Genomic DNA, 221,944 nt, shown 5'->3' on the forward strand with positions numbered 1-221,944 from the left:
GAGCAGGCGGCCGGCTTTGCCGGCGGGCAGGGACGTGGCCAGCACGCTCACGGCGGTCATGCCGCCGGTGACGATGTCGTGGTGGCGCAGACGCCGCTGCGTAGCGGCGGCCTGGGGGCGGTCGATTATTACGCCTGAGCCGGTATGACACCGTGCATGGGGCCCGGGACAGGCAACTGTCACGGGCCCTTTTGTTTCGGGTGGCTTTGCTCCTATGCCATAATCGCAGGCACCTTCCAGTGGTCAAGACACCTGCATGTACACAGCCCCGGGAATACGCCGCGACGATGAGTTGGTGACGCGTTTTGCGCCGCTGGTGAAGCGCATTGCCTATCACCTCATCGGTCGTCTGCCGGCCAGCGTGATGGTGGACGATCTGATCCAGGCCGGGATGATCGGTCTTTTGGATGCGGCGCGCCATTATGACGAGAGCCAGGGCGCCAGTTTCGAAACCTATGCATCGATTCGAATCCGCGGTGCCATGCTCGACGAGTTGCGCCGTAACGACTGGGCACCCAAGTCGGTGCACCGTCGTGCGCGCGATGTGGCCGAGGCGATGCGGCGGGTGGAGGTGGAAAGCGGACGTGAAGCCAGCGACAAGGAAGTGGCGCGGGAGATGGGCATCTCCCTCGACGAATACCACCAAATCCTGCTCGATGCCAGCACCAGCAAGGTGGCCAACTTCGAGGAACTGGGTCTGGATGAGGCCAGCATCGGCGATGGCCTGGTGGAGCAGGAGCCGGCGCCGTTGCGCGCTGTGCAGGATGCGCGTTTTGCCGACAGCCTGGCCGAGGCCATCGAAAGCCTGCCGGAACGTGAACGGCTGGTACTCAGCCTGTATTACGACCAGGAGCTCAATCTGAAAGAGATAGGCGCCGTGCTCAATGTCACCGAGTCGCGCGTCAGTCAGCTGCTCAGCCAGGCCTATCTGCGCTTGCGAGGGCGGCTGGGTGACTGGCTGCAAAAATAATTGTTACGCTGCTCCCCCATGAAGCGCCATCTTGTTTCCCGCCGCGAAGTGCAGCCGCACCCCTTGTGGCTGTTCGAGGAAAACTACCTGCTGTTGCGCCGTCTGCTGCCGCGCCTGCGGCCCGGGGCCCGTTTCGTTCTCGGCGGCGGTCACGGCGCCCTGCGTGTGGAGGTGGCAGAGGACGCCGGGCCGTATACCACCCATCTGACCCTGTCCACGACGTTTGCCGGCGACGGACAGCTGCCACCGCCGTTGCGGTTCAAGGTGCGCATCTATCACGATGCACGTCTTGCCGAGGTAACCGGGTATCAGGACTGTGCCCATATTCCGCCGCGCTATGCCGCGCGCCAGGCCGAGGGGTTTCAGCGTGACGAGCGCCGCCAGGTCAACCGCCTGCTCCATGAGGTGCTGCAGCAGTGTCGCCGCCACGGCCACGTGGCCGTGGAACAGCCCTGATCCTCAATTCCTTTTTGTCATCCTGATTTGTGACAGCCGGTATACCGCACCGGCGCCGGCACAAATCATTCCAGCCAGCATTACCGTGGCGACCACCCCGATGTGGGTGGCCGTATAGCCGGCCAGCAGATTGCCCAGCGAAGTGATGCCGATGAACAGTACGGCGAACAGCGCCATGATGCGTCCGCGCAGCTGGTTGGGTACCTGCATCTGAATCAGCGTGTTGATGGAGGTGGCCATGGTGGTGACGGAAAAACCCAGCACGACGAGCAGGGGCAGGGCATAGGCCAGGGTGGTGGTGTTGGCGAACAGCAGCATGCCGATGCCGGCGGCCAGGGTGGCGAGGGCGATGTTGTGGCTCAGATGTTGCCGTCCTCCCAGCCAGGCCAGACGCATGGCGGCGAGCAGGGCGCCGATGCCGGCGGTACCGAGCAGCAAACCCAGCTGGCCGGCGCCGCCACCGAAGATCTGATGGGTAAACACCGGCATCAGCACCGTATAGGCCGGCGCGGTGAGACTGCCGACGGTGAGCAGGAACAGCGCAGACCGGATCGGCCGGTTGTCCCAGGCATAGTCCAGCCCCTCGCGCAGGCGACGCCACTGGCTTTGCGCCGCCTCGCTGGCGGCGCTGCGCCCTGCCGTCAGATGCAGCAATCCCCACAGCACGGCCAGAAAGCTGAGTGCATTGAGCAGAAACACCGGCCCCTCGCCCCAGCTTGCCACCAGGGCACCGGCGATGGCGGGTCCGGCGAAGCGGGCCAGGTTGAAGATGCTGGAGTTGAGGGCGATGGCGTTGGGCAGGTCCGTCGCCGGCACCAACTCGGCGAGGAAGGAGTGACGGCTGGGCATTTCCACCGCGTGTACCAGACCGAGCATGAAGGCGAGGATGACCACATGCCAGGTTTCCACCCAACCGCCGAATACCAGTAGTGCCAGTAGGAGTGCCTGGACCATGGCGACGAGCTGTGCCGTGATGAGCAGGGAGCGGCGCGGCAGGCGGTCGGCCAGCATGCCGCCGGCCAGGCCGAACAGCAGCACCGGCAGCATGGCGGCAAAGGCGACCGCGCCGAGCATCAGAGAGGAATGGCTCAGCCGGTAGACCAGCCAGGCCTGCGCCATGTTCTGCATCCAGGTGCCGGTGATGGAAATCAGCTGGCCGAAATAGAACAGGCGAAACTGCCGATGGCGGAGGGAACGGAACAGATGCGACAACATGGGGTAGCGACGGGCCGGAAGTGAGGACCGATTATAACGCTGCTTGACGGGCAAGGCCGGGATGACTATTCTTGAGAAAAATAGTATGGAAATGACCTTGCCACTGGCAGGAATGCTGCAGGATGAAGATGAGGTGCAGTCATGGCATACAGCGACAAAGTCATCGATCACTACGAAAATCCGCGCAACGTCGGTTCCCTGGACAAAGACGCGCCGGATGTCGGTACCGGCATGGTCGGCGCGCCCGCCTGCGGTGACGTGATGCGCCTGCAGATCAAGGTGGGTGCCGACGGTGTCATCGAGGATGCCAAGTTCAAGACCTACGGTTGCGGCTCCGCCATCGCCTCCAGTTCCCTGGTGACCGAATGGATGAAGGGCAAGACCCTGGATCAGGCGCTGGAGATCAAGAACAGCCAGATCGCCGAAGAGCTGGCCCTGCCGCCGGTGAAGATTCACTGCTCGGTGTTGGCCGAGGATGCCATCAAGGCCGCCATCGCCGACTACCGCAGCAAGCACTAGTACCTCTCCAAGTTGGACGACAGCGCGGCTCCACCGCGCTTTTCTGTCGGGTACCGTTTTGTCTTATCATTGGCAGTTCTTACGGAGCCTGCCGATGAATCTCTCCTACACACTTTTCCCCGCCTGGCTGCACTGGCTTGCCACGGCCGGGTTTACCCTGCTGTTCATTTATGCCGTGCGCCATGGCGCGTGGCGGCGCTTTGGCGACAAGGAGTTGCTGCATGTCTTGCTGGGCAGCTGCGTATTGCTGTTGCTTATCTGGAATCTCAAGGCCGGCATCAAGCCGGGACTGACCTTTCATCTCCTCGGCGGCACCCTGTTCATGCTGATGTATGGCTGGGAGGTCGCCTTTGTCGCCATCAGTCTGGTGCTTGCCGGCAATATCATCAACGGCCTCATCTCCTGGCAGTCCTTTGCCATCAATGCACTGGTGATGGGTGCCTTGCCGGTGCTCGTCACCCATGCGGTTTATCGTCTGGCCGTGTGGTACCTGCCGCATCACTTTTTCGTGTATATCCTGTTCAATGCCTTTTTCTGCGCCGGACTGGGGATGGCGCTGACGGTTTCTACCGCTTCTCTGCTGCTGGTAGGATTCGGGCCGTATAGTGTCGGTACCGTGATGCGGGATTATCTGCCTTATGTACCGTTGATGATGTTCGGTGAGGGGTTCATGACGGGCATGCTGGTGACCGGCATGGCGCTGATGAAGCCGCACTGGCTGGTAACCTACGATGACCGGCGCTACATCGCCGGAAAATAGAGCGACCCCAGCGGCCGAGAGGAGAGGGAAGACGCAGGCATGGATGTTTTTGTCGCCCGACAGCCCATCTTCGATCGCCGCCAGCAGGTGGTTGCCTACGAGCTTCTCTATCGTGCACGCGACAGCCGGGTAGCGGAGATCAGCGATCCTGACCTTGCCACCACCGAGGTGTTCATCAACACCTTCATGGACATCGGACTCGATCGCGTCACCGGCCAGCGCCGCGCCTACATCAATCTGACGCGACCCTTTCTGTTGGGGCAGTACCCCCTGCCGTTTCACCAGGACAGCGTCACGCTGGAGGTGCTGGAGGATATCGTCCCCGATACCGAGTTGATCGAGGCGCTGCGCGGATTGTCGCAACAGGGGTTTGAGATCGCTCTGGACGATTTCACCTTTCGCCCGGAATTGGTCCCTCTGCTGCGGATTGCCGATGTGGTGAAGCTGGATATCCGCCAGCTGGATGCCGAAGCCCTGCAGCAACATGTGGCACTGCTGCGTCGCTTCGGGGTACGCCTTCTGGCGGAGAAGGTGGAGACCCGCGCGGAGTTCGCCCGTTGCCTGGAGCTAGGTTTCGATCTGTTTCAGGGTTATTTCTTTTGCGCACCGGCCGTGCTGCGCGGCAAGCAGGCCGTGCCTTCACGCCTTGCCACCCTGCGGCTGCTGCACAAGCTCAATGTCCCGGAATTCCGCTTCGACGAGCTGGCGCAGACCATATCCACCGATGCGACACTGGCCTACAAGCTGCTGCGCTACATCAATTCGGCCTATTTCGGCCTGCGCCGCAAGGTGGAGTCCATCCGCCATGCCCTGGTCCTGCTGGGGCAGAAAAACATTCGCATCTGGCTCAACCTCATTGCCCTGTCACATTTACAAGACAAGAGTCACGAGCTGATGGTCACCACCTTGGCGCGTGCCCGGATGTGTGAACTCATCGCCATTTCTCGCGGCCAGGAGCAGGACAAGGACAAGTATTTTCTCGTCGGCCTGTTTTCTGCCCTTGATGCCTTTGTGGATATGCCAATGGCGGAGATTATCGAGTCGATTTCTCTTGCCGACGACATTGTGGAGGGAATCACCCGTCGCAGCGGCCCTTTGGGCACCGTGCTGGAGATGGTGCTGCACACCGAACGCGGCGAGTGGGCCAGCATGAACCCGCTCGGCCTCAGCGCTGCCCAGATCAACAGCGCCTATCTGCAGTCCATTGCCTGGGCGGGGGAGATGATGCAGTTGCTGGGGGACTGAAACAGAAAAGTTTGCGCAGTCACTCTCGGGGAACACCGCTGATGAATACGATAAGGTCACGGGAGCGTCGGGTGGTGGGCTGTCGCCGGTCTGTTGCTGGTGATATTCCGGTCCGGCTGGCAAGCGGCGTAGACTGTCGAACCGTGCCATGCGGCGAATGCGAGAAGGCGCTGGCCGAGGGCGGTAGCGCCGATGTGTTGGTGGCGGACCGTGCCGTGAGCGGGGGCTGGATTCGCGGACGTCCGCAGTAAGACCGCCATCGTCCCGTATGGCGCGGGCGGAGTTCCAGTTACCGCTGCCAATGGCGCTCTGTTGGCAATGCGTTAGACCACTGCTGTGTGAATTCCAAGGAAGCAATGTTTTATGAAACCAGAACGTCTCAACCCATTCCGACTTTTTCGTGACCAGTGGGCCGTCATGAGCTTCTATGAACGCTTCGAGCAGGTCGTGGCGCTGGTACTGTCGGCGGTAATCGCGGTGATCATCATCGTTTCGCTGATACAGCTGATTTCCATTGTCTTTAACCTGCTCATCATCGATGCATTCAATCCGCTCGATCACAAGGTATTCCAGAATGTGTTCGGCATGGTCATGACGCTGTTGATTGCGATGGAGTTCAAGCACTCGATCGTGCGCGTGGCATTAGCATCATCCAGGTCAAAACGGTGATCTTGATCGCACTGATCGCGTTGGCACGCAAGTTCGTGATCCTCGACCCCGATGTCAGTCCGGGCAAAGTCGCCGCCCTGGCCGGTGCGACCCTGGCTTTGGGAACAACCTACTGGCTGCTGCGCGAGCGCGATGACAGAGTAGCCGAGGAAGCCCAGCGTGAACGGTCGTGACGCGGGGATTTTGCCCGCGGCCTGGTCGCGGCATCGCTGGCTCAACCGCCTGCAAACAGCGCTGCTCGTGGTGACCCTGCTCGGTATCGCCGCCCTGGCCGGCAGCCTGCTTTTTGGCGACATGGGCCTGTGGTTGGCATTGGGGGCAGGTGGTCTCGCTCTCCTCGTCGAGCCTGCCGCGGCGTCGAGTCTGACCCTGCGGTTGTATGGCGCGCGCGCCTTGCATCCGAGCGAAGCGCCCGATCTCTGGACCCTGGTACGCGAGCTGGCGGCACGGGCCGGTTTGCCCGCCGTACCGGTGCCGCACTACGCGCCCAGCGCCATCGTCAATGCCTTCGCGACCGGTTCGGAACATCGCTCCGCCATTGTGCTCACCGATGGATTGCTGCGCAGCCTCACGCCGCGCGAACTCACCGGTGTCGTCGCCCATGAGGTGGCCCACATCGCCAACAAAGATCTGCGCGTGATGGGGCTGGCGGACTCCATCAGCCGACTCACGCATCTCATGGCGCTGCTCGCGCAAATAGCGATCCTGTTCAGTTTTCCGGCATTGCTGGCGGGCGTCGTCGATGTCAATTGGCCCGCTTTGCTGTTGCTGGCGGTCGCGCCGCATTTGGCGCTGCTGGCTCAGCTCGGTTTGTCGCGGGTGCGCGAGTTCGACGCCGACCGGCTGGCGGCCGAGCTGACCGGCGATCCGTATGGGTTGGCTCTTGCGTTGGCGAAAATCGAGCGGGTCAGCCGCTCCTGGCGCGCCTGGCTGCTGCCGGGATGGGGCAATCCCGAACCCTCTTGGTTGCGTACACACCCTGCAACGGCTGCGCGTATCGAACGGCTGCGGGATCTAGCGGCGCAGCTTGTTCCGATGTCACTTCATTCACCTCACTTCCTGCCAGATCCCACTATCGCGCCACGCCCGCCGCGTTGGCGCCCCGGCGGACTCTGGCGCTGATTCCCAACAGGAGACCTTCATGTCCTACATCGATCCTTACGGCCAACCGGCGCCAGACTATTTCATTCGCCGTTGGTTGGTCATCACTGCCTGTGTCGCGGTGCTTATGCTGTTGTGGCAGTTTCTGCCCGCCATCGAGGCGTGGTTTGCGCCTGACACGGCGGCCGAGCGCACCATCACGCCGCGAGGCGATTTGGCACAGGATGAAAAAGCCACCATCGAATTGTTTGAAAAATCGCGCGATTCGGTGGTGTACATCAGTACGGCGCAACTGGTGCGTGATGTCTGGTCACGCAATGTTTTTTCCGTGCCGCGCGGAACGGGGTCCGGCTTCATTTGGGACGAAGCGGGTCATGTCGTGACCAATTTCCATGTCATCCAGGACGCGTCGGCTGCCACGGTGAAACTGGCCGACGGACGCGACTATCAGGCCGCGCTCGTCGGTGCCAGTCCGGCGCATGACATTGCGGTGCTCAAGATCGGCGTCGGCTTCAAACGCCCGCCGGCGGTGCCGGTGGGCACCAGTGCCGATCTCAAGGTGGGGCAGAAGGTATTCGCTATCGGCAATCCCTTCGGGCTCGACTGGACGCTGACCACCGGTATCGTGTCGGCATTGGACCGCAGCCTGGCGGGCGAAGCGGGTGGTCCGGCCATCGATCATCTGATCCAGACCGATGCCGCCATCAATCCGGGCAACTCCGGCGGACCTCTGCTCGATTCCGCCGGCAGGCTGATCGGTATCAACACCGCCATTTACAGTCCGTCCGGTGCATCGGCAGGCATAGGCTTCGCAGTACCGGTCGACACCGTCATGCGCGTGGTGCCAGAGCTCATCAAGAACGGTAAGTACATTCGCCCGGCGCTGGGCATCGAAGTGGACGAACAGCTCAACGCACGCCTGCAGGCCATGACCGGCAGACGCGGCGTGTTCGTGCTGCGGGTCGCTCCAGGTTCGGCGGCAGAAAAGGCGGGGCTTGTGGGGGTCGAGGTGGGGCGTCAGGGCATAGTGCCCGGCGATTGCATCGTCGACATCGATGGCGCGCCCGTAGACGACGTGGCAACGTTATTGGCCCGGCTCGATGACAAGCAGGTGGGTGATGTGGTGGTGCTGTTGGTGGCGCGGGACGGTGAATCGCGTGAAGTGCGTGTGGAATTGCAGCCGGGCGTTTGAGCAGAAACATCCCGAGGCCATTGAACCAGAAGCAACTGACCTCTGCTGGTGCCTCGGCGAGGCCCCCCGGCGACGGCGAGGGCAGCGGGCGCGAAGCTTGTCCGCTTCGACGCCCGCTGCCGCTTCATGGCGGGATGGCTCAGGCGCTCAGGGCTTGGCCGGCGCGGCGGCTGCCGCGTCAGTCTTGGCGGGGGCGTCCTGCACAAGGGCGTCGCGCTTGGCGGCATCGAGCAGTGCCTTGGCGTTCCAGCTGTCCAGCCGGAAATATTCCGGGCGCGTGGACGCCTTGAGCGTGTATTCCTCCTTGTCCGGGGCCTTGCTCAGGCGGTATTCCAACACCTCGCCGGTCTTGCGCGAGAGTTTCAACGACAGCGCCGGCGCCGCCAGACCGAAGTCGGGCTGCGCCTCACGGCCGAGGACGTGGGCGAAGCGCAGTCCGGCGAGCTGATCGAGCAGTTTGTCCACCGCTTCAGCGTTCAGCCGCTTGCCGGCGTCCATCGGCTCGGCGCTCCAGCCCGGCGTTGCAGCGCCCTCGCCACCGTCGCTGTGGGCGGCGGACTGTCGGCGCAGCGTCAGTCCGGCCAGCTCGATGGTGGTGACGTCGTCTTGCGAGACGGCCAGGAGTTTCTTGTCTTCCCAGTCGGCCGCCTTGACCGGCAGGTCGTAGGTGGCCAGCGCCACCGTGTGGATGGCGTCCTGCCCATCGACGCGCGCATGCACCAGGCGCATGGATGGCGAGGTGCCGATATAGAGCGTGGCGAGGGCCTTGTCGCCTTGCGCCAGGGTGACGCGCCGCTCGAAGGCGTCGCCGCTCACCTTGAAGCGCGCCTGCGCCGAGGCCGAGGTGGCGACCGGGGTCGTGGTTCTCAGCCCGGCCAGGCGCTCGATGAGCTGCTCGACGCGATCGCCGTCGGCCGGGAAATCGCCCGCCTCGGTCAGACGCCAGGCGCCGTCCTTCTTTGCCAGCACTACCCTGGCCTGGTCCGGACCCTCGAGGGTGATGCGATCGATTTTTTCCTTGGCTATCGCGAGCAACGGCCCCGATTCGGCCGGCGCCGATACGCCCCGGTCCGCCAGGTTCAGGCCGAGGGCGAGCAGCAGTTGCGCACCCAGCAGCACGGCAAGCAGTTTGAGTGTCTTCTGCATGGATCACACCTCCGCGAGAATATGCTCGTAGCGACGACGGTCCGCCGCCATCGCCCGGCGGCGCCAGCCCCAAACGGCGACGAGCCCGAGCAGCGCCAGACCGTAGTTGACGTATTCCCACAGCCGTTGCTCGCCTTCACGCAGCGGATTGAGCGTGCGGGCGAGCTGCGTGCGCCCACGGAGCGCCAGCAGGCTGCGGTCCTCCAGCGACCAGTCGATGGCGTTCTGCAGGAAGGCCAGCGGTTTGGTGTAGAGGGTGTTGAGGCCCTGGGAGGCCAGGTCCAGCGCGGCGTCCGAGGCGAAGCTGTTGCTTGCCACCAGAATCAGGCGCGCCGACTCGGGTGAGCGTTCGATGATGCCGGTGATGCGCGGCTCCGGCTTGTCGGTCTGCTCCGTTTCCGTGCCGGAATCCCCGGCCTTGTCCCTGACGGCTTCTGCGGCCTTGGCCAGCGGCGACTCCTTGCCCTGATAGAAGGAGTCGAAGCGCCCCTCGACGGCCACCGCGAGCAGGCGCGGTTTGCGCTCGCCGCCGGCGGCGAAGCCGGTGTCCGGGTGGGCCCGGTAGTCGGGGATCAGGTCGAGGCTGCTTGACACCCAGCTCTGCGGCGAACTCCTGAGCAGCTCGGACACCGTGCGGCCTTTGTTCTTTTCCGCCTCCACGGTGATCGGCGAGGCCCAGTTGAGTGTGAGCTGGCCGAGGGAGGCGGTGATCGGGTTGTCGCGGTTGAGTCCGTCGCCGCGCAAATCCGGGAAGTGGGGATAGGGCAGCATGCGGTATTCGCGGAACGTCAGCCCGCCCACGAAACGTTCCACCGGCACCGGCAGCGCCGTGTTGCGCGGATCGAGCACCAGCGTCTCCTCGATGGCGAGGCCGTGATGGGCCAGCCACTCCTCGAGCCCGGAGGACTGCTTGCCGGCGGTGAGGGTGTTGCTCACCTGCACATCGAAGGGCGAGGTGGCGAGCACCACGCTGCCGCCCTGCATCAGGAACTGGTCGATGGCAAAGCGCTGCGTGTCGGACAGCTCGCGCGGCGCGAGCACCAGCAGCAGGTCGGCCTCTGCCGGTACCTGGCCGCCCTTGAGGTCTGTCTCCTTGATCCGCACGTTTTCGCCCAGCACTTTTTCAAGTTGACTGAAGCGCTGGCCTCCGGGGCCGAAGGGCTGCGGCTTGACCAGGGCGACGGTGTGTAGCGCCCCCGGCGTGAAGCGCTGCAGGGCAGCGTCGAGGCTGCGCTTGAGGCCCGCCTTGTCCAGGGTCTCGGGCAGCGGCACCTGCAGCGTTTCGCCGTCGCCCTCCAGCACCATGTAGAACCAGAAGGGGGTGGGGTCGAGGAGGCTGGCGATCTGCGGCCCGAAGCCGTACTTGCGTTTGAGCTCGTGCGCGAGATTTCCGCCGTCGGCGTCCGGGTCGGCAAAGCTGACCTGCAGTTTGTCGCCGGCCTGCTTGCCGAGCTCGTCGAGCACGGCCGCAAGCTCCTTGCGCAGTGTGCGCAGTGCCGCGGGCAGCTTGGTGTCCGGCGAGATGTAACCCTTGAAGGCCAGCGGCCGGGTGAGCCGCTCGAAGGGGTTGCCGCCGGACTGGTAGGCACCAACCGCCTTGCGGATGGCACGGGTGATGGCGTACTCGGGGTTCTTCAACACCACGTCCAGATCGCGCTCCCCGCGCGCCTTGACCTCGATGAGATCGCGGAAGCCGAGTTTTTCGAATTGGTCGCCGTAGGCGACAACCACATCGAAATAGGAACTCACCACGGCCGCCTGGTAGCGGTCGGCGGTCTGGAAGGGCACGGGCTGGATACCATAACGGGAGGCCGCTTCTTCCTCGGCTTCGCGGTCGCGCGTGGGGTCGATGAACTCCACCCGGGCGTGACTGCCGGCTGCCACGGCATACTCCTCCAGCAGGTCCTTGACCTTGGGCACCAGCGGTGCCAGCAGCGGGTGGGTTTTGGCGGAGAAGTAGCCGCGGATCAACAGCGGCTCGCGCAGCCCCGCCAGTTGCTGCCTGGTCGCCTCCGACAAGGAGTACTGCCCCTCGGCGGTGATATCGGCCCGTGCCCAGCCGATGGGGGCCAGCCAGAGATTGGCGGCGACGAAGTTGGCGGCGGCCAGCCCCGCCACCCAGCCCCACTGGCGGTGGCGGGCGCTTGCCGGATTGCCGGCCCAGCGCTGGCGCTCCAGGGAGAAGAGGTTGAACGTCAGGAATACGCCGACGATGGAGACGTAGTAATAGAGGTCGCGCAGGTCCAGCACGCCGCGGGTGATTGACTCGAAGCGCGTGCCCGTGCCCAGCAAGGTCAGCAGGGTGCCGGTCTGGTGGCCGAACAGGGTGGTCAGGGTGTCGGAACCGACGAGGTAGAACAGGCCGCACACGACTGCGGTGAGGATCAGGGCGACGATGGGGTTGTCGGTGCGACCGCTCATGGTGAGGCCGATGGCGATATAGGCGGCGGCTAGAAAGAGAGTGGCCACATAGCCGCCGATGACCGGCCCCCAGTCGAGCGGCCCCAGCATTGCCACGGTGATCGGCAAGGGCAGGGTGAGCACCAGGGCCAGGGCCACCAGGCCCAGCACCCCCAGGAATTTGCCCAGCACCAGGGCGAGCGGCTCGACCGGCGCGGTGAGCAAGCTCTCCAGGGTACCGGCGCGCCGCTCCTCGGACCAGGCGCGCATGGTCAGCGCCGCCACCAGGAAGATCATCAGCAGCGGCAGCCACTGGAACAGCGGCCGCACGTCGGCGATGTTGCGGGCGAAGAAGGTCTCCACCCAGAAGAAGACGAACAGTGTTGCCGCCAGGAAGGCGCCCAGGAACAGATAGGCGGCCGGCGAGGCGAAAAAGGCGCGAAACTCCTTGCGCGCCACCGTCCACAGCATCTCACCCATGGGCCACCTCCTGGACGGCTGCCTCGTTGACTCGTGCGAACACGGTTTCCAGGTCGTGGCGTTCCGGTTGCAGCTCGAACAGATCGAGCCCCGCTGCCTGCACGGCGGCGGCCAGCCGCGGCGCGGCATCGGGCGAGATCTCGATGCGATAGTGGCGACGGCCATCGCGGTTCGCCAGGGCACGCACGTCGGTGACGCCATCGACGCGTTTCAGCACGGCCTCGGCCTCGCCGCCGACCACCACCAGCAGGGCGGGACTCTGCCGCAGCTCCTCGATGCGCGCATCGACCACCAGGCGCCCGGCGCGCAGGATCAGCACCCGCTCGCAGGTGGCCTGCACCTCCTGCAGAATGTGGGTGGAGACGATCACCGTGGCCGTCTGGGCCAGTTCGCCGATCAGCTCGCGCATGTGGCGGATCTGGGTGGGGTCCAGACCATTGGTGGGTTCGTCCAGGATCACGATGTCCGGCTCATGCAGGATGGCTTGCGCCACCCCGACGCGCTGGCGGTAGCCGCGCGAAAGGGTCTGGATGGGCGCCGCGGCCTTCTCTTTGAGCGCCGTGCGGCGGATCGCCTGCACCACCGCCGCCTTGCGCTTGCCTTGCGGCACGCCGTGCAGCGCGGCCTGGTAGTCCAGATAGTCGATGACCGTCATCTCCGGCCACACCGGGCAGTTCTCCGGCAGATAGCCGATGCGTGCCTGGATGGCGGCGGTGTCGCGGCCGATCTGGAAGTCGTCGATGTGGATGGTGCCGGCCGTGGGCTCCAGGAAGCCGGTCATCATTTTCATGATGGTGGTCTTGCCGGCGCCGTTGTGACCCAGCAGTCCCACCACCTCGCCGCGGTCGATCGTGAAACTCACGTCGTCCACCGCGGTGAAATCGCCATAGCGGCGTGTCAGGTTCGCTACTCGAATCATCTCCTTGTCCCTCGTGGTGACACCCGGTTAAGGAAGGTCTGAATAAGTCCATCCTGGACTTCTCAGACCACGCCAAGCGAAAAGTGTGATTTTCGCTCGGCTTCATTTTTCAACGACTTATCGTCGTTGAAAAATGGCGGCACATCCCTGTGCCGCGGAAGCTCTGAACTTATTCAGAGCTTCCTTAACCGGCGCGCGCACCGCACCGGCAGCATCTACATCGGACAGGCAAGGCTGTGCGCCTTGCCCTGGGGCAATCGGGATGATAGGGAGGCGAGCGGATAAGGATAGAATTGAAGGCTGCGCGGTTGTTCGATGTTCTTGCCGGGCGCATCTGTCAATCTCTGGTTTTCCCTGAGAAAAACGCCAAATGCGACAGCGCCCCGGCGCGAAAAGTTCCGCGATGGAAACCAAACACCGGTCCACCGGCTGGGCAATGCCGTCATCCAACGGCTTGCACAGTCAGAACGTAACTTATTGATATTAAATGTTTCTTGAGCCCGGGCCAGTACACGGAAAGCGACGCGATCCGGTGAGAAAACGGCCAACAGCGGACAGTTGGCCTTTGGGTGTTGGTGTCAATTTGGAATATGAAGGTCAACACGGAGATTCCATAGACAGGCATGGCGGTTTATATGGACGCCTCCCGTTTGCCAAGGGCGATTTTGGTGTGTTGGGACAGATAGGCTGCAGTTCTATATCCGGCCTGTTGTGCAGGAATAGACCTGCTGGCCCTGATGGAATCCGCTGACCCGCGCCTCATTCTCCTGAAGGACTCGAAGTCCTTACCGCCATACAGGTTTGGCGGGTCACGGTCTGACCTGTTTGCCATCACACTTTATCGACCTTGCGCAACCTTTACGGCGGCCACTCCTTTCTTCAAAGTGGTTGATACACTCGTCAGGCACCTATGCCGGCTGACTGACGAATCCCTTTTGGTACGTCCGTTCATGGGCGAGCATCGCCCAGATCGTTCGCGCCATCTTGTTGGCCAGGGCCACGACCGCGACATTCAGCGGCCGGCGCTGGCGTAATTTCGTGACCCACGGGCCGGGGTCTTTGGCGTGGGTCAGCACGGATCGCGCACCGTGAATCAGCAAGGTGCGCAGGTAGGTGTCACCGCGCTTGCTGATGCCGAGCAGTTTGATGCGCCCACCAGTGCCCACCTGTCGCGGCACCAGGCCGGCGAAGGCGGCGAACTCTCGCCCCGACTTGAAGGCTTTGGCGTCGCCCATGATGGCGACCGCCGCCGTGGCGGTCAGCGGCCCGACACCAGGAATTTCAGCGATTCGCTTGCAAGCTTCGTCTTGCTTGAGCCACAGCTGGATGCGCTGCTCGATGGCGGCGATTTCCCCATCCAGCTTCTCGATGCGCGCCCATTGCTCGCGCAACGTATCGATCACCATTGCCGGCAGCCGGTCTTCCAGTCTGGCCAAAGCCGCAGCAATTCCCTTCCTGACCCCCGCTTTGCCCTGCGGCATCACTTCACCGTATTCGGCGAGCAACCCCCGCAGGCCGTTAATCTGCGCGGTGCGGAACTTGACCAACTGGCTCCTCATGCGGTGCAGCGCCAGGATGGCCTGCTGTTCTTCCGTCTTGATCGCCACCGCCTTGACGTGCGGCTGCTGCACCGCTGTCCAGATCGCCCGCGCGTCCTGCCGGTCGTTCTTGTTGCCGGTGACGAACGGCTTCACCGCCTTGCCTGGCAGGAGCTTGACCTGGTGGCCCAGCGCCGTGAGTTTCCTCGCCCAGTGCTGCGCACCGCCGCAGGCTTCCATCCCAATGAGGCATGGTTGCCGGTTAGCGAAGTGTTCGAGGAACTTCTCGCGCTTGAGCTGCAGGCTCACGATCTCTCCGGTCTCCATGTCGATCCAGTGCAACTGAAATACCCGCTTGGCGATATCCACGCCAACGACCGTTTTGCTACCATTCATTTCGGACCCTCCGGTTTGCCTGTGAAGACCTTCAGTATCTTCCACCTTGGGCACTTCGATGCCGTCGGCCCGTGAGGGTCCACCTTCATCCCACCCACACCGCAAAGCTATCCACGGCGCCGGGCGCCGCAGGTCCCTCCATACCGAAGACGGCCAGCGCGCCGGATAACTCGTGTTCAGCGCTCACGGGGTGGGAGGCGTCCATTCAATTCTCCTTGCCTTAGGGAAGGTCTGAATAAGTCCATCCTGGACTTCTCAGACCACGCCAAGCGAAACGTGTGATTTTCGCTCGGCTTCATTTTTCAACGACTTATCGTCGTTGAAAAATGGCGGCACATCCCTGTGCCGCGGAAGCTCTGAACTTATTCAGAGCTTCCTTAGGTTTTCATGGTTGGCAAACTGCCAGTGCATTTCGGAGGGAAAAATATGAAGATGACACCGAACGTTTCCGCAACGCCGCCCGGGTTCTCGCCAATGATCCGGGTGCTGGCCGGCAGCGCCTTCGTGCTGCTCGCGGCGGGCCTGCTGGCCCTGTTCGCGCCGGACCTTCTGCCTTTTTCCGTTCAGAAGCCCGTTGCCATTGCGCTGATCGTCATCGGCGCTGTCCTCGAAACGGCAAGCGTGGTCCTGGTCATCAAGGGCCAGCGTCAACATGGAAGCGAACGCCTGCACAGCGTCTTGCAGGAAGCGAAAAAGCGCGACCGGCCGTAGGGCGTGCGCGCCATGGCCAATCCGCCCCAATTCTCATCGAAACTGAACGGCGCACCCAGAGTGGAGGTGCGCCAGGATAGTATCCGGCTCGTCCAGCGCCGCCACTTCGGTTGGATATTTGTCGGCTTTCCGGTCTTTCTCGTGTCCGTTTTTTTGATCTCGGAATATTCCAAAAATTCGGCCTTCCGGCATGATCCATGGGCTTACCTGGCGCAATGCTTCAAAAACTTCGAGTGGCCTGAATGGATCGCCTTCGGTGTTGCAACGCTCCTGTTTTGTGTCTTCGTCATCAGCGGGTTGCTGTATGCGCTATGGGAGCGTGAGTTGGAAATCGATCTGAGGCGACGGCAATTCCGCTTCCGCACCGGGCTCGCGGGCCGCATCACGACCATCACGGGCTCGACGGACGAGCTTCGTACCCTGCAATTGACCCGCCTGACCGCGACCGGCACGTCGACCGAAAGCCCCGCCAGGACTTACGAGTACTGGAGCCTCGATCTCGTGCTTCCCGGAGACGTGGAGCCCCTGAACCTCGGCCAGTGGGGACGTCACGAAGAAGCGATTGCGGAAGCCGGGCGTTGGCAGCAGTGGCTTCCAACGCTGGAACTGCAAGCCGGCAATTGAACCTCGTCCGGCCAGACGTAGAGGTTCAGGACCGCCGCCCGTCGAACACGGGAATACCCAGCAATCCTGCGAGCAGATTCGCCTCCGACAGGATCGCGGTGGCGTCGGTATGGGAAACCAGATTGATGCGTCCGCCATCGTTGAGCACCAGGTTCAATTCAACGTTGACGATACTGCGGGAGTCTCCCGCCCATATGTCTTTTTCGAGCATTTCGATCTCGGCCACCTCGTCGAACTTCAGCATCGTCGCCTGTCGGCCCGATCCCAACCAGGGCAACAACGCCGGACGGGCGGGAATCTCGATGCGCCGGTTTAGCGGGTCGAAGCGCGCACCTGCGCTGAAGAGCTGTCGCAGGTGGCGGCCGATGCCAACGAACAGCCCGCCTGCGCATAAAAATGCCAGGGCGCCCGGCAAGAAGCCATGCCCTAGCTGGAGCGGCACACCGGCCAGCGCCGCATAGCCCAGATAAAGGAAAACGCCGGCAAATGCCCGCGAGATACCGGTGGAACGATACTCCCAGACCCGGCCATCGCGCATGAGTTTTTGGGTGACAAAACTTGCGCCCCGGCCGGACTCCAACGGCTGACGGGGCCTGCGGCGCGAGATATCGCGATCGACCGGCACGCTTACTCACCTCCTGGATGACTGGCCCCAATCCTTCCCGATGCCAGTCCAAGGCCAATGGCAATGAAGATGAGAGGGATGCCCCGCCCCAATAATCCGCCCATGTATTCGGCAACGAGATAGGACTCTGCGGGCGACCGCGGGTTGTAGCGCACCCGCACCCGACTGCCGGGCGGAAAGCGTTGGGCCCAGCGTGCAGCACTGGCCTCTGTGCTGGTATTCACCAATCCTCCGGGAGCGATCTCATCACCTGTGTATTCGCGTCCTTTGACCGTGTAGCGATAGCGGATGGTCGGTGAAAAGACCCCAGGCGAGAAATTCCTGGGTTCGCCGCCGAACCAATTGTCCCTGTCAATTTCGATGGTGCTGTCGAGAATCATCCCCTCGGCAGTAGGCCAACGCTGGCAGGCGGCCGCCAACTGGCGAATCTTCCAGTCCTTGTAGAGGGCGACGAGACCCGCGACGATCAGCACACAACCGATCGGCTGTCTGGGATCTTCGGCCCAACTGGCCAGCAAACTCAGCAAGTCCATGGCGTCATAAGTTTCGATTCAATTCTTTCATGCCTATCCACCCTCGCGATCGCTCCGATGGTGGCGAATCCCTCGCACTCAGGCCGGAGGCGGCACTGCCGAAATGCCTCGAGCAGGTTGAGGACGAGGCTGAAGTCCTGCATGTCGGTGCGGGCCTTGGCGAGCAGTCGTGCACGGACCGAGGCGGCGGTGTTCCGGCTGCTCACGTCAGGCTCTCCAAGTAGGGGCGCATGACGTTGGCCACCCGGCACGGCTTGGCAAACTGCCACAGTTCGTCCATGCCGACGCGCTTCCCATTCCAGGCCTCACGCAGCGCCTCCAGCGCGACATCCAGGCCGATCTTGTTGCGGAACTTGAAGCAGTCGGCCACCGTCCGGGCGACGTTGGTCACGCGCACCGGCACACCATCGATGAGGCGCTCCTCGATCCCCTCCGTCAGCGCGGCGCCAGAGAAGCGCACGATGCGCAGCGGGGGATAGTCCATCTTTGGCGCGCGTGCCTTGTTGGGGATTGCCAGCCAGACCTCGAACGGCGACTGTGTGGTGAGTTCATGTAGGCGCAGTGCCGACAGCAGGCAGATGATGGCTTGCGGGTGCTTGCGTGCCACCTCGGCGAGTGCACCGTGTTCCGAGACGGGCCGGTCCGGAATCGCGTACAGGCCCCGTCCCACGCGCTGGAGCAGCCCTTGGCGCACCAGCCGCGTGAGGGCGACCGTGGGCAGCCCGCGCTCATTGAGATCGCGTGGGCGAATAAGGCCGCGCTGGGCGGCAAGAACCAGAATGTTCTGGTGCGAACTGTCCATGCCGTCATGATGTTGCGAAACGTCGGTAGCTGTAAAGAACTACCGACAAAACACAACTGGCATGGGTTCCTTTGCATGATGCCGCAATTCCAACTGGCGGTAGGCTACAGGCACCCCTTGACCATACCGAGTAGTCGGTTAGGATAAAAAACCAACTAATCGGTATGAAATGAGGATGATCAAAGCCGCCGTCACCGCCCGCGGGCAGGATTCGCGCCAGCGCCTCTTGGACGCCGCGCTCGGTGTGTTCCGTACGAAGGGCTACACCGCGACGACGGTGGACGATCTGTGCGCCGCAGCCGGCGTCACCAAGGGCAGCTTCTTTCACCACTTCGACAGCAAGGAGGCGGCCGCGCTGGCCGCGATCACGCACTGGAACGACACCACCGGCGCGCTGTTTGCCGCCGCGCCGTACTGGCAGGTCGAGGATCCGCGCCAGCGGCTGCTTGCCTACCTCGACTTCCGCGCCGGGCTGGTGCGCGGGGCGATCCCGGAGTTCACCTGCCTGCTCGGCACCCTGGTGCAGGAAACCTTCGCAAGTCATTCAGCGCTGCAAACGGCCTGCGGCGCCGGCATCGAGGCGCACGCACAGACCCTCGTGCCGACGATCGAAGCGGCCAAGGCGAAGTACGCACCGGGCGCCGAATGGAGCGCCGAAAGCCTCGCGCGCCACACCCAGGCCGTGTTGCAAGGCGGCTTCGTGCTCGCCAAAGCCATGAACGACCCGCAGGCCGCGCTCGATGCCCTCGCGCATTTGAAGCGCTACGTGGCGCAGCTGTTGCCCATCCCCACGGCAAGGAGATCGCGATGAACAACGATCCGCGCCTGGCAGGTGCCCCCGACCGGGTGACGACCGTAGACGCGACCGCCGAAGTCACGGCGCTGATCCGTCGTTGGGAGGGCGCGATCCAGGCCGACGACAGGGCAGGGATACTGGTGCATCACACCGAGGACATCGTGATGTTCGATGTGCCCGAGCCCTTGCAGTCGCTTGGGCTTGCGGCCTACCACAAGACCTGGGACCTGTTCTTCCGCTATGGCACGCCGCACCCAGAACTCTTCGTCATCGAGGAGCTGCGCGTCACCGCCGGATCGGACGTGGCCTTCGCCACGGGACTCTTGCGCATCGGCGGCTCGCCCTCACCCGTGTGCCGATTGACCCTGGGGCTCGTCAAGCGCGATGGCCAGTGGCTCATCGCCCACGAGCACCACTCCGCGCCCCACGCCCTCGAAGCTGAGGAGCCTCGCTCATGAACACGATGATGCCCTGTCTGGCCTTCGCCAACGCCGAGCAGACCGAACAGGCGGTTCGCACCTACATCGAGCTCTTTCGCGCCGTGTTCGGAGAGGCGAAAGAGTTGGCGCGCAGCACGTTCTCGCAGGCCGAAATCGACACCGTAACGCAGCTGCACGGCTTACCGCCCGAGCAACGGCCCGGGCCGGCCGGCGCGGTCAAGACGATCCGCTTCCAGCTCAACGGCATGGAGCTTCTGGCGCTCAACGGCGGCGGCTACTTCGGCCAGTTTCACGAGAGCTTCTCGCTCTACGTGAACTGCGAAACGCAAGCGCAGATCGACCGCCTGCATGAAGCACTGTCTGAAGGAGGCCAGGTGCAGCCCTGCGGCTGGATCAAGGACCGCTTCGGCGTGTCCTGGCAGATCGTCCCAGACTTCGTGCTGGCCATCGACGAGGGCCCGGACCGTGCCGCCGCCGAGCGGATGAACGTGGCGATGCTGGGCATGACGAAGATCGATCGGGAGCGGCTCCAGAGGTCGTTACGATGAGCGCGCATCGTATTTTCGGCATGCCCTTCGCCAAAAGAGCCGTAGGCTCGACAAGGAACTGAGACCATGTTCCGTTTCCTCGGGGTCTGCCTTCTTGTCTACGTTGCTTGGTCGCTTTACTGTGGCGAGGTCACCGGCAAGGACCGCTGGACCCGCAAGACCGTGTCGCGCGATGGGGCGCCGGGCGAGTACTGGAGGGTGATCGGCGTGTACAGTCTGTTGGGCGCGATGTGCCTCTTCTGGTTCTGAGTTCACCATGAGCGACCGGTTCGAAACTCCGCCTGGCGTCAAATGGGTGTTGGTCCTCGGCCTCGCGGGCTTCCTCGCGGGCTTTGTCGGCCCCCTGCTGCTGGCACCGGATGCGAACCTGGGCCCGGCCATCGGCATCTTCATTTCCGGGCCGGTGGGCGCGGCGCTGGGCGTGCTGCTCTGGGCCTTGTGCGCACTCGTCAAGCCAGTGGCGCGCACCCAATGGCGTCTGCTGTATGCGGTCACGACGCTCGGCGTGCTCGCGACATTGCTGTCGATCCGGCCGGAGCCGACCTGGTTGGGCTACGTTTTCGAAGGGCGGGTGCAGTCGTGCGCGCCGCCCGCCGCGCTCGAGGCCGACGTGCTCGGCTACTGGCGCAAGCGTATCGCGGAAGTGAATTGGGCGGCACCGCGCCCGGGCTGGGAAGACCAGATGCGCGGAATGCTGCGCGACGCGCCCGGCGTGGTGGTGTCGGTGCGCCTCGAGCGCCGCAACGCGATCCGGCAAAACCGCCTGCTGTGGAATCGCGAGGCGTTCGCCGCGGGCTGGCAGCCGCAAGACGAGGACGTGTCCTTCTATCTCGAAAATGGCAACTGCGCCGCGTTTCCGGCGGGCCGCGACCTTCGCGCCTATCAGCCGCTCACGTACGACGGCCGACCGGTCGATGTCACCGCGTGGCCACCGTCGGAACTCCTGCGCGTGCTGCGCGCGGCGGTGCTCGACGACATTCCCGAGCGTTGGCGCGGCCTCTGAGTCCCGTCGTGCTAGCGGGAGCGTACCACTGCCATGAACGCGAGCGAGCGGGCTACGAGGGGCGCACCGTGGCGGAGTCCGCTCTCGTCGCCAGATGCGCGGCAAGCTTGTCGAGCGTCTGGACCCCATAGCCGACCGCGCCAAAGCCGATCGTCGCCTCGCGCTGTGCCCGTGTGGGATGCAACTGCCGCAGGGTCAGCACGGTGCGTCCATCGGACTGTTCGTCGAAAGTGACGAGCATGCGGAACATGCCGGGATCGTCATCGCGGTCCGCACCATGATCGACCTCGATGCGTCGCGGCGATGGGTTTTGGGTGTAGTGCAGTGTTCGCGAGCTGCCTCAGTCATCCTCGCGCGATGGATAACCGATGGCAGTGATGCACGAGTAAGTCATGGTCACGAATGACCGTTTGCGTGTGCTCCGGCGAAGACGTTGGCCTTGTGTCGAGAGAACTTCAGAGCAAAAGAGCGTGGAACCGGGCAACATTGGGGCACAGGGCCGCCACCGACACGCCGACGCCGATCCAGCTCGCGCTCGCCCGCGGCCACCGCTGGCTGGCGATGGTGGACAAATTCGCCGGGAGCGAATTTGGACGGCGTAGCCGGCCCCGAAGGGGGGAGCCCCAGGGACGGGGCGAACAATCCGGCGTGGCACGCACGCTATCCGAGGTGGCCGAACGCGAGGGGATGGATCGGGCCTACGTGAGCCGGATGGTGAACCTCACCACCCTGGCGCCGGACATCGTCGCCGCCATACTCGACGAGACTCTGCCGCCGGAGGTGACGCTGTTCGACCTGGCGTCGGGGACGCCGCTGTTGTGGGAGGAGCAGCGGGCGCGTTTGTGGAACACCCGCAAGGCAGATTAGCCGGCGCAGCAAGACAATTGCTTCACGTCCTTGCTGAAGGTTTGTGCCGCGAGCTTCAGCCCTTCGACCATCGTCAGGTAGGGAAACAACTGGTCGGCCAGTTCCTCCACCGTCATCTGCGCCCGGATGGCGAGCGCCGCCGTCTGGATCAATTCACCCGCTTCCGGCGCGACCGCCTGCACGCCGATCAGCCGCTGTGTGCCGGCCTCTACAACCAGCTTGATGAAGCCGCGTGTGTCGAAGTTGGCCAGCGCACGCGGGACGTTGTCGAGCGTGAGCAGGCGGCTATTGGTTTCGATACCGGCGTAGTGTGCTTCCTGCTCGGACAGACCCACCGTGGCCACCTGCGGATCGGTGAACACCACGGCCGGCATCGCCGACAAATCGAGCGCGGCGTCGCCGCCGGTCATGTTGATGGCCGCGCGCGTGCCGCCTGCCGCCGCGACATAGACGAATTGCGGCTGATCGGTGCAGTCACCGGCGGCGTAGATGTTCGGCGCGCTGGTGCGCAGATGGTCATCCACCACGATGGCGCCTTGGCGGTTCACCGCGACGCCCGCCGCCTTCAGATTCAGGTTGCGGGTGTTGGGCGCGCGGCCGGTGGCGACGAGCAGCCGGTCGGCGCGCAATTCACCGCTCGGGAGCGTCAGCACGAACTCGTCATTCACATGCGCAACCTGGCTCGCCTGTGTGTGCTCCAGCACGTCGATGCCCTCGGCGCGGAACGCCGCCGTGAGCGTTTCGCCGATCGCCGGATCCTCGCGGAAGAATAGCGTGCTGCGCGCCAGGATCGTGACCTTGGAGCTGAGCCGGGCAAAGGCTTGCGCCAGTTCGACCGCCACCACCGACGAGCCGATCACGGCCAGGCGCTCAGGAATCGTGTCGCTCGCCAACGCATCGGTGGAGGTCCAGTAGGGCGTGTCCGCAAGGCCCGGAATCGGCGGCACGGCCGTGCTCGCGCCGGTGGCAATGAGACAACGGTCGAAGGTTACGTTTTCCTCGCCGCCGTCGCTCAAGTGCACCGTGAGGCCTTGGCCGCCGTTGAAGCGCGCCTCGCCATGCAGGACGGTGATCGCCGGGTTGCCGTCCAGGATGCTTTCGTACTTGGCGTGGCGCAGCTCGTCGACGCGCGCTTGCTGCTGGGTCAGTAGCATCTCGCGCAGGACGGTGGGCGGTGTGGGCGGCATGCCGGCATCGAACGGGCTTTCGCGGCGCAGATGGGCGATGTGGGCGGCGCGAATCATGATCTTGGAGGGCACGCAGCCGACGTTGACGCAGGTGCCGCCGATGGTTCCGCGCTCGATCAGCGTCACCCGCGCGCCGCGTTCGACGGCTTTCAGCGCGGCGGCCATGGCGGCGCCGCCACTGCCGACAACGGCAATGTGCAAAGGGGATGCAGGACGGCTTGAAGAGACCGCGCAGCAATCAGACATGGGTAGCTCCTTATTGTTTGGCCGTCGACGGATAGCCTGCGTCTTCGGTGGCCTTGGTCAGCTTTTGGATATTGGTCTTGGCATCGTCGAAGGTCACGACCGCCTCGCGTTTCTCGAAGGTCACCTCGACCTTGCTCACGCCATCCACCCTGGAAAGCGCTTTCTTGACCGTGATCGGGCAGGCGGCGCAAGTCATGCCGGGGACGGACAGGGTGACGGTCTGCGTCGCAGCCCACACGGGGGAAATAACGGCGGCGAGGGCGACATAGGCGAATAGCTTCTTCATGATGAACTCCTGATCAGTAGAAAAAAGGCAAGACGTAGGGAAAACCGAGCGCGACCAGAACGAGGGCGACCACGATCCAGAAAATCAGCTTATACGTGGTGCTCACCTGAGGAATCGCACACACCTCGCCCGGCTTGCAGGCTTGCACCGGGCGGAAAATGCGCCGCCAAGCGAAGAACATCGCGACGAGCGCCGCACCGATGAAAATCGGACGATACGGTTCCAGCGCCGTCAAATTGCCGATCCATGCGCCACTGAATCCAAGGGCAACGAGGACCAAGGGGCCGAGACAACACGTCGAAGCGAGGATCGCGGCCAGTCCGCCAGCGAGCAGTGCGCCGCGTCCTGTTTGCGTTTCTGGTGGTGATTCGGACATCGGGTTCTCCTTTTGAATGCGGAAGGAATAGCGTAACCTTACTGCCGTACTTAAGTACGGAGTCAAGCGCCATGAACAAACACCCCGAAACCCTGACCATCGGCGTGCTGGCCGAGACCGCCGGGGTCAACGTCGAAACGATCCGCTTCTACCAGCGCAAGGGCCTGATGCAGGAACCTGACCGGCCCTACGGCAGCATCCGCCGCTATGGCGAGGCAGATCTAATGCGGGTGCGCTTCATCAAGTCCGCGCAGCGGCTAGGGTTCAGCCTCGACGAGGTTGGGGATTTGCTCAAGCTCGAAGATGGGTCGCACTGCACCGATGCCCGCGAGCAGGCGGAACGGAAGCTGGCCGACGTGCGCGCCAAGCTCGCTGACTTGCACCGCATCGAGGCCACCCTGGCCGCCTTGGTCGAGCAGTGTTGTACCGCCAAGGGCGAGGTGCGCTGCCCCTTGATTGCGTCGTTGCAGCAGACTTGAATCAGTCGGCTACGAGTGGCGATGTGAACAGATGGCGTGGCAGCCACCACAGGTAGAACACCATCCCGAACAGCTCGACCCGACGCTGGACGAGGCGAAGAACACCGTGGCCATGACCCGGGTGGATGCGATCTGGGAGCAGCTCTTTCCAGCCGAGCAGCAGCGCATCGTGCGGCTCCTCATCGACAAGGTGATCGTCTCACCGAACGACATCGAGGTGCGGTTCCGGCCCAACGGCATCGAGGTGCTCGCCATGGATCTGCGCCCCGACAAATCGGCAGGATTGCCGATTTGCACAGCCGCAGGCTGCCCGCAGGGCGGCGCACAGGATGTGCGCCGTGAACCCGCCCGGGAAACCCTTGAGGAGGTCGCAGCATGACAAATTCGTCGGGAACGAATTTGGACAGCCGCAAGGCTGGTCCCGCAGGGACGGGCTCCAGGGAAGGAGCCCGCAGTGAAATCCTGATCGACAAGACCGGCCAGCCAGAGGTGATCACCGCGAGCGACGGCAGCCTTACCGTCACCGTGCCGATCCGGATCAAGCGCCGCGGCAGCCGCTAGGCCGTGACCCTGCCGGACGGCAGCGCCGCCCAGCCCCGTCCCTGGGACGACACGCCGACGCCGATCCAGCTCGCGCTCGCCCGCGGCCACCGCTGGCTGGCGATGGTGGACAAATTCGCCGGGAGCGAATTTGGACGGCGTAGCCGGCCCCGAAGGGGTGAGCCCCAGGGATGGGGCGAACAATCCGGCGTGGCACGCACGCTATCCGAGGTGGCCGAACGCGAGGGGATGGATCGGGCCTACGTGAGCCGGATGGTGAACCTCACCACCCTGGCGCCGGACATCGTCGCCGCCATACTCGACGAGACTCTGCCGCCGGAGGTGACGCTGTTCGACCTGGCGTCGGGGACGCCGTTGTTGTGGGAGGAGCAGCGGGTGCGGATTGGGGTCAGCGCAGCAAATTCTCGAGATCCTTGAGCATCAAAAACAGATGATACGGATCGGTCGGACTGGGCTCGAATTCCCAGGATTCATACCACTGCCGCGCCGCATTGTCCTTGGCATGGACCAGCAGGCAGCGAATGCCGGCGATGTCGGCGGCCTGTGCGGTGCGCAGCAGCGCATCCTTGAGCAAGGCCTGGCCCAGTCCTTTGCGCTGATGCGCCTTGTCCACCGCGAGCCGGGCCAGGATCATGACCGGTACCGGGTGACGCGCCAGCCCCTTCATCACGCTTGACGGCGCGGCCTCCGGATCGACACTGCCGACGGCGAGGCTGTAGAAGCCGACCACCACGTCGCCCTGGCAGCAGACGTAGGTCTGCGCGCTGTTGGCCTTTTGGTTGACGAGCGCGTAGCGCTGCAGGAACTGGTTCAGCGCATTCTCACCGCAGTCGAAAGCATCGACCTGATCCGTCGCAAGCAGCTTGCGAACGGGTGTGTAGCCATCGTTCAACCCAGCACCCCGGGTTCACGCAGCAACTTCTTCAGACGCGGCTTGGCTTGTACCGGACGATCCAGCGCTTCCTGGAACGCCTGCCACTGCGCCTCGTCGAGCACGAACCGGCGACGATCCGCCAGTGTCTGCGCGGCCGCCGTCACGCCCGCGTCGAGCAGAAACTCGCTGACGTTCTTGTGGCAGGCGCGCGCGGCCTCCTGCAGCAGCTGCTTGACTGGCGCACTGGCGCGAACGTCAATGCGTTCGGTCTTGGAAAGATTCAGGGTGCTCATAGTGCCCCTCCGGACGGATATTGGATGCCCTTATTGTAGTCGTCCGGACATTGTCCTGACAAGGCGTTTCTTGTCTTGGCCATCATCCAAGCACCTACATCCGTGTTGCAATGTGTCGGTAGCGATCGACAACGACCGACAAAACGCAACCGCAGCGTTTCCTCCGCCACCCGGTGCTGCAATCCAACCGCTTGATTCGTCCGCGCGTAACGCGTTGATTTGTAATGGCCGTGTTCGCGACCTTTGCGGACTTCGGGCATGCCCAAGGGAGCGAGGCCGGAGAGAAAAACGGCACGGAGAGAGCGAAATGTCGCCCGAAGCGGCCAAGACGGCCGGGGAAGGAAGTCCGCAGGAATCCGCAGGAGCCCCCGCGAACACGCGCGAGCGCGCAAGAAAAAAGGCCAACCGAGAGCGGTTGACCTTTATGTATTGGTGGTGGGGTGGAACCCTGCGCCAAACCTATGTAACTCAGCGCCTTAGAACCGCTGCGAACTCCTGCGGAAAGGTGCGTAATCCAGCCCTTGTTGCTCGCAATCCTACCAGTTCAGCCTGACCGAGGTCACCCGCCCAGGGCATCACCCAGGGCGCCAGTTCGATTCCGGTGATGGGAACAGCACCCGGTCGCTAACTCGTTTATTACGAACGTTTTTTCCGATCCAAGCGTCACGGAATGGACTCGATTGTGGACTCAAGTCTTCGGCCTGGTCAACGCAGGCCGTTGCGGGTGATCCAAAGCGAGCCAAGCACATCCATCAACAGCCAGAGCATCGGATTTCATACCGAAGTCTATCTGTCCACTGGCACATCACGCCACAGGCCGCTACGGACAGGTGAGCTGCGTCCTCAAAGGATTGACTCATCATCGACAGGCCCGGTCCCGCCCGCCTTTCGCCCGCTCGATGAACCGCTTCATGGGCTCCGAGGGTTCGCCCCGGCGGCGCAGCAGGTAGGTAGAGAGCACCGGTGGGCTGCCGGCCAAGGGACGAATGGAGATGTCCGGGCGCTGTAGCGTCTGCACCTGCGAGGCGATGGCGAAGCCGATGCCGTAGCCGGCACCGACCAGGGTCAGCATCACGCCCAGGCTGGTCACTTCATCGACCAGCTTGAGCGGCGTGCCTGCGTCCTGCAGCAGCGCTTGAATCTGATGGCGGCAGCCCGATCCCGATTCGGGATGGCACAGAACCAGCGGGAACTTCAGGGCTTCGGCCAGCGGCACCTGCACGTGTGCCAGCAAGGGGTGGCGTGCGGGCACGATCACCGACAGCGGATCGGTCCACACCGGCTCGGCGACGAGGCCATCATGTACCGCGTTTGACAACGCAAAGCCGATGTCCAGCAGATCGTCGTGCAGCGTCTTGAGCTGCTGCGCGAACGGCAGCTCGAAGACGCGAATCTCCATCTCGGGCTCCTCCTCGCGGCTGCGTGCCAGCAAGGTGGCGATGCGGGGCTGCGCCAGGCCGTCGCAGATCGCGATGCGCAGATGGCCCTGGTAGCCCTGTGCCGCCGCCTTGGCACTCTTGACTGCCTGCTCCACGGTGGCCATCACGCGTCGGCATTCGCCTAGGAACACCTGGCCGGCCCAGGTCAGCCGCGTCAGGCGGGTGCTGCGGTCGAACAACTGCACGCCAAGCTGGCTTTCCAGGTCGCGCATTGCTCGCGATACGGGAGATTGCTCGATCCCGAGACGCTCGGCCGCGCGGGCGAGATGCAGCTCTTCCGCGACTGCAACGAAATAGCGTAGCAATCTGAAATCCAAGGCCACCTCCTGTTCGTCTTCTTCTGGTTCGGCCTCTCGGGCGCCAGCATCTCCATCCACATCCCGCCCACTTACGCCCCGCCAGGCTTGCGATGTGCCGGCGCCCTTCCGCCAATGAGGTGCGGAGGGCGACGTTTGCGCCCGCCAGAAATCGACCGTTGGCAGCCGTCTGAGATAGCAGTTCTGCTGTTCATCGAGACCTCTTTTTCGTGCTTCCCCTCTTGCGGTCTGGCTGCACAGTGGTAAGATAGTAATAGATTACTCACTTTTTGGGATGCAAGCAATGAGCGGACACTCCAGGCATCTACCGGCTGATGAGAGGCGCGCGGCCACCGTCGAGGCAGTGGTCGACTTGGCTGCCGAACAGAACCCCAGCGACATCACGACCACGGCCATCGCGCAGCGCATGGGGTTGACCCAGGGAGCACTGTTCCGTCACTTCCCGACTAAGGACGCAATCCTGCAGGCGGTGATGTCCTGGGTTGCGGAACGCCTGCTGGCTCGAGTAGACAAGGCCGCAGAAGGTGCTACGTCCCCCCTCGCAGCTCTTGAAGCGATCTTCAAGACGCACATCGACTTCGTGGCCGAGCACCCGGGGGTGCCGAGGATGCTCTTCGGCGAATTACAGCGGCCGGGGGAGACCCTGCCCAAGCAAATGGTGCAGACCTTGACCCGTCAATATGGTGAGCGGTTGCGTCGACTGCTCGAAGCCGGTAAGGCGCGAAGCGAGCTGCATTCAGAACTGGATGTGGACGCGGCCGTCGTCTTGTTCATCGGCACAATTCAAGGGCTGGTGATGCAGTCGTTGCTGGCGGGCGATGTAGCACGCATCCGCCGCGACGCGCCAGCCGTGTTTGCCATCTATCTCCGTGGCATCACGCACACCCGATGAAACGCCTTCCATCCTGCCGCCACGCAGTTCCTCGGTCAGCCGAGAGGCACACCACGGTCATGCGATCGCGTTGCGCCTCCAGCGCGAATCCGCGTCATTCAACACTCAGCCCGACCGCCCGGCGGAATGCACACGCACGCCGCGACGACGACGACGAAGGCCTGGGAGTTTCCCCGATCAAGTAAAGGCCATGAAGATGACCACTCATCCACAACGCAGCATCTGGCACTGGCTGATCTCCCTGCTTGCGATCGGCTTCGGTCTGCTCACTCTTCGGGAGGGCGGCGCCGTTCTGTTTGTCGACGGCGCGGCGCGCCAAGCCGCCGGCCACTATGTGCCCTTCGTGCTCTGGTTCAACTTTCTGGCCGGGTTCGCCTACATCGTCGCCGGCGTCGGCTTGTGGATGCGCCGGCGCTGGGCCGCGTGGTTAGCGATTGTCATCACGGTGGCGACCGCACTCGTGTTCCTCGCTTTCGGAGTGCATGTGGCTCTGGGTGGCGCCTGGGAGCGACGCACGGTGGTCGCCATGACGCTGCGCACGTTGGTGTGGGCTGGCATAGCGGCCATCGCCTGGCGCCGGTCAGCGGCGAATGCGCCGGTCGCACGCGAGCACTGAGCACCTTTATCCAGCGGAAACCCATCGATGAAAACTCCAAACCTCCTCTTCAAGAAAACCCGTTGGGTCGTGATCGCCGTCGTCGTGCTCGCTCTTGGCGGCGCACTGGCGTTCTGGTTGTCGCGCGACCATGGACAACAAGATGCATTGCGCCTCTACGGCAACGTCGAAATCCGCGAGGTGCAACTGGCCTTCCGTCAGCCCGGGCGCGTGATGCAAATGTTTTTCGATGAGGGCGATGCCGTCAGTGCCGGTGCGCGGCTGGCGACGCTCGACGCGCAGCCGTATCGGGAAGCCCTTGCGGCAGCGCAGGCCCAGGTGCAGGTGGCGCAGGCGGAACTGGCCAAGCTGCGCCGCGGCCTGCGACCGCAGGAAATCACCCAGGCGCGCGAAGCCCTCAGGCAGGCCCAGGCGCTCGCCACCGAGACCGAGCGCAATTTCCAGCGCCAGAGTCGCCTGCTGGCATCGGGCGCCAGCAGCCAGCGCACGGTCGATGCAGCCCGCACGGCGCGCGACCAGGCAGCCGCTGGCGTCGAAGCGGCCAAGGCGGCCCTGTCGCAAGCATCCGAAGGTTTTCGCAAGGAAGACATCGCCGCGGCAGAAGCTCGCCTTGCGGCCGCACAGGCTGCCGCAGCGCAAGCCGCGACAGCCTTGGCGGACACCGAGTTGATGGCGCCCAGTAGCGGCACCGTCATCGCACGAGTGCGGGAGCCCGGCAGCATGGTCGCAAGCCAGAGCACGGTCTACAGCCTGAGCCTGGACAAGCCGGTTTACGTGCGCGCCTACGTGGGCGAGTCGGACTTGGGGCGCATCGCGCCCGGTACTGTGGTGCGCGTCAAAAGCGATTCATCAGAGAAGGTCTATCGCGGCCAGATCGGCTTCATCTCGCCGCGCGCCGAGTTCACCCCCAAGACGGTGGAGACGACGGATTTGCGCACGGATCTGGTCTACCGCCTGCGCATCGTCATCGACGAAGCCGACAGCGACAGTGCCTTGCGCCAGGGCATGCCGGTGACGATCGAGGTCGATGCGAAAGCCGGCACCCGTATCCCGGCGGGGGAGCGTTGAAATGCAGGCAAGCCCTGCTATCGCCGCCGTGCCTGCGGGTGCGGGCGAAGACGCTGCCGTCGTCATCGAGGGCGTGGACAAGCATTTCGGCGACATAAAGGCGCTGCGGGGCTTGAGCGCGCGCATCCACTATGGGCGGTTGACCGGTCTGGTCGGCCCCGACGGCGCTGGCAAGACGACGCTGATGCGGATTCTGGCCGGCCTCCTGGTGCCGAACGCCGGCCACGTCACCTTGGCAGGCTATGACGTGGTCAAGGACAACGACGCCATTCACGTCGTCAGCGGCTACATGCCGCAACGCTTTGGACTGTACGAAGACCTGACGGTGATCGAGAACATGCGCCTGTATGCGCAGTTGCGCGGCATGGATGCGGACCGCAACGCCGATCTGTTTGCCGAGCTGCTGGACTTCACGCGGCTCGGACCCTTCACCAAACGCCTGGCCGGCAAGCTCTCCGGCGGCATGAAGCAGAAGCTGGGCCTTGCCTGTGCGCTCATGGCGCGGCCGAAGGTGCTGCTGCTGGACGAGCCGGGCGTGGGTGTCGACCCGGTCAGCCGCCAGGACTTGTGGCGCATGGTGCAGGCGCTGACCGATGAAGGCATGGCCGTGGTCTGGTCCACCGCCTATCTCGACGAAGCCGAGCGCTGCGAGAGCGTGCTGCTGCTGAACCAAGGGCAGCTCCTGTTCGATGGCCCGCCGCAGGAGCTGACCGCACAGCTCGAAGGCCGCAGTTTCCGTCTGGAAGACGTCGGTGCCGAGCGCCGAGCGGTCCTGACCCAGGCACTCGACCTGCCCAGCGTGAGCGATGGCGTGATCCAGGGCGCCGGCGTGCGCGTGGTGTTGCGCGAGGGCGCGGACGCAGGGCAGCTCCAGGCCCTGGCCGATCAGGCGCGAGTGGAGCTGGCGCAGGTGCCCGCGCGCTTCGAAGACGCCTTCATCGATCTGCTCGGTGGCGGCCCCGGCGGCACTTCGACGCTGGCCGAGCGTCTGCCGCCGGTTGAGCTGGGTTCCGACATTGCCGTGTCGTGCCGAAACCTCACCAAGCGCTTCGGCGAGTTCACCGCCACCGACAACGTCAGCTTCGAGGTGCAAAAGGGCGAAATCTTCGGCCTGCTCGGCCCCAACGGTGCCGGCAAGTCCACCACCTTCAAGATGCTGTGCGGCCTGTTGAAACCCACTGCTGGCGAAGCGCATGTGGTGGGCCATGATCTGCGCCGCGCCACCGGCGCAGCCAAGAGCCGGCTCGGCTACATGGCGCAGAAGTTTTCGCTCTACGGCCTGCTCTCGGTGCAGCAGAACCTGGAATTCTCGGCCGGCGTCTACGGACTGGAAGGCAACACCCGGCGCGAGCGCATTGCCGAGATGATCGAAACCTTCGATCTGGGCGACTGGCTGTCCGCCACGCCCGATTCCCTGCCGCTGGGCCACAAGCAGCGCCTGGCATTGGCTTGTTCGCTGATGCACCGGCCGCCCGTGCTGTTTCTGGATGAACCCACTTCGGGCGTGGACCCGATCACCCGGCGCGAATTCTGGACCCACATCAACGGACTGGCCCGCAAGGGCGTGACCATCGTGGTCACCACCCACTTCATGGACGAGGCCGAATACTGCGACCGCGTGGCCATGCTCTCGCGTGGGCAACTGATTGCGCTGGATACGCCCGACGCGCTCAAACGTTCGGCGGTCAGCCCCGAACGACCCGACCCGACGATGGAGGACGCCTTCATTCACCTGGTGGAGTCGGCGGACCGCGAGCTGGAGGCCGCCACATGAACGGCACCACAAAGCACAAGGACGGGAATGGACCACAGCAGACCGACCTGCGCCATTTTGATCTGCGGCGCTTGATCGCCCTGGTCACCAAGGAAAGCTACCAGGCGCTGCGCGACCCCTCGACGCTGCTGATCGCGTTCGTGCTGCCGGTGGTGTTGCTGCTGCTGTTCGCCTATGCGGTGTCGCTGGATGCGAAGGATGTCCGCGTCGGCGTGGTGCTGGAGTCGCCCGGCGCTGCAGCGCAGGAGCTTGCGGCGGCCTTTGCCGGCACAAAGTTCCTGGATGCCCACTTCGCCCATGACCGGCGCGAAGTGGCCGACCAGCTGGTCTCAGGCGACCTGCGCGGCTACGTGGTGATCCCGCAGGACTTCGAGCAGCGGCTGGCCCAGCGTGGCAGCGAGCCGCTGGTGCAGATCGTCACCGACGGCTCCTACCCCAATACCGCCAACTACGTCGAGAACTACGCCCGCGGCGTGGTCCAGTCCTGGCGTGCCGGACTGGACGTCGGAGCACCAGCGCAGGCCGTCATGCTGGAACCGCGCTACTGGTTCAACCCCGAGCTGGAAAGCCGCCGCGCACTGATTCCCGGTGCCATCGCCATCGTCATGACCATCATCGGCACCATGCTGACTGCACTGGTGGTGGCGCGTGAATGGGAGCGCGGCACCATGGAGGCGGTGCTGTCCACGCCGGCCTCGGTGGCCGAAATCCTGATCGGCAAGCTGCTGCCGTACTTCGTGCTCGGCATGCTGTCCACGCTGGGTGCGGCGGCGCTGGCGGTGTTCGTGTTCGGGGTCCCGATGCGGGGCTCGCTGGCGGCGCTGCTGCTGCTGTCGGCGGTGTTCATGGTGCCGGCGCTGGGTCAGGGTCTGCTGATTTCCTCCTTGGCACGCAACCAGTTCCTGGCCGCGCAGATTGCGCTGTTCTCAGGCTTCCTGCCGGCCTTCATGTTGTCGGGCTTTCTGTACGAGATCGACGCCATGCCGGCACCGATCCGCGCCATCACCCGGCTGGTTCCGGCGCGTTACTTCGTCGATTCGCTGAAGACGGTGTTCCTGGCCGGCGACATCTGGGCCGTGTTCCTGCCCAACCTGGCGGTCATGGCGGCGATCGGGGTGCTGTTCTTCGTGATCGCCAAGCGCGCCACGCGCAAGAACCTGGAGTGACGCGATGTTGACTTCCGCATTCTCGTTCACCCGCCTGCGCGCCCAGTTCATCAAGGAAGTGCTCAGCGTCCTGCGCGACCCGCGCAGCCGCATGGTGGTGTTCGTGCCGCCGATCCTGCAGTTGCTGGTGTTTGCCTTTGCCGCGACGCTGGAAGTGCGCAACGTCGATATCGCCGTCTACGATCAGGATGCGGGGCGGTGGTCGCACGAGTTGGTACAGCGCCTGGACAGCGCCCGCTTCATCACCCACGTCCGGCATGTCCACAGCCAGCAGCAGCTGCACGAGCTGATCGACCGTGGCGAGGTGATCGCCGCGCTCGCTATTCCCGTCGATTTCTCGCGCGCCATCGCCGCCGGTGACAGCGGCCGCGTGCAGGTACTGGTCGATGGCCGGCGCAGCAACTCCGGGCAGATCACCGTGGCCTATCTGTCCACCATCGCCGCCGATGTCGGCGCCGAGGTCGTGCCCGACGCCCAGGCACCAACGCCCGTGGTCGTGCGCCACTGGTTCAACCCGAATCTGGTCTACCGCTGGTTCATCGTGCCCGGCCTGACGGGCATCCTGGCGCTGTTCAGCGCGCTGCTCATCACCTCGCTGTCGATTGCGCGCGAACGTGAACTCGGCACCTTCGACCAGTTGCTGGTGTCGCCCACCTCGACGCCAGAGATCATCATTTCCAAATCACTGCCGGCACTCGCAATTGGCACTGCGCTGGGCCTGTTCATGATCAGCGCGGGCGTCTTCCTGTTCGGCATCCCGTTTACGGGCTCGTTTGCACTCCTGCTTGCCAGCCTGGTGCTGTTCATCGCCTCGGTGGTCGGCATCGGTCTGATGATTTCCGCGGTCAGCATGACGCAGCAGCAGGCCATCCTGGGGGCGTTCGCCGTCGGCGTGCCGGCGGTGCTGATGTCCGGCTTTGCGACGCCTGTGGAAAACATGCCTGTCGTCCTGCAATGGCTGGCTCAGGCCATTCCACTGACCCATTTCCTCATCATCGTCGAAGGCAGCTTTCTCAAGGCCATGCCGCCCGGTGACATTCTCGCCAGCCTGTGGCCGCTGGCGGTCATCGCCCTCGCCACGCTGACCATGGCCACCGTATTCGTCCGAGGACGCCTGCAATGAAATCCAAGCCCCGCACTCCCTTTCTTCGCGCAACCGTCACAGGCCTGACCCCTGGGCGCGCGCGTCCGCTCGCGCTGGCCCTGTCCTGCGTGCTGCTGACTGCCTGCGCAAGCGTGGGCCCCGACTACCGCGAGCCGCCGCCGGTCGACGTCGGCAGCGGCTGGAGCTTGCCGTTGGCAAGCGAATCCCAGTCCGCAGACTTGAGCCAATGGTGGTCTGCACTGGACGATCCCATCCTCGATCGCCTGATAGCCACGGCGCTGGCACAGAACCTAGATCTGCGCCAGGCTGCGGCACGCATCGATGAGGCACGCGCCCTGCGCGATCGTGTGGCCGGCGAGGCATTGCCCACCGCCGCCGCTGGCGCGAGCGTCAACCGGCGCCGTCAAAGCGAGAACGGACCCCTGCCCGTAGGCTCGATCCCCGGCCTTGACGCCACGCAGACCATCTACGACGCGGGCTTCGACGCGGCCTGGGAGGCTGACTTGTTCGGGGCCAGGCGGCGCGCGCTGGAAGGCGCCAGCGCCCGCCTGCAGGCGACCGAAGCCGAGGCACAGGGCGTACGCATGCGCGTCGTGGCCGAGGTCGCGCGCACCTGGTTCACCGCCGTCGGCGCCCGCTACGAGTTGCACGCACAACAGGCCACACTGGATACGCTGCAGCAGACCTTGGAATTGGTGCGCCTGCGGCATGCGCTGGGCGACGCGTCGGCCGCCGACGTGGACGCGGCGTACGCCCAATGGACAGCAGTCAACGCGCTCATCCCGGATATCCAGGCGCGACAGCGCGCCGCGATACTCAGCCTGGGCGTGCTGCTGGGCGCGCCGCCGGAGCGGGAGCTGGCACTACTGGATGGCCCCTTGACGCCGAGCACGCTGCGGGCGCTGCCGGCGCTGCCGGTGCTGCCGGTGGGCGAGCGCGCAGAGATGCTGCGCCGGCGCCCGGACGTGCTGGCTGCGGAACGTCGCCTGGCAGCGAGTTCCGCCGACATCGGCGTGGCCATGGCCGAGTTGTTCCCCAAACTCTCCATCGGTGTCGGCGGCGGGTTCCAAGCGCTCAGTACGGGCGATTGGTTCGATGCATCCAGCTCGCGTTTTTCCATCCTGCCGCTGATTTCCTGGCGCCTGTTCGACGGCGGCCGTGTGCGCGCCGAAATTCGGGCACGCGAGGCGGCCGAGCGGCAGGCCGCGCTGGCCTATGAGCAGGCGGTGCTGACGGCGCTGGGCGACGCCGAGCGCGCGCTGGGCGACTACCACGGCGCGCTGGACACGCTTGAGCGCCGCGGTATGGCACTGGATGCCGCGCGCACCAGCTACGGCCACGCCAAGGCGCGCTACGCGGCGGGCGACATTGCGCTGGTCGAACTGCTGGCTGCCCAGCGCAGTCTGCACGAGGCCGAAACCGCAGCCGCACGCGCGCATACCAACGCCGCCGTGCAACTGGTGGCGCTGTACAAGGCCCTTGGTGGCGGCTGGGACGTATCCACGACGGCATCGACCGCAACCCATCCGCTGCGGGGCGCTGCCGCCCCCGTCGCGTTTTCAAGCCGTTGACTCAACACAAGGAGACCGTAATGCAAATCAACGTTGGAAGTCTCGACCGCATTGTCCGCATCGTCGTCGGACTGGTTCTGCTCAGCCTCCCGCTGTGGCTGGATTCATCCTGGCGTTGGCTGGGACTCATCGGAATCATGCCCCTCATCACCGGCCTGGCTGGCCGCTGTCCGGGCTACCGTCTGCTTGGCCTGAGCACTTGCCCGATACAAAAGAAAAAACCGGAGTGAGCATCCCATGAAACTGCATTTTCTGGGCGCTGCGCGCGAAGTCACCGGGTCGTGTTTCTTGGTGGAAGCGCTCAACGTACGCTTCCTGGTGGATTGCGGCATGGTTCAGGGCGGCCGCACGGCGGCGGCGCGCAACCATGAGCCATTCCCGTTCGACCCGGCGTCGATTGATTTCGTGCTCCTGACCCATGCCCATATCGACCATAGTGGGCTATTGCCCAAACTCACGCGCGCCGGGTTCAAGGGGCCCATCTACGCCACGCCAGCGACGGTTGATCTGCTCGGGGTGATGCTGCCCGATAGCGCTCACATCCAGGAAAGCGATGCCAAGCGGGTTGCCAAGCGGCTCAAAGAAAAGACCGTGCCGCCACCCCTGTATACCCTGCAGGATGCACACGAATGCCTGCAGCAAGTACGAGGCATCGAATACGACCGGGAGTTCGCGCCCCGCGTCGGGGTGCGCGCCCGTTTCCGCGATGCCGGGCACATTCTTGGGTCGGCCATCATCGAGGTCTGGGTCACCGAATATGGCTACCCGACAAAGCTCGTTTTCAGTGGCGACCTCGGCCAGCCGGGGCGCCCGATACTGCGCGACCCGACAACCATCGAGGACGCCGACATCCTCGTCATCGAGTCCACCTACGGCAACCGCCAGCACAAGGATTTCTCGGCGACCGAAGAGGAAATGATCGGCATCGTCGAAAAGACATTGTTCGAACGCGGCGGCAATGTCATCGTGCCGGCCTTCGCGGTCGGCCGAACCCAGGAAATCCTTTATCACCTGCACCGACTCACCTGCGAGGGGCGGCTGCGGCAACCGAAGGTATTCGTCGATTCGCCGATGGCCACGCAGGCCACGCGCATCACGCGCGAGCATCTCGAATTGTTCGACGAACAGGCGAAGCGGTTGGCCGGCTGGCACGCGCGCGGCGAGAACCTCCCATACCTGAGTTTCACAGCGAGCGCTGAGGGGTCCATGGCGCTGAACCGGATCCGCTCCGGAGCCATCATCATTTCTGCCAGCGGCATGTGCGATGCGGGACGCATCCGGCACCACCTGCGCCACAACTTGCCACGCCGCGAATGCAGCATCTTGTTTCCCGGTTTCCAGGCGCAGGGGACGCTTGGCCGGCGCCTGATCGAGGGGGCCGAACGTGTACGCATCTTCGGCGAGGACATCCCGGTACGTGCGGCGATCCACAGCGTGGACGGCCTCTCGGCGCATGCCGACCAGAAGGCGTTGCTGAATTGGGCTCGGGGTTTTGTTCACCCACCGGCGCAAACCTTCGTGGTGCATGGGGAACTGTCTGCCGCGCAGGCCTTCGCCGAACTCCTGCAACAGCAACTCGGCTGGCAGGTCACGGTGCCCGAGCATGGTCATGCGCTGCGCTGGCCGGAATTTCTGGCGCACGAGTGATGACGCCCGCCGAAGATCTCGCTGAACGCCTGCGCGCCATCCGCGAGTCGCCAACGTACCGTCTTGCGTACGAAGACATCGAACTGCTTGGCCAGGACGAACTGCGGCCGCTGCGACTGCAGCTCGAACTACTCAAACCTGAGCGCATCCTGCACGAGAAAGGCATCCGCTCGACGGTAGTGGTCTTCGGCAGCGCACGCGTGAGCGATGCCGAGACGGCAGAAGCCCGCCTTGGCGCGCTGGAGCGTCAGGCGCGCGTCACTCCGGAGGATGTCGGGCTGAGGCAAGAGCTTGCCCGAGCCAATCGCCGGGTCGAACAGGCACGTCACTACGAGCAAGCGAGGCGTTTCTCGGGCCTTATTTCGGCGCGTTTCCAGCAGCAAAACCGCCGTGATTTCGTCGTCGTCACCGGAGGTGGGCCCGGCATCATGGAGGCCGCCAACCGCGGTGCTTTCGAGGTTGGCGCACGTTCGATTGGCCTCAACATCACGCTGCCCCACGAACAGGCACCCAACCCCTACATGTGCCCGGATTTGGCGTTCCGATTCCACTATTTCGCGCTGCGCAAGATGCACTTCTTGTTGCACGCCAAGGGCTTGGTGGCATTCCCGGGTGGCTATGGAACGCTCGATGAGCTGTTCGAGGTGCTCACCTTGATCCAGACCGGAAAGATGCAGCGTATTCCGGTAGTGCTGGTCGGCCGTGCATTCTGGCGTCGCGTAGTTGATTTCGACCTTCTGCTCGACGAAGGCTATGTCTCTCCATCCGATCTCGACTTGTTCACCTGCGTAGACGAAGCCGAGGAAATCGTCAGTGCCCTCGAACGCTTTTACGTCAACAGGGCAGCAGGCGATGGGGCGACATGATCGGCGTCGACGGGTATTGCCGGAGCCTGTGCGGCACCAAGGTGCAGCAGTCGATGCAGTGCGCCACCTTGTTGATTGCCTGTGCATTGTTCAGCCCGATTGCTGCTTTCGGTTCCGAAGTCTCGCTCTCTGCAAATCCTCCCTCCTGCTCACCAGAGCAATCCCTGCGCTGGCGGGGCGGCACTCTGCGTCTGGAGAACGATTTGTTCACCGGCTCCGATCGCAACTACACCAACGGTGTCGCGCTAACAGCAGTCTCACGCGATCTGCAAGGCGGGCTCCGTCCGGAATGCCTGCCCCAGCCGATTGGCTTGTACGCCCGCTTCATCGGCTGGGCTGATCCAGGCTTCTGGCACGACGCCGGCGCCCACTCGTCGTCGCAAAACCTCGTCGTGCGCTTTGGCCAGTCCATGTACACGCCCGAGAACAAGACGCGCACCGACGTGATTCCAGATGACCGACCGTACGCTGGTTTGCTCTACCTGGGTTTGGCGTGGAATCGCCGCATCCACCCACAAGCCGCCAGCTACGAAATGCTTGACGTGCGTGAGCTGACCCTGGGCGTGATCGGCCCCTGGTCGCTGGCCGAGCAATCTCAGGATCTGGTGCATCGGGCACGCGGCATTGAGCGATTTCGCGGCTGGGACAACCAGTTGCGCAACGAGCCGGCGTTTCAGATGGCCATGGAGCGCAAGTTCAAGCCGTACACGGAGGGTGCGGTCCGCCCTGGATGGGGCAGCGACGTGATCGGCAGCTATGCCCTGCGGGTCGGAAACATCGAAACCGCCGCCAGTACCGGCGTGGAGTTTCGCGCGGGCTGGAACATACCGAACGACTTCGGCAGCTATCCGATCCGCCCTGGCGCAGAGAACCGCCCGCCCTCTGGTGTTGCCGATCTGCGCACGACAACGCCGCAGTCGGTCCTGGCGCCCAAACCTGGGGCACATGTCTTCCTGAATCTGGAGGGTAAAGCCGTCGCCTGGGACTTCTCACTCGACGGAAACATGTTCCGGCATAGCCATCACGTCAGCCGGCGGCCTTGGATCGCGCAAGCAGCTCTCGGCATCAGCAGCCAATGGATCGTTGCTGGACGTGGCGTACGGCTCGCCGTGATGCGCGTTTGGAGAACCCGCGAGTTCGACCAGCAGGCGGGCCATCACGCATTCGGATCGATCGCGCTGAGTCTGGAATTTTGAGGACACCTGCAACCAATCGTTAGACCCAAAGCATTCGTCACAACATCAATGGAGAAATTCGTGAACCAGCCCTTGAAACCCAGATCGTTTTTCACCGTCCCGCTGTCCGTGTCACTCGGTGCGCAGTCCGTAGAGGCGGCAAAGCCAATGGCGCTTCGTACCATAATGGAAAGACTCGGTCGCGACATGCAAGCCGTCACGGGCGCGATCTCCAAAGAAGACTGGCCGCTGGTCGCCGAGCTAGCACCACGAATCGCCAAGCATGCCGAGCCGCCCATGTCGGAAAAGATGCGCATCCTTGCTTGGCTTGGGGCAGACGCTGGAAAGTTTCGGGGTCTTGATGGACAGGTCCATGACGCCGCGACCGCCATGGGCGAGGCTGCACAGCGGAATGACGGCCAAGCAGTCATCGCGGCTTTCTCCTAGACCCAGCAAAGCTGCCTAGCCTGCCACCAGAGTTACCGTCGCTCGTTCGTGGGAAAGTTCTACCTGATTAGCCCCGACCCTCAGCCATGAAAATTGCTCGCAGCGCGCAAGACCGGCTCGGGGCAAGGCTTGCAGCGCAGCATGGCGGTGGCCAGTCGCGGCAGCATCTCATGCAGGCGGAAGCGACGGTTGAACCGGTAGGCGGCTTTGGCCAGGTAGCGCCGCGCGTACTTGGCCTGGCGGATGGCGTGGTAGGTGCCGTTGATGGCGCGCTTGACGTTGCCCAGCAGCACGTTCACCCAACGCGCGCCCGGCGCCTCGGTGGCGGCACGGCCGCCGCCGGTGTCCAGCGTGGTGTGGGCGTGGCCGGCGTCTTCGAGCCGGCGGAAGCAGGCCAGACCGTCGGTATAGGTCTCGCACCCGGGCGCCAGGCGCCGTGCGATCCAGTCCTCGAGCGAGACGTTGTCGAAGCTGCGCACCGGCTCGATCACGGCCAGGCTCGGCGCGGCGAAGCGGGCGTCGGTCTGCACCGCGATCACGAAGGGTTGCTTGCCCTCGGCACCGCGCCCGCGCTTGCCGCCGTTGCGCTCGCCGCCGAGGTAGGCATCGTCGATCTGCACGAAGCCATTGAGCCGCCGGGGTTCCTCGCGCTCGGCCATGGCCTGCATGATCTTGTGCTTCACCCGCCAGGCGGTCTTGTAGTTGACTCCCAGGTGGCGCATCAGCTCCAGCGCGGCGAGGTTGGTCTTGGTCGCGGTCAGCAGGTGCAGGGCCAGCAGCCAGGTGCGCAGCGGCAGCTTGGTGCCCTCGAACATCGTGCCGGCGGTCAGCGTGGTCTGGTGCCGGCAGGCGCGGCACTGGTAGTAGACCGTCGTCCCGCGCCGAAACCGCGAGCGGGCCCGTCCAGTGCAGGCCGGGCAGCGGAAGCCTTGCGGCCAACGCCACTGGTACAGGGCACGGTAGCACTTGGCCTCGGTGCCGTAGCGGGCGATGAACTCGGCCATGGACAGGCCAGCCTGGAACTGCACGGAATTGATGCTCATGACGCCACCTCGTCGCCTTCAGGTGGCCGTATGCTCGGCGGTGGGCGACGCACATCCTGCGACTGGCGGCTGAGGGTCGGGGCTAATCAGGTCTGGAGTTGAGGACTTCGTCGGCCCTGAAGAATCCGCCTCTCATCCCCGTGCGGGTACCGTTGGCTGCGATCCAGCCGTGATGAGCGAAATCAACGCCCCCAGCATCCAGGCACAAAAAGCCGCGATCCAGCGCATCAGCCAGCGCAGGTTGTAGCCCGCCGCGCACAGGACCGCGTGCATGGCGTCCCCTTGCGCGCCCTTCAGCCAGCAGCGGCGCAGGCCACAGTCGTCCTTGACGTGGCCGATGATCGGTTCGATCGCCTGGCGACGCTTCACCCAGCGCCATTGGCTTCGGGTCAGGCGCTTGGGCTTGCCTCGATGCAGGATCTCCACGCCCGCCACTTCGCGGCCCCGGTAGCCAAGATCCACAATCGCCACCTTCGGCTTGCAGCCGCTCACGATCTCGGCCTGCTCCAACTGCTCGGCCAGCGTGTCGCCGTCGTACGGATTGCCGGGAAAACTGCGGGCCCCGACGATCAAGCCCTGCCTGGCGGTCACCGCCAGGCCGACCTTCACCCCGAACTCGTACGGCTGTCGCGACTTCCCCTTGCCTATGCACTCCACCTCCGGGGCATGCAATGCGTACAGCTTGCCCTTGTCCTTCGGACGCTGCGCATGCAGCCGCTTGGCGCGATCCAGCCACGTCCCAAGTGCCGCTTTGGCCGCCTCTCCGGCATCGGCCAGCTTGCGTTCGATGTCGCGAATCACCCGGCCCAGTACCGTGCGCTGGCGACGCAGCACACGGCGCATCCGCTTGAACTGCTTGGCGTGTGCATAGCCGCCAGCACGGCGACGGAGCGTGGGCCCTTCCCGTTCGTAGCTCTGCCGCAGCGCAATGCCGTGGCGCTTGGCCAGGAGCACCAGCTTGCGGCGGCCCGCCTCCAATAGTCGGCTGTCGGTCGGGTACGCCACCGCCTTCTCCTGCACGGTGCTGTCCACGATCACCCGTTCCAGGTCCCGTGCCTTCACCGCCTTCATCGAGCGCGCAGCGGCAATCGTCTGGGCCAGCAACTCCTCCATGCCCGCCTCGCCCAGACGCTTGCGCCAGCGCACCAGCGAACTGGGGTCGCACGGCAGCCGGGTCTGGAAGAATTCCTCGCCGGTGAAGAACTGCCAGTACGGGTTCTCCAGCCAACGCTCGCACACCGCCTCGTCCGACAGGTCGTAGGCATGTTTGAGGTAGAGCAGACCGGCCATCAGCCGAACCGGCAACGCCGGTCGCCCGCCGCCGCTCACGGTGGGCGCGGGCAACGTGCACGAAAGCGCTTCCTCCAGCGCCGTCCAGGGCATGCGGCAGGCCAGCTGGGCCAGCGGATGACGCAGGTCGATCTGGGTTTCCAGGCGGGCCCGGAACAAGTCATCGGGACGGACCGTCGGGTCCTCGGCGGGCGTCGAGCGGCGGCGCATCGGGTATCCGAATCTGCAAGGAATCGCGGGGGAGATTATCCGTTCCCGGCAAACTCAACACGACCCCTCGGCGCCACAGGCCGCATGGCTGCTGGCTATGAGGGGTTCTTCAGGGCCGACGACTTCTCGATCTCGTCCCACGGCATGCGCGTGGCCAGTACCGCCAGCGGGTGGTGACCTGCCGGATTTCTTAGGACCACCGATCAGTTGAGGATGGCCGGGGTGGTTGATGATTCGTCTTGTTGCTTCTGCTCTGCCTTGAACTGCTTCGGTGTGCGGTAGCCGAGGCTCGAATGCGGCCGGTCTTCGTTGTAGTGCCGCCGCCAGGTCTCGATCAGCACCTTGGCCTCGAACCGATTCCGGAACCACTCCATGCTCAGGCACTCATCACGGAACTTGCCGTTGAGGCTCTCGGCGGTGCCATTCTGCCAAGGCTTGCCCGGTTCGATGAAGGCGGTCTCGATGCCTTCGCCGTGCAGCCAGCGCAGGATGGCCCGGCTGACGAACTCCGGGCCGTTGTCGGAACGAAGATAGCGCGGTGCGCCATGTTCGCTGACCAGCTTCGCCAGCACTTCGATGACCCGCCGCGACCGGATGCTGCCCTGCATAACGGCAAAACCCATTGCGATGAGGCTCTTCGTGATTGCCTGGTCCCGCGCAATGTTGCGTTGAATTTTTGCATCCCAGTACTCTGTATTTCTTGCAACGCCTTTGTAGTGGATTGGGCAACCGTGCCAGAAGCACCCGTCCACAAATATGCAAAGTTTGTGCTTCGGGAAAAATATGTCGGGCCGCCCCGGGAGTTGGACGTCTAGTCGATATCCACGAAGCCCTCGCCGCCAGAGCTCCTTGCGGAGCAGAAGTTCAGGCTTCGTATCACGCCTCTTGATTGAGGCCATGATTTTTGATCGGGACTCATCTTTTACCCGCGCCAAGCCAAGCCTACCATTCCTATGTAATCAAGGCAGAAGCCTGGGCTATAGAATTCGTAACCGGCAGGCCCTTCTCTGTAATTAGCTTCCTAAGCAATGGAGTGCTCCCCGAATTTCGGACCACTGGCTAGTTGAGGATAATAAGCCAGTGGAGGACCTATGAAGAAGTCGAGATTCACCGAAGAGCAGATCGTTGGGATAGTGCGGGAGAGCCAGGCCCATGGGGTGACGGAGACCGCCCGCAAGCACAAGGTCTCGGAGCAAACACTGTATACCTGGCGCAAGCGCTATGGCGGTATGGAGGCAAGCCAGGTCACGGAGCTGAAGCGGCTGCAGCAGGAGAATGCCCGCCTCAAAAAGCTGGTGGCCGAGCGGGACCTCGAAATCGAGGTGATGAAGGAGATAGCGGCAAAAAAATGGTAGGCGTGCCGGACCGCCTCGAAGCGGTGCGGCACGCGACCGAACGCGGTATCTCGCAGCGTCGGGCCTGCCGGTTGCTGGGGGTGTCGCGCTCAATGGTCACCTATCGGTATCGGCAGCCGGAGAAGGACAAGGCACTGTGTGAGGCCATTGAGGACATTGCCAAGGCGCACTCGGCCTGGGGTTACCGTCTTGTAGCCGGATGGCTGCGCGAGAATGGTTCTAGTGCGAGCCTGAAGCGCGTGCGGCGGTTGTGGCGCCAGGAGGGCTATACCGCCCACTGGCGTAAACGCCGCAAGAAGAAGCGTACAGGCGCGCGCCTTGATCCGCCGCCCCATGGGCCGAACAGCGTCTGGTGCATGGATTTCTCCGAGGACCGTTTAGAGAATGGCCGGCGTTTTCAGACCCTGCTCGTCAAAGACGAGGCGACAGCCTATTGCCTGGGACTGCCGGTGGCGCGCTCCTTCAAGGCAGTGGATGTCGAGCGGGAGCTGGATCGGATGGTGGAGCAATATGGCTGCCCCGATTTCGTCCGCTGTGACAACGGTGGTCAGTTCATCGCCTTCGTGGTGCAGCGTTGGGCTCAGCGTCGTGGCATACGCATGGCGCACATCGACCCTGGCAAGCCTTGGCAGAACGGGGCGGCTGAAAGCCTGGTGGCCACCTACCGCCGCGAAGTGCTCGATGCGGAGCTGTTTCACACCTTGCTGGAGGCTGAGGTGATCAGCGAGAGATGGCGCCGGATGTACAACGAGCAACGACCGCACAGTCGTTTGAACTATCGGCCTCCGGCTACCGCCTATCCGGCAAAGAAGGTAGTCTAGAGAGCGAAACTAAAGAACCCGGTGGTCCGAGATTTGGGCTCCAGTCAGCAAGTCCCTTGCAACCATGAGCGTGGGTGCAAGCAGCGGTATCTTCAGGACATGGACCGAATACTTTCGAGCACCTAAGATGGACTCGAATTTTTGGTAGTAACCGGTCTTGCCTGTCTCGTTTGTCACGTCGGGGTATAGGAGGACAACGTCGGCGCAATTGAAGCGCGACCCATAAGTCAAGACTTGATAGATGTCTTCGCGCGAAATGCCAAGATGACGCTTGCGCATGTCAAGGGACTTCCACTTGGTGTCCACTATCAGCGCAGTCTTTCCACGGTCGTCAATCAATCTCACATCCGGAATCAACTCAAAAACACCTTTTCCGTCGCCTCGTGAGCATGTAAATGTCCCTCGATCCTGCGCTTTGGAGACCAAGCCGGCTGCCGGCGAGATCCAAGACAGTTCCTTGGCCACAAATTGCTCAAAAAGGCGTGACGTAAAGACAATCTCTGCCGTGGCAAGCTTGTCTCCAGCAAAAACTCCGGCACCCTCTTCATCCAAGAGGGCCTTGCTTTGCCGAAGCAAGGAGTGATAAATGGGTGGAAGCCGGTCCGCGCGCACCTTTGCCCACTCCAAGCGGTGATCTCCGGAAGCATCAACGGAGTCGAGTTCGGATAGACATAGATCAATGCGGCCGCGGATTCGTGCAGAGCATCGCGGCCGGTAGCGGAGTAAGACTTCCTTGAATATCCTGTTTTCAGGGACGTCTTCGGTGAGTGCCACCCACGCAGACGCGAAGCGGCCTGGTCTCCGAATGCTCTCATAGCACTGGCCCGGAAACGATATTCGGCCTCTGGGCGAGGGCAGGCTATCGGAGGTCGATGCGTATCTTCGGATTACTTGGCGGCGACGCGCGAGTTGCAGTTCATCGCAGAACATCTCCATAAGAGCGTCATGCCTACTGCCATCTGCGCTTATGGATGCCAGTCCCGCTGTCATTGACTGGGCCGACAAGGCGGTTGCCAGCATCGCCGACAAGCTGCCATCCAGGTTGGACCGTAGTTCTGGTTCGAGTTGCTTCGCCCCAATCGGCGCAACCTCAAGGACTAAAAGCTCGGTTTCCAGCGTGCCCGTCCAGAATTTGGGCACTAGCGCTCCTGGCAAAATGTCGAAGTACGCGTCGGGATCTTCGCCGGTACTATACTTCCAGCCGGCAACAATCGAGGTAAGTTCTTCTAAGGACTCCAGCTCAAGTCCGGGACCTACGCGCAGCTTTGACCATTCCTCACACCGCAGCAGGCGCTTCATTCACTTCCCCCTCGACGTCACCAGAGTTCGGAGGAACTGGCGATCCTGATTGACAAAGCTTCAGTAGACAGCTAACTGCATAAGCTTCGTCATCAGGCCCGGGAATAAGCCTTGTCGGATTCCAAAATCGGGAGTCCAGCTCAAGGCTCTTGGGAGTCTTGTGAGGGCGGTAGCCGTAGGCGGACGCCGTATCCTGATCTATTCCAAATAGCGTCTCGAACTGCTTCTCAGGGGGATTGAGCTTGAAGAAGTTCGCAGTCTGCGAGGCAGAGTCCCCAAGGACCATCAACATCAAGCCCTCGTTGCCATAGAAATACTCTCGCAGCAACGGAATGACCTTAGTCGCTAGTCGCTCGATCACTTTTGCGTTGGTATCGCAGCCGATAAAGTAGCCATGACCGATGCAATGATCTGCATCTAGCAGATGCTCGATCCTGGCATTGATCGTTCGCAGAAGCAGCCCGCAATCTATCGATTGCGCATCTGTCGTGCTTCGCAGCAGGGAAGGCTCTGGCGGAATTTGAATGAACTCAAACCTGCGTCGAAGCGCATGATCAACGAGCGCGATATTCCGATCGGACGAGTTCATTGTCCCAATCAAATGTAGGTTTGACGGCATAAAAAGCCGGGATTCCAACTCTTCTGCGCGGGGGTATTGAAGCTCTATTCCAATCGGGAATTCAGCTCCAACTCTCTTGTCAGAATCCAAGGTTGATATCAACGGACCCAGGATTCGGCTGACATCACCTCGATTTATCTCATCTACGACAATCACAAACTCCTTCCCAGGCGTCTGAAGCGCTCGCCGGATCATGCGGAGTAGCAAACCCTCGTGCACTCTGTAACGAAGCTGACCTTTTGGTGAGGCTTCGTCAGGCGTATCGCCTTCATCGCCAGGGGCGTCATTGTCATCGGATATCACCGGCCGAATCGATTCGACAAGGTCCTCGTACTGAAGCGAAGGATGAAAAGTGATGAAAGCGCACTGATCTCGATAGTCGTTGAATTTTTCGAAAGACGTCGTCGGGTTTCCCTTGTCGTCGAAGCCTGGCTCGACAAGTTTCACCGCTTCGCGGACGGCTGCTAGGGTCTTACCGGTGCCGGGTGGGCCATAATAGACGCGAACGATAGATCGGGTTGAGCTCTTCTTCCGTAATAGCAACCGCGTACCGGCTGCGGCCAGGTCCTGCAGCGCAAGGGCCCGGAGAGCCTCAAATTCCTCGAGGCTCCTGAATGGGTAGACCTTTGCGGAGAGGTATTTCGCGGAAACTGCCAATTCCATGAGCTCGCGATGCAGGTCGGCCTGGGCAACCGAGTTGGGCAGAACTTTGACCGCGACAAAGGATGCCAATATCTTCTTGAGCGTTGTTGTTCGAATGTCTTTCAGAAAGACAACGTCTGGGGCAACGGAGATGCCTGCGATGGACGCTAGCGGAGTCGGAAATAAGCCGTTCTGGTCCCAGTCGGCGCTTGAGATCTTGCGGCCGTACATTGGCCCTTGCCCATCGTTCACCAATGCTTCCGAGGCGATGTCGAAGAGAAGATTCGATACTTCGCCGAGCCTGTTGTGATTCTGGGCGTTTTGATAATGGGACGCCAAACCTACCAAGATCGCGCCTGCCCGTGGCAAGGCCATGAGAACTAGGCGCCAGCCCGCGTTACTTCTGTAGCGCTCAAAGAGGCTTTTGCGGTAAATCCCGATGTTCAGGAAATGGACGTCCCCAAGCCAAGTCCCGTAATCCGCTTCACCAAGGCCGGCAGTCTCGAGCTTGTTCTTGATGCCCCGGCGAAGCTCATTGGTCCAAAGGTTGTCAATGTTGGCTTGTGTGTAATAGTTGAAGTCGGCGTCCACCCCCCACTCTGTGTCCGGGAATAGCCCGCCTATCTCAGCGAGGGCGCTTGTGCGCTCAGCTTCGCAGGTCGGCTTGCTGTTTGATCGTAGAAGGTCGAGAAGAGCCATATTTATCCTGGAAGAAGAAAAGGGGCGACTTGCCCCTGTGAATACAATCTTATTCGCTGCTCAGTCGGCAACAATCCCCGAGAAGATCTTTTCCTGCGCTGAAACCTTGGGGCGCTGTCTTGCTGGCAGCGCGGGGGATGCAGCGGCAGATTGCGCATTCAGCAAGTCAAGAAGGTTGCGCAACGCTAGACCAAGACCTTCAGCCATCAGCGGCGGCACTGCATTGCCCACTTGCGAGCACCTTGCTACGTCGTGTTTTCGGCGCGGTCCGTTGATCGTATATCGGCCGTAAAAGTGAAAGTTGTCAGGAAATGATTGAAGTCTTGCCATTTCGCGGACAGTAATATTCCGCGGCTCAGCATAATGAATAAATTCATCCGGGTGAGTCGTGATCGTCGACACTACCGCTGACGCATCGATGAGAACTTTCTTGTCCTTCTTTGTGCCGTTTTCAAGCAAGAACGCTTTCGACAGTCGCCCAGGGGTTGGGTCTGATGAGCCAGGTTGTACAGTGCCTGGATTCGCTCGCCATGTTTCGAGAAACGGTGGGAGTCCGGAATGCTCCCCGTCTTTTGCCCCCTCCTCATCGCGCGTGCATATGCGGAGGTGGCCTTGGTGTATACGGCCGACTCAAACTCTGTTGAATCGGGGCACACCACCCGGGCGCCGCCTGTGAGGTCGGCTATGGCTTCCTTCGCAGTGACGTTCTTGGTTTGATGTAGACCCCAATGTTGGCGTACTGCGACTGCTGATTTACTCAGCATCTCGTTAAAGGTCGCCTTAAGGTCTGCAGGAGACATCGGACAGTCTTGAATGCCCACAATGACCACGCGGCGCCTGGATTGGGGAACTCCGAATAGACTGGCATCGAGCACATCAAAGATGCTCGTATAGCCAAGATCTGAGAGCCGTTCGATTACCGATTCAGCAACAGAGGTGCTCGCCTCGCCTGGGCGTGCAACGAACCGGCGTGCAATCCCCTCAACATTCTCAATCAGCACGACTCGCGGGCGAACCAGCTCAACCATGTCAAGCATTTGGTAAACGAGGCTGTTCCTTTCGTCTGCACCATCGCGGCGCCCTCCGACGCTGAATCCTTGACATGGCGGCCCTCCCGCTATCATCGTCACCGCACCACGCAAAGATCGAAGGTGCTTCCGCACTGATTCGTTCTTCAGGAGGGCCACGATGTCATGGTTTGTCTTTGGCAGCCATGCAGGCCAGTCTGCAAAACTCGCGTATGGCGCCCCCGGAACCAGGAAGTTCTGAGACAGGGTTTCGAACGCCATTGGGTCGCGCTCGATTGCGAAGAGCCCGCTCCAGCCCGCTTCCTTAAGCCCGAGACTCAGGCCACCACATCCCGCGAAGAGGTCGATGCAGGAAAGTCTTGGCTTATTTGGTGTTGTCACTTCTTGGTTCCCGTTCTATCGGCTCTTCTTTGCACTTACGGAATCCCGTTCCTTGCTGGAGGCTGGGGTGAGCAATGACCCCTGGAACGGGTACTGCTCTCTATCCAAGTGCTCCTTGATCAGTCGAACAATCAGCGTCGATTTCTTGTACCCACGTTCGTTGCAGAAGGCTTCAAAGCGACGAGCTTCGTCATCGGGGACAAGTACTGAGATCTTCGTTGGCACAGCCACGGTGGCTCCTTGTACAGGGTATACCTCATATTAGACCACCAAAATCCTCACAAAGCAAGACAAATGCGTACTTGTGCGCAATCAAGCGCCTACGAAGTCACGCAGCTCCACTTTTCAGTGGATCGACGTCAAGGTGCGCAACCTCTGCCTCTCGCCTCAAAGCCAAACCTGGCAAGATCCGGCCTCCGCCGTATACCCAGCGGCGTAGCTCTTGCGTTGCACCGCGCCAGTCCCGCTGATTGACCCGCCGCCGCAGCGTCGAGGTCTGCAGCCGCCCGGCGCCGAGGTTAAAGGTGAAGTCCACGATGGCTGCGAGCCGGTTCTCGGGCTCCGTAGCCAGCACCGGGCAATAGCGCAGTGTGGCGGCGAGCGCCACCTTCAGATCCTGGGCGAGGTAGGCCTCGGCCTCGCCTTCCGTGATCGGCGGGTGCTTCGGATCGCACAGATGCCCGTAGCCGATCGTCGGATAGCCGGCCGGACAGATGTACGGATAGGCGCGGTTGGGATCGTGCTTTGGAACGCGGTGGAAGCCCTCGAAGCGTTTGGCCAGCTCGATGGCCGCTTGGGGTACCGCAATCACGGCCGCACCCGGTCGAACACGCGGCCGAGGAACCAGAAGTTCAGCACCCCGGCCCACAGGGCCTGGTCGGCCTCGGTCCAGGCCGCCTGGATCGCCGGGATCCAGTCCGCCCCGGCCTCGACGGCGCCCACGAAGGCGGCGGTCTTGGCGGCGCAGTACAGGGCCATGAGCCAGTAGGTGATGACGGGCCGCACGCTCGCCGACAGCGCATCGGCCCAGCGGGCGCCCGATCGCTGCCCCTGGGCGGCGACCGCTTCGCGCAAGGTCTCGAGGGCGCCCACGTTCCAGGCGGCATCGGCCCCGGCGCCGATCTCGGCCATGCGCTGGGCGCCGCGCAGCTTCTCGAACTCCAAGGCCTTGTCCTGCATGGCGAGTTCATGGCTGCGCTCGCCCTTGCGGTCCAGCCACTTGAGAACCTCGGGCGCCAAGCGGAAGGCTCCGCCCAGGAGGCCACCGAGCAGTGTCTCGATCATTGGCCACCTCCAATCTTGAGCTTGACGATGGCACCAGCGACGATCATCAAAATGAACCCAGTCGTAATGATGCGAATCAGGGTGTGCCAGGCGGTGTGCTTGGCGGCGTTGAATGCATCGAGCAGGTTGCGCAGCTCGCGGATGTCGTGGGCGGCATCCTCGCCGTCGAGGCCGACGTCGGCCAAAGCGCGCCTCGCGCCGCGCTCGGCGGCGCACTCGAGCATCTTTTCGAACTCATCACGCGGCATGACGACCATGCCGTCTTGCATGGTGGGTGGGCTCATTTTGGGTCTCCAAAAACAAAGACCCCGCCAGGTGGCGGGGTCGTGGGTTGCAAATGAAGTGGACGAACAGTCAGACGGGCAGCACCCTCTTGGCCGTGGGCGCCTTGATGGCGATGCCGTTGTCGATTCGCACGCGATCGCCGACGGCGAGGGCGTCGAGCGCCTTGGCGGTGACTGCGCCGCGCTCGGTGGCGATGCGCACCACGGAGCCCTTGATCGCGACCACGATGCCCATGGTTGCCCTGTCTTGCGTGAGCAGGCGTGATAGCTCTTTGAGCGCGAAGGTCATCGCGGCTGCTCCAGGGTGAGGCGGGTCTCGATCGAGGCCTCGGTCACGGTGATCTGGATGCCCGTGACCTTGGCGCGGTAGGGTTGTGCGGTGGACGGGTCGATGGCCTCGATGAGCTGGCCGAGACGGATGCCGGGCCGAAACACCACATCCATGTCGATGCGGTTGAAGGCGTGGGCGTTGGCGTCCATCTCGGCCCGACCGCGATGGATCAGGGCGTCGTCGGAAAGCAGCGGCTCGACGATGGGCGAGCCCGGGCGCACACCGTCACCCCGATAGACCTCGATGATCACGACGCCACCCCCTTGATGAGCGCCAGGATCGAGAAGTCCGTCTCGCCGTTGAGGGTGGCAGGGGAGGAGAGCGCATAGACCAGGGCCTGGGCGTCGTAGGTGACCTTGGCCACCGCCACCCCCTTGACCTGGGCCTTGACCGTGATCTTGTCGGACTGCAGGGTCAGGCCACCGAGGCTGCGCCCATACCAGACCGTCTGCGAGAGGCCGGAGCGCGCCGGTTTCGGTAGCGTGGCCGTGTCGGAATCCTCGAACATCAGCTCTTCCGTGACCGTCACCACGGCGCTGCCCTGCGCAGAAAGTGATCCTGCCGAGCAGATGGCGTCCGTGATGGTGACGTTGTCGGTCTTGTAGACGAGGATGTAGGCGGTTTCGCCCGGGTTGAACGCGCTGCGGCCACCGTTCAGGCCATCGGGCCGGGTGTCGACCTCTGCTGATAGGTGACCATCCGAACCCGTCCCGTCCGGGTTGCCGAATTGAACGCGAATGGTGGCATTGGCCATGATGTGTCCTCAGGCATCGACCAGCACGAACTGCACTTCCTCATCGATGGGAAGCGCGACGCGCCAGTCGAGTGACGTTGTGGTGTAGGTGATGCGTAGCAGGCTGTAACCGCCGGTGGCCGCCGTGAGGTCCTGGCCCGAGGCAGACACGTCTCCCAGGTTCGCGTGCTGCCAGGCGAGGTTCACGATGGCCGCCACCGGATAGCGCGTACTCGCCCGCCCTGCGACGAACTCGACCGTCTCGGTCTCGGTGCGGGTGACCGCGCCGAGGCTTTCGATGACCGTTGCGGGATGGCCGGTGTGGGCCAGTGTCACCGCCCGCTCGCGGGCGAGATAGGCGCGCACGGTGCCACGATGGGCATCATCGGGGTCCGGGACGTACTCGATGGTGTCATTGGTCGTGTCCGCGCCGCCCTCTTCATTGGCGATGGTGACCCGGTCGTAACCGCGCAGGGGGGCGATCTGCGCCTGCGCCGCCATCACGTCGGCATCGAACAGGCTGTGCGCGACCGGCGCGGTACCGTACTGCGGGATGCTGACCGGGTGTCGTAGGCGACAGACCACCGTTCCATCGGGTCGACTCTCGATGAGTCCGCCGATGGCCGTGACGAGGTGGCGGGCGGCGGCCAGCGGCGTTGCCCCTTCGAGCATCAGGCGGCCTGCCGGGATGATCCAGTCCGGCAATTGCCAGTCCACCGGGCCGATGAGGTTCTCTACCGCCGCGCGGGCTGAGACCGCGCCATGCTCGTAGAGGCGGATGGCACCGGCGAAAGGGGCATCCAATCGCGCCACGGGCGAGACCGCCGTGATCTCCATGCTCCGCTCTGCAAGCGATGGTCGGGAGAGGGTCTTGCCGTCGACCATCAGCGCAAAGACCTCCTGCCCGAGCGTCAGGGTGACGGTGTCGCCGATTTCGATGGCGGCGAAGTCGGCGAGGTTCGCCAATGCGATGCGCGCCATCCAGACCGGGCTGTCCTCGTCGCAGGAGAGGGTGGCCTCGATGATACGGATGCGCTGGCCGTTCCAGACGAGCTCGGGCGTGTTCGCCATCGCCTGAATGTACTGATCGGCAAGCAGCGACCATGGCGTCGTCATCCGCCGTTTGACCGGATCGACCTCGGTCACGGCATAGCTGGCGTCGTGCCTGGCGGATACGTGCTGTGTAAGCCAGTACGCGGCCCGCAGCGATTTTCGGCAGGCGCCGAGGTCGATGTAAGGCGATTGCATGCGCACCGCATGCTTGCGCATGTCGCCGTAGGGGTACTGTGCGGCACTCTCCAGGCGCAGGCCATAGACGGCATCGAATCGCGTGGCGAAGTGTATCGACCAATTCGTTGCACGCCGCCACGCGCGATGCCTGGCGATATCCCATCCCGTGGCATTGGCCACGAAGACCTCGGTTTTGCCCCAGGATGCCGTAAAACTCCGCTTGATGAGGGTCGGCCCTGCGTCCACATAGAGCCCAGCCCCCAGGGTCAGGCCAAGGGAAAGACCTATGGTCATAGCACATCGAACGAATCAGGCGCCGGCACGGCGTAGGGCTGCTGCCACTCGTCACCGATCATAGCAATCCAGCCTGGTGCCACGACCTCCTCTTGTGCGTAACCATCTGTGAGAATCAGAATCTCATTGAACTCACCGAGGATGCAGGCGCTGATGCCGCCGTCCCGATTCGGGAACTGCGGCACGGCCATCTTGGGCATCGGCGATCCGGCGTGGCGTTTGCCGTTGAAACTCCATCCTTCGCCGAAAGGCGACCAGGTGCCCGCCCATGGTTGTATGTTGATCTCCCCGTTCTCGTCCTTCGCGTAGGCCGGATTCCAATCTCCTAAGGCCGTCCGCACGCCGTATCGCGCGCACACACCCTTGTGCATGTCGGACGGATAGCGCCGCGAGGTCGTACCGGCGGCAGTGAAGAGCATCGATACCCCGGTGGCGCTGTTGGTGTCCACTTTATTGACATGCATCCACCACCACCCAGCTACGCCGTCGGCGGCGAACCAGACAGTGATCTCCGGTGTTGGATTGCCCGCCCACGAGGAATGCACGATGGTATAGCTATTGACGTAGGCATTGGCATCGATGTAGTCGTTGCCATAGACCGAGTGCGCTCGGATCACTCCATATGGGTCCTGGTCACTGAAACTTAATGCCCAGTGCTGAATGTCATCGTCGGCGGTCCCTGCAGGTGCACCCATGCGGATGAAGTCGATGTTGTATGGGTCGTCGATCAGCACATTGAACCCTGCATTCTTGACGTAAGTATTCATGTGTATAAACAAGGTTCGCACTGCGTTATTGTCGAAAGTGCCTTCTGGCCAGGTCTTTTTAAATCCTACTCGTGCCATCACGCACTCTCCCCATGGATGGCGAGTGAGCAGTAGTCGTTCGCCAGACTGAAGGTACCAGCGGGCACTTGACGGCGATACCAGATCGGGATCGCCGCCGGGTGCGTCGTAAAGGTCACAGTGTCTCCCGCGGCAAAGCTCCCGCCCCAGGCGAGGGTCTGAATGCTGAAATACGGCGTGCCGGTCGCCGGGTTCAGCGGCGCGTAGTCCGCAGCGATGGAGCCGGGACTGGACAGTATGCCGACCGTCATTCCAGATACCGTGTAATCGGTGGCGCTGGTAAAGGTCAGCGTCCAGCTTTCCTCGATGGCCCCCATGTTGTGAACGCTGAGGTTGCCGACGGTGGCGGAATCGAAGGTGCCGCCCGCGCTCGTGACCGTGACATCGTTGTAACTGCTCACCACGCTCGGCAACTCAAACACGCTGGACACCAGCGTGTCGGCGGTGTCGTAGGCATTTACCAGTGCAGACGAGATATCCAGGGTGGCGTACTCGGCGCCGTAGGTTGCATTGGTCACTGTCACCCATTCCTCGTTGCCCGCACCGCCGGTGCTCGACCGGTTGGAAACGCGCACCAAATCGCCCGCCCTAAACGGCTGCAGGGTGGCGTATTCGGCGTTGTGCTCACATGCGACGAGGATTTGTGTGGCACCGGCGGCAAGGTTCGCATGGAGCGTGCCGATGCCGTAAGGGCGGCTGGTGACCTGGTCTTCGGTGTCGGTCTGCGTGCCCGGGTGGAATACAACGAAATCCCCAGCCGGCGTCATGGCATCGAGAAACAGGCGCACGTTCAGTAGCGCCGTGTCTTGCGCACTCGCCACATGGATGAACGCCTTGCGCCACTTGGTCGATCCACTGGTGCGCTCGGACTGGGAGACGTCGGGAAAGAGGTTGTTTTTCACTCCCGACACCAGCTGCGAGAAGGCCATGCGGCCGCCGTTTTGGGCGGGGGTGGTGTCGGATACCATGGCGGCGGGACGCCAGACGATCTCGTTATCGAGTATGGGCATGATCGGTCTCCTTTAGACGGTCATGAGCTTGATGGTGGCGAGGTAGTAATCGGTCGGGCGCGGGTTGGCTACTGGCACCAACGGGCGGGCCTCGAAGGCAGGCGCGTCCTGGTGGCGGAACATCACCTGCATGGTCTGATCGCGCAGTTGCAAGGTATAGATGCCGCCCGGGCTGGCCGCGCGGATCGCCACGGCCTCGACCTGGGCACGGGTGAGCCAACCGGCATCGATCTCGGATTCCAGGGTGATGGGTAGCCCGGCCTGAAACTGGCCGTAGAACACCACCAGCGATCCGTCGAGGGTGCGGCGCGCGGTCTGGGCCACACGGCCCGCCGCAAACTCGTCCACCCAGACCAGGCCCGGCGGGAGTTGGATGCCATCCAAGAGGATCACGTGGGTCTCCTACCGGAACTCGGGATTGATGTAGTAGAGGAATCGCGTGCTGACCGTGGCGAGATCATCCAGACCGCCCACCTCGATCAGGCTGCCGGTTGGGCCAAGCAGGTATTCCCCCACCTCGAAGCCGCCGTTGTCGAGGAAACTGCCGAAACGCACCGCCGGATGGATGACGATGTTGCGGTAGTCTGGCCAACTGTCGGCGTTGGCATCGATCACCGCCTGGAAGGCGGAGCGCATGGCCGCCTCATCCACCAGCGCACCGTTCTGTGTGTAGAAGCGGTCAATCCACAAGACGTTTGTGAATGTCTCTGGATACTCCGGTGGGTTGTAGGCAACCGGTACGAACCAGCGTATGTCGTCGCCATCCATCACCACGTACTCGACGACATCGAGCATGGCCGCCACCTGTTGCAACATCGGGCGGGTGAGTGAAATCGGCTCCGCCGTCACCGACTCCCAGACATACTCCGAGCCATTCCATGTGCGCTTCTCGCCATTGATCATGATCGGCACGGTGCGGCTCGGCCATCCAGAGTAAGTTGGCCATGGCCGCTTGTGCCACGGGCTAACATAGTCGAGCGGCGATGTCTTGTATCCCGTCACGAAGAATGTCTCCGGATTGATTAACGGCTGGTAGCTTGGCTTGGTGATCGATCGGTTGATGCCAATGATTGCATCCTCACCAACATATCGCAGCTGGAGTTCATGCTCATAGCCATAGCGCCCATCAGACATGTATCGCTTGATCGCGATCCACTCCGGCTCGCTTTGCGCTGTCCAATCGGTAATACTCCATATCCAACGCAGCCCAGTTTTCAATGCGGGCACGTTGGCCGGCGTCGTTTCCGGATTGTTCGGCGCTGTCAGAAACAGCTTGAAATCGACATACAACTGGCCGTTGTACGTCCAAAGGTAGTTACCGCCTGTGTTGAACAACCATCCACTGTTATCCCATTCCGGATGCAGAAAATAGGCAGGCGCGTTCGTCATCCCGGAAATCGAGATGGCGCCCGCCAGGTATTTCGTCTCGCCTGGCTCTAGTCGCACCCACGCATGCAAACCAGCGGCTGTTACCACCAGTCCGATGGCGAAATCGAAGGTGTTGCCCACCTTGACCACGAATCGGAAAGTGGTGAGGTTCTTCAGGTCGAATGCGGCGTCGAACTCGATGCCATCGGCAAGCACCGGGCTGCGCGTGTAGGTCATCACGAACGGCGGAATGATGCCCTCGGACAGACCTGGCGTGTAACTGATCAGCGACGGCATGTGCGAGAACTGGATCGGTGCCAACGACATTCGCGCGCCGCCAGATGTTCCCGTCGCGTCGCTCGTCACCCAACGGTTGAAGGTCTGATAACCATAGGCCAGCAGGATGTAGCGCATCCGGTAGGTGCCGATCGCCGGCAGTCCGACGCTGGCCGGGTCGATTTGGTAGACAAAGTAAGTAAAATCCACGTTGTGATGCCGGATGATGCCGTCGGCATCCATCGACATCTGTTCCCATCCACTCGGCCACCGAGTGTATGGCGTCATCTGGGTTGGCGGGTAGTTTGTACCGTGTATGCTCCGATGCCAAATCTGCCCGGATTCCAGGTGGGTGACCTCGATCACGGCGGCGATGCCGAAATAGCCGCCCCCGGTGCTGACCTGATAGGAGAGGGGCTGCTCTGGATCGACTCGATCAGTAACGGAAGACGGGATCGGTCGAGACTCGAAGATCACCCACAGATCGACAACCTTGTCGAGGAGGAGGCGTAATGTGCCGATGGTCTGCGTGCTGCCGCTGCTGTAGAACCCCAATGTTCTCCCGTAAAGATCGAAATACGGGTCAGCAGGCGCCGCTTGCCCATCCCATTCCCAGCGGAAGTTGCCGTTCGCAGGCCCGTGCAGCACGTAGCCGAAATCAACCGACCTGACGAAGAGCTCGCGCTGTAGCAGCGGACAGGGTGTTGGCGGAGGCGGAGGAAGGGCCGCCCCTCCCGCGAATGGCACGGACACCCGCGCCTCGATCCCTCTGCGTTCGGTGCTGCCACGTGTCACACCACCTCGGTTGAGGCGGCTGGAAACCGCGATACGTAGACCTGGTTCTGGCTCTTGCTGCGAGGCGTAATGGCGTTCATTGCATTGGATGTATGATTGACTTGCAGCGAGGCTGAGTGCGGTGACGATTTGATTGTAGTATCCGCGCGACAGCGGACTGTAGTTTGCGCCGAACAGCAGTTCGGGATCGACTTGCGGCCAATTCAAAACCCAGGTATCGCATGGCCGCTGCAGGAGCGTCTCCTCATATATCTTTTCCCATTCACAGGCGAAGAATTGAATGGGCACCGCCTGCTGGAGATGGTCTTTGCCAGGCATCACGCTCCCCTCGAAAGTTCCCGCAGTGCCTTGGCCAGCTGCATGGCCGTATCGCGCGAGGACTGCGCCGTGTACTGCCTGTCGCCGATATGGAAGCGCAGATCGACCACGTCGCGGCTCGGCGATGTACTGGCTGGCGTCCCTACCAGGCCGCCCATGGCGAAGCGCGGGATGGGCGGCAGGAGGCCGGCGTTGAGCGCGTCGAAAAAGGCCTGGCCGAACCGCCGCACGCTGGCGGCACGGATGACGTATTCGCCATGCGAGAGCAAGGCCGGGATGCTGTCGGAGGTCTCGGTGCCCGGGCCACGCACGCGCCCGAGCACGCGCCGGAATCCATCCGCGATGGCTTGCCCACCCTGCGCGAAGCGCTCGACGATGCCGCCCAGGGCGCGGGTCTCGACACGGCGCACATAGATCGTGTGGACGCTGGAGGTGTTGCGCAGCAATTCAGCGAGGGCAGAGCGATACTGGCTCATGTCGGTGCGCACGGTATGGGTGGCCGAGGTCGGGGCCGACAGCACCGTCTTGGCGTCCATGGCGAAGGCCGCCAACTGCTGGCGGGGCTGGTCGAAGGACAGCAACGCTGGGATTTCCACGTTGGCGGCGGCCAGCACACCCTTGAGCCGGTCGATGTCGGCCATGACCTGTGTCGTGTCGGCCTCGACCTTGGCGATGATCGGCAGGCTGTCCGCGTCGGCCTTGAGCTTCTCCAGGGAGGCTTGTGCCTCCTTGGTGTCGGCCTGAATCTTGGCGACCATTTGCTGCGCCTCGGTCAGCGCCTTGATTTTCTCGATGCCGGCCTGGGCGGCATCGATGTCCAGCTCCAGCTTGATCTTGTCGCCCTTGAGCATCTCTTCGCGCAGCTTGCTCAGCTCGGAAGAAACCGACTGCAACGCGCGCACGGCTTCCTGCGCGCCATTGCCGGCCTCCTGCGCAGCCTTGCGATGCGCGTCGCCCAATTTCTTTAGGGCCGCATCGGCGATGCTGGCAGCTTCTTTGATCTCGCCGATGGCGGTCGCCGCCGCTTGGCTTTCGGACACCACGGTCTGGGTGACCGTCTTGCCGTTCTGTTCCACCTGGCGGGTTATCGCCGTGGCGGTACGCTCGGCCAGGGCCATGGCCTCCTCGGCGAGCTTGCGGGCCTGCTCGAAATTACCGGTGGCGAGTGCCGCGCGGGCCTGGGCCTGTTTCTCGTCGATCTGCCGCAGCCGATCCTGGTAGGCCGCATACTCGTCCATGCCCTTGCGAGCCAACTCGCGGATGCGATCCTCGACCGACAGGCGCAGGTTGAGACGGGCCTCGTCGGCCGCCTTGGCGGCTTGCAGGTGCCGCTGCTCCTCGGCGATCAGCCGATCGACGGTGGCGCGGTAGGCCGACTCCAGCTGCGAATAGATGGCGATTCTGGCATCGACCGCCTGCCGCTCGATGGCCTGCACATCCTGACCGGCAGCCCGGGCGAGTGCCACCGCCTGACCGTAGGTCGCCTTCCAGGCCGACTCCATCTGTCGCGCACCGGCTTCCACTGCCGCGAGCTTTTCGTGCTCGGCGTCGAGCAAAGCCTGGACCGACCCACGGATGGACGACTCCTCGGAACGCGCAGCATTCTGCGCCGCCGCCACCTGCCGCCGATAAGCCGATTCGATCTCGGCCACGCGGGCATCCCAGATCGCCTTAATGTCCGCGGCGACAGACTTGTAGCTGGCGGAGAGCTGCTTGATGGTCTCGGCGGCCTTCTTGGATTCGGCATCGAGAGATTGCCGGATGGCCTGACCGACCTGGGTGGCGGCGCCCTGGATGGTGCGCAGCGCCTCCGCCGTGCCTGGCATGGCCGCCTTGAGTCGCTCGGCGGCCTGTGCTGCCATCATCATCTGGGTCTTGACGGAGAGCGTGCCGGTGTTGGCCAGTTCCTCCATCGCTGCCGACAACTGCTCCAATCGCTGGCGCTGTCGGCTCAACTCATCGATGGCGCGGTTGGTCTCGCGGATGTTCTGCACCATCTCGACGATGCCGCGCCCCATTTCCCAGGCCCCGACGGCGGCGAGCACTGGCAGGAAACGCATGAATGCAGCCCTCAGTGCCGCCAAGGCACTACCCAACGCAGCCACCGCCGCGACGCCCTTGATGGCCAGCACAGCGACGATGATCTCGCCGAGTACCCGCAGCACGGCAACGATCTCCTCGCCGTGGGAGGCGAGCGCCACCAATGCATCGGCCAGTTTTTGCAGGGCCGGCAGCGCGGCCTCGGCCACTTTCATGGCGATGCCGGACAGTGCCTGCTTCACCGTGTCCATGGTGTCGTTGAAGGCCTCGGCGGACCTCGCCGTGTCGCCGGAAATCTCCAGGCCCAGTTCCTTGAACTTCTGCTTCAGCTGCTCGATGCCAGATCGCCCTTGATTGAGGAAGGGGATCAGTTCGACGCCGCTCTTGCCGAAGATCTTCATCGCCAGGGCCGATTTCTCGGCCCCATCCGGCATCGCGGCGAAGGCATCGGCCAGGTCGAGCAATACATCCTCGGTCGGGCGCAGTTGCCCGGTGCTGTCGCGTAAGGCGATGCCGAGGCGCTCGAAGGCTTCCTTGGGCTCCTTCATCCCGCCGGCCGCGTCGTACATCGAGGTGGCGAGCTTGCGCAGACCACTGGCCAGGCCCTCCAGCGAGGTGCCTGACTGCTCGGCGATGGGCTTCAGCAGTGACAGCGTCTCGACGGAGACGCCGGTCTCCTGTGCGAGCTTGGCCAGCTCATCGGCGGTGTCGATGGCCGCCTTGCCGGCGGCAACCAGCGCGCCGAGCGACAAGGCGGCACCCAGACTCGCCAGCACGCCATTGACCTTGCTGGCGGCAGACGACAACTGCTCCAGGTTGCCTTTGACCGAGGCGAGCGCCGACCTGGTCTGGTCGACGGCGGTGATGAGGATTTGGGCGCGGTCGGTCACGGCGCCTCCCGCCGTCCGGGACCGTGACCCCAGCCCCGGTTGCAGCGATGCATGCAGAACGGTAAGATGAATGCACTCATTTCATTGTTCTGGAGTGTTGTCATGGCCATCCTGACGGTTCGCAATCTGCCCGACGAGGTACATCGCGCCTTGCGCCTGAGCGCGGCCAAGCATGGGCGCAGCACCGAGGCAGAGGTGCGCGCCATCCTGGAAGAGGCAGTGAAGCCGCAAGGGCGGCTGAAGCTGGGCTCGATGCTGGCCGACATCGGCCGGCGCCTCCGGCTCAGCGACGAGGAGCTCGCATTGATCAATCAGCGCGACAAGTCGGCCCCACGGGCGGTGGATCTGGAATGATCCTCCTGGACACCAACCTCATCTCCGAGCCGCTACGCGCCGCGCCTGAACCGCGCGTCGTCGCCTGGCTCGACGCCCAGCCGCTGGAGACGCTGTTCCTGTCCGTCGTCACCGTGGCCGAGTTGCGCTACGGGGTGGCCCGCCTGCCCAACGGTCGCCGGCGCAAGATCCTCGCCGAACACCTGGAGACCCAGGTGCTGCCCGCCTTCGCCACCCGCATACTGGCCTTCGACCTGCCGGCGACCCAGGTTTACGCCGACCTGATGGCCAAGGCGCAGGCCGCCGGACAGCCCATCGGCATGGCCGATGGATTGATCGCGGCGATTGCCCGGACCCATGGCATGAGGGTCGCCACACGCGACACGGCGCCGTTCGCCGCGGCGGGTGTTCCCGTCATCAATCCGTGGTCGGAGGGATCGCCGTAGCTGCGGCGCGTGCTGGATTTGTTCCGCAACCGCACAGGATTCCGTAGTCCATCAGTTCTATCCCAACTCCCGCTCGATCGCCCGCGCCAGCCCCGGCAAGGCACCTTGCACGGACCCGGCCAGGTCGAAGCGTCGCTTGAGCGCCACGGACTTGACCAGCACGGCGATGGGGATCTCCTGGCCGCGCTTGATTTGCTTGGCGCCGGTGCGTTTGCGTTCGGCGCTTTTGAACCGTCGAAGTTGCGCGGCGTTCTCGCGGATGTTCTCGGCCATCAGGATCACCTTGCCATCCTTCTGGATGAAGAATGCATTGCCGGAACGCATCAACCCGTCGATCACGTGGCGGAAGGCCTTACGGCCGATGCGCTGGTGCTCGGGCAGTAGCGGGATCAACATCCGGCCTCGGATGGTGCCACCTCGGACATGGATGCCAAGCCATGGGATGCGCGAACCAATGAGGAGACCAGGAAATTTGTCCGGGCTGCCCGCATAGACCTTGTGTCGCATCGAGCGCACGAAGCTCGCGCGACGGACGGCAAATGCGGATCGCATCCTGGCCTGGGCGGAGCGGGCCATCTCCTTGCCCGCCGCCCTCATGCCCGCCTCGACCGCCTTGCGGATCGCGCGGCGCTTCTCCGGAATCCAACTGTCGAGCCGATTCGGATCGAGCAGACCCGAGGCGGTGATCGAGAGCTTCAACGGTCGAGCTCCTTCAGCACGTGTTCGACATCCTTCGCGCTGCCGTGCTGCGCGACCCACAGCAGTGTGAGTCGCGCCGCCATCTCGGCGCGTTCCGCACGATCGATGGCCTCCAGGAAGGCGCGCACCTGCACCAGCGTGTAGCTCAGGATGTCGGTGTAGCGATGGCCGAATCGGACGAGTCGCTGGATGACGTCAGACCAAGCCTCGCCGCGCCGATGGTCTGACTGGCGCGCACGATCTCCGGTGCCACACGGTGGACGAAAAAATCAGCGTTGACCATGAATACCGCCTCGGCCAGCCGGATGGCCTCATCCAGATCGAGGTCAGACACCCACTCCGACGGCCGGCGGCAGGCGATGGCCAGCGCCGCGATCACCGAATCGCCGTCCTCGGACAGTAGGCGCAACCAGTCCGGATCGGTGCCGAGCTTGCTGGCGATGGGCAGGACGGCGCGCGCGAAGGCTGGCAACTCGCCCACCTTGAGAGGCGAGATGTCGATCGATTCGCCACCGATGACCAAGGTCTCCGGGACGGGCGGCAACGAGGCAAGGGCATCGGTCATGGCCATCACCCGATCTGCACGATGCGGCCGAACTGGCCGAGCAGCGCATCATAGGGCTTGGACGCATCTGCCAGCAGCGAACCTTCCAGCTCGAACTTGTTGAGGTCGTTCGAGATGATGTCCAGCTTCTTCAGCGGGTCGAAGGCCACGCGATACAGCTCGATCAGCACCTTGGCGTTGCCGGCGGCGGTGTTCAGGCCCTCGAAGCGCAGATAGCGCTCGGGCAGAGGTTGGGTGAAGAGGCCGATCTCACTCACCGCGCCGAAGGTGTAGCTCGCCTTGAAGGGCGGGGTGAGGCCGGTGATGTCCAAAAACTGGACGGCACCGAAATCCTCATCCGCGGTGTAGTGCGTGCCTGCCGTCAGGGTGACGGGCGTGGCGGCGGAGTCCACGATGGTCAGGGCCGATACCTTCGGGTGGGCCAGGAAGTAGCGATCGCCAACCACGGGCGAGGTCCCGCCCACGGTCTCGGCAGTGACGCTGCCGCCCGTGGTGTCGAGATAATTGCCATAGAGCGCAAGGGCCAGATTCTCCTTGGTGAACTCCTCGATGGTCAGGGCGATCGTCGCGGATTTTTGCTTGACCAGGCGCAGGTCGACGGCGCGCTGGCCGGATTGGCTCTCGTAATGCTCGATGACGTCGGTCTTGAGCGAGAGCGAGAGATCGGCCACGTTGCCCGGCGAGCGGACATCGATGGGGTGGCCGTTGGCGTCACGGTTGCCGAGATAGACCCGGCCTTGGAAACTGGCGTAATAGGACATGATGGGTTACTCCTCGATGGGCTTGGTCGTCTTCGCCGTGGCAGTGGGCGCATCTTGTGTTTGCGCATGGCGCTGGATGACCATCTCGCCGATCTGGTGGTCGATCATCCAGCGGGCGGTGTGTTCGTCCACGTCGATGACGTGGCCGGCGGGGTAGGCCACCCCGGCATGGGTGTGGGTGACCTTGAGTTTCAGCTTGGGCATGTCAGCCTCCTTGGGTGATGTCGGAAACGAGGGTGCGATACGTGATGCGGTAGACGGCGGGGATGGCGATGGCGTCCATGTCCGCGTCCTCCGCCTGGTAGTCGGCCTCTGCCTCCGTGATGGCGAGCGCCAGCCCGCCGAGCGTTGGATCGGCGAGCAGCGCGGCGTGCGCCTTGCAAACGAGATCGTCGGCCACGACGTAGCCGTCATCGAAATCACGGGCATGACCGATGAGGCGCAACACCAGCTCGCGCTCCAGGCGGTCGTTGCTGCGTTTTACCGGCGCATCGGACTCGACGAGCAGGACGAGGGCTGGCGTCTGTTCACGCGGGATGGCCGTGGTCGGCTGGCGCAGCACGCGCACCGGCGCGACCGCCGTCTGACATCGTGCCATCGCCTCGCGTATCAGGCGCTCACGCACCGAGATCACGACACCCTCGCCAGCTTGGCGCGGCACTCCGAGCCATCACGCAGGGCAAACACCTCGCGCACGCGAAAGCTTGCGCCGCCGATCTCGACGCGATCCCCGGCGGCGAGCGAAAGGCGTGCCGTCGGGTACTCGATCTCGTAGTCGCGGGACAGCGCCAGGCCATCGAGCACCGTCTCGTCGGGTGCGCGGAAGACGCACTCGACGACCAGGGCGCCGGCCTTGACGGGGGTGAGCAGGCCGGCGCGGGCGGCGGCGTCATAGAGGTCGGCTACCGTGACCATCAGGCCATCACGAGCTTGACCAACACACCGGGCCGGTGGCACATGGGCAGCGGATTGCTCTGGGTGTGCAGGTCGGTACCGCGGTCGAACTTGCGCGGCTCCTGCTTGGCGTAGAGCGGCTGGCCCAGGGTGTTCACCGTCTCGTTGAAGTCCGCCGGGGCGAAGTAGGTGGCGAAGGTGTCCACCGTGCCGAGCGGGAAGGCGTGGGCCTCGCCGGGGGCGATGAAGCGCCGCGTGGTGCCGTCCGGGGCGGTGGCCTGGCCGCGATATTCCTCGAAGGTGATGCCGGCGAAGGTGAAGCCCGAACGCACGTCGTTGATCAGCATCGCCCCTTGCTGCCAGTTGGCATAGGCTTCCTTGACCGCCTTGTGGGTGGTGAGTGCTCGGAAAAACTCCGGCGAGCAGAGCACGTGGACATCGGTCATGAACTCGCCCGCGAGATTGTCCTCGATTTCGGCCAGCACGTCGTAGCAGTGGGCTTTGATGTCGCTGTTGGCATTGGCGAGATCGAAGTTGATCGACGTCTGGGTCAGGCCGAACTCGTTGTAGAGGTCATAGATGACGCTGCCGTCGGCATCCAGGATCTGACCCTTGAGCGCGCCCATGCGCAGGTGCTCCAGGGTGATGGCGTGCTTGTTGCGCATGGTCTCCAGATGCCGTGCGATCACGCCCGAGACAGCCTCCATCTCGGTCTCGGAGCCGAAGGCGCGGATGCCCTGCACCTCCTCGGGCAGCACTACGTCGTCGTGCGGGATATGGGGAATGACGAAGGAGCGCAGCTTGCGCGTGCCACGCTCGCCCACGGTGCCCGGCGAGCCGGGCGGTTTGGTCGGCAGGAGGTTCAGTCGACCGGCGTACTCCTCGATGATGATCTGCCGGGTGCGCACCGGCTTGGCCGGAAAGAGGCCCAGCTGCTCGATGCGACCATAACGGTTGGGGATGATATTGATGGCCGTGGTGAGGCTGGCCATCGAGAAGGCAGGATTTTCAAACGGGTTTTGCATGTGGATTCTCCAGAAACGAAAAACCCGCCGGGCGGCGGGTTTTCAGTGGATGATGTGGCTTGCTTATGCTACGTCACGCACCAGGAGGCCAAGCGCTTCGAGCTGCGCTTCGGCAGCGGCTTTCTGCGCTGCGGTGATGCCCGCCGGCCAGATCAAGGCACTGCGCGCGACGATGGCGTGACGGGCGATCAGGATCGCATCTTCGCGGTCGATCAGCGTGGCATCGGTATCGGTGGCCAACACGCCCACGGCGATTTCCGTGCCGTCGGTGGCGTTCGGTGCCAGCACATACAACTTGCCGTCGGCAGTCTTTCTGCCGAGTACGGTGCCGAGTTGCAGGTTCTGGCCGGCGGCGACCGTCGTGGCCTCGCGGGAATAGAGATTCGGCGCCTCGTATTTCAGCAGGTCGCCGAGGTTCTTGTTCATGGTCATGACAGGCATGGTTTACTCCTTGTGGACGAGTTTCTTGACGGCCGCGATCACCGGGGACTCGTGCCGCTCATGGGGTGGAACGATGGTGGAATGGATGGCCGTGGCCTCGGACTGCGCGGCCTTGGCCTCGATGAGCAGGCGACGCACTTCGGCCTCGGTCCTGCCTTCCGCGAGGTAGATGGCGGCCTGGTCGGGGCAGCCGGCGAGCGTGCAAAGCTCGACGATGGCCTGCGCGGCTTGCAGGCCTTCACGACGCGCTTGTTCGAGCATGGCGGCGGCCTGGTCGCCAGTCATTGCAATGGGTTCATCGGACATGGATACCTCCTTCAATACCGCCCCGGATCGCGCAGCCCGAGCCTGGGGCGCCTTGCGGCCTCGGGAGCTGATGTAGGTCGAGAATTCATCGAGGGTCGACTCCAGTGTGCCGACGGCATCGGCCAGACCGACCGCCGTGGCGTTCGGCCCGAAGTAGAGCGCGGCCTCGGTGGCCCGCACCGCCGATTCCGGCATCTCGCGCATGGCGGCAACGAAACCGACGAAGAGGTCGTAGAGGCGATCCACCTCGTCTTGCAGCGTGTCCCGCGCGGCGTCGGTGAGCGGCTCGTGGGGTGAGTAGTCGTTCTTGTGCGCGCCCGCCGTGATCGCGGTGTAGCGGTAGCCGTCGTTGGCATCCTTGACGGACTGGTCGATGTGCAGGGCGATGACGCCGATGGAGCCCACGCCGCCCGTCTCCGTCACGACGATCCGCTCTGCGGCGGAGGCGATGGCATAGGCGGCGGAAAAAGCGGCGTCGTTGGCCACCGCCCACACGGGCTTGATCTTCGTGGCATCCCGAATGCGGCGGGCGAGCTCGAAGCTGCCGGAGGCCTCGCCGCCCGGGGAGTCGATGTCCAGCAGGATGCCGTTGACGCTCGGATCGGCCAGCGCCGCCTCGAGCATCGCGCCGATGTCCTGATAGCTCGTCAGACCCGAGGCCGCCTCCAGCCCCAGGGTACGCTTGACCAGCGTGCCATGGATCGGGATGAGCGCGATGCCTGGTGGTGCCGGCTTGGCGACGGCGCGGGCGGGCACCGCGAGATCGACCTCGGGCGCTTGGATACCGAGGCGATCCCCGATGACGGAGAGGATCACGTCGAGCTTGGCGCGCTGGATGAGCAAGGGCGTCCCGAAGATACGGGAGGCAAGATGGGGCAGCATGATCACTCCTCTGGTTCTGGCGGCATGGGATGGGTTGGCGCCTTGTCATGGCGCGGGTCGGAGTCGAACACCAGACCCAGCGCATCGGCGCGGGCGTTATCGGTCGCAATCTCCTTGTCGACATCCTCGGCGTCGTAGCCGTAGGCCGAGATCGCCTCCGAACGGCTCATGAGTCCGGCACGAATGGCGAGCTTCATGGCGTTGAACTCCTTTTGCGGATCGACCCATTGCCAGCCCTGCGGTATCCACTTGCAGGCCAGATAGGTGCGACGCCGCTCGGGGTTGGCGAAGCCCGGCAGGTCGAGTCGTCCGTCCATCACCGCCTGGTGCATCCAGGCACGCCAGATCGGGCGGCAGAGTTGGTGGACGATGACACTGTGCTGGATCACCTCGCAGCGGCGACGGAACTCCAACAGCCCCGCGCGGATGGAGGAATAGTTCACCTGGGTGAGATCGCCGGTGAGCATCTCGTAGGTGATGCCCATGGCGGCGGCCACGGCGCGGAATTGCTGGCGCATGAACTCGGCATAGGAGCCGCCCACGTCGGCGGGGTCCGAGAACTTGATGTCCTCGCCCGGCTCCAGGATTTGCAGTGTGCCCGGCTCCATCCCGGCCAGCGCCGCGCCGTTGGCATCCGCCAAGCCTTCACCCATGAGGTTGTCCTCTGGGCTCGTGCGCGTAATGAACCCGGCGAACATCGCCGCGGTCTTCTTGCGCACCAGCTCGGCGTCGTCGTACTGGTCGAGCTCGTGGAGTTTCACCAACGCCCGGGCAAGCCACGGCTCGCCGCGTATCTGTCCAGGGCGCAGCGGGCGGAACAGATGCACGATCTCCTCGGCGGCGACACGCACGGTGTCCATGCCGCCCACGCCGGACATCGGCGACAGCAGACCATCCTCCGGATGCGCGCGGTAAAGGTGATAGGCCACCCGACGGCCCAGGCGGTCGAACTCGATGCCGGCGCGGATGACGTTGCCGTTCGGCAGGTCGCGATTCATGGTCAGCGGCAGGTGCTCGGGTTCGAGCACCTGGAGCTGGATTGGCACTGGCAGGTCATCCTCGGGACGCCGCCAGCGGATACGCACGATGGCCTCGCCCCCTTCGATCATGGCGCGGCAGGCGAGCGCCTGGAGGCCGTAAAAGTCGGTGAGCCCGGCGGCGTCGGCATACTCCACCCAGTCCCACCACAGGCGCTGGATGGCCTCGCGCCGGGCGGCGTCCTGCACCATGCTCTGCGGCTTGATGCCGGTGCCGATGGCATTGGCGACGAAGGCCTCGATGCCGGCGGCAGCCCAGGCGTTGCGCCGCGCCATGTCGCGGCTTTTGGCCCGCAGCGCGGGTTGCGTCGTGGCCAGGGCGGAAACCGCGCCCGGGTTGCCCGGCATCCACGCCAGCGTGCGCCTGCCCATGCCTGCGGCATCGTAGGTCGGCGTATTGCCGAACAGGCGGCGCCGGAGGTGCGAGAACCAGCCCATCAGAACCCCTTGTTGGTGAGAATGCGGATTTGCCGCGGCGGGCGCGGATACAGTCCGGTGGCCACGGTATCCTTGAGCATCGCGGCCTCGACCTCGGCGATGGCCGCCTTCAGTTCCTCGACGCTGCGATACTCGACCGTCTTGTCGCCGAAGGTGACGCGCCGCTCGCCACGGGCCAGCGCGTCCCGCAAGGCCTGCAGTTGCGCCTCGGTGTAGGTGGGATTACTCATCGATAGACCACCAGGTTGATCTCGGTCGTGTCGGCGAGCGACGCCGCGGCACTGGTGCAGACCAGTACGAGGGCGTCGGCGGTCTTGCCGTCGGTCGTACTGCGCGCTGCCGCGAAGCGGATGGTCCCCGTCGCGATATTGCTCCTGCCGGTGGCGACCCAGCAGTAATCGGCGTCTGGAAACGGCGTCTCGAACACGATGCGGTAGCGTCCCTTCGCCAACCGGCGAACCGAGGCGACGTTGTAGGCGGCGCGAACCACAATCGCGCCGTTGACGTAGCCGAAGTTCACCCAGGCGCGGGCGATGCCTGGGTGTTCGGGGCGGACGAGCCCCTTGATCTCCTGGCCGATGCGAGTGGCGAGCGCCGATAGTTGCGCACTGAGACTCATCGCTTAGATCAGCGCAGCGTTGAAGATCGCCACGAAATCGGTGTTGACGTCACCGATGTCATCCACGCCGACGGCGCCGATGTTATCGCGCGCCTGCTGCCGTTCCACAGCGGTGAGCGTCTGCGGGGCGTCGAAGCGCACGCGCGTTTCGATGGCGGCGGTGAGCGCGGCGATGCCGCTTTGGTCGTTCTGCAAGGCCTGCTGGAGTTCCAGCAGGGTGTCATAGGCCGGATCGGCCCCGCCCAGGATGTCGGCCTTCAAGGCGTCGAGCAAGGTGACGATCTTGTTCGACGAGTAGGTGGTCGTCGTCGATGCCTGGGTGTCGTCGATCGAGGTTGCCGCGAGGACTGCCGCCTTCACTTCGTTGATCGCCGCGACCAGGCTCGACTTGTCGGTCGTGGTCAGGTCAGTCAGGACGCCGGTGCGGCCCTTGACGGTGTTGAACTCCTCGGCGACGCGCAGGACGAGACTGTGGATTTGGGTTTGCAGACTCATGGGGAAGATCTCCTTCAGGTTTCAGGAAAGCCAGCGGCTCTTGATCACGCGCCGGCCTGTTTTCTGGGTTCCAGAAACGCTGAGGCCACCGCGTTGGGTGGCCTCGTTGTTCGATTCACTAGGTGTCTCGATGGCTGGCGGCGCCAGACCAAGTTGTCGTTCCAGTTCGCGCCAGTGCCGCTCCTCGAAACGGTCGAGACCGGCGGTACTGGCCGCGGCACGGGCATAGACGTAACAGTCCAGGGCTTCGTTTCGCTCGCGCAGTTTCTGCCACTCGCGCACCGGGAAGCCGTTACGGTTGCGGCGGGTGACGAGCTGTTCGGCGCAGAGCTGTTGCACGTATTCGGCATCGACCTTGGGCAGATGGACGAAGCCGGCCGGGTAGCGTACCGTCACGCCGTCCTCGGCAACTTCCGGGGACTTGCGCAGGTTGTTGTAAAACTCCAGCTTGGCGATGCCCACCGCGACCGAAAACACCTTGATGCCACGGCGCAGCTTGCGCCCGGACTGCGAGACATCGACGACAGTGGGTGTGCCGACGAGAGCCGCGCCCCTGGGCACACCCTTGACCGCCATCACCCGGCTGTCGCGCGCGCCGCGCACGAAGGCATAGGCCTCCTGTGTGGCAAAGCCGGTGTCCACGGCAAGCCTGATCAGCGGCAGGTTCGCGCCGGATGCATGCGTCCACGTCTCTTCGAGCAGCGCGCCGAGCGAACGCCACACCTCATCCCGCGCGGTGTCGCCCATCAGCACGCGGTGCTCGACGAGCCAGGATTCCTTGCCACGCCCGAAGGCCCACACGGATACCTCGATGCGATCCTTCTGCACGTCGGCCCCGGCGGTGAGCAGCAGGCCGCCCATGGGCACCGTGCCCAGCGGATAGTCCTCGCGCCGCTCGATGAGGCGCTGCCACTCGGGTGCTTCGCCTTCTTCCACCCAGGTCTCGCCGAGCTCGACGTTCTTGAATGTCTTGATGGCCGCGACAGAGCCGGCCTCTTTGCCGATCGCCGCCTCCCACGAAGCCGCGATGTCGCGCCACGAACGCCAGCCCACCGGACTGTAGAGCGACGAGAGGTGAAACCCGGCCGTGCGCCCCGCATTCTCCGGCGCCGTGGCGCGCCACTCACCGTGTTCGAGCATCCATGTCTTGTGGTGCTCATCGATGGGGCGGTCGCAGGACTCGCACACATAGACCGCCGTCTCCGGTCGGGTCTTTTCCCACCGTAGCTGCTCGAAGCGCAGCCATTGACGGTGCGAGCAGTGCGGGCACGGGACGAAATAGCGGCGCTGATCACTCCTCTCGTACTCGCGCTCGATGGCGCTCGCGCCGGCAATGGTCGGGGTCGAGACGATGAATAGCTTGCGCCGCGCAAAGGTGCGGGTGCGCGCCTCGGCCAGCGAAATCGCGTCGCCCTCGCCATCGACATCGAGCGGGTAGCCGTCCACCTCATCGAGGAAGAGGTAGCGCACGGGCATCGAGCGCAGGCCCACGGCGCTGTTCGCGCCGGTCATCACCAGCACGCCGCCCCTGAACTCTTTGGCAAGCACGGTGTTGCCGGAATCGCGCGCGCGCGCCGGGGCGATCAGCTCGGCAAGCGCTGGCGTCTCTTCGATCAGCGGGTCGATGCGCTGCTTGGAGTTGCGCTTGGCCATCTCCACGGTGGGCCACACCGCCATCATCGGCCCTGGGGCGTGGTGGATGACATAGCCGATCCAGTTCAGGCCAAGCTCCGTGCCGCCGACCTGTGCGCCCTTCATGAACACCACGCGCTCGATGGGCGAGGTGGGTGACAGACAATCCATGATCTCGCGCAAGTAGGGCGTGCGGCTGGTACGCCAGCGCCCAGGTTCGGCGGAGGCGCGACTGGACAGCATCCTGTGCCGGTCGGCCCACTCGGACACGGTCAGCATTGGGTCGGGCATCATGCCCTCGCGCCAGGCGCGCTCGATGTCGAGGGCCCCGTCGTACTCCATCAATCCACCTGTGGGCGGACCTCGCCCAGTTCCTGCAAGTGCTCACGCACCGCCGTCTCCAGCGCAACGTGCAAGGCGTGCGCATCCACGCCAAGCCTGGCCGCCATCTGCGCCGAAACGCGCGCCGGCCAATTGAGCCAGGCATCACGCTCGGCGCGCGCGAGCTTGAACACATGGGCGATGGCCTGGTGGCGGTCGATCAACTCGCCCTTGAGGCGAGCCAGGCGCACCTTGTTGGTCTGCGCCTTGATTACCTCGTTGACCGTGCGCGCCTGCAGCAGGGATGTGCCACCCGTGGGCAATCCCGTCGGCATGTCGCCTACGGGCACACTGCCGGCGGCCTCCGGTGGCACGGCGCCCAGGACGGGCCTGGTGCGAGCGCCGGCGCGTGGCGCCTCGGTGTTCCTTGTCCACTGCGCATCGGCCTGATCTGGGTCGATGGTGCCGTCTGGTAGCGTCGTGATACGGCCGCTATCGATCGCCTTCTTGACAGCCACGTGAGAGACGCCGCGATGCCTGGCATAAGCACGTATCGATAGACCCATGATTACCATCAAGCCGATCGCAGATGTTTTCCCGCGTTGCGATTCAGCGCTTGGCTTTTCTCCGCAGAAGCGCGTTCATGTCATCACCATCAACCACACCCAAGGAGAAGAGCATGAACACCAACAAAATAGACGCCCTTGGCCAGAAACTGGCCGAAACCGCCATGACCCTGCTGGTACGCCTTTATCCGGAAGTGCGCCAGGCCAGCAACGCGCAGGTGGATGCTGCCGTGGCGGCGATGCGCGCCAAGTCAAGGTCGGTGATCGACGAGTTGATCGATGACGCCAAGGAGGCACCCTGGGTGGCGCACATCGCGTTTCAGACCGCAGCCCTGACGCTCGCCCACGAGGGCATCAAGACACTCAAGGCGGGATGCAAATAAATCTCCGAAGCCTTGCAAAAAGAGCTTGGCTTCCTGATCGAACAGCGCCTTAATGCAATCACCATCAACAACCACAAAGGAGCACAGCATGAAACCAACCAGCGCCATCCTCACCCACAGCAACTACGACGCCGACGACTACGCCTACCTCACCGCCAAGGGCTGGAGCGATGACGAAATCCTGGCCCGCTGGAGCGAAGAGGCTGCGCGTGGCAACGGACCATGCCGCTGGGAAAGCGCGTCGGCCCGCGCCAAGCTGGCCGCCGTAACCGGTCGCAAACAGAAGAAGCATGGCTGAAAAAGAAGCAGGAAGCCAAGCGTTTTCTAAACGCTTGGCTTCCTGATCGAACAGCGCCTTAATGCAATCACCATCAACAACCACAAAGGAGCACAGATGAGCACCATCCAACTCACCCCCGCCCAACACGCCATCCTCGCCTACGCCATCGAACACACCGGCGGCAAGATCGAGTGGTTCCCCGACAAGCTCAATGGCGGCGCCCGCCAGAAGGTGCTCGACGGTTTGGCCAGTAAAGAGCTGATCGCCAACCATGGCGCCGGCTGGTGCGCCACCGCCAAGGCCTATCGTGCCTGGGCAGAATCCATTGGTCACCCGTCCATGGCCGCAGCGCACGAAACGCCCGAGCAGCACGAACACCTCGACGCCTACGACCGGGCAATCATGGCCGCCAAGGAGGGCGCAATGATTCGCAAGGCCCGCGAGGAGGCGATCACGAAACTTAAGCAACGCGACAGCAAGCAGGCCAAGATTCTCGAACTGCTCGAACGCCCCAACGGCGCGACGATCGCGCAGATTTGCGCGGTCACCGGTTGGCAACCGCACACGGTGCGCGCCACATTCACCAACGTCATCAAAAAGAAGCTGGGCCTGAACCTGGTTTCAGAGAGGCCTGCCGGAGGCGAACGGATTTACAGGATCGCGTAATTCGCGCGGGATGGGAAGCCAAGCAAAAAACGCTTGGCTTCTCAAGCAAACAGCGCCTTCATATGGGTGTCGCAACGATAAACAGAAAGGAGAACACGCCATGAAATTCACGACCGAACGCGATTACATGATCGACGCCGCCAAACAACATGCCCGCGATGCCATTGCCCAGGCACGCAGCACCCTGGAGCGCAGCTTGCGCGAGCTTGATCGTTACGCCGAGCGATTTGAAGCAGCCGAAACGGTTTACGACCAAGCAAAAACGATGAACTGGCTCCTGAACGAGCTTGCCAGCAACATCCTGCCCAACCTGCGCCTGGACTTGATCGCGGATGCGCAAGCAGAACTGGCCCGCGCGCACGAAGTCGCCCGCGCCGCCAACCAGGAGTAAGCGATGAAGACGCCCCAAACCTATCCATGCACACGCTGCGAGGGGAAGGGGCGCCTTCCCCATTACGCCAACGTGCTGGGCGGCGTGTGCTTCAAGTGCGGCGGGACAGGCCGACAAAAGACCAGGCCAGCCGCCCCATCGCGCCGTTGGTCAGTGAATGCGATCCGCACCACCGATCATCACGACTGCGTCGTGTTCCACGTCCGGGCAAAGACGGAGAGAGAAGCTCTCAATAAGGCCTCCGCCGCCCTATCCAGTGCGCGCGAGCAGATTTACGACCCTACGACCATCCGGGTCACGCCATGGCCCGATTAGATTGAAAAAACGCTTGGCTTATCAATCGAACAGCGCCTTCATACGGGTGTCGCAACGATAAACCGAAAGGAGAGCACACCATGTCAGCTGTCGTAACCACCCAGCAAATCGAAGCCAACTACGCCAAGTTCATCGCCGAACTGACGGCGCTCACCCGCAAATACGGCGTCGCCATCCAGTCGGTCGGCGGTGTCCACCTCGCCGACGATCCACGCGATTTCCGCAACGTCCGCTACGTGGCCGATATCACCAGCGGCGACCTCTATCCGGAATTTCCCGCCGATTGACAACGCGTCGCACGCCAGGCCACCCGCCACGCGGGTGGCCTGCTTCCAGCTCAACGCCCACGCAGCGCCTCGAAACCACGGCGCAGCACGTAACTGCGGACCATCGACACCACCGTGAAGATCAGGCCGATTTGGAGGTTCTCCTGGACCGTGGCGTGCAGACCGAAGCGCGGGAACACCATCCACTGGGTCGCCACCGCCACCCCATAGCCGACCAGCACATTGGCCACGGCCTCCACCAGCGACATCCATCGCGACTGCTTCACAGCGACGCCTCTGCCTCTACCTCGGCGGCAGCCTCCGCCGTGCTGGCCAGGTCATCGAATTTCACCCCATCGGCTTCCCGCACCGCCTGCGCCCCGGCATAGTCCTGCCAGCGGCGCACGATCACGTCCGCGTACTTCGGGTCGAGTTCGATGAGCCGCGTCCGGCGCCCCGACTTTTCGGCGGCGATCAGGGTCGTGCCGCTGCCACCGAATGGATCGAGCACCACGTCGCCTGGGCGGCTGGAGTTGCGGATGGCCCGCTCGACCAGCTCCACTGGCTTCATCGTCGGGTGCAGGTCGTTCTTCTGCGGCTTGTTGAATTGCCACACGTCGCCCTGGTCGCGGTCGCCGCACCAGTGGCGATCCGCGCCCTCGGGCCAGCCGTAGAGGATCGGCTCGTACTGGCGCTGGTAGTCCGAGCGGCCCAGGGTGAAGGTGTTCTTGGCCCAGATGATGAACGTGGACCAGTGGCCGCCCGCCGCGCGGAAGGCCGCCTGCAGGGTGTCGAGCTCGCTCGACGACATGGCGACGTAGATCGCGCCGCGGGTGTGGGCAACGAGCAGCGACAGCGCGTCGTAGAGAAAGTCGTGAAAGCCTGCGCCGAGCGCGTCGTTGAGAATGGGACGGTGCTTGCCCCGCAGCTTGTCCTTGGCGCTGTTGGCGTAGTTCACGTTGTACGGCGGATCGGTGAAGGCCATGTCCGCCCGCTCGCCGTCCTGGAACAGCTGCGCGTAGGCCTCTGCCGCGGTCGCATCGCCGCAGACCAGACGGTGCTCACCCATGATCCAGACATCGCCAGGCCCGGACACCGGCGACACCGGCGCCTCGGGGACGGCATCGTCCTCGGTCAACCCCTCGCGCGTGGTCTCCTCGCCCGCCAGCAGGTCGGCCAGGGCGTCGGCGTCGAAGCCGGTCAGGTCGAGGTCGAAGCCTTCGGCCTGCAAGTCCGAAAGCTCGATGCGCAGCAGCGCCTCGTCCCAGGTCGAAAGCTCCGCGAGCCGATTGTCGGCGAGCACCAGCGCCCGCCGTTGGGTGGGCGTCAGGTGATCGAGCACCACCACGGGCACCTGGGTAAGGCCGAGTTTGCGCGCTGCGGCCAGCCGGCCGTGGCCGGCGACGATCACGCCATCCGATCCGGCCAGGATCGGGTTGGTGAACCCGAACTCGGCGATGGAGGCGGCGATCTGGGCGATCTGCGCGTCCGAGTGCTGACGGGCGTTGCGGACGTAAGGGATGAGCTTGTCCGTTGGCCAGTGCTCGATCTTGTCGGCAAGCCAGTTCATTTGCGATTGCGCCCCCATGGATTACGAATCGGGTTCTCCATCTTGGCCATGCGGTCGTTGAAAACGTCCGACAGGCGTTTTTTCACATCGCCATAGGTCGCCGTGACGCCTTCCGGCTCGCGCTCGGCCTTGACCGCCGCCCAGCTCTGGCCGGTCGTCTCCAGCACCGGCGCACGATCGGGGTGGGTCTTCATCCAGCGGATCACGGCCACATCGACATACTCGGGGGCAAGCTCGGCGGCACGCACGCACCGCCCGCAGGCCTCGCCCGCGAGGATCGTCGTGCCCGATCCCGAGAAGGGCTCGAACACGATCTCGCCTTCGTCGGTGTAGGCCTCCATGACGAACTTCGGCAGGCCGATGGGGAACACCGCCGGATGGTCGATCTCGCGGTCGCGGTCGATGGGTCCGCGCTGGCGAGTGACGGTGATGACGGAATCCGGGATGCGGAACTCTTGCGTCGGGAGTCCCGTGTGGCACCAGCCGGTGCGTGCTCCTTCCTTGCTCCTCAATCCGCCTGTGCTCGTGCCATCGGCGCGCAGGTGCACATCCTGCCCGGCGTATTTGCACGGCACGATCTTGTTGGGCTTGCGGATTGCGCGGTTGAAGTGGAACAGGAACTCGTGGCGCGGGGCCAGGCGCCCGACCCAGTCGCCGGGGACGGTGACGCCCTGGTCCCACACGTACCAGCCGAAGCGCCGCCAGCCTTGGCCCCGCATCCATTCGATCCAACCGTCCCAGTACGGCTGCCACTCGCCGTCGCGATGGACCAGGCCGAGGTTGACCAGCATCTGGCCGTCCTCGCGCATGACACTCATCGCCGCGCCGAACACGCCCTGCATCAGCGCGTCCCAGTCCGCGATGCCGCCGGTGGTGTAGTTGCGCTGGTTGGCATAGGGCGGGCTGGTGAACAGCAGCGCCGCCTGCTCGCCAGCCATCAGGCGCTGCATGGCCGCGCGGTCGGAGGAGTCGGCGCAGATCAGGCGATGCTCGCCCAACAGCCAGACATCGCCCGGGCGGCTGATGACGATCTTCGGCGGCGCGGGGATGTCCTCATCGTCGCGCGCCTGATCGTCCTCATCGGCCGTCGATGCGTCGGCGGGTTGAATATCCGCTTCGATCTCATCGAGCAGCCGCTCGATCTCATCGTCACCCATGCCGGTGAGCGCCAGATCGAAGCCCGCCTCCGACAACTCGGCCAGCTCCAACGCCAGCATCTCTTCGTCCCACCCGGCGTCGAGAGCCAGGCGGTTGTCGGCGATCACGTAGGCGCGCTTCTGTGCCGGAGTGAGGTGGCTAAGCTCGATCACCGGCACCTCGGTGAGCCCGAGCTTGCGGGCCGCCGCCAGCCGCCCATGGCCGGCGATGATGCCGTTCGCTCCATCCACCAGGATCGGGTTGGTCCAGCCGAACTCGACGAGGCTGGCGGCGATACGCGCGATCTGCTCGTCGCTATGCGTGCGCGGATTGCGGGCGTAGGGGACCAGCGTCTCGACCTTGCGATATTCGACGCGCAGGGGTTCGGTCATCGGGAAACGAAGTTTCGGTGAAGGTTCGTGCGGCGTGGCCGCGTGTCGTCGGAGCCAAAACAAAAACCCGCCACGAGGGCGGGTCAGCAAAGGGTGGTAACCCTGGTGGTAACCGGTAACCCGGTAACCTCGATTTCACGGCAGACGCTAGCGAAATGCCGCGCTCGCGCCCCCCGCATGGCTTTTCGGCCAGGAAGGACCCATCGCGCTCGGCGGGTCGGATCGCGAAGGCAGAAACGACGAAGGCCACGGATCGCTCCGTGGCCTTCGCACATGCTTCTCTCGCGAGGTTAGCGAAATCCTAGCGCAAAAACGGGTGAAGTGTTGCACGTCCAAAATGGCTCGAAACCGGCATCGTTCCGCATCCGCCCGCATGGCTTGGATCGCTTTGGAAACGACCCGCAACTTCACTCATGAAAGGCTGGCCACGGTCCGGCGGGTCTGCTCGTTCAGACGGCAGGCGACGATGTCGAGCGCCTTCTGCCACCGCCGCCAGGCCGTAGTGCGGTCGCAGCCGAAGCGCCGGCAGATCTCCCGCCACCCGCGTTCCTCGGCGCGCATCCAGACGAGATGGCGCTGCTCCTCGGTGAGCCACAGCACCCAGCGCATCGTCTCCTCCATGCGGTCGATGGCGGCCGGGTCGGGCGGAAAGCGGTACAGCACGTCGTCGCCCGAGTAGGTCTCCCACGGCTGGCGCAGGATGGCCGGCCAGGTGTTGAAGTAGCCCTGGACGCGTACCGGCGGCAGACGCCGCGCGGTCTGGGCGGCCTCCCGGAAGCGCTCGGCGACGTCGTCAACGCTCCACATGGCCGTCTCCCTGGCGACCGTAGAGCCGCTCGCCGATGCGCTTCACCAGCTCCCGCTCGATCCAGTCGAGCCGCTCGTCGTCGAGCGAGACCACCAGGATGCCTTGGTCCCGCCAACCGTCGCGTTTTATGGCATCGACGTCCGGGGGAGTCGGTTGCAGGCGCCCGAGGGGGCAACGATAGTGGGGGCTGGGTGCATTCATGCCGGCATCTCCTGCGTCGTGATCGCCCACATCAGCAGCGCCAGTGCGTCGGCCTCGTTGTCGTCCTCGGGCCGGAAACCCAGGGCCTGCATGGCGGCCACCATCGCTTGCTTGCCGGCGTTGCCCTTGCCGGTGGCGTGCTTCTTGATCGTGCCCACCGGAACGCCCTGGTACGGGATGCCGTGGTGCTCGCACCAGGCGGTCAGCTGGGCCATGAAGCCGCCGTAGGCGTGGGCGGCATCCACTCCGGCGTGGCGGCGCACCTCCTCGAAGTACACCGCATCCAGCCCGTCCGCCGATTGTTTGACCTCGGTGAGCCAGCGCTTGAAGCGCAGGTAACGCATGCCGCCGCCCTCGAAGCGCTGGGGCTTGAAGCACTCCGAGCCGCTGGTGATGGAGCCGTCACGGCCGAGCAGCGCCCAGCCGGTCCGCGTGCCGAGGTCGAGGCTCAGGATGGCCGTGCCCGGTTCACGATCCCGACCGTCGATGCCGGGCAGACCCCTTCGGGTCGGGGGAGAGGACACGACGTGGTCCTCTCCCCCCGAAGGGGGGAGGGAGTTTTCGCCAACTGGGAAATCCCCGAAAGGTAAGTAAAAACATGGTGTTAGCTCAGTTGGCAAATTGGCAGGCGTTGCCAACTGCCAACTTGCCGACTGATCTGTAATGCATTGATTTTTTTGATTTTCCAGTTGGCAGACGTTTGCCAACTGAATCCAGTTGGCAAAATTCGGGTTCCAGTTGGCAGAATTTTTGCCAACTTGCCTGCGCGTGTTCATGCGTCCTCCTGCGGGTCGATGAAGTCGTCTTGGTAAACCCACACCTCGGGGTTCTCGACCGGCAATGCGGCCCCCGATTGCGGGCATTTGAAGTGGGTAGGTAATACCGGTAGCTCGCGCAGCGGCACTTCGCCGGTGTCGGGATCGGGCTCGCCCGCCGGTATGCGCAGCACCATGCCCTCGACGCACAGGTAGCCGTACTTGGTGCGGCCGATGCGTGGCAGGCCATAGTCCTGTGCGTTGCGGAAGTACTTGATGTAACCCTGGGTCGAAAGCGCAGAGAGGCGCTCGCGGATGGTGCGCTCGCCGCCCAGACCGGCCTTGCCTTCGAAGGATTCGGCGAACTGGTTGGCGGTGTAGCAGCGCCCCTGGGCCGCCTCGTCGAACAGGATCTGCAGGATGGCGTCGCGCTTGCGCCGGCGCTCGGCATCGAGGCGCTCGCCATAGTCCCTCATCACCAGCCGCGCGTTGGCATCCACCTCCCGCCACTCGCCCTGGATCTTGTCCACGTGCATCGACGGGATGGCGGCACCGTTGCGCAGCTCGAAGAAGAGCTGGCGCGTGGTGCGCGTCTCGTCGGGTCGAAACAGCAGCATGCCGGTGGTGTAGTAGCCGCGCAGACTCCCGGCCCCGGCCAGCGCCTGGAACGGGTCCTCCTCGAACTGCTTCTTGCCGAGCTTCTTGGTGTGGTGGGCCAGCACGACGCCGGCGTCCGGGTTCACCGCGTCGCGCAGGCGCTCGACCCGCTGTGACAGGAAGTAGAGCATCGCCGCGTTGTCGTTCTCGCCGCCGGCCTCCCCGCCGTCGAAGACGTTGCGGATGGGGTCGATGGCGATGATGTCCGGCAGCTCGTCGCCGAAGGCCTGCTTGATCGCGGGGATGACCTGGGCGAGGCCGGCGTCGTCCAGGATCAGCCGCAGCTGCGGCGTGGCGACGAAGTTGACGCGCGCTTCACCGATGCGACTGGGCGGTAGGCGGATCTCCTTCACACGCTCGCGCAGGTAGTGGTACTGCACCTCGGCTTGCAGATAGAACACCCGCAGCGGGCGCGGCGGCGTCATGGCGAGGAAGGTGGCGCCCGCCGCCATGTGCGTGAGCCATGCGAGCAGAAAGTCACTCTTGCCGACCTTGGGCGCACCGCCGAATACCAGCAGGCCGCCGGGTGTGAGCACGCGCGGTGCGATGAGATCGGGCGGCAACGGCGAGTCGTCGTCGAGCAGCGCACCCAGGGTGAAGGTCGGCAGTGTCGGCGCCGCCCCCTTGACGACCCTGCGCTCGCCCTCACGAATGAAGGTGGCGCAGTCGAAGCCCTCGGCCACGGCATCGGCCGCGTCCCACTTGTCCGGTTTATCCATGGGCGGCACGAGGATGGCGACCGACGCCGCGCCCGCCGTCACGCAGGCACGGGCGGCGTTCTCCGCGTAGTCCCAGCCCGGGACGTCGCGATCCGGCCAGACCAGCACGTGCTTGCCCGCGAGCGGCGTCCAGTCGGTCTTGTCGATCGGCGCCCGCGCGCCGTTCATGGCCGTGGTCGCCGTGATGCCCGTCCCGATCAGGGCGCAAGCCGCCTTCTCGCCCTCGACCAGCACCACGTCACGCGCATTGGCCACGGCCGGCAGGTTGTAGAGCGGACGCGGATCGGGGGCGCGCCACATGCGGGCGCGCACGTCCCAGGGGCGGTACTCCTTGCCGGTGGGCGGGTCGTAGCGGTAGACGCAGGCGATCAGTCTGCCATCCGCCGTGAGGTAGTCCCACTTGGCGGTATAAGGGCCGAGTTCGTCGACGGGGGCGCTGCGGGCATTCGATCGCTCCGGGGTGTGACCGATGGATGGTGCAAGCCCGAGCCATTGACGGATTTCCTCCGCGATCCGGGGGAAGTCGTGCCGGGCGGAGAGTCCACGGGAACGGGCCCACAGATCGATGACGTCGCCGCCTTCGTCGGTCGCGAAATCCTTCCACAGCCCACGCCGTTCACCATCGAGCTCGACCACCAGGCTCTTGCCGCGATTGCCGTCGATATCGCCGACATAGAATTTACCGCCGCGGATGCGGCCCTGCGGGAACAGGTAGAGCAGCACCGCCTCCAGGCGCTCGAGCAGGCCTCGGCGCAGCGAATCGGTATCGGGGAGTGCCATTCCCTGCTGTTCGGGTGCGTCGTTGTAGTCGAGCCAAATGACGTCTGCCATCAAGCCGACCCCCAACACCGGTCCTGCCAAGGGCACGACTTGCATGTGACATGGGTCGGCGTAGTGGCGTGTCGGGGCAGCAGCTCGCCCGCCTCGGTGGCGGTGATGACGCGCACGGCCCGGTCCGACATGCGCTGCGCGAGGCCACCGTCGAACGGCACGAGTTCGAACCACAGCTCCTGCGTGTCCTTGTTGATGGCGGTGAACAGCGCCGGATGGCGGGAGATGCCGGGAACGTGCGCCTCCATGTAGGCCTGGTAGACGGCGATCTGGGCGGCGTAGATGGGTTTCGCCCGCGCCACCCCGTGCTTGACGGTCTCGCGCCAGGACTTGTCGTTCATCGTCTTGCACTCCCACAGCGCGGGATAAGCCAGCTCAAGGCTGGCGGGCCCGTTGGCGAGGATGCCGTCGACATGTCCCTGGATGCGGCCGCCGGCGGCGGCAAAGCCGAACTGCTCGTCGTTGGCCTTGCGCGTGTAGAGATCGAACCCCGCCAGGCGCAGCCAGCGGATCGCCAGCTCCTCCAGGGCATGGCCGACCTCGAACACCCGCAACACCCGCCCGGGCAGCTCGCGCCCCGGATCGACCGCGGCCTGGGCGTACTCGTACTGCAGGGCGCGCTCGCAGGCGGCCCCGAGGCGCGACGCGCCGAGGTAGAGGCGCGGCGCTTGAGCGGTCCGCTCGCGGGCCAGTGCCTCATCGATGACGGCCGTGACCTGTTCGTGGAATTTGGGGCGGTGGTTGTAATCGAGCACGGGCACCTCCTCAGAACGGCACGTCATCGGGGGTGAGCTCCCGCAGGTTGTCGAAGTAGGCGGTGAGCACCACGTCGACCATGTGCAGGATCTCCTCGCGGGAGTACGCCGCGAGCGACCGGTCCATGCCGATGGACGCCACGTACTCGCCAAGGCTGGGCAGCACGGCCTCCATCGCGGCCTTCTCGTTATGGGTGGGATCGATCACGACACCGCCTCCCGCCTTCAGTCGTTGCAGATGAATGTCCTGGCAGCGCATGGAGCAGAAGCGCTTGAACAGGCGCTTGCCGTCCGGCGCACGCGAGCCGTTCCTCGGCGACAGCCAGCAGAAGCCGCGTCCCTCTCGTCCGCAGATCGCGCATATCACGCCGCCCTCCGGTGTTCGTCGTTGGCTGCCAGCACAAGGCGATGGATCGACGACTTGTTGAACTGGAACGCGAGCAGCGCCGAGGCCTGGTAGCGGGTGAGCCCGAAGTCGGCGCGCATGGCCTGCGGCAGGTAGCGCAGCTGCTTCTCGGTGGGCGGTTCGTTGAGCCAGCGGCGGGTCTTGTGGGCGGTGTCGAGGGACTCGTTGTCGTTGAGCCAGTCGTCCGCCTTGGCCATGCAGACGCTGCGGTCGCCGACCGCCAGCAGACGGGGCGGAAGACTCCGGCCGCCACCGACCGCGTGCCAGCGCCCGTTGAGGAAGAAGATGCCGCCCCAGGCTTGGAGGCCGGTGGCCATCAAGGCATCGTCGCAGCCGAAGAGATCGCACCAGCGGAAGTTGGAGCGCTTGAGCAGGTCGATCTCCGTCATGACGAAGTCGTCCATGGCTTCCGCCTGCTCGGCCGGATCAATGGTCCACTCGAAGCCGCACAGTGGGCATTCGCGGCAGCCGAGCGGCACCGTCGCCTCGCAGGAGGGGCACTCCTTGGTGGGCGCCTGCCCCTGGTGCTGGTGGCCGTCCAGGTTGGCCTCCTGCTCCAGCGAGCCGTGCATGAGGGTCGCGGTGCCGAAGTCGAGGACGATGCAATCGGTCTTGACCACGCCGGGATGCTCGGCCGGATCGACGGTGCGCAGCCCCCGCCCGATCATCTGGGTCAGCGTCGACTTGTGCGAGCTCGGGCGCAGCAGCACCACGCAGGAGGTAGGTGTGTAATCGTAGCCTTCAGTCAGCACCGCCACGTTGACGACTACTTGTGCCTCGCCGCTTTCATATTCGGCGAGCCGGACCTTGCGCTCGGCGTCCGACAACTCGCCGTGGATGAGCACGGCGCGGATGCTGGCGGCGACAAACGCGTCGGCCACGCACTGCGCGTGGGCCACGGTCGAACAGAACACGATGGTCTTGCGCTCGCCCGCCTTCTCGCGCCAGTGACGGATCACCGCGTCGGTGATCGGCGTCCTGTTGAGGATCGCCTCCACCTCGGTCATGTCGAAGTCGGTGGCGGTGCGGCGCACCTGGGCGAGGGCCGATTGCGCGCCGACATCGATGACGAAGGTGCGCGGCGGCACCAGATGGCCGGAGGCGATGAGCTCGCCCAGGGTGATCTGGTCGGCCACGTTGCTGAAGACCTCCCGCAGCCCCTTGCCGTCGCTGCGTGCGGGCGTGGCCGTGGCGCCGAAGATCAGCGCCCTGGGGTTGCGCGACAGCACGCGATCGATCACGCGCCGATAGGACGGCGAGGCGGCATGGTGCGCCTCGTCGACCACCAGCAGATCGAGCGTGGGCATCGCGTCGAGATGCGCGTCGCGTGAGAGCGTCTGCACCATCGCGAAGGTGGCGCGCCCGGCCCAGGACTTCTCCTTGGCATCGAACACCGAGGTCGCGACGCCCGGATTGACCCGGCCGAACTTCTCCCGGTTCTGGGCGGTGAGCTCATCGCGGTGCGCGAGGATGCAGGCCTTCGCGTCGGGCTCCTCCAACACGCCGCCGGCGACCGCCGACAGCATGATGGTCTTGCCGGAGCCGGTCGGGCCGATGGCCAGGGTGTTGCCGTGCAGGTAGAGCGCGGCGAGCGAGCGCTCCACCAGCAGGGCCTGACGGGGACGAAGCATCATGCCGGCAGTCCCCCTTACTGCGCCCAGCTCGGACGGCCCGTGACCGGAGCGCGACCCGTGGCTTGGGCATATGCGTTGGGCGTGGTGGCCGAAGGCGCCGGCGCACGCGGTGCCCCCATCAGCGCGGCGTAGTCCTTGTGATCCGGCTGGATCGCCTGCTTGATGACGGCCTTGTCCTGGCCGTTCTGATCCTTCTCCCAATCGACCTTACCGAGGAACTCGATGCCGTCGAGGTCGGCGAACCCGGCGATGCGCCGCGCGTTCTGGGCCTGGGGGCTGGCGTCGCCCGGATGGACGCCGCGCGCGGAGTTCAGGATCGCCTTGACGAAGGCGCGGCCCATGTTGGCCCACTCGGGACCCTTGGGGCTGTAGAGACCGATCAGCGACCACAGCTTGCGACGGGCGTACTCACCCTCCATCACCACGAACTCGCAGTTGAGGTACACCGAGCCGGTGTTGTCGTTGCGGGTGGCGTAGCCGCCGGTCCAGCCCTGGCTCGCATCGTCGAAGCCGCCCGGGCGAATGGTCATGCGCACGCGCACCAGCGTGCCCTTGGGGATCAGGTCGAACGAAGACTGCTCGTTGGCATCGTTGAAATCGAAATAACTCATGGTCGTGGCTCCTTATTGCTGTACGGGTTCGGAAGGCGCGGGGCGCGCGAAGTCGAGGCGTTCGAGGGCGGGGCGCGCGGGGCTGGCGATCTTGGCCATCAGCCGGCCGAGGTGCGGTTCCTCGATCTGGTCGAGGCGGCCGGAGCGGTCCTTGGCGGGGTAGCCCCAGGGGTTGAGCGTGTGGCAGACGAAGGCGCGGTAGGCGCTGCCGTCGTCGGCCTTGAGCTCGGCCAGCGTCACCACCTCGTCGACGATGCCGGGCAGCTCGAGCCCGGTCTTGGAGCCGTCGATCTGCAGCTGGAAGACGCGGCGATTGAAGTCGTCGAGACGCTCGTCGAGGATGCCGACGAACCACACGTTCTTGCCGCGGGTGTGCTGTAGGTGGGTGAGCCAGGCGATCATCTCCTGGCCCATCAGGCCGTAAGCGCCGCGTGTGTCCGGCTTGCCGGTCTTCTCCGAGTAGGCCTGCGGCTGGCCCTTGCACCATTGCAGGCACAGGCGCCCGGCGACGGTGATCGAGTCGACGAACACCGTGTCGTAGCGGTCGAGCACGGACGGGTCGCCGAAGCGCGCGCAGACGGCATCGAAGTGGGCCTGGCTGAAGGGCTGGTCCTCGCGCAGCGCCGGGTTCGGACCGCCGATGAACACCGCGAAGTCGCGGCACTCCTGCCAGGTGCGCGGGCGGATGGTGTCGCCGGCCCACCCCTCGACGGCGAGGTCGCCCGCCTCGAGGTCGAAGAACAAGGTGGCCTCGGGCGCCAGGGTCCAGAGCTGCGAGGTCTTGCCGATGCCGCTCTTGCCGACCAGCACGCCTTTCACGCCGCGCTTCTCGGCCAGACGCTGGTCGGCGGAGATGATGGGGAGGCTCATGAGCGGCCTCCTTTGTCGGCGAACGCGTGTCCGATCCGGTGTGCGCCGAGTGCGCCGTGTTTGCGGGCGAGGTCGTAGAGCTCCCGCAGAGCGTTCATGCGGCGGCTGATGGGCCGGACCTCGTTTTCGAGGGCGATGACGGCGAAGGCGATCTGATCCAGGGTGGCATCTTCGATTGCCACGTCGGCGCCATTCGTCCCGATCCGTTCCGGCAGGGACTCCAGCAGATAGGGGTGCTGCTTTTTCAGCTTGTCGAGCAAAGTGCGGTTCTTGAACATGACGGTCACTCCTCCAGCAGGGCGAGACGGAATCCGGGCTTGCCGGTCTTGAGCGTGCGGGCGGGGGCGAAGGCGCTCTTCAGCGATTCGGGCCAGGCGTTGAACTTGGTCTCGGAGACGCGGTAGGCGGTCTCGACGTACTCGGCCGGGTCCTCGCCGCCCTCAGCGATACGGCGCACGATCTCGGCGAGCCGCTTCTGATCCCACTCGACCCGCTTGGGAAGGTCGGCGGTGACGCGCACGCGGCCGTCGTCGAAATGCACGACGCCGGTGTCCTTACCGGCGGCCATGCGCAGGGCATGGGCGCGGTCGGCGTACTTCATATCCAGCGCGCGTTCGAGGTGCTCGACGATGGCCTTGGCGGCCGAGAGCAGATCGGCGGCATCGTTCTTGAGCTGGAACAGCGCCTCGCTTTGCAGCGCGGCGAGCTCGCCGGCCGGCGTGGCGAGAACCTGGTCGGGGGTGAGGCGGCTCATGCCACACCTCCCGCGCCGACGCGCTCGGAGGTGCTCTTGCGCAGGCACTCCGCCTCGTAGGACTCGACGTCCTCGACACGGTAGAGCACGCGCCCCTGGATCTTGAGAAAGACCGGCCCGATTCCTTCGGAGCGCCAGCGTTCCAAGGTGGCTTCGCTGACGCCCCAACGGTCGGCCAGTTGGCGTTGGTTGAGGTGTTTGATACTCACGATTCGCTCCTTACGGGTTGTTGCGGAAACGTGAGGTCATTCTGGGTTTCAGGGGGTGGGCAAACCGGCGGGCAAAGCGGGCAGGATGGGCGGGCAAATCGTGCAAATCGGCCATGCGCAGAGACGGAAAAGAAAAAGGCCCGGAGTGGTTGGCTCCGGGCCCTTATCGGGGGTGGAAATGCGGGGTGGTCAGCCGGGAGGCGGGAACGGATCTTTGCCGTAGCTGTTGCGCTCGCGGATCTTCCCGTCCTCGCCCTGGATGAGCACCTCGCTGCCCTGGTTGCGCGCGATGTCGCGTGCGCGCTCGAAGGCTTCCTGTTGCGTATCGTGTACGGAGGTCAGGCGGTCGTTGCCTTCCCCCCGGACACCCCACTTGTCGCCGTTGCGGACGACCCACTGGTTCTTACCACTCATGTCATTCACCTCATCGAGATCGAAGTTGAACTGCCGGATGAAAGGATTGCGCTTCGTTGGGTGCATCACCTCCTTTGGTCGTTGACGAATTCGGGTTTCAGCCAATAGTGACCGTCGTTGTCGTGGGCGACGAAGGTGCGGTAGACGGCCTTGTGCCGCTTGCAGATGTCCGCGCCCTTGCACTTGTCGACATCGATTTCCAAAGCGTCGGCGATGGTGCGTTTATGGACGGGATCGCCGCCGCCCTGCGCGAGTACCGAAAGAAAGCCGTAGACCTGGGGCGACAGTGCGTGCCGCTCTCCGTCGATCAGTGCGATGCGGCCGGAGTGCATGAGCCGCAGGGAGGTTTCCGAATCCCGTTCGCCGATCCCGGCGGAACCGTCGAGGTATGCGTCGAGATTCTCGATGACGAAGCCGGCCTTGCGGAGATGCGCCACGGCACGCAGCGGAACGACGAGATGGCCGGCGGCCTGGATCGCTTGGGCGACGTCGGGTGTAGTGGTGATGAGGACGCCGCAGCCGGGTGCGCAGGCGGTGCGCAAACGAGCTTCGATGATGGGCGTCAAGGCCGGGTCGCTCAGCCTCCGACCGAAGAAGATAGTGCGCCGCTTTCGTCGATGTTCGATCTCGCCCAGGCGCCACAGCGCTGTCGGAACCATCTCTTCATGTTGATACCGTCCCGCAAGGCCCAGGGCCGAGGCGAGCCACCGGACGATGCGCGTGATGTCCACCCTGAGCCGTGTCACTTGATCACTGGCCAGATCCACCCAGCCGCAGTCCGTGCAGTACCCCTGGCGGCCTCCTTGCTCGAAGCGAATCCCCTCCAGATCGCCCATTCCGCACCAGGGACAGAGGATGCTCGATCCGACACCATCACCCGCCCCGATGGCGCCGAGGTCGAGGAGATGCCGATAAGCATCCATTTGTCCGGAATACCGGGCGGCATCCGGATGGAGGCTTCCCTCGGATTCCTCGACGAGCCCGCAGAGCAGGCCGAAGGCGATGTCGTTGCGCGCCTGCACGGCGGCTTCTACGCGACCAGGGCCAGTTCGACCTCGGTCGGTTCGGAGACGCGCCAGGCACGCAGGAGGCGCTCAGCGAGCTTGGCGTCCTCCTCTGCCATGTCCTGGAGGTTGGAGATCCCCGATTGCTTGAGGTCGATGTTCAGTACGCGACCGCGCTTGCCCATTTCGGCAGGGGCGAAATAGATGCTGATGAGGGCCTCGACGATATTGAACGGACCGCGGAACAGGTCGTGGTCCTTCAGGTGGGCGCTCGATGCAGCGAGCACGCAGTGTTCGGCCTGATCCGCCGGTACGCCTACCCAGAAGTCGCAGATCGGCGCCCTCGTGCTCCTGAGCCGGGCGCGGCGGAGGCGAATGCGATCAATGCCGTGGGCGGCGAGGTCGATGTCGCTGTCCTCCGGAAGGTCCAAGCCGTGCCGCAGCCGGTTGAGATAGAACATCGGCTGCTTCACTGCCTCGGGCTTGACCTCCTGTTTCAGCAGATGGCGTGCGAAGAGCGTCACCAGCGGCTGGTGGACCTTGGCTCCGCCCCGGCCGACGGTGTCGACGATGCCGGATGCGGGGAAGTAGACCAGCGCGAGATTGGTCGCCGGGCGGGTCGTCCGGCGGCGCATGCCCTCTTCGACGAACTCCACCAGATCGTTGGGATCGTCCTCCACGTAGACGCTGATCTGCACACCGCCGTCCAGGTGACGGTCGCAGACGTCTACGTGGCAGGCGCGCCGCGGTCCCTTGCGTTTCGAGAGCACCTCGGACAAGGCGGCCTGCAATCCCTCGATGTCGGCAGCCTCTCGGGACACCGGCTCGGTCACCTTGATGGCTTGCCGTTTCCACGACCGCTTGCCGACGCCGAGATCGAATTGGAGCAGCGCCTCGGCCGTCATGAAGGTTTGCGGCCAGTTCACCAACACCCACATGGCCCGCTCGGCGTGGTTGCGGAGCTGTCCGAAGTCCTCCCGAATAGCCACGTCGTTGTCGCTGGCGTTGAGGATCGCATCGATGCCTTTCTGGGTCGCGAGGGCGTGGACATGGCGCAGCTCGGCGTGCAGCAGGGCCTGTTGATCCGGTTCGAGTTCCTCCAGGAGGGCGATCAGGGCATCGGAAAATGCCTTTTCCTCGGCGCTCCAGTCGAAAGATTCGGGGATGGCGATGGAACGGGAGGACAGATACGCCTGCCAAGTGGTGGCCGGAACCTGACGGGCGAGGTGACGAGGGTTGAACGCGGTCATGCCTTTCTTCTCCTTCTTCGAGACGGACGGTGCCCGGCATGCCGCAACATCCCAGAAGTACTCCTAGACAGGGATATTATGCGTTCGGTGTGCCGAACGATTCGGATTATTGATGGCTTGTGCTGGGTTTGTCAAGCAGATACCAAATCGTTCGGTACAGAGGTATACTTTCAGGCCATTCAGAGAACGAGGTGCCACATGCCATCCCCGCTGGGAGAAAAGATACGGGGCCTCCGCAAACAGCGCGGACTCAGCCTCGAGCAGCTGGCGGAACAGACCGAATCCAGCAAGAGCTACATCTGGGAGCTGGAGAACAAGGACAATCCGAAGCCATCCGCCGAGAAGATCGCGAGAATCGCTGGCGTGCTCAAGGTGACGCCCGAATATTTCATGGACGACCGGATTACCGAGCTTGAACCGTCGGAAGAGGACAAGGCCTTCTTTCGCAAGTATCGGGGCCTGTCGTCGGGAACCAAGAAGAAGCTGGACGACATCCTCAAGATCATAGAAGGCGATGACAAGTAATCCGACCACGCCCGGTGCTTGGGCCAACTTTCTCTCCAAGGCGTGGGGACGCGATCGTTTCCCGATCGACGTCAAGCTCATCGCTCAGGACATCAGTTCCCGCCAACCCGATCCGATCGCCCACATCCGGGGCGGTGACATCGGTGAGCTGGAGGGAATGCTGCTCAAACGGGAAAAGGGCTGGTACCTGCTCTACAACGACCAGGTGCAATCGAGCGGACGCATCAACTTCACCATCGCCCACGAACTGGGCCATTACCTGCTGCATCGCAAAGAGGAAGACGCCTTCCGATGCAGCACGGAGGATCTGTTGGACTGGGGCTCGACAGCCCGGCAGCGGGAAGCCGATGCCGACAAGTTCGCGGCGACGCTGTTGATGCCGCTGGACGATTATCGCAAGCAGGTCGAGTCGGCCAAGGTGGACATCGATCTGCTCGGCGCTTGCGCGGATCGGTATGGGGTATCGCTCGTGGCGGCCATCCGGCAATGGATCGAGTTCACGCCGCTGCGGGCGGTCTTGGTCGTTTCCAACGACGGCTTCATCAATTGGTCCTGGTCGAGTCGCAATGCTCTACGCACCAGGGCCAGGTTTCGGTTCTCAAAGGAGACGATACCCGTCCCCGAGGCGTCCTTGGCGGCGCAGACGATACGTCACCCTGATGAAAGAACGGGAATCGAGTTGCCTGCTCGCGTATGGTTCAAGGAAGAGCCCGCCGACATGTCCCTGCGCGAGATGCGTGTCGTCTCCGATCAGTACGAACTCGTCATCACGCTGCTCATCCTCCCCGACCGCGAGCCCTGGGAGAAAAATGACGACGAAGAGGACGAACTCCTGGTCGACACCTACACAAATTTCATCCGCAACGGGCAGCATCCGTATTAGCGGGGTCGCGACCTTCCGCATCCTTTCGTACCGGCCCGAAACTCCCTGATGGCCGAGGTCACGGCCTGACCGGACAATCTCGTCATCAAGCGAGTTGGACGTTCAGGACCGATACCGATGTGCACGATCAACCACCTACCACCCGAACGGATGACGCCGGAGCAGCGCCGGCGCGAAGCCGCATCCTTGCTGGCCCACGGCCTCGTCCGACTGCGCGAGGCCGTGTTCGCCCAGTCCGCAGGCGGCCCCGCGGAGAGCGAGTTTGAGCTTGGCTTCTCCGGCCACCAGCGCCTTCATAGCCACCCCGTCAACAACACTTTGGAGGAGGCTCCATGAAGGCAAGCACCGTCCCACCCACCCCGCCGAGCGTCGTCGCCCGGATCGCCGGGCTCCCGGATCTCTCGATAGAGGAAATGAGGGCGCTTTGGCGAGAACTCTTCGGCAGCGACAACCCGACGCCCAATCGCCAGTTCATGGAGCGGCGGATCGCGTACAAGCTGCAAGAGATCGAGTTCCGCAAGGTCGATCCCAGCCTCTTGGAGCGCAACAAGCGGCGCATCAAGGCCCTGGTGGAGACCGGCAAGGCGCGCAAGCTCGATCGCGACATCCGGCTGATGCCCGGCACCGTGCTCACCCGGGAGTACCAGGGGATCGAGCACCGGGTGACGGTCGCCCAGGACGGACAGTATGAGTTCGAGGGCAGGCGCTACCCGAGCCTGTCCATGATCGCCCGCGAGATCACCGGCACCCGCTGGTCCGGGCCGCTCTTCTTCGGCGTGAAGGCACCGGCCAAGGCGAAGAATCCGAAGAAGCAGGGAGGTCGGCGATGAACGAAGCCCTGAAGCGCCGCCTGCGCTGCGCCGTCTACACTCGGAAGTCCACCGACGAGGGGCTCGACCAGGAGTACAACTCCATCGACGCCCAGCGTGACGCCGGCCACGCCTACATCGCCAGCCAGCGCGCGGAGGGCTGGATTCCGGTGGCCGACGACTACGACGATCCCGCCTTCTCCGGTGGCAACATGGACCGGCCGGCGCTCAAGCGGCTGCTGGCCGACATCGAGGCCGGCAGGATCGACATCGTGGTGGTCTACAAGATCGATCGCCTGACGCGATCGCTGACTGACTTCTCGCGAATGATCGACGTCTTCGAGCGCCACGGGGTCTCCTTCGTCTCGGTCACCCAGCAGTTCAACACCACCACCTCGATGGGGCGGTTGATGCTCAACATCCTGCTCTCCTTCGCCCAGTTCGAGCGCGAGGTTACCGGCGAGCGCATCCGCGACAAGATCGCCGCCAGCAAGCGCAAGGGCATGTGGATGGGTGGCGTGCCGCCGCTCGGCTACGACGTCGAGAACCGGCGGTTGGTGCCCAACGAGCGCGAGGCCAAGATCGTCCGCCACATCTTCCAGCGCTTCGTCGAGCTCGGGTCCTCGACCCTGCTCGTGAAGGAGCTGCGCCTCGACGGCGTGACCTCCAAGGCCTGGACTACCCAAGACGGGCGGGTGCGCGATGGCAAGCCCATCGACAAGAGCCTCGTCTACAAGATCCTCAACAACCGCGTCTACCTGGGCGAGATCCGCCATCGCGATCAGTGGTATCCGGGCGAACACCCGCCCGTCGTCGAGCGCAGGCTGTGGGATGCCGCCCAGGCGATCCTCGCGCAGAACTCGCGTGTGCGAGGCAACAACACCCGCGCCCGGGTGCCGTTCCTGCTCAAGGGGATCGTCGTGGGGATCGATGGCCGGGCGCTCACGCCCTGGTCCACGCGCAAGAAGAACGGACGTATCTACCGCTACTACCTGCCGACGCGGGAGAACAAGGAGCACGCCGGCGCCTCCGGGCTGCCGCGCCTGCCGGCCGGTGAACTGGAGGCCGCCGTGCTGGAGCAGATGCGCCGGGTGCTGCGCGCCCCGGCCATGGTCGCCGGGGTGGCCGAGCGCGCCGCCCGGCTCGACCCCTCCCTGGACGAGGCCCAGGTCACGGTGGCCATGACCCGGCTGGATGCGATTTGGGATCAGCTCTTCCCGGCCGAGCAGCAGCGCATCGTGCGGCTCCTCATCGACAAGGTGATCGTCTCGCCGGACGACATCGAGGTGCGGTTCCGGCCCAACGGCATCGAGGTGCTCGCCCTGGAGCTGCGCCCCGAGCCCGCCCCGGAAACCCTTGAGGAGGCCGTGGCATGAATGAAATCTTGATCGACAAGACCGGTCAGCCAGAGGTGATCACCGCGAGCGACGGCAGCCTTACCATCGCTGTGCCGATCCGGATCAAGCGCCGCGGCAGCCGCAAGGCCGTGGCCCTTCCGGACGGCAGCGCTGTCCAGCCCCGTCCCTGGGATGACACGCCGACGCCGATCCAGCTCGCGCTCGCCCGCGGCCACCGCTGGCTGGCGATGGTGGAGTCCGGCGAGGCGCGCACGCTATCCGAGGTGGCCGAGCGCGAGGGGATGGATCGGGCCTATGTGAGCCGGATGGTGAACCTCACTACCCTTGCGCCGGACATCGTGGCTGCGATCCTCGACGAAACGTTGCCGCCGGAGGTGACCCTGTTCGATCTGGCGTCGGGGACGCCACTGCTATGGGACGAGCAGCGGGCCATCATCAATCCCTGATTACCGTCGCACGTGCATCCTTCGGGTTGGATTACTTGTCGAGAGACCAGCCTGACGCCTTGATCAGCTGCAGAACCCGTCCAACTTCCGATGAGGCCGGAGTCGTGTCGATGGACGGAAAGAGTTCTTTCAGCATGTCGCCGAAGGTCAGTATCTCGATGGGGTTGCCGCCGAGATTCTCGCGGAACGTCGCGTTGTCCTGCCACGCCGCTCGGCTGCCCACGACTTTCGTGACGGCCGTGATGTAGGTGAACGAGGACGAACCCGTCAGTTCGGCGACCATCGTCCTGAACGCTGCGGCCCACTTCTCCCTGGTCAGTTCGCGAAACCCGCGCCAGGCCTCACGCCCCGAGACCACCTTGTTCTTGGCGATCGCATCGACCCAGTATTCGGGACGAAAGCCACCCTGCCAGCTCTTGCAGCTCACGACCATCACCCGACGCGCGCCGTCGAGTCGCGGATGGATGCCGATCACGTCGATGTCGCTATGCACGGCATCCTGGCGGGTGTCGTACTCCACATGATCGCCGGCAGGTCGAAACTTGATGTTGTGCCGGGTGAAGTACCCTTTGTGCTGCAGGTACTCGTCCACCATTTGTTCGAGGATGTCCTCTTTCATGCCTGTCCGCCCTCGCGATCGATCCGTTGGCTGGCAAATCCCTCGAACTCAGGCCGGAGGCGGCACTGCAGAAATGCCTCGAGGAGGTTGAGGACGTGGACACCGAGCGACGCATCGAGGATGAAGTTCACCCGATCGGTGTGCTCCCTGATCCAGCCGGGGACGTTCGTTTCGTTCAGGCCGGCGACGCCGATGCGCTCGCCGTGTTTGATCAAGGAGGCTGCCAGAGTGCTCTTCGCGCTGCCGGCGTTGTAGTGTTGAGCCGTGTAGCGAGCAGCGCTGTTGGGGCCGACCTTCCCGACCTTCAGCACATGAGGCCCAAACGAGAAGACGTACACCGCCATGGTGCCGGGCGGTAATGTCTTGGGCGGCACGTGCGGCGCAGGGCACCGCTCGATCGCGATGGCATCAAGCGCCAACGAGACGCCAGCCATGCCGGCGACACGGTGAAAATCCTCCAAGAGCAGATCGGGATTCCAGGTCATCGGCCCGATTCCTCGCCGCTCGACATCCACCCGTTTCCGGCAAGCCATGTTTGCGGAAATGCAGCACCTTGCTGGAGCGCGTCCAGCGGGAATGACAGGAAGGCACGCAGACCGGCAACGACCTCGGAAAGCTGAAGCTCGTCCAAGGCATTCTTCCTCAAGAATGCTTGCCACTGAGTCTGCTTCTGCCGATCCTGCGCGAATTCGTCGCTCAATCCGAAAGGGACGCCATCCGGCAGCGGTGTCCTGCGGCGCTCGAAGGTGGCGTGGATCGCCTTGCACAGGAGCGCGCCGTCGAAGTCGGTGTAGCGCGACAAGATCCAGAGATCGAAGTAATCCTTCATGCGGCTGTTGGCGATGCCGAGCGACACCAGTGCCTCCAGCTTCTCGGCGACAACCGTGTAGCGGGGGTAGGCGCGCAGCTTCGGGGCTGGCATGTCCGGCAGCATTACCGGGTAGTCGACGGCCTCGGGGCCGGGCGTCACGGCGTCGCCGAAACCCACGTCGACCTGCACGTGGCATCGGGCACCGTCCAACAGGCCGATCAGCGTGACCCGGACACCGGAGTAGTTGGCTTCCTTGCGGATCTCCTCCGCGTGTACCGAGTCAGGCTGGAAGCGTATGCCGTCGTCCAGTTCCACCGTACAGATGTCCCGAAACGCCGCCTCGACATGCGGGATCTCGGCCGAGCCGAAGCCCAGCAGATCGGCGTCGCGTGTCGGACGATGCGGGATGTCGAACCACAAGTCGAACAGCAGCGCACCTTTCAGCAGGAACTGGTCGGCGTGGGGGGAGATGCTGAGCCGGTAAAGCAGGCGCTCAAGCGCATAGCGGGTCAAGATCAGATTGAAGTCTTGTCGGGTCTCGCGGGCGCGGTTGAGCAGGCGGGCGCGCACCGAGGCGGCCATGTTGCGCTGGTTCATGACAGGCTTTCCATGTAGGGGCGCATCACATTGGCCACACGGCACAGCGCAGCAAAACGCCAAAGTTCATCCATGCTGACGCGCTTGGCACGCCAGGACTCCTGTAGCGCCTCCAGCGCGACATCGAGGCCGATCTTGTTGCGGAACTTGAAGCAGTCAGCCACGGTCCGGGCGACGTTGGTCACGCGCACCGGCACACCATCGATGAGGTGCTCCTCGACCCCCTCCGTCAGCGCGGCGCCAGAGAAGCGCACGATGTGCAGCGGGGGATAGTCCATCTTTGGCGCGCGTGCCTTGTTGGGAATTGCCAGCCAGACCTCGAACGGCGACTGTGTGGTGAGTTCATGTAGGCGCAGTGCCGACAGCAGGCAGACGATGGCTTGCGGGTGCTTGCGTGCCACCTCGGAGAGTGCGCCGTGTTCCGAGACGGCCCGGTCCGGAATTGCGTACAGGCCCCGTCCCACGCGCTGGAGCAGCCCTTGCCGCACCAGCCGCGTGAGGGCGATCGTGGGCAGCCCACGCTCATTGAGATCGCGTGGGCGAATAAGGCCGCGCTGGGCGGCAAGATCCAGAATGCTCTGGTGCGAACTGTCCATGTCGTCATAATGTTGCGAAACGTCGGTAGCTGTCAAGAACTACCGACAAAACACAACGGCCATGGTTTCCTTTGCCTGCCGATGCCGCAATCCAACCGTTTGATTCGTCAGCACGTAACCCATTGATCTGTATAGGTCCACGTTGCGGCCTCTGCGGACTTCGGCCCTTAGCCGGCGAGCGAGGCTGGAGAGAAGAATGGCCAGGAGAGAGCGAAATGGGGCCGAGATGGGCGAGACGACCGGAGGAAGGAAGTCCGCAGAAATCCGCAGGAGTCCCCGCGAACACGCGGGAGCGCGCAAAGAAAAAGGCCAACCGAGAACGGTTGACCTTTGTGTATTGGTGGCCAGGGACGGAATCGAACCGCCGACACGGGGATTTTCAATCCGACACGGCCTGACAGACCTTAGATTCCAACGAAACACCCTCTCTCAACCAGGAGGAGGGTGTCATGATCGTTGTAACTGTTTGTTCCACAAAGGGTGGGGTCGGGAAAACGACCCTGACCGCCAACCTGGGCGGGATACTAGCAGACGCCGGCAACCACGTGCTGCTGGTGGATGCGGATATCCAACCCACCCTGAGTTCGTATTACCCCATTGAGGCCCGGGCCACCGAAGGTCTGCACCGCCTCGTCACCGGCGGGTCGGTCGAGGGCACTATCAGCCGGACTGCCATCACCAACCTGGATATCGTCATCTCCGACGACCCCGACGGGAGCCTGGAAAATTGGGTGCTCCATACCCCCGACGGCCGTGTCCGGATGAAGCATGCCCTCAAGGGGCTGACCGGCTACGACATCGTGCTGATCGATACCCAGGGCGCCGTCGGCCCCCTTCAGGACGTGGGTGTCCTGGCGGCCGATATGCTGCTCTCCCCCATTCCCCCGGAAATCCTGTCGGCCCGGGAGTTCGCCCGCGGCACGCTCGGCATGCTGGACCGGTTGCGCCCCATGCAATTCCTTGGCGCGCCGCTCGGGCATTTGTATGGGCTCATCTACCGGATGGACCACACCGTAGACGCGCGCCGGGTGGCTGACGGTCTGCGCAAAGCAACATTCGCCGATTCCCGCGGAACAATCTCGATCCTCGACACGATGGTGCCCGGCACGGTCGCCTACCGAGAGGCTGCCACCGCCCGCGTTCCGGTTCACCGCTGGGAACGGCAGCGCCGGGGCTCGACGGCCTGCGCGCTGGAGACCATGACCAGCCTCGTGCGCGAGCTGCTCCCGCACGTCGAACTCCCTGCCGATCTCGTCCGGGAGGTGTGACATGCAGCGCACCGACTTCATCCCTGGCCCGCTTCATCCGGACCTGTTCGGGGGCGAGACCCCGATCATGATCCCGTGTGATCAGCCCCCTGCATTTTTCAAAGTGGAAGTGTGCTGGCCGGAAGATGGCGAAATCGCTTGCCGCGAGTTCACTGTCATTGCCCGCGCCTACGAAGAGGCGGCGCAGATCGCGCTGGATGCGGAATCCTGCACAAAGCGGCGGGGTGCCGAAGTGGTCGACGTGCGGCGCCAGCGGCGCCGTCCTGCGGCTATCGAAATCGAGGCCTGGGCAAAGCGTATGGGGGTGCGGAAATGAACGAGCACCCCATCGCGCGCCTGACTGCCTGGCGCCGTTCCGGTCACGCAGCAGTCACCGTCTACCGCGACGGACACATCCGCCGTTACCGCGTCTCCCTGCGCCGGTATGCTGCCCTTCGGGAATGGACCAACATCGCTCCCCTGCCGTGGAAACGCAGCGGCGCATGGTTGCGCCACGGCATCGATGTCTACTTCTGGAACAAGGCGGAGGTGCGGTCATGAGCAAGCGACGCCCCACCGACGCCCAGCTGGCGGAAATGCTCACGCAGCCGCATTTCGGCCAGCGGCGCGAGATCGCGCCCCAGGACCCGATCACGACGACGCCGATGATCGTCGAGATTGACCGCATCGACTACTACGATCGCAATCCGCGCCGGTCGCCTAACGACAAATACCAGGAGATCAAGGCATCGATCGCGGCCGGCGAGATGGACCAGCCGCTGACCATCACCCGGCGCCCGGGTGCGCCGCGGTACATGGTCTTCAAGGGCGGCAACACCCGCCTGCGGGCACTGAAAGAGCTCTGCGTCGAAACCGGCGAAGAGCGCTTCCAGCGTATTCACTGCCTGTTCCAGCCCTGGACCCGCGAATCCGATGCCCTCCTCGGGCACCTCAAGGAGAACGACCTGCGGGGCGACCTGGTGTTTATCGATCGGGCGCTGGCGATCCGGGAATTGAGGGGCCTTATCGAAGATGAGATGGGGGAAAGACTCTCGTCCAGGACACTTTCTGCCGCTTTGAAAGAGCGCGGATACACTATCGGGCATGCAATCATCGACTGGTTTAACTATGCCGTTGATGTCTTGCACCAAGCCATTCCCACCGCTCTGAAAGCCGGCATGGGCCGCCCCCAGATCGAGCGCATCAAGGCCCTTGATCGGTCCTTCGGACAATGCTGGAAATCGCTTGATCTCGGAGCCGACGACATAGGTCAGTCGGTGTTCGTCGAAGTTCTGTCCCGCCATGACGCCGACCAGTTGGACCTGGACTCGGTACGCCGCGACCTGGAAACCGAACTCTCGGTCACCGCAGACATCGACGTGCAGCGCGCCAGCCTGCTGATGGGGGCAGCGCTGGACGGCCGCGCGCTATCCGAAGAACCGGCGGCCGCCCACAGGAGCGGCGACGACGGGCGACCGCATGAGCAAGAGCTGGAGCCCGCCACGTCAGAGCTCCCTCGTGCAGCGGGCACCGGAGCGGGGCAGCCCGCAGCGCCCACTCAACCGTCTGGCAAACCTGCGACCAAAGCCGGAACGGAGCTTCCCCAGGAAATCTCCGCTCGAAAGGGGCGAAGCGGTGAACCTGGCGAAGAAGAGGCTCCAGCGGCCCTAACGTTGGGGCGCGCAGCCCAGGCTGCCACCGAGGCCGAAGACCTGCCAGCGTTGCGTGAGCGAGCTGTCAAACTGGCCAGGGACATCGCCGTGCTCGCACGGATGGGCGACCAAATCATCCATCCCATCCCTGACGGCGTCGGATACCTGATTGGTCCGACCTCCCTCATACCGTCCGACAACCTCATCTCTGTCTCCGACGAGCATGTCCGGCACCTGGTCTACCTGTGGTGGACGCTGGCGCAGATATCCGAGCAGTTCGCAGACGGCTCGCGCGCCGGAGACCACCTGCCCGCGGAGTGGCGCGATACCCCTATCGACGAGGCCATCCAGCACGCCGGTAACTGGGAGTTCTTCCAGTGGCACGCCTTCATCGAAGAGGAGCGCGCCCCCGTCGTTTGGGACCTGATCCCCATGGCCACCCTCCCCGGCTTCGGGCCTCTGCTGTGGCCGAAGATGCACGACTGGGCATGGGAGATGTTCGTGGAGCTGGTGGGCGTCTATCGGTCCATCCACAAGGCCGCCAACGGCAAGGTCTGGGGGTGAGCCATGGCGAGAAAGGAATTCGAGCTGACGCATGCCGTACTGCGGTATGCGGCCTCCTGCCTGAGCGAAGGCGACTGGTCGGCGCTGCGCGACATGGGGATCGGACCGAAGGAAGCGGAAGCCCTGAAGGACATCACCATATCCGAGCTGACCAATCTGGAGCGCAAACTCGCCGGCCACGTCCTGCGAGTGGAGCTGGATCGTGACGCCTTCTGGACCGTAGTCGGACAAATCCGGCGTGAGGCGGAACTCCAGCAGCTGCGCATGGAGTTCGTCCAACTAGATGCGCCCTCCGACATGATGCAGGTGCTGTTTGGAATGGGTGTGAAGGAATACACCTTCGCGCGGCGGGTGCTGGGCGCGCCGCCCGGTGTCGGCCGCCCCCCGGAACCGACCGAAGATGAGGCCCGGGCGGTGTGGCTTGCCTGGGAGAAGTTGGGGCTCGAGCCCAACCTTGCGACTCCGGTGGTTTGGCGTGAACTCGCCCAAGAAACCGGCCTGCCGCTTCGGTTGATCTGGCGCGTCACCCAGCGATGGTGTGGCGCAGACGACGATGAGGCGGCGACCGCGCCATGGTCTGATGGCGCTGACGCCGGCGCCCAGGTCGTCGGCCTGCGGAACTGATCATGCCGGTCCAGACGCCTGACACCAACTCAATCGGCTCGCTGGTGGACATGGCCGCTCAACGGTTGTTGAGCGGCGCGGCCGGCGAGCCCCAGGACAGCGTTCTGTTTACCGGCGTATGGCACGACGCCTACCCCGCCATTCTGGTCAGGGATCCAATCCTGCCCGACAGCACCAAGGTGCACATGCTGTACCTGCTCCAGGAGGCACGCGTTCAACCCTACGGCGTCACCCCGCTCCCGAGCATCGAGACGACCGCGCGGGAGCTGGGCAAGTCCACGACCACGATCGTGCGCGACCGCGCCATCCTGCGCATGACGCGCTGGATCAGCCAGTGCAGGCAGGTGCGTGACGCCCAGGGTCGGTTCCGAGGCGCGGTGCACGCACTGCACTCGGAGCCAGCCTCTCTGGCGCAGGTGACCCAGCTGGATGCGGGATACATGGCGTTGCTGGAGCAGGCGGCTGCCGGTCACTTTGACCGGATTGCCAGGCGTGTCGCCCACGCCGTGCTGGCCGCCATCGACGATGACATCCACCGCGGCCACGACCCGCTGGAACCCGTGGACCTCATAGCCCAGCGCATGGAGGCTATCCAGTCCGCCAAAGCGGGCGCCGGACGCTTTTTTGCCGGCGTGATAACGGAGCGCAAGAGCCGGCTTCAAGATTTGAAGTCGGGGGAACCGGTTTCAAATCTTGAAACGAGGGGTCCGGAGCCGGTTTCAAATTTTGAAACCGGTGGGCCGGAACCGACTTCAAATCTTGAAAGCGGGCCGGAAACCGATGTTGCCTACAGTGTAGGCACCTCGCGGTCCGAATCGGATCGGGACCCTACCGGGAGTGTTCACACTGTGGACACCACCGAAATTGAGCTGGATCGAGGCTCGACCGAGGGTGGTCACACTGTGACCAATAGCGAAACCCAGGATTCAGGCGCGGAATTTGGGAGAACCAAGCCAGTTTTTCGCCCCAAACACCTCCAGAAACCTGAAAACCCCTCGAAACTTGAAGCCGGTGCCCCCTGTAGTAGTAGTGGTAGTAGTGATCTTTGTGTTCAGGAAAAAGATCAAGAAAAAACCACTACTACCGCAAACCCGAGGGCTGATGATGCTGGCCCCCCGCTCCGATGGCCACCGGATTTCAGCGACAACCTCAAGCGGCTGGTCCTGCGAACGCTTAAAGACCACCTCCCGGATCGGCCTGCCGACCACCAGGACGTGGTGAATGCGCTCGCCCAGCGCCTGCGCAACAAGTCCGATCCGGTCCGCAACATCGTCGGCTACACCGCGAAGCTCTGCGGAAAGGTGAAATCCGGCGAGTTCTGCCCGGTGCTGCCGCCCCCGGTGCTGCCGCCGTTGCCCCCGGCTGGTCATTCGTCGGCAGACATGCGCATCAACAACCTGCGTAGTGAAATCCGCGCGCTTGAGCAGCTGGTGCAGGCGGCATCCCGGACTGGCCCCGTCCGCGGCGCCCTGGAGGCGCAACTTGCGCAGCGGCGATCTCAGCTACGGGAACTGGAAGAGCCTACGAGGCATTGATGTGCCACGTGGCACAAACACCTCGCCGATACGATTCGGCCAGCCGGGACAAGCGCAGATACGTCCGCGGTCCTTGGCACCACAACTTGACCTACAGGAGAGCATGCCATGACAACACCGGCAGTCAGTGAAGCACAGGCATCACGGCCCCGTTCCGATGCGCCCGGGGCCCTGCGCAGCCAGGCAACCATGGAGATACAGACGCGCCAGGCGCAGCGCCTGGTGTTCGGGCGCATGGCGGCCGAGGGCCAGCACGAGATCGTCGGCCTGCTGCGTTTTGCGGCGATGCTGCGCCCCATCTGGGGTGGCAGCATCGCGGACGACCCCTACGCCGACTGGTGGCTGGTGAAGATCGAGCGGGAGCTGATGCGGGCACGGAACCAATTGAAGGAGATGGAGAACACGGTGGAGCAACTGCTCGCCGGCGCGCCGGCGGTGAACGTAGTTGTGGCGCAATCTCTCGCGCCGGCGCGGCTCGACCTCAACTTCTCAAACCCCTACGCCTTCCACGGCGCCTATCTGCTGGCGGACTTCGACAAGCTGGTGCGGGCGGTGCTGACCGCACGACACGTCGGTTTGATGGATCTCCAGACCAGCGAACGATTATTGGCTCAGGGCGGCAAGCAACTGCGCTCGGCCTACGAGGCAGCGAAAGGCTACCGCTACATGGGTGCAACACGTGAAGACCTGATGCAAGGGACGGCGAAAGCCGTGAAGGCCCGTGAGGTGATGGGAGACCTGCCGCAGCCGGTACTCGCCGGTGAACTGCGTGCCGCTTACGCGCCGAAAGTGCGCGGCCCCCAGGATGCGGACACTCATACCGATGGAGCGGATACCGACGATGAGACCGGTGCGCCAGTCGAAGGGACGGCATAGCGCTGACGTACTGTTCATGTCGGATTGCTGACGTAGAGGTGGTGGCCCTAAAGGGCCCTTTAAGGGTAAGGGGAGGGGCGGGTGAGTGAGAAGTGGATCGGTCTTCTGGAGCTGCCGTTCCGGAATCTCCGGGAGGCGAAAGCCCAACTCGAAGAGCTGGAGCGACGGCGTAGGAAGCTCCAGCAACTGGGGCGCGACATGGTGCAGGAATTCCGGGAGCGGTTCCCGACGGCACCTGCCTACCCTGCACGCTACTCGGACAGAACGTTGACCGGGTACCGGTGGCGGCGTGCCGGCCACAACGCGGTGAGCTTCGACATCACCTCGGACGCCGGGCGAGCAGTCCTGGAGCAGGTACCGGCAGATGTGAGGCGGGTATGGCTGGCGTTCGAGAGGCGACGGATCTACCTGAACATGGCACTCGCTGTCACCGACTACGAGCGCATTCGGCTGCGCGACTTTCTCGAGCGTCTGGATCGCCTGCGCGCAGTAGAAACATGACGATGTCGAGAAGCGGCCGCGTTGTGTATGCGGTTCGCGTACTGCATACACGCAGCCCACGTAATCACTTCCCGAATCCGTCGCCATTGTCGATTGTCGCCTACTGGGTATGCCGATAAATCTGCCAGTGCATCAAATCACTCAAGGAGAGCACGCATGGCAAATGACTTCAAAGGCAGAGGCAATCTGGGCACGGCGCCGACGCTCAAGCACGTGGACGTGGACGGCGAGCGGCGCGCCGTGGCGCAATTGCGCGTCTACTTCGACCGCAGCGTGCCCGATGGCAACGGCGGCTTTGCCGACCGCGGCGGGTTCTGGCTGGATGTGAACCTGTGGGGTCCGAAGGCGGAGGCCGCGGCCAAAGTGCTGGCCAAGGGTGCCCGTGTCGCGGTGACCGGAACCCTGGTCAATCACGAGTGGGCGGACAAGGACAGCGGCGAGCCGCGCGCCCGGCTCGAAGTGCAGGCCGACCATGTCGATCTGGACCTGTCGCGCGTGGAGAGTATCCGGTTACGCAAGAAGGAGTCAGCTGATGAAGCAGAAGCTGACTAAGACCGATCTCGCCGCGGCGGTGGCGCTGGCGTGCGACTTGCCGAAGGAGCTTGCAAGTCGGGCCGTCGATACCGCGATTAATTCCATCGCCCACGCCCTCTCCCAGGGTGAAGATGTCCGTCTCACGGGCTTCGGGACATTCAGCACGCGGACCCGGCCGCAACGATCGGCCCGTAACCCGCAAACAGGGCAACCCATCGTCGTGCCGGAATCCCGCCTTGTGCGCTTCGTGCCCGGCAGCGTGTTACGCGAGGCGGTGAAGCAGTGATGAACGGGCAGAGCTCCTCGCTGCGCGTCGAGCTGGTAACCGCTTTGTCGGTGGCTCGGGCATCTGTTCCCATATCGACCCTCAAGCGCCGCGTTACCGTGACCCGCCACGAGTCGCGTATAGGGTCAGAACTCAGGCGCATGGAACGCGACGGCGTCGCACGTTTCACCCGCGACGGCGGGTGGGAGCTCGTGCCGCATGAGGCAGAGGGAATGGGGTCCTGATATGGCGGCCCCGTGTCGAAACAGGTTGAGCATCGGTGACGTGGTTCAAACCAACTATGGCACGGGGCCGTATCGCGTAATCGACATCGAGCGCGATTGCACGTGCCCAAGCTATCTCGATGCGCTCGATGTCGGTGGCGATGAGGCGCCCCGGTCTGCTCCGCACATGCACATCACCTGTGTCGAATCATCGACGCCAGTGCGTAAGCGCTACGGGGAGCGTGAGCTTCGCTGGTTGAGCAGATTCGTCGAGACCGGTGACGGGCGCATTGTCAACGTTTGGAACGATGACGAGCTGTTCTTTGTAACGTCTCATGACGCAGCGACGATGCTCACCGTCTCGGGCAAGTTCTACGACGTGGTCGCTTGCCGGGGGCGACTGGACCGGGAGGTCTGCCCATGAGCAGCTATCCCTTTACCCAGGGCGAGTCCGGAATGTCGTGCGCTGTCGCCACCTGCATCGGCTGTGGCTGCGATGATATGCATGCTTGCTGGGATGAGATCACCGAAACGCCATGCAGTTGGATTCGGCTCGATCGCAATTCAGCGCGCGGCGTATGCAGTGCCTGCCCCGAGCACGTGGAGCGCTGGGACAACGGCGACAGGGAGGCTCAGGTGCCATGAGCCGCCTCTTCCTTTGCGAGAAGCCTTCCCAGGCGCGGGACATTGCCCGCGTACTGGGCGCCCAGGGCAAGGCGGACGGCTGCCTCAGCGGCAGCGGGGTGACCGTTACCTGGTGCTTCGGGCATCTGCTTGAGATGGTGCCCCCTGAGGGCTACGGCGAGCAGTACAAGCGGTGGGCACTCGATACCTTGCCGATTCTGCCGGATAGCTGGCAACTGGAGGTCAAGAGCGACGCGCGCAAGCAGTTCAAAATCATCAAGGGGCTGCTGGCGAGCGCGCGGGAGGTCGTGATCGCGACTGACGCGGATCGGGAAGGCGAGACCATCGCGCGCGAGGTGTTACAGCTTTGCCAGTGGCGAGGGCCGGTGGCCCGGTTGTGGCTCTCGGCACTGGATGACGCGAGCATCCATAAAGCGCTTGGCGCGTTGCGGCCCGGCGAGCAGACCCAGCCGCTCTATTGGGCGGGGTTGGGCCGCGCCCGGGCAGACTGGCTTGTCGGAATGAACCTGACCCGCGCCTATACCGTTCTTGGCCGGGAGCGGGGTCTTGACGGCGTATTGTCGGTGGGGCGCGTCCAGACGCCGACTTTGCGCTTGGTGGTGGATCGCGATCGAGCCATCGAGTCGTTCCGGCCGGTCCCGTACTGGGATGTGCTGGTCACGTTTGCTGCCGACAGCGGGCGCTTCCGCGCGAAGTGGGTACCGCCGGAGACGGTGACGGATTCCGAGGGCCGCTGTATCAACGAACAGGCGGCCCGCACGCTGGCGCAGCGGCTGGTAGGCAAGCAGGGAGTGGTGGCTGCTGCGGAGACCAAGCGGGCGCGCGAAGCACCGCCGCTGCCCTATGACCTGGGAACCCTGCAGCAGGAAGCTGACAGGCTGTACGGGATGGGGGCGCAACAGGTCCTGGATACGGTGCAGGCGCTCTACGAAACCCACAAGGCCGTCACCTACCCGCGCACCGATTGCCCCTATCTGCCGCAAAGCATGCTGGCGGAGTCCTCCGCGGTGTTGGATGCCCTGGTCCGATCGGACCAGGGACTTGCGGCAGCCGTCGCCGGCGCGGACAGGGGGCTGCGCTCCAAGGCCTGGGACGACAGCAAGATCACCGCCCACCACGCGATCATCCCCACCAAAGCAGCGTGCGATGTTCCGCGTATGAACGATGGCGAGCGACAGGTCTATGACCTGATCCGTCGCCGTTACCTTGCACAGTTCTACCCGCACCACGAATTCGACAAGACGCTGGTCTCTTTGTCGACCGACGGAGAGCTGTTTCAGGCGACTGGCCGGCGCGTTGTCGCCGATGGATGGAAAGCGCTGTACCAGCTCTCCCGCGAGGAGCACGACAGCGATGACACTGATGACCAGGAACTGCCACAACTCACCAGGGGCGCGGCCTGTCCCGTGGCCGGAGCGGAGGCGGTGGCGAAGCAGACGAAGCCGCCGGCGCGGTTCACGGAAGGTACATTGATCGCCGCCATGAAAAACGTGGCGAAGCTGGTTACCGACGCGCGCCTGAAGCAGATCCTCAAGGAAACGTCAGGGCTGGGGACCGAGGCGACGCGGGCCGGCATCATCAAGACCCTGCTCGAACGGGGTCTCCTGCAAAAGCGGAAGAAGAACCTGATTTCCACCGAGACTGGCCGGGCGCTCATCGATGCGCTGCCTGAGCCGGTCAAGGAGCCAGGGACAACCGCGCTGTGGGAACAGGCACTGGACGATATCGCCCAAGGGCGCGGCAGCCTGGAGGAGTTTGTGCGGCGCCAGGCCGAATGGGTTGCCACCATGGTGGAACGGGCTAAGCAGGGGGGCGAGCTTGGCGGTGTACCGGTACAGCAGCATGCGTGTCCCGAATGCGGGAAACCGCTGCGCAGGCGCAAGGGCAAGAGTGGATTTTTCTGGGGATGCTCGGGGTATCCCGGATGTCAGGTCACCCTACCGGATGAGGGTGGCAAACCGGGGCGCCCGCGCGGGCAGGCCGCGGGCAAATGCCAGTGCGGCGGCGCCGTCGGCGAATCCCCAAAGGCGTGGCAGTGCGAGGCCTGCCGCGCAATCGTGTGGAAGGAGTCGTTTGGCAAGAAACTGTCGGAGTCTCAGGCGCTGGAGTTGCTGGCAGGCAAGACCGTACTGCTTCGCGGTTTGAAATCGCAACAGGGCAAGAAGTACGACTCGCACGCGCACATCGAAAACGGGAAGCTCGCACTCGTGTTCAGAAACGGTGACCGCGGCTCGGCGCAACCTGATGCGCCGGCGAAGAAGAGCACTGCAAAGGAGGCAGCGATCGGCGGCTCGTGTCCTGAGTGCCGCAAAGGCACACTGGTTTTGCGCGCCATGAAGGGCGGAAAGAATGACGGGCGAGCCTTTGTCGGCTGCACCAGGTTTCCGTCATGCCGGTATTTCGCCTGGAACGGATGATGGGGGCTGCCATCGACGTGCGTCGCGCCACACCAGGCCAACCGGGCGTATCAGGGCCAGGCCGTGACGGCTCCCTGGTGCAGGTCGGAATCGAGCAGCTCCGGCGTGGACGCTTCCAGCCGCGGCACGAGTTTCCCGCCGAAACCCTCCAGGAGCTCGCTGCATCCATCCGCGCCCAGGGCGTCGTTCAGCCGATTGTCGTCCGCCCGGTACCGGATGGAGGCTATGAGATTGTCGCGGGCGAGCGCCGCTGGCGCGCGGCCCAGATTGCGGGCCTGTGGGAGGTACCTGTCGTCATTCGCATAATCGACGATACGACGGCCGCCCTGTTCGCGCTGGCCGAGAACGTTCAGCGCGAAAACCTCAATCCCATTGACGAAGCTGAAGGCATTGCCCGCCTGGTCGACGACCTTGGTCTGACGCACCAGGATGTGGCCGACGCCCTTGGCTACAAACGTGAGCACGTCTCGCACCTGTTGCGCATCACGCGCCTGGAACCACAGGTCAAGGCGCTGGTCGCCTCGGGATTCCTCACCTTTGGCCACGCCAAGGTTCTTGTCGGGCTTGCGAGAAACGCGCAGATCGCTATGGCGCAGACGGCGGCGGAACGAGGTTGGACCGTAAGGCGACTCGAACAACAGGTAAGAGCGCCGAGCAATGCCCATTCGCAAAAAAACCGGCGCGATCCGGACATCGCCCGCCTGGAACGTCGCGTTGGGGAGACGGTTGGCTCGCCGACCTCGCTCGATTTTGATGAGGCATCGAAGAACGGTACGATAACGTTCAGGTTCCACAGCCACGAGGAACTTGAAGGGATACTCGCGCGTCTTGGAGTGCGCGTCGACCAGTAACACGGAGGAAGAACAACGATGGGCCAATTTGGCGTACAAACAACCATGGAGCCTGGCGAAGCCGCGGCGGTAGTTCAGATATTCGAACAGGGCGCGGGTTTCACGCTCAGTTCGACGCAGCGCACGCGTGCGCAGCAAATCGTGCTCACGCTTACCCCGCGCGCGACCGTGGAGGATTTCATTGCAGCTGCCGAACAGCAGCCGGACCTGAACGACTTCGCGGCGGCTGTTCGTGGTTATTTCTCTGAAGGATGTGGGTCGGAAAGCTCTTGACGCGCGCGCAAACGCTCGTCTATAAATTGCAACATTCAACCGTGGTCACTGCGGCACCAGTGGCACCAGCCGATGTTTCATCGGCCCCTTGAAGCCTCTCCGGATCGGGAAGAGAGGCGGACCTCCGGGTCCCGATCCTTGTTCAATACCTTCATCAACCCCATCGGGGAAACACCTTCCCCATGCGGGCGCTTATACCAAGCGTGGTGTTTTCCCCTGTTTGTTCACCTACCAGCAGAGGAGACACACCATGAGCAACATCACTTCCAAGTATTTCGATCTCCACATCGACGGCTTCGGTTACCTGAACCGTGCCCGGGTTGTCGAACCCAAGAAGGGCGCGCCGTTTCTGGCCGTCGACATCACGGCCATTCACGGTGATTCGGAAAACCCGCAGAAGACCCGCTTCGATTGCCGCGTGAGCGGCGCCGAGGCGAAGAAGGTCATCGAGCAGTTCATGTCCCAGATCAACGATCAGGGCCGCATGGCTGCCGACGGCACCACGGTTCGCCACAAGGTGCTGGCCGGTTTCCGACTGGGCGATCTGTACACCGACGTTTTCACCTACGACAAGGGCGAGAAGAAGGGGACTACGGGCGTCAGCCTGAAAGCCCGCCTTCTGCGCCTGGACTGGGTGAAGGTCGACGGCAACACCGTCTACCAGGCGAAAGCCGAGACCGCCCCGGTGAACCAGGTGACCGATGCACCCGCTGCTGCGGAATCGGATACCTGCATCGCGGACGAGGACGTCGATGCGCTTCTGCCGGATGAGGTCAGTCTGTCGAAGGACGATCCCAACTTCGAGGCCCGCAAAGCGGAGCTGAAGAACAAGGGCTACCGCTTCGATGGCAAGGCCAAGGTCTGGCGGCTGCCGAAGGCCGCCTGATACGTCAAACCACCGCCGGGGAGGAAACTCCCCGGCTCTTTCCAAAATGTTCGCGTGAGCATTTCGGAAAGACGATTTTTCGGTGGTGGCCACAGCCCAGAATGTGGCGCCCTTGCCGGCGATTCGCCGGTCCCTTGAAGCCTCTCCGGATCGGGAAGAGAGGCGGACCTCCGGGTCCCGATCCTTGTTCGACATCTACTTCAACCACCCTGCCGGGGACAAGCTCACCCCGACAGGGGCGTGGCTTTCTCCGGCGTTTTTAACCAGGAGAAAACGCCATGTCCGCTTCTATCTTCGCTCCGAAAATGTTTGTTCTGTACTTCATGGTCGCCCAAGTGATCGCTATGGCGATCGCGGGGTAACCGACTCCCCGGCCTCTGGCCGGGGTCTCCCCCGAACGTCGTGCGCCGGCGTTCGGGGGAGACCCCGGTCTTACACACGAGCCCTGAGGAGGAGACGACCATGAGCACTGAAGGCATTGAGGTTATCGAGTTGGAGGTCGAGGAGATCATCCTCGCCAGCGACGATTCGAGCGAAGAGTAAACGGGACGCCGCCATGCGCGGCGTCTCTCCAGAGGACCGGGCGCCGGCCCTGCGGAGAGATCAGTTTCCACCGTAGCCACTGCGGTTCAGTGGCACCCTGCCGGCTTGCGCCGGCGCCAGGCAAGCGCCTTCGGATCGGGAAGAGGCGCAGACCTTCGGGTCTCGGTCCTTGTTCAATATCGGCTTCAACATGGATATGCAGAAGCGCGGATTCATTTCTGTGTTTTTGTTTGTCCTGCCTTCCAACCCCGCCGGGGCGTTCTCGCCTCGGGCGAGGACTCCCTTGGTGCAATTTAGCCAAGAGGAGCAATAGACATGATCAAGCTATCAGGTTCTGTGCAGATCAGATCCATCACCGGTCGTAACGGCCCTTTCAATGTCGGGCGTCTCAATACCGAGATCGGCGAATTCGCCGTGAAGCGCGGCATTGAGGAGTTCGATGCCGGCGTGTATTCGGGAGAATTCACTATCTCCCGCATCTACCCGGCCTCCTTCGTCATCGGCGGGCGTTCCATCGTCGAGGTCAGGGCCGATGTCGAGGCCATCGCGCTTGTCGATGTCGATACCACGTCCGACGACGAGCCTGTAGCCGCTCCCGTCGAACCCGAGCCGGAGCCGGAAACCGCCGCGGCATTGCCTGATGAGGATGCTGAGTTGTTTGGCGAGATCTGGCCGCTCGGTGACAAGGTAAAACTCGACCCGACGGTTGACCGCTCTCTTCTTCGCAAACAGGCCACTCGCCTGAAGGAATTGGGATACCAGTTCCAGCCGGTTGGCAGGCTGTTCCAGAAGGGGGCGTAAGGACATGGCTGTGAAACGTGATGCACTGGCAATCGCACGCGAGATATTCGGCCGGTCCTTCCCTGATGGCGCAACGTCATTTGCAACGGAAGGACGGATCGCGACATTCGTGGTCGGGCCCGGCCGGCTGATCGATGTGCCGTTCAACGACGATCAGGCGGATGCGCTGCGCGCTCACAACATGATCGGTCCCTGGGGCACTTTCTTCTAACCAAACGTCCGCCCCTCCGGGGGCGGGCCTTTCCCGAGGGCCTGCGGTGCGGGCCTTGCGAAAAAGCGGTTTTACACCGTGGCCACTGCGGTTCAGTGGCACCCTGCCGGCTCGCGCCGGCGCCAGGCAAGCGCCTTCGGATCGGGAAGAGGCGCAGACCTTCGGGTCTCGGTCCTTGTTCAACAACGTCGTCAACCCTGCCGGGGATACACCTTTCCCCGCAGGGGCGTGGTGTGCCTCCGGCGCAACTATGGAGGGCCACCATGCCAATCGAGGACTTCAGACGTATTCCCTTATCTGCCTTACGTCGCGTTGGAATGACGTTGTACGTCGCCAGATTCGCGGGACACAGATATCGACTCAATATCGCACGGGACGGCTCAGTACGGCTGCTCTCGATCAAATCACTTCACTGAGGAAGCTGATCATGGCGGACACTGAACCAGTCGTCATCACGGTGGAGCTGACCGATCAGGAGGCCTGGGATTTCGCGCAATTTCTCAAGCGCGTTGGTCACAGCGACTACCTGGTGAATGCGGAAAACAGCGAGCAGGCGTACCGCATGCTGTTTGCCGGCGAGAAGGTGCGTGCTGCTTTAGCGGACGTCGGTTACGCACCAAGGTAAGCATCTACGTTGAACCAATAACCCGCCGGGTGCACACCTGCCCCGTCGGGGCGTGGTGCGCCCCGGCTTCTAGCGGAGGCAGCACCATGCTTGAACTACCAGAGGTACCCGGCATCTTTTGCGATGCCCACCTTGTCGACGAAACCGGGCTTCGGTTCCTTTCCGTCTGGGGGAGGGACACGGCGATTCAGGAGTTCCTGGCCCGCCTGTCTCTCCCGGAGCGCGACGGCGGCATTCGGTCATTCTGGATCGGAACGTCCGGCCTGGAAGGCGCGCGCTTTGTTCCGTCGGTGGACTCGGAACGGTTGATACGTCTGACCGCACGCCGCACCGGATCGGTATTCGGCGAATTGATCCACCTGTGGCTCTACGACCGCCTCGCGGTTGACCCCGACCGTTCCAACGGACGCGCGCTGCTGTTGCATCACAGCGAAGCGAACGATCTGACTGGCGCGTTGTGGGAGCTGCTCAAGCAAACCCTATGGGTGCCCGTGCTCGATCATTGGCGCGATCTGCTGCTGGACCATCTGGATGAGCTCGGCTGTCTGACCCGTCTGGATGGATTCCGTGTCGGTGCGTTTGCGATCGACCTGTCCAACCGTGAGCGCATCGAACAGGAGGTTTCGTTCCTGGTTAGGAGAGGGCAGCTTCAGATCGACAGTAAATGCGACGTCACGGCCCTGCAAGCGGCTTGAACTCGCATACCCCGCCCCTCTCCGGGGGCGGGCCTTTCCCGAAGGCCTGCTGTGCGGGCCTTGTGGAAAGGCGGTTTTACACCGTGGCCACTGCGGTTCAGTGGCACCAGCCGATGTTTCATCGGCCCCTTGAAGCCTCTCCGGATCGGGAAGAGAGGCGGACCTCCGGGTCCCGATCCCTGTTCGACGTCAACCTCAACATCCCATCCGGGGAAGCACCTTTCCCCGGCGGGGCATGGTGTTCCCGGTTCAACCAGGAGAACACCATGGATAAAGAAACCATCAAGGCATTTATCGCCTGGCTCGAAGCCGCTACCGAGGAAGAGATTCTTCAGCGGCGCGAACAGGCCTTGAATGCACGCGTTTCCACGCGCGAGGGGAAATCCGACGTCAAGCTGGCTCTTCGTCTGATTGACGAGGAGTTGATTGCGCGCCTCGATTTGAAGCGTGTGAAGACTGGCAAAGGCTGAGACTGGCTTTGCCTGAGAGGCGCTTGTTGATGCGGTCGAATGTTTCAGTCTCACCTGTGAACAAGGCTCTGACGAGCTCTTGTTCCAGAAGACCCCGTTCACCGCGGATCACTTTCAGCTTTTCCATGTCGCGAGCGTAGTGCGTCAGCGGCATCGAATCAACCCTGCCGGGTACGGTGTACCCCGGCAGGGGGCACTTCCGGCTTCATTCTGTGGAGGTGTCCTATGACTCAGCAAATTTCGATCATCGAGCTGTCCGACGATGATGTGATCAAATATGCCTGTACTGTTCTGGAGCAACGCCTGGCGTATCGCACCGATCCGGAGAACGTAATTCTTACCTCTCCCGACGCCTCCAGGCGCTATCTGATGCTGAAGCTCGGCGATCGGGAGCAGGAGGTGTTCGCGGTGATGTTCCTCGACAACCGCCACCGGTTGATCAAATACGAGGAACTGTTCTACGGAACGATAGACGGCGCTTCGGTACACCCGCGGGAGGTGGTAAAAGCTGCGCTACGTCACAATGCAGCCGCGCTGATCATCGCGCACAACCATCCTTCGGGCGTGCCGGAACCGTCGCGGGCGGACGAATCGATAACCCGTCGCCTGAAAGAGGCCTTGGCCTTTGTCGATATCCGCGTCCTCGACCACATTGTGGTCGGCGGCACGGAGGTCACGAGCTTCGCAGAACGCGGGCTCATTTAACCAACGGCCGTTCATACCGGCCAGTCCCGCAGGGGAGACAAGCGCTCCCCGCGGGCGCTTCGTCTTCCTTGGTTCATTTCTCAACATCAACCAAGGAGGCAAAGATGGCTCTCATGTTCCAGCGCCTTGCGCGCAATTTCATAAAGAACGGGTATTTCCCGACTGACGAGGACACCACGGCGCGCATTCTGGCCGCAGTGGCTCCCTCGGACCGGCCGATGCGGATTCTCGACCCGTGCTGCGGCGAGGGCGTGGCGCTTGCGGAAGCGGCCCATCACCTCGAGGCGTTCGGGAAGGGGAACCTGGAAGCCTTTGGCGTGGAGTACAACGAGGAACGGGCCTACCACGCCAAGACGCTTCTTGCCCGGTGTATCCACGCCGATCTGATGGACGCGGTCATCCAGCCGCGATCCTTCGGCCTGCTCTGGCTCAATCCTCCCTATGGCGATCTGGTCGCCGATCAGGCCGCGGCTTCCGCCGCGAAGTGGAAGGGGAGGAAGCGGCTGGAAAAGCTGTTCTACGAGCGGACTATCGGAACGCTTCAATTCGGCGGGGTACTGGTGTTGATCGTTCCGCACTACGCCCTCGATCGGGAGTTTGCCACATGGATTGCCAGGCATTGTTCATCGGTGCAGGTCTTCCGCGCATCTACCGATCAGTTCAAGCAGGTGGTGGTGTTCGGCGTGCGCAAACCTGTGTCCGATGGCATGGACCTGGAGGCGCGCGAACTGCTGGCGGCCGTCGGCGCCGGCGATCGGGAGGCTCCCGCATTACCTGATGCCTGGGACGGCCCGCTCTACGTCGTTCCGCCGGCGCCGCAAGGTGAACCGAAGTTCTTCACCATGCGGATCGACCCTCGTCAGCTGGGCGAGGAAACGCGAATCGCCGGGCCGACGCTGTGGGACCGCTTCGTCACAACATTTCAGTCGCGTGCGCGGGAACACCGCCGGCCGCTGAGGTCGTTGTCACGGTGGCACTTGGCGTTGGCCTTGTCGGCCGGGCAGATCTCCGGTGCGGTCCGTTCCAACGACGGGAGGACTCTGCTGGTGCGTGGCGACACCCACAAGGAGAAGGACGTCAGGATAGAGCACGAGGTCAACGAGCGGACCGGGGATGTGCGGGAAACCCGCATCCACCTTGATCGGTTCGTCCCGGTGATCCGCGCCATCGACTTCACGCCTGGCAGTGCGACGTTCGGCGATGTGCTGACGATACGGTAAGGAGGGCATGACGATGAAGTACGTTATTCAATACGAGCTGCCCTACGTGCACCGGGTACAGGTCGGCATTGAGGCCGGAAGCGCGGAGGATGCCATCGCCAAGGCCCAGCGGTTGTTCGACGACGGAAGTATTTGGGATGACTCGCCTGACGTTCCTTTGCTCTTCGACGACTACGAAGAAGAAGGCGATGCGGGTGTACCTCCCGGATTTTCGGTCGAACAGACCTTGAGCGACGCCGAATCCTGGCCGGAAGCCGAGGCAAGCGTGAAGGCAATCCGCCGGCGGGATGCCGCTTCTCGTGCGGCCGCGTTGCTTGTTGAGGCCTACAGGCGCGGTGAGGAGCACGGCGGTTCAGTGGCCTGGGAGGATATCGATCAGGCGCTGGAAGCCGCGCTCGAAGCCTTGCCCGAGCGTTGAACTTACCCGCCCCTCCGGGGGCGGGCCTTTCCCGAAGGCCTGCGGTGCGGGCCTTGCGGAAAGGCGGCTTTACACCGTGGCCACTGCGGTTCAGTGGCACCCTGCCGGCTCGCGCCGGCGCCAGGCAAGCGCCTTCGGATCGGGGAGAGGCGCAGACCTTCGGGTCTCGGTCCTTGTTCAACAACGTCGTCAACCCTGCCGGGGATACACCTTTCCCCGCAGGGGCGTGGTGTGCCTCCGGCGCAACTCTTGTCGGAGGTTACATGGAAAACGTCATTTCACTGTCGCAGTTCGTCGAAGACTTTGGCGATGGGTTGCTGGAGGCGGTCGCCCGCCAGAATCCGCCTGTCCACGACGGCACGCCGGACCCGTTCCGGGAGTTGGTCATGGACGGGCTGACGCGCAAGCCGTTCGATGCGCAGCGTGACGCGGTGCAAGCCGCGGTCAAGCTGCTCAACGACGCGGGCGAGCCGGCCGCGATCATCAATGCGGAGATGGGCACCGGCAAAACCATGATGGCCATCAGTGCCGCGGCCGTCATGCACGCAGAGGGAGCGCGGCGTTTCCTGGTGGTCTCGCCACCACACCTGGTTTACAAGTGGCGGCGCGAGATCCGGGAAACCATCGCAGGCGCGCGCGTCTGGGTGCTCAACGGCCCGGATACGCTTCGCAAGCTCATCGCCATGCGCGGGATGATCGGATTGCCCTCGCCGGACGAGCCGGAATTCTTCGTCCTCGGCCGTGTGCGCATGCGGATGGGATTCCACTGGAAGCCGGTCGTCGCCGTAAGGAAGCGGCATGTCCGGCAGTTCACCGAGGACGGAAACGAGCGGTCGCGATCCTTGGTCAAAACGACGGAGGTTGCGGCATGCCCGGATTGCGGCCATGTGCTTGTGGACGTTGAGGGTATCCCGTTGCCGCCCGCGGCCTTCCCCGACGATATGCGTCGTAGCTGTCCCGAGTGCGGGGTGGCGTTGTGGACGCTTATCCGGCCGGGGAAACCGAAGAGTCGGCGCGATCTGGTACGCCAGGCGCTGCTTCAAATCCCGACGATCGGGCCGAAGTCCGCGGATCGGTTGTTGTCCGTGTTTGGCGAGGAGGCGCTTGAGGAGATGCTTTCCGACAACGTCTATGAGTTCGTCAACCTCATGGATGACAAAGGCGAACTGATGTTTGCGGATCGTCAGGCGGCGCGCATCGAGCGCAGACTGGCGGCCCTCGAGTTCAACTTCGGGCAGGGCGGATATCAACCCACGGAGTTCATCAAGCGGTATCTGCCGCGTGGCTTCTTCGATCTGCTCATTGTGGACGAAGGCCACGAGTTCAAAAACGAGGGGTCGGCCCAGGGGCAGGCCATGGGCGTCCTGGCCAACCATGTGCGCAAGGTCTTGCTGTTGACCGGCACGCTCATGGGAGGCTATGCCGACGATCTCTTCTTTCTGCTGTGGCGGATCATGCCCCAACGGATGGTAGAGGACGGCTTCCGTCCCAACGGTCGTGGCAGCCTCGGATCGGCGGCCATGGAGTTCATGCGGCAGCACGGTATCCTGAAGGACATCTACAAAGAGACTGAAGGCGAATCGCACCGCACGTCCCGCGGCAAGCAGGTCACGGTACGCACGGTGAAGGCCCCGGGCTTCGGCCCCAAGGGAATCGCCCGCTACGTGCTTCCGTTTACGGTGTTCCTCAAGCTCAAGGACATCGGCGCCGATGTGCTGCCGCCCTACGAGGAGCGTTACGTGGACGTAGCGATGGAGCCGGAACAGGCCGAGCGCTACAACCACTTGGCGTCGACGCTCACGGCGGAGCTGAAGGAGGCCCTGCGCAAGGGGGACAACAGCCTCCTGGGGGTGGTGCTCAACACGCTGCTTGCGTGGCCCGACACCTGTTTCCGGGAGGAGGTTGTGAAACATCCGCGCACGCGGGCGCTTCTGGCCTTCGCCGGTTCGGTGTACGGCGAGGACGAGCCGACACCCAAGGAACGGGCCCTGATCGACCTGTGCAGGAAGGAGAAGGCCCGCGGCCGCCGTGTGCTGGCTTATACGGTGTACACCGGTACGCGGGATACCTCGGGCAGGTTGAAAGCTCTGCTGGAGCAGGCTGGCTTGAAGGTTGGTGTGCTGAAGGCCTCCGTGGACACCTCCCATCGGGAGGATTGGATCATGGAGCAGGTGGAACGGGGGATTGACGTGCTTGTCACGAATCCGGAGCTGGTGAAGACAGGACTCGATCTCCTGGACTTCCCGACCATCGCCTTCATGCAGACAGGGTACAACGTGTACACCCTGCAGCAGGCGGCCAGGCGCTCATGGCGGATTGGCCAGAAGCTGCCGGTCGATGTGGTCTTTCTCGGCTATGCGGATACGGCGCAAACCACGTGTCTCAGTCTCATGGCCAAGAAGATCGCCGTCGCCCAATCCACCTCGGGCGACATGCCGGAAACCGGTCTCGACGTGCTGAACCAGGATGGGGACAGCATCGAGGTCGAGCTTGCCAGACGACTTGCCGCGTAAACCTCGGGCCGCCTTCGGGCGGCCCTTCTTTTTTCCGGGTCTGTTAGACTCTGCCGGATATACGGTCTCACCCGTGGCCACTGCGGCACCAGTGGCACCCTGCCGGCTCGCGCCGGCGCCATAGCCCCTTCGGACCGGGAAGAGGGGCAGGGCATTTCGCCCCGGTCCCGCGGCCCACACAACAACAAGCCTCTGGACCTGGAGGCCGCTCAACCTCGCGCTGGCCGTGAACCGGCGCTTCTTCCTTCTCCTTGGCCTGTTTGACCGCTTTGCGGCGACAAGCCGCGGGGGTACTCCATGGATGGGATGCAGCTCGCCGGCGTGCTGCCGGTGGCCTTCCCCGAGACGCCAGAGGTCTCCGGGAAGGCCACCGGCCTTCGTTCAAACACGCCGGTCGCCCGCCACCGGAACCTTGGCGGAGCCCCTTTGTGCGGGAAACCGCGCCAGGTACATCCGAACCTGCCGCCCCCGGAACCAGGTTGGCAATGAGCACAGGGCCGAAACGGGAGGGCCTTGAGGCCGTTGCAAGGGGGCCAATTCGCACATGCGCGTCCGCTATTCCACAGCCGTCGGACGTCGCTTTTCCTCTACGCCGACTCCAATGCGAAGCGCCCGGCCACGCGCCGGGCGGTTCCGCTTAATTAATCCCGCCCACAACTCGGCTTAATTTCGCCTTCTAACACCTCCCCACCTGCCGCACATTGTCAGCGCCGCGGTTCGCTGGACCACGGCGACACCCTCCACCCGCGCCCCTCGGGGCGCGGATTTAATCCGAGGCGACAGCTTGAAAGCGGTTCTCGTGGCAACAGCACTGGTGGTTTTCGTACCCGCGGCAAATGCGGCATACGACCAGTGCTTTGCCGAGGCAGCACAGCGCTACGGCGTCGCCCAGGAACTGCTCCGCGCGATCGCGGCGCAGGAGAGCGGATTAGATACCGCAGCGGAAGGTCGCAATGCCGACGGAAGCCGCGATATCGGGGTGATGCAGATCAACACCTGGTGGCTTCCGCTGCTGGAGAGATACGGCATCCACGAGGAACACCTCTGGGAGCCGTGCCTCAATGTGCATGTGGGCGCCTGGATACTCGCCGGCAATATCGCCCGGTACGGATACACCTGGGACGCCGTCGGCGCGTACAACGCAGGCACGGCGAAATCGAAAGAAGCCAAAAGGCGACGGGAGAACTATGCGCATAAGGTCGCTGGTCAGCTTGTTCTGCATCGCGCTCGTGACGGGCTGCGCGGTACAGCACAGCAAAGTCGCTGACCCGGAAGATTGGCGGCGCGGCATTGCCCAGACCGCCCAGGGGAAATACGTGGTGTGCGAGCTGTGCCCGACGAAAACGCCCAAGACCCCTTACCGCCCCGAACGGAGCGAAGCCGCTGTTGATTCATTGCCGGCGGCGGGTGGCGAGCCAACAGCAGACAGCCCGTCAGTACCACCGGCCATCAACACCTCGAAGCATACGGAGACCGTAGATCGGATGACTCAGCGCCCCGGCGAAGCAAACGGTGCGACAAGCAGCGCGGACGACGCCGGAAAACGCCTGCCGGCAACCTCGCAACCGCTGCTGACTCTGCGGTTCCCTTTCGACGTCGCCCGTCTCCAGGCCGAGCACAGGCAGGAACTCGCAGAATTCGCGGCCAACGTATGGCCGACGCTACAGGTCAAGTCACTGGTCGTTGTGGGTCACACCGACGATATCGGTCCCCAGGCCTACAACGATTCGCTCGCACTAAAGCGCGCTGAAAACGTTGCCTCCGTGTTGCGCGAGCTGGGTGTCCGGCCCGTGCATACCGAGGCCGAGGGCAAGTGCTGCTACGTCGCGGATAACGAGACCCCGCAAGGCCGCGCCCTCAATCGTCGCGCCGAAATCAGACTTTTCGTTAACCCAAAGGAGTCAACGCAATGACCGTTCGCAAGCCTGTACGTTCTTCCGTCGCCGGCATGGTGCTCGCCGCGATTGTTCTCGCCGTCGCAGCTGCGCCCGCACTGGCCGGCACGGGCGGCGCCGAACTTCAACCGATACTCGACTGGTTCACGGGGCTTGTCCAGGGCACCGGCGGCAAGCTGATCGCTGTCATCTCTCTGCTGGGTGCGATTGCGGTGACCGCGTTCACGTTTAAGGTGGCCGGCATCGGCGGTCTGCTGTTCATCGTGCTGGGCGCCGCATTCGGCGTCGCATTCATCAACTCGATCATCACGGCCGTCGTGTAAACGCCATGGGCGAAGAAGAGAGCCACGTCATCCCGAAGCATCTGGACGATCCGCCCATGTATCTGATGTGGGACGCCGATGAGGCCTGGGCCTTTCTTGGCCCTCTGTTCGTGGTGCTGGCGTTTACGCCAAGCCTCGTCAATCTCATCCTCGGCGGCGTGCTCGGCTTCTTCTCGATGCGGACGCTTGCCCGCATCAAGGCCACAGGCGGCAAACAGCTGATCAAGCACGCGCTCTACTGGTACACGCCGACGGAGGCGTGGTTCAAGTTCCGGCGCACGCCACCGTCGGACGTGCGGGAGTTTGTGGGATGAAACGCGACCACTACGAGAGCGAGAAGACCGCTGCCAAGGCGCGAGAGGCCCGGTGGCGGATGATGGCATTCGGGCTGCTCGCCGTGAACATCGTGCTGTCGGTGACCGTTGCGGGAACGGATACGACAGAAAAAACCATCGTCGTGCCACCGACGTTGGAAAAGCCGTTCTGGGTGAAGGGTTCTGAGATGTCGCCGGAGTACCTCGAGGAAATGTCCCGGTATCTCACCGGACTGGTCCTCAACGTCACGCCCAAAAGCGTGGACGGCAATGTCGACGTGTTTCTGCGCTACGTGGCGCCGGAAGCCTTCGGCGATATCCGCACCACGATGGCGGTGCAAGGCGAGCGGCTCAAGCGCGACAACGTCTCGACGGCGTTTTATCCCGTGGACTATCAGACCAAGGTCAAACAGCGCCAGACCGTGATCACGGGTGACTTCACCACCATGGTGGGCAAGCAGGTGGTGTCGACCGTCCGGCGTTCGTGGCGGTTCAGCTACTCGCTTGCGGGCGGCCGGCTTTGGGTTTCGGAATTCCTGGAGGTGGAGAGTGAGCATCCGTTTGAAGCGGCTGATGAGACCGTTACTGCTCCTTCTGGCCAGTAACGCTCAGGCAGCACAGCTTGTCGAAGTGCGCGACGGCACAGTCGTGTCGGTCCGCGTTTCCGGCGGCGAGCCCAACCGGATCGTGATCCGCGACGGCCGCATCCACAAGGTGTGGGGCGCCGAGGGAAAAGCCGTACTCAAGCCCGATGCGGACACCGGGCAGGTCTATCTGCAGCCGGCGGAAGGCTGGCGTAACCGGCCGTTTTCGCTGTTCGTCAAAGACGACCAGGGTGGCGTCTACACCCTGGTGCTCACGCCAGCGGAAATGCCGTCGGAGACCGTAACTCTGGTACGCCCGGAGCGCGCCCGGAGCGCCGATCGGCAGAAGGCCGTCGCGTGGGAAACCGAGAAGCCCTACGAGCGCACTGTGCTCGAACTCGTCAAGCACATGGCCCTCGACACGCTGCCCGAGGGCTATTCGCTCACGGAGGTCAAGCGCGAAATCAGGTTGTGGCAAGAGGCTAGGCTGGTGCTTCAAAGCCGCTATGTCGGCGGGCGACTGGAGGGCGAAGTCTACGAGCTCACCAACGTCGACGCCAAAACGATGCGCCTCGACGAGCGCGAGTTCTACCGGGATGGGGTGTTGGCCGTGTCCGTCGACCGCCACGAACTCGGCCCGGGCGAACGTACCCGGATATTCCTGGTCGTGGGGGGCAGCACACAATGACGCCGCCGAACGACACCCCCGTCGTCCCCGATCGCAAGCGCGTAAAAGTGCGGCAATACGCCGCGCTGGCCGGGATCGTCCTGGCGACCGTCGGCTTTGCAGGTTGGGCGCTTTGGACATCGTTCCAGCCTAAGGGCGAGGTGCGCCGGCCTGAGGAGAAACCGGTTACCCGCAAGATTCAGACGCCTGGGCCGGCCGATCCGCGGGACGTGTGGATAGCCAAGTCCGAAGAGGATCTGCTCAAGCTGAAGCAGGAGCGCAAGGAACTGGAAGATAACATGCGCAAGCTCCGCGAGGAGCTGGATTCGGTGAAGACGCAGCAAAAGACCGAAGCCGAGGCACAGAAGAAAGCCTCGCAGCTTCCTCCGCTTCCGCCGGCGCCGGCGTCAAGCGCAAACGCCAGCGTAAACACCGGTCCCGCGGCATTGCCGCCTCCGCCAGGGAGTGTCGGCACGAGGAACGTCCCGCCTGGCGCAGGCGGCGCGCAGAAGAAAGAAGCCGCCATTACTGAACTCGTGATCCCATTGCCGGAAACGCCCAAGGCCGCGGCTTCGCGCAATATCGACAACTACATTCCAGCAGGGTCGTTCGGGCGGGCGATTCTGCTCACGGGCCTCGACGCGCCCACCGGGGGCGCATCGCAGAATAACCCGGTGCCGTTCGTGGTGAAGCTCAAGGACCACGGACGCCTCCCTAATGGTTTCCGCTCCCGCGTGAAGGCCTGCCATGTCGTGCTCGCCGGATACGGCGACATATCGAGCGAGCGCGTGTATGCGCGTACCGAGACGCTCAGCTGCGTGCTCAAGGATGGACGTGTCCTCGAAACACCGCTCAAGGGATACGTCTCCGGGGAAGACGGAAAAACAGGCATGCGCGGGCGTCTTGTCTCCAAGCAGGGCGCGCTCATCGCCCGCTCGCTGCTGGCCGGTATCTTCGGTGGGATCGGGGAAGGTATCTCGACCAGCTATCAGACGGTCACCACGAGTGCCCTGGGGACTGTATCCACCGTCGATCCGAACAAGGTCCTGCAGCAGGGCGTTGCCGAGGGCTTCGGGACCGCCCTCGATCGCATCTCCAAGTGGTACCTGGAGCGCGCCGATGAGACCTATCCGGTGATCGAGGTCGACGCCGCCCGGGTCGGCGACATCGTGCTCACCCAGGGGGCGAGCATCGGCGAGGACGCCAACGCCGGCGGCGAGGGTCCGCGCCGCCCGCTGGTCACCGACGAGGAACTCAAGAAGGCAGCAACCCTGGAGAAGTACCCATGGCACCAAAAATGAACCTCCGGGCCAGCGCACTTGCGGGCCTGCTCCTGGTGTCCGCCCACGCGGCGGCAGGCGATCAGGCAAACGACAGCGATGGCGAAGTGTGGCGCAAGGCTCTGCCCGGCACAAAGCTGGATGAGATCCGTCCGGAGCCCCGGTTTCCTGGCGTGTACGAGATCGTCATGGGCGACAAGGTTGTCTATGGCGACGCGACCGGCCGATACCTCCTGTTCGGCCATATCTATGACGTCAAGACAAACGAGGATGTCACTCAGCAGCGCCTCGATGCGGTAAACGCCTCGGCGCGCATTCCCTGGGACACGCTACCTTTGCAGCTCGCCGTGCGCGAGACCCTTGCCCCGGCCGGCGCGCCGAAACTCGCAATTTTGTTCAGCACCAGCTGCGCGTGGTGCAAGAAGCTCTATGGCGACGTCAAGAGCGCCAGAGACAAGGACCGCAACATCACAAGGCAAGGGCTCGAATTCCAGGCCGACGTGCGCTTCATGATTCTGGCGCCGGAGGAGCCGGCGCCCAACCCGGGTTACCTGGCGTCCGCCGACTACGTTCAGCACCAGTTGGCAGATCACATCCTCTGCGGGGGCTCGCCCGAACTGAATCTCCAGACCGCGATGATGGAGGACGGGTTCCTGGAGAAGTTCCGCACTGATCTTGTCAGCCTGAAGCACGTCCCCGGCGGTCTAATCCGCAAAGTCCGCCCCGGGACGTCACAACGCACGTCCATTCCCAAGGAAAGCGAGTGCGACAGCGCGCAGGCGCTGGCGGCCGTGCGGAACTTCGCCAAGGCGCACGGCCTGGCCAGCACCCCGACCCTGATCAGCGGCGACGGCCGCGTCCACCGCGGCTACCTTCCGCCCGAGAAGCTGCTGGCGTGGCTTAGCGCGGGAACGGGCGGACCCGCGACGAAGACGGCCGGGAGAGAGAAACAGCCATGAGAAACATGCCGCTCCAGTTCCGGTTGTCCCTTCTCGTGCTGGCCGTCATCACGACCGGTTGTTCGTTGACACCCGAATACGGGTGCCGCGCGCCCGATGGCGTCACCTGCATGAGCGCCTCAGAGATCTACGATCGCGACGGCCGCGGCGAGGTGATTCGGCCGAAGGTCGAACGCGAGGACAAGAAAGATGGCGAGGAAATCCCATTGCCGCCCGCTCCGCGACGGTTTTCCGGGCCCACCTCTGTCCAGCCGGGCGATCCGATCTTCCGTGAGCCCCACCGGCTGAGGGTTTGGCTGGTGGATTGGGAGGATATGAGCGGCGTGTATCACCCCAACCACTATCTCTACCTGCGGGTCGATGACGGCGAATGGCTGTTGCCGGCGATGCGCGAACGCCTGCTGGAGAACCCCGATGGCGATGCCGAGTAATCCGCTCGCCAGGCTGCGGGACCTGGTGCACGCCGCCCTGAACGACGGCGCCCATCCGATCCAGGACGTCCAGGACGAGAAACTTCCGCCATCGCAGCACCGTATCCGCGAGTTCTTTGACACGCACCGCCTCGCGGACCTGCTGCCATTCGAGTCTTACGACCCTGACTCAGGGCTGTTCTATAACGACGACTCGTTTGGCTTCGTGTACGAGCTGAATGCTGTTACCGGCGCCGACGAAAGCGCCGCCCGCATTCTTGCAGGCATATTCACGCAGGGCCTGCCAGACAAGATCAGCTTCCAGTTCACGCTATGGGCATCGCCGACTGTGATGCCGCGGCTCACCCACTGGGCGCGGGCCCGGCGCCCTGACGGCGATCTGGACGGAGTGGCCGCGGACGGAACAGGGCGCGACGACCAACGCAGCCACAGCATATTCCGCTCACTGGCGCGGCGCCGCGTCGGATATCTCGCCGGCGGCGCCCACACCTCCCTTCTGTCCACCCAGCCGATGCTGGTGCGCGACTACCGGCTGATCGTATCCGTCATCCTGCCCAAGCCGCTCCCGTCACGGCAGGTCTACGTCGAGCGCCAAGCGCAGCAGCTGCGCAAAGCGCTCCTGGGCAGCTTCAGCAGCGCCGGCCTTCACGGCGATTTTCTTGACGCCGACGGATTCGTCGATCTTATCGACGACATCCTCAACCCGAGAGGCGGTACCGGAGAAGAGAAGCGCGAGCGTCACCGCTGGGATGAACTGTCGCTCATCCGCAACCAAGTGGTCCGTCAGGACACGTCCCTGCTCATCGGCCGCGACGGCATGATGCTCAACCATACCGACGTGCGCTGTTTCAGCGTGCGGACATACCCGTCGGCATGGGCGCTGTGGGGCATGAGCGAGCTGGTGGGCGATTTCTTTCAGGACGCCCTGCGCATCCCGTGCCCATTCCTGTTCACGGTTAACATCCATATCCCCGACCAGGTGGCGGCGAAGAACGTCACCAAGATCAAAGCAGCCCGCGCAACCCAGGCGTCTGAATCGCCCATGGGACGTTTCGTGCCGGTATGGCGCGACAAGAAGAGCGAGTGGGATTTCGTCAACAAGAAGGTTGAGGAAGGGCATACCCTCTGCCGTGTGAATCACCAGTTGGTGCTGTTTGCCGCACCGGGCGAAGGCGATACCGCCGCCAACGCGGTGAAGAGCCTGTTCAAATCCAAGGGCTGGGACCTCATTCTGGATCGTTTTATCCAGGTCCACACCCTGCTCTCATCGCTGCCCTTCACTTTGTCGCCGACTCTGGTGAAGGAAATGGAGAAGCTCGGCCGCCTGCGCACCATGCTGACCTGGAGTGCAGCCAACCTGCTGCCGGTCATCGGTGAATGGAAGGGCGGCGGCTCGCCGGTGCTGATGCTGGTCGGGCGCCGCGGCCAGCTGTTCTACACCGACCCCTACGACAACGACAAAGGCAATTACAACGTCGCTGTGGCGGCGGCATCAGGTGCCGGCAAGAGCTTCTTCGTGCAGGAGATGGCCTTGGCGATCCGCGGCATGGGCGGTCGCGCCTGGATCATTGATGTCGGCCGCTCCTATATGCGTCTGGCCAACATCATCGGCGGCATGTACCTGGAGTTTGGCCCCGACTCCAATTTGAACCTCAATCCGTTCACCCATATTGAGGACTGGGCAGACGAAGGCCTGCCGATGCTCAAACCGCTGCTGTCACAGATGGCCTCGCCTTCTGCGCCGGTCGGCGACATCCAGGCCTCGTTCATCGAACAGGCACTGAATCACGCATGGGCGCAGTACAAAAACAGCGCCACGATCACGCCCGTTGCGCAGTTCCTGCTGAATCATCCGGACCCCCGCGCCCAGGACCTGGGGGTCCAACTCTATCCCTACACGAAGGACGGCATGTACGCCAGGTTCTTCGAGGGCCCGTCAACCATCCGGTTCGACAATCCATTCGTGGTGCTCGAGCTGGGCGAGCTGAACAACAAGCCGGACCTGCAATCCGTGGTGGTGCTGATCCTGATGATGCAAATCGCCCAGGCTATGTACCTGGGAGATCGGGGCATACGCAAGATGTGCATCATCGACGAGGCATGGCGACTGATGTCCGGCGGCCACGCCGGCAAGTTTATCGAAGAAGGTTATCGCGTCGCCAGAAAACATGGTGGCAACTTCGTGACGATCACGCAGGGCATCGACGACTACTACAAGTCCGAAACCGCCAAAGCGGCTCTGCAGAACGCCGACTGGGTGTATCTGCTGCGTCAGAAACCGGAATCAATCCAGCAACTCGCGAAGAGCGATCGCCTGGTGATGAACGACTTTATGAACCGCGCGCTCAAGTCGGTGGACACCAAGCAGGGGCAGTATTCGGAGCTGATGGTGTATGGCCCGAGCGGGTGGACCATCGGCCGCCTGGTCGTCGATCCATTCTCGGAAAAGCTCTACTCGACCAAGGCCGAGGAATACGAAGCCATTGAACGCATGCTGGCTCAGGGCCTCACGCTTGAGCAGGCCATCGAAGAACTGGTGAAAAGGAGCCGCAGGTAAATGGCTGAGGCAATCGGGGCGGAGAGGACGATGATCAGGAATGCGCTGTTTGCCATGGGCTTCGGTGCCCTCGGCGCCGTGGCCATCCAGGGTGTGGTGTGGTGGGCCATTCCGCAGCCCCCGCGATTCGCCCAGGTGGACCTCGTGGCCATCATGGAGACTGAGATTAAGGGAATGGCCCGCGGCAAGATTGGCGGTCAGCAAATCGACCCGCAGGCCCGCGCCATTCGCATTCAGGACGCGGTGGCGGCTGTCGCCGCTGAATCCGGCCGCACCATCCTCGCACGCCAGGCGCTTATCGCAGGACCGATGGATGACGTGCCCGACCTTACTGAAGAAGTTAAGGGAAAGCTGCGCTGATGCCCGCCGCCGGCCACACACTGCCCATCTGGCGCCGCCCGTGGCGGGAGCAGCTCCGGCTCTCCGCGCCATGGCTGGTTCCCGCTACCGTGGCAATGGCGCTGGCATTCCTGGTTGCCGATAATTACGTCGCCATAGGTCCCAACCGGACCGGCAGCTTGTCGATCAAGGATGCTCCGATCATTGTTGTCATTAAGGACCGCGCAATTCCCGGGCGCGGTGAACTGGTGGCATTCACCCCCGATCATGCGCGCTATTACCAGGGTTACCGCTACTGGGTAAAACGCGTGGTTGGTCTTCCGGGTGATGTCGTGACGTATGCGGGCGATACCTTCTACGTCAATGGCAAACCTGTAGCCACCACCAAGCCGCACGCGAAAGACGGCCGCCCCCTCACGCCTGGCCCAACCGGTGCCCTGCCGGAATGCCGGTTCTTCGTCGCAACAGATCATCCCGATGGCTACGACAGCCGCTACAGCGACATCGGCTGGGTGAGCTGTGAGCAGATAGTGGGGAGAGCCTATGCGCTCCCGTAATCTCTGCGCGCTGTTCGTCATCCTGCTTGTAAGCGGCGCCCATGCCGCGCCCGAAGTGATCGGTACTGTCCATCCTGTCACCGAGCCGGACATGGTGGCATGGTTTAAAGAACGCGCCGCGGCGGAGTTCACGCCAGAAAGGATCGCCAGGTTGCAGGCGGAACAGCGCGAGGCGACCCGCAAGTACGCAGAACACCCGCCCGGGGCCAGCGTGCCGCGCACAACCGTGCCGGCGACCCACTGGTTCGATCCCTCGATCGCCATCCCTTACGACCTGCGCGACCACGAGGGGCGCCTCATCCATCCCGCCGGCACTGTCATCAACCCGCTGGAGTGGCGGCCGTTGACGCGCCGACTCCTCTTCTTCGACGCGGACGACAAGGATCAGGTCCGGTGGGCGGAGGCGATCGCCACCAAAGACGAATGGCGCGTGAAACCGATCATCGTTGCGGGCGCGCCGTTGGACATCGGGCGGAAGTGGCAGCGCGAGGTGTCGTTCGATCAGCGCGGCCTGCTCGTGGAAAAGCTCGGCATCAAACAGGTCCCGGCGATTGTCCGCCAGGATGGAAACCGGCTGCGCATCGACGAGGTGCTGCCGTGATGCGCAGGATGATTCAAATATGGCTGGCGGGAGCTGCGCTCATGCTGACGTTTGCCGCGCCGGCGCGGGCAGAGCCATGCGAGGGACGTTTCCTCAACCCCATCACCGATATCTGCTGGGAGTGTGTTCTGCCGGTGATGATCGATGCGCCGGGCGTATGCATCTGCCCTGCGCCGTTTCCACAGTTCGTGCGGTTCGGCATCGTGTTCAGCTTCTGGGAGCCGGTGTGGCTGGTCGACATCACTCGCGAGCCCTTCTGCTTCACTAACCTCGATATGGAGATTGATCCCGGGTTCGACGCGCCCACGGGACGCCCGCGGAACAGCGTGGGCAATCGTGACAAGAGTGCGTTCTACCAGGCGCACATCTACGAAAACTTCTTCTGGTCGGCATCCTTCGGTTCGATGATCGACACCGCCTGCAAGCTGCTCTACTCGGGCGGGCCTAACTACTCCGTGGAATGGATCACCGAGTTCGATCCGCTGTGGGCTGACGACGAGCTGGCCTTCATCATGGGTGCCGAGGCGGCGCTTTTCGCCAATCCCATCGCCCAGGCAGCCTGCGCGGCCGATTGCGTTGCCGCGACCGCAAGCTCGCCCCTGGATGCGCTGTTCTGGTGCGCGGGCTGTCAAGGTTCCGTGTACCCGATGGGCGGCAATACCGCCGAGCAGACCGGTGGCGTGATGGCATCAAACCTACTTGCCGAGCGCCTGGTCGCCAAAATGCACCGTCAGCTGCTGGCCTGGGATACCACTGGCTGGGAATGCGGGAGCGCCCCGATGCCCATCATCAAGAAAAGCCAGTATCGGACCCAGATCACCTATCCGATTCCACGCACGTCGAGCTGCCCGGCCTATGGCGCCACGGAAGTGCCCACGGCAATCGGGCAGGAGTTCCCCTATGCCGGAGAGGACTTCGGCTATCTGATTTGGAGGAAGCGCCGATGCTGCGTCAGCAACTGATCCTTGCGGTCGCACTCTACGCCGCATCCGCCGCCTTCGCGGCCGGGGAAGGTTCGCACGCCAGCGACCTGGAGAAGGCGCAGGCGGACGTCGCCGGCAGCCGGGGCGCAGCCGCTCAGGCTGTCGGCGACGCCACGGCCTTGATGAACGATGGCGAATCGGTCAGGAAGGAAATGCGTCAGGTCATAAACGTGCGGCCGGAATCCCTCGGCTCCATCGACGGGGTCAGACCGGCGGCGCCTGATATCGACCTTGATGCGCTCATGGCGCGGTACAGCAACATGGGCGCCGCACCTCCACTTTCTCGCACCGACGAGCAGCTGCTGGTGTTCATTTCGGCGTCGGTGCCCAAGGAGTCCCTGCGCCGATTGGCACGGCAGGCGGCCGACGCCGGCGCGCCGCTCGTGTTGCGTGGCGTCGTAGGTGGGGATTTTCCTGCGACCGCGGAATTCATGCGCGACATCCTCGGCGAACAGGAGCCGCGGGCCCGCGCAATGATCGATCCGACCCTGTTTGCCCGATTCGATGTGCAGCAGGTGCCCGCTGTGGTGCTGGTTCCGGCAGGCGCGTGCGTGGCGGGTGTCCGGGCCTGTCCGGAGGCCACGCCTGCCCACGTTCATGTCGCCGGCGACGTAACGCTCGATTACGCCCTCGACTACATCGCTCGCACTCACCCCGATTCAAGGCCTGTGGCCCATGCGCTGCTCGCCCGTGTGGGAGGCACTCCATGACGACCCGTCAAAGACAACTGGCGCGACCCTGGGGGTCGGTTTGCTGCTTGCTGGCTGCGCTGTGCCTTTCTCCGATCGCGGCATTGGCTGAGACCTTCGGAGGCGCCATCGAGGATGGCAAGGCCTACGGCGCGGCCGTCAATTCAGACATGCCCAACGCCTCCACGCTGCCGCCAGAGTCGGTTCCCGGCTACCAGACCTCGGCGCCCCCGGAGGCGGACTATTACGGCAACCCTTCCGCCATCGGTGACGCGGCAAACCAGGCTGCCGCAGAAAACCCGGCAGCCCAGGCGGTGACGGAGGGCTTTGTCTCGCGGCCGATGTTCACCATCGACCAGTCCACCGATCCGATGTTCCAGCGCATGGGGCAGGTGGAAGCAAACGCCGCATCTATCGCCGGGGCTATGCAGGGGGAGTACTCCTCATGCCAGCCAGTCGTCCTCGAGACGCCGTACCCGCCGACGAGGGAGGCGTGCTACGAAAACCGTCTGACCGAAAACCAGACGTGTTCGCGCAAGCTGGTGGTGGCGTGCGACCCGGAAACCGATGGCTGTGACGCCGGCGGCATCGTTCCGGGAAGCTGGGCCGGCGACATGAAGGTAGCCCTCATGCCCGGAAGCAACGGCGACTTCATCCTCCAGTTCGGCACCATCGCCGACAACTACTGGGGCGGCTACGGCGCGGTTTATGACCGCACACTCAACTTCGAGATCACGGACGCCAATCTCATCAACAAGTTTATCCTCACGCGTGCCGCGTTCGACGATTGGCTGCTCATCAAAATCAACGACACCACCGTATACGTCGGCCCGTATGGCGGCGACCGGCTTGAGGTCGTGACCTCTGAGGGAGGCTGGTTCCAAATCAAGCAGGTCCGGTACTGTGCGACCTGCTACGGCTCGCCCGAGCTCGGTACAAGCTGGAATTTCGCCCTTAATGTCGATCTCAAGCCTTTCCTGAGGGAGGGTCCTAACACCATTTTCATGCGCACGGTCGTCGCCGGCGGCGGCGAGGGCGCCATTCAGATCACGACGCGACAGAAGTGTCCTCGCAACTGCCATGACACATGGGACGACAGCCAGTGCTCGACACTGCAAGCGAGGTCCCAATAATGAGAACGACACTCTATATCCTGCTTTTGATCGCGAACACGGGTGCGTGGGCGGCAGTCGATTGCCGCAAGACCGGCGAGGAGTGCGTGGCGCCCAACGAAACACGCATGATCGACGGCATGTCTGTCTTCCGCGAGTGCTGGGAGTACAAGGACACATACGAATGCTTATCACCCGAGGTGACGGAGGATGGCTACTGCGACGAACTGCGGGCGAGGGGTTGCTCGCAAGTCGGGTCGAAGTGCATCACGTCAACTGACTTCGGCTGTATGACCTACGAGCAGACATACGAGTGCCCGTCGGACCAGCCGCCGGCCGAACAGGCGGTCCTCGATTGCGGAGGACAGTTGTTCTGCCTGGAAGGCAACTGCTTTGATACCAGCTACCCGGCCAACAGCAACATGGGACGCGTCGGCGCCCTGCTGTCCGTACTCGAGGCAGTATCCGACGAACTCGCGATCGACACGATGGAAGTGTTCAGGGGCGAAGACCGCCGGTGCGGCATATCCCTGACCGACGCGATCGGGGCGCAGAACTGTTGCCGGCTCTCCGGGTGGGCGGAAGGAGTGTTCGAGTGCAGCTTCAACGAGAAGCTCCTGGCCGACATGCGTCAGGCCGGCCGGTGTCATCACGTGGGCACCTACTGCTCCAACGAGACCTTCTTTGGCGTCTGCACGGTCAACACGCAAACGCACTGCTGCTTTGGCTCCAAGCTCGGCCGGATCATCGCCGAACAGGGGCGACCTCAGCTGGGCAAGGGTTGGGGAAGCGCCCAGGCACCGGATTGCAGCGGCTTCACCATGGATGAAGTCGCATCGCTGGACTTCGAGGCGATGGATCTGTCCGAATTCTATGCCGACGTGCTTGCGTCGATGCCGACCATCAACCAGGGCGATCTGCAACAGCGCATGACGGATCGCATGAACCAGTTGCTCCCATGAATAGGTCCGCCATCCTGGTGATCGTCGCGACCATGGCCGGCCATACGCCGGCTGTTGTCGCATCCGCGGAAGGCTACTGGCGGCAGAACGCCCAGGGCTGGTTCTGGTATGAAAGCCCGCCTGCGGAAGAGCCAGAACAGGAGCCCGCGAAGAGCGACGCCTCAGCCGCGGCGACGCAGACGATGGCGGCCGATCCGCTGGAGGAACTCAAGCGTGTCCAGGACATCATCGCCCGCGCCGAGGCGAAAGCCGTTCTGTACCCGACCGTGGAGAACGTCCGGGAGTACCTCCGGCTGAATCAGTGGCAGCTCGAGCAATCCTCCCTGTTTTCCGACGTGTGGCGCCGCACGGTCTGGCAGGACCCGAGCCTGGATTACAGCCTGCGCAGGCCCACCACGAACCTGGCGGTCCATCAATATCAGGATCAGCGTAGGGAGGCGAAGGCCGAGGCCGTCGCCGGGATTGCTGATACCCATGGGCTGTTTTTCTTCTTCAAGGGCTCGTGCCCCTACTGCCACACCTTCGCACCGATTCTGAGGCAGTTCAGCGACATGTATGGCATCGAGGTGCTTCCGGTCAGCCTCGATGGCGGCGGGCTCCCCGAATTTCCCAGCCCGCGCGTCGATGCGCGGGTGGCCGCCGAGTTGGGAGTGGAAACCGTACCCAGCGTGTTTCTCGTGGACCCCGCCGGCCGCAACGTCATTCCAGTTGGCAGTGGCGTAATGAGCGTCGACGAACTGGCCGAACGCATTTACGTGCTGACTCAGACCGACCCAGGCAAGGACTACTAGGAGTTGAAGGAGGACACCATGCGCAAACTCAAGCGTTATCTGCTCGCCGTCGCGCTGGCGGCAGCCTGCGCGCCGGCCGTCGCCGGCGTTCAGTCGGACCTGAACTCATTCTTTGACTCCATGGGCCTCAATTCCAATGTCACGCCGCCCGGTGCCTACCAGGGCCAGACGGCTGGCTATTACACCGGTGGCAATCTCTTCGCCCGGGCCCCTGTGCGCAACTACACCCTCATGACGGTGCAGATGCCCAGCGCGCGTGCCGGGTGCGGCGGTATCGACATGTTCGCCGGCGGCTTTTCCTTCATCAATTCCGACCAGTTGGTCGCCATGATGAAGAACATCGGCTCAAACGCTGTGGGGCTTGCCTTCCAGGTCGCTTTGTCGACGATCAGCCCGAAGCTGTCGGGCCTTTTGCAGGACATGCAGGACATGGCCAACAAGATCAATGCCGCCAACGTGAATTCGTGCGAGGCAGCGGCCAATCTGCTTGGCAACGTGCTGCCGCGTTCAGACGCTTCCAACAAAGCCCTGTGCCAGAGCATTGGTACCGACACGGGTCTGTTTGGAGACTATGCTTATGCACGCCAGGAATGCGGTACCGGCGGGCAGCGTGGGTCGGTACTGGCATCGGCTCGCAGCAAGCCCGATTTCAAAGACGTGCTGGTCGACGGCAACATCACCTGGCGCGCCCTGAAGAAGCTTTCGCTCACGTCCAGCGACACGCAGCTGGCGGAGATGACCATGTCCATGGTCGGCGCCATCATCTATCCATTGGCCACCAGCGATGGTGTCCCTGGCAACCCCCGCTATGAACCTCCTGCGTTACAGCTCACCGACTCGGATCTCGCCGCATTTCTCCATGGTGGCGACGTCGAAATGCTTCGGTGTCAGGACGGCACAGGAGAATTCGAGTGTCTGACACTGACCCAACAGCACGTCACTATTCCCGCCAGCAGTGCGTATGCCGCGCGTGTAAAGGTGTTTCTGCGGGGGATGGTGGAAGCGATGCAGAACGACACCGCGCTCAGCCAGGCACAAATCAACCTGCTCAATGAAACCTCGCTGCCGGTTTACAAAATGTTGAACGTGGCAACAGCCTATAACGCCTCCTATGCGGAGAGCTGGTTGACCACGTATGCCGAAGGCATCGCTATCGACCTGCTTTACCAGTACTTCAATACGATGCTGAAGGCGACCCAGAATGGCGCGACCTTGATGTTACTGCCGAAGGAGATGAGCGACGAGTTCCAGCAGCAGGTGCGCGATGCCAGGCACAATCTCGAGAAGGCCCACTCAACCAAGCTCGCCCAGGTCAATCAGACCATCCAGATGATGCAGGAGTCCATGACCATCGAGCGGATGTTGATCTCGGCGATGTCGCCTGGTCTCTCCAGTTCGGTTCAATGGTCCAAGGCAATCCGGTAGAGCATTGAGCATGTCGCGACTTTTGAGGCTTCTTGATGCCACCCCACCCCACTGGGGCGAAAACGTCATCGCGCGGTGGGACAACGACCTCTTCAAACGCCTGGAGCCATTCGCCACAAGCTACCTATGGACTAACTCTGGCTCACTGAACGTCTTTCGCGTGATCGGTACCGACCACCCCGACTACCAGGGGCAGACGTGGGGCTGGCTGCTCCGCAATGGCAAGCGGATGATGCTCAATCTGCCACTGCACGAATCGAATCGTGGCTATTACCTGTCGGACGATAAGAAGGAGCCGACCATGTCCTTCATCACGACCGACGGTCACGACTGGTACGTGCATTGTGATGGTAACCACCGAACCTGTATCGCCAAGTTCGACTTTCATTACAACGGTCTGTCCGAGATGCGCGGCCTGTCGCTCCACGACTGGCGTTTCGACCACGACCTGTTCGGCGCCATGTCGCGGCTGCACGAGCTGGTAACCGATCGCCGGCTACCCGTCCGCCTCGAAGTGACACGGGCTACCGTGTCGCGGGAAGACAATCCAGGCTGGATGCGGGAGGTTTACCGGCCCGCGATCGATATCCACCGCGAGGGGGGCGTTTACCGCGTTGACGCGGCTGCGGCGCGCCGCGTAATTGGCTGGTTGGAAGGGCCCTGGTTTGCGCGGTTGTTCCGCGCATGGCCGGTCGGGCATATGCAGGAGAAGTAACGAAATGCCGGTCTGGGAGATATACACCTACGGAAACGGCGAGTTTCTGTCCTTTATCTTCAACGGAATTGTCGCCTTGATGGGCGATGGCAATTTCACCACGTTGATGCGCCTCGCCAGCATCTTTGGTCTGTTCTGGGTCTCGATTAAGGCCGCATTGTACCGCGGCCCGGTGGAGTGGACCTACCTGATCTGGTTTGTACTCATCTACAGCGTTTTGTTCGTGCCCAAGGTCGATGTGGTCATCGTGGATCGGTTGGACCCCAGCCAGACCCGCGTCGTCGCCAATGTGCCGTGGGGGTTGGGCACCTTCGCCGGCGCGACGGCGAGAATCGGCGATTGGTTCACCCGGGGCACTGAGGCAGTCATGAGCCAGCCTGACGATCTTAAATACCACCGGAACGGCGTGGTGTTCGGGTCAAGCCTCGTTGAAGCGGCATCGCAGTACGCGATCACTGACGGGCGTTTCGCCGGCAACATGAGCGAATTCATGCGGCAGTGCGTGTTTTACGACATTCTTCTCCGGCGCTACACGTGGACGGATATTCTCGAGGCGGAGGACACCTGGGAGTTCGTCAAAAAAAACACGGCGTCCGCCTCGCGCGCATTTGCCTACACGGCCGCCGACGGATCACAGTCTATTCTGCCGTGTCAGACGGGCGCGGTTTCACCCAGCGCGTTGCAGGGCGACTGGGATGCGGAGGTCGCGCGCGCGGCGAAGCTCTACGGCAAGCGGTTCAACCCCGGCCTGAATATGACGGATGCCGCGGCCAAACTCATGGCCGATCTTCCAATGAGCTACGACTACCTGGCCGGAATCTCCAAGTCCGGTGGTGACATAATCCGCCAGAACATGATGGCCAACGTGTTCCGCCGCTCGTTTACAAATGCGGCCGCGGCCGCCGATGCCGGCGCTGCCGCGCAGGACTTCGCCCTTGCCCAGGCGGAGCAACAGCAACTGGCGACATACCAGACGCTGGGAAAGCTCGCCGGCAAGCTGCTGCCCATGCTCAAGAACATTTACGAGGGGCTGCTCTACGGGATGTTCCCGTTCCTGTTCCTGGTATTCATGTTGCCGATCGGTACCAAGGTGTTCCTCACGTATCTCAAGAACATCGTCTGGTTGCAGCTCTGGGCGCCCTTGTACGCGATCCTCAATCTCCTCATGACCCTCGGTGCCAAGCACTTTTCCATGGCGGCCGCTGCGCAGCTCGGCGGGCAGGCCCTGTCCCTGGCCACGCACTCGGGACTGGCGGCCGTCAACGTCGAGACATCGGTTATTGCCGGGTACATCGGCATCTCCATCCCGCTCATCGCCTACGGGCTGGTGTCGGGCGGCCAGATGGCGCTGACGCAGCTTGCCTCGCAGGTGGCGTCCGTGGCCCAGAGCGCCGCGAGCCAGGCGGGCAGCACCGCTGCCACGGGCAACATCAACCTAGCCAATCTCGGCGCGTACAACACCGGGATGTTCAAAAGCGACACCAACGCACTGACGAACTACGGTCAGGGCAAATACAACGATTCCTATGGAGCGAGTCATGACTGGAGCCGGGGCGGTGTCCATGGTCAGACCAACCTCAAGACCGACGTAGGCGTCTCAGCCGAGCTCGCTGAGACGCTTCAGGCCGCAAAGAAACAGTCGCTGTCCGAACTGGACCAGGCAGCGCAAACTGCCGGTCATAGGTATGCGGAGGGCTTGGCCGCCAATCTGGGCAAGGCTCTTGATCTGACCCGCACAACCGGCTGGGGCACAACAAAGACCGACGGCTGGAGTCAGCAGGACGCGACGGCGTACAAGGAAATGTCCGAGCACGTGCAGCAGTTGATTCATAAACTCGCAGATGGCGAGACTTTCTCGCAGAAACAGGCGGAAGAAATTGTACTCAAGGCGTACACGGAGGCGTATGCCAGCGCCTCGGCGAGCGGTAAATTTGATGTCGGTGTGTTTAAGGCCGAACTCAAAACTGGACTCGAAGCTGGACTACGCGCCGAGGGCAGCCACAAAGAAGCAGACGAAATTGCACGAACGGCCAGCGCCGTCGCCGAGAGCGCCGACGCTGATGTCATCCGGCGCGGCGTAGAGGCGCTCCGGAACTACGCATCCAGCACGACTGTCCAGAACACCGAGCGGGGCAGCAACGATCTCGGCGCCGCACTCCGCTCCGACCTGCAGGATACGGCGATGCACGAAAAGAACTGGCAGGATGCACGCACCAGGCTCACCGCCGCGCAGGAGGAATGGTCCAAGGTGACGGCCGACAGCCAGTCGATCAGCGCCAATGTGATCCCAGAACTCATCGATGACTTGCGACGCTCAGGTCACTCGCAGGTGGCGAGCCTGACATCGGATCCCACCCGCAGCCGCGAGCTCGCTCAGGTACTAGGCCTAGCAGCAAAGCTGAAGTTTGGCGATCGCGTCGATGGCATCGAAGCGGCACGCACGGCGATCGAATCGGTTACCAACCCGACCTATGGCCAGATAGGTTTTGCGATGGGCCAGCGGGCTGAAACGACGGCGAAGGTAGACAACCGTGATGAGGCTGTGGACCAGGCGGACCGCGAAAACCGCCACACTGTCGCCGGCGAGGGCGCCGTGCGCCGCGCCGCGGCTGGCAATGAGCATACTGTGTTGCACAAACCACTGAGTGCCCACAGCCCCTATGCCGGCGCGGCGGCACTGGGCCTCGACCCGGACAAACTCGGACAGGTGCCCCTGACCGATCGGAAGGACCTGACAGCGTTCAAGGATCGTGTCGTGGAAGAAACCGATCACGAGACAGGCAAGGGGACAACCACCGTTTCGGCTGACGAGAAAAAGCTACAGGAGCAAACCGCGGCGGCGACGGGCGACGTGGAGGGCAGGATTGCCGACGGGAAGAGGAACACGGAGGGCTTCACACCTGCTGCCTTGAAGCCGCCCGCGTTAGCTCCAGACTCGGAGACGGAGCCGCCTGAGAACTCTGGCGGGAAAGGTTGGTAATCCTTGCAGCCCCTCGAGGATGGGGTAACGCCCATGGCGTCGTTCAGACTTCTAATTGGGACGTTGTCTTCCCTCAGATAGCACCAACATATCTATGCGCGTACCCATATCCGTGGACAAGACGTAAAAAAGTGAAACTAACCCATCGTATGAGAGGACCTGGCCTACTGTCTGTCCGTCGGTGAAGGCTTTGACTACAGGCTCACACCAGTCATGACGCTTCAGCATGTCGCGAACGGCGTGCAGGACATCTTTCGGTGGTCTCGATCGAGAGACGTCCTGGAAAACAATATACTGAGCAGCTAAACACGCCTGAGTGTCTCCCGACTGATTCGCCAAGCGTGAAGGTGTCAAGCCAAAGAATGAAGATACTCGTGAATCCAAATACGGATCTTGCGCCATTTCGCGCAGCAAGGCCCGTTGCTGGATTGTCAAGGGCGGCGCGGCTAGAAACTGAACTACTTCCTCGCTTGCGTGGGTTTCGCCGTTCGCAGGCGCCGCGAAGACACCTATAACAAGACCGAGAAAAAAACCAATCGCCGGGGTGCTGTACGTCTTAATCGTCATAGCCACCATAGCCGGAATGCTGCTCCCACCGGAAACCATGATGTTCCCGGATGCAGCGATCGCCGCAAGCCCAATCACCGTTCAGTTTCACCACGCCGGGCCACGCCATCGCTGCGATCGGGAGCAGCGCGATGATGGACAACACGGCCAGTACGAAGTGCGCGATCAGCCAACCGTCCGGGGTGGACAGCAACGAAATGACGCCAAACACTAGGTTGAGCAGCCCGAAGGCCAGCGTCAGAAAAAAGACAATCCGTGCGTTCATGAGAAAATCCTCCTTTTCTTGTGTATTTAGCCCCCCGGCTACCCCCTGTCAAGGACTTCTCCACTACGCAAGTAAATCTTGCGAACTATAATTCGCAAGACTAGAATACCGTCCCTTAGTGGGGGTACTGCCATGTCTGAACGCCTGTCGCAAAAACTGATCGGCTACCGCGTCAAAGCCGCTCGTGAGGCGCTCGCCTGGACCCAGGATCGCCTGGCCGAGACCCTGGGGCTGAACGACCGCCAGAGCATCTCGGACATCGAGAACGGCAAACGCGCTCTGAAACCCGACGAGCTGGTCCTGTTGACCGACGTCCTGGGTCGGGAAATCGAGTTCTTCCTCGATCCGTTCTCCGTCGCCGGCGAGGCCCAGTTTTCCTGGCGCGCCTCGCCGGGCCTGGACGAGGGCAATCTGGACGGCTTCGAACACCGGGCTGGGCAATGGATCGGCCTGCTTCGCTGGCTCCGCGAAAGCGAGCAAGGTCGGGCGAACCCCCTCAAGCACAGTCTGCGCCTGACTTCCCAGTCCTCGTTCGAGGACGCGATCGCACGGGCCGAGGATCTGGTCGACGCCCTGGACCTCGGCGCAATTCCGGCCGAACGCCTGATCGAGCGGGTGGAGCAGGCCCTGGATATTCCTGTGCTCTTCGTCGATACGATCGAAACCCCGGAAGGAAACTCGATTTCGGGGGCGACCTGTCACCTGCAGGACCTCGGGGTGATTCTGGTAAATCGCAACGAGTCGGAGGCCCGGCGGTTCTATGACCTGGCGCACGAGCTGTTTCACGCGCTGACCTGGGATGCCATGAAGCCGGACCACCGCGAGTCCAATTCAGTCGAAGACCGGGCCAAGGGCAAGCGCATCGAGCAGCTCGCAAACAATTTTGCGGCCGCCCTGCTGATGCCAGGCAAGGCCCTGGAGCAACTGATCGATCGGCGGCGTATCGGTGACGTTGCGCACCTGGCGGAGGTCGCCGCGCAACTGCGCGTCGCCCCGGTATCCCTGGCATGGCGGCTGTTCAACATGAAGTGGATCGACGAGGCCGCCCGGGAAGCGCTCAAGCACGAGCACCAGCGTCCGTCCGTTGCCGGCACACCCAAGCGTTTCTCGCCAGCCTTCGTTGGTATGCTCCACAACGCGATCGACCGGGGCCGGCTCTCCGCCCGCAAGGCGGCCAAGGCCATGGGCATGAACCTGTCGCAGCTGGTCGACCTGTTCGCCGAGCACTCGCTCGCCGCGCCATTCGAGTTGTGAGAGCGCGGACGGCATGGCGAAGCCCCGGGTCTTCATAGACACGAACATCATCATTGAAGCGTTCCGCAGGGGCTGCTGGACGGCAATCTGCAACAGCTTCGTTATCGAGACGGTCGACAAGTGCGTCGAAGAGGCATTGACCGGGAATCCGGACGATCCTGGGCGCGTTCATATAGACCGGGATCTGCTGGTCGGCGGTTTGGCTGCGCGCCACGCCGTCGGGAAGCGTGAGCTTGCGACCCTCGCCCTCTCTCATCCCGAATGCCAGGGCCTCGATGACGGCGAACTGCACCTGCTCGCCTGGCTGCACGCGAACGGTCTGCTACCCGGCGCCTTGATCCTTGTTTCGACGGCCGACAAGGCGGCTATCGTGGCCACCGGCCGGCTCGGATGGCTCGACTCGCTCACGTCTCTCGAGCATCTGGCCCAGCAATCAGGGGTGACCCGTGGACAGGTTGACAGTCTGGCCCGCCATTACCGGGCGGGCTGGCTGGATGAGATCAGAGTGAAGGTCCGCCTGGGCATCATCCCTTAGGTAAGCTTCCAGGAGAAGCTAGCGATGAGCATCCTGCAAGAGATTCATAGCTGGTCGCGGCAAGCCTGCACGAAGGCCTCACGCAAGCCTCTCTCCACCCGAATACGCATCCCAGAGTCTTTGAGTGACATAATTACAAAATACCACGTGGATACACAGATGTGTATCCATTCCACATCGGCAAGCCCGAGATACCCACACGAATCTAAAGAGCCCAAATGGCTCCATTCCAAGGGAAGGGGTAGTAACGGGAAGGGGCTTATCCGAAAGGGCTGGCGCAACGCCACAGGGGCGCTGCTTCAAAGGGGGGGCGGGAGAAAAAGGACTCTCGCCTCTAAGCACGCCGGCCGAACAGCGCCGGGTTGTTGGTTTTCGGATAGTCCAGTCCGTCGCTAAAAAACATCAATTCGCCGCCATTCCGTTTCGTTTGCGCGCTGTAGCTGAGGGTGTACCGTATCTTTCGCCGCTCCTTGTACAGTTTTGCGATTTCTGGCGCATCGTCGTAAGACACGATCCAATGCGTCCGCAGTTTCTGCTGCACCAGCTGAGCAATTCTGGCGTGGTCGGCCTCTGCATAATGATTGCGGTACAGCCGTTGAGCTTTGTTGAAATACGGCGGGTCGAGGTACACCAACGACCGTTTTGGGAATTTGGCGGCTTTAATAAAATCCTCAGCATCGAGGTTCGTTAATTGGATGTGATGCTTGTGATCTTCAATTCGCTGCAACCGTTCAGCGATGCCGTCGCGATTGAACCTGGCGTCGATTAACCATTTGCCGGTCTGATCCAGACCACCAATAACGCCGCCCCCAAGTATTCCAGAACGGTTGGTCCGGTTCAGAAACAGCGTCGCAAACGCCAGAGCAAGTCGTTTCTTCCGGCCTGGCCCAAGGTAGATTTCACGCTGCTTTTGCCACTCCTCAATGGTGAGCGGCACGTTGTGAACCATTTCGATCAGCGCTTGCGTCTCATTCAGGGCACAGTGCCAAAACGCGTGAATCGCCGGATCAATGTCATTCAGCCACACTTCCTTGGCGTAGCCGGTCATCACCAGCTCTAGCGCGATGCCAGCACCCCCTGCGTAGGGCTCTACGTAAACTCCGTCACACAGGTCGTTATCGACAAACACCTGACGAACAAATGGGGCAAGTTTTCCTTTCCCGCCCGGGTACCGCAATGGGGTGTAATAGCGCATCGGTGGCCTCCGTGCCTGCGAGGATAAGACAAATCTGATTTGACGGCCACCACTTCATTTCAGATGGGCATAGAGGATATCCAGGAACGACTGGACGTTGTCCCAGGCCGTCGCCAAATCGGGACCGGTTGGGTGGAAATGGCGGTTGTGCACGTAGGCATTGAAGGTATTGAACGAGAGCGGATTGTGCGGGCTGGCGATCGCCGCCTTGATCCCTTTCAACTCGTGTTTGCTGGCCCATTTCTGCTGGTCCATGTGCGCAGCTGCTTTTTCGGCCTTCTTGGACAGGTTGTCTCCGTCGTTATATGCAACCGAATTGTGGTCCAGATAGAGCTCGATACTCAGCTCGACGAATACGCGGAAAAGTACGGACACCGCATTGCGGTAATCATTAAGTTCGAGATCCCGCAATTCGTGAAAGATTGCCCGTAGCCGCGTGTCCTTGATCGAATACTGAACGCCAGCCGGCACCAAGTACTTGCGTTGGTGCGAAGGACGGGGACCGCGCAGTTTCGATTGCACCTGGGAGGGCTGCGCAGGGGGTACCATCGGCCGGGAGTCCTTCACCTCCCGTTGTTGATTTGGCGTATGCTCCGGCGGGAAGCCATTGATGTATTCCCTTTGTTTTGCGGCATCGTAAACCTTTCCGACCGCCATCCCGTCCGCAATGTCCCGCAATACCTTGGTCAACCCCTTAAGCACTTCGGATTCGTGAAGAAATCGCCGGGGGACACCGTCGGCACTGGCAATTCCAAGGAAATCGCGGACCTCGGGATTCTTGAGAAGGCGATCAAGCGTCGATATCTTGAACCCCTTCCCAGTGACCTTGGCCTTCAGATCATCATCCAGCTTGTCCAGGATGGAATCGACGACTGCGTGGCTGAAAGCGTAACGCCCTTTCTTTCCGAGACGCTGCAGATGTCTGCTTTTCTGCATGGCGTCCCAGGGAAGGGTTCCGACGCCATCTTGAGGCCCCTGATGGCGCAGTTCGATCCACTGGTCTGCTTCTTCGACAGAATCCGCGACGACGAACTCTATCTTGCGAGGGATATTCACTTTAGCCTGACCGCGAATCGCCGCAAACTTGCGACGCAACTTGGGATCGGAGCAGCGATCCGGGTTGTCGAGCAACTTGAGGGCGGTGATCCGCCGATTCCCCTCCCACACGATGTAATCGCCTTTGGTGTTGGGATCAGGCAACGCAAGCATGCCATCCAAGGGGCTCAGACCGCGCTCGGCGATATCCGTGGCGAGATTCCGAATCTCATCGCCGAGATGCTCAAGCATCCACGCAATGCAGTCGGGCTCGGAAGGCAAGGGACCGTGCCGGTCGTTTTCCTTGTTCAACCGGAGACGGGCTAGCGGGATGTCGAGTCGCTCGTAAGGCATCAGAGTTCCTTTTCGTGTGCTTGAACGGACGCAATAATTCCACCCACAATTCGTCCGAATTATCCCTAGACCGGCCCCGGTTGCCAAGGAACCATGCGGCCCCATGCTTGGCCGCCTATTCCGTCGCGACAGTCCCCGTGTCGATGCTCCGTCCCCGGACGGGCGCTTTTCGATCGACCCACCGGAGGTCCTGCTGGCCCCCCACGCCCGCGTAATCGCCTCGATTCGTGGAATGACGGGCGTGCCGGATACGCATTGGGCCGCGTTGTACAGCCCCCTTTTCGGAGCGCTTGCCCGGTTCGTGCAGCAACTGCCGGCATCCGAGGCGCATCATCACGCCGCGCCGGGGGGCCTCCTGCGCCACGCACTGGAGGTCGCGCTCGAGGCCATGAAGCTCCGCCGCGGTGCCCTGCTGCCACCCGGCGCGTCCGCCGAAGAGCTCGCCCGCCTCCAGGACGTCTGGTCGTATGCCTGCGTCACGGCGGCTCTCCTGCACGACATCGGCAAACCGCTCGCCGACCAGCGCGTAACGCTGTTCAGTCCTGACCACGCGTCGATCGGGTTTTGGAGCCCGGTTGACGGCCCGATGCCGCCCCCGGCGCGGTACTACCGCGTCGAGTTCGTGACCAAGCGCCGTTACCGGCGGCACGAGCGGCTCGCGCCCCTGCTGGCCGGCCACATCGTCCCGGCCCAGGGCCTCCGCTGGCTCGCCGACGAACCCGAGGTGATGGACGCCTGGCTCGCGGCCCTGCAGGGCGAATACGAGGCAGCAGGCCCGCTCGGCGCCATCGTGGCCAAGGCGGATGGCCTCTCGGTCGCGCGGGACCTGTCCGGCGGCGGAAAGGTGCAGCTGCCCACCGCGCGGACAAGGCCACTGTCCGAACGTCTGATTACCGCGCTGCGGTATTTACTTGCCCGCGACGAGCTTCCCCTCAACCGCCGCGGCGCCGCCGGCTTCCTCGCCGGCGACGATTTGTGGCTGGTCTCCAAGAGGGTGCTCGACGCCCTGCGCGAGCAACTCGCGCGCGAAGGCCAGACGGGTGTTCCCTCGCGCAATGACCGCCTGATGGACGAGCTGCAACAGCACGGCCTGCTCATTCCCAACGAAGACCACGCGATATGGACCTGCGAGGTGCGCATCGGCGACTGGACGCAACGCCTCACGCTGCTGCGCATGGAGGCCTCGGCGATATGGTCAAACCCGGAACGCCGGCCGGTTCCTCTCGACGGTACCGTGATACCGGTGGCCGGAGCCCCTGAGGACGGGGCGGATGCTGACGCCGCCGGCGAAACCGCCGCGGAGCCCTGCACGGCCGCGCCGGAGACGAATCGGGCCACGCGGAATGCGCCGCAGGAGAGCGCCGGGCATCCGGCGGAACCTGGTAGCGCCCAAGGCTACGACGATCTCCCACTGCCCTACGACATCGAGGCGCCCGGAGGAGGGACGGCAATTCCATCGACTGAGCCCTCCGCGGGCAACCGACATCACGCCGGTGAGGCCTCGGTCGGAAGCACGCCGCAAGACGACGAGGACGAGGATGCAGGCAGGCGCTTCGTTGCCTGGCTCAAAGACAACATCGCCAGCGGCCGGGTGGAGATCAACACGGTCAATGCCCGCCTGCATGTCCTGCCCCAGGGCCTGGCCCTGATCTCGCCGGGCATCTTCCGCGACTTCGACTCGGTGCGCTGGGACAAGGCGCAGAAGCGCTTCCAGAAGATGAAGCTGCACCTCAAACGCCCGGACGGCACCAACATCTGGACCTGCCGCGTGGCCAAGGACCGCAAGCAGTCGCGCATCAAGGTCATGCTGATCCCCGAACCCGAAAGTGCGCTCGGTGTGAAGCTGCCCCCGCCCAACCCCGCGGTAACCCTGCTGACAGAGAACGGCGGCGAGACCGCAAAAGACTCCGAGAAAAAGGTGGGTGATGGCCAGGTTGTTTGACAACCGGCTGCGGCCGGCCGTTGAGTTTCTGCCGGCGACGGTGCTGACGGGCTTGGCCGGCACCCTGGTCACCCAACCGGACAACATCGCTCCATTGATGCCTGGCGTAGCCACGGCGACGGCCGGGCTGTTCGCGGCTGCCGCGGCGTGGCGCACCGTACAAGGAGCGCGCGTGCTCGCCTACCGATCGCGCCTGCGGCGCCTGCCACGTTATGTACTTCGCGGTGACCAGATACCTTGGTCCTCGACCAGGCTGTTCCTGGGTCGCGGTTTCCGGTGGGACCAGCGCCACAGCCAGCGCTTGGTTGAGGCCCGTAATCCGGAAGCACGCAAGTATCTGGAACCGAGCTCCGCTTACCGGTTGGTGCGAGCCCTCGAGCTGAAGTGGGAACGACAGCGGCTCCTGCGCCGCTTGTCCCGGTACACGCAGGCCGACGCATGGTGGAACCCGGTGCGGCCACTGCCGCCCGTGGGGGGTGACTCTGCACTGCATGGCGTGGGTCTTGAAGACGAAGAGGATAGCTGGCTGCCCCTCGATGAACGCCAGGGCCACTTGCTGGTAATGGGCACCACGGGTGTCGGCAAGACCCGCCTTGCAGAGCTGCTGGTGGCCCAGGACATCCGCCGCGGCGACGTGGTCATCGTTGTCGATCCGAAAGGCGATCTGGATTTGCTGCGGCGGATGTTCGCCGAGGCAAAGCGAGCCGGCAAACTCGACAAGTTCCATATCTTCCACCTGGGGTTCGCGGAAATCAGCGAGCGCTACAACCCGGTGGGCGAGTTCGCACGCATCACTGAGGTGGCAACCCGGACAACCGCACCGCTGCCGAACGAAGGTAACTCAGCCGCTTTCAAGGAATTCGCCTGGCGGTTCTCCAACGCCGTGGCCCAGGCCCTGGTCGGGCTGGGCCGCAAACCCGATCTCAAGTCTCTCGGTCGCTACGTCACTCATATCGAGCCATTGCTGGTCGACTACTTCAAGCTGTGGCTGGACGCACACGGACCTGAGGACTGGCGCCAGACGGTGGATCGCATGGTGGCGGACGAGGACTTTCCGAAGCGGCTGCCGACAGCGCTGAAGAGCCGCGATCGCTACGCTGCGGCACTGGTGACTTTCTACAAAGAGCGCAACCTCTACGACCCGGTCTGCGACGGTCTGAAGAGCACCTTCGAATACGACAAGACCTACTTCGACAAGCTGACCGCGAGCCTGCTGCCGCTCATCGAGAAACTGACGTCGGGGCGCGTTGGCGAGCTGATCGCCCCCGACTACGAAGACGCCAACGACCACCGCCCCATCCTCGAATGGAGCAAGGTGATCCGGGAGGGGGGCATCGTTTATGTCGGGCTCGATGCGCTCTCCGACCCAGAGGTGGCGCATGCCGTCGGCAATGCAATGTTGGCCGACCTGACCTCCATTGCCGGCCGCCTGTACAAGCACGGTCATGCCCACGGCCTGCCGGGCGATCCGGGCCGCCCCCCGGTCATCAACCTCCACCTCGACGAGTTCAATGAAATCGTCGGCGACGAGTTTATCCCGCTGGTCAACAAAGCCCGCGGCGCCGGCTTCCGGGTTACCGCGTATACGCAGACCGGTACAGACGTTGAGGCTGGAATCGGCGACCGGGCAAAAGCAGGCCAGATCTTCGGCAACTTCAATAACCGGATCATGCTGCGCGTTGTTCATCCGGACACCGCCTGCCTGCTCACCGACCAGCTCCCCAAGGTGCGCGTCTACACCAAGGTCGCGGAAAGCCGCACTACCGACAATAACGACCCCAACAGTCCGGTCGATTTCACCTCACAAAACGCCGATCGCCTTACCGAAACGGAAGTGGAGATGCTCACCCCGGCCGACCTGGTGAGTCTGCCCAAGGGGCAGGCCTTTGCTCTCATCGAGGGCGGTCGGCTCTACAAGCTCCGCCTGCCGCTCGCGGGCGACGATCCGCTGTTGCCCAGGGACATGATCCAGATCGCGGCCTGGGCCGATGAACGCTATCGGATGGCTGCATGAGAGAACGTCGCACGGGGTTGGTGGCGCTGGTTCTGTGGACGGGACTGCTCATCCTGCTCACGCTGTTTCTGCACTTCGTCTATGCCGTCTGGCCGTGGCCTGACGCACCGCGCGGTGCAGCGCCGCTACGCGAGGCGGTTGTGACGGAGCGTGCACGTGTCGAGAAACTGGCGTCGGCATCTTCCGTCGGCATGATCAGCACGGCAATTGAATGGACCTACCGCATCGGTTTCGAGTGGACCGGCATGGATTACCTTATGCGCTCGGCAATGGAGCAGGCGCCGCGCGGGGGAACCGACGAAATCGGCCGGCGCACGGCCGCAGCCACCTGGACGCTCCTTGAACCCCTCTACTGGAGCGTGCAACTCACAGGGCTTCGCCTCGGCGTCCTCTTTGCGTCGCTCCCGCTTTTCCTGGTAGCCGCGATTGGCGGTGCCGCAGACGGCGCCGCGGCCTGGTATCTGCGGCGTGTTGGCGTGGGCCGCGAATCAGGTTTCATCTACCACCGGGCAAAACTCGCCTTTTGGACAGCGCTGTTCGCGCTCTGGGCGGTTTACCTGCTGCCTCCTGTTGCTCTCGACCCGATGACGGTTATCCCGCCGTTCGTTGCACTGTTCGGGCTCACCGTGCGCATCGCAGTGAGCTGGTTCAAGAAGTACCTCTAAGGATGTCGCCCTCCTCGCCGCCCCTAAGATCGCCCTCGTCTTATACGGAGACGGAAACAAAAGCAAAAAAGGAGAACGACATGCAAGCTGCGGAGAAACTGCAATTTACGGCTATGGAGCATTTGCTCCAATCCTACCTGCTCGAGAACCTGGTACGCCCTGCGACAGCCAGGACTTACGAGCAGGCGGTCCGACGTTGGACTGAGGAAACGGGGATGTCGTGCATCGAGGCCATTACCCGCGATGATGTCTTGAAGTGGCGCAATGACATCCTCTCCCGTGCCCGCCCTGAGACCTGGAACAAATACCGGCGCCATCTTCGGGCGCTGTTCAATTACGCGGTATCCCGCGGCTGGTTAGGCACAAACATCTTTTCCGCCGTTCCGCCCGCGCGCGCGGGAACGCGCCTGAAGAAAACGGTCGATGTCGATGTTGTGCGCAAGGCTCTCGTCTTTCTCGACGACGAGGACGAAAGTCTGCGGCCGGGATGGTTCTGGGCCATGGTCGTGCGCGCGATCTACTTCACCGGCGTCCGCCGACGGCAGATAGTCGAGCTGCGCTGGGGCGACGTGAACCTGGACGCTGGCACCTGGCGGATACGCGCAGAAACGTGCAAGACGCACCGGGAATGGTTTCTGCCATTGGTGCCCCAAGTGGTTGAAGACCTCACCGAACTCTACCGGCGCACCTGTGAACGCCTTAAGGGGAAACCAGGAAAGCACTACCAGGTGTACAACGTGTCGCTCTTCTACCCGCGCTACAAAGGGCCGGAGTTGAAGGAGGATCAGATCGGCGGATTCTTCCACCGGCTGTCAGAGGCGCTGGAGGAACCGATCACCTCGCATCGCCTGCGTCACACCATGGCCACGATGCTTGCGGTGCACGGCGATATCCGCACGCTGCAGGAGATCCTGGGGCACACGAATCTGAGTACGACGATGGTGTACGTGCATCCGGACGTGGAGCGGATGCGATCGTTGATGGCACGGTTACCCAACTTGTAACCGACTAATAATTGTGGTAAATGTCGCTGACGTATTACCGGGAGTGGTGTTTCGCGGGAACGCGAAGGTCTGTCCCCGTCGATGCGGCAAGACATCCGAAAAGAAACCGGGAGGTTGGTATGCGCCCAACCTCCCGGAATTTCACGTATTACCGAGGGTGTCTTGCCTCTGATCCCTGGTTCGGGTGGGACGTTGTCCCAAAAATGGTGGAGGCGGCGGGAATCGAACCCGCGTCCGCAAGCCCTCTGCCATCGGCTCTACATGCTTATCCACGCCTATTGGTTTAACCGGCTGCTACCCGACGGGCAGGGAAGACAGACGGCGAGTCCGGTAAGGTATTAGCGACGCGGCCCCGAACGAACCTTGTCGCGATCCTGTGAGAGTCGACCCCCGATTACGGACGCACAGGCACGGCTCCGGTCGGAGGGCACCCTACTGGGTTTTAAGCAGCGAGTGCGTAGTTGTCGTCGTTGGCAACTATTTGGTTTGCAGCGTGTTTTACGAGGTCACCGCACCTCGGCATGCACCTCCGGTTTCGCAACCCACGTCGAAGCCAGGTCGCCCCCCTTGGTATCGGAACATTGGAGATGATAGCGGCCGGGAAGTTCCCTGTCACGGTGAACTTCAGCGGGCGTTCTTCATCAGGCGCTGCTTCTCGCGCTGCCAGTCGCGGTCGCGCTCGGCATCGCGCTTGTCGTGGGCCTGCTTGCCCTTGGCGAGGCCCAGCTCCACCTTGCACAGGCCGCGTTTCCAGTACAGCGACAGGGCGAGCAGGGTGTAGCCCTTGCGCTCCACCGCGCCGATGAGCTTGTCCAGTTCCTGGCGGTGCAGGAGCAGCTTGCGGGTGCGCCTGGGATCGGGCACGTAGTGGGTGGAGACGGTGGCCAGCGGGGTGATCAGGGCGCCGAGCAGCCAGGCCTCGTTGTTCTTGACGATGACGTAGCTGTCCACCAGCTGGACACGGCCGGCGCGCAGGCTTTTCACTTCCCAGCCTTCCAGGGCAATGCCGGCCTCGATACGGTCTTCGATGAAGAAGTCGTGACGGGCCTTCTTGTTGACGGCGATGGTGCTGGTGCCTTCGCCCTTGGTGGTCGCACTCTGTTTTGCCATGGGGTGGCATTATACGGGGCTGTCGGAGCGGAAGCGATCGGCATGTGTTGAGGCGCGTGGCGAATTCGCCGACAATTGCCGGCATTTGGTGAATTCGGGGAGAGTCATGAAGCCGTCGTCGCGGGAACCCATCCATGGCCAGTGGTCTTCACGCTGGGCCTTCGTGCTGGCCGCCACCGGTTCGGCGGTCGGTCTGGGCAATATCTGGAAGTTTCCCTACATCACCGGCGAGAACGGCGGTGGCGCCTTCGTGCTGGTTTACCTGGTGTGCATCAGCCTGATCGGTATCCCCATCATGATGGCCGAGATCCTGCTCGGCCGTCGTGGCCGGCGCAGCCCCATCAACACCATGCGCCACCTGGCCCAGGAAGAGGGGCGGCACGGCGCCTGGCGTTATCTCGGTTGGCTGGGCATCCTCGCCGGCGTGCTGATTCTGTCCTATTACAGTGTCATCGCCGGCTGGGCCCTGGCCTATCTGGTGCGCACCGGCAGCGGGGTGTTCACGGGCCTGACCGCTGACGGGGTCAACAACATCTTCTACAGCCTGGTGGCGGACCCGGAACGGCTGCTGGCCTGGCACACCCTGTTTCTGACCATGACGATGGTGGTGGTGGCGCGTGGGGTGCGCAGCGGGCTGGAGCAGGCGGTGCGCTACCTGATGCCGCTGTTGCTGGTGTTGTTGCTGGTGCTGGTGGGCTACGCCATGAATACCGGCGCCTTCCAGCAGGCCCTGGGCTTCCTGTTCTATCCCGACTTCAGCAAGCTGAGCCCCAACAGCGTGCTCATCGCCATGGGCCATGCCTTCTTCACCCTAAGTCTGGGCATGGGCGCCATCATGGTGTACGGCTCCTATCTGCCGCGCCATGTCTCCATCACCCATGCCACCTTAATTATTGCCACTGCCGACACCCTGGTGGCCCTGCTGGCCGGCATGGCCATCTTTCCCATCGTGTTTGCCAACGGTCTGGCGCCCGGGGCGGGGCCGGGCCTGATCTTCCAGACCCTGCCCATCGCCTTCGGACGCATGCCGGGCGGCGAGTTTTTCGGTGCGGTGTTTTTTGTGCTGCTGATCTTCGCGGCCTGGACTTCGGCGATCTCACTCATCGAGCCGCTGGTGGCCTACATGGTGGAAAACCTGCGCATGACCCGAGTGCGGGCCACGGCCCTGGCCGGTGGTGTTGCCTGGTTCCTGGGACTGGGCACTATCTTCTCGTTCAACATCTGGTCGGGGGATCGCTACAAGCTGTGGGGACTGACCTTCTTCGACCTGCTCGATTATCTGACGGTGAATATCATGTTGCCGCTGGGGGGACTGCTGATTGTGATCTTTACGGTGTGGGTGATGCGGCGCGAGTCGGTCATGAGCGAATTGGGAGTGAAGGACGGACCGCTGTTTCGCATCTGGTACCTTGTCAGCCGTTATGTCACTCCGGTAGCCGTGCTGCTCATCTTCCTGCATGCCATCGGCGTGCTCCAACCCTTGCTGAATCCTTAACGTGACGACGATCCACAAAAGCGCCTTGGTGCCGTACAGCAGCGGCCAGATGTTTGCCCTGGTCAACGATATCGATTCCTATGCCAGTTTTTTGCCCTGGTGCCGTTCCAGTCAGGTGTTGTCGCGTACGCCGGATGAAGTGCGCGCGACCATCGAAATCGCCCACGGCGGGCTGCACAAGTCCTTCACTACCCTGAACCGCTTGCAGCAGGACAAGATGATGGAGATGCGTCTGGTGGAGGGGCCGTTCCGCCACCTCGAGGGGTTCTGGCGTTTCGATATCCTGGGCGACAAGGCCTGCAAGGTGTCGCTGGATCTCGATTTCGAATTTTCCAATCGGCTGGTGGGGATGGCGCTGGGACCGATCTTCACCCAAATCGCCAATGCCCTGGTGGATTCCTTTTGCAAGCGCGCGCGGGAAGTGTATGGAAAAGAGTGAACATTTTCAGGTGGAAGTGGCTTATGCCCGGCCGGATGTGCAAGTGGTACTGCCGGTAGAGGTGGAGGAGGGCACGACGCTGCGCCAGGCCATCGAGCGTTCCGGGGTGCTGAACCGCTTTCCGGAGATCGATCTGACGGTCAACAAGGTGGGTGTGTTCGGCCGCTTGGCCAAACTGGAGGAGCCGCTGCGCGCGCGTGACCGGGTGGAGATCTACCGTCCGCTCATCGCCGATCCCAAGGAGGTGCGCAAGCAGCGCGCCGCCGAGGGCAAGCGCATGAAGAAGGGCGGCGGTGACGTGGAAGAGGCGGGCTGAACGAAGCCCGGCCTTTCAGCCAGTAGCCACTGAGACGCGGAGGCCTTACTGCGCCGTTTTTTCCGGGTATTCCGCCGGGGGGATATCGCCACGGGTCTCGATGCGGCTGAGGCGGTCGTTCTCGAAGTACAGCGTGGCACCGTAACGCACGGTGGCGTCACGGCCCGGGGTCAGGCTGTAGTAGTAGTCCCAGCGGTTTTGGTGGAACGGGTCGGTGAGCATGGGCGAGCCCATGATGAACAGCACCTGACGTTTGTCCATGCCGGTCTTGAGCTGCGCCAGCTTGTCCTGCGTCACCATATTGCCTTGCTGGATATCGGGCTTATAGGCGCAGGCGGCGAGTGTGACGCACAACATCAAACAAATGGTAATCTTTTGCATTGTCTTTCAGGGCTGCGTTATCGTGGCGCCATGATACCCCAACTGAGTCTGCCCAAGTGAGTGCCAAGGACAGTCAATATCTGAAAAAGGTCGGCCTCAAGGCCACGTTGCCGCGCCTGAAAATCCTGGAGATTCTGGAGTCGGCCGGCACCGCGCGTCATATGAGCGCCGAGGATGTATACAAGGCCCTGCTGGAGCATGGCGAGGATGTGGGACTTGCCACGGTGTACCGTGTGCTGACCCAGTTCGAGCAGGCCGGCATCCTGACCCGCCATCACTTCGAGGGCGGCCAGTCGGTGTTCGAGATGGACGAGGGCAAGCACCACGACCATATCCTGTGCACCCGCTGCGGCCGCGTCGACGAGTTCGTCGATCCCACCATCGAGGAGCGGCAGAAGGCCATCGCCGACAGGTTCGGCTACACCATGACCGATCACAGCCTCTACATCTACGGCATTTGCAAGGAGTGCCGGGAAAAGGAAAAGAAGAGGGGCTAGGGGCGAGATACGAGGCACGAGGGGAGGACCGGCCCCGGACGCGGCTGTCAGGAGGTTTTGGGTCATCACCTAATCGAGTGGGTTGAATCACCGATTTCTCATCTGAGCGGGGTATAGGTCAAGGCCGCCGAGATGGAAGTAGATGGCAGTACGGAAACGCTCCCGATTGCGGAACCCCCGCGCCCGGTTCTTCATGTGCTGGATGCGGCTGTTGATGCTTTCGGCATGGCCATTGTGTACCTTCAACACCACGGCATTGATGATGCCCCACAGGTGCTTCTTGATCGTTGCGGCGGTTTTCTTCACCGGCTCCAGTCGGCTGCGTACAGCCCAAGACAGCCAGCGCGTCCAGCCCTTGGCCGCCCAGGTGCGGCTGTCGTAGTGCCACAGGCCCATGGCGAATTCCTTGATGGCCCAGGCCCGCGCCGTTTTCAGGCTGCCATCGCGCAGTGCACGAAAGCGGTTCTGCTGCGCACGCGTCATGTTGGCCGGGTTGGTGAGCCAGTCATATTTGCTGCCCTTGAGGCAGTCCTCGCCCACGGCCAACAGGGAGCGATGCTCCTGTCGCCGTACCTTGTCCACCGCATCATTCAGGTACTTGGCGACATGAAACTTGTCGAAGGCGATTTTCTCCCGCGCCTGTGGGATGTGCGCCTCCGTGGCGCTGATATAGGCCGGCCACATGTCCATCGCCACCGCCTTGATGTTGGCCTTCTGCTCATCACTCAGCCCGGCATAGTAGGCCGACAGGCTCTCCGTCTTGCGGTCGTCCGCCACGTGCAGCACGACGCCACGTTCCTGGTCAGTCACCACGGTCACGTACTCGTGGCGCCGGGCGAAGGCGGTCTCGTCCACGCTCAAGTATTCCGGCGCTTGGCTCTCACGGCGGGACAGCCCGCGCTTCACCGCGCGCTGCATCACTCTGTCGATGGCGCCCCAACTCAGCTTCAATTGTCGCGCCACCGCCTGCGTGCTCGCCTCCTTCAGCCAGTCAATGAGCAGCGCCTCGAACAGCGCCGTGAAACCCGAACCCGGTTCTGCCCACGGGACCGCCACCGTGACCACCCCGTGCTCTGCACATTGCACCCGCGGCACGTCCGCTTCCAGCACCGTCTTGTACTGGCAGGTGTCCAGATGGCGCCATTGCCGACGCCTGCTGTCGTAGCCGGGGCTGGGGCGTCCACAGTGCGGACAGCTCCACGTCACTCCCGGCTCCGGGACCACGTGAATCCGAACCTCCTCGGCATCACGCAGCAACTGCACATCGGCCACCTTCCACGGCGACCGTAAGCCAAGAATCTGGGCGTATAGGTCTATGTCTCTCATGACTCAACAGGGTAAGCTACCCACTCGATACGGGGAAGAGCCGAGGTTTTTTTCTTGCGTCCCCCGTTCCTCGCCCCGCGTCCCTGTGTTCTTGCCAAAGCCAGCATCTCGCGGGCGTGGGACAGGGTTTGCTCGGTGATGGTCATGCCGCCCAGCATGCGGGCGATCTCTTCCACCCGTGCCTCTCCGTCCAATATCTTCACCGCGCTGCGCGTGGTCTCGCCCTGGGTCTGTTTGCTCACTTGCAAATGCTGATGGCCCTGGGCCGCCACCTGCGGCTGGTGGGTGACGCACAGCACCTGGCGTTCGTTGCCCAGGGTGTGCAACTGGCGCCCCACCATCTCGGCCACGCCGCCGCCGACGCCCACATCCACCTCATCGAAGATCAGTGTGGGGATGCTGCCCTTGCCGGCGCTGATTACCTGGATGGCCAGACTGATGCGTGACAGTTCGCCGCCGGAGGCGACCTTGGCCAGGGGCTTGAGCGGTTGACCGGGATTGGCGCTCACCAGCAGTTCCACCCGCTCCAGGCCGTGCGGTGCCGGTTCGCCGCCTTCCACCGTTTCCAGCGCCACCTCGAACCGGCCGCCCTTCATGCCCAGTTCGGCCATGTTGGCGCTGACCTGGGTTGCCAGGGCCTGCGCCGCCTTGCGGCGGCCGGCGGAGAGTTGTTCGGCCAGCTTCAGATAGTCATCGCGGCAGCGCCGGATCTCCGCCTCCAGGCCGTCGAGGCGCTGGCCGGCCTGTTCCAACTCGGCCAGTTCCTGTTGCAGCCGTTCCAGCAGGGCGGGCAGGTCTGCGCCACTGCAGCGGTGCTTGCGCGCCAGTTCCTGCACGGCGGCCAAGCGTTGTTCCACCCAATTGAGCCGCCCGGGGTCGAGGTCGGCGCGGTCCAGATAGTGGCGCAGTTCGCTGGCCGCTTCACGTGCCTGGATGGCGGCGCTGTCCAGTAGTTCGCAGGCGCTGCCCAGTTGGTTGTCGATGACCTGCAGTTCACGCAGTTCGTTCAGAGTGCGGCCGAGCAGGCTGACCACCGCCATCTCGTCGCCCTCGTAGAGCAGGTCGAGGGCGCGCTGGGCACCTTCCTGCAAACGGCTGGCATTGGCGAGCCGCCCGTGTTCCTCTTCCAGCGCGGCCAGTTCATCGGCAGTGAGGCCGAGGGCCTCCAGCTCGCCCACCTGGTAGCGCAGCAGTTCCAGGCGCGAGTCGCGCTCGCCGGCGGCGCGGGTCAGCCGTTCCAGCTCCTGCTGCAGTTCGCGCCAGCGGCGCCAGACGGCGCCCACCTGTTCCACCAGGGCGTCGTGGCCGGCATAGCCGTCCAGCAGCTGGCGTTGCAGGTCGCGCTTGAGCAGGGACTGGTGGGCGTGCTGGCCGTGGATGTCCACCAGTTGTTCGCCCAGCTCGCGCAGGCTCTGCACCGGTGCCGGCTGGCCGTTGATGTAACCGCGCGAACCGCCGTCGGCGCTCACCGTGCGGCGCAGGATGCATTCATCGTCCAGATTGAGCTCGCGTTCCTCCAGCCAGGCACGCACCGCGGCGTGGTCACGGATGTCGAAGGTGGCGCTGATCTCGGCGCGGTCGCAGCCGGTGCGCACCGTGCCACTGTCGGCACGATCGCCCAGCACCAGGCCGAGGGCATCGAGCAGGATGGATTTGCCGGCACCGGTCTCACCGGTGAGCACGGTCATGCCCGGGGCGAATTCCAGTTCCAGGTGTTCGACCAGGGCGAAATTGCGGATGGCGAGGTGCCGGAGCATGGCGTATGAGCCTGGGGCTAGCCCCAGTTGAGCTTGTTGCGCAGGATGTGGAAGTGGTCGTGATCCACCGGATGGATCAGGCGCACCTTGTGCTCGGCCTTGCGTACCCGCACGCGGTCGCCGGCCATCAGGCCGAAGTTGATCTGGCCGTCGCAGGTGACCTGGGCATGGGCATGGCCGGAGCCGCGAACTACGATCTCGATCAGGTTGCCGCCATCCACCACGATGGGGCGGTTGCTCATGGTGTGCGGGCAGATGGGCACCAGCACCACGGCATTGAGGCAGGGCTGCAGGATCGGGCCGCCACCGGACAGGGCATAGGCGGTGGAGCCGGTGGGGGTGGAGACGATCAGGCCGTCGGAGTGCAGATGGTTGAGGAAGTGGCCGTTGACGTAGGTTTCCGTCTCCAGCATGCGCGCCACGTCCCACTTGTGTACCACCACGTCGTTGAGGGCGACGCTTTCGTTGATGTGCTCGCCGTCGCGCAGCACGGTACAGTGCAGCAGAAAGCGCTCATCCTCGCTGTATTGGCCGGCGAAAATCTCGTCCAGTTTCTGCTCCATCTCGCCGGGCGAGATATCGGTGAGGAAACCGAGACGGCCCTGGTTGATGCCGATGAGGGCGATGTCGAAGGGGGCGAGGGAGCGGGCCGCGTTGAGCAGGGTACCGTCGCCGCCCACCACGATCACGGCGTCGCACTGGCGGCCGATATCCTCGCGGCTGGCGACGGTGAGGCCATGGCCGCTCCAGACCTCGGCGGTGGCCTCGTCGAGCAGGGTCTCAATCTGGCTGGAAGCGAGGTAATCGGCCAGCACCTGGAGCGAGGCCCCCACGTTGGGGTCGCCGTACTTGCCGATAATCCCTACCCGCCCGAAAGTATCTGCCATCGTCTTCTCCGCAAAAATGGCGCTAACGTTAACATGGCCGCTGTCCTGCGCCAACCGACCTTGACACCCCTTTTCACCCCTTGCTAACTTGCCCTGTTAGCACTCATCTGGTTGGAGTGCTAAGCGTATACCTTTAGGTGCAATGAGCAAGGTTTCCTCCATCGCCATGTCCGACCGCGCCCAGCAGCTGCTCAAGTTGCTGGTGGAGCGCTATATCCGCGAGGGGCAGCCGGTGGGCTCGCGTACGCTGGCGCGCGGTCAGGGCGTGGACCTGAGCCCAGCCACTATCCGCAACGTGATGGCCGACCTGGAGGATCTGGGCCTGGTCAAGGCGCCGCACACTTCCGCCGGCCGTATACCCACGGTGCAGGGCTACCGCCTGTTCGTGGACAGCCTGCTGACGGTGAAGCCGCTGCAACCCGCCGAGGTGCGCGCCCTGCAGGCCAAGTTCGAGCAGGCCGCCGATCCGCAACAGGTGCTGGTGACGGCATCGGCGTTGTTGTCGGAGATCAGCTCCATGGCCGGTGTCATCATGGTGCCGCGGCGCGAGCAGCCTACGGTGCGTCAGGTCGAATTCATCGCCCTGTCCGGTAACCGCGTGCTGGTGGTGCTGGTGCTGGACGGCAACCAGGTGCAGAACCGCATGATCACCACTTCACGCCGCTATTCCCCGGCGGAGCTGACTCAGGCGGCCAATTATCTGAACCACGCCCTGGCCGGCAAGGATTTCACCAAGGTCCGGGATACCCTGCTGCGGGAGATGCGCGAAACCCAGGAGAGCATCAATCAGCTCATGCTGATGGCCATCGAAATAGCCAACCGCACTTTCAAGGCGGGCGAGGAGGGCGGCGACTATGTCCTGGCGGGGCACACCAACCTAATGGGCTATGCCGAGATGGCGGATATCGACCGCCTGCGCCAGCTGTTCGAGGCCTTCAACCGCAAGCGCGACATTCTGCATCTGCTGGATCAGGCGGCCCATGCCCAGGGGGTGCAGATATTCATCGGCGAGGAATCGGGCTACGAGGTGCTGGATGCCTGCAGTGTGGTCACTTCGCCTTACGAGGTGGATGGCGAGGTGGTCGGCGTGCTGGGTGTCATCGGGCCGACGCGCATGGCCTACGACCGTCTCATCCCGCTGGTCGACGTGACCGCCAAGCTGCTCGGCGCGGCCTTGAATCAGCAGCAATAACCCCATATATCCCAGTGCAATCACACACCGCGCCGGCGCGGTGGACGTATTTAGCGCATTGATAACCCAAGATTTTGTCTGGAGCCGACATGAGCGAAGAGAACACCAAGACCGATAGCGCGGCAAGCGCCGAGGCAGCGGTGCAGGAGCAGGCTGCACCCGATGCGCAGGAACTGCAGTTGCAGCTGGAGGATGCCCGCAGCAAGGCCGACGAGCACTGGAACCAGGTGCTGCGCCTGCAGGCGGAGCTGGAAAACAACCGTCGCCGCGCCGAACGCGATGTGGAGAACGCCCACAAATACGCCCTGGACCGCTTCACCCAGGACTTGCTGCCGGTACGCGACAGTCTGGAGCTGGCGCTGGCCGCCATCGGTCCCGACAGTGCACTGGACCGGCTGCGCGAGGGCACCGAGCTGACCCTGAAAATGTTGACCCAGGCCATGGAAAAGTACGGCATCAGGGAAGTGAACCCGGTGGGCCAGCCGTTCAATCCGGAACAGCATCAGGCCATGTCCATGCAGGAGAGCACCGAGGTGGCGCCGAACTGCGTGCTGGCGGTGATGCAGAAGGGTTACACCTTGAACGACCGTCTGGTCCGCCCTGCGCTGGTGGTGGTGGCCAAGGCGCCGGCCACGGGCTGATGGCCTTGAATCCCACGGTAAAGACCCTATTTAGCACCTAGATATTGAGTCGGCCCGCAGACGCCGGGCCAGTAACGCATCGGAGACGACAGACTATGGGCAAGATTATCGGTATCGACCTGGGCACCACCAACTCCTGTGTGGCGGTGATGGAGGGCGGCAAACCGCGTGTCATCGAGAATAGCGAGGGCGATCGCACCACGCCGTCGGTGGTGGCTTTCGCCGATGACGGCGAGATCCTCGTCGGCCAGGCCGCCAAGCGCCAGGCGGTGACCAATCCGCAGAACACCCTGTTCGCGGTGAAGCGCCTCATCGGCCGCCGCTTCGACGAGAAAGAAGTGCAGAAGGACATCAAGCTGGTGCCCTACAAGATCATCAAGGCGGACAACAACGACGCCTGGGTGGAGGTGCGCGGCAAGAAGATGGCGCCGCCGGAGATATCCGCCCGTGTGCTGATGAAGATGAAGAAGACCGCCGAGGACTACCTGGGCGAGCCGGTGACCGAGGCAGTGATCACCGTTCCGGCCTACTTCAACGACTCCCAGCGTCAGGCCACCAAGGACGCCGGCAAGATAGCCGGTCTCGACGTGAAGCGCATCATCAACGAGCCGACCGCGGCGGCGCTCGCCTTCGGCATGGACAAGCAGGAAGGTGACCGCAAGATCGCGGTATACGACCTTGGCGGCGGCACCTTCGATATCTCCATCATCGAGATCGCCGAGATCGACGGCGAGCACCAGTTCGAGGTGCTGTCCACCAACGGCGACACCTTCCTCGGCGGCGAGGACTTCGACAAGCGCGTCATCGACTATCTGGCGGACGAGTTCAAGAAGACCAGCGGTATCGACCTGCGCGGCGACCCGCTGGCCATGCAGCGCCTGAAGGAAGCGGCGGAGAAGGCCAAGATCGAGCTGTCCTCGGCCCAGCAGAGCGATGTCAATCTGCCCTACATCACCGCCGACGCCAGCGGTCCGAAGCACCTCAACATCAAGCTGACCCGCGCCAAGCTGGAGTCGCTGGTGGAGGACCTCATCGCCCGCACCATCGAGCCGTGCAAGATCGCCATCAAGGACGCCGGTGTGTCCCTGAGCGAGATCAGCGACGTGATCCTGGTCGGCGGCCAGACCCGCATGCCCAAGGTGCAGGAGGCGGTGAAGAACTACTTCGGCAAGGAGCCGCGCAAGGACGTCAATCCGGACGAGGCCGTCGCCATCGGCGCGGCGATTCAGGGCGGCGTGCTGGGCGGTGAGGTGAAGGACGTGCTGCTGCTCGACGTCACCCCGCTGTCGCTGGGTATCGAGACCCTGGGCGGCGTGATGACCAAGCTGATCGAGAAGAATACCACCATCCCGACCAAGGCCAGCCAGGTGTTCTCCACCGCCGACGACAACCAGACGGCGGTGACCGTGCACGTGCTGCAGGGCGAGCGCGAGATGGCCAGCGCCAACAAGTCGCTGGGCCGCTTCGATCTCACCGACATTCCGCCGGCCCCGCGTGGTGTGCCGCAGATCGAGGTCACCTTCGACATCGACGCCAACGGCATCCTGCACGTGTCCGCCAAGGACAAGGGTACCGGCAAGGAACAGAAGATTGTCATCAAGGCCTCGTCCGGTCTGTCGGAAGAGGAAGTCCAGCGCATGGTGAAGGATGCCGAGGCCCACGCCGCCGAGGACAAGAAGTTCCATGAACTGGTATCCGCGCGCAACCAGGCCGACAACCTGATCCATGCCACCAAGAAGTCCATGGCTGAACTGGGCGACAAGCTGGACGCTGGCGAGAAGGACAGCATCGAGGCGGCCATCAAGGCGCTGGAAGAGGTCATGAAGGGCGACGACAAGGATGCCATCGAGGCCAAGACCCAGGCCCTGGCCGCCGCGTCCGGCAAGATGGCCGAACGCCTTTACGCCCAGCAGGGGGCCGCGGGGGCCGAGGCCGCAGGCACCGAGCAGGCCGCCAGCGGCGGCAAGGATGACGTGGTCGATGCCGAGTTCGAGGAAGTGGACGACAACAACAAGAAGTGACAAGTGACGAGTGACAAGTAACAAGCACAAGGGTCGAAGCGTGCGCTTCGACCCTTGTGTCTTTCTTGAAACTTGTGTCTTGCGACTTGTAACTTGGAACCGGGTTTATGTCTAAACGCGACTATTACGAAGTGCTGGGGGTGGCGAAGAACGCCACCGAGGCCGAGATCAAGAAGGCCTTCAAGCGGCTGGCGATGAAATACCATCCCGACCGCAACCCGGACGACAAGGCGGCGGAGGAGAAATTCAAGGAGGCCAAGGAGGCCTATGAAATCCTCACCGATGCGCAGAAACGTGCCGCCTATGATCAGTTTGGCCATGCCGGTGTCGATCCCACTGCCGGCGGCGGTGGCGGTTACGGCCCAGGCGGCGCCAGCTTCTCCGATATCTTCGGTGACGTGTTCGGCGACATCTTCGGCGGCGGTGCCGGCGCCCGCGGTGGCAGCCGTGCCTACCGCGGCAGCGATCTGCGCTACAACCTGGAGCTGTCGCTGGAAGAGGCGGTGCTGGGCACCACGGTGAAGATCCGTGTGCCGACCCTGGTGGAGTGCGACGAGTGCAACGGCTCCGGCGCCAAGAAGGGGACCAGTGCGCAGACCTGTCCCACCTGCCACGGCCACGGCCAGGTGCGCATGCAGCAGGGCTTCTTCTCCCTGCAACAGACCTGCCCGCGCTGCCATGGCAGCGGCAAGATCATCACCGACCCCTGCGGCAAGTGCCACGGCCAGGGGCGTATCCAGGAACAGAAGACCCTGTCGGTGAAGGTGCCGGCCGGTGTCGACGACGGCGATCGCATCCGTCTCAGCGGCGAGGGCGAGGCCGGCCTGCACGGCGGACCGGCGGGCGATCTGTATGTGCAGATCCATGTGCGCGAGCACCCCATCTTCACCCGTGACGAAAACAACCTCGCCTGTGAGGTGCCGATCAGTTTCGCCACTGCGGCATTGGGCGGCGAGCTGGATGTCCCTACCCTGGGTGGGCGGGTGAAGCTGAAGATTCCGCCCGAGACCCAGAGCGGCAAGCTGTTCCGTCTGCGCGGCAAGGGCGTGCGCTCGGTGCGTGGCGGCGAGGTCGGCGACCTCATCTGCCGCGTGGTGGTGGAAACACCGGTGAACCTCACCAGCAAGCAAAAGGAGTTGCTGCAGCAGTTCGAGGCCAGCCTCAACGGCGACAAGCACAGCCCCAAGGCCAGTTCCTGGCTGGACGGCGTGAAGAAATTCTTCGAGGATATGAGGCCATAGACAGGAGATGCAAGATACAAGTAACAAGATACAAGGGGATGAGTTCGCTGCGCTCGTATCTTGTTCCTCGTACCTATCGGTCTCCACCCGTCGAGAGTCATTTGACAGTATGTGGAGGAGGGAGCGGGCATGAATGAGGTAACGAACACCAACCGGCGCCGTGTGCTCGCGGCTGCCCTGGCCGGTGCCGGCGTGACGCTGATGGGCGGCGCCAGGGCCGAGGAGGAACTGCGCTTTCCCGGCGAGGATCCCACCCACAAGATCGTCTATCAGTTCAACAAGGCCGACCTCGGCTACCAGGACCACGTCATCTTTTCCATCGGCGCCGTGCTGCGCAAATACGGTGACGACGTGAAGATCGTGGTGGTGGCCTTCGCCGAAGGCATCCACATTCTGGGCAAGAAGCCGGGCCGCGAGGTGAAGGAGGAGATCCGCCAGCGCGTCTCCTCCCTGGCGCAGTATGGCGTCGAGTTCCACGCCTGCGGCAACACCATGAAGTCCCTGGGTTGGACCGAAGCCGACCTGCTGCCCTTTGCCAAGTACGTCGAGGTGGGCGCCGCCGACCTGATGGAACTGCAGGAACAGGGCTACGCCTACATCAGCTGGTAATGCATTGAAAGGAAAGGACAGCATGATTCGAGTTGCAGTCACCGGCGCCGCCGGGCGCATGGGCCGGGTGCTCATCGAGGCCTGCCAGCAGGCGGAAGGCGTGACCCTGGGCGCCGCCATCGAGCGGCCGGGCAGTTCCGTCATCGGCGTCGATGCCGGCGAACTGGCCGGTATCGGCCGCAACGGCGTCGCCGTGACGGACAACCTGGCGGCGCTGGCCGGCGAGTTCGACGTGCTCATCGACTTCACCCGCCCCGAGGTGACCCTGGCCAATGTGGCGGTGTGCCGGGCGGCGGGCAAGCGCATGGTGATCGGTACCACCGGCCTGGATGCGGCACAGAAGGCCGCCCTGGCCGAGGCCGGCCAGGAGATAGGGATCGTCTTCGCGCCCAACATGAGTGTGGGCGTCAACCTGTGCCTCAAGCTGCTCGACATGGCGGCGCGGGTGCTGGGCGACGAGGTGGATATCGAGATCATCGAGGCCCACCACCGCCACAAGGTAGATGCCCCCTCCGGCACGGCTCTGGCCATGGGCGAGACGGTGGCCCGGGCCCTGGGCCGCGACCTCAAGGAATGCGCGCTGTATGGCCGTCAGGGTCATACCGGGGAACGCGATCGCAAGACCATCGGTTTCGAGACCATCCGCGCCGGCGACATCGTCGGTGACCATACCGTGTTGTTCGCCACCCTGGGCGAGCGGGTGGAGATCACCCACAAGGCGTCCAGCCGTATGACCTTCGCCAAGGGCGCGGTGCGCGCCGCCGCCTGGCTGATGCAGAAGGAACGGGGGCTGTACGACATGCAGGATGTGCTCGGTCTGCGCTGACAGGGACGGGTATAACCCGCGTCATAAGTAAATCAATGGGCGCATAAATTGCACGTTAACGCGCCTTCCGTTACAATTCGCGTCCACCTGAACGCCCGGCCTTAGCTGCCTGTCATACTCGGAAAGGTCCACGGCCTTTCCAACATGACCGGGCGCGCCGCCCGCGGCCATTCTTCTGAATCCGAGCGGGAAGGGTCCACCCAGGGCCCTTCCCGCTTTGCACATATAGACTTGACCTTACTGGAGGTTACCTTGCGGCAACCGGCCCTGCTGGCTCTGGAGGATGGGTCCCTGTTCTGGGGCGAATCGATCGGTAGCGAGGGACAGACCGTCGGCGAGGTGGTATTCAATACCGCCATGACCGGCTATCAGGAGATCCTTACCGACCCCTCCTATGCCCGCCAGATCGTCACCCTGACCTATCCCCACATCGGCAATGTCGGTACCAACGACGAGGACGAGGAGTCCTCCCATGTCTATGCCGCCGGCCTGGTGATCCGCGAACTGGCCGCCATCGCCAGTAACTGGCGCTGCCAGATGCCGCTGGACGAGTACCTGCGCAAGCACAAGGTCGTCGCCATCCACGGCATCGACACCCGCCGCCTGACCCGCATCCTGCGCGAGAAGGGCGCCCAGAACGGTTGCATCGTCGCCGGTACCGACATCGATGCCGAGACAGCGCTGGCCGCCGCTCGCGGCTTCCCCGGCCTCAAGGGCATGGATCTGGCCAAGGAGGTCAGCACCCACATGCCGTATGAATGGGCTCAGGGCTGTTGGACCCTGGCCGGTGGCCTGCCGACCCATCCCGAGCCGCTGGAGGAGAAGCTGCCCTACCATGTGGTGGCCTTCGACTATGGCGTGAAGCGCAACATCCTGCGCATGCTGGTGGACCGCGGCTGCCGCATCACCGTGCTGCCGGCGCAGACCCCGGCGGAAGAGGTGATGAAGCTGAAGCCGGACGGTGTATTTCTGTCCAATGGCCCCGGCGACCCGGAGCCGTGCGACTACGCCATCCAGGCCATCAGGACCATCGTCGATGCTGGCATCCCCACCTACGGCATCTGCCTGGGCCATCAGCTGCTCGCCCTGGCCAGCGGCGCCAAGACGGTGAAGATGAAGTTTGGCCACCACGGCGCCAATCACCCGGTGCAGGACCTGGACAGCCGGCAGGTGATGATCACCAGCCAGAACCACGGCTTTGCCGTGGACGAGGCCACTTTGCCGGCCAACCTGCGCGCCACCCACCGTTCGCTGTTCGACGGCTCACTGCAGGGTATCCACCGCACCGACAAGCCGGCCTTCGGCTTCCAGGGCCACCCCGAGGCGAGCCCCGGTCCGCACGACGTGGCACCGCTGTTCGACCACTTTGTGGAACTGATGAAAAGTAACAAGTGACAAGTGGCAAGCGACAAGAGCTGACCTCTTGGAACTTGAAACTTGTAACTTGCAACTTGTGACTTAATCATGCCGAAACGTACAGATATCCAAAGCATCCTGATCATCGGCGCCGGCCCCATCGTCATCGGCCAGGCCTGCGAGTTCGACTACTCCGGCGCGCAGGCGTGCAAGGCGCTGAAGGAAGAGGGCTACCGGGTCATCCTGGTCAACTCCAATCCGGCCACCATCATGACCGATCCGGAGATGGCCGACGCCACCTACATCGAGCCCATCGTCTGGCCGACGGTGGCCAAGATCATCGAGAAGGAGCGGCCGGACGCGCTGCTGCCCACCATGGGCGGCCAGACCGCGCTCAACTGCGCGCTGGACCTCGCCAAGCATGGCGTGCTGGAACAGTTCGGCGTGGAGATGATCGGCGCCACCCGCGACGCCATCGACAAGGCCGAGGACCGCGACCGCTTCCGCAAGGCGATGAAGAAGATCGGCCTCGACATGCCGCGCTCGGCCATCGCCCACAGCATGGAAGAGGCCTTGCAGGTGCAGGCGCAGATCGGTTTCCCCACCATTATCCGTCCGTCCTTCACCATGGGCGGCTCCGGCGGCGGCATCGCCTACAATCGCCAGGAATTCATGGAGATCTGCGAGCGCGGCCTCGACCTGTCGCCTACCAATGAACTGCTCATCGAGGAGTCGGTGCTGGGCTGGAAGGAATACGAGATGGAAGTGGTGCGCGACCGCAAGGACAACTGCATCATCGTCTGCTCCATCGAGAATCTGGACCCGATGGGTGTGCACACCGGCGACTCCATCACCGTGGCCCCGGCACAGACCTTGACCGACAAGGAATATCAGATCATGCGCGACGCCTCGCTGGCGGTGCTGCGCGAGATCGGCGTCGATACCGGCGGCTCCAACGTGCAGTTCGCCATCAATCCGGAAGACGGCCGCATGATCATCATCGAGATGAATCCGCGCGTGTCCCGTTCCTCCGCCCTGGCCTCCAAGGCCACCGGCTTCCCCATTGCCAAGGTGGCGGCCAAGCTGGCCGTCGGTTACACCCTGGACGAACTGCACAACGACATCACCGGCGGCGCCACCCCGGCCTCGTTCGAGCCGTCCATCGACTACGTGGTCACCAAGGTGCCGCGTTTCACCTTCGAGAAATTCCCCAAGGCCGACGCACGCCTGACCACCCAGATGAAGTCGGTGGGCGAGGTGATGGCCATCGGCCGTACTTTCCAGGAATCGCTGCAAAAGGCGCTGCGCGGCCTGGAAACCGGCAAGGACGGTTTCGACGAAGTGCTCGACACCACCGCCGAGAACGCCATGGATCGCCTGCGCCAGGAGCTGCGCGTACCGAGCGCCGAGCGCTTGTGGTACGTCGGTGATGCTTTCCGCATGGGCATGAGCGTGGCCGAGGTGCATAACCTGTCCAAGATCGATCCCTGGTTCCTGGTGCAGATCGAGGAACTGATCACGCTGGAGAAGGAGGTGCGCGCCAAAGGCATCGATGGCCTGGACAAGGCCACCATGTACCAGCTCAAGCGCAAGGGCTTCTCCGATCGCCGCCTGGCCCATCTGGTCGGCGTGCGCGAGGGTGTCCTGCGCAATCACCGCCACCAGCTGGGGGTACGCCCGGTATACAAGCGCGTCGATACCTGCGCTGCGGAATTCGCCACCTCCACCGCCTACATGTACTCCACCTACGAGGAGGAATGCGAGGCCCGGCCGACCCAGCGCGACAAGATCATGGTGCTGGGCGGTGGTCCGAACCGCATCGGCCAGGGTATCGAGTTCGACTATTGCTGCGTGCATGCCGCGCTCGCCATGCGCGAGGACGGCTACGAGACCATCATGGTCAACTGCAACCCGGAGACCGTATCCACGGACTACGATACCTCCGATCGCCTGTACTTCGAGCCGTTGACCCTGGAAGACGTGCTGGAAGTGATCCATCTGGAACAACCCAAGGGTGTCATCGTGCAGTACGGCGGTCAGACCCCGCTCAAGCTGGCGCGCGACCTGGAGGCCGCCGGGGCGCCGATCATCGGCACCACGCCGGACTCCATCGACCTGGCCGAGGACCGCGAGCGCTTCCAGAAGATGATCGACAAGCTCGGCCTGCGCCAGCCGCCCAATCGCACCGCGCGCAATCCGGAAGATGCCGTGCGCCTGGCCGAGGAGATCGGCTATCCGTTGGTGGTGCGCCCGTCCTATGTGCTGGGCGGCCGTGCCATGGAGATCGTCTACAACGAGGCTGAACTGCGCACCTACATGCGCGATGCGGTGAAGGTGTCCAACGAATCGCCGGTGCTGCTGGACCGCTTCCTCGATGACGCCGTCGAAGTCGACGTGGATGCCATCTGCGATGGGCAGGATGTGCTCATCGGCGGTATCATGGAACATATCGAGCAGGCCGGCGTGCATTCCGGTGACTCCGCCTGTTCGTTGCCGCCCTACAACCTGACGGTCAAGGTGCAGGACGAACTGCGTGAGCAGGTGCGTGCCATGGCCAAGGAATTGAAGGTCATCGGCCTGATGAACACCCAGTTCGCCATCCAGGGCGACAAAGTCTATGTCCTGGAAGTCAACCCACGTGCCTCGCGCACCGTGCCCTTCGTCTCCAAGGCTACCGGCATGCAACTGGCCAAGATTGCCGCGCGCTGCATGGTGGGACAGACTCTGGTCAGCCAGAAGGCCACCAAGGAAGTGGTACCGAACTACTATTCGGTGAAGGAAGCGGTATTCCCCTTCATCAAGTTCCCCGGTGTCGATCCGATCCTCGGCCCCGAGATGAAATCCACCGGCGAGGTGATGGGCGTCGGTCGCAGCTTCGCCGAGGCCTACTACAAGTCGCAGATCGGCGCCGGTGTGCTGTTGCCCAAGGGCGGCAAGGCCTTCGTCAGCGTGCGTGACGCCGACCACCAGGGGGCGGTGCAGGTGAGCCGTTATCTGCTGGAACTGGGTTTCGAGATCCTCGCCACCCGCGGCACCGGCCGTGTGCTGGAAGAGGCGGGCATCCCCTACACCCGCGTCAACAAGGTGACTGAGGATCGGCCGCACATCGTCGATATGATCAAGAACGATGAAATCAGCTTCATCGTCAACACCACGGCAGACAAGCAGGCGGTGGCCGACTCCTACCTGATCCGCCGCGAGGCGTTGCAGCACAAGGTAACCTACACCACCACCCTGGCTGGTGCGCTGGCGACCGCTAAAGCGCTGATGCAGCGTGACACCAACGGCGTCAACCGTATTCAGGATCTGCATCTGGAGTTGCAGTCATGAGCAAGACCCCGATGACCCAGCGCGGCGCCGAGCGCTTGCGCGAGGAATTGAACGAACTGAAGAGCGTGGCGCGGCCGCGCGTGATTGCCGCCATTGCCGAGGCCCGCGCCCATGGCGACCTGAAGGAAAATGCCGAGTATCACGCCGCGCGTGAGCAGCAGGGTTTCATCGAAGGCCGCATCCAGGAGATCGAGAGCAAGCTGTCCAATGCCCAGATCATCGATCCCGCCACACTCAACGCCGGCGGCAAGGTGGTATTCGGCGCCACCGTGGTGCTGGTGGAGATGGATACCGAGGACGAGGTGACTTACCAGATCGTCGGTGAGGACGAGGCCGACATCAAACAGGGCCGCATCTCCGTCACCTCGCCGGTGGCGCGCGCCCTGATCGGCAAGGAAGAGGGAGACATCGCCCAGGTGCAAGCCCCGGGCGGTCTGCGCGAATACGAAATCGTCGAAGTCCGTTACGAATAGGCGTAGACCGGGATAGCGCAGCGTAACCCGGCACGGTGCTCGCAATAGTGTTTCTGATCGGCGAACGCCTTCTCCTCACTCTCTGGGTCGGTGCCCTGTGGGCCATCGGTTATCTGGCGGTGCCCACGCTGTTTGCCCAACTGGACGACCGCATGCTGGCCGGTCTGCTGGCCGGACGCATGTTCACGTTGGTCAGTTTCCTGGGCCTGTTCTGCGGCGGTGTGCTGCTGCTGGGCGTTGTGTTCCGTGCCGGCCGGCAGGCGCTGCGCAGCACACGTTTCTGGCTGTTGCTGGTCATGCTGCTGCTGGTGGCGGCAGGGGAGTTCGGCCTGCAGCCGCTGATGGCGCAGCTGAAGGCACAGGGACTGGCGGAGGGCAGTGCGCAGGCCGTGCAGTTCGCCCGCCTGCACGGTGTGGCTTCGGTGCTCTACCTCGTCAACAGCCTGTGCGGCCTGCTGCTGATCGGCATGGGAAACAATTCACGAGGGTAGCTGCAGGCGCGGCTTTTCGGCACGGCGGTAGAGCACCGCGATGTGGCCGATGGTCTGCACCAGCTCGCCGCGGCACTTTTCGCACAATTCTTCGGTCAGGGCCTGGCGCGCGTCGCGGTCCTCGCCGTTCACTCGCACCTTGATCAGCTCATGATGCTCCAGGGTGGAGTCCAATTCCTTCAACAGGGCTTCGCTCAGCCCGGCATTGCCGACGATGATAACCGGCTTGAGGGCGTGGGCCAGTTTGCGCAGATGGCGCTTTTGCGCTTGGTTCAGAGCCATGATGGACGGATACTCGGAGAAACGGGCGCCTAGTGTAGCGCGGAATCCTCCGCCGCAAAAATTGTTATTGGTGGTTCTTTCGTATGAAGCGCAGCAAAAGCAGCACCCGCTGGCTCAAGGAGCACTTCGACGACATCTACGTAAAGCGGGCCCAGCAGGAGGGCTACCGTTCGCGTGCCGTCTACAAACTGCTCGAACTGAATGAAAAGGAGCGCCTGCTCAAGCCCGGCATGACGGTGGTCGACCTTGGCGCCGCGCCGGGCAGCTGGTCGCAGCTGGCCGCCGATATCGTCGGCAAACATGGCCGGGTAGTGGCGCTGGACATCCTGCCCATGGACCCGCTGCCCGGGGTGGAGATCATCGAGGGCGATTTCCGCGAGGAGAGCGTCCTGCACCGACTGCTTGCGGTCATCGGCGGGCGCCCGGTGGATATTGTATTGTCGGACATGGCCCCCAATATCAGTGGCATGACCTCGGTGGACCTGCCGCGGGCCATGTATCTGGTGGAGCTGGCGCTGGAGCTGTGTCGTACCGTACTGAAACCGGGTGGCGATTTCGTGGTCAAGGTGTTCCAGGGCCCCGGTTCCGAAGATTTCGTCAAGGCCTTGCGCCAGCACTTCGCCAAGGTGGTGATCCGCAAGCCGGCGGCCTCGCGGCCGCGCTCGCGCGAGGTCTACATGGTGGCGAGGAACTATTCCGTGTAGTAACGTACTCTAACCGCTGACGGACGCTTCTGTCGCAGCAAGCCGGAGACGCACTTTGAACGACATCGCAAAAAACATCATTCTTTGGGTGGTTATCGCCGTCATCCTCATGACGGTATTCAATAATTTCGGCCAGCAGCGCCAGGCCAGCCAGCCTCTGGAATACTCCCAGTTCATCACCGACGTGCGCGCCGGCCGTGTCAAGAGCGTGGAGATTGAAGGCCGTACCATTATCGGCACACGCGAGGACGGTGACCGTTTCATGACCTATGCACCGGATGACCCGGGCCTGATTGCGGACCTACTCAACAGCAATGTGCGCGTGGTGGCCAAGCCGCCAGAGAGCCAGGGCCTGCTGACGCAGATATTCATCTCCTGGTTCCCCATGCTGCTGCTCATCGGTGTGTGGATCTTCTTCATGCGCCAGATGCAGGGTGGCGGCGGCGGCCGCGGCGCCATGTCCTTCGGCAAGAGCCGCGCCCGCCTGCTGGGCGAAGATCAGGTGAAGGTGACCTTCGCCGACGTCGCCGGCGTGGAAGAAGCCAAGGAGGACGTGGGCGAACTGGTCGAATTCCTGCGCGACCCCTCTAAGTTCACCAAGCTGGGCGGCAAGATCCCACGCGGCGTGCTGATGGTCGGTCCGCCGGGCACCGGCAAGACCCTGCTCGCCAAGGCCATCGCCGGCGAGGCGCGCGTGCCGTTCTTCACCATCTCCGGTTCCGACTTCGTGGAGATGTTCGTCGGCGTCGGCGCCTCCCGCGTGCGCGACATGTTCGAGCAGGCCAAGAAGCATGCTCCCTGCATCATCTTCATCGATGAGATCGACGCCGTCGGCCGTCATCGTGGTGCCGGCCTCGGCGGCGGTCACGACGAGCGCGAGCAGACCCTCAATCAGTTGCTGGTGGAGATGGACGGTTTCGAGGGCAACGAGGGCGTCATCGTCATCGCCGCCACCAACCGCCCTGACGTATTGGACCCGGCCTTGCTGCGTCCCGGCCGTTTCGATCGCCAGGTGGTGGTGCCGCTGCCCGACGTGCGCGGCCGCGAGCAGATTCTGAAGGTCCACATGCGCAAGGTGCCCACCGCCGCCGACGTCGAGCCGTCCATCATCGCCCGCGGCACGCCCGGTTTCTCCGGTGCCGATCTGGCCAATCTGGTCAACGAGGCGGCGCTGTTCGCCGCCCGTGCCGGCAAGACCCTGGTGGGCATGAGCGAGTTCGAACGCGCCAAGGACAAGATCATGATGGGCTCGGAGCGTAAGTCCATGGTGATGAGCGAGGACGAGAAAAAGCTGACCGCCTATCATGAGGCGGGCCATGCCATCGTTGGGCGTCTGGTGCCGGATCATGATCCGGTGCACAAGGTCTCGATCATCCCGCGCGGCCGTGCCCTCGGCGTCACCCTGTTCCTGCCGGAGCAGGATCGCTACAGCTACAGCAAGCAGCGCCTGGAGAGCCAGATCTCCAGTCTGTTCGGCGGCCGCATCGCCGAGGAGCTGATCTTCGGGCCCGAGAAGGTGACCACCGGCGCCTCCAACGACATTCAGCGCGCCACCGAACTGGCCCGCAACATGGTGACCAAGTGGGGCTTGTCGGAGAAACTCGGCCCGCTGACCTATAGCGAAGAGGAGGGCGAGGTGTTCCTCGGGCGTTCGGTGACCCAGCACAAGAATGTCTCCGACGAAACGGCACATATCATCGACGAGGAAGTGCGTCTGTTCATCGACCGTAACTACGAGCGTTCCAAGCGCATTCTCACCGAGAACCTGGACAAGCTGCACACCATGGCCGAGGCGCTGATGAAGTACGAAACCATCGATGCCGAGCAGATCGACGACATCATGGCCGGCAAGCAGCCGCGGCCGCCGGTGGACTGGAATGATCGCGAGCCCAAGTCCGGTGCCGGCACGCCTGCCGGCAAGGATGAAGCCGCGGGCGGCACCCTGGGTGATCCGGCCGGACAGCACTGACGGCAGTCTGTTCCGCAAAATGCCCCGCACTGCGGGGCATTTTGTTTTGGGCTTGCCGTACTGCCCAAGGATGGGCGTGAGCGATGCGACCCACTATAATCGGTTCCCCATGATCCTCGACTGCGCCGGCAAACCCCTCGACCTGTCCGTTCCCCGCGTGATGGGGATACTGAATGTCACGCCTGACTCCTTCTCCGATGGCGGCCGTTTCATCGCTCCGGCCATGGCGGTGGCGCGGGCGCGGCAGATGGTGGCGGAGGGGGCGGCGATCATCGACATCGGCGGCGAGTCCACCCGGCCGGGTGCGGCAGCGGTAACGGTGGAGGAAGAGATTGCACGGGTGGTGCCGGTGATCGAGGCGCTGGCCGCCGAGCTGCCGGTGCCGATCTCGGTGGATACCAGCAAGCCCGAGGTGATGCGTGCCGCGGTGGCGGCCGGTGCCGGTCTGATCAACGATGTGTATGCCCTGCGCCTGCCGGGGGCGTTGGCGGCAGCGGCGGAGCTGGGGGTGCCGGTGTGTCTGATGCACATGCAAGGCGAACCGCGCACCATGCAGCAGGCGCCGCAGTATGTGGATGTGGTGGCCGAGGTGCGCGACTTTCTGGCGCAGCGGGTGGCTGACTGCATTGCCGCCGGCATTGCACGGGAGCGCATCCTGCTCGATCCGGGTTTCGGCTTCGGCAAGACCTTGGCGCACAACCTGAGTCTGCTCAAGCATCTGCCGCTGTTGCAGGAGTTGGGTTTGCCGCTGCTGGTGGGCATGTCGCGCAAGAGCATGATCGGCGCGGTGCTGGATGCACCGGTGGGGGAGCGGGTATATGGCAGTGTGGCCGCACATGCGCTGGCGCTGTGGCTGGGCGCGGCGGTGGTGCGGGTCCACGACGTAAAGGCTACGGTGGATGCGCTGAAGCTGGTGCAGGCCGTGCGGCAGGCCGGGTGAGAATTGCAGGGACAACGACAGATGGCACGTAAATATTTCGGCACCGACGGCATCCGCGGCAAGGTGGGCGAGTTCCCCATCACGCCGGAGTTCATGCTCAAGCTGGGCTGGGCCGCGGGCCGCGTGTTGTCGCAGGGCAACCACGGCGGCAAGGTGATCATCGGCAAGGACACGCGCATCTCCGGCTACATGTTCGAATCGGCCCTGGAGGCCGGGTTGTCGGCGGCAGGGCTGGACATCCGCCTGCTCGGGCCGATGCCGACCCCGGCCATCGCCTATCTGACGCGCACCCTGCGCGCCACCGCCGGCATCGTCATCAGCGCCTCGCACAACCCCTACGAGGACAACGGCATCAAGTTTTTCTCCGCCGCCGGCACCAAGCTGCCCGACGAGGTGGAGCTGGCCATCGAGGCGGCGCTGGACGAACCCATGACCATGGCGCCGTCGGCGCACCTGGGCAAGGCCGAGCGCGTGGTGGACGCCGGCGGCCGCTACATCGAATTCTGCAAGAGTACCTTCCCCAATACCCTGAGCCTGAGCGGCCTGAAGATCGTGGTGGACTGCGCCAACGGCGCCACCTACTTCGTCGCACCGCGGGTGTTCCGCGAGCTGGGCGCCGAGGTGATCAAGATCGGTGCCGAGCCGGACGGGCTCAACATCAATGTCGACTGCGGCTCCACCCATCCGGCGCTGTTGCAGCGTGCGGTGCTGGAACACCAGGCCGACCTCGGCATTGCCTTCGACGGCGACGGCGACCGCGTGATCATGGTCGACCACACCGGCGCCATCGTCGACGGCGACGAGCTGCTGTTCATCATCGCCATGGAACGCCATCGTCAGGGCGGTTTGGTCGGCGTGGTGGGAACGCTGATGAGCAATCTGGGCATGGAGCACGCGCTGGCCGCCGCCGGCATCGGCTTCCAGCGCGCCAAGGTGGGCGACCGCTATGTGCTGGAGCAGATGCAGAACCTGGGCTGGCCCCTGGGCGGCGAATCCTCCGGCCACATCATCTGCCGCGACTGCACCACCACCGGCGACGGCATCGTCTCCGCCCTCCAGGTCCTCACCGCCGTGGCGCGCAGCGGCAACAGCCTGCACGCCCTCAAGAGCGGCATGAGCAAGTATCCGCAGAAGATGGTCAACGTGCGCCTGGACCGGCCCTGCGACGTCATGGCCTCCAGTCTGGTACAAGAGGCCGTGCGCGTGGCGGAGGCCGCCTTCGCCCGCAGCGGCCGCGTCCTCTTGCGCCCGTCCGGCACCGAGCCGGTGGTGCGTGTGATGGCGGAAGGCGAGGATGCGGTGCTGGTGGAGCGCGTCGTGGCGGACCTTGCCGAGGCGGTGCGGCGCGCCATTGCCAATTGATTTATCCGCCGTCAGCGGGTAAGCTTCCGCGCTGTTTTTGCACCGATTTGGGGAGGTAGGGCTGATGCGACGACCGCTCGTGGCCGGTAACTGGAAGATGAACGGCTCCAGGGCCAGTATCAAGGCGCTGCTGGACGGCATCAAACAGGGGATCGGCGCGGTGACCAGGGCGGAAGTCGTGGTGTGTGCCCCCTATATCTACCTGCCCGACGTCGAGGCGCAGCTTTCCGGCAGCCCCGTTGCCTGGGGCGCGCAGAATCTCAGCACCGAGGCCTCCGGCGCCTACACCGGCGAGATATCCGCTTCGATGCTGCTGGATTTCCACTGTCGCTACGTCATCGTCGGCCACTCCGAGCGCCGCTCGCTGTATGGCGAGACCGATGCGGTGGTGGCGAAGAAGTTTGCGGTGGCCCGTGCCGCCGGTCTGGTGCCCATCCTGTGCGTGGGTGAAACCCTGGCCGAGCGTGAACAGGGCATCACCGAGCAGGTGGTGGCCCGGCAGCTGCAGGCAGTCATCGATCTGGAAGGCGTAGCGGCCCTGGCTGCCGGCGTCATTGCCTACGAGCCGGTGTGGGCCATCGGTACCGGCAAGACGGCGAGCCCCGAACAGGCGCAGGAGGTACACGCCTTCATACGCCGCCGTATCGCTGCCAGTGATGCCGCCGTGGCGGAGAAGGTACAGATTCTGTATGGCGGCAGCATGAATGCAGCCAATGCCGCGGCACTGCTGGCCCAGGCCGATATCGACGGCGGTCTCATCGGTGGTGCCTCGCTCAAGGCGGAAGACTTTTTGACCATTTGCCGCGCCGCCAATTAAGGCGCCGGATAGAGAAAATGCAGACACTGATCGTAATCGTTCATGTATTGGCGTCGCTGGGCGTGATTGGCCTGGTGCTGCTGCAGCAGGGCAAGGGCGCCGATGCCGGCGCCGCCTTCGGCAGCGGTGCTTCGGCCACCGTATTCGGCGCGCGCGGTTCGGGCTCTTTCCTGACCCGCGCCACGGCCATTCTGGCCACGGTGTTTTTCCTCACCAGCCTGTCGCTGGCCTACTTCTCCGGCCGTAGTGCAGCGCCGGCCAGCGTCACCGAGATCGTGGCGCCGGCGGCGCCGACAGCCGAGGCTCCTGCTCCTGCGCAGGACAAGCCGGATCTCCCGGCGCCCAAGCAGTAACATCATTCAGGTTTCGCGGACGTGGTGGAATTGGTAGACACGCCATCTTGAGGGGGTGGTGGCGCAAGCCGTGTGGGTTCGAGTCCCACCGTCCGCACCAAATGGAAACCGGCGCAGTGATGCGCCGGTTTTTTTATCTCACGAAAGAGTTGGCACGAAATCTGCGAACGCATTGCAGCGGTTGCTGTTATGGTCATGCATCTCCTTGCGTTGTGCCTTGATGGCACAAGCACTGGCGCGTCAGTGTCGCACTGCCTGTGCATGCGCGGCACGCTGCAGTGTTACCAAACAGCGACATTTCAACGGTGTGGCCGTTACCGCACGGTGCTAGCAATGGTGATGTGCCATAAAAAAATTAATGCCTCTATAACTACATGAAACGAAAAGAAAATTGTCAATACTCAAACTTGACACTCGATCCGCCACTGGCCTAGACTCCGTGGACTTTAAAAAGAGCAAAACAACATAATTATTCTGTCGGAATTTGCTGGATGTATAGCAGAATTCCGCTTCTGGGAGCGTAGGCGAGCATGCTGGAAAACTACCTGCCGATCCTCGTTTTTGTGATCGTCGGCATACTGTTCGGTGCCTTCTTCGTCGTCCTCGGTTTCATCCTTGGTCCGCGCAAGCCGGACGCCGAAAAACTCTCCGCCTATGAATGCGGCTTCGAGGCCTTTGAAGACGCGCGCATGAAGTTCGATGTGCGCTACTACCTCGTTGCTATCCTGTTCATCATCTTCGATCTGGAAATCGCCTTCCTGTTCCCCTGGGCCGTGGCCCTGCGCGAGATCGGCATGTTCGGTTTCATGGCCATGATGCTGTTCCTCGGCCTGCTCGTCATCGGTTTCATCTACGAGTGGAAGAAAGGGGCCCTGCAGTGGGAGTAACCGCGGGCGCAGCCGCCCCGGCCATGAGCAAATTGCATAACGAGGTATCCCGTGGGTATTGAAGGCATCCTGGAGAAGGGTTTCGTCACCACCTCCGCCGACAAACTGATCAACTGGGCGCGCACCGGCTCGATGTGGCCGATGACCTTCGGTTTGGCCTGTTGCGCGGTGGAGATGATGCATGCCGGCGCCTCGCGTTACGACCTGGACCGCTTCGGCATCATCTTCCGCCCCAGTCCGCGGCAGTCCGACGTGATGATCGTCGCCGGAACCCTGTGCAACAAGATGGCCGCGCCGCTGCGCAAGGTCTACGACCAGATGCCGGAGCCGCGCTGGGTGATCTCCATGGGTTCCTGCGCCAATGGCGGCGGCTATTACCACTATTCCTATTCCGTGGTGCGCGGTTGCGACCGCATCGTGCCGGTCGACATCTACGTGCCCGGTTGCCCGCCGACGGCGGAGGCGCTGCTGTACGGCATTCTGCAACTGCAGAACAAGATCCGGCGTACCAGCACCATAGCCCGTTAACAGCGAGAGTCCTGCGGCATGTCTGATTACTATCAGAATCTTTCAACGCGCGTGCAGCAACGCCTCCAGGGCCGTATCGGCACCTGTACGGTGGCGCTGGGTGAACTGACCGTCGAAGTGCCCAAGGCAAATCTGCTCGAGGTGTGCCGTGCGCTGCGTGACGAGGCGGAGTTCGCTTGCGAAGAGCTCATCGATTTGTGCGGGGTGGACTATTCGGAATATGGCAACGGCAACTGGAACGGCCCGCGTTATGCAGTGGTCTACCATCTGTTGTCGGTAAGCAACAACCACCGCATCCGTCTCAAGGTGTTCACCGACGGCGAAGTGCCGCTGGTGGACTCGGTGGTATCCATCTGGAGTTCGGCCAACTGGTACGAGCGCGAGGCCTTCGATCTGTTCGGTATCGTGTTCGAAGGCCATCCCGATCTGCGCCGCATCCTCACCGACTACGGTTTCGTCGGCCACCCCTTCCGCAAGGATTTCCCCATCAGCGGCAACGTGGAGATGCGCTATGACCCGGAGAAGGGGCGTGTGGTGTACCAGCCGGTCAGCATCGAGCCGCGTAATCTGGTGCCGCGCGTCATCCGTCACGACCATCGCTATGTGACGCCGGAAGTACCGGCAGCGCAGGGAGACAAGTAACGTGGCCGAGATTCGCAACTTCACCCTCAATTTTGGTCCGCAGCATCCGGCGGCGCACGGCGTATTGCGCCTGATCCTGGAAATGGATGGCGAGGTGATTCAGCGCGCCGATCCGCACATCGGCCTGCTGCACCGCGCCACCGAAAAGCTGGCCGAACAGCGTCACTATGTACAGAACCTGCCTTATATGGATCGTCTCGACTATGTGTCGATGATGTCCAACGAACATGCCTACTGCCTGGCCGTCGAGAAGATGCTCGGCATCGAGGTGCCGGAGCGGGCGCAGTACATCCGCGTGATGTTCGACGAGATCACCCGCATCCTCAATCATCTGTTGTGGATCGGCTCGCACGCCCTCGATGTGGGGGCCATGGCCATGTTCCTCTACGCCTTCCGCGAGCGTGAGGACCTGATGGACTGCTACGAGGCGGTGTCCGGCGCGCGTCTGCACGCGGCCTATTACCGTCCGGGCGGCGTCTACCGCGACCTGCCGGCGCGCATGCCGCAGTACGACACCAAGGCCACCAAGTGGCACTCCGAGGCGTCGCTCAAGGCAGCCAACGAAAATCGCCAGGGCTCGCTGCTCGACTTCATCGAGGACTTCACCAACCGCTTTCCCGGTTATGTCGACGAGTACGAAACCCTGCTCACCGACAACCGTATCTGGAAGCAGCGCACCGTCGGCATCGGCGTGGTGTCGCCGGAGCGCGCCTTGCAGATGGGCTTCACCGGTCCGATGCTGCGTGGTTCCGGCGTGGCCTGGGATTTGCGCAAGAAGCAGCCCTACGAGGTGTACGACAAGCTGGCCTTCGATATCCCGGTGGGCAGCAACGGTGACTGCTACGATCGCTATCTGGTGCGTATCGAGGAGTTCCGCCAGTCGAACCGCATCATCAAGCAGTGCGTCGACTGGTTGCGCAAGAATCCCGGCCCGGTGATGGTGGACGACCACAAGGTCGCCCCGCCGCCGCGTGCCGAAATGAAGCAGGACATGGAAGCGCTGATCCACCACTTCAAGCTGGTCTCCGAGGGCATCACCTTGCCGGCCGGGGAGGCCTATGCCGCCGTGGAGCATCCCAAGGGCGAGTTCGGTATCTATCTGGTGTCCGACGGCGCCAACAAACCCTACCGCATGAAGATCCGTGCCCCCGGTTTCGCCCATCTGTCCGGCCTCGACGAGATGGTGCGCGGCCACATGCTGGCCGACGTGGTTACCGTGATCGGCACACAGGACATCGTATTCGGAGAGATTGACCGCTGATGGCACAGGCAAACATCGAATTGCTGACGCCGGCCTCGCGTGCCGAGATCGACACCTGGGTCGCCAAGTATCCACCCGAGCGCAAGCAGTCGGCGGTGATGGCGGCGTTGCGCATCGCCCAGGATCAGAACGGCGGTTGGCTCACTACCGAGTTGATGGACGCCGTGGCGGCCTATCTGGAGATGGCGCCCATTGCCGTGTACGAGGTGGCGACCTTCTATTCCATGTATCAGCTGGAGCCGGTGGGGCGTCACAAGATCAACGTCTGCACCAACATTTCTTGCCTGCTGCGCGGCTCCGACGAGGTGGTGGCGCATCTGCAGAAGCGTCTCGGCATCAAATTGGGCGAGACCACGGCGGATGGCCGTTTCACGTTGAAAGAGGTCGAATGCCTCGGCGCCTGCGTCAATGCGCCGGTGGCGCAGATCGCGCGGCAGTATTACGAGCAGCTCACCCCTGAGCTCATCGACCGCATCATCGACGGCCTGGAATAAGGGGGCGCACTGCACATGGCCAACGACGTCTGTTTCCGCACCCTGCACCTGGACAAGCCGTGGACGCTGGAGAGTTACCGCAGCGTCGGCGGCTATTCGGTATGGGAAAAGATCCTCAAGGAGAAGACATCTCCCGACAGCATCATCGCCGAGCTGAAGACCTCGGCGCTGCGTGGCCGTGGCGGTGCCGGTTTCCCCACCGGCCTGAAGTGGAGCTTCATGCCGCGCAATGTCGCCGGACAGAAATACGTGGTGTGCAACTCCGACGAGGGCGAGCCGGGCACCTGCAAGGACCGCGATATCCTGCGCTACAACCCGCACCAGCTGGTCGAGGGCATGGCCATCGCCGGCTACACCATCGGTGCCACCAAGGGTTACAACTACATCCGCGGCGAATTCTGGGAGCCCTACGAGCGCTTCCAGGCCGCCATCGAGGAGGCGCGTGCCGCGGGCCTGCTCGGCAAGAACATCATGGGGTCGGGTATCGATTTCGACATCGATGTACACCTGGGCGCCGGTGCCTATGTGTGCGGCGAGGAAACCGCGCTGCTGGAATCCATCGAAGGCAAGAAGGGGCAGCCGCGCTTCAAGCCGCCGTTCCCCGCCAGTTTCGGTCTGTACGGCTGTCCGACCACCATCAACAATACCGAATCGCTGGCCTCGGTGCCGGTGATCCTGCAGCACGGCGGCCAGTGGTTCCTCGAACTGGGCAAGCCCAACAACGGTGGCACCAAGTTGTTCTCGGTCTCCGGCCATGTCAACAAGCCGGGTAATTACGAGGTGCCGATGGGCACGCCCTTCGCCGAACTGCTGGAGATGGCCGGTGGCGTGTGGAAGGGACGCAAGCTGAAGGCGGTGATCCCGGGCGGCAGCTCCACCCCGGTGCTGCCGGCGCATATCGCCATGGACATGACCATGGATTACGACTCCATCTCCAAGGCCGGTTCGATGCTCGGAGCCGGTTCGGTCATCGTGATGGACGAAACCACCTGTATGGTGAAGGTGCTGGCGCGCCTGTCGCACTTTTACTACGAGGAGTCCTGCGGCCAGTGCACGCCGTGCCGCGAAGGCACCGGCTGGCTGGCGCGCATGGTGCACCGTATCGAGCATGGCGAGGGCCGGCCGGAGGATCTGGATCAACTGATGCGTTCCGCAAGCCAGATCGAAGGTCACACCATTTGTGCCCTGGGCGATGCGGCGGCAATGCCGGTGAAGAGCTTCCTCAAGCATTACCGCGACGAATTCCAGTACCACATCGATCACAAGAAGTGCATGGTGTGACACCAGCATGAGCGGAAGCCCTATGGTAACGATTGAGATCAACGGCAAGCCGGTACAGGCCCGCCCCGGCGCGATGCTCATCGAGGCCGCCGACGAGGCCGGCATCGTCATTCCGCGTTTCTGCTACCACAAGAAGCTGTCGGTGGCGGCCAGTTGCCGCATGTGTCTGGTGGAGGTGGAGAAGGTGGCCAAGCCGCTGCCCGCCTGCGCCACGCCGGTCACCGAAGGCATGAAGGTATGGACCCGCTCGCCCAAGGCCATCGCCGCACAGCGCAACGTGATGGAGTTCCTGCTCATCAACCATCCCCTCGATTGTCCCATCTGCGATCAGGGCGGCGAGTGCGATTTGCAGGAAATGGCCATGGGCTACGGCCAGGACGTGTCGCACTACAGCGAAGGCAAGCGCGTGGTGGCCTCGCCCGACATCGGCCCGCTGGTCGCCACCGACATGACGCGCTGCATCCACTGCACCCGTTGCGTGCGTTTCGGCGAGGAGATCGCCGGCGTCATGGAGCTGGGCGCGCCGGGCCGCGGTGAGCACATGCACATCGGCACCTATGTGGAGAAGTCGCTGTCCTCCGAAGTGGCTGGCAACGTCATCGATCTGTGCCCGGTGGGCGCGCTCACCTCCAAGCCGTACCGCTACAGCGCGCGGCCGTGGGAATTGACCAGCCACAACTCGGTGTCGCCGCACGATTGTGTCGGTGCCAACCTGCGTGTCGATGTGCGCGGCCGTCAGGTGATGCGCGTACGCCCGCGCGAGAACGAAGAGGTCAACGAGGTGTGGCTGGCCGATCGCGATCGTTTCAGCTATCTGGCTCTGAATCATGCCGATCGCCTTGCCGCGCCGCAGGTGAAGCAGGAAGGCGCCTGGCGGACGGTGGACTGGAATACCGCCCTCACCGCGGCGGCCCGTGGCCTGCGCAGCGTGGTGGAGCAGCACGGCGCGCAGCAGATCGGCGCGTTGGCCGGTTACGGTGCCACCACCGAAGAGTTCTACCTGTTGCAGAAGCTGCTGCGCGGCCTTGGCAGCGACAACATCGATCACCGTCTGCGTCAGATCGATTTTTCCGGCCAGAACGCCATGCCCGCCTTCCCCTGGCTGGGGCAGGCGCTGGCCGACCTGGACAATCTGGATGCCGCGCTGCTGGTCGGCTCCAACGTGCGCAAGGAACAGCCCCTCGTCGCGCTGCGCCTGCGCAAGGCGGCCCGTGCCGGTGCGCGCCTGCTGGCGGTCAATCCGGTGGATTACGACTGCAACTTCCCGCTGGCCGGGCGCCGTATTGTCGCGCCGGCGCAGATGGCGCAGGAACTCACTGCCATCGCCCAGGCGCTGATCGAGCTCGGCGCCGAGGCGCCGGCCGGTTTTGCCGCGCTGGCGGCCGGTGTCGGCGTGACGGATGAACACCGCGCCATGGCGCGCCAGCTGAAAGAGGCCGCGCAGTCCACGGTGCTGGTGGGCAACGCGGTGGTCCATCACACCCAGCAGGGCGCGCTGCAACAGCTGGCCGCGTTGGTGGCGCGCCTGTCCGGTTCCCGTTTCGGTTTCCTCAGCGAGGGCGGCAACAGCGCCGGCGCCTGGCTTGCCGGTGCCGTGCCGCATCGCCGCGCCGGTGGTGCAGCGGGTGCTTCCGGCCTGGATGTACGCCGCATGCTGGCGGCCAAGCTGAAGGCCTATGTGGTGCTCCATGCCGAGCCGGAGCTGGACTGCATCGACGGCGCCGCCGCACGTGCCGCCCTGCAACAGGCCGATTGCGTGGTGGCGTTGACGCCGTACGTGACCGAGGCCATGCGCGATTATGCCGATGTGCTCCTGCCGGTGACGTTGTTCCCGGAAACCTCCGGTACCCTGGTCAATGCCGAGGGCCGTTGGCAGAGTTTCAACGGTTGCGTGGCCGCGCCGGGCGAGACCCGCCCGGGCTGGAAGGTGCTGCGCGTGCTGGGCAACCTGTGCAACCTGGAGGGCTTCGACTACGAGGCGTCCGACGAAGTGCGGCGCGAACTGGAAGCGGCGTGCAGTGCGGTGCTGCCGAGCAGCAAGCTGGAGTGGCGGGCGCCGACGCCGGCTGCCGCGGGTAACGGCCTCGCGCGCATTGCCGATTTTCCCATCTATGCGGTGGATGGCATGGTGCGGCGCAGTGCCGCCTTGCAGCAGACCCCGGATGCCACCGGCGGTGTGGCACGCCTCAATGCGGCCACCGCGGCCCAGCACGGCGTGGCCGGCGCGGCCAAGGTGCAGGTGGTGCAGGGCGGTGGCAGCTGTGTGTTGCCGCTGGTGCTGGATGATCGGGTGCCCAACGGCTGCGTATACGTGCCTGCGGGACTGGCGGCAACCGCTGCGCTGGGCGCGGTGGATGCGGCAGTGGAACTGAAGACGGCCGAGTGAGCGCCGAGGCGAGCGGAATAAACGCATGATCGAAATGTTGCAGACGTTGATAATGTGGGAGGCGTGGCCGGCCGGTTTGCAGACGCTGGTCGTCATCATGCTGAAGATCGTGGCGATCCTGGCGCCGCTGATGGTGGCGGTGGCCTACTACACCTACTTCGAGCGCAAGGTCATCGGCTACATGCACGTGCGCATCGGTCCCAACCGCGTCGGTCCGCGCGGCTGGCTGCAGCCCATCGCCGACGCAGTGAAGCTGATGTTCAAGGAAATCGTCATCCCCAGCGGCGCGGACAAGAAGGTGTTCCTGCTGGCGCCGATCCTGGCCATGGCACCGGCCCTGGCCATGTGGGCGGTGATCCCGTTCAACGACACAATGGTGCTGGCCGACATCAACGCCAGCCTGCTGTACGTGCTGGCCATCGGTTCCATGGGTGTTTACGGCATCATCCTGGCCGGCTGGGCCTCCAACTCCAAATACGCCTTCCTCGGCGCGATGCGCTCGGCGGCGCAGATGGTGTCCTACGAAATCGCCATGGGCTTTGCACTGGTGGTGGTGCTGATGGCCGCCGGCAGCCTCAATCTGGGCGACATCGTGCGTGCCCAGCAGGGCGACTACGGCCTGTTCAGCTGGTACTGGCTGCCGCTGCTGCCGATGATGGTGGTGTATTTCATCTCCGGCGTGGCGGAAACCAACCGTGCGCCGTTCGACCTGGCGGAAGGCGAGTCGGAGATCGTGGCCGGCTTCCATGTCGATTATTCCGGCACCACCTTCGCGGTATTTTTCCTGGCCGAATACGCCAACATGATCATCGTCGGCATGCTGTCGGCGCTGCTGTTCATGGGCGGCTGGCTGTCGCCGTTCCAGGGCTGGACCGATTCCTGGCTGGGCCAGCCCAGCCTGTTCTGGCTGCTGGCCAAGGCCTCCATCTTCCTGTTCCTGTTCCTGTGGTTCCGCGCCACCTTCCCGCGCTATCGCTACGACCAGCTGATGCGCCTGGGCTGGAAGGTGTTCATTCCGCTCACCATCGTCTGGCTGGTGCTCGTCGGCGCGGCCATCATGGCCGGGCTGGAGCCCTGGTTCGGTAAGGCGTGAGGAGACGGCCATGAAAGCATTGACACGTTTCTTCAAGAGCCTGTTCCTGCTCGAACTCCTGCAGGGCATGCGCCTCACCGGGCGCTACATGTTCGAGCGCAAGATCACCGTGCAATATCCGGAGGAGAAGGCACCGCTGTCGCCGCGTTTCCGCGGCCTGCATGCCCAGCGCCGCTACCCCAACGGCGAGGAGCGCTGCATCGCCTGCAAGCTGTGCGAGGTGGTCTGTCCGGCATTGGCCATCACCATCGAGTCGGCGCCGCGCGAGGATGGCAGCCGCCGTACCACGCGCTATGACATCGACCTGACCAAGTGCATCTTCTGCGGCTTCTGCGAGGAGGCCTGCCCGGTGGACGCCATCGTCGAGACCAATATCTACGAATATCACGGCGAGCAGCGTGGCGACCTCCTGATGACCAAGGAAAAGCTGCTGGCGGTGGGCGACAGGTACGAGCAGCAGATCGCGGCGGATCGGGCGGCCGACGCCCCGTATCGCTAACGCATGGGAATCGTGGCATGACCTTCGAGCAGATTCTGTTTTACGTTTTTTCCGCCATCCTGGTGTTCTCCGCCGGCATGGTCATTACGGTGCGCAATCCGGTGCATGCGATCCTGTTCCTGGTGCTGTCGTTCTTCACCAGTGCGGCGCTGTGGCTGCTGCTGGAGGCGGAATTCCTCGCCATCACCCTGGTGCTGGTCTACGTCGGCGCGGTGATGGTGCTGTTCCTGTTCGTGGTGATGATGCTGGACCTGAACACCGCCCCCCTGCGCGAGGGCTTTGCGCGCTACCTGCCGGTCGGCCTGCTGGTCGCCGTGCTGGTGGTGGCGGTGATGGCCATGGCCGTGGGGCAGCGCCACTTCGGCCTGGAGCAGGTGGCGGTGCCGGTGCCGCATGGTGCCGACTACTCCAATACCCGCGAACTGGGACTGCTGCTGTATACCACCTACGTCTATCCGTTCGAGATCGCCGCGGTGATCCTGCTGGTGGCCATCGTCGCCGCCATCGCCCTGACCCTGCGCCGGCGTGGCGGCACCAAGACGCAGAATATCGCCGAACAGGTGGCGGTGCGGCGCGACGACCGCGTGCGTCTGGTACAGATGGACGCGGAACAGCGCAAGTAAGCGAGGCCCGAGAAGAATGATCCCACTTTCCAATTATCTGACTCTGGGCGCCATCCTGTTCTGCATCAGCATGGCCGGCGTGTTCATCAACCGCAAGAACCTGATCATCCTGCTTATGTGCGTGGAGCTGATGCTGCTGGCAGTGAACATGAATTTCATCGCCTTTTCCCATTATCTGGGCGATGCCGCCGGGCAGGTGTTCGTGTTCTTCATCCTCACGGTGGCCGCGGCCGAGGCCGCCATCGGCCTGGCCATACTGGTGGTGTTGTTCCGCAACCGGCGCAGCATCAATGTCGCCGATCTGGATAGCCTGAAGGGGTAGGCCCGTGCTCGACAACCTGCACAACGTAAACATCGCCATCGTCGCGGCGCCGCTCATCGGCGCGGTCGTCGCCGGGCTGTTCGGCGGCACCATCGGCCGTGTCGGCGCGCATACCGTCACCATCATCGGCGTGGCCATCGCCTTCCTGCTGTCGCTGGTGATGTTCAACCATGTGGTGATCCAGGATGCCGGTATCGTCAGCCACAGCGTCTACACCTGGCTGGTGTCCGACGGCGTCACCTTCGAGGTGGGCTTCCTGGTGGACAAGCTGTCGGTGATGATGATGGTGGTGGTGACCTTCGTTTCCCTGATGGTGCACGTCTACACCATCGGCTACATGGCCCACGACGAGGAGAACTGGCCGGAGGGCAGCGGTGCCGGCAGGAACTCCTACCAGCGCTTCTTCAGCTACATCTCGCTGTTCACTTTCTCCATGCTGATGCTGGTGATGGCCAACAACTTCATGCAGCTGTTCTTCGGCTGGGAGGCGGTGGGCCTGGTGTCTTACCTGCTGATCGGTTTCTGGCTCAAGCGCCCCAGCGCGGTGTACGCCAACCTCAAGGCCTTCCTGGTCAACCGCGTCGGCGACTTCGGCTTCCTGCTCGGCATCGCCGCCGTGCTGATGTACTTCAACACCCTGGACTATGCTGCGGTGTTCAATGCCGCCGCGCTGCAGAAGGATCTGACGGTTGCGCTGTGGCCGGGTGCCGAGTGGAACGTGATGACGGTGATCTGCATCCTGCTGTTCATCGGTGCCATGGGCAAGTCGGCGCAGGTGCCGTTGCACGTGTGGCTGCCGGACTCCATGGAAGGCCCGACGCCGATCTCCGCCCTGATCCACGCCGCCACCATGGTCACCGCCGGCATCTTCATGGTGGCGCGCATGTCGCCGCTGTTCGAGCTGTCGGAGACGGCGCTGTCCTTCGTCCTGATCATCGGCGCCATCACCGCGCTGTTCATGGGCTTCCTCGGTATCATCCAAAACGACATCAAGCGCGTGGTGGCCTATTCCACCCTGTCGCAGCTCGGCTACATGACCGTGGCGCTGGGCGCCTCGGCCTATGCCGCCGGCGTGTTCCACCTGATGACCCACGCCTTCTTCAAGGCGCTGCTGTTCCTGGCCGCCGGCTCGGTGATCATCGCCATGCACCACGAGCAGGACATGCGCCGCATGGGCGGCCTGCGCAAGTATATGCCGATCACCTGGATCACTTCGCTCATCGGCTCTCTCGCCCTGATCGGCACTCCCGGTTTTGCCGGCTTCTTCTCCAAGGACCTGATCATCGAGGCGGTGCATGCCTCGCAGCTGCCCGGTGCCGGTTTCGCCTACTTCTGCGTGCTGGCCGGCGTGTTTGTCACCGCCTTCTATTCCTTCCGTATGTACTTCCTGGTGTTCCACGGCAAGGAGCGGTTCCGCGACGCGCACCATGGCCACGATGCCCACGGTCACCATGGTGTGCATGAGCCGCATGAAACGCCCTGGGTGGTGACCCTGCCGCTCATCGCCCTAGCGGTGCCCTCGGTGCTGGCGGGCGGGATGTACATCAGCGAGATGGGCTTCGGCAATTTCTTCGGTGCCGCCATCCAGGTGTTGCCGCAGCATGACGTGTTGGCGGAACTGGGCCGGGATTATCACGGTGCGCTGGGCATGGTGCTGCACGGTTTCCTTGCCGCGCCGTTCTGGCTGGCGCTGGCCGGTGTGGTCACCGCCTGGCTGCTGTACATGAAGTTCACTCACGTGCCGGCGCTGATCCAGGCGCGGCTGCAGTTCCTGTATACCTTGCTGGACCAGAAATACTATGCCGATCGCTTCAACGACTGGTTCTTCGCCGGCGGCAGCCGCGGCATCGGCCGTCTGCTGTGGCAGTGGGGCGACGTGCGCCTCATCGACGGCCTGCTGGTCAACGGCAGCGCGCGTACAGTGGGTTGGCTGGCGGCGGTGGTGCGCCACGTGCAGTCCGGCTACCTGTTCCACTATGCCTTCGCCATGATCCTGGGGCTGCTGCTGATGTTCGCCCTGTTCGTCGTCGCCGGATAACAAGAAAGGTACGGCTGCATGTTCGCTGATTTGCCACTGCTCAGTCTGGTCATCTGGACCCCCATCGTCGGCGGCCTGCTGGTGCTCGCCGCGGGGAGCCGCAATGCCCTCGAGGCCAAGGTCTTGGCGCTGCTGGTGGCGCTGGCCACCTTCCTGCTGTCGTTGCCGCTGTATTCCGGCTTCGATACCACCACCGCGGCGATGCAGTTCACCGAGTTCCGCCCGTGGATTGCCACCTGGTCGATCAATTACCACCTCGGCGTCGACGGCATCTCCATGCCGCTGATCCTGCTCACCACCTTCACCACGGTGCTGGTGGTGATTGCCGGCTGGGAGGTGATCCAGAACAAGCCGGCGCAGTACATGGCGTCCTTCCTGATCATGGCCGGCCTGATGAACGGTGTGTTCGCCGCGCTGGATGCGATGCTGTTCTATGTATTCTGGGAGGCGATGCTGATCCCGATGTTCATCGTCATCGGTGTGTGGGGCGGCCCGCGGCGCATCTATGCCACCCTCAAGTTCTTCCTCTACACCTTCCTCGGCTCGGTGTTCATGCTGGTGGCGCTGATCTGGATGTACCTGCAGTCGGGCAGCTTCGCCATTCTTGACCTGCACACCATGCCGCTCGGCCTGCAGGCGCAGGTGCTGATCTTCCTGGCCTTCCTGCTGGCCTTTGCGGTGAAGGTGCCGATGTGGCCGGTGCATACCTGGTTGCCGGACGCCCATGTCGAGGCGCCCACCGGCGGTTCGGTGGTGCTGGCGGCCATCATGCTGAAGCTGGGCGCCTACGGCTTCCTGCGCTTCTCCCTGCCCATCACCCCGGATGCCAGCCAGCAGCTGGACTGGCTGATGATCGCGCTGTCCCTCATCGCCGTGGTGTACATCGGTTTTGTGGCGTTGGTGCAGCGGGACATGAAGAAGCTGATCGCCTATTCGTCCATTTCGCACATGGGCTTCGTCACCCTCGGTATGTTCATCGCCTGGCGCATTGCCGCCAATACCGGCAGCATGCAGGGCGCCGGCATGGGCATCGAAGGCGCCATGGTGCAGATGATCTCCCATGGCTTCATTTCCGGCGCCATGTTCCTCTGCGTCGGCGTGTTGTACGACCGCCTGCACAGCCGCGAGATCGCCGACTACGGAGGCGTGGCACACACCATGCCGCGCTTCGCCGGCTTCATGGTGCTGTTCGCCATGGCCAATGCCGGTCTGCCCGGCACCTCCGGCTTCGTCGGCGAGTTCATGGTGATCCTGGCCAGCTTCAAGGCCAATTTCTGGTTCGCCTTCTTCGCCGCCACCACCCTGATCCTCGGTGCCGCCTACACCCTGTGGATGGTGCGGCGCGTGGTGTACGGCGAGGTCGGCAGCGACAAGGTGGCCGCCCTCCAGGACATCAACGGCCGTGAATTCCTGATCCTCGGCGTGCTGGCGCTGATGGTGCTGCTGTTCGGCCTGTGGCCGGCGCCGTTGCTGGACGTGATGCGTCCGACGGTGGAGCATCTGGTGCAGCACATGGCCGTATCCAAGCTGTAACAAGCCGTAAGCGGAGAGACGCTTGATGAGTTTCGCGATGCCCGATTTCATGCCCGCCCTGCCCGAGATGTTCCTGCTCGGCATGACCTGCTTCATCCTGTTGCTGGACCTGTTCCTCAGCGAGCGCAACCGCGTGGTCACCTACCTGCTGGCGCAGTCCACCCTGCTCGGTGCGCTGCTGCTCACCGTCAGTCTGTACGAAGAGGGCAGGGCACTGACCTTTTCCGACACCTTCGTCAGCGATCCCATGGGCTCGGTGCTGAAGGCCTTCATCTATCTGGCCACCTTCTTCGTGTTCCTCTATGCCAAGGACTACCTGCGTGCGCGCAATATGTTCAAGGGTGAGTTCTATATCCTCGGCCTGCTCGGCGTGCTGGGCATGAACGTGCTGGTATCGGCCCACAGCCTGCTCACCATCTACCTGGGCCTGGAGCTGTTGTCGCTGTCGATGTACGCGATGGTCGCCCTGCAGCGTGATTCCCTGCAGGCCTCCGAGGCGGCGATGAAGTATTTCGTGCTGGGCGCCATGGCCTCGGCCATGCTGCTGTACGGCATGTCCATGCTCTACGGCATCACCGGCAGCCTGGATCTCGGCCAGATCAACGGCGGCACCGCCGCGCTGCAGGACAACGGCATGCTGTTGTCCTTCGCCTTGGTGTTCATCGTCATCGGCGTGGCCTTCAAGCTGGGTGCGGTGCCGTTCCACATGTGGCTGCCCGATGTCTATCATGGCGCGCCCACGGCGGTGACCCTGTATCTGAGCTCGGCCCCCAAGCTGGCGGCCTTCGCCATGCTGATGCGTCTGCTGGTGGATGGGTTGGCCGGTCTGCAGGAGCAGTGGGAAGGCATGCTGATCCTGCTCACCGTGCTGTCGCTGGCCGCCGGCAACCTGATCGCCATCGCGCAGACCAATCTGAAGCGCATGCTGGCCTATTCGGCCATTTCCCACGTCGGCTTCCTGCTGCTCGGTGTGCTGTCCGGCACCCAGGCCGGTTATGCCGCCGCCATGTTCTACGCCATCGTCTACGTGCTCATGGGGCTGGGCGGTTTCGGCATGATCGTGCTGATGAGCCGCGCCGGTTTCGAGGCCGATCGCATCGAGGACTTCAAGGGGCTCAACGAGCGCAGTCCGTGGTTTGCCCTGATGATGCTGATCCTGATGTTCTCCATGGCCGGTGTGCCGCCGTTCCTCGGTTTCTGGTCCAAGCTGGCGGTGATCCAGGCGGCGGTCGGCGCAGACCTGGTATGGCTGGCCGCAGTGGCGGTGGTGTTTTCGGTGATCGGTGCCTTCTACTATCTGCGCGTGGTCAAGGTGATGTACTTCGACCAGGCCGAGGCCGGCACCCCCGGCGTGCATGCCGGTCTGGACCTGCGCGTGGTCCTGAGTGCCAACAGCCTGGCGGTACTCGGTCTGGGGCTGTTCCCCGGCGGCCTGCTGGCCTTGTGCGTGGCGGCGCTCGCGTAGGCGCGCCGCTTGCTTTCGAGTTTCGTACCGCCTCGTGCCTTGACCGGGCTTGGTCGATGACCGAAACTGCCGGTCCGTAACTCGCAACTCGAAACCGTAATTTATGTTTCCCGCCCTGTTCCTGATCGTCATCGCCGTCGTGGCCGCCAACCTGCCCTGGTTGAGCGAGCGCATTTTGCTGGTACGCCGTCCCGGTGCCGCCGGCAAGCGGGCTTGGTGGCGCTGGCTGGAGTGGCTGCTGCTGTATTGCCTCGTCGGTGGTCTGGCCCTGGGTCTGGAAAACAAACTCAATGGCGAGATCTATCCCCAGGGCTGGGAGTTCTATGCCATCACTCTTTGCCTGTTCCTGGTGTTTGCCCTGCCCGGATTTCTTTATCGCTACGAATTCAGGCACTTGCTGGACCGGCGCTGATTTTTTCCCGTTTCCCGGCGGCTTCCCTTGCTATGGTGGGGCATGATATGTAAAATGCGCCTCCATCGAATGCGGGGTGGAGCAGTCCGGTAGCTCGTCGGGCTCATAACCCGAAGGTCGTAGGTTCAAATCCTGCCCCCGCTACCACTCGATTTGATGCAAAGGCCCCGTTATCGGGGCTTTTTGTTATGGCCACTGCGTCGCCATACCGGGGTCGGCGCAGGGGGCATATCCCGGGTATAACCTGGCGTTTTTCATGGAAAAACGCTAGAATGCCGGGCCATAGTTGAAGCACTGGAGTGGGCCTTGGGCCCATTTTTTATTTTCGGGGTTGGTCCAGGTGACACAGGCAGCCAAGCAGTTGCAGCAGTTGCTGGAACCGGGGGTTACGGCCCTCGGTTACGAGTTGCTGGGCATCGAGCACCTGGCGCAGGGGCGCCATTCGGTGCTGCGCCTGTATATCGACAGCCCGGACGGCATCACCGTGGAGGATTGCGAGCGGGTGAGTCATCAGGTCAGCGGCGTGCTGGAGGTGGAAGACCCCATCAAGGGGCAGTACACCCTCGAGGTATCGTCGCCGGGACTGGATCGGCCGCTGTTCAAGCCGGAGCACTATGCGCGCTTCATCGGCGCAGTGGTTTCGCTGCGTCTGGCGCGGCCAATGGGTGTGCGGCGCAAATTCAAGGGACGTCTGCTGGCGCTGCGTGACGAGGCGGTGGTGATCGAACAGGACGGTGTCGAGGTGGTAGTGCCGCTGGAAGACATCGACAAGGCACATCTGGTGCCGCAGTGGTAGGCATCGGCACAGTTTGAAGTTACGAAGATACGGGCTCTACAGAGGCTGGATATGAACAAAGAAATCCTGATGGTTGTCGACGCGGTGTCGAACGAAAAGGGTGTGGCCAAGGAAATCATTTTCGAGGCCCTGGAGGCCGCCCTGGCCACCGCCACCAAAAAGCGCTACGGCAGCGAGGTCGACGTGCGCGTGTGCATCGACCGCCAGACCGGTGACTATGAAACCTTCCGCCGCTGGCTGGTGGTGGATGACAGTGAGGGCCAGCCGCTCGAGCATCCGACCCGGGAGTACACACTGAGCGCGGCACGCGAGGAAGACGCCAACATCCAGCCCGGTGATTACATCGAGGAACAGGTGGAGTCGGTATCTTTCGGCCGCATTGCCGCCCAGACCGCCAAGCAGGTTATCGTGCAGAAGGTACGCGAGGCGGAACGTGCCCAGGTAGTCGACCAGTATCGGGGCCGGGTCGGCGAGCTGCTCAACGGCGTGGTCAAGCGTCTGGAGCGCGGCAGCGTGATCCTCGATATGGGCAACAACATCGAGGCGCTGATCCCACGTGAGCACCTGATCCCGCGTGAAGCCATTCGTCCCGGCGATCGTGTGCGCGGTTATCTCTACGATGTGCACTCCGAGCCGCGCGGTCCGCAGCTGTTCGTCAGCCGCACCATGCCGGAGTTCCTGGTCGAGCTGTTCAAGCTGGAGGTGCCGGAGGTGGGTGAGGGACTCATCGAAATCAAGGCCGCCGCCCGCGATCCGGGTTCCCGCGCCAAGATCGCCGTCAAATCCAACGACCAGCGCATCGATCCGGTCGGCGCCTGCGTCGGCATGCGCGGTTCGCGCGTGCAGACGGTGACCAATGAGCTGAACGGTGAGCGCATCGACATCATTTTGTGGAATGACAACCCGGCACAGTTCGTCATCAATGCCATGTCGCCGGCGGAAGTGGTTTCCATCGTCATGGACGAGGAAAGCCACACCATGGATATTGCGGTGGAGGAATCGCAGCTGGCCCAGGCCATCGGCCGTAACGGCCAGAATGTGCGCCTGGCCACCGAGCTGACCGGCTGGAACCTCAATGTGATGAGCGAGAGTCAGGCCGAGGAAAAGAGCGAGGAAGAGGCGCAGGCCCTGGTCAAGCTGTTCATGGACCAGCTCGACGTGGATGAAGAGGTGGCCGCCATTCTGGTGCAGGAGGGTTTTTCCAGTATCGAGGAAGTGGCCTACGTCCCGGTGCAGGAAATGCTGGAAATCGAGGAGTTCGACGAGGCCATCGTCGAGGAGCTGCGTGCCCGCGCCAAGGACATTCTGGTGACGCGCGAGATCAGCAGCGAGGAACACGGCGGCAAGGAACCCGCCGCGGACCTGCTGGCTATGGACGGCATGGACCAGCAACTGGCCTTTGCATTGGCCGACATCGGTGTACAGACCATGGAAGACCTGGCCGAGCAGGCGGTGGACGACCTCATGCAGATCGAAGGCATGGATGAGGCACGCGCCGCTCAACTGATTATGACCGCACGCAAGCCCTGGTTCGAGGACGACTCCCAGGGTTGAGGCAGGAGTATCGTTGCATGTCAGAAGTGACCGTCAAGCATTTCGCAGAAACCATCGGCATCGCTGTCGATCGCCTGTTGGTCCAGTTGCAGGAGGCCGGTGTGCCCGTGCACGACGCCGCAGGGACTATTACCGATCAGGACAAGGCGAAGCTGCTGGCCTATCTGCGCGACAAGCACGGCGCGGCTGCGCCGGAGGCGGAGCCGGCGGCAGAGGCCGGTCCGACCAAGATCACCCTGAGCCGGCGCACCACCAGTGAATTGAAGGTGCCCAGCACCGGCGGCAAGGCCAAGACGGTTACCGTGCAGGTGCGCAAGAAACGTACCTACGTCAAACGCAGTCTGGTGGATGAGGCGCCGCGGGAAGACGAGGGCAAGCACGTCGACGAGGATGTGGTTGAGCGCCTGGAGCAGCATATTCGTGCCGATGCCGAGCGTGCCGCCGACGATGCACGTCGCAAGGCGGAAGAAGAGGCGCTGCGCCAGGCCGAGGAGGCCGCGCGCCTGCAGGCCGAGGCCGAAGCGCGTCGTCAGGCGGAAGAAGAGGCACGTCGTTCGGCGGCAGCCGTTGCCGAGCGCCCCGCCGCCGAGCCGCCCCCGGCGAAAGTGGCGGAAAAGCCCGCCAAGACGGCCCGTCCTGCTGCCGCACCGGCCAAGGCGGAGCGCGAGGTACCCAGGGGTGGCAAGAAGGGCGGTGGCCGCCGCCGTGATGGTGATGACGACATGGGTGGCCGCGAAGAACTGCATATAGCTCCCGGCAAGGGCGGCCGCCGCGGTAGCAAGAAGCGCCCATCCCGTGTGGCGGTGCCGGCCAGCGGCGGTGGTCAGCACGGCTTTGCCATGCCCACCGCGCCGGTGGTGCGCGAGGTCGCCATTCCGGAAACCATTACCGTGGGCGAACTGGCGCAGAAGATGTCGGTGAAGGCGGCCGAGGTCATCAAGTTCATGATGAAGATGGGCAGCATGGTCACCATCAATCAGGTGCTGGACCAGGATACCGCCGTGTTGGTGGTGGAAGAGTTGGGTCATACCGCCAAGGTGCTGAAGACCGATGCCCTGGAAGACGAGATCGCCGTAGTGGAGCAGGCCGGCGCCGCCGAACCGCGTCCGCCGGTGGTTACCATCATGGGTCATGTCGACCACGGCAAGACCTCGTTGCTCGACTACATCCGCCGCACCCGCGTCGCCGCGGGCGAGGCCGGCGGCATCACCCAGCACATCGGTGCCTATCATGTGGAAACGCCGCGCGGTGTGATCACCTTCCTGGATACCCCGGGCCACGCCGCGTTCACCGCCATGCGTGCCCGTGGCGCCCAGGCCACCGATATCGTGGTGCTGGTGGTGGCCGCCGACGACGGCGTGATGCCGCAGACCAAGGAGGCCATCCAGCATGCCAAGGCGGCGGGTGTGCCGCTGGTGGTGGCGGTGAACAAGATCGACAAGCCCGAGGCCGATCCGGACCGGGTGAAGAACGAGTTGGCGCAGCAGGACGTCATTCCGGAAGACTGGGGCGGCGACACCATGTTCGCCCATGTCTCCGCCAAGACCGGTGAGGGTGTCGACCAACTGCTGGAGAACATCCTGCTGCAGGCCGAGGTGCTGGAGCTGAAGGCGGTGAAGGAAGGCCGCGCCAGCGGCGTCGTCATCGAATCGCGTCTCGACAAGGGGCGCGGTGCCGTGGCGACCATCCTGGTGCAGAGCGGTACCCTGCACAAGGGCGATGTGTTGTTGGCCGGCCACGAGTTCGGGCGCGTGCGCGCCATGCTGGACGAGAACGGCCGTCCCATCGAGGAGGCCGGCCCGTCCATCCCGGTGGAGGTGCTCGGCCTGTCCGGTACGCCGGCCGCCGGCGAATCCGCCGTGGTGGTCGCCGACGAGCGCAAGGCACGCGAAGTGGCGCTGTTCCGCCAGGGCAAGTTCCGCGACGTCAAGTTCGCCAAGCAGCAGCAGGCCAAGCTGGAAGACATGTTCACCCAGATGCAGGAAGGCGAGGTCAACACCCTCAATATCCTGCTCAAGGCCGACGTACAAGGTTCCCTGGAGGCTATCTCCGATTCGCTGCTCAAGCTGTCCACCGACGAGGTGAAGGTGAAGATCGTCGCCAGCGGCGTCGGCGGCATCAGCGAGTCCGACGTCAATCTGGCCGTGGCCTCCAACGCCATCATCATCGGCTTCAACGTCCGTGCCGACGGCAGCGCCAAGCGCATGATCGAGGAGCAAGGCGTCGATCTGCACTACTACAGCATCATTTACGAGCTGCTCGACGAAGTGAAGAACGCCATGACCGGCATGCTGAAGCCGGAGTTCAAGGAAGAGATCATCGGCCTCGCCGAGGTGCGCGACGTGTTCCGCTCGCCCAAGTTCGGCGCCGTGGCCGGCTGCATGGTGGTGGACGGTGTGGTCAAGCGCAACAACCCGATCCGCGTGCTGCGTGACAACGTGGTGATCTACGAGGGCGAACTGGAATCCCTGCGCCGCTTCAAGGACGACGTCGCCGAGGTCAAGCAGGGCTTCGAATGCGGTATCGGCGTGAAGAACTACAACGACGTGCGTCCGGGTGACCAGATCGAGGTCTACGAGCGCGTCCAGGTGCAGCGTACGCTCTGAGTCCATGGCCCAGTCCACACGCAGCCGTCGCGTGGGTGAGCAGATGCAGCGCGAGCTGGCACTGCTCATCCAGCAGGAACTCAAAGATCCGCGCCTGGGGATGATCACCGTCTCCGGCGTGGAGGTGACGCGTGATTTCGCCCACGCCAAGGTGTTCGTCACCGTGCTCGGCGATGACGCCGGGCAGGTGGAAAAGTCGCTCGAAGGCCTGCGTCACGCCGCCGGTTTCCTGCGCCGCGAACTGGGCCGCCGCATGCAGTTGCGCACCATCCCGGAACTCCATTTTGTCCACGATACTTCCGTCGAGCGGGGTACGCGCCTGTCGGCCCTGATCGACCAGGCCGTCGCTTCTGACGGCAAGAAAACGAACGATTGAAACCCAAGCGGTCAAGTCCGCAAATGAACGCGAATGGACGCAAATCGATTTCAATCATTAACGACCATCGTCCGCAATGCGCTTACGCCACCCCAAGGCGATGGCACCACCTTGGGCCCAATGGAATGACATTCGCGTCCATTTGCGTTTATTCGCGGACTCAGTGAGATTTTGGTAATGACTCGTCGCCAGCGCCAGCGGGGCCGTGAGGTCAACGGCATCCTGCTTCTCGATAAACCCATCGGCATCACCTCCAACGACGCTTTGCAGCAGGTCAAGCGCCTGTTCGATGCGCGCAAGGCAGGCCACACCGGCAATCTCGATCCTATGGCCAGCGGCTTGCTGCCGTTGTGCCTGGGTGAGGCGACCAAGGTATCGGCCTTTCTGCTCGATGCCGACAAGCGCTATCGCGGTACCTGCAAGTTGGGCGTACGCACCAACACCGGCGACGCCGACGGCGAGGCCATCGAAACCCGGCCGGTAGGCGCCTACAGCGAGGCCCAGGTGCGCGAGGTGCTGGCGCGCTTTTGCGGCGAGATCGAGCAGATCCCCCCATGCATTCCGCCATCAAGCACCAGGGGCTGCCGCTCTACAAGCTCGCGCACCAGGGGCTGGAGGTGGAGCGCCAGCCACGCCGGGTCACCATCTACGAACTGAATCTGCTCCGCCTCGCCGACGACGAGCTGGAGATCGAGGTGCATTGCTCCAAAGGGACCTATATCCGTACCCTGGCCGAGGACATCGGCGCGGCCTTGGGTTGCGGTGCCCACCTCAGCCAGTTGCGCCGTACCATGGCCGGTCCCTTCACGGAGGCCGGCATGGTGACCCTGGAGCGGCTCAAGCAGACGCTGCTGGAAGGGGGGCAGGAGGCCATCGATGCCCTGCTGCTGCCCGTCGAAGACGCCCTGGGAGGCTGGCCGGCGGTGAATTTGACGGCCAACCTGGCCTATTACGTGCGCCAGGGGCAGGCGGTGCAGGTGCCCCAGGCCCCCACCCGGGGCTGGGTGCGCCTGTTCGGCCCGGAGGGCGATTTCATCGGCGTCGGCCACATCCTGGACGATGGCCGGGTGGCCCCGAAGCGGCTGTTCAATCTCGCATAAGTCCGCATTTTCACTTGTTTACTCATTCCGCGCCCGGTTAAAATACCGCGCTTGAACCTCACCCCAGTTTAGGAGTTGTTTTAGATGTCTCTGAACGCCACCCAGAAAGCCGCAATCGTCAAGGAGCACGGCAAGGCCGCGACCGACACCGGTTCCGCCGAAGTGCAGATCGCCCTGCTGTCCGCCCGCATCGATGACCTGTCCGGTCACTTCAAGGAGCACACTCACGATCACCACTCGCGCCAGGGTTTGCTGCGCATGGTGAGCAAGCGTCGCAAGCTGCTCGATTACCTGAAGGGCAAGGACATCGAACGCTACCGCGCCATCGTTGCCCGCCTCGGCCTGCGCAAGTAATCCACGGCCGCTCCGGCCCCGCCACCAGAAGGGAATACGACGTGACTCCAGTTGTAAAAGAATTCAAATACGGCGATCAAACCGTTCGTCTGGAAACCGGTGAGATTGCACGTCAGGCCTCTGGCGCCGTCATGGTGAGCATGGGCGATACGGTGGTGCTGGTGACCGCGGTGGCCATCGCGGAGGCGGAGGAAGGACGTGATTTCTTCCCGCTCACGGTGAACTACCAGGAGCGTACCTACGCGGCCGGCAAGATCCCCGGCGGTTTCTTCCGCCGCGAGGGGCGTCCCAGCGAAAAGGAAACGCTGATCTCCCGCCTGATCGATCGCCCGCTGCGTCCGCTGTTCCCCGAAGGTTTCACCAACGAAGTCCAGGTCATCGCCACCGTCGTTTCCCTGGACCCGGAGATCGATCCGGACATCCCGTCGATGATCGGCGCTTCCGCCGCCCTGTGTCTGTCCGGCGTGCCGTTCAAGGGCCCCATCGGCGCCGCCCGCGTCGGTTACAAGGATGGCCAGTACCTGCTCAACCCCGGTATGACCGCGCTGCAGAGCTCGGATCTGGACCTGGTGGTGGCCGGTACCGCCAATGCCGTGCTGATGGTGGAGTCGGAAGCCCGCGAACTGCCGGAAGAGGTGATGCTGGGCGCCGTGATCTTCGGCCACGAACAGATGCAGGTGGTGATCAAGGCCATCAACGAACTGGTGGCCGAGGCCAAGGTTGTTCCCTGGGACTGGCAGCCGCCGCCGGCGGACGCCACCCTGAAGTCCCGTGTTGCTGAACTGGGTGAGGCTGCGTTCAGCGAAGCATATACCATCAAGGAAAAGCAGGCCCGCTATGCGCGCCTGAACCAGATCCGCAGCGAGATCATGCAGAAGCTCAGCGGCGAAGGCGCCGAGCCCTGCTTCCCGGCGGAGAAGGTGCGCGTCGCTATCGAAACCCTGGAATACAACACCGTGCGCGGCAGCATTCTGGCCGGCAAGCCGCGTATCGATGGCCGCGATACCCGCACCGTGCGTCCCATCACCATCCGTACCGGCGTGCTGCCGCGTACCCATGGTTCCGCCCTGTTCACCCGCGGCGAGACCCAGGCGCTGGTAGTCACCACCCTCGGCACCGCCCGCGATGCGCAGATCATCGACGCCCTCGAAGGCGAGCGCAAAGAAGGTTTCATGTTCCACTACAACTTCCCGCCCTACTGCGTCGGCGAGACCGGCATGGTGGGCAGTCCGAAGCGTCGCGAAATCGGCCACGGCCGTCTGGCCAAGCGCGGCGTGCAGGCGGTGATGCCGAACATGGACACCTTCCCGTACAGCGTGCGCGTGGTATCCGAGATCACCGAATCCAACGGTTCCAGCTCCATGGCCTCCGTGTGCGGTTCCAGTCTGGCCCTGATGGATGCCGGCGTGCCCATCAAGGCGCCGGTGGCCGGCGTGGCCATGGGCCTGATCAAGGAAGGTGACAAGTTCGCCATCCTCACCGACATCATGGGCGACGAGGATCACCTCGGCGACATGGATTTCAAGGTGGCCGGCACCGAAAACGGCGTGAATGCGCTGCAGATGGACATCAAAATCGACGGCATCACCCGCGAGATCATGGACGTCGCTCTGAAGCAGGCCCGCGAAGCTCGTCTGCACATCCTGGGCGAGATGAACAAGGTGATCTCCAAGCCGCGCGAGCAGATGTCCGAGTTTGCGCCGCGTTACGAGACCTTCAAGATCAACCCGGACAAGATCCGCGACGTCATCGGCAAGGGTGGCGCCACTATCCGCGCCCTCACCGAGGAAACCGGCACCAGCATCGACATCAGCGACGACGGTACCGTCAAGATTGCCTCCGTGGACGGTGCTGCCGCCAAGGAAGCCCGCCGCCGCATCGAGCAACTCACCGCCGACGTGGAAGTGGGCATGGTCTACGAGGGCCGCGTGGCCAAGCTGATGGACTTCGGCGCCTTTGTCACCATCCTACCGGGCAAGGACGGTCTGGTGCACATCTCCCAGATCTCCGACGAGCGCGTCGAGAAGGTGAGTGACAAGCTGGCCGAGGGCGACCTGATCAAGGTGAAGGTGCTGGAAGTGGACAAGCAGGGCCGTATCCGCCTGTCCATGAAGGCGCTGGCGGAATAAGCTGCCGCCGGACAAATGAAGTGCAGAAGGGGCCGCAAGGCCCCTTTTGCTTGGTGCGCCCGGCAGGGCGCAATCGTAAAACTGATGGAACGACTGTACACCTTCAGCGACTTCTTCATGCCTCATCAGCGCCTGGTGCTGGCGCTGCTGTGTGCTGCGCTGACCCTGATGCTGGCGTCGCAGGCCTCGCCATGGACCATCGTACCGTTGTTGTGCGGCCTCCTGTTGCTGTGGGATTACGTACGCAACAGCGGCGTCTGGATCGGTTTTCGTGCCTTTCGCCAGGGACAACTGCCGCGCGTGCGGCGCAGCCTGCGGAGCGTGCGTTGGCCACAATTGCTGTCGCCGCGCAGTCGCGCCTATTACCATTGGCTGCGCGGTGTGCTGGAGGCCGCCGACGGCCGGCTGGAGGCGGCGCGTGTGCATCTGCTGGTGGCGGCCACCGGCGCCCTGCGCACGGAAAATGATCGCAGCCTGGTGCAATGCCTGCTGGCGGAACTGGCCCTGCAACAGGGTAACCGTGCGGCGGCCGCCGAGCATGTGCGCCTCGCCAATGCCCTGGGGCACCATGGCGAGGTGGCACATATCATCACTGCCCTGCGGAGACGGCTGGATGGCACGCTCTGAGCCGTGGAGTCTGTGGCAGTCAGGGACGCTGTTCATTCGTGGTGAACTGGATGGCGCGCACAGCGAAGGTTTCCGCGCGGAGCTGGCGGCCTTGGGCACACTGCCGGACCCTCTGGTGGTGGACCTGAGCGGATTCGATATCGCCGATGGTCTGGCCGCGGTGGCGGCGGTGAATGCCCTGCGTGCGCTGGCACAGGGTCGCCGCACGGTGTTGCGCGCGGCACCGCAGATTCTCGCCCATAATCTCTATCGCGTCGGCGATCTGGCGCAGGGCAGTGTGCGGCTTGAGGCGACCCGCGAGGACGAGCCCTACGGTTGAGACGTTTGCTTGTTTCAGCGGAAATGAATTGACTAAAATCAGTTTTCCGTTGAACAGGGGACTTAGCCGTGAATGCCATCATCCAAGCCGGCGTCGTCGATGCAGCGCTCCTGCAGACGCGTGCGCATGAACTGGTCGAGGCCGGCAAAGTGTTGCACAGCCACGGCTGGGTGCCCGCCACCAGCGGCAATTTTTCCGCCCGCTTGTCTGCCGAGCTTGCCGCCATCACCGCTTCCGGCCGTCACAAGGGCCGGCTTACCGAGCAGGACATCATGGTGGTGGACCTGGCTGGCCAGGCGCTCAACGATACGCGGCGGCCCTCGGCGGAAACCCTGTTGCACACCATGCTCTACCAGCGTTTTCCTGCGGTAAACGCCGTGTTGCATACCCACTCGGTCAATGCCACCCTGTTGTCACGCCAGAGCGGCGATGCGCTGTTGTTGGAGGGTTACGAGCTGCTCAAGGCCTTCTCCGGCGTGCAGACTCACGACACCTCCCTCGCCGTGCCGGTGTTTGCCAATGATCAGGACATCCCGCGCTTGGCGCGGCAGGTCGCGGAATATCTGGATACCCACGCCGATGTGCATGGTTATCTGATCCGCGGCCATGGCCTGTATACCTGGGGCCGCGATGTAACGGAGGCACTACGCCACGTCGAGGCCTTCGAGTTTCTGTTTCAATGCGAGCTGCATCAACTGCGAGGATGATTGCATGAGCCGTCTCGAGATCCGCCGTGCCGCTGATGGCGCCGTCGAGTCTGTATACACCGAACATGATGCCATTGCCGCGCAACTATCGCCCCTGGGCGTGCGCTTCGAGCAGTGGCAGGCCAGTGCTCCGCTGAGTGCGGAGGCGGGGCAGGACGAGGTGCTGGCGGCCTATCGTGAGCCGGTGGAGCGATTGACGCGCGAATATGGCTTCCAGTCGGTGGATGTGGTCAGTTTGCGCCCGGATCACCCGCAGCGGGCGGAGCTGCGTGGCAAGTTTCTCTCCGAACATGTGCATGCCGACTTCGAGGTGCGTTTCTTTGTCGACGGCAGCGGCTTGTTCTACCTGCACATCGGCGAGCGCATCTACTTGGTGCTGTGCGAGCAGGGGGATTTGATCTCGGTGCCGGCCAACACGCCGCACTGGTTCGATATGGGGGAGCATCCCGACTTCAAGTGCATCCGCTTGTTCACCGTTCCGGACGGCTGGGTGGCGCAGTTCACCGGCAGCGGCATCGCTGCGCACTTTCCCAGTTTCGATCAGTTCGTGGCAGCATGATCCGCGCCATCCTCACCGACATCGAGGGTACTACCTCGTCGCTGTCCTTCGTCAAGGATGTGCTGTTCCCCTATGCACACCGGCGGCTGGATGACTTTCTGCGGGCGCACGCCGCCGAACCGGCAGTGGTGCAGCAGCTCGGTGCGGTCAGCGCCATGGTTGGTAGGGAACTCAGCCTGGCCGAGGCGGCTGCGCAGTTGCGGCAATGGATCGACGAGGATCGCAAGATCACACCGTTGAAGGCACTGCAGGGCATGATCTGGGAGGAGGGCTACCACAACGGTGACTTCACCGGCCATGTCTACGCCGATGCGGCACAGCGCCTGCGTGCCTGGCAGGCGGCCCGGATACGCCTGTATGTATTCTCCTCCGGTTCGGTGCAGGCGCAGAAGCTGCTGTTCGGCTACAGTGATCATGGCGATCTGACACCGTTGTTCAGCGGCTACTTCGACACCACCAGCGGCAACAAGCGCGATCCGGCGGCGTATACCACCATCGCCGCCGCCATCGGTTTGCCGGCACAGGAAATATTGTTCCTGTCCGACATCGTCGAAGAACTGGACGCAGCCCAGGCCGCCGGCATGCGCACCTGCCAGTTGGTACGCGACGGCGCACTGGATGACAAGGCGCGTCACCGCCAGGAATTGGATTTCAACGGCATTACGCTCTAGGGAAGCTCTGCACAAGCTCAACGCTCCCTGGTTTTCAAGGATATCCTGCCTATTGTTTTACAGGAGAGATGCATCATGGCTCTAACCCCCTCCACCATGCTGGAACTCGGCACGCCGGCCCCGGATTTCGAGCTGCCGGAACCCGCCACCGGCGCTACCGTCAGCCGCCGTCAGTTCGCCGGCAAGCCACTGTTGGTGGTGTTTACCTGCAATCACTGCCCCTATGTCAAGCATATCGCCGATGCCTTCACCGACTTCGCGCGCGAGTATCAGCAGCATGGTCTGGCCGTGGTGGCGATCAGCGCCAACGACCCGGCCCACCGCGCCGAGGATGGGCCGGAGTTCATGGCGCAGGAGGCAAAGGCGCGAGGTAATCCCTATCCCTATCTGTACGACGCAACGCAGGCGGTGGCCAAGGCCTATCGTGCCGCCTGTACGCCGGATTTCTTCCTGTTTGATGCAGACCACCGTCTGGTTTATCGCGGCCAGTTCGACGACAGCCGACCCGGCAACAAGCTGCCGGTTACCGGCAGCGACCTGCGGGATGCGGTGAAAGCGGTCCTCGCCGGTCTGCCGGTGCCCGACGAACAGCGCCCCAGCCTGGGATGTAACATCAAGTGGAAGCCCGGCAACGAGCCGGAATATTACGGCTGACTTATCCTGGCTGAATCCAGCATAGATCAATAAATCGACCTCCCTACCGTTGCGCGGTGGTGCGGCGGCGCTGTTTCTTTGCAGCACCGCTGTCCGTGGCGTAGACTCAAAGCCGTGGGCGTTACCGCGAAAAGCTGGCGCTCACACGCACTGTCCGACAGACCACACGGTGTCGGCAGCGCGGGCCGCAAAACAACCAATAACGTGGCCGGGCGGGCGCGGCGCACGGCGATGCAGTGCGGGTACGCCCATGCGTTTGCAAACCAAATTGCTGGCGGTGTTTGCTGCGGTATTCCTCAGCCTGTATCTGGTTGTGGAATACCATCAGTATCACGAAAACCGCATGGCCGTCGCAGCGCAATTGCTGGAAGAGGCGGAAGTGATTGCCGGCACCCTGCAGGCCGTGCGCCGGGTCTACCACCACCAGTTCATCACGTCAGGCCTGCCGGTCAACGATCAAACCATCGGCTTCCTGCCGGCCCATGCCATGCCGCGCATCTCCGCGGAATTTCTCCACTTCGTGCGCACCGGTCTGTCGTTCAACAACGTCTCCGATCGGGCACGCAATCCGCAGAATGCCGCCGATGCTGTGGAACTGGAGGCGATCAATTATTTCCGCGCCGATACCACGGCCAGCTATCGCATGGCTCCCTTCACCACCGCGGAGGGGCGGCGCTTCTATCACTATGCCAAGCCGCTGCGCATCGAGCAGTATTGCCTGAAGTGTCACGGTAGCCGGCAGGATGCACCCGAGAGTATCCGTGCGCAATATGACACCGCTTTCGATTACCAACTGGGGGACGTGCGTGGCATTCTGAGCATCAAGCTGCCTGCCGACGAACTGGAGCAGCGCATCATCGCGCGGCAGACCCGTGAGATGGGTATCCGGCTGGCAGTTTTTGCCACCGCCTTTATCCTGTTGTTTCTGTTGTTGCAACGGGTGGTGGTACGACGCCTGGCCTTGCTCAAGGCACCCATGCAGCGTCTGCGTGACGGCGACTATACGGCGCGTGTGGACGTGGACGGTACGGATGAGCTGGGCGAGGTGGCGGATGCCTTCAACGCCATGGCTGATGCCGTGGCCGCAAGCAAGGCGCAGATCGAGCATGAGCGTGTCTTTTTGCAAACCGTGATCGACGGTGCCCTGGACCCAATCATGGTGATTGCGGCCGATTATCAGGTATTGATGCTGAATCGCGCCGCCCGCCGCTATCTGGAGACGGGCGAAGAACTCCCCATGCGCTGCCATCAGGTATCCCACAAACAGGAACAGCCCTGCGGCGGTAATGGTCATCCCTGCCCGCTGGACGAGGTGCGGTGTAGCCTGCGCCCGGTCACCATGGTGCATGAGCACGTATTGGCCGACGGCAGTCACCGCCTGTACGAACTGGAGGCCACGCCGCTGTTGGATGCGAACGGCGGCTTTGGCGGCATCATCGAAACCTCACGCGACATCACCGACCGCGTGCAGGCAGAGGAACGCCTGCGCAAGTTGTCGCAGGCGGTGGAACAGAGCCCAGTCTCGGTGATCATCACCGACATCGACGGTGCCATCGAATACGTCAATCCCAAATTCGAAGAAGTCACCGGTTATTGCCTTGATGAGGTGCGCGGCAGCAATCCGCGCCTACTCAAGAGCGGTTACACCGCGCAGAGCGAATATCGCGTATTGTGGGAAACGATCAAGCGCGGCGAGATATGGCGTGGCGAATTCCTCAACCGGCGCAAAAACGGCGAGCTGTTCTGGGAGTATGCCTCGATCTCGCCTATCCGCAATGCGCAGGGCGAAATCGATCACTTCCTTGCCGTCAAGGAAGATATCACGATGCGCAAGGAGTACGAACAACGTCTGCTGCACCAGGAGAGTTACGATGCGCTGACCGAACTGCCCAACCGGGTTCTTGGTACTGACCGTATCGCGCAGGCGGTGGTCCGGGCGCGGCGTGAAGGGCGCAGTGTGGGAGTGGTGTCACTGGACCTGGATAATTTCAAGAATATCAACGACAGCCTTGGCCATGGCAGCGGTGATGATCTCCTGCTGCAGCTGGCGCGGCGCCTGGTGGCGGCCATGCGCGAGGGTGACACCGTGGCTCGTTTGGGCGGTGATGAGTTCCTCATCGTCCTGGCTGATCTTGCCACGGCGGACGATATCGAGCGTGTGCTGGACAAGGTCCGTAGCGTGTTCGAACGCCCGTTCATCGTCGAGGACAAGAGTATCTACATCACACCCAGTATCGGTGTCACGGTGGCTCCGAACGACAGCGAGGATGTACATATCCTGATGCGCAATGCAGATGCCGCCCTGCATCGGGCCAAGGAGTTGGGGCGTAATACGACCCAGTTCTTCACGCCGGAGATGAATGAGCGGGCGCTGAAGCGGCTGGAATTGGAGTCGCAGTTGCGTCATGCCCTGGAGCGCGGCGAATTGTCACTGCATTACCAGCCACAGGTAATTTGCGGGAGCGGGCGGGTGGCGGGTGCCGAAGCACTGTTGCGCTGGAACAATCCAAGCTTCGGCGTGATCAGTCCGGATCGCTTCATACCCCTGGCCGAAGAGACCGGCCTGATCGTGCCAATCGGTCGCTGGGTGCTGGAGGAGGCCTGCCGCGCAGCGGCTGCCTGGCCGCAACCGCTGCGGGTCAGTGTCAACGTCTCCTCGCGTCAGTTCCGTGATGGTACGCTGGTGGAAACTGTGGCGGCGGCGCTGGCGCAAACCGGCCTGGCAGCGGAACAGCTGGAGCTGGAGGTGACGGAAAGTCTGTTGCTGGAAGATGTCGAGGGAACGGCAGGCATACTCGACCAGCTGCAACTGCTGGGTGTGCGCATCGCCCTGGATGATTTCGGCACCGGATATTCGTCACTCAGTTATCTCAAACGCTTCCCCTTTGGCGCGTTGAAGATCGATCGCAGCTTCGTCAATGACATCATTGATGAACCGGATGATGCGGCACTGTGCGAGGCGATTATCCAGATGGCCCATGTTCTGAATCTCAAGGTCATCGCCGAGGGTGTCGAGACGGCGGAGCAGCTGGCGTATCTCTCGGCCCGCGGCGTCGACCTGGTTCAGGGGTATTTTTACAGCCGACCCTTACCGGCGGCGGAGTTTCTTGCCTATCTGGCGCAGGTGCCGAAATAATCGCCTTTCCGCTGTGATGAACCCAGCAGCTTCTGCCACAGGCGCGGCCCTGGTCATCGCGCCAGCGTGATGGTGTTTCCCGGTTGAAACTTTGCCTGTGCCGGCGTAGTCTGCAATGCAATCAGCCAATTGCATCGTTTGCCATGGGAAAATCACACGACATCCGTAGGCAGGAAATCGTCGAGGCGACCCTGGAACTGGCCGCCGAACAAGGCATCAAGAATCTCACCACCCAGGCCATCGCCACACGGGTGGGCATCGCCCAGCCCACCATCTTCCGCCACTTCAAGAGCCGTGACGCGATCTTCGGTGCCGTTGTCGGCTGGGCGGCAGATCATCTGTTGCAGGTACTGGAGCAGCTGGAACACGAACACACGCCGCCCGACGACCGTCTGCGACGCCTGTTGCAGCAGCAACTGGCCTTCATCGGCAAGTGGCGCGGCATTCCGCGAGTGGTGTTTTCCGACCGCCTGCAGGTGGAATCGCCGGCCCTCAAGGCGGCGGTGCGCGAAATCTATCATCGTCTTCTGGTACGCATTGCCGACCTGCTGGAGGAGGGGCGTGTCTGCGGATGTTTCCGTGCCGACCTCGATGTAGAGCAGGGGGCACGCTATATCGGTGCCCTTTTGCAGGGGACCGTCATGCGCTGGTCGATTCAGGATTTTTCCTATCCACTGGAGACGGAGGCGGATAGCCTGTGGAGCTTCCTGCGCCCGGCACTGGAGCGGCGCTGAGGTGGGAGAGCGATGAAGATCAGCTTTTACGGTGCAGCAGGGGAAGTGACCGGATCCTGCTATCTGGTGGAGACGGAGCAGGTAAAGTTTCTGGTCGATTGCGGCATGTTCCAGGGGGCGCCGGAGACGGAGGCACGCAACCGTCGTTCCTTTCCCTTTGAAGCACGGCATATTGACTTCGTGCTGCTGACTCATGCCCACATCGATCACAGCGGCCTGCTGCCCAGGCTGGTGCTGGCCGGTTTCAAAGGACCGATCTATACCACGACTGCGACCGCCGATCTGTTGGCCGTGATGCTGCCGGACAGCGGCCATCTTCAGGAGATGGAGGCCGAACGTACGCAGCGCTATATCAGGCGTGGCGGCAAGCCGCGCTATCAATCGGCCGAGCCCCTGTACACGGTGCGTGATGCCCTGCGCAGTTTGGAACAGATCGAAGCACTGGCCTATGACCATGACATCGAACCACACCCTGCAGTGCGCTGCCGCTTCCGTGACGCCGGCCATATCCTCGGCTCGGCCATTATCGAAGTCTGGGTGCAGGAAGGCTACCGCCGCACCAAGCTGGTCTTCTCCGGCGATCTGGGCCAGCCGAATCGTCCGATCCTGCGCGATCCGACCATTATCGAGCGGGCAGACATCCTGCTGGTGGAGTCTACCTATGGCAACCGCCTGCACAAGGACATGAAGGCCACCCTGGACGAATTTGTCACCGCAGTGAACGATACCTTGTTGCGCAAACACGGCAACGTGATCATCCCGGCCTTTGCCGTGGGACGCACACAGGAATTGCTCTATCACTTCCACGAGTTGACTCGGCAGGGACGTTTCAAGAACCTGAATATATTTGTCGATTCACCCATGGCCACGGAGGTGACGCGCATCACCATGCAGCACATGCAGCTGTTCGATGCGGAGGCAAAGGAACTGGCGGCTTGGCGTGCCGCCGGCCATGGTTTGCCGGTAGTGAAATTCACCGGCTCAGTGGAGGAGTCCATGGCGCTGAACAATATTCACGGCGGCGTGGTCATCATCTCCGCCAGCGGCATGTGTGACGGCGGCCGCATCAAGCATCACCTGCGGCATAATCTGGGGCGGCGCGAGAACAGCATTCTCATCACCGGTTTTCAGGCCGAGGGCACCCTCGGCCGGCGTCTGGTCGACCAAGCCGAATCGGTGCGCATCTTTGGTCAGGACGTGCCGGTACGGGCGGATATCTATACTTTGGGTGGTTTCTCCGCCCATGCCGATCAGGCGGCCCTGTTGCGCTGGTTGCGTGCCTTTCGTGAACCGCCGCGACGGACTTTTGTGGTGCATGGCGAGTCGGCTACGGCAGAAATCTTTGCCGCTACCGTCGGGCAGGAACTGGGATGGAAGGTACAGGTGCCCAGTCGGGGAGAGCATGTAATGATCTGACGCCGTTCGACCAGCGATGAGGAGAGCAAAATGAAAAAACAGGCACTCGCCATCCGTCATGTCGCCTTCGAGGATGCCGGCAGTTTTGCCGTGACATTGGAGCAACTCGGCTATGAACTGCATTACCTGGAGGCCGGTATGGATGATCTTGCCGCCATCGATGCGGCGGCCCCCGATCTGCTACTGATTCTTGGCGGTCCCATCGGTGCCTACGAGGAGGAACTCTATCCATTCCTGCACGCGGAGCTGCGTCTCATCGGCAAGCGCCTGGTGGCGCAGCGGCCGATCATCGGTATCTGCCTTGGGGCGCAGCTGATGGCACGGGCGCTGGGGGCGCGGGTGTATCCCGGCAAGGAGGGCAAGGAGATCGGCTGGGCGCCCTTGCAACTTACCGTTGCCGGGCAGGCCTCGCCGCTGCGCCATCTGGCGCCGGAGTCGACGCCGGTGCTGCACTGGCATGGCGATACCTTTGATCTACCGGCGGGGGCCGAGCGTCTGGCCGGGACACGGCGTTATCCCAATCAGGCCTTTGCCGTCGGCCGGCATGCCCTGGCCCTGCAGTTCCACCCGGAGGTGACGGCAGCAGGCATGGAGCGCTGGTTCATCGGTCATGCCTGCGAAATCGGTGCCACACCGGACATCAGCGTCCCGCAACTGCGTGCCGCTACCGCACAGTGGGCGGCGGGTCTGGAGCGGCATGGGCAAGCCATGCTCCGCGACTGGCTGCAAGCCGTGCCGTCCTGACCACGACATCACAGCTCGGTCCGGAGTATCACGTGTATCTGTTCCGCATGCGCCACCTGCTGTTCCTGCTGCTGGGACTGATCACGCTGATTTCACTCGCCGCACTGGCGTGGGCTGGTCGGCTCGCACTGCACGATCTGCATGAAGCTCGCCAACTGTTGCGCATCAACGACATCAGCGAGCTGACCTTGCAGCTCAATACCAACTCTGCCATGGAACGCGGCATCACCGCCGCTATGTTGGCCAATCCATCGGCCAGTACAGAAACCATGGCACTGGAGCTGCAGCGGCTGCGGCGTGTGAATGAGGAACGGGGCATCGAATTGCTGGCGGCCGTGGAGGACTTGCTGGAAATCGATTTTAACTCACCCCTGCATGATGCCCTCGATGGCTTGCGACGTGAACGGCAGAACCTGTTGCGGGCCCGTGGTAATGCCGACATTATGTTGCAACACAGAGAGCGGGGTGGTGAGGCCCGCTTCGTTGCGGCGATAACGAATTTTATCGAAGCCACGGCTGCGGTGCGGCATTATGCCCTCGCGCTGGCCGGTCACAGTGATGTCTTGCGGCACGAGCATCTGGCGGCAAAGGATGCCTTGTATACGGCCAGTGAATATTCCGGCCGCGAGCGTGCCCTGCTGGGGATCGCCATCGCGCAGGGACGTGGTCTGACCCGCAGCGAACACGAGACGCTGCTGGGGATGCGCCATACTGCGCAAGTGGCCCTGGCCCAACTGGATATGACGGTGGCCGCTTTCAGCGATCAACCTGAAGTGACCATTGCCCATGCGGCGATGAATGCGGAGTTTCGCCACCGCTACCAGCGGCTACGCGAGCAGGTATATGGTGCGGCCGTGCAGGGCAAAGCCTACCCGGTCGACGTGACTACCTGGTATCAGGAGGCGACACGGGGTATCAGCTCGATCCTCGCGCTAGGCGAGGCGATCAACCGCGTGGTGAGTCAGCGGGCACGGCACACGCTGCGCCGCGCGCAGGAAATCGTTGTCGTGTTCGCCACGGCCGCCATGCTGGTAATGGCAATGCTGCTGACGGCTACCATGATCATCCGTCGCCGTATCATCATGCCGTTGCACCAGCTGGAGCGCGCCGCCAATGCCATCAGTCGGGGTGACTACGCCGAGCCACTGCAAGTGCCGCGCGGTGACGAGTTGGGCGAGCTGGGTGCAACTCTGGACGAGATGCGCGCAAATTTGCTGGAGCAGATGCAGGAGCGTGATCGCATCGAGGGACTGTTGCGCGACAGCGTCCAGCGCTTCCGCAATCTCGTGGAAAGCACCAACGATTTGCTGTGGGAAATCGATGGTGCAGGTCGCTATACCTATGTCAGTCCGCAGATACGCAACATTCTAGGTTATGAACCGGATGAGGTGATCGGACGCACTCCCTTTGATCTGATGCAGCCGGGGGAGGCGGCGCGCCTGGAAACGGTGTTTCACGAACTAGTGACCCAGCGGGCGCCGATACGCGGCCTGGAAAATATCAACCGTCACAAGGATGGCCGTCTGATCGTTCTGGAAACCAACGGCGTGCCGGTATACGACGACAGCGGTACATTCGTCGGTTATCGTGGCATAGACCGCGATGTGACCGAGCGGCGGGAGGTGGAGCAGGCTCAACGCGAATCCGAACGCCGTTTTCGTGACCTGCTGGAAAACATGCAGCTGATGGCCGTCATGCTGGATGACGGTGGCAACATAACCTTCATCAATGATTGTCTGTTGCACAGCACCGGTCGGAACCGGCAGGAAGTAATGGGCGGCAATTGGTTTGAATTGTTCCTGCCGGAGGATTTACGCGGGGCACTGCGCGCGACCTATCTGCGTACCATGGCCGGTGGGCAGCCGGCCTCACCCCATGAATACGAGATCATTACCGCAGGTGGCGAACGGCGGCGCGTAGTCTGGAACAGCATCGTGATCCGCGGGCCCGACGAGCGCCCCGTCGGCAGTGCCAGCGTCGGCGCCGATGTCACCGAACAGCGCAAGAGCGAAGCGGAGACACAAAAACTGTTGCGCGTCGTCGAACAGACTGATGATGTGGTGATGATTACCGATCCGGCTGGCATCATCGAGTACGTCAATGCCGCCTTCGAACGCGAGACCGGCTATCGACGTGCCGAGGTGATCGGTCAATCCTCGCGGATACTGCATTCCGGAGTGCAGGATGCCGGGTTCTACAAGAAAATGTGGGACACCATCTCTTCCGGCCATTCTTTCCGCGCCCTGATGGTGAACCGCCGCAAGAACGGTGAGCTGTTCTACGAGGAGAAGACCATCACGCCGCTGCGCGACAGCAATAATGTCATCACGCATTATCTCTCCACCTCCAAGGATGTTACCGAGCGGCGCCGCTTGGACGAGCAGATGCAACAATCCGAGAAGTTGGCCTCCATTGGCCAGTTGGCCGCCGGTGTGGCACACGAGATCAACAACCCGGTGGGCTACATCAGTTCCAATATTGCCACGCTTACCCGGTATCTGGATGGCATATTTCGTCTGCTCAACGCCTACGAGGAAGCAGAAAACGCCATTGGCGATTCCGCCCTGCGGGAGCGCCTGCACGCGCTCAAACAGGAGGTCGACCTCGCCTTTTTGCGCGACGATATTCGTGCCCTGATCGATGAGTCCAGCGAAGGCGTGGCGCGGGTGAAGAAGATTGTCCAGGATCTGAAGGATTTCTCCCGCCAGGAGGAGGCCGAATGGCAGATGGCCGATGTGCACAAGGGGTTGGAAAGTACGCTGAATATCGTGCACAACGAACTCAAATACAAGGCGGAGGTGGTCCGTGAGTACGCTGACCTGCCGCTGGTGGAGTGCATCCCATCGCAGCTCAATCAGGTGTTCCTGAACCTACTGGTCAATGCGGCCCAGGCCATCGATCATCATGGCGTGATTCATGTGCGCAGCGGTATGGATGGTGCATGGTGCTGGGTAGAAGTAGAGGACAATGGCAAGGGTATCCCGCCGGAACACATCAACCGCCTGTTCGAGCCATTTTTCACCACCAAGCCGGTAGGCAAGGGTACCGGACTCGGCCTGTCCATCTCTTACGGCATTGTGCAGAAGCATGGCGGACGCATCGAGGTGGACAGTGAGGTCGGCCGTGGCAGCCGGTTCCGTGTCTGGCTGCCGTTACGGCAACCGGGTTCGGCAACTGCTGAGGCAGGAGAGGGACAATGACACAGCGCGTGTTGCTGGTCGTGGATGACGAGGAGAATATCCTGCGTGCGGTGGTACGGTTGCTGCGTAACGAAGGCTATGTCGTGCTGACGGCGACGAGTGGGCAGCAGGGACTGGATCTGCTGGAACAACATCCGGTCGGTGTGATTCTGAGCGATCAGCGCATGCCCGGCATGACCGGCAGCGAGTTTCTGGAGCATGCCAAGGTACTGCGTCCACAGACCGTGCGCATCATGCTGTCAGGTTATACCGATCTGCAATCCGTGACCGATGCCATCAACCGCGGCGCCATTTACAAGTTCCTGACCAAGCCCTGGGATGATGAATTGCTGCGCGTGAATATCCGCGAAGCCTTCGAACACTATGAGCTGCGTGCCGAGCGCGATCGTCTGGCTGGCGAGTTACAGGCTCTCAACCGGCAACTGGCAGCCTCCAACCGGGGATTGCAACAGCGTGTAGCCACTCAGGGGCACGAACTGGATCAGCACCATCGCCTGCTGGAGCTGTCCCGGGAGATAGTCGAACATCTGCCGGTCGGTGTGCTGGGCGTCAGTGACGAGGGAGTGGTTGCGGTGGCCAACTCTGTGGCACACGCACTGATTGGCTGCCCCCCCGGGGCCTTGCTCGGCCACAGCGCCAGTGAAGTGTTGCCGCAGGCCTTGCGTAATCTTTGCCAGAGTGCGTTACAACGGCAGACCGTGACACAACCTCACCTCACACTGGCCGGTTCCCGCCCGCTGACCGTGCATGCCACCCGTTTGGGCGCGGTGCCCGGTTGCAACGGTACTGTGCTGGTGTTGGTGCCGGAGCAGGTGGGGACGGGCACGGCATCCTGATAGAGGATAGTCCGTCAGCCGTGCCGCAATGACCTTCATTCGCTCACCTGCGCCTGCAGCGTACGGTACAGGCCGAAGGCCTTGCGTATCTGTTTGCGCAACTCGTCATCATCCCATGGCTTGCTGAAATATTTGTGGATGATGCCTTCGTTGACGGCCTGGCTGACCTGTTGCAGTTCCCCGTGACTGCTCAGCACGATGCGCACGGTCTCCGGATAGATGCCCTTGACGCGCTGGAAGAATTCGATGCCGCTCATGTCAGGCATGCGTTGATCGCTGATGATGACCCCGGCACCGTGCCGCGCCAGCAGGTCGAATGCCTCCTGCGTGTTATCCGCGGTAAGCAGGTGATAGCCCTCATGCTGGAACAGGCGGGCGAGAGACTTGAGGACATTGTGTTCATCGTCCAGCAGCAACAGGGTTGCGTGTGGATTATCGCGTTGCGGCAGGCTCAGCTGGCGACCGTCCTGCAGCAGTTGCGCCAGTTCATCAGGGGGCAGCGGCGGGCTGAACAGATAACCTTGCAGCTGATCGCAACCCTTGTCGCGGAGATAGACGGCCTGGTTCTCGGTCTCGACTCCTTCCGCCACGACTGTGAGGCGTAGGCTCTCGGCCATGGCGATGATGGTCATGGCGATGGTGGCCTGGTCCGGCGCGGTGGTGATATCGGTGACGAAGCTGCGATCGATCTTCAGTGTGTCGAAGGGGAAGCGGCCTAGGTGTGACAGGCTGGAATAACCGGTGCCGAAATCGTCTACCGCCAGGCTCAGGCCCAGGGCCTTCAATTGCTGCAACACCTCGGCGGTGGCGTCCGGTGATTCCATGACCGCGCTTTCGGTCAGCTCCAGCTCGAGGTAGCGCGGTTCCAGCCCGGTCTCCTCCAGCACCCGTGCCACGGAAACCACCAATGAAGGCTGGCGCAGCTGTTGGGCGGAGAGATTGACGGCGACAGTGATGGGTGGCAGGCCCGCTTCCTGCCAGCGGCGATTCTGGCGACAGGCCTCGCGCAGCGCCCATTCGCCCAGGGGCTGGATCAGGCCGGTTTCCTCCGCCACCGGAATGAAACGTACCGGCGAGATCCAGCCCTCGGTGGGGTGGCACCAGCGCGCCAGCGCCTCGACGCCGACGATATGGCCGCTGCTCAAATCGACCTTGGGTTGGTAGTTCAATTCCAGTTCGCCCTGCTCCAGGGCGCGGCGCAGGGCATGCTCCAGGGACAGGCGCGCCGCCGCTTCGGCATTCAACTCTTCGGTATAGAAGCGGTAGTGATTGCGCCCCTCGCGTGCCGCCTCGTGCAGGGCGGTGGTGGCGTTGCGCAGCAAAGTGCCGAGATCGGCGCCATCCTGGGGCATCAGGCTGATACCGATGTGCAGCGTGAGGCGCAGTTCGTGGCCCTCCAACTCGATGGGCTGGGCCACCGCGTCGATCATGCGCTGGGCCACGGCACTGACATCGTCGGCGTGCTGCACATCGGTCAGCAGCACCACGAACTCGTCACCGCCGTAGCGCGCCACGGTGTCGTGGCCGCGCGCCACCTGATTGAGGCGCTTGCCGATGGTGCGCAGCACGGCATCGCCGATGCGATGGCCCAGGCTGTCGTTGATCAGCTTGAAACGGCTCAGGTCGAGGGACAGCACCGCCAGCATGCCGTCGTCACGGCGATTGACGACAGCCTGGGCAAAACGCTGGCTCAGCAGGTTGCGGTTGGGCAACTGGGTCAATTCATCGTAATAGGCGAAGAAGTTGAGCTGTTCCTCCAGCTTCTTGCGCTCGCTGATGTCGTGTTGCAAGCCGACGTAGTGAGTGATTTCACCCTGTGCGTTGCGCACCGGGCTGATGGAAACCAGCTCCCAGTACAGTTCGCCATTCTTGCGTTTGTTGATGAGCTCGCCTTCCCATACCTTGCCCTGCTGGAGGGTGTGCCACAGTTCGCGGTAGCGCTCGGCCGGAGTGCGGCCGGACTTGATTATGCTCAGTTTTTTGCCGCGCACCTCGGCGGCAGTGTAGCCGGTGGTGCGGCTGAATTGCGGGTTGACGTATTCGACGATGCCCTGCGGGTCGGTGATGATCACCGAGCTGACGCTCTGTTCGATGGCCTGATTCAACTTACGCAACTCCGCTTCGGAATTGATGCGTTCGGTGACGTCCTTGCTGGTGGAGATGTAGTGGGTTATCGCACCGCTGCTGTCGCGCACCGGGCTGATGGCGACCTCTTCGTAGTAGGGGGTGCCGTCGGCATGGCGGTTGGTGAGGGTGGCACGGAATATCTCGCCGCGCTGCAAGGCCTCGTGAAAGCGCTGGTACAGCACCGGGTCGTTGAGCTCGCTCTTGAACATGGCAGCGTTCTTGCCCAGCACTTGTTCACGGCGGTAGCCGCGGATGCGCTCGAAGGCGGCGTTGACGTATTCGATGGTGCGCTCGTGATCGGTGATGATCACCGAGTCGGCGCTCTGCTCCAGCGCCAGAGAGAAGATACGCAGCTGCGCCGCATCGGCCTCACGCTGTTGCAGGTCGTCGAGCAGGGTTAGACGCATGCGCTCGAAGGTGGCCGCCAGGTGCCCCAGTTCGTCGTTGCGGAAGGCGGGGAGGGGTTGGTTGAGATTGCCCTTGCTGATGGTGTCCGCCGCCGCCTCCAGGCGTTTGAGCGGCAGCAGGATGCGGCGGCGGATGCTGCGCACGACGAGGAGGAAGACCACGCCGGTGATCAGCAGTGCCAGGACCAGCAGGGTAGTGTCGAGCAGGGCCTTGTGGCGCAACTGGGCGATTTCCCGGTGCAACTGGCCGCTCATGGCTTCGGACAGGGCGATGATGGTGTCGATGGCTTCGGTCGCCTCGGCATACCAGGTTTCGGCATTCACCGGATAGGGCTGGCGGTTGTGGCTGGCGGCATAGACCCGCTGGCGCAACTCCTCGTAGCGGGACAGGAAGACACTGGTGACATTGGCCGAGGCCAGGGTCAGTTCGCGTGAGGCGGGGAACTGGCGCATGATGCGTTCGGCACGGGTCAGGGCCACGTCGACCACGTTGCGGTATTGCTGCAGCTGCGCCAGTTCGTGTTCGCTCAGGGGACGGTGGCGGGCGATGGCGGCACCGACGATGGCGCGTTCGCGGCCGGCGTATTCGCTGACCGTGAACAGCGCCTCCTTCATGACCGGATTCGGTATGTAGGAATACATGTTGCCCTGCAGCGGCATCATGCAGGCCCGGCGCACATCGGCCATGGCATCGATGTGGCGCGTGGCCTGCGCAATCCAGGCGTCTGCCCCGCCGGGCAGGCTGTGCTGGTCAATCAGGCTGCGGCTGGCTTCCAGTTCACCGCGGCTGCGTGCCAGATCGTGCAGGGCGAGGCTGAGCGGATGGTTGGGAGGCAGGTTGTTGATGGTTTGGGCGTAGTCCAGCAGGCGCTGGTATTGCGCATCGACGGCCAGGCGCTGCCGCCGCATCTCGTCCGCCATGTTTGGTTGCGGTTCCTCGCTGGAGAGCAGGGTGGCGGTGATGCCGCGCTCCATGGCCATCATGGCGCTGGCGCGCAGGGACAGGTCGGCGAGATGGTTGGTCTGCTCGATCCAGGTGACGGCGTTCAGTTTCTCGCGCGCCTCGCGGAACTCCCACAGGCTGCCCGCCAGGATCAGCAGGCCGAGCAGGGCCAGCAGCGTGATGAGCAGACGACGTATGGACATGGCACCCCCAATTACCGGTGCATATTTTTGTTGTTGCCGTGCGCACGGATGTGGGGTGTTTGCGTGTGCGCGTAACGGTCACTGATTACCGCCAGGCGTGGTAAGGAATGTGCCTATGCCGACAATTTAAGAGGGGAATATATAAAAAGCAAGGCCGCGGGCGTCGCCGCCCGCGGCCTTGCTTGCTGTTGCAGGAGCCGGAACACCCCGGCGAATGGCGCTGGCGCCCATTCGCCCGCGGAGCGGGCTCCCGCTACGGTGTTACTTATGCGCCCGGTTGTGCACCAGATCGTCCACTACCGCCGGATCGGCCAGGGTGGAGGTATCGCCCAGGCTGTCGGTCTCGTTGGCGGCGATCTTGCGCAGGATGCGGCGCATGATCTTGCCGGATCGGGTCTTGGGCAGGCCGGGGGCCCACTGGATGACGTCGGGCGAGGCGATGGGGCCGATCTCGCTGCGCACCAGTTGCACCAGTTCCTTCTTCAGCGCATCGGACGGCTCCACTCCCTTCACCAGGGTGACGTAGCAATAGATGCCCTGGCCCTTGATGTCGTGCGGAAAGCCGACGACCGCAGCCTCGGCTACGGCCTCGTGCAGCACCAGGGCGCTCTCGATCTCGGCGGTACCCATGCGGTGGCCGGAGATGTTGAGCACGTCGTCGACGCGGCCGGTGATCCAGTAATAACCGTCTTTGTCGCGTTTGGCGCCGTCGCCGGTGAAATACATGCCGGGATAGGTCTTGAAGTAGGTGTCGACGAAGCGCTGGTGGTCGCCGTAGACGGTGCGCATCTGGCCCGGCCAGGGGCGGGTGATGACCAGATTGCCCTCGCACTCGCCTTCCAGGATGTTGCCCTCGTTGTCGACGATGGCCGGGGCCACGCCGAAAAAGGGCTTGGTGGCGGAACCGGGCTTGAGCGCCGTGGCGCCGGGCAGCGGGGTGATCAGATGGCCGCCGGTCTCGGTCTGCCACCAGGTATCGACGATGGGGCAGCGCTCCTCGCCGACGATGTGGTAGTACCACTCCCAGGCCTCGGGGTTGATCGGTTCGCCCACGGTGCCGAGCAGCTTGAGCGACTTGCGCGAGGTCTTCTTCACCGGCTCGACGCCCTCGCGCATCAGCGCGCGGATGGCGGTGGGGGCGGTGTAGAAGATGTTCACCTGGTGCTTGTCGATGACCTGCCAGAAGCGCGAGGCGTCCGGATAGGAGGGGATGCCCTCGAACATCAGCGAAATGGCGCCGTTGGCCAGCGGGCCGTAGACGATGTAGGTGTGGCCGGTGACCCAGCCCACGTCGGCGGTGCACCAGTAGATGTCGCCGTCGTGGTAGTCGAAGGTGTACTTGTGGGTCATCGCCGCGAACAGCAGGTAGCCACCGGTGGTGTGCAGCACGCCCTTGGGCTTGCCGGTGGAGCCGGAGGTGTAGAGGATGAACAGCGGATCCTCGGCATCCATCTCCTCGGGCTGGCAGTCCGGCGAGGCCTTGGCCATCGCCTCGTGGTACCACACGTCACGGCCGTCCTTCCAGGCGATGTTGCCGCCGGTGCGCTTGACCACCAGCACGGTGTGTACGTTGGGGCACTGCAGCAGGGCCTTGTCGGTGTTGCCCTTGAGCGGCACCGCCTTCTTGCCGCGCAGGCCCTCGTCGGCGGTGATCACCACCCGGCAGTCGGAGTCGAGGATGCGGTCCTTGAGCGATTCCGGCGAGAAGCCGCCGAACACCACGGAGTGCACCGCACCGATGCGGGCGCAGGCCAGCATGGCGACGGCGGCCTCGGGGATCATCGGCATGTAGATGCAGACGCGGTCGCCCTTCTTGACGCCGCGGCTCTTCAGCACGTTGGCGAACTTGCTTACCTCGGCGTGTAGTTCGCGGTAGGTGATCTTCTTGTCTTCGGCCGGGTCGTCGCCCTCCCAGATCAGGGCGACCTGGTCGCCGCGCTTGTCCAGGTGACGGTCCAGACAGTTGTAGGAGACGTTGAGCTTGCCACCCTCGAACCAGCGGATGTGGCCCTTGTGGTAGTCCCACTCGGAGACCTTGTTCCACGGCTTGGACCAGGTGAGAAAGGTCTTGGCCTGCTCGGCCCAGAAGCCGTCCGGGTCCTGGATGGACTGCTGGTACATCGCCTCGTATTTGGCGTTGTCGATGTGGGCATGGGCAGCGAAGTCAGAGGGTACGGGATATACCTTGGTCTCGGACATGGGTTTCTCCTAGGTCAATAAAGGCTATGGCAAAAGCTTCAGGTTAATTACGGTTGCACGCACGATCATGAGCCGTGCGTGGCCGCAGGTGGTGAACGGAATCCGTTTACCGGTGCTCTTTTGTAGTTTTATTGTCTCCCGATGCAGGGCAGTCAGAGGCGCCCTGCGGCGGCCGCCCACATCGCTGAAACCGGCCGCACCCCGCTCCGAAACGGGGTTGCCCACTATACCATGCGACTGGCTTGCGTGGGGCATCATGGCCGCAGCATCAGGTCTTTCAGCGGCAGCGGGTGGCTGCCGTCGCGCTCCGCCAGTTGGGCCAAAAACAGCTCGGCGGCGGCGAGGGCGTCGGTGAGGGCGTTGTGGGCCCGGTAGCGGGGCAGGTTGTAGCGGTTGCGCAGGTTGCCGAGGCGCATTTCACCGGGACGGATACCGTGATTGCGCCGTTGGAGGCTGCGCTGGGCGATGTACTGGGTGTCGATGACGGGAATCAGAAAACCGCTGCCATAGAGTTGTTCGCAGGCCGCGTCGAGAAATCCCAGTTCGACCCGGGCATGGTGGGCGATCAGCACCTTGCCGGCGAGCAGCGGCAGCAGGTCGGCCATCACGGCGGCGAGATCCTCGCCGCAGGCGGCGGCATCATCGGTGATGTGATGGATCACCGCGCTGGCCTCGGGGATGGCGCAATGCTGGCGTACCAGGCGGTGCTGTGCCGAGGCGAGCTCGATGCGGGTGCCGTGCAGCAGGACCCAGCCGAAGCTGATGATGGCATCCTTTTTGGCATTCAGCCCGGTGGTTTCCAGATCCAGCGCCAGATAGTCCAGTTTGCGGCAGTCGCTGCCGGTGGCGGCGAAGGGGGTTTCCAGATAATCGCGCAACGGCCCCGGTGCCGTCCTTGCCGCGAGGCGCCGGCGCCGGTAATCCAGGCTGAGCAGCCACTCCAGCATCAGTAGAAACGCCCGGTCTGGTAGCGTTGGGCCAGGGCAGTCTGCAGGGCGCTGATGGCAGAGAAGGCATCCTTCAGGTGATTGCGCTCCAGCGGCGTCAGTTCCTCCGGCGTGACGTAATTGTCCGGCGGCATGCCCTGCTTGATCTGACGCGCCTGATGGCGCGCGCGCAGGGTGCCGATGAATTCGAAGGCGTCTTCCAGATTGGCCGCGCCGTCGGCGCTGAGCGAGTGGGCATCGGCGGCGGCCTTGAGCCGCTCCACGGTGTTGAGCTCGGGGATGCCGGCAGTGAGGGCATACACCCGCGCCAGGTTGATCACCGGCAGGATGCCGCGCAGCTTGAGATCGAAGCTGTTGGCATGATCGCCCTCGCCGATGAGGACGAAGTTGCGGAAGAAACCCAGCGGTGGCCGGGTGGTCAGCGCATTGGTGGCCATGTAGGCGAGGAAGATCTTGTTGTCCTTGGCCTGGTGCAGCACCTCGGCGTGCAGCCGTGCATGCAGCAGTTCATCGCCGTGGATCGGGCGCATGTCGAAGAAGTTGGTGGCCAGCATCGCCGCCTTGCGATCGACGCGCATGATCCAGTCGTCGAAATACTGGCGCCACACCTGCCAGGGCTGGCGCCATTGCGGATTGCTGGCCATGATGCCGCCGGGACAGTTGTAGAAACCGCAGGCGTTGAGGCCGTCGGTGACGTACTGCGCCAGTTGCGTGAAGTAGCTGCCGTGCTGCTCCGGACGGTAGTCGTCGGACAGGATCAGGGCATTGTCCTGATCGGAGTGTACGGTCTGCTCGCGCCGCCCCTGCGATCCGCCGGCGACCCACACATAGGCCAGGGGGGCCGGGCCGAACTCGGCCTCGCCCAGTTCCAGCAGGCGCCGGGTGATGGCGTCGGTGACGGCGGAGATGGCCTGGCCCAGTTGATAGGCGCTGGCGCCGGCCGCGACCAGTTGCACCTGCAATTCCGGCAGCGCGGCGCTGGCCTGCACCAGATCGGCCACCGCCTTGCATTTGCGCACGCTGTCCACCGCATAGATAGAATTGGCGCTCTGGTAGCGGATCAGATCGGTGGTGGAGATGATGCCCTGCACGCCGCCGCTGCCCACCACCGGCAGGTGATGGATGTTGTAGCGCGTCATGGTGAGCAGTGCCTCGAAGGCGGGCGTATCCGGCGTCACCTTGTGCAGGTTGCGCGTCATGATTTCGCTCACCGGCCGGGTGCAGT

General features: G+C 63.3%; 232 protein-coding genes, 2 tRNA genes, 1 other RNA gene and 7 pseudogenes (2 of these 242 only partly in view). 155 read left to right on the plus strand and 87 right to left on the minus strand.

Annotated features, from left to right (window positions below; translation table 11 throughout):
* From EP379_RS04905 to EP379_RS04915, 3 genes are all read left to right on the plus strand, one after another.
* A protein-coding gene (locus EP379_RS04905) for a flagellar hook-length control protein FliK (RefSeq protein ID WP_127476433.1) crosses the window boundary here: on the plus strand, window positions 1-138 show its final stretch. The gene continues 1,164 nt to the left of window position 1, outside the view; the window shows 138 of its 1,302 coding nt (coding positions 1,165-1,302); its start codon lies off the left edge, out of view; its stop codon occupies window positions 136-138.
* 118 nt (window positions 139-256) lie between these two features.
* Window positions 257-970 (plus strand): RNA polymerase sigma factor FliA, encoded by a 714-nt coding sequence (locus EP379_RS04910; protein ID WP_127476435.1) that lies wholly within the window; start codon window positions 257-259, stop codon window positions 968-970.
* A gap of 18 nt (window positions 971-988) precedes the next feature.
* A complete protein-coding gene (locus EP379_RS04915) occupies window positions 989-1,426 on the plus strand; it encodes a DUF1249 domain-containing protein (RefSeq protein WP_127476437.1) in 438 nt (145 codons plus the stop codon).
* Between the two features lie 3 nt (window positions 1,427-1,429).
* Here the strand turns inward: EP379_RS04915 and EP379_RS04920 are convergent, their stop codons facing one another.
* On the minus strand, window positions 1,430-2,641 hold the full coding sequence (locus tag EP379_RS04920; RefSeq protein WP_127476439.1) for an MFS transporter: 1,212 nt from the start codon (window positions 2,639-2,641) through the stop codon (window positions 1,430-1,432).
* Between the two features lie 141 nt (window positions 2,642-2,782).
* Between EP379_RS04920 and iscU the strand changes: the two genes are divergently transcribed.
* From iscU to EP379_RS04955, 6 genes and pseudogenes are all read left to right on the plus strand, one after another.
* The gene (gene iscU, locus EP379_RS04925) at window positions 2,783-3,160 is read left to right on the plus strand and encodes a Fe-S cluster assembly scaffold IscU (RefSeq protein ID WP_127476441.1); all 378 of its coding nucleotides are present in this window, start codon (window positions 2,783-2,785) and stop codon (window positions 3,158-3,160) included.
* A gap of 94 nt (window positions 3,161-3,254) precedes the next feature.
* A complete protein-coding gene (locus tag EP379_RS04930) occupies window positions 3,255-3,920 on the plus strand; it encodes an energy-coupling factor ABC transporter permease (RefSeq protein ID WP_172600381.1) in 666 nt (221 codons plus the stop codon).
* 39 nt (window positions 3,921-3,959) lie between these two features.
* Window positions 3,960-5,165: an EAL and HDOD domain-containing protein gene (locus EP379_RS04935; RefSeq protein WP_127476445.1), complete on the plus strand. Its 1,206-nt coding sequence runs from the start codon at window positions 3,960-3,962 to the stop codon at window positions 5,163-5,165.
* A 363-nt stretch (window positions 5,166-5,528) separates the two neighbouring features.
* Window positions 5,529-6,007 (plus strand): annotated as a pseudogene (locus EP379_RS04945) (phosphate-starvation-inducible PsiE family protein).
* Window positions 5,994-6,956, plus strand: coding sequence for a zinc metalloprotease HtpX (locus EP379_RS04950; protein ID WP_127476447.1), 963 nt, complete (start codon window positions 5,994-5,996; stop codon window positions 6,954-6,956). Before EP379_RS04945 ends, EP379_RS04950 begins: the two are co-directional and overlap by 14 nt.
* A gap of 19 nt (window positions 6,957-6,975) precedes the next feature.
* Window positions 6,976-8,127: a S1C family serine protease gene (locus EP379_RS04955; protein WP_127476449.1), complete on the plus strand. Its 1,152-nt coding sequence runs from the start codon at window positions 6,976-6,978 to the stop codon at window positions 8,125-8,127.
* Window positions 8,128-8,274: 147 nt separating this feature from the next.
* Here EP379_RS04955 and EP379_RS04960 read toward each other — a convergent pair whose 3' ends face one another.
* From EP379_RS04960 to EP379_RS04975, 4 genes are all read right to left on the minus strand, one after another.
* Window positions 8,275-9,273 carry a DUF4340 domain-containing protein gene (locus EP379_RS04960; protein WP_127476451.1) on the minus strand — a complete coding sequence of 333 codons (999 nt, stop codon included), beginning with the start codon at window positions 9,271-9,273 and terminating at the stop codon, window positions 8,275-8,277.
* A 3-nt stretch (window positions 9,274-9,276) separates the two neighbouring features.
* Complete coding sequence (locus EP379_RS04965; RefSeq protein WP_127476453.1) at window positions 9,277-12,153, minus strand: Gldg family protein; 2,877 nt, start codon at window positions 12,151-12,153, stop codon at window positions 9,277-9,279.
* The gene (locus EP379_RS04970; protein ID WP_127476455.1) at window positions 12,146-13,072 is read right to left on the minus strand and encodes an ABC transporter ATP-binding protein; all 927 of its coding nucleotides are present in this window, start codon (window positions 13,070-13,072) and stop codon (window positions 12,146-12,148) included. Before EP379_RS04970 ends, EP379_RS04965 begins: the two co-directional genes overlap by 8 nt.
* Window positions 13,073-13,980: 908 nt before the next feature.
* Window positions 13,981-15,006, minus strand: coding sequence for an IS110 family RNA-guided transposase (locus EP379_RS04975; protein WP_127476133.1), 1,026 nt, complete (start codon window positions 15,004-15,006; stop codon window positions 13,981-13,983).
* Window positions 15,007-15,432: 426 nt separating this feature from the next.
* Between EP379_RS04975 and EP379_RS04980 the strand changes: the two genes are divergently transcribed.
* On the plus strand, window positions 15,433-15,717 hold the full coding sequence (locus EP379_RS04980) for a hypothetical protein (protein ID WP_127476456.1): 285 nt from the start codon (window positions 15,433-15,435) through the stop codon (window positions 15,715-15,717).
* Between the two features lie 12 nt (window positions 15,718-15,729).
* The gene (locus EP379_RS04985) at window positions 15,730-16,341 is read left to right on the plus strand and encodes a hypothetical protein (protein WP_127476458.1); all 612 of its coding nucleotides are present in this window, start codon (window positions 15,730-15,732) and stop codon (window positions 16,339-16,341) included.
* A 25-nt stretch (window positions 16,342-16,366) separates the two neighbouring features.
* Here EP379_RS04985 and EP379_RS04990 read toward each other — a convergent pair whose 3' ends face one another.
* From EP379_RS04990 to EP379_RS05005, 3 genes are all read right to left on the minus strand, one after another.
* Window positions 16,367-16,966: a hypothetical protein gene (locus EP379_RS04990; RefSeq protein ID WP_127476460.1), complete on the minus strand. Its 600-nt coding sequence runs from the start codon at window positions 16,964-16,966 to the stop codon at window positions 16,367-16,369.
* A 2-nt stretch (window positions 16,967-16,968) separates the two neighbouring features.
* Window positions 16,969-17,499: a DUF3592 domain-containing protein gene (locus tag EP379_RS04995; protein WP_127476462.1), complete on the minus strand. Its 531-nt coding sequence runs from the start codon at window positions 17,497-17,499 to the stop codon at window positions 16,969-16,971.
* 202 nt (window positions 17,500-17,701) lie between these two features.
* Window positions 17,702-18,301: a type IV toxin-antitoxin system AbiEi family antitoxin domain-containing protein gene (locus EP379_RS05005; protein WP_127476464.1), complete on the minus strand. Its 600-nt coding sequence runs from the start codon at window positions 18,299-18,301 to the stop codon at window positions 17,702-17,704.
* Window positions 18,302-18,476: 175 nt separating this feature from the next.
* Between EP379_RS05005 and EP379_RS05010 the strand changes: the two genes are divergently transcribed.
* The 5 genes from EP379_RS05010 (at window position 18,477) to EP379_RS05030 (ending at window position 21,088) form a co-directional block, all read left to right on the plus strand.
* Complete coding sequence (locus EP379_RS05010; protein WP_127476466.1) at window positions 18,477-19,112, plus strand: TetR/AcrR family transcriptional regulator; 636 nt, start codon at window positions 18,477-18,479, stop codon at window positions 19,110-19,112.
* A complete protein-coding gene (locus EP379_RS05015; RefSeq protein WP_127476468.1) occupies window positions 19,109-19,555 on the plus strand; it encodes a YybH family protein in 447 nt (148 codons plus the stop codon). The genes EP379_RS05010 and EP379_RS05015 overlap by 4 nt, the downstream gene beginning before the upstream one ends.
* Window positions 19,552-20,085 carry a VOC family protein gene (locus tag EP379_RS05020; RefSeq protein ID WP_127476470.1) on the plus strand — a complete coding sequence of 178 codons (534 nt, stop codon included), beginning with the start codon at window positions 19,552-19,554 and terminating at the stop codon, window positions 20,083-20,085. The genes EP379_RS05015 and EP379_RS05020 overlap by 4 nt, the downstream gene beginning before the upstream one ends.
* Window positions 20,086-20,151: 66 nt before the next feature.
* Window positions 20,152-20,334: a hypothetical protein gene (locus EP379_RS05025; RefSeq protein ID WP_127476472.1), complete on the plus strand. Its 183-nt coding sequence runs from the start codon at window positions 20,152-20,154 to the stop codon at window positions 20,332-20,334.
* Between the two features lie 7 nt (window positions 20,335-20,341).
* Window positions 20,342-21,088 carry a hypothetical protein gene (locus EP379_RS05030; protein WP_127476474.1) on the plus strand — a complete coding sequence of 249 codons (747 nt, stop codon included), beginning with the start codon at window positions 20,342-20,344 and terminating at the stop codon, window positions 21,086-21,088.
* Window positions 21,089-21,140: 52 nt separating this feature from the next.
* On the opposite strand, the gene EP379_RS05035 is transcribed toward EP379_RS05030, so the two are convergent.
* Window positions 21,141-21,413 (minus strand): SRPBCC domain-containing protein, encoded by a 273-nt coding sequence (locus EP379_RS05035; protein ID WP_127476477.1) that lies wholly within the window; start codon window positions 21,411-21,413, stop codon window positions 21,141-21,143.
* A 77-nt stretch (window positions 21,414-21,490) separates the two neighbouring features.
* Between EP379_RS05035 and EP379_RS05040 the strand changes: the two genes are divergently transcribed.
* The gene (locus EP379_RS05040) at window positions 21,491-21,955 is read left to right on the plus strand and encodes a hypothetical protein (protein WP_420824451.1); all 465 of its coding nucleotides are present in this window, start codon (window positions 21,491-21,493) and stop codon (window positions 21,953-21,955) included.
* On the opposite strand, the pseudogene merA reads toward EP379_RS05040, so the two are convergent.
* From merA to merT, 3 genes and pseudogenes are all read right to left on the minus strand, one after another.
* Window positions 21,952-23,349 (minus strand): annotated as a pseudogene (gene merA / locus EP379_RS05045) (mercury(II) reductase); the annotation flags it as partial. The gene EP379_RS05040 and the pseudogene merA sit on opposite strands and share 4 nt — an antisense overlap.
* Before the next feature lie 49 nt (window positions 23,350-23,398).
* The gene (gene merP, locus EP379_RS05050; RefSeq protein ID WP_127476482.1) at window positions 23,399-23,674 is read right to left on the minus strand and encodes a mercury resistance system periplasmic binding protein MerP; all 276 of its coding nucleotides are present in this window, start codon (window positions 23,672-23,674) and stop codon (window positions 23,399-23,401) included.
* Between the two features lie 13 nt (window positions 23,675-23,687).
* Window positions 23,688-24,050 (minus strand): mercuric ion transporter MerT, encoded by a 363-nt coding sequence (gene merT, locus EP379_RS05055; RefSeq protein WP_127476484.1) that lies wholly within the window; start codon window positions 24,048-24,050, stop codon window positions 23,688-23,690.
* Between the two features lie 71 nt (window positions 24,051-24,121).
* Between merT and merR the strand changes: the two genes are divergently transcribed.
* The 3 genes and pseudogenes from merR to EP379_RS16950 all read left to right on the plus strand — a co-directional run bounded on the left by merR (window position 24,122) and on the right by EP379_RS16950 (window position 25,507).
* On the plus strand, window positions 24,122-24,529 hold the full coding sequence (gene merR, locus EP379_RS05060) for an Hg(II)-responsive transcriptional regulator (protein WP_127476486.1): 408 nt from the start codon (window positions 24,122-24,124) through the stop codon (window positions 24,527-24,529).
* Between the two features lie 31 nt (window positions 24,530-24,560).
* Window positions 24,561-24,908: a hypothetical protein gene (locus EP379_RS16485; protein WP_197722860.1), complete on the plus strand. Its 348-nt coding sequence runs from the start codon at window positions 24,561-24,563 to the stop codon at window positions 24,906-24,908.
* Window positions 24,905-25,507 (plus strand): annotated as a pseudogene (locus EP379_RS16950) (hypothetical protein). The gene EP379_RS16485 and the pseudogene EP379_RS16950 overlap by 4 nt, the downstream one beginning before the upstream one ends.
* Here the strand turns inward: EP379_RS16950 and EP379_RS05075 are convergent.
* The 3 genes from EP379_RS05075 to EP379_RS05085 form a co-directional block, all read right to left on the minus strand.
* On the minus strand, window positions 25,479-25,982 hold the full coding sequence (locus EP379_RS05075) for a GNAT family N-acetyltransferase (protein WP_127476488.1): 504 nt from the start codon (window positions 25,980-25,982) through the stop codon (window positions 25,479-25,481). The pseudogene EP379_RS16950 and the gene EP379_RS05075 sit on opposite strands and share 29 nt — an antisense overlap.
* On the minus strand, window positions 25,979-26,257 hold the full coding sequence (locus EP379_RS05080; protein WP_127476490.1) for a type II toxin-antitoxin system TacA family antitoxin: 279 nt from the start codon (window positions 26,255-26,257) through the stop codon (window positions 25,979-25,981). Before EP379_RS05080 ends, EP379_RS05075 begins: the two co-directional genes overlap by 4 nt.
* 859 nt (window positions 26,258-27,116) lie before the next feature.
* On the minus strand, window positions 27,117-28,013 hold the full coding sequence (locus EP379_RS05085) for a LysR family transcriptional regulator (protein WP_172600382.1): 897 nt from the start codon (window positions 28,011-28,013) through the stop codon (window positions 27,117-27,119).
* Between the two features lie 283 nt (window positions 28,014-28,296).
* Here EP379_RS05085 and EP379_RS05090 point away from each other — a divergent pair, with 283 nt between their 5' ends.
* The 12 genes and pseudogenes from EP379_RS05090 (at window position 28,297) to EP379_RS05145 (ending at window position 40,430) form a co-directional block, all read left to right on the plus strand.
* Window positions 28,297-28,905, plus strand: a complete 609-nt coding sequence (locus tag EP379_RS05090; RefSeq protein WP_058130988.1) for a TetR/AcrR family transcriptional regulator — start codon at window positions 28,297-28,299, stop codon at window positions 28,903-28,905.
* 196 nt (window positions 28,906-29,101) lie between these two features.
* Window positions 29,102-29,521 carry a hypothetical protein gene (locus EP379_RS05095; RefSeq protein WP_010792194.1) on the plus strand — a complete coding sequence of 140 codons (420 nt, stop codon included), beginning with the start codon at window positions 29,102-29,104 and terminating at the stop codon, window positions 29,519-29,521.
* Window positions 29,522-29,548: 27 nt separating this feature from the next.
* Complete coding sequence (hlyD, locus tag EP379_RS05100) at window positions 29,549-30,589, plus strand: secretion protein HlyD (protein ID WP_127476495.1); 1,041 nt, start codon at window positions 29,549-29,551, stop codon at window positions 30,587-30,589.
* Between the two features lies 1 nt (window position 30,590).
* Window positions 30,591-32,363, plus strand: coding sequence for an ATP-binding cassette domain-containing protein (locus EP379_RS05105; protein WP_127476497.1), 1,773 nt, complete (start codon window positions 30,591-30,593; stop codon window positions 32,361-32,363).
* Window positions 32,360-33,529 carry an ABC transporter permease gene (locus tag EP379_RS05110; protein ID WP_127476499.1) on the plus strand — a complete coding sequence of 390 codons (1,170 nt, stop codon included), beginning with the start codon at window positions 32,360-32,362 and terminating at the stop codon, window positions 33,527-33,529. Before EP379_RS05105 ends, EP379_RS05110 begins: the two co-directional genes overlap by 4 nt.
* A gap of 4 nt (window positions 33,530-33,533) precedes the next feature.
* Window positions 33,534-34,652: an ABC transporter permease gene (locus tag EP379_RS05115; protein ID WP_127476501.1), complete on the plus strand. Its 1,119-nt coding sequence runs from the start codon at window positions 33,534-33,536 to the stop codon at window positions 34,650-34,652.
* Window positions 34,649-36,205 carry an efflux transporter outer membrane subunit gene (locus tag EP379_RS05120; RefSeq protein ID WP_101529404.1) on the plus strand — a complete coding sequence of 519 codons (1,557 nt, stop codon included), beginning with the start codon at window positions 34,649-34,651 and terminating at the stop codon, window positions 36,203-36,205. The genes EP379_RS05115 and EP379_RS05120 overlap by 4 nt, the downstream gene beginning before the upstream one ends.
* Before the next feature lie 20 nt (window positions 36,206-36,225).
* Window positions 36,226-36,435, plus strand: a complete 210-nt coding sequence (locus EP379_RS05125; RefSeq protein WP_017244801.1) for a YgaP family membrane protein — start codon at window positions 36,226-36,228, stop codon at window positions 36,433-36,435.
* Between the two features lie 7 nt (window positions 36,436-36,442).
* The gene (locus EP379_RS05130) at window positions 36,443-37,852 is read left to right on the plus strand and encodes an MBL fold metallo-hydrolase RNA specificity domain-containing protein (protein ID WP_127476503.1); all 1,410 of its coding nucleotides are present in this window, start codon (window positions 36,443-36,445) and stop codon (window positions 37,850-37,852) included.
* Window positions 37,852-38,718: an LOG family protein gene (locus tag EP379_RS05135; protein ID WP_127476505.1), complete on the plus strand. Its 867-nt coding sequence runs from the start codon at window positions 37,852-37,854 to the stop codon at window positions 38,716-38,718. The genes EP379_RS05130 and EP379_RS05135 overlap by 1 nt, the downstream gene beginning before the upstream one ends.
* Window positions 38,715-39,914, plus strand: coding sequence for a lipid A deacylase LpxR family protein (locus EP379_RS05140; RefSeq protein WP_127476506.1), 1,200 nt, complete (start codon window positions 38,715-38,717; stop codon window positions 39,912-39,914). Before EP379_RS05135 ends, EP379_RS05140 begins: the two co-directional genes overlap by 4 nt.
* A gap of 48 nt (window positions 39,915-39,962) precedes the next feature.
* Window positions 39,963-40,430 (plus strand): annotated as a pseudogene (locus tag EP379_RS05145) (cytochrome c).
* On the opposite strand, the gene EP379_RS05150 reads toward EP379_RS05145, so the two are convergent.
* The 3 genes from EP379_RS05150 to EP379_RS16955 all read right to left on the minus strand — a co-directional run bounded on the left by EP379_RS05150 (window position 40,421) and on the right by EP379_RS16955 (window position 43,818).
* Window positions 40,421-41,383 carry an IS1595 family transposase gene (locus tag EP379_RS05150; protein ID WP_127476508.1) on the minus strand — a complete coding sequence of 321 codons (963 nt, stop codon included), beginning with the start codon at window positions 41,381-41,383 and terminating at the stop codon, window positions 40,421-40,423. The pseudogene EP379_RS05145 and the gene EP379_RS05150 overlap by 10 nt on opposite strands.
* A gap of 132 nt (window positions 41,384-41,515) precedes the next feature.
* Window positions 41,516-42,883 carry an IS5 family transposase gene (locus EP379_RS05155; protein ID WP_232023978.1) on the minus strand — a complete coding sequence of 456 codons (1,368 nt, stop codon included), beginning with the start codon at window positions 42,881-42,883 and terminating at the stop codon, window positions 41,516-41,518.
* A 203-nt stretch (window positions 42,884-43,086) separates the two neighbouring features.
* Complete coding sequence (locus tag EP379_RS16955) at window positions 43,087-43,818, minus strand: DNA mismatch endonuclease Vsr (protein WP_420824452.1); 732 nt, start codon at window positions 43,816-43,818, stop codon at window positions 43,087-43,089.
* Between the two features lie 156 nt (window positions 43,819-43,974).
* Here EP379_RS16955 and EP379_RS05165 point away from each other — a divergent pair, with 156 nt between their 5' ends.
* Complete coding sequence (locus EP379_RS05165; RefSeq protein ID WP_127476513.1) at window positions 43,975-44,238, plus strand: transposase; 264 nt, start codon at window positions 43,975-43,977, stop codon at window positions 44,236-44,238.
* Window positions 44,232-45,059, plus strand: a complete 828-nt coding sequence (locus tag EP379_RS05170; protein ID WP_127476515.1) for an IS3 family transposase — start codon at window positions 44,232-44,234, stop codon at window positions 45,057-45,059. Before EP379_RS05165 ends, EP379_RS05170 begins: the two co-directional genes overlap by 7 nt.
* Window positions 45,060-45,068: 9 nt before the next feature.
* Here the strand turns inward: EP379_RS05170 and EP379_RS05175 are convergent, their stop codons facing one another.
* The 16 genes from EP379_RS05175 to EP379_RS05245 all read right to left on the minus strand — a co-directional run bounded on the left by EP379_RS05175 (window position 45,069) and on the right by EP379_RS05245 (window position 61,425).
* Window positions 45,069-46,358 carry an McrC family protein gene (locus EP379_RS05175; RefSeq protein ID WP_127476517.1) on the minus strand — a complete coding sequence of 430 codons (1,290 nt, stop codon included), beginning with the start codon at window positions 46,356-46,358 and terminating at the stop codon, window positions 45,069-45,071.
* Window positions 46,336-48,318, minus strand: a complete 1,983-nt coding sequence (locus EP379_RS05180) for an McrB family protein (protein WP_004869975.1) — start codon at window positions 48,316-48,318, stop codon at window positions 46,336-46,338. Before EP379_RS05180 ends, EP379_RS05175 begins: the two co-directional genes overlap by 23 nt.
* Window positions 48,319-48,378: 60 nt before the next feature.
* Window positions 48,379-48,777, minus strand: coding sequence for a DNA cytosine methyltransferase (locus tag EP379_RS16490; protein WP_197722861.1), 399 nt, complete (start codon window positions 48,775-48,777; stop codon window positions 48,379-48,381).
* Entirely contained in the window at window positions 48,720-49,727 is a 1,008-nt protein-coding gene (locus tag EP379_RS16960) for a DNA cytosine methyltransferase (protein WP_197722862.1), read from the minus strand. Before EP379_RS16960 ends, EP379_RS16490 begins: the two co-directional genes overlap by 58 nt.
* A 328-nt stretch (window positions 49,728-50,055) precedes the next feature.
* Window positions 50,056-50,538, minus strand: a complete 483-nt coding sequence (locus EP379_RS05190) for a lysozyme (RefSeq protein ID WP_127476520.1) — start codon at window positions 50,536-50,538, stop codon at window positions 50,056-50,058.
* Window positions 50,535-51,011 (minus strand): hypothetical protein, encoded by a 477-nt coding sequence (locus tag EP379_RS05195; RefSeq protein WP_127476523.1) that lies wholly within the window; start codon window positions 51,009-51,011, stop codon window positions 50,535-50,537. Before EP379_RS05195 ends, EP379_RS05190 begins: the two co-directional genes overlap by 4 nt.
* Window positions 51,008-51,295, minus strand: a complete 288-nt coding sequence (locus tag EP379_RS05200) for a DUF6127 family protein (RefSeq protein ID WP_127476525.1) — start codon at window positions 51,293-51,295, stop codon at window positions 51,008-51,010. The genes EP379_RS05195 and EP379_RS05200 overlap by 4 nt, the downstream gene beginning before the upstream one ends.
* Window positions 51,296-51,365: 70 nt before the next feature.
* On the minus strand, window positions 51,366-51,584 hold the full coding sequence (locus EP379_RS05205; protein ID WP_127476527.1) for a hypothetical protein: 219 nt from the start codon (window positions 51,582-51,584) through the stop codon (window positions 51,366-51,368).
* Window positions 51,581-51,877, minus strand: a complete 297-nt coding sequence (locus EP379_RS05210; protein WP_127476530.1) for a hypothetical protein — start codon at window positions 51,875-51,877, stop codon at window positions 51,581-51,583. Before EP379_RS05210 ends, EP379_RS05205 begins: the two co-directional genes overlap by 4 nt.
* The gene (locus tag EP379_RS05215; RefSeq protein ID WP_127476532.1) at window positions 51,874-52,380 is read right to left on the minus strand and encodes a hypothetical protein; all 507 of its coding nucleotides are present in this window, start codon (window positions 52,378-52,380) and stop codon (window positions 51,874-51,876) included. The genes EP379_RS05210 and EP379_RS05215 overlap by 4 nt, the downstream gene beginning before the upstream one ends.
* 9 nt (window positions 52,381-52,389) lie before the next feature.
* Window positions 52,390-53,883, minus strand: coding sequence for a hypothetical protein (locus tag EP379_RS05220; RefSeq protein WP_127476534.1), 1,494 nt, complete (start codon window positions 53,881-53,883; stop codon window positions 52,390-52,392).
* Window positions 53,880-54,728, minus strand: a complete 849-nt coding sequence (locus EP379_RS05225; protein ID WP_127476537.1) for a hypothetical protein — start codon at window positions 54,726-54,728, stop codon at window positions 53,880-53,882. The genes EP379_RS05220 and EP379_RS05225 overlap by 4 nt, the downstream gene beginning before the upstream one ends.
* Window positions 54,728-55,738 carry a hypothetical protein gene (locus EP379_RS05230; protein ID WP_127476539.1) on the minus strand — a complete coding sequence of 337 codons (1,011 nt, stop codon included), beginning with the start codon at window positions 55,736-55,738 and terminating at the stop codon, window positions 54,728-54,730. Before EP379_RS05230 ends, EP379_RS05225 begins: the two co-directional genes overlap by 1 nt.
* 12 nt (window positions 55,739-55,750) lie before the next feature.
* Entirely contained in the window at window positions 55,751-56,131 is a 381-nt protein-coding gene (locus tag EP379_RS05235; protein WP_127476541.1) for a hypothetical protein, read from the minus strand.
* A gap of 9 nt (window positions 56,132-56,140) precedes the next feature.
* Window positions 56,141-58,495, minus strand: a complete 2,355-nt coding sequence (locus EP379_RS05240) for a hypothetical protein (protein ID WP_127476544.1) — start codon at window positions 58,493-58,495, stop codon at window positions 56,141-56,143.
* Complete coding sequence (locus EP379_RS05245) at window positions 58,495-61,425, minus strand: phage tail tape measure protein (protein WP_127476546.1); 2,931 nt, start codon at window positions 61,423-61,425, stop codon at window positions 58,495-58,497. Before EP379_RS05245 ends, EP379_RS05240 begins: the two co-directional genes overlap by 1 nt.
* A gap of 102 nt (window positions 61,426-61,527) precedes the next feature.
* Between EP379_RS05245 and EP379_RS05250 the strand changes: the two genes are divergently transcribed.
* Window positions 61,528-61,779: a FitA-like ribbon-helix-helix domain-containing protein gene (locus EP379_RS05250; protein WP_127476549.1), complete on the plus strand. Its 252-nt coding sequence runs from the start codon at window positions 61,528-61,530 to the stop codon at window positions 61,777-61,779.
* Complete coding sequence (locus EP379_RS05255; RefSeq protein ID WP_127476551.1) at window positions 61,776-62,204, plus strand: type II toxin-antitoxin system VapC family toxin; 429 nt, start codon at window positions 61,776-61,778, stop codon at window positions 62,202-62,204. The genes EP379_RS05250 and EP379_RS05255 overlap by 4 nt, the downstream gene beginning before the upstream one ends.
* A gap of 57 nt (window positions 62,205-62,261) precedes the next feature.
* Here the strand turns inward: EP379_RS05255 and EP379_RS05260 are convergent, their stop codons facing one another.
* The 16 genes from EP379_RS05260 to EP379_RS05330 all read right to left on the minus strand — a co-directional run bounded on the left by EP379_RS05260 (window position 62,262) and on the right by EP379_RS05330 (window position 72,885).
* Window positions 62,262-62,903, minus strand: coding sequence for a DUF6441 family protein (locus EP379_RS05260; RefSeq protein ID WP_127476553.1), 642 nt, complete (start codon window positions 62,901-62,903; stop codon window positions 62,262-62,264).
* A complete protein-coding gene (locus tag EP379_RS16335; protein WP_172600383.1) occupies window positions 62,900-63,037 on the minus strand; it encodes a hypothetical protein in 138 nt (45 codons plus the stop codon). Before EP379_RS16335 ends, EP379_RS05260 begins: the two co-directional genes overlap by 4 nt.
* Window positions 63,038-63,048: 11 nt before the next feature.
* On the minus strand, window positions 63,049-63,468 hold the full coding sequence (locus EP379_RS05265; protein ID WP_197722863.1) for a hypothetical protein: 420 nt from the start codon (window positions 63,466-63,468) through the stop codon (window positions 63,049-63,051).
* Window positions 63,469-63,473: 5 nt separating this feature from the next.
* Window positions 63,474-64,229 carry a phage tail tube protein gene (locus EP379_RS05270; RefSeq protein WP_127476556.1) on the minus strand — a complete coding sequence of 252 codons (756 nt, stop codon included), beginning with the start codon at window positions 64,227-64,229 and terminating at the stop codon, window positions 63,474-63,476.
* Between the two features lie 6 nt (window positions 64,230-64,235).
* Window positions 64,236-64,433, minus strand: coding sequence for a DUF7210 family protein (locus EP379_RS05275; RefSeq protein WP_127476558.1), 198 nt, complete (start codon window positions 64,431-64,433; stop codon window positions 64,236-64,238).
* 1 nt (window position 64,434) lies between these two features.
* The gene (locus EP379_RS05280) at window positions 64,435-64,863 is read right to left on the minus strand and encodes a hypothetical protein (RefSeq protein ID WP_172600384.1); all 429 of its coding nucleotides are present in this window, start codon (window positions 64,861-64,863) and stop codon (window positions 64,435-64,437) included.
* On the minus strand, window positions 64,860-65,144 hold the full coding sequence (locus EP379_RS05285) for a head-tail joining protein (RefSeq protein ID WP_127476561.1): 285 nt from the start codon (window positions 65,142-65,144) through the stop codon (window positions 64,860-64,862). The genes EP379_RS05280 and EP379_RS05285 overlap by 4 nt, the downstream gene beginning before the upstream one ends.
* Window positions 65,144-66,148 carry a major capsid protein gene (locus EP379_RS05290; protein ID WP_127476563.1) on the minus strand — a complete coding sequence of 335 codons (1,005 nt, stop codon included), beginning with the start codon at window positions 66,146-66,148 and terminating at the stop codon, window positions 65,144-65,146. The genes EP379_RS05285 and EP379_RS05290 overlap by 1 nt, the downstream gene beginning before the upstream one ends.
* 63 nt (window positions 66,149-66,211) lie before the next feature.
* Window positions 66,212-66,589 (minus strand): head decoration protein, encoded by a 378-nt coding sequence (locus EP379_RS05295; protein WP_127476565.1) that lies wholly within the window; start codon window positions 66,587-66,589, stop codon window positions 66,212-66,214.
* Window positions 66,590-66,592: 3 nt separating this feature from the next.
* On the minus strand, window positions 66,593-67,780 hold the full coding sequence (locus EP379_RS05300; protein WP_127478835.1) for a S49 family peptidase: 1,188 nt from the start codon (window positions 67,778-67,780) through the stop codon (window positions 66,593-66,595).
* A complete protein-coding gene (locus EP379_RS05305) occupies window positions 67,780-69,252 on the minus strand; it encodes a phage portal protein (RefSeq protein WP_127476568.1) in 1,473 nt (490 codons plus the stop codon). The genes EP379_RS05300 and EP379_RS05305 overlap by 1 nt, the downstream gene beginning before the upstream one ends.
* The gene (locus EP379_RS05310; protein ID WP_127476570.1) at window positions 69,252-69,482 is read right to left on the minus strand and encodes a phage head-tail joining protein; all 231 of its coding nucleotides are present in this window, start codon (window positions 69,480-69,482) and stop codon (window positions 69,252-69,254) included. The genes EP379_RS05305 and EP379_RS05310 overlap by 1 nt, the downstream gene beginning before the upstream one ends.
* Window positions 69,479-69,871 carry a hypothetical protein gene (locus EP379_RS05315; RefSeq protein ID WP_127476573.1) on the minus strand — a complete coding sequence of 131 codons (393 nt, stop codon included), beginning with the start codon at window positions 69,869-69,871 and terminating at the stop codon, window positions 69,479-69,481. The genes EP379_RS05310 and EP379_RS05315 overlap by 4 nt, the downstream gene beginning before the upstream one ends.
* A 3-nt stretch (window positions 69,872-69,874) precedes the next feature.
* Entirely contained in the window at window positions 69,875-70,366 is a 492-nt protein-coding gene (locus tag EP379_RS05320) for a hypothetical protein (protein WP_127476575.1), read from the minus strand.
* A 21-nt stretch (window positions 70,367-70,387) separates the two neighbouring features.
* Window positions 70,388-72,340: a phage terminase large subunit family protein gene (locus tag EP379_RS05325; RefSeq protein ID WP_127476578.1), complete on the minus strand. Its 1,953-nt coding sequence runs from the start codon at window positions 72,338-72,340 to the stop codon at window positions 70,388-70,390.
* Window positions 72,340-72,885: an elements of external origin gene (locus tag EP379_RS05330; protein WP_127476580.1), complete on the minus strand. Its 546-nt coding sequence runs from the start codon at window positions 72,883-72,885 to the stop codon at window positions 72,340-72,342. Before EP379_RS05330 ends, EP379_RS05325 begins: the two co-directional genes overlap by 1 nt.
* A 113-nt stretch (window positions 72,886-72,998) precedes the next feature.
* Between EP379_RS05330 and EP379_RS05335 the strand changes: the two genes are divergently transcribed.
* From EP379_RS05335 to EP379_RS05355, 5 genes are all read left to right on the plus strand, one after another.
* A complete protein-coding gene (locus tag EP379_RS05335; RefSeq protein WP_127476583.1) occupies window positions 72,999-73,268 on the plus strand; it encodes a hypothetical protein in 270 nt (89 codons plus the stop codon).
* 88 nt (window positions 73,269-73,356) lie between these two features.
* Window positions 73,357-73,566: a hypothetical protein gene (locus EP379_RS05340; RefSeq protein WP_127476586.1), complete on the plus strand. Its 210-nt coding sequence runs from the start codon at window positions 73,357-73,359 to the stop codon at window positions 73,564-73,566.
* A gap of 96 nt (window positions 73,567-73,662) precedes the next feature.
* Window positions 73,663-74,214, plus strand: a complete 552-nt coding sequence (locus EP379_RS05345; RefSeq protein ID WP_127476588.1) for a DUF3489 domain-containing protein — start codon at window positions 73,663-73,665, stop codon at window positions 74,212-74,214.
* A gap of 100 nt (window positions 74,215-74,314) precedes the next feature.
* Complete coding sequence (locus tag EP379_RS05350; RefSeq protein ID WP_127476590.1) at window positions 74,315-74,605, plus strand: hypothetical protein; 291 nt, start codon at window positions 74,315-74,317, stop codon at window positions 74,603-74,605.
* 395 nt (window positions 74,606-75,000) lie between these two features.
* Entirely contained in the window at window positions 75,001-75,207 is a 207-nt protein-coding gene (locus tag EP379_RS05355; protein ID WP_127476593.1) for a hypothetical protein, read from the plus strand.
* Window positions 75,208-75,257: 50 nt separating this feature from the next.
* On the opposite strand, the gene EP379_RS05360 is transcribed toward EP379_RS05355, so the two are convergent.
* The 18 genes from EP379_RS05360 to EP379_RS05445 form a co-directional block, all read right to left on the minus strand.
* Window positions 75,258-75,473 carry a DUF7220 family protein gene (locus tag EP379_RS05360; protein WP_127476595.1) on the minus strand — a complete coding sequence of 72 codons (216 nt, stop codon included), beginning with the start codon at window positions 75,471-75,473 and terminating at the stop codon, window positions 75,258-75,260.
* Window positions 75,470-76,756 carry a site-specific DNA-methyltransferase gene (locus EP379_RS05365; RefSeq protein ID WP_127476598.1) on the minus strand — a complete coding sequence of 429 codons (1,287 nt, stop codon included), beginning with the start codon at window positions 76,754-76,756 and terminating at the stop codon, window positions 75,470-75,472. Before EP379_RS05365 ends, EP379_RS05360 begins: the two co-directional genes overlap by 4 nt.
* On the minus strand, window positions 76,753-78,285 hold the full coding sequence (locus tag EP379_RS05370) for a site-specific DNA-methyltransferase (protein WP_127476600.1): 1,533 nt from the start codon (window positions 78,283-78,285) through the stop codon (window positions 76,753-76,755). Before EP379_RS05370 ends, EP379_RS05365 begins: the two co-directional genes overlap by 4 nt.
* A gap of 411 nt (window positions 78,286-78,696) precedes the next feature.
* Window positions 78,697-79,092 (minus strand): DUF6362 family protein, encoded by a 396-nt coding sequence (locus EP379_RS05375; protein WP_127476602.1) that lies wholly within the window; start codon window positions 79,090-79,092, stop codon window positions 78,697-78,699.
* Window positions 79,079-79,294 (minus strand): hypothetical protein, encoded by a 216-nt coding sequence (locus tag EP379_RS05380; RefSeq protein ID WP_127476604.1) that lies wholly within the window; start codon window positions 79,292-79,294, stop codon window positions 79,079-79,081. The genes EP379_RS05375 and EP379_RS05380 overlap by 14 nt, the downstream gene beginning before the upstream one ends.
* A complete protein-coding gene (locus tag EP379_RS05385; RefSeq protein WP_127478836.1) occupies window positions 79,291-79,782 on the minus strand; it encodes a crossover junction endodeoxyribonuclease RuvC in 492 nt (163 codons plus the stop codon). Before EP379_RS05385 ends, EP379_RS05380 begins: the two co-directional genes overlap by 4 nt.
* Before the next feature lie 284 nt (window positions 79,783-80,066).
* Window positions 80,067-82,256, minus strand: coding sequence for an AAA family ATPase (locus EP379_RS05390; RefSeq protein WP_127476606.1), 2,190 nt, complete (start codon window positions 82,254-82,256; stop codon window positions 80,067-80,069).
* A complete protein-coding gene (locus EP379_RS05395; protein ID WP_127478837.1) occupies window positions 82,256-83,011 on the minus strand; it encodes a PD-(D/E)XK nuclease family protein in 756 nt (251 codons plus the stop codon). The genes EP379_RS05390 and EP379_RS05395 overlap by 1 nt, the downstream gene beginning before the upstream one ends.
* 10 nt (window positions 83,012-83,021) lie before the next feature.
* Window positions 83,022-83,378, minus strand: a complete 357-nt coding sequence (locus EP379_RS05400) for a DUF6511 domain-containing protein (RefSeq protein WP_127476608.1) — start codon at window positions 83,376-83,378, stop codon at window positions 83,022-83,024.
* Window positions 83,375-85,051, minus strand: a complete 1,677-nt coding sequence (locus tag EP379_RS05405; protein WP_102042184.1) for a DEAD/DEAH box helicase — start codon at window positions 85,049-85,051, stop codon at window positions 83,375-83,377. Before EP379_RS05405 ends, EP379_RS05400 begins: the two co-directional genes overlap by 4 nt.
* 14 nt (window positions 85,052-85,065) lie before the next feature.
* The gene (locus EP379_RS05410; protein WP_102042183.1) at window positions 85,066-85,662 is read right to left on the minus strand and encodes a hypothetical protein; all 597 of its coding nucleotides are present in this window, start codon (window positions 85,660-85,662) and stop codon (window positions 85,066-85,068) included.
* A 12-nt stretch (window positions 85,663-85,674) separates the two neighbouring features.
* Window positions 85,675-86,532, minus strand: a complete 858-nt coding sequence (locus EP379_RS05415) for an ATP-binding protein (RefSeq protein ID WP_127476611.1) — start codon at window positions 86,530-86,532, stop codon at window positions 85,675-85,677.
* On the minus strand, window positions 86,529-86,810 hold the full coding sequence (locus EP379_RS05420) for a hypothetical protein (protein ID WP_102042181.1): 282 nt from the start codon (window positions 86,808-86,810) through the stop codon (window positions 86,529-86,531). The genes EP379_RS05415 and EP379_RS05420 overlap by 4 nt, the downstream gene beginning before the upstream one ends.
* Before the next feature lie 5 nt (window positions 86,811-86,815).
* Window positions 86,816-87,286: a hypothetical protein gene (locus EP379_RS05425; protein ID WP_102042180.1), complete on the minus strand. Its 471-nt coding sequence runs from the start codon at window positions 87,284-87,286 to the stop codon at window positions 86,816-86,818.
* Window positions 87,283-87,495 (minus strand): helix-turn-helix transcriptional regulator, encoded by a 213-nt coding sequence (locus EP379_RS05430; protein ID WP_024892258.1) that lies wholly within the window; start codon window positions 87,493-87,495, stop codon window positions 87,283-87,285. The genes EP379_RS05425 and EP379_RS05430 overlap by 4 nt, the downstream gene beginning before the upstream one ends.
* Window positions 87,496-87,684: 189 nt before the next feature.
* Entirely contained in the window at window positions 87,685-87,909 is a 225-nt protein-coding gene (locus EP379_RS05435; protein WP_026045836.1) for a DUF2188 domain-containing protein, read from the minus strand.
* Window positions 87,910-87,974: 65 nt separating this feature from the next.
* Window positions 87,975-88,931 (minus strand): hypothetical protein, encoded by a 957-nt coding sequence (locus EP379_RS05440; protein WP_127476613.1) that lies wholly within the window; start codon window positions 88,929-88,931, stop codon window positions 87,975-87,977.
* A gap of 8 nt (window positions 88,932-88,939) precedes the next feature.
* A complete protein-coding gene (locus EP379_RS05445; protein WP_102042178.1) occupies window positions 88,940-90,163 on the minus strand; it encodes a hypothetical protein in 1,224 nt (407 codons plus the stop codon).
* Window positions 90,164-90,361: 198 nt separating this feature from the next.
* Between EP379_RS05445 and EP379_RS05450 the strand changes: the two genes are divergently transcribed.
* From EP379_RS05450 to EP379_RS05475, 6 genes are all read left to right on the plus strand, one after another.
* Window positions 90,362-90,688, plus strand: coding sequence for a helix-turn-helix domain-containing protein (locus EP379_RS05450; RefSeq protein ID WP_102042177.1), 327 nt, complete (start codon window positions 90,362-90,364; stop codon window positions 90,686-90,688).
* Window positions 90,678-91,571, plus strand: coding sequence for an ImmA/IrrE family metallo-endopeptidase (locus EP379_RS05455; RefSeq protein WP_102042176.1), 894 nt, complete (start codon window positions 90,678-90,680; stop codon window positions 91,569-91,571). The genes EP379_RS05450 and EP379_RS05455 overlap by 11 nt, the downstream gene beginning before the upstream one ends.
* A gap of 117 nt (window positions 91,572-91,688) precedes the next feature.
* Entirely contained in the window at window positions 91,689-91,907 is a 219-nt protein-coding gene (locus tag EP379_RS05460) for a hypothetical protein (RefSeq protein ID WP_072755421.1), read from the plus strand.
* Window positions 91,904-92,401 (plus strand): DUF2924 domain-containing protein, encoded by a 498-nt coding sequence (locus EP379_RS05465; protein WP_072755420.1) that lies wholly within the window; start codon window positions 91,904-91,906, stop codon window positions 92,399-92,401. The genes EP379_RS05460 and EP379_RS05465 overlap by 4 nt, the downstream gene beginning before the upstream one ends.
* Window positions 92,398-93,756, plus strand: a complete 1,359-nt coding sequence (locus EP379_RS05470; RefSeq protein WP_072755419.1) for a recombinase family protein — start codon at window positions 92,398-92,400, stop codon at window positions 93,754-93,756. The genes EP379_RS05465 and EP379_RS05470 overlap by 4 nt, the downstream gene beginning before the upstream one ends.
* Complete coding sequence (locus tag EP379_RS05475) at window positions 93,753-94,184, plus strand: hypothetical protein (protein ID WP_102042175.1); 432 nt, start codon at window positions 93,753-93,755, stop codon at window positions 94,182-94,184. The genes EP379_RS05470 and EP379_RS05475 overlap by 4 nt, the downstream gene beginning before the upstream one ends.
* Window positions 94,185-94,215: 31 nt before the next feature.
* Here EP379_RS05475 and EP379_RS05480 read toward each other — a convergent pair whose 3' ends face one another.
* Genes EP379_RS05480 through EP379_RS05495 form a run of 4 tightly spaced genes read right to left on the minus strand, consistent with a single transcriptional unit; the run spans window position 94,216 to window position 96,807 of the window.
* Complete coding sequence (locus EP379_RS05480; RefSeq protein ID WP_024892249.1) at window positions 94,216-94,803, minus strand: NERD domain-containing protein; 588 nt, start codon at window positions 94,801-94,803, stop codon at window positions 94,216-94,218.
* On the minus strand, window positions 94,800-95,288 hold the full coding sequence (locus EP379_RS05485) for a hypothetical protein (protein WP_024892248.1): 489 nt from the start codon (window positions 95,286-95,288) through the stop codon (window positions 94,800-94,802). The genes EP379_RS05480 and EP379_RS05485 overlap by 4 nt, the downstream gene beginning before the upstream one ends.
* Window positions 95,285-96,211, minus strand: a complete 927-nt coding sequence (locus EP379_RS05490; protein WP_185974921.1) for a nucleotidyl transferase AbiEii/AbiGii toxin family protein — start codon at window positions 96,209-96,211, stop codon at window positions 95,285-95,287. Before EP379_RS05490 ends, EP379_RS05485 begins: the two co-directional genes overlap by 4 nt.
* Complete coding sequence (locus EP379_RS05495; protein ID WP_127478838.1) at window positions 96,208-96,807, minus strand: type IV toxin-antitoxin system AbiEi family antitoxin domain-containing protein; 600 nt, start codon at window positions 96,805-96,807, stop codon at window positions 96,208-96,210. The genes EP379_RS05490 and EP379_RS05495 overlap by 4 nt, the downstream gene beginning before the upstream one ends.
* 449 nt (window positions 96,808-97,256) lie before the next feature.
* Here EP379_RS05495 and EP379_RS05500 point away from each other — a divergent pair, with 449 nt between their 5' ends.
* The 46 genes and pseudogenes from EP379_RS05500 (at window position 97,257) to EP379_RS05710 (ending at window position 138,266) form a co-directional block, all read left to right on the plus strand.
* Complete coding sequence (locus EP379_RS05500; protein ID WP_127476615.1) at window positions 97,257-98,075, plus strand: ParA family protein; 819 nt, start codon at window positions 97,257-97,259, stop codon at window positions 98,073-98,075.
* 1 nt (window position 98,076) lies between these two features.
* The gene (locus EP379_RS16340) at window positions 98,077-98,391 is read left to right on the plus strand and encodes a hypothetical protein (RefSeq protein WP_172600385.1); all 315 of its coding nucleotides are present in this window, start codon (window positions 98,077-98,079) and stop codon (window positions 98,389-98,391) included.
* Window positions 98,388-98,615: a hypothetical protein gene (locus EP379_RS16345; RefSeq protein WP_172600386.1), complete on the plus strand. Its 228-nt coding sequence runs from the start codon at window positions 98,388-98,390 to the stop codon at window positions 98,613-98,615. The genes EP379_RS16340 and EP379_RS16345 overlap by 4 nt, the downstream gene beginning before the upstream one ends.
* The gene (locus tag EP379_RS05505; protein ID WP_172600387.1) at window positions 98,612-100,270 is read left to right on the plus strand and encodes a ParB family protein; all 1,659 of its coding nucleotides are present in this window, start codon (window positions 98,612-98,614) and stop codon (window positions 100,268-100,270) included. The genes EP379_RS16345 and EP379_RS05505 overlap by 4 nt, the downstream gene beginning before the upstream one ends.
* Before the next feature lie 3 nt (window positions 100,271-100,273).
* Window positions 100,274-100,894, plus strand: a complete 621-nt coding sequence (locus EP379_RS05510; RefSeq protein WP_127476620.1) for a DUF2857 domain-containing protein — start codon at window positions 100,274-100,276, stop codon at window positions 100,892-100,894.
* Window positions 100,895-100,896: 2 nt separating this feature from the next.
* On the plus strand, window positions 100,897-102,429 hold the full coding sequence (locus tag EP379_RS05515; RefSeq protein WP_127476623.1) for a hypothetical protein: 1,533 nt from the start codon (window positions 100,897-100,899) through the stop codon (window positions 102,427-102,429).
* Between the two features lie 108 nt (window positions 102,430-102,537).
* Complete coding sequence (locus EP379_RS05520; protein WP_127476626.1) at window positions 102,538-103,305, plus strand: PFL_4669 family integrating conjugative element protein; 768 nt, start codon at window positions 102,538-102,540, stop codon at window positions 103,303-103,305.
* Between the two features lie 81 nt (window positions 103,306-103,386).
* Window positions 103,387-103,806, plus strand: coding sequence for a DUF3158 family protein (locus EP379_RS05525; RefSeq protein WP_127476628.1), 420 nt, complete (start codon window positions 103,387-103,389; stop codon window positions 103,804-103,806).
* A 156-nt stretch (window positions 103,807-103,962) separates the two neighbouring features.
* Window positions 103,963-104,358: a single-stranded DNA-binding protein gene (gene ssb, locus EP379_RS05530; RefSeq protein ID WP_127476631.1), complete on the plus strand. Its 396-nt coding sequence runs from the start codon at window positions 103,963-103,965 to the stop codon at window positions 104,356-104,358.
* Window positions 104,339-104,626, plus strand: coding sequence for an HU family DNA-binding protein (locus tag EP379_RS05535; RefSeq protein ID WP_127476634.1), 288 nt, complete (start codon window positions 104,339-104,341; stop codon window positions 104,624-104,626). The genes ssb and EP379_RS05535 overlap by 20 nt, the downstream gene beginning before the upstream one ends.
* 249 nt (window positions 104,627-104,875) lie before the next feature.
* Window positions 104,876-105,253, plus strand: a complete 378-nt coding sequence (locus EP379_RS05540) for a hypothetical protein (protein ID WP_127476637.1) — start codon at window positions 104,876-104,878, stop codon at window positions 105,251-105,253.
* Window positions 105,250-105,474 carry a hypothetical protein gene (locus EP379_RS05545; RefSeq protein ID WP_197722866.1) on the plus strand — a complete coding sequence of 75 codons (225 nt, stop codon included), beginning with the start codon at window positions 105,250-105,252 and terminating at the stop codon, window positions 105,472-105,474. Before EP379_RS05540 ends, EP379_RS05545 begins: the two co-directional genes overlap by 4 nt.
* Window positions 105,471-107,891: a DNA topoisomerase 3 gene (locus tag EP379_RS05550; RefSeq protein ID WP_172600388.1), complete on the plus strand. Its 2,421-nt coding sequence runs from the start codon at window positions 105,471-105,473 to the stop codon at window positions 107,889-107,891. The genes EP379_RS05545 and EP379_RS05550 overlap by 4 nt, the downstream gene beginning before the upstream one ends.
* The gene (locus tag EP379_RS05555) at window positions 107,864-108,742 is read left to right on the plus strand and encodes a ParB/RepB/Spo0J family partition protein (protein ID WP_127476639.1); all 879 of its coding nucleotides are present in this window, start codon (window positions 107,864-107,866) and stop codon (window positions 108,740-108,742) included. Before EP379_RS05550 ends, EP379_RS05555 begins: the two co-directional genes overlap by 28 nt.
* A gap of 18 nt (window positions 108,743-108,760) precedes the next feature.
* Entirely contained in the window at window positions 108,761-109,015 is a 255-nt protein-coding gene (locus tag EP379_RS05560; protein WP_127476641.1) for a hypothetical protein, read from the plus strand.
* 250 nt (window positions 109,016-109,265) lie between these two features.
* Window positions 109,266-109,721: pseudogene (locus EP379_RS05565) on the plus strand (DUF3577 domain-containing protein); the annotation flags it as partial.
* 1,038 nt (window positions 109,722-110,759) lie between these two features.
* The gene (locus EP379_RS05570) at window positions 110,760-111,245 is read left to right on the plus strand and encodes a DUF3275 family protein (RefSeq protein WP_127476647.1); all 486 of its coding nucleotides are present in this window, start codon (window positions 110,760-110,762) and stop codon (window positions 111,243-111,245) included.
* A 4-nt stretch (window positions 111,246-111,249) separates the two neighbouring features.
* The gene (locus EP379_RS05575; protein WP_127476649.1) at window positions 111,250-111,456 is read left to right on the plus strand and encodes a hypothetical protein; all 207 of its coding nucleotides are present in this window, start codon (window positions 111,250-111,252) and stop codon (window positions 111,454-111,456) included.
* A 427-nt stretch (window positions 111,457-111,883) separates the two neighbouring features.
* Window positions 111,884-112,081: a DUF7706 family protein gene (locus EP379_RS05580; RefSeq protein WP_127476651.1), complete on the plus strand. Its 198-nt coding sequence runs from the start codon at window positions 111,884-111,886 to the stop codon at window positions 112,079-112,081.
* 86 nt (window positions 112,082-112,167) lie between these two features.
* Window positions 112,168-112,776 carry a hypothetical protein gene (locus tag EP379_RS05585; RefSeq protein WP_127476654.1) on the plus strand — a complete coding sequence of 203 codons (609 nt, stop codon included), beginning with the start codon at window positions 112,168-112,170 and terminating at the stop codon, window positions 112,774-112,776.
* Between the two features lie 266 nt (window positions 112,777-113,042).
* The gene (locus EP379_RS05590) at window positions 113,043-113,246 is read left to right on the plus strand and encodes a hypothetical protein (RefSeq protein ID WP_127476657.1); all 204 of its coding nucleotides are present in this window, start codon (window positions 113,043-113,045) and stop codon (window positions 113,244-113,246) included.
* A 291-nt stretch (window positions 113,247-113,537) separates the two neighbouring features.
* Window positions 113,538-113,951: pseudogene (gene radC, locus EP379_RS05595) on the plus strand (RadC family protein); the annotation flags it as partial.
* A gap of 104 nt (window positions 113,952-114,055) precedes the next feature.
* On the plus strand, window positions 114,056-115,171 hold the full coding sequence (locus tag EP379_RS05600; RefSeq protein WP_127476662.1) for a DUF6094 domain-containing protein: 1,116 nt from the start codon (window positions 114,056-114,058) through the stop codon (window positions 115,169-115,171).
* Window positions 115,172-115,178: 7 nt separating this feature from the next.
* A complete protein-coding gene (locus tag EP379_RS05605) occupies window positions 115,179-115,589 on the plus strand; it encodes a hypothetical protein (protein WP_127476664.1) in 411 nt (136 codons plus the stop codon).
* A 263-nt stretch (window positions 115,590-115,852) separates the two neighbouring features.
* Window positions 115,853-118,102 carry a DEAD/DEAH box helicase family protein gene (locus EP379_RS05610; RefSeq protein WP_127476666.1) on the plus strand — a complete coding sequence of 750 codons (2,250 nt, stop codon included), beginning with the start codon at window positions 115,853-115,855 and terminating at the stop codon, window positions 118,100-118,102.
* Window positions 118,103-118,886: 784 nt separating this feature from the next.
* The gene (locus EP379_RS05615; protein ID WP_232023983.1) at window positions 118,887-119,369 is read left to right on the plus strand and encodes a lytic transglycosylase domain-containing protein; all 483 of its coding nucleotides are present in this window, start codon (window positions 118,887-118,889) and stop codon (window positions 119,367-119,369) included.
* On the plus strand, window positions 119,314-120,015 hold the full coding sequence (locus EP379_RS05620) for an OmpA family protein (protein ID WP_172600389.1): 702 nt from the start codon (window positions 119,314-119,316) through the stop codon (window positions 120,013-120,015). Before EP379_RS05615 ends, EP379_RS05620 begins: the two co-directional genes overlap by 56 nt.
* Window positions 120,012-120,320 carry a hypothetical protein gene (locus EP379_RS05625; protein ID WP_127476674.1) on the plus strand — a complete coding sequence of 103 codons (309 nt, stop codon included), beginning with the start codon at window positions 120,012-120,014 and terminating at the stop codon, window positions 120,318-120,320. Before EP379_RS05620 ends, EP379_RS05625 begins: the two co-directional genes overlap by 4 nt.
* A 5-nt stretch (window positions 120,321-120,325) precedes the next feature.
* A complete protein-coding gene (traL, locus tag EP379_RS05630) occupies window positions 120,326-120,634 on the plus strand; it encodes a type IV conjugative transfer system protein TraL (RefSeq protein WP_127476676.1) in 309 nt (102 codons plus the stop codon).
* Window positions 120,631-121,239, plus strand: coding sequence for a type IV conjugative transfer system protein TraE (gene traE / locus EP379_RS05635; RefSeq protein WP_127476679.1), 609 nt, complete (start codon window positions 120,631-120,633; stop codon window positions 121,237-121,239). Before traL ends, traE begins: the two co-directional genes overlap by 4 nt.
* A complete protein-coding gene (locus tag EP379_RS05640) occupies window positions 121,184-121,906 on the plus strand; it encodes a type-F conjugative transfer system secretin TraK (protein WP_127476682.1) in 723 nt (240 codons plus the stop codon). The genes traE and EP379_RS05640 overlap by 56 nt, the downstream gene beginning before the upstream one ends.
* Complete coding sequence (locus EP379_RS05645; protein ID WP_127476685.1) at window positions 121,903-123,186, plus strand: TraB/TrbI/VirB10 family type IV secretion system protein; 1,284 nt, start codon at window positions 121,903-121,905, stop codon at window positions 123,184-123,186. Before EP379_RS05640 ends, EP379_RS05645 begins: the two co-directional genes overlap by 4 nt.
* Complete coding sequence (locus EP379_RS05650) at window positions 123,171-124,124, plus strand: disulfide isomerase DsbC N-terminal domain-containing protein (RefSeq protein ID WP_127476687.1); 954 nt, start codon at window positions 123,171-123,173, stop codon at window positions 124,122-124,124. Before EP379_RS05645 ends, EP379_RS05650 begins: the two co-directional genes overlap by 16 nt.
* Window positions 124,121-124,555, plus strand: coding sequence for a TraV family lipoprotein (locus EP379_RS05655; RefSeq protein ID WP_127476690.1), 435 nt, complete (start codon window positions 124,121-124,123; stop codon window positions 124,553-124,555). Before EP379_RS05650 ends, EP379_RS05655 begins: the two co-directional genes overlap by 4 nt.
* A complete protein-coding gene (gene traC / locus EP379_RS05660) occupies window positions 124,539-127,112 on the plus strand; it encodes a type IV secretion system protein TraC (RefSeq protein WP_172600390.1) in 2,574 nt (857 codons plus the stop codon). Before EP379_RS05655 ends, traC begins: the two co-directional genes overlap by 17 nt.
* Window positions 127,113-127,472, plus strand: a complete 360-nt coding sequence (locus EP379_RS05665) for a hypothetical protein (RefSeq protein ID WP_127476695.1) — start codon at window positions 127,113-127,115, stop codon at window positions 127,470-127,472.
* The gene (lepB, locus tag EP379_RS05670; protein WP_127476698.1) at window positions 127,472-128,008 is read left to right on the plus strand and encodes a signal peptidase I; all 537 of its coding nucleotides are present in this window, start codon (window positions 127,472-127,474) and stop codon (window positions 128,006-128,008) included. Before EP379_RS05665 ends, lepB begins: the two co-directional genes overlap by 1 nt.
* Window positions 127,995-128,609, plus strand: coding sequence for a hypothetical protein (locus tag EP379_RS16350; RefSeq protein ID WP_172600391.1), 615 nt, complete (start codon window positions 127,995-127,997; stop codon window positions 128,607-128,609). Before lepB ends, EP379_RS16350 begins: the two co-directional genes overlap by 14 nt.
* 41 nt (window positions 128,610-128,650) lie before the next feature.
* Window positions 128,651-129,571, plus strand: a complete 921-nt coding sequence (locus EP379_RS05675; protein ID WP_172600392.1) for a TraU family protein — start codon at window positions 128,651-128,653, stop codon at window positions 129,569-129,571.
* Window positions 129,553-130,302, plus strand: coding sequence for a type-F conjugative transfer system pilin assembly protein TrbC (gene trbC / locus EP379_RS05680; RefSeq protein WP_127476704.1), 750 nt, complete (start codon window positions 129,553-129,555; stop codon window positions 130,300-130,302). The genes EP379_RS05675 and trbC overlap by 19 nt, the downstream gene beginning before the upstream one ends.
* Complete coding sequence (locus EP379_RS05685) at window positions 130,299-131,414, plus strand: hypothetical protein (protein WP_127476707.1); 1,116 nt, start codon at window positions 130,299-130,301, stop codon at window positions 131,412-131,414. Before trbC ends, EP379_RS05685 begins: the two co-directional genes overlap by 4 nt.
* Complete coding sequence (locus tag EP379_RS05690) at window positions 131,414-132,355, plus strand: conjugal transfer protein TraN (protein ID WP_172600393.1); 942 nt, start codon at window positions 131,414-131,416, stop codon at window positions 132,353-132,355. The genes EP379_RS05685 and EP379_RS05690 overlap by 1 nt, the downstream gene beginning before the upstream one ends.
* Entirely contained in the window at window positions 132,352-133,146 is a 795-nt protein-coding gene (locus EP379_RS05695; protein ID WP_127476711.1) for a conjugal transfer protein TraF, read from the plus strand. Before EP379_RS05690 ends, EP379_RS05695 begins: the two co-directional genes overlap by 4 nt.
* A gap of 18 nt (window positions 133,147-133,164) precedes the next feature.
* Window positions 133,165-134,571, plus strand: a complete 1,407-nt coding sequence (locus EP379_RS05700) for a conjugal transfer protein TraH (RefSeq protein ID WP_127476713.1) — start codon at window positions 133,165-133,167, stop codon at window positions 134,569-134,571.
* Between the two features lie 10 nt (window positions 134,572-134,581).
* Entirely contained in the window at window positions 134,582-135,286 is a 705-nt protein-coding gene (locus EP379_RS05705; protein WP_127476716.1) for a hypothetical protein, read from the plus strand.
* 4 nt (window positions 135,287-135,290) lie between these two features.
* Window positions 135,291-138,266: a conjugal transfer protein TraG N-terminal domain-containing protein gene (locus EP379_RS05710; protein ID WP_127476718.1), complete on the plus strand. Its 2,976-nt coding sequence runs from the start codon at window positions 135,291-135,293 to the stop codon at window positions 138,264-138,266.
* A gap of 51 nt (window positions 138,267-138,317) precedes the next feature.
* Here the strand turns inward: EP379_RS05710 and EP379_RS05715 are convergent, their stop codons facing one another.
* Both EP379_RS05715 and EP379_RS05720 read right to left on the minus strand, forming a co-directional pair.
* Window positions 138,318-138,833 carry a hypothetical protein gene (locus EP379_RS05715; protein ID WP_127476720.1) on the minus strand — a complete coding sequence of 172 codons (516 nt, stop codon included), beginning with the start codon at window positions 138,831-138,833 and terminating at the stop codon, window positions 138,318-138,320.
* Window positions 138,823-139,098: a hypothetical protein gene (locus EP379_RS05720; RefSeq protein ID WP_127476723.1), complete on the minus strand. Its 276-nt coding sequence runs from the start codon at window positions 139,096-139,098 to the stop codon at window positions 138,823-138,825. The genes EP379_RS05715 and EP379_RS05720 overlap by 11 nt, the downstream gene beginning before the upstream one ends.
* Window positions 139,099-139,230: 132 nt before the next feature.
* Here EP379_RS05720 and EP379_RS05725 point away from each other — a divergent pair, with 132 nt between their 5' ends.
* Both EP379_RS05725 and EP379_RS05730 read left to right on the plus strand, forming a co-directional pair.
* Entirely contained in the window at window positions 139,231-140,352 is a 1,122-nt protein-coding gene (locus EP379_RS05725) for a helix-turn-helix domain-containing protein (protein WP_127476725.1), read from the plus strand.
* Window positions 140,353-140,365: 13 nt separating this feature from the next.
* A complete protein-coding gene (locus tag EP379_RS05730) occupies window positions 140,366-140,887 on the plus strand; it encodes a hypothetical protein (RefSeq protein ID WP_127476727.1) in 522 nt (173 codons plus the stop codon).
* Window positions 140,888-141,221: 334 nt separating this feature from the next.
* Here EP379_RS05730 and EP379_RS05740 read toward each other — a convergent pair whose 3' ends face one another.
* Window positions 141,222-142,082 (minus strand): DNA adenine methylase, encoded by an 861-nt coding sequence (locus tag EP379_RS05740; RefSeq protein WP_127476729.1) that lies wholly within the window; start codon window positions 142,080-142,082, stop codon window positions 141,222-141,224.
* A gap of 54 nt (window positions 142,083-142,136) precedes the next feature.
* Window positions 142,137-143,471 (minus strand): hypothetical protein, encoded by a 1,335-nt coding sequence (locus EP379_RS05745; RefSeq protein ID WP_127476732.1) that lies wholly within the window; start codon window positions 143,469-143,471, stop codon window positions 142,137-142,139.
* A 103-nt stretch (window positions 143,472-143,574) separates the two neighbouring features.
* Between EP379_RS05745 and mobH the strand changes: the two genes are divergently transcribed.
* The 4 genes from mobH to EP379_RS05765 all read left to right on the plus strand — a co-directional run bounded on the left by mobH (window position 143,575) and on the right by EP379_RS05765 (window position 149,096).
* Window positions 143,575-145,413, plus strand: coding sequence for a MobH family relaxase (mobH, locus tag EP379_RS05750; RefSeq protein ID WP_127476735.1), 1,839 nt, complete (start codon window positions 143,575-143,577; stop codon window positions 145,411-145,413).
* Complete coding sequence (traD, locus tag EP379_RS05755) at window positions 145,397-147,427, plus strand: type IV conjugative transfer system coupling protein TraD (protein ID WP_127476738.1); 2,031 nt, start codon at window positions 145,397-145,399, stop codon at window positions 147,425-147,427. The genes mobH and traD overlap by 17 nt, the downstream gene beginning before the upstream one ends.
* Entirely contained in the window at window positions 147,424-148,092 is a 669-nt protein-coding gene (locus EP379_RS05760; protein WP_127476740.1) for an IncC plasmid conjugative DNA transfer DtrJ family protein, read from the plus strand. The genes traD and EP379_RS05760 overlap by 4 nt, the downstream gene beginning before the upstream one ends.
* An 80-nt stretch (window positions 148,093-148,172) precedes the next feature.
* Complete coding sequence (locus EP379_RS05765; protein ID WP_172600394.1) at window positions 148,173-149,096, plus strand: tyrosine-type recombinase/integrase; 924 nt, start codon at window positions 148,173-148,175, stop codon at window positions 149,094-149,096.
* 204 nt (window positions 149,097-149,300) lie between these two features.
* On the opposite strand, the gene ssrA is transcribed toward EP379_RS05765, so the two are convergent.
* Both ssrA and smpB read right to left on the minus strand, forming a co-directional pair.
* Window positions 149,301-149,662, minus strand: a transfer-messenger RNA (tmRNA) gene (ssrA, locus tag EP379_RS05770).
* Window positions 149,663-149,720: 58 nt separating this feature from the next.
* A complete protein-coding gene (smpB, locus tag EP379_RS05775) occupies window positions 149,721-150,206 on the minus strand; it encodes an SsrA-binding protein SmpB (RefSeq protein ID WP_127476746.1) in 486 nt (161 codons plus the stop codon).
* 106 nt (window positions 150,207-150,312) lie between these two features.
* On the opposite strand from smpB, the gene EP379_RS05780 reads away from it, so the two are divergent.
* From EP379_RS05780 to EP379_RS05790, 3 genes are read left to right on the plus strand one after another with little or no spacing between them, the layout of a single operon-like run.
* Window positions 150,313-151,701: a sodium-dependent transporter gene (locus tag EP379_RS05780; protein ID WP_127476748.1), complete on the plus strand. Its 1,389-nt coding sequence runs from the start codon at window positions 150,313-150,315 to the stop codon at window positions 151,699-151,701.
* Window position 151,702: 1 nt separating this feature from the next.
* Window positions 151,703-152,140: a type II toxin-antitoxin system RatA family toxin gene (locus tag EP379_RS05785; RefSeq protein WP_127476749.1), complete on the plus strand. Its 438-nt coding sequence runs from the start codon at window positions 151,703-151,705 to the stop codon at window positions 152,138-152,140.
* Complete coding sequence (locus tag EP379_RS05790; protein ID WP_127476750.1) at window positions 152,127-152,456, plus strand: RnfH family protein; 330 nt, start codon at window positions 152,127-152,129, stop codon at window positions 152,454-152,456. The genes EP379_RS05785 and EP379_RS05790 overlap by 14 nt, the downstream gene beginning before the upstream one ends.
* 45 nt (window positions 152,457-152,501) lie before the next feature.
* Here EP379_RS05790 and EP379_RS05795 read toward each other — a convergent pair whose 3' ends face one another.
* Window positions 152,502-152,813: an outer membrane protein assembly factor BamE gene (locus tag EP379_RS05795; protein ID WP_197722867.1), complete on the minus strand. Its 312-nt coding sequence runs from the start codon at window positions 152,811-152,813 to the stop codon at window positions 152,502-152,504.
* Between the two features lie 80 nt (window positions 152,814-152,893).
* Here EP379_RS05795 and fur point away from each other — a divergent pair, with 80 nt between their 5' ends.
* The gene (fur, locus tag EP379_RS05800; protein ID WP_127476752.1) at window positions 152,894-153,334 is read left to right on the plus strand and encodes a ferric iron uptake transcriptional regulator; all 441 of its coding nucleotides are present in this window, start codon (window positions 152,894-152,896) and stop codon (window positions 153,332-153,334) included.
* Between the two features lie 87 nt (window positions 153,335-153,421).
* On the opposite strand, the gene EP379_RS05805 is transcribed toward fur, so the two are convergent.
* Genes EP379_RS05805 through EP379_RS05815 form a run of 3 tightly spaced genes read right to left on the minus strand, consistent with a single transcriptional unit; the run spans window position 153,422 to window position 157,304 of the window.
* Entirely contained in the window at window positions 153,422-154,660 is a 1,239-nt protein-coding gene (locus tag EP379_RS05805) for an ISL3 family transposase (RefSeq protein ID WP_127474685.1), read from the minus strand.
* A complete protein-coding gene (recN, locus tag EP379_RS05810) occupies window positions 154,657-156,417 on the minus strand; it encodes a DNA repair protein RecN (protein WP_127476754.1) in 1,761 nt (586 codons plus the stop codon). Before recN ends, EP379_RS05805 begins: the two co-directional genes overlap by 4 nt.
* Window positions 156,418-156,434: 17 nt before the next feature.
* A complete protein-coding gene (locus EP379_RS05815) occupies window positions 156,435-157,304 on the minus strand; it encodes an NAD(+) kinase (RefSeq protein WP_127476755.1) in 870 nt (289 codons plus the stop codon).
* Window positions 157,305-157,446: 142 nt separating this feature from the next.
* Here EP379_RS05815 and hrcA point away from each other — a divergent pair, with 142 nt between their 5' ends.
* The 10 genes from hrcA (at window position 157,447) to EP379_RS05865 (ending at window position 169,484) form a co-directional block, all read left to right on the plus strand.
* On the plus strand, window positions 157,447-158,496 hold the full coding sequence (gene hrcA, locus EP379_RS05820; RefSeq protein ID WP_127476756.1) for a heat-inducible transcriptional repressor HrcA: 1,050 nt from the start codon (window positions 157,447-157,449) through the stop codon (window positions 158,494-158,496).
* A gap of 89 nt (window positions 158,497-158,585) precedes the next feature.
* Window positions 158,586-159,137: a nucleotide exchange factor GrpE gene (gene grpE, locus EP379_RS05825; protein WP_127476758.1), complete on the plus strand. Its 552-nt coding sequence runs from the start codon at window positions 158,586-158,588 to the stop codon at window positions 159,135-159,137.
* Between the two features lie 95 nt (window positions 159,138-159,232).
* Complete coding sequence (gene dnaK / locus EP379_RS05830) at window positions 159,233-161,158, plus strand: molecular chaperone DnaK (RefSeq protein WP_127476761.1); 1,926 nt, start codon at window positions 159,233-159,235, stop codon at window positions 161,156-161,158.
* Window positions 161,159-161,265: 107 nt separating this feature from the next.
* Window positions 161,266-162,399: a molecular chaperone DnaJ gene (gene dnaJ / locus EP379_RS05835; RefSeq protein WP_127476763.1), complete on the plus strand. Its 1,134-nt coding sequence runs from the start codon at window positions 161,266-161,268 to the stop codon at window positions 162,397-162,399.
* Window positions 162,400-162,528: 129 nt separating this feature from the next.
* A complete protein-coding gene (locus EP379_RS05840) occupies window positions 162,529-163,008 on the plus strand; it encodes a DsrE family protein (protein ID WP_127476766.1) in 480 nt (159 codons plus the stop codon).
* 22 nt (window positions 163,009-163,030) lie between these two features.
* Window positions 163,031-163,834: a 4-hydroxy-tetrahydrodipicolinate reductase gene (gene dapB / locus EP379_RS05845; RefSeq protein WP_127476769.1), complete on the plus strand. Its 804-nt coding sequence runs from the start codon at window positions 163,031-163,033 to the stop codon at window positions 163,832-163,834.
* 252 nt (window positions 163,835-164,086) lie between these two features.
* Complete coding sequence (gene carA / locus EP379_RS05850; RefSeq protein ID WP_232023985.1) at window positions 164,087-165,229, plus strand: glutamine-hydrolyzing carbamoyl-phosphate synthase small subunit; 1,143 nt, start codon at window positions 164,087-164,089, stop codon at window positions 165,227-165,229.
* A 69-nt stretch (window positions 165,230-165,298) separates the two neighbouring features.
* The gene (gene carB / locus EP379_RS05855) at window positions 165,299-168,520 is read left to right on the plus strand and encodes a carbamoyl-phosphate synthase large subunit (protein ID WP_127476774.1); all 3,222 of its coding nucleotides are present in this window, start codon (window positions 165,299-165,301) and stop codon (window positions 168,518-168,520) included.
* Window positions 168,517-168,993 carry a transcription elongation factor GreA gene (greA, locus tag EP379_RS05860; RefSeq protein WP_127476776.1) on the plus strand — a complete coding sequence of 159 codons (477 nt, stop codon included), beginning with the start codon at window positions 168,517-168,519 and terminating at the stop codon, window positions 168,991-168,993. The genes carB and greA overlap by 4 nt, the downstream gene beginning before the upstream one ends.
* A gap of 47 nt (window positions 168,994-169,040) precedes the next feature.
* Entirely contained in the window at window positions 169,041-169,484 is a 444-nt protein-coding gene (locus EP379_RS05865) for a DUF4149 domain-containing protein (protein WP_127476779.1), read from the plus strand.
* Here the strand turns inward: EP379_RS05865 and yhbY are convergent.
* Window positions 169,473-169,766 (minus strand): ribosome assembly RNA-binding protein YhbY, encoded by a 294-nt coding sequence (gene yhbY / locus EP379_RS05870; RefSeq protein ID WP_127476781.1) that lies wholly within the window; start codon window positions 169,764-169,766, stop codon window positions 169,473-169,475. The two genes, EP379_RS05865 and yhbY, sit on opposite strands and share 12 nt — an antisense overlap.
* A gap of 83 nt (window positions 169,767-169,849) precedes the next feature.
* Here yhbY and rlmE point away from each other — a divergent pair, with 83 nt between their 5' ends.
* The 42 genes and pseudogenes from rlmE to EP379_RS06080 all read left to right on the plus strand — a co-directional run bounded on the left by rlmE (window position 169,850) and on the right by EP379_RS06080 (window position 213,893).
* Window positions 169,850-170,470, plus strand: coding sequence for a 23S rRNA (uridine(2552)-2'-O)-methyltransferase RlmE (rlmE, locus tag EP379_RS05875; protein WP_127476784.1), 621 nt, complete (start codon window positions 169,850-169,852; stop codon window positions 170,468-170,470).
* A gap of 55 nt (window positions 170,471-170,525) precedes the next feature.
* Window positions 170,526-172,439 (plus strand): ATP-dependent zinc metalloprotease FtsH, encoded by a 1,914-nt coding sequence (gene ftsH, locus EP379_RS05880; protein ID WP_127476787.1) that lies wholly within the window; start codon window positions 170,526-170,528, stop codon window positions 172,437-172,439.
* A 109-nt stretch (window positions 172,440-172,548) separates the two neighbouring features.
* Window positions 172,549-173,379: a dihydropteroate synthase gene (folP, locus tag EP379_RS05885; RefSeq protein ID WP_127478840.1), complete on the plus strand. Its 831-nt coding sequence runs from the start codon at window positions 172,549-172,551 to the stop codon at window positions 173,377-173,379.
* A gap of 21 nt (window positions 173,380-173,400) precedes the next feature.
* Window positions 173,401-174,741 (plus strand): phosphoglucosamine mutase, encoded by a 1,341-nt coding sequence (gene glmM, locus EP379_RS05890; protein ID WP_127476789.1) that lies wholly within the window; start codon window positions 173,401-173,403, stop codon window positions 174,739-174,741.
* Between the two features lie 64 nt (window positions 174,742-174,805).
* A complete protein-coding gene (gene tpiA, locus EP379_RS05895; RefSeq protein ID WP_127476792.1) occupies window positions 174,806-175,558 on the plus strand; it encodes a triose-phosphate isomerase in 753 nt (250 codons plus the stop codon).
* 17 nt (window positions 175,559-175,575) lie between these two features.
* Window positions 175,576-175,911, plus strand: coding sequence for a preprotein translocase subunit SecG (gene secG, locus EP379_RS05900; RefSeq protein WP_127476794.1), 336 nt, complete (start codon window positions 175,576-175,578; stop codon window positions 175,909-175,911).
* A gap of 15 nt (window positions 175,912-175,926) precedes the next feature.
* Window positions 175,927-176,011: transfer RNA gene (locus EP379_RS05905), tRNA-Leu, on the plus strand.
* A 430-nt stretch (window positions 176,012-176,441) separates the two neighbouring features.
* Window positions 176,442-176,798, plus strand: a complete 357-nt coding sequence (locus EP379_RS05910) for an NADH-quinone oxidoreductase subunit A (RefSeq protein ID WP_127476796.1) — start codon at window positions 176,442-176,444, stop codon at window positions 176,796-176,798.
* Window positions 176,799-176,849: 51 nt separating this feature from the next.
* A complete protein-coding gene (locus EP379_RS05915; protein ID WP_127476798.1) occupies window positions 176,850-177,326 on the plus strand; it encodes a NuoB/complex I 20 kDa subunit family protein in 477 nt (158 codons plus the stop codon).
* Between the two features lie 18 nt (window positions 177,327-177,344).
* Window positions 177,345-177,968, plus strand: coding sequence for an NADH-quinone oxidoreductase subunit C (locus EP379_RS05920; protein ID WP_127476801.1), 624 nt, complete (start codon window positions 177,345-177,347; stop codon window positions 177,966-177,968).
* A 1-nt stretch (window position 177,969) separates the two neighbouring features.
* Entirely contained in the window at window positions 177,970-179,229 is a 1,260-nt protein-coding gene (locus EP379_RS05925) for an NADH-quinone oxidoreductase subunit D (protein ID WP_127476803.1), read from the plus strand.
* Window positions 179,229-179,723 (plus strand): NADH-quinone oxidoreductase subunit NuoE, encoded by a 495-nt coding sequence (gene nuoE, locus EP379_RS05930; protein ID WP_127476805.1) that lies wholly within the window; start codon window positions 179,229-179,231, stop codon window positions 179,721-179,723. The genes EP379_RS05925 and nuoE overlap by 1 nt, the downstream gene beginning before the upstream one ends.
* A 15-nt stretch (window positions 179,724-179,738) precedes the next feature.
* Window positions 179,739-181,004: an NADH-quinone oxidoreductase subunit NuoF gene (nuoF, locus tag EP379_RS05935; RefSeq protein WP_127476808.1), complete on the plus strand. Its 1,266-nt coding sequence runs from the start codon at window positions 179,739-179,741 to the stop codon at window positions 181,002-181,004.
* Window positions 181,005-181,026: 22 nt separating this feature from the next.
* Window positions 181,027-183,390: an NADH-quinone oxidoreductase subunit NuoG gene (nuoG, locus tag EP379_RS05940; protein WP_127476811.1), complete on the plus strand. Its 2,364-nt coding sequence runs from the start codon at window positions 181,027-181,029 to the stop codon at window positions 183,388-183,390.
* Window positions 183,391-183,442: 52 nt separating this feature from the next.
* A complete protein-coding gene (gene nuoH, locus EP379_RS05945; protein ID WP_127478841.1) occupies window positions 183,443-184,483 on the plus strand; it encodes an NADH-quinone oxidoreductase subunit NuoH in 1,041 nt (346 codons plus the stop codon).
* A gap of 10 nt (window positions 184,484-184,493) precedes the next feature.
* Window positions 184,494-184,982, plus strand: coding sequence for an NADH-quinone oxidoreductase subunit NuoI (gene nuoI, locus EP379_RS05950; protein ID WP_127476814.1), 489 nt, complete (start codon window positions 184,494-184,496; stop codon window positions 184,980-184,982).
* Window positions 184,983-184,999: 17 nt separating this feature from the next.
* Window positions 185,000-185,605, plus strand: coding sequence for an NADH-quinone oxidoreductase subunit J (locus tag EP379_RS05955; protein ID WP_127476817.1), 606 nt, complete (start codon window positions 185,000-185,002; stop codon window positions 185,603-185,605).
* 16 nt (window positions 185,606-185,621) lie between these two features.
* The gene (gene nuoK / locus EP379_RS05960; protein WP_127476820.1) at window positions 185,622-185,927 is read left to right on the plus strand and encodes an NADH-quinone oxidoreductase subunit NuoK; all 306 of its coding nucleotides are present in this window, start codon (window positions 185,622-185,624) and stop codon (window positions 185,925-185,927) included.
* A 16-nt stretch (window positions 185,928-185,943) separates the two neighbouring features.
* Window positions 185,944-187,965: an NADH-quinone oxidoreductase subunit L gene (gene nuoL, locus EP379_RS05965; protein ID WP_127478842.1), complete on the plus strand. Its 2,022-nt coding sequence runs from the start codon at window positions 185,944-185,946 to the stop codon at window positions 187,963-187,965.
* 18 nt (window positions 187,966-187,983) lie between these two features.
* Window positions 187,984-189,498, plus strand: a complete 1,515-nt coding sequence (locus EP379_RS05970) for an NADH-quinone oxidoreductase subunit M (protein WP_127476823.1) — start codon at window positions 187,984-187,986, stop codon at window positions 189,496-189,498.
* Window positions 189,499-189,523: 25 nt separating this feature from the next.
* A complete protein-coding gene (nuoN, locus tag EP379_RS05975) occupies window positions 189,524-190,963 on the plus strand; it encodes an NADH-quinone oxidoreductase subunit NuoN (protein WP_127476825.1) in 1,440 nt (479 codons plus the stop codon).
* A 103-nt stretch (window positions 190,964-191,066) separates the two neighbouring features.
* Window positions 191,067-191,375 carry a DUF2818 family protein gene (locus tag EP379_RS05980; RefSeq protein WP_127476827.1) on the plus strand — a complete coding sequence of 103 codons (309 nt, stop codon included), beginning with the start codon at window positions 191,067-191,069 and terminating at the stop codon, window positions 191,373-191,375.
* 70 nt (window positions 191,376-191,445) lie between these two features.
* Window positions 191,446-191,522: transfer RNA gene (locus tag EP379_RS05985), tRNA-Met, on the plus strand.
* Window positions 191,523-191,715: 193 nt separating this feature from the next.
* On the plus strand, window positions 191,716-192,171 hold the full coding sequence (rimP, locus tag EP379_RS05990) for a ribosome maturation factor RimP (RefSeq protein ID WP_127476830.1): 456 nt from the start codon (window positions 191,716-191,718) through the stop codon (window positions 192,169-192,171).
* Window positions 192,172-192,222: 51 nt separating this feature from the next.
* Window positions 192,223-193,725 carry a transcription termination factor NusA gene (nusA, locus tag EP379_RS05995; protein WP_127476832.1) on the plus strand — a complete coding sequence of 501 codons (1,503 nt, stop codon included), beginning with the start codon at window positions 192,223-192,225 and terminating at the stop codon, window positions 193,723-193,725.
* A 17-nt stretch (window positions 193,726-193,742) separates the two neighbouring features.
* Window positions 193,743-196,331 (plus strand): translation initiation factor IF-2, encoded by a 2,589-nt coding sequence (gene infB / locus EP379_RS06000; protein WP_127476834.1) that lies wholly within the window; start codon window positions 193,743-193,745, stop codon window positions 196,329-196,331.
* Window positions 196,332-196,335: 4 nt separating this feature from the next.
* The gene (gene rbfA, locus EP379_RS06005; protein WP_127476836.1) at window positions 196,336-196,707 is read left to right on the plus strand and encodes a 30S ribosome-binding factor RbfA; all 372 of its coding nucleotides are present in this window, start codon (window positions 196,336-196,338) and stop codon (window positions 196,705-196,707) included.
* Window positions 196,708-196,884: 177 nt separating this feature from the next.
* A pseudogene (gene truB, locus EP379_RS16965) lies at window positions 196,885-197,807 on the plus strand (tRNA pseudouridine(55) synthase TruB).
* 84 nt (window positions 197,808-197,891) lie between these two features.
* Complete coding sequence (rpsO, locus tag EP379_RS06015) at window positions 197,892-198,161, plus strand: 30S ribosomal protein S15 (protein ID WP_127476839.1); 270 nt, start codon at window positions 197,892-197,894, stop codon at window positions 198,159-198,161.
* Window positions 198,162-198,202: 41 nt separating this feature from the next.
* Window positions 198,203-200,290, plus strand: a complete 2,088-nt coding sequence (pnp, locus tag EP379_RS06020) for a polyribonucleotide nucleotidyltransferase (protein ID WP_127476842.1) — start codon at window positions 198,203-198,205, stop codon at window positions 200,288-200,290.
* Window positions 200,291-200,374: 84 nt separating this feature from the next.
* Entirely contained in the window at window positions 200,375-200,917 is a 543-nt protein-coding gene (locus tag EP379_RS06025) for a hypothetical protein (RefSeq protein ID WP_127476845.1), read from the plus strand.
* A complete protein-coding gene (locus EP379_RS06030) occupies window positions 200,904-201,236 on the plus strand; it encodes an STAS domain-containing protein (RefSeq protein WP_127476848.1) in 333 nt (110 codons plus the stop codon). The genes EP379_RS06025 and EP379_RS06030 overlap by 14 nt, the downstream gene beginning before the upstream one ends.
* A gap of 68 nt (window positions 201,237-201,304) precedes the next feature.
* A complete protein-coding gene (locus EP379_RS06035) occupies window positions 201,305-201,943 on the plus strand; it encodes a methylthioribulose 1-phosphate dehydratase (RefSeq protein WP_338055846.1) in 639 nt (212 codons plus the stop codon).
* Between the two features lie 4 nt (window positions 201,944-201,947).
* On the plus strand, window positions 201,948-202,502 hold the full coding sequence (locus tag EP379_RS06040) for a 1,2-dihydroxy-3-keto-5-methylthiopentene dioxygenase (RefSeq protein WP_127476850.1): 555 nt from the start codon (window positions 201,948-201,950) through the stop codon (window positions 202,500-202,502).
* Entirely contained in the window at window positions 202,499-203,173 is a 675-nt protein-coding gene (mtnC, locus tag EP379_RS06045; protein ID WP_127476853.1) for an acireductone synthase, read from the plus strand. The genes EP379_RS06040 and mtnC overlap by 4 nt, the downstream gene beginning before the upstream one ends.
* A gap of 75 nt (window positions 203,174-203,248) precedes the next feature.
* Entirely contained in the window at window positions 203,249-203,827 is a 579-nt protein-coding gene (locus EP379_RS06050) for a thioredoxin family protein (RefSeq protein WP_127476855.1), read from the plus strand.
* 250 nt (window positions 203,828-204,077) lie between these two features.
* Window positions 204,078-206,963, plus strand: coding sequence for an EAL domain-containing protein (locus EP379_RS06055; RefSeq protein ID WP_127476857.1), 2,886 nt, complete (start codon window positions 204,078-204,080; stop codon window positions 206,961-206,963).
* Between the two features lie 143 nt (window positions 206,964-207,106).
* On the plus strand, window positions 207,107-207,697 hold the full coding sequence (locus EP379_RS06060) for a TetR/AcrR family transcriptional regulator (protein WP_127476859.1): 591 nt from the start codon (window positions 207,107-207,109) through the stop codon (window positions 207,695-207,697).
* A 12-nt stretch (window positions 207,698-207,709) separates the two neighbouring features.
* A complete protein-coding gene (locus EP379_RS06065; protein ID WP_127476862.1) occupies window positions 207,710-209,113 on the plus strand; it encodes an MBL fold metallo-hydrolase RNA specificity domain-containing protein in 1,404 nt (467 codons plus the stop codon).
* A gap of 30 nt (window positions 209,114-209,143) precedes the next feature.
* A complete protein-coding gene (locus EP379_RS06070; RefSeq protein WP_127476864.1) occupies window positions 209,144-209,857 on the plus strand; it encodes a glutamine amidotransferase in 714 nt (237 codons plus the stop codon).
* A 32-nt stretch (window positions 209,858-209,889) separates the two neighbouring features.
* Window positions 209,890-213,057: a PAS domain S-box protein gene (locus EP379_RS17085; RefSeq protein WP_127476866.1), complete on the plus strand. Its 3,168-nt coding sequence runs from the start codon at window positions 209,890-209,892 to the stop codon at window positions 213,055-213,057.
* The gene (locus tag EP379_RS06080) at window positions 213,054-213,893 is read left to right on the plus strand and encodes a response regulator (protein WP_127476868.1); all 840 of its coding nucleotides are present in this window, start codon (window positions 213,054-213,056) and stop codon (window positions 213,891-213,893) included. Before EP379_RS17085 ends, EP379_RS06080 begins: the two co-directional genes overlap by 4 nt.
* Before the next feature lie 35 nt (window positions 213,894-213,928).
* Here EP379_RS06080 and EP379_RS06085 read toward each other — a convergent pair whose 3' ends face one another.
* The 4 genes from EP379_RS06085 to EP379_RS06100 all read right to left on the minus strand — a co-directional run.
* On the minus strand, window positions 213,929-217,573 hold the full coding sequence (locus EP379_RS06085; RefSeq protein ID WP_127476871.1) for an EAL domain-containing protein: 3,645 nt from the start codon (window positions 217,571-217,573) through the stop codon (window positions 213,929-213,931).
* A 261-nt stretch (window positions 217,574-217,834) separates the two neighbouring features.
* Window positions 217,835-219,772 (minus strand): acetate--CoA ligase, encoded by a 1,938-nt coding sequence (gene acs / locus EP379_RS06090; protein WP_127476874.1) that lies wholly within the window; start codon window positions 219,770-219,772, stop codon window positions 217,835-217,837.
* A gap of 254 nt (window positions 219,773-220,026) precedes the next feature.
* Entirely contained in the window at window positions 220,027-220,719 is a 693-nt protein-coding gene (locus tag EP379_RS06095) for an exonuclease domain-containing protein (protein ID WP_127476877.1), read from the minus strand.
* Window positions 220,719-221,944, minus strand: the 3' portion of a protein-coding gene (locus EP379_RS06100; RefSeq protein WP_127476880.1) for a putative nucleotidyltransferase substrate binding domain-containing protein. It continues 640 nt past the right edge of the window; 1,226 of the gene's 1,866 nt are visible here — the last part of the coding sequence; its start codon lies beyond the right edge, outside the window — the gene reads right to left on this strand; the stop codon is at window positions 220,719-220,721. The genes EP379_RS06095 and EP379_RS06100 overlap by 1 nt, the downstream gene beginning before the upstream one ends.

This window comes from Sulfurivermis fontis (assembly GCF_004001245.1).
Lineage (GTDB): Bacteria > Pseudomonadota > Gammaproteobacteria > Thiohalomonadales > Thiohalomonadaceae > Sulfurivermis > Sulfurivermis fontis.

What these genes read in the sequence shown, in the direction of transcription:
- EP379_RS04910 (WP_127476435.1), top strand. Translation starts at nt 257, where the DNA reads ATGTACACAGCCCCGGGAATACGCCGCGACGATGAGTTGGTGACGCGT.
- EP379_RS04915 (WP_127476437.1), top strand. Translation starts at nt 989, where the DNA reads ATGAAGCGCCATCTTGTTTCCCGCCGCGAAGTGCAGCCGCACCCCTTG.
- EP379_RS04920 (WP_127476439.1), bottom strand. Translation starts at nt 2,641, where the DNA reads ATGTTGTCGCATCTGTTCCGTTCCCTCCGCCATCGGCAGTTTCGCCTG.
- iscU (WP_127476441.1), top strand. Translation starts at nt 2,783, where the DNA reads ATGGCATACAGCGACAAAGTCATCGATCACTACGAAAATCCGCGCAAC.
- EP379_RS04930 (WP_172600381.1), top strand. Translation starts at nt 3,255, where the DNA reads ATGAATCTCTCCTACACACTTTTCCCCGCCTGGCTGCACTGGCTTGCC.
- EP379_RS04935 (WP_127476445.1), top strand. Translation starts at nt 3,960, where the DNA reads ATGGATGTTTTTGTCGCCCGACAGCCCATCTTCGATCGCCGCCAGCAG.
- EP379_RS04955 (WP_127476449.1), top strand. Translation starts at nt 6,976, where the DNA reads ATGTCCTACATCGATCCTTACGGCCAACCGGCGCCAGACTATTTCATT.
- EP379_RS04960 (WP_127476451.1), bottom strand. Translation starts at nt 9,273, where the DNA reads ATGCAGAAGACACTCAAACTGCTTGCCGTGCTGCTGGGTGCGCAACTG.
- EP379_RS04965 (WP_127476453.1), bottom strand. Translation starts at nt 12,153, where the DNA reads ATGGGTGAGATGCTGTGGACGGTGGCGCGCAAGGAGTTTCGCGCCTTT.
- EP379_RS04970 (WP_127476455.1), bottom strand. Translation starts at nt 13,072, where the DNA reads ATGATTCGAGTAGCGAACCTGACACGCCGCTATGGCGATTTCACCGCG.
- EP379_RS04975 (WP_127476133.1), bottom strand. Translation starts at nt 15,006, where the DNA reads ATGAATGGTAGCAAAACGGTCGTTGGCGTGGATATCGCCAAGCGGGTA.
- EP379_RS04980 (WP_127476456.1), top strand. Translation starts at nt 15,433, where the DNA reads ATGAAGATGACACCGAACGTTTCCGCAACGCCGCCCGGGTTCTCGCCA.
- EP379_RS04985 (WP_127476458.1), top strand. Translation starts at nt 15,730, where the DNA reads ATGGCCAATCCGCCCCAATTCTCATCGAAACTGAACGGCGCACCCAGA.
- EP379_RS04995 (WP_127476462.1), bottom strand. Translation starts at nt 17,499, where the DNA reads ATGGACTTGCTGAGTTTGCTGGCCAGTTGGGCCGAAGATCCCAGACAG.
- EP379_RS05005 (WP_127476464.1), bottom strand. Translation starts at nt 18,301, where the DNA reads ATGGACAGTTCGCACCAGAACATTCTGGTTCTTGCCGCCCAGCGCGGC.
- EP379_RS05010 (WP_127476466.1), top strand. Translation starts at nt 18,477, where the DNA reads ATGATCAAAGCCGCCGTCACCGCCCGCGGGCAGGATTCGCGCCAGCGC.
- EP379_RS05015 (WP_127476468.1), top strand. Translation starts at nt 19,109, where the DNA reads ATGAACAACGATCCGCGCCTGGCAGGTGCCCCCGACCGGGTGACGACC.
- EP379_RS05020 (WP_127476470.1), top strand. Translation starts at nt 19,552, where the DNA reads ATGAACACGATGATGCCCTGTCTGGCCTTCGCCAACGCCGAGCAGACC.
- EP379_RS05025 (WP_127476472.1), top strand. Translation starts at nt 20,152, where the DNA reads ATGTTCCGTTTCCTCGGGGTCTGCCTTCTTGTCTACGTTGCTTGGTCG.
- EP379_RS05030 (WP_127476474.1), top strand. Translation starts at nt 20,342, where the DNA reads ATGAGCGACCGGTTCGAAACTCCGCCTGGCGTCAAATGGGTGTTGGTC.
- EP379_RS05040 (WP_420824451.1), top strand. Translation starts at nt 21,491, where the DNA reads ATGACCGTTTGCGTGTGCTCCGGCGAAGACGTTGGCCTTGTGTCGAGA.
- merP (WP_127476482.1), bottom strand. Translation starts at nt 23,674, where the DNA reads ATGAAGAAGCTATTCGCCTATGTCGCCCTCGCCGCCGTTATTTCCCCC.
- merT (WP_127476484.1), bottom strand. Translation starts at nt 24,050, where the DNA reads ATGTCCGAATCACCACCAGAAACGCAAACAGGACGCGGCGCACTGCTC.
- merR (WP_127476486.1), top strand. Translation starts at nt 24,122, where the DNA reads ATGAACAAACACCCCGAAACCCTGACCATCGGCGTGCTGGCCGAGACC.
- EP379_RS16485 (WP_197722860.1), top strand. Translation starts at nt 24,561, where the DNA reads ATGGCGTGGCAGCCACCACAGGTAGAACACCATCCCGAACAGCTCGAC.
- EP379_RS05080 (WP_127476490.1), bottom strand. Translation starts at nt 26,257, where the DNA reads ATGAGCACCCTGAATCTTTCCAAGACCGAACGCATTGACGTTCGCGCC.
- EP379_RS05090 (WP_058130988.1), top strand. Translation starts at nt 28,297, where the DNA reads ATGAGCGGACACTCCAGGCATCTACCGGCTGATGAGAGGCGCGCGGCC.
- EP379_RS05095 (WP_010792194.1), top strand. Translation starts at nt 29,102, where the DNA reads ATGACCACTCATCCACAACGCAGCATCTGGCACTGGCTGATCTCCCTG.
- hlyD (WP_127476495.1), top strand. Translation starts at nt 29,549, where the DNA reads ATGAAAACTCCAAACCTCCTCTTCAAGAAAACCCGTTGGGTCGTGATC.
- EP379_RS05105 (WP_127476497.1), top strand. Translation starts at nt 30,591, where the DNA reads ATGCAGGCAAGCCCTGCTATCGCCGCCGTGCCTGCGGGTGCGGGCGAA.
- EP379_RS05110 (WP_127476499.1), top strand. Translation starts at nt 32,360, where the DNA reads ATGAACGGCACCACAAAGCACAAGGACGGGAATGGACCACAGCAGACC.
- EP379_RS05115 (WP_127476501.1), top strand. Translation starts at nt 33,534, where the DNA reads ATGTTGACTTCCGCATTCTCGTTCACCCGCCTGCGCGCCCAGTTCATC.
- EP379_RS05120 (WP_101529404.1), top strand. Translation starts at nt 34,649, where the DNA reads ATGAAATCCAAGCCCCGCACTCCCTTTCTTCGCGCAACCGTCACAGGC.
- EP379_RS05125 (WP_017244801.1), top strand. Translation starts at nt 36,226, where the DNA reads ATGCAAATCAACGTTGGAAGTCTCGACCGCATTGTCCGCATCGTCGTC.
- EP379_RS05130 (WP_127476503.1), top strand. Translation starts at nt 36,443, where the DNA reads ATGAAACTGCATTTTCTGGGCGCTGCGCGCGAAGTCACCGGGTCGTGT.
- EP379_RS05135 (WP_127476505.1), top strand. Translation starts at nt 37,852, where the DNA reads ATGACGCCCGCCGAAGATCTCGCTGAACGCCTGCGCGCCATCCGCGAG.
- EP379_RS05140 (WP_127476506.1), top strand. Translation starts at nt 38,715, where the DNA reads ATGATCGGCGTCGACGGGTATTGCCGGAGCCTGTGCGGCACCAAGGTG.
- EP379_RS05150 (WP_127476508.1), bottom strand. Translation starts at nt 41,383, where the DNA reads ATGAGCATCAATTCCGTGCAGTTCCAGGCTGGCCTGTCCATGGCCGAG.
- EP379_RS05155 (WP_232023978.1), bottom strand. Translation starts at nt 42,883, where the DNA reads ATGCGCCGCCGCTCGACGCCCGCCGAGGACCCGACGGTCCGTCCCGAT.
- EP379_RS05165 (WP_127476513.1), top strand. Translation starts at nt 43,975, where the DNA reads ATGAAGAAGTCGAGATTCACCGAAGAGCAGATCGTTGGGATAGTGCGG.
- EP379_RS05170 (WP_127476515.1), top strand. Translation starts at nt 44,232, where the DNA reads ATGGTAGGCGTGCCGGACCGCCTCGAAGCGGTGCGGCACGCGACCGAA.
- EP379_RS05175 (WP_127476517.1), bottom strand. Translation starts at nt 46,358, where the DNA reads ATGAAGCGCCTGCTGCGGTGTGAGGAATGGTCAAAGCTGCGCGTAGGT.
- EP379_RS05180 (WP_004869975.1), bottom strand. Translation starts at nt 48,318, where the DNA reads ATGGCTCTTCTCGACCTTCTACGATCAAACAGCAAGCCGACCTGCGAA.
- EP379_RS05195 (WP_127476523.1), bottom strand. Translation starts at nt 51,011, where the DNA reads ATGATCGAGACACTGCTCGGTGGCCTCCTGGGCGGAGCCTTCCGCTTG.
- EP379_RS05200 (WP_127476525.1), bottom strand. Translation starts at nt 51,295, where the DNA reads ATGAGCCCACCCACCATGCAAGACGGCATGGTCGTCATGCCGCGTGAT.
- EP379_RS05205 (WP_127476527.1), bottom strand. Translation starts at nt 51,584, where the DNA reads ATGACCTTCGCGCTCAAAGAGCTATCACGCCTGCTCACGCAAGACAGG.
- EP379_RS05215 (WP_127476532.1), bottom strand. Translation starts at nt 52,380, where the DNA reads ATGGCCAATGCCACCATTCGCGTTCAATTCGGCAACCCGGACGGGACG.
- EP379_RS05220 (WP_127476534.1), bottom strand. Translation starts at nt 53,883, where the DNA reads ATGACCATAGGTCTTTCCCTTGGCCTGACCCTGGGGGCTGGGCTCTAT.
- EP379_RS05225 (WP_127476537.1), bottom strand. Translation starts at nt 54,728, where the DNA reads ATGGCACGAGTAGGATTTAAAAAGACCTGGCCAGAAGGCACTTTCGAC.
- EP379_RS05230 (WP_127476539.1), bottom strand. Translation starts at nt 55,738, where the DNA reads ATGCCCATACTCGATAACGAGATCGTCTGGCGTCCCGCCGCCATGGTA.
- EP379_RS05240 (WP_127476544.1), bottom strand. Translation starts at nt 58,495, where the DNA reads ATGCCTGGCAAAGACCATCTCCAGCAGGCGGTGCCCATTCAATTCTTC.
- EP379_RS05250 (WP_127476549.1), top strand. Translation starts at nt 61,528, where the DNA reads ATGGCCATCCTGACGGTTCGCAATCTGCCCGACGAGGTACATCGCGCC.
- EP379_RS05255 (WP_127476551.1), top strand. Translation starts at nt 61,776, where the DNA reads ATGATCCTCCTGGACACCAACCTCATCTCCGAGCCGCTACGCGCCGCG.
- EP379_RS05265 (WP_197722863.1), bottom strand. Translation starts at nt 63,468, where the DNA reads ATGACCGATGCCCTTGCCTCGTTGCCGCCCGTCCCGGAGACCTTGGTC.
- EP379_RS05270 (WP_127476556.1), bottom strand. Translation starts at nt 64,229, where the DNA reads ATGTCCTATTACGCCAGTTTCCAAGGCCGGGTCTATCTCGGCAACCGT.
- EP379_RS05275 (WP_127476558.1), bottom strand. Translation starts at nt 64,433, where the DNA reads ATGCCCAAGCTGAAACTCAAGGTCACCCACACCCATGCCGGGGTGGCC.
- EP379_RS05285 (WP_127476561.1), bottom strand. Translation starts at nt 65,144, where the DNA reads ATGGTCACGGTAGCCGACCTCTATGACGCCGCCGCCCGCGCCGGCCTG.
- EP379_RS05290 (WP_127476563.1), bottom strand. Translation starts at nt 66,148, where the DNA reads ATGCAAAACCCGTTTGAAAATCCTGCCTTCTCGATGGCCAGCCTCACC.
- EP379_RS05295 (WP_127476565.1), bottom strand. Translation starts at nt 66,589, where the DNA reads ATGCCTGTCATGACCATGAACAAGAACCTCGGCGACCTGCTGAAATAC.
- EP379_RS05305 (WP_127476568.1), bottom strand. Translation starts at nt 69,252, where the DNA reads ATGGGCTGGTTCTCGCACCTCCGGCGCCGCCTGTTCGGCAATACGCCG.
- EP379_RS05310 (WP_127476570.1), bottom strand. Translation starts at nt 69,482, where the DNA reads ATGAGTAATCCCACCTACACCGAGGCGCAACTGCAGGCCTTGCGGGAC.
- EP379_RS05315 (WP_127476573.1), bottom strand. Translation starts at nt 69,871, where the DNA reads ATGAGTCTCAGTGCGCAACTATCGGCGCTCGCCACTCGCATCGGCCAG.
- EP379_RS05320 (WP_127476575.1), bottom strand. Translation starts at nt 70,366, where the DNA reads ATGAGTCTGCAAACCCAAATCCACAGTCTCGTCCTGCGCGTCGCCGAG.
- EP379_RS05325 (WP_127476578.1), bottom strand. Translation starts at nt 72,340, where the DNA reads ATGGAGTACGACGGGGCCCTCGACATCGAGCGCGCCTGGCGCGAGGGC.
- EP379_RS05330 (WP_127476580.1), bottom strand. Translation starts at nt 72,885, where the DNA reads ATGGGTCTATCGATACGTGCTTATGCCAGGCATCGCGGCGTCTCTCAC.
- EP379_RS05335 (WP_127476583.1), top strand. Translation starts at nt 72,999, where the DNA reads ATGAACACCAACAAAATAGACGCCCTTGGCCAGAAACTGGCCGAAACC.
- EP379_RS05340 (WP_127476586.1), top strand. Translation starts at nt 73,357, where the DNA reads ATGAAACCAACCAGCGCCATCCTCACCCACAGCAACTACGACGCCGAC.
- EP379_RS05345 (WP_127476588.1), top strand. Translation starts at nt 73,663, where the DNA reads ATGAGCACCATCCAACTCACCCCCGCCCAACACGCCATCCTCGCCTAC.
- EP379_RS05350 (WP_127476590.1), top strand. Translation starts at nt 74,315, where the DNA reads ATGAAATTCACGACCGAACGCGATTACATGATCGACGCCGCCAAACAA.
- EP379_RS05355 (WP_127476593.1), top strand. Translation starts at nt 75,001, where the DNA reads ATGTCAGCTGTCGTAACCACCCAGCAAATCGAAGCCAACTACGCCAAG.
- EP379_RS05365 (WP_127476598.1), bottom strand. Translation starts at nt 76,756, where the DNA reads ATGAACTGGCTTGCCGACAAGATCGAGCACTGGCCAACGGACAAGCTC.
- EP379_RS05370 (WP_127476600.1), bottom strand. Translation starts at nt 78,285, where the DNA reads ATGACCGAACCCCTGCGCGTCGAATATCGCAAGGTCGAGACGCTGGTC.
- EP379_RS05375 (WP_127476602.1), bottom strand. Translation starts at nt 79,092, where the DNA reads ATGTGGAGCGTTGACGACGTCGCCGAGCGCTTCCGGGAGGCCGCCCAG.
- EP379_RS05380 (WP_127476604.1), bottom strand. Translation starts at nt 79,294, where the DNA reads ATGAATGCACCCAGCCCCCACTATCGTTGCCCCCTCGGGCGCCTGCAA.
- EP379_RS05390 (WP_127476606.1), bottom strand. Translation starts at nt 82,256, where the DNA reads ATGGCAGACGTCATTTGGCTCGACTACAACGACGCACCCGAACAGCAG.
- EP379_RS05405 (WP_102042184.1), bottom strand. Translation starts at nt 85,051, where the DNA reads ATGATGCTTCGTCCCCGTCAGGCCCTGCTGGTGGAGCGCTCGCTCGCC.
- EP379_RS05410 (WP_102042183.1), bottom strand. Translation starts at nt 85,662, where the DNA reads ATGAGTTATTTCGATTTCAACGATGCCAACGAGCAGTCTTCGTTCGAC.
- EP379_RS05415 (WP_127476611.1), bottom strand. Translation starts at nt 86,532, where the DNA reads ATGAGCCTCCCCATCATCTCCGCCGACCAGCGTCTGGCCGAGAAGCGC.
- EP379_RS05420 (WP_102042181.1), bottom strand. Translation starts at nt 86,810, where the DNA reads ATGTTCAAGAACCGCACTTTGCTCGACAAGCTGAAAAAGCAGCACCCC.
- EP379_RS05425 (WP_102042180.1), bottom strand. Translation starts at nt 87,286, where the DNA reads ATGAGCCGCCTCACCCCCGACCAGGTTCTCGCCACGCCGGCCGGCGAG.
- EP379_RS05435 (WP_026045836.1), bottom strand. Translation starts at nt 87,909, where the DNA reads ATGAGTGGTAAGAACCAGTGGGTCGTCCGCAACGGCGACAAGTGGGGT.
- EP379_RS05445 (WP_102042178.1), bottom strand. Translation starts at nt 90,163, where the DNA reads ATGACCGCGTTCAACCCTCGTCACCTCGCCCGTCAGGTTCCGGCCACC.
- EP379_RS05450 (WP_102042177.1), top strand. Translation starts at nt 90,362, where the DNA reads ATGCCATCCCCGCTGGGAGAAAAGATACGGGGCCTCCGCAAACAGCGC.
- EP379_RS05455 (WP_102042176.1), top strand. Translation starts at nt 90,678, where the DNA reads ATGACAAGTAATCCGACCACGCCCGGTGCTTGGGCCAACTTTCTCTCC.
- EP379_RS05460 (WP_072755421.1), top strand. Translation starts at nt 91,689, where the DNA reads ATGTGCACGATCAACCACCTACCACCCGAACGGATGACGCCGGAGCAG.
- EP379_RS05465 (WP_072755420.1), top strand. Translation starts at nt 91,904, where the DNA reads ATGAAGGCAAGCACCGTCCCACCCACCCCGCCGAGCGTCGTCGCCCGG.
- EP379_RS05470 (WP_072755419.1), top strand. Translation starts at nt 92,398, where the DNA reads ATGAACGAAGCCCTGAAGCGCCGCCTGCGCTGCGCCGTCTACACTCGG.
- EP379_RS05475 (WP_102042175.1), top strand. Translation starts at nt 93,753, where the DNA reads ATGAATGAAATCTTGATCGACAAGACCGGTCAGCCAGAGGTGATCACC.
- EP379_RS05480 (WP_024892249.1), bottom strand. Translation starts at nt 94,803, where the DNA reads ATGAAAGAGGACATCCTCGAACAAATGGTGGACGAGTACCTGCAGCAC.
- EP379_RS05485 (WP_024892248.1), bottom strand. Translation starts at nt 95,288, where the DNA reads ATGACCTGGAATCCCGATCTGCTCTTGGAGGATTTTCACCGTGTCGCC.
- EP379_RS05490 (WP_185974921.1), bottom strand. Translation starts at nt 96,211, where the DNA reads ATGAACCAGCGCAACATGGCCGCCTCGGTGCGCGCCCGCCTGCTCAAC.
- EP379_RS05495 (WP_127478838.1), bottom strand. Translation starts at nt 96,807, where the DNA reads ATGGACAGTTCGCACCAGAGCATTCTGGATCTTGCCGCCCAGCGCGGC.
- EP379_RS05500 (WP_127476615.1), top strand. Translation starts at nt 97,257, where the DNA reads ATGATCGTTGTAACTGTTTGTTCCACAAAGGGTGGGGTCGGGAAAACG.
- EP379_RS16340 (WP_172600385.1), top strand. Translation starts at nt 98,077, where the DNA reads ATGCAGCGCACCGACTTCATCCCTGGCCCGCTTCATCCGGACCTGTTC.
- EP379_RS16345 (WP_172600386.1), top strand. Translation starts at nt 98,388, where the DNA reads ATGAACGAGCACCCCATCGCGCGCCTGACTGCCTGGCGCCGTTCCGGT.
- EP379_RS05505 (WP_172600387.1), top strand. Translation starts at nt 98,612, where the DNA reads ATGAGCAAGCGACGCCCCACCGACGCCCAGCTGGCGGAAATGCTCACG.
- EP379_RS05510 (WP_127476620.1), top strand. Translation starts at nt 100,274, where the DNA reads ATGGCGAGAAAGGAATTCGAGCTGACGCATGCCGTACTGCGGTATGCG.
- EP379_RS05515 (WP_127476623.1), top strand. Translation starts at nt 100,897, where the DNA reads ATGCCGGTCCAGACGCCTGACACCAACTCAATCGGCTCGCTGGTGGAC.
- EP379_RS05520 (WP_127476626.1), top strand. Translation starts at nt 102,538, where the DNA reads ATGACAACACCGGCAGTCAGTGAAGCACAGGCATCACGGCCCCGTTCC.
- ssb (WP_127476631.1), top strand. Translation starts at nt 103,963, where the DNA reads ATGGCAAATGACTTCAAAGGCAGAGGCAATCTGGGCACGGCGCCGACG.
- EP379_RS05535 (WP_127476634.1), top strand. Translation starts at nt 104,339, where the DNA reads ATGAAGCAGAAGCTGACTAAGACCGATCTCGCCGCGGCGGTGGCGCTG.
- EP379_RS05545 (WP_197722866.1), top strand. Translation starts at nt 105,250, where the DNA reads ATGAGCAGCTATCCCTTTACCCAGGGCGAGTCCGGAATGTCGTGCGCT.
- EP379_RS05550 (WP_172600388.1), top strand. Translation starts at nt 105,471, where the DNA reads ATGAGCCGCCTCTTCCTTTGCGAGAAGCCTTCCCAGGCGCGGGACATT.
- EP379_RS05555 (WP_127476639.1), top strand. Translation starts at nt 107,864, where the DNA reads ATGCCGGTATTTCGCCTGGAACGGATGATGGGGGCTGCCATCGACGTG.
- EP379_RS05560 (WP_127476641.1), top strand. Translation starts at nt 108,761, where the DNA reads ATGGGCCAATTTGGCGTACAAACAACCATGGAGCCTGGCGAAGCCGCG.
- EP379_RS05570 (WP_127476647.1), top strand. Translation starts at nt 110,760, where the DNA reads ATGATCAAGCTATCAGGTTCTGTGCAGATCAGATCCATCACCGGTCGT.
- EP379_RS05575 (WP_127476649.1), top strand. Translation starts at nt 111,250, where the DNA reads ATGGCTGTGAAACGTGATGCACTGGCAATCGCACGCGAGATATTCGGC.
- EP379_RS05580 (WP_127476651.1), top strand. Translation starts at nt 111,884, where the DNA reads ATGGCGGACACTGAACCAGTCGTCATCACGGTGGAGCTGACCGATCAG.
- EP379_RS05585 (WP_127476654.1), top strand. Translation starts at nt 112,168, where the DNA reads ATGCTTGAACTACCAGAGGTACCCGGCATCTTTTGCGATGCCCACCTT.
- EP379_RS05590 (WP_127476657.1), top strand. Translation starts at nt 113,043, where the DNA reads ATGGATAAAGAAACCATCAAGGCATTTATCGCCTGGCTCGAAGCCGCT.
- EP379_RS05600 (WP_127476662.1), top strand. Translation starts at nt 114,056, where the DNA reads ATGGCTCTCATGTTCCAGCGCCTTGCGCGCAATTTCATAAAGAACGGG.
- EP379_RS05605 (WP_127476664.1), top strand. Translation starts at nt 115,179, where the DNA reads ATGACGATGAAGTACGTTATTCAATACGAGCTGCCCTACGTGCACCGG.
- EP379_RS05610 (WP_127476666.1), top strand. Translation starts at nt 115,853, where the DNA reads ATGGAAAACGTCATTTCACTGTCGCAGTTCGTCGAAGACTTTGGCGAT.
- EP379_RS05625 (WP_127476674.1), top strand. Translation starts at nt 120,012, where the DNA reads ATGACCGTTCGCAAGCCTGTACGTTCTTCCGTCGCCGGCATGGTGCTC.
- traL (WP_127476676.1), top strand. Translation starts at nt 120,326, where the DNA reads ATGGGCGAAGAAGAGAGCCACGTCATCCCGAAGCATCTGGACGATCCG.
- traE (WP_127476679.1), top strand. Translation starts at nt 120,631, where the DNA reads ATGAAACGCGACCACTACGAGAGCGAGAAGACCGCTGCCAAGGCGCGA.
- EP379_RS05645 (WP_127476685.1), top strand. Translation starts at nt 121,903, where the DNA reads ATGACGCCGCCGAACGACACCCCCGTCGTCCCCGATCGCAAGCGCGTA.
- EP379_RS05650 (WP_127476687.1), top strand. Translation starts at nt 123,171, where the DNA reads ATGGCACCAAAAATGAACCTCCGGGCCAGCGCACTTGCGGGCCTGCTC.
- EP379_RS05655 (WP_127476690.1), top strand. Translation starts at nt 124,121, where the DNA reads ATGAGAAACATGCCGCTCCAGTTCCGGTTGTCCCTTCTCGTGCTGGCC.
- traC (WP_172600390.1), top strand. Translation starts at nt 124,539, where the DNA reads ATGGCGATGCCGAGTAATCCGCTCGCCAGGCTGCGGGACCTGGTGCAC.
- EP379_RS05665 (WP_127476695.1), top strand. Translation starts at nt 127,113, where the DNA reads ATGGCTGAGGCAATCGGGGCGGAGAGGACGATGATCAGGAATGCGCTG.
- lepB (WP_127476698.1), top strand. Translation starts at nt 127,472, where the DNA reads ATGCCCGCCGCCGGCCACACACTGCCCATCTGGCGCCGCCCGTGGCGG.
- EP379_RS16350 (WP_172600391.1), top strand. Translation starts at nt 127,995, where the DNA reads ATGCGCTCCCGTAATCTCTGCGCGCTGTTCGTCATCCTGCTTGTAAGC.
- EP379_RS05675 (WP_172600392.1), top strand. Translation starts at nt 128,651, where the DNA reads ATGCTGACGTTTGCCGCGCCGGCGCGGGCAGAGCCATGCGAGGGACGT.
- trbC (WP_127476704.1), top strand. Translation starts at nt 129,553, where the DNA reads ATGCTGCGTCAGCAACTGATCCTTGCGGTCGCACTCTACGCCGCATCC.
- EP379_RS05685 (WP_127476707.1), top strand. Translation starts at nt 130,299, where the DNA reads ATGACGACCCGTCAAAGACAACTGGCGCGACCCTGGGGGTCGGTTTGC.
- EP379_RS05690 (WP_172600393.1), top strand. Translation starts at nt 131,414, where the DNA reads ATGAGAACGACACTCTATATCCTGCTTTTGATCGCGAACACGGGTGCG.
- EP379_RS05695 (WP_127476711.1), top strand. Translation starts at nt 132,352, where the DNA reads ATGAATAGGTCCGCCATCCTGGTGATCGTCGCGACCATGGCCGGCCAT.
- EP379_RS05700 (WP_127476713.1), top strand. Translation starts at nt 133,165, where the DNA reads ATGCGCAAACTCAAGCGTTATCTGCTCGCCGTCGCGCTGGCGGCAGCC.
- EP379_RS05705 (WP_127476716.1), top strand. Translation starts at nt 134,582, where the DNA reads ATGTCGCGACTTTTGAGGCTTCTTGATGCCACCCCACCCCACTGGGGC.
- EP379_RS05710 (WP_127476718.1), top strand. Translation starts at nt 135,291, where the DNA reads ATGCCGGTCTGGGAGATATACACCTACGGAAACGGCGAGTTTCTGTCC.
- EP379_RS05715 (WP_127476720.1), bottom strand. Translation starts at nt 138,833, where the DNA reads ATGACGATTAAGACGTACAGCACCCCGGCGATTGGTTTTTTTCTCGGT.
- EP379_RS05720 (WP_127476723.1), bottom strand. Translation starts at nt 139,098, where the DNA reads ATGAACGCACGGATTGTCTTTTTTCTGACGCTGGCCTTCGGGCTGCTC.
- EP379_RS05725 (WP_127476725.1), top strand. Translation starts at nt 139,231, where the DNA reads ATGTCTGAACGCCTGTCGCAAAAACTGATCGGCTACCGCGTCAAAGCC.
- EP379_RS05730 (WP_127476727.1), top strand. Translation starts at nt 140,366, where the DNA reads ATGGCGAAGCCCCGGGTCTTCATAGACACGAACATCATCATTGAAGCG.
- EP379_RS05740 (WP_127476729.1), bottom strand. Translation starts at nt 142,082, where the DNA reads ATGCGCTATTACACCCCATTGCGGTACCCGGGCGGGAAAGGAAAACTT.
- EP379_RS05745 (WP_127476732.1), bottom strand. Translation starts at nt 143,471, where the DNA reads ATGCCTTACGAGCGACTCGACATCCCGCTAGCCCGTCTCCGGTTGAAC.
- mobH (WP_127476735.1), top strand. Translation starts at nt 143,575, where the DNA reads ATGCTTGGCCGCCTATTCCGTCGCGACAGTCCCCGTGTCGATGCTCCG.
- traD (WP_127476738.1), top strand. Translation starts at nt 145,397, where the DNA reads ATGGCCAGGTTGTTTGACAACCGGCTGCGGCCGGCCGTTGAGTTTCTG.
- EP379_RS05760 (WP_127476740.1), top strand. Translation starts at nt 147,424, where the DNA reads ATGAGAGAACGTCGCACGGGGTTGGTGGCGCTGGTTCTGTGGACGGGA.
- EP379_RS05765 (WP_172600394.1), top strand. Translation starts at nt 148,173, where the DNA reads ATGCAAGCTGCGGAGAAACTGCAATTTACGGCTATGGAGCATTTGCTC.
- smpB (WP_127476746.1), bottom strand. Translation starts at nt 150,206, where the DNA reads ATGGCAAAACAGAGTGCGACCACCAAGGGCGAAGGCACCAGCACCATC.
- EP379_RS05780 (WP_127476748.1), top strand. Translation starts at nt 150,313, where the DNA reads ATGAAGCCGTCGTCGCGGGAACCCATCCATGGCCAGTGGTCTTCACGC.
- EP379_RS05790 (WP_127476750.1), top strand. Translation starts at nt 152,127, where the DNA reads ATGGAAAAGAGTGAACATTTTCAGGTGGAAGTGGCTTATGCCCGGCCG.
- EP379_RS05795 (WP_197722867.1), bottom strand. Translation starts at nt 152,813, where the DNA reads ATGTTGTGCGTCACACTCGCCGCCTGCGCCTATAAGCCCGATATCCAG.
- EP379_RS05805 (WP_127474685.1), bottom strand. Translation starts at nt 154,660, where the DNA reads ATGAGAGACATAGACCTATACGCCCAGATTCTTGGCTTACGGTCGCCG.
- recN (WP_127476754.1), bottom strand. Translation starts at nt 156,417, where the DNA reads ATGCTCCGGCACCTCGCCATCCGCAATTTCGCCCTGGTCGAACACCTG.
- EP379_RS05815 (WP_127476755.1), bottom strand. Translation starts at nt 157,304, where the DNA reads ATGGCAGATACTTTCGGGCGGGTAGGGATTATCGGCAAGTACGGCGAC.
- hrcA (WP_127476756.1), top strand. Translation starts at nt 157,447, where the DNA reads ATGAGCAAGGTTTCCTCCATCGCCATGTCCGACCGCGCCCAGCAGCTG.
- grpE (WP_127476758.1), top strand. Translation starts at nt 158,586, where the DNA reads ATGAGCGAAGAGAACACCAAGACCGATAGCGCGGCAAGCGCCGAGGCA.
- dnaK (WP_127476761.1), top strand. Translation starts at nt 159,233, where the DNA reads ATGGGCAAGATTATCGGTATCGACCTGGGCACCACCAACTCCTGTGTG.
- dnaJ (WP_127476763.1), top strand. Translation starts at nt 161,266, where the DNA reads ATGTCTAAACGCGACTATTACGAAGTGCTGGGGGTGGCGAAGAACGCC.
- EP379_RS05840 (WP_127476766.1), top strand. Translation starts at nt 162,529, where the DNA reads ATGAATGAGGTAACGAACACCAACCGGCGCCGTGTGCTCGCGGCTGCC.
- dapB (WP_127476769.1), top strand. Translation starts at nt 163,031, where the DNA reads ATGATTCGAGTTGCAGTCACCGGCGCCGCCGGGCGCATGGGCCGGGTG.
- carB (WP_127476774.1), top strand. Translation starts at nt 165,299, where the DNA reads ATGCCGAAACGTACAGATATCCAAAGCATCCTGATCATCGGCGCCGGC.
- greA (WP_127476776.1), top strand. Translation starts at nt 168,517, where the DNA reads ATGAGCAAGACCCCGATGACCCAGCGCGGCGCCGAGCGCTTGCGCGAG.
- yhbY (WP_127476781.1), bottom strand. Translation starts at nt 169,766, where the DNA reads ATGGCTCTGAACCAAGCGCAAAAGCGCCATCTGCGCAAACTGGCCCAC.
- rlmE (WP_127476784.1), top strand. Translation starts at nt 169,850, where the DNA reads ATGAAGCGCAGCAAAAGCAGCACCCGCTGGCTCAAGGAGCACTTCGAC.
- folP (WP_127478840.1), top strand. Translation starts at nt 172,549, where the DNA reads ATGATCCTCGACTGCGCCGGCAAACCCCTCGACCTGTCCGTTCCCCGC.
- glmM (WP_127476789.1), top strand. Translation starts at nt 173,401, where the DNA reads ATGGCACGTAAATATTTCGGCACCGACGGCATCCGCGGCAAGGTGGGC.
- tpiA (WP_127476792.1), top strand. Translation starts at nt 174,806, where the DNA reads ATGCGACGACCGCTCGTGGCCGGTAACTGGAAGATGAACGGCTCCAGG.
- secG (WP_127476794.1), top strand. Translation starts at nt 175,576, where the DNA reads ATGCAGACACTGATCGTAATCGTTCATGTATTGGCGTCGCTGGGCGTG.
- EP379_RS05910 (WP_127476796.1), top strand. Translation starts at nt 176,442, where the DNA reads ATGCTGGAAAACTACCTGCCGATCCTCGTTTTTGTGATCGTCGGCATA.
- EP379_RS05920 (WP_127476801.1), top strand. Translation starts at nt 177,345, where the DNA reads ATGTCTGATTACTATCAGAATCTTTCAACGCGCGTGCAGCAACGCCTC.
- nuoE (WP_127476805.1), top strand. Translation starts at nt 179,229, where the DNA reads ATGGCACAGGCAAACATCGAATTGCTGACGCCGGCCTCGCGTGCCGAG.
- nuoF (WP_127476808.1), top strand. Translation starts at nt 179,739, where the DNA reads ATGGCCAACGACGTCTGTTTCCGCACCCTGCACCTGGACAAGCCGTGG.
- nuoG (WP_127476811.1), top strand. Translation starts at nt 181,027, where the DNA reads ATGGTAACGATTGAGATCAACGGCAAGCCGGTACAGGCCCGCCCCGGC.
- nuoH (WP_127478841.1), top strand. Translation starts at nt 183,443, where the DNA reads ATGTGGGAGGCGTGGCCGGCCGGTTTGCAGACGCTGGTCGTCATCATG.
- nuoI (WP_127476814.1), top strand. Translation starts at nt 184,494, where the DNA reads ATGAAAGCATTGACACGTTTCTTCAAGAGCCTGTTCCTGCTCGAACTC.
- EP379_RS05955 (WP_127476817.1), top strand. Translation starts at nt 185,000, where the DNA reads ATGACCTTCGAGCAGATTCTGTTTTACGTTTTTTCCGCCATCCTGGTG.
- nuoK (WP_127476820.1), top strand. Translation starts at nt 185,622, where the DNA reads ATGATCCCACTTTCCAATTATCTGACTCTGGGCGCCATCCTGTTCTGC.
- EP379_RS05970 (WP_127476823.1), top strand. Translation starts at nt 187,984, where the DNA reads ATGTTCGCTGATTTGCCACTGCTCAGTCTGGTCATCTGGACCCCCATC.
- nuoN (WP_127476825.1), top strand. Translation starts at nt 189,524, where the DNA reads ATGAGTTTCGCGATGCCCGATTTCATGCCCGCCCTGCCCGAGATGTTC.
- EP379_RS05980 (WP_127476827.1), top strand. Translation starts at nt 191,067, where the DNA reads ATGTTTCCCGCCCTGTTCCTGATCGTCATCGCCGTCGTGGCCGCCAAC.
- nusA (WP_127476832.1), top strand. Translation starts at nt 192,223, where the DNA reads ATGAACAAAGAAATCCTGATGGTTGTCGACGCGGTGTCGAACGAAAAG.
- infB (WP_127476834.1), top strand. Translation starts at nt 193,743, where the DNA reads ATGTCAGAAGTGACCGTCAAGCATTTCGCAGAAACCATCGGCATCGCT.
- rbfA (WP_127476836.1), top strand. Translation starts at nt 196,336, where the DNA reads ATGGCCCAGTCCACACGCAGCCGTCGCGTGGGTGAGCAGATGCAGCGC.
- rpsO (WP_127476839.1), top strand. Translation starts at nt 197,892, where the DNA reads ATGTCTCTGAACGCCACCCAGAAAGCCGCAATCGTCAAGGAGCACGGC.
- EP379_RS06025 (WP_127476845.1), top strand. Translation starts at nt 200,375, where the DNA reads ATGGAACGACTGTACACCTTCAGCGACTTCTTCATGCCTCATCAGCGC.
- EP379_RS06030 (WP_127476848.1), top strand. Translation starts at nt 200,904, where the DNA reads ATGGCACGCTCTGAGCCGTGGAGTCTGTGGCAGTCAGGGACGCTGTTC.
- EP379_RS06040 (WP_127476850.1), top strand. Translation starts at nt 201,948, where the DNA reads ATGAGCCGTCTCGAGATCCGCCGTGCCGCTGATGGCGCCGTCGAGTCT.
- mtnC (WP_127476853.1), top strand. Translation starts at nt 202,499, where the DNA reads ATGATCCGCGCCATCCTCACCGACATCGAGGGTACTACCTCGTCGCTG.
- EP379_RS06050 (WP_127476855.1), top strand. Translation starts at nt 203,249, where the DNA reads ATGGCTCTAACCCCCTCCACCATGCTGGAACTCGGCACGCCGGCCCCG.
- EP379_RS06055 (WP_127476857.1), top strand. Translation starts at nt 204,078, where the DNA reads ATGCGTTTGCAAACCAAATTGCTGGCGGTGTTTGCTGCGGTATTCCTC.
- EP379_RS06060 (WP_127476859.1), top strand. Translation starts at nt 207,107, where the DNA reads ATGGGAAAATCACACGACATCCGTAGGCAGGAAATCGTCGAGGCGACC.
- EP379_RS06065 (WP_127476862.1), top strand. Translation starts at nt 207,710, where the DNA reads ATGAAGATCAGCTTTTACGGTGCAGCAGGGGAAGTGACCGGATCCTGC.
- EP379_RS06070 (WP_127476864.1), top strand. Translation starts at nt 209,144, where the DNA reads ATGAAAAAACAGGCACTCGCCATCCGTCATGTCGCCTTCGAGGATGCC.
- EP379_RS06080 (WP_127476868.1), top strand. Translation starts at nt 213,054, where the DNA reads ATGACACAGCGCGTGTTGCTGGTCGTGGATGACGAGGAGAATATCCTG.
- EP379_RS06085 (WP_127476871.1), bottom strand. Translation starts at nt 217,573, where the DNA reads ATGTCCATACGTCGTCTGCTCATCACGCTGCTGGCCCTGCTCGGCCTG.
- acs (WP_127476874.1), bottom strand. Translation starts at nt 219,772, where the DNA reads ATGTCCGAGACCAAGGTATATCCCGTACCCTCTGACTTCGCTGCCCAT.
- EP379_RS06095 (WP_127476877.1), bottom strand. Translation starts at nt 220,719, where the DNA reads ATGCTGGAGTGGCTGCTCAGCCTGGATTACCGGCGCCGGCGCCTCGCG.